General features: G+C 44.8%; 207 protein-coding genes, 2 tRNA genes, 3 pseudogenes and 4 riboswitches (1 of these 216 cut by a window edge). Of the genes and pseudogenes, 147 read left to right on the top strand and 65 right to left on the bottom strand.

Going from position 1 to position 230,686, the window contains the following annotated elements; all coding sequences use genetic code 11:
• Positions 1-682 precede the first annotated feature (682 nt).
• From F6X55_RS09110 to htpX, 13 genes are all read left to right on the top strand, one after another.
• Positions 683-961, top strand: coding sequence for an ArsR/SmtB family transcription factor (locus F6X55_RS09110; protein ID WP_026772103.1), 279 nt, complete (start codon positions 683-685; stop codon positions 959-961).
• A 52-nt stretch (positions 962-1,013) separates the two neighbouring features.
• Positions 1,014-1,397: a VOC family protein gene (locus tag F6X55_RS09115; protein WP_153462842.1), complete on the top strand. Its 384-nt coding sequence runs from the start codon at positions 1,014-1,016 to the stop codon at positions 1,395-1,397.
• A 99-nt stretch (positions 1,398-1,496) separates the two neighbouring features.
• Entirely contained in the window at positions 1,497-2,066 is a 570-nt protein-coding gene (locus F6X55_RS20200) for an MBL fold metallo-hydrolase (protein WP_237648629.1), read from the top strand.
• Between the two features lie 21 nt (positions 2,067-2,087).
• Positions 2,088-2,468 (top strand): MBL fold metallo-hydrolase, encoded by a 381-nt coding sequence (locus F6X55_RS20205; RefSeq protein WP_337189833.1) that lies wholly within the window; start codon positions 2,088-2,090, stop codon positions 2,466-2,468.
• Between the two features lie 715 nt (positions 2,469-3,183).
• A complete protein-coding gene (locus tag F6X55_RS09125) occupies positions 3,184-5,106 on the top strand; it encodes a BglG family transcription antiterminator (protein ID WP_153462843.1) in 1,923 nt (640 codons plus the stop codon).
• A 142-nt stretch (positions 5,107-5,248) separates the two neighbouring features.
• Positions 5,249-6,571, top strand: coding sequence for a 6-phospho-beta-glucosidase (locus tag F6X55_RS09130; protein WP_153463311.1), 1,323 nt, complete (start codon positions 5,249-5,251; stop codon positions 6,569-6,571).
• A complete protein-coding gene (locus tag F6X55_RS09135; RefSeq protein ID WP_026571985.1) occupies positions 6,568-6,879 on the top strand; it encodes a PTS sugar transporter subunit IIB in 312 nt (103 codons plus the stop codon). Before F6X55_RS09130 ends, F6X55_RS09135 begins: the two co-directional genes overlap by 4 nt.
• A gap of 141 nt (positions 6,880-7,020) precedes the next feature.
• Entirely contained in the window at positions 7,021-8,319 is a 1,299-nt protein-coding gene (celB, locus tag F6X55_RS09140) for a PTS cellobiose transporter subunit IIC (RefSeq protein ID WP_051382180.1), read from the top strand.
• A gap of 13 nt (positions 8,320-8,332) precedes the next feature.
• A complete protein-coding gene (gene chbG / locus F6X55_RS09145) occupies positions 8,333-9,076 on the top strand; it encodes a chitin disaccharide deacetylase (RefSeq protein WP_153462845.1) in 744 nt (247 codons plus the stop codon).
• The gene (locus F6X55_RS09150; protein ID WP_026571987.1) at positions 9,077-9,439 is read left to right on the top strand and encodes a PTS lactose/cellobiose transporter subunit IIA; all 363 of its coding nucleotides are present in this window, start codon (positions 9,077-9,079) and stop codon (positions 9,437-9,439) included.
• A 16-nt stretch (positions 9,440-9,455) separates the two neighbouring features.
• Positions 9,456-11,294, top strand: coding sequence for an exo-beta-N-acetylmuramidase NamZ family protein (locus F6X55_RS09155; RefSeq protein WP_237648631.1), 1,839 nt, complete (start codon positions 9,456-9,458; stop codon positions 11,292-11,294).
• A gap of 365 nt (positions 11,295-11,659) precedes the next feature.
• Positions 11,660-12,964: a methyl-accepting chemotaxis protein gene (locus tag F6X55_RS09160; protein WP_237648632.1), complete on the top strand. Its 1,305-nt coding sequence runs from the start codon at positions 11,660-11,662 to the stop codon at positions 12,962-12,964.
• Between the two features lie 340 nt (positions 12,965-13,304).
• On the top strand, positions 13,305-14,222 hold the full coding sequence (gene htpX, locus F6X55_RS09165) for a protease HtpX (RefSeq protein ID WP_026772107.1): 918 nt from the start codon (positions 13,305-13,307) through the stop codon (positions 14,220-14,222).
• Between the two features lie 80 nt (positions 14,223-14,302).
• Here htpX and F6X55_RS09170 read toward each other — a convergent pair whose 3' ends face one another.
• Positions 14,303-14,503, bottom strand: coding sequence for a hypothetical protein (locus F6X55_RS09170; RefSeq protein ID WP_026571989.1), 201 nt, complete (start codon positions 14,501-14,503; stop codon positions 14,303-14,305).
• Positions 14,504-14,635: 132 nt separating this feature from the next.
• Between F6X55_RS09170 and F6X55_RS09175 the strand changes: the two genes are divergently transcribed.
• From F6X55_RS09175 to F6X55_RS09210, 8 genes are all read left to right on the top strand, one after another.
• On the top strand, positions 14,636-15,160 hold the full coding sequence (locus F6X55_RS09175) for a GNAT family N-acetyltransferase (RefSeq protein ID WP_237648646.1): 525 nt from the start codon (positions 14,636-14,638) through the stop codon (positions 15,158-15,160).
• A 17-nt stretch (positions 15,161-15,177) separates the two neighbouring features.
• Positions 15,178-15,546 carry a VOC family protein gene (locus F6X55_RS09180; protein ID WP_153462851.1) on the top strand — a complete coding sequence of 123 codons (369 nt, stop codon included), beginning with the start codon at positions 15,178-15,180 and terminating at the stop codon, positions 15,544-15,546.
• 166 nt (positions 15,547-15,712) lie between these two features.
• Positions 15,713-16,255 (top strand): GNAT family N-acetyltransferase, encoded by a 543-nt coding sequence (locus F6X55_RS09185; protein ID WP_153462853.1) that lies wholly within the window; start codon positions 15,713-15,715, stop codon positions 16,253-16,255.
• A 129-nt stretch (positions 16,256-16,384) separates the two neighbouring features.
• Entirely contained in the window at positions 16,385-16,858 is a 474-nt protein-coding gene (locus F6X55_RS09190) for a DUF2975 domain-containing protein (RefSeq protein ID WP_026571992.1), read from the top strand.
• A gap of 9 nt (positions 16,859-16,867) precedes the next feature.
• Positions 16,868-17,101, top strand: coding sequence for a helix-turn-helix domain-containing protein (locus tag F6X55_RS09195; RefSeq protein ID WP_026772110.1), 234 nt, complete (start codon positions 16,868-16,870; stop codon positions 17,099-17,101).
• A gap of 98 nt (positions 17,102-17,199) precedes the next feature.
• Positions 17,200-17,298, top strand: a riboswitch (guanidine-I (ykkC/yxkD leader).
• Positions 17,299-17,364: 66 nt separating this feature from the next.
• The gene (locus F6X55_RS09200; RefSeq protein WP_153462855.1) at positions 17,365-17,700 is read left to right on the top strand and encodes a DMT family transporter; all 336 of its coding nucleotides are present in this window, start codon (positions 17,365-17,367) and stop codon (positions 17,698-17,700) included.
• Positions 17,700-18,014, top strand: coding sequence for a DMT family transporter (locus F6X55_RS09205; RefSeq protein WP_026571995.1), 315 nt, complete (start codon positions 17,700-17,702; stop codon positions 18,012-18,014). Before F6X55_RS09200 ends, F6X55_RS09205 begins: the two co-directional genes overlap by 1 nt.
• A 308-nt stretch (positions 18,015-18,322) precedes the next feature.
• A complete protein-coding gene (locus tag F6X55_RS09210; RefSeq protein WP_153462857.1) occupies positions 18,323-18,805 on the top strand; it encodes a DinB family protein in 483 nt (160 codons plus the stop codon).
• A 78-nt stretch (positions 18,806-18,883) separates the two neighbouring features.
• Here F6X55_RS09210 and F6X55_RS09215 read toward each other — a convergent pair whose 3' ends face one another.
• A complete protein-coding gene (locus tag F6X55_RS09215) occupies positions 18,884-19,867 on the bottom strand; it encodes a glycoside hydrolase family 43 protein (RefSeq protein WP_026571999.1) in 984 nt (327 codons plus the stop codon).
• A 161-nt stretch (positions 19,868-20,028) separates the two neighbouring features.
• Here F6X55_RS09215 and F6X55_RS09220 point away from each other — a divergent pair, with 161 nt between their 5' ends.
• Together F6X55_RS09220 and F6X55_RS09225 are read left to right on the top strand one after the other, a co-directional pair.
• Positions 20,029-20,376 carry a hypothetical protein gene (locus tag F6X55_RS09220; protein WP_153462859.1) on the top strand — a complete coding sequence of 116 codons (348 nt, stop codon included), beginning with the start codon at positions 20,029-20,031 and terminating at the stop codon, positions 20,374-20,376.
• Between the two features lie 55 nt (positions 20,377-20,431).
• Positions 20,432-20,757 (top strand): annotated as a pseudogene (locus F6X55_RS09225) (YnfA family protein).
• 49 nt (positions 20,758-20,806) lie between these two features.
• Here the strand turns inward: F6X55_RS09225 and F6X55_RS09230 are convergent.
• Positions 20,807-21,241, bottom strand: coding sequence for an Rrf2 family transcriptional regulator (locus F6X55_RS09230; protein ID WP_026772115.1), 435 nt, complete (start codon positions 21,239-21,241; stop codon positions 20,807-20,809).
• A 194-nt stretch (positions 21,242-21,435) separates the two neighbouring features.
• Between F6X55_RS09230 and F6X55_RS09235 the strand changes: the two genes are divergently transcribed.
• The 4 genes from F6X55_RS09235 (at position 21,436) to F6X55_RS09250 (ending at position 24,625) form a co-directional block, all read left to right on the top strand.
• Positions 21,436-22,077: an NAD(P)-dependent oxidoreductase gene (locus F6X55_RS09235; RefSeq protein WP_026572002.1), complete on the top strand. Its 642-nt coding sequence runs from the start codon at positions 21,436-21,438 to the stop codon at positions 22,075-22,077.
• Positions 22,078-22,225: 148 nt separating this feature from the next.
• Positions 22,226-22,900 carry an HAD family hydrolase gene (locus F6X55_RS09240; protein WP_026772116.1) on the top strand — a complete coding sequence of 225 codons (675 nt, stop codon included), beginning with the start codon at positions 22,226-22,228 and terminating at the stop codon, positions 22,898-22,900.
• A gap of 28 nt (positions 22,901-22,928) precedes the next feature.
• A complete protein-coding gene (locus tag F6X55_RS09245) occupies positions 22,929-23,414 on the top strand; it encodes an HIT family protein (protein WP_153462861.1) in 486 nt (161 codons plus the stop codon).
• Between the two features lie 140 nt (positions 23,415-23,554).
• A complete protein-coding gene (locus tag F6X55_RS09250) occupies positions 23,555-24,625 on the top strand; it encodes a GGDEF domain-containing protein (RefSeq protein WP_237648647.1) in 1,071 nt (356 codons plus the stop codon).
• Between the two features lie 76 nt (positions 24,626-24,701).
• Here the strand turns inward: F6X55_RS09250 and F6X55_RS20410 are convergent.
• Positions 24,702-24,791: pseudogene (locus tag F6X55_RS20410) on the bottom strand (nucleotidyltransferase domain-containing protein); the annotation flags it as partial.
• A 218-nt stretch (positions 24,792-25,009) separates the two neighbouring features.
• Between F6X55_RS20410 and F6X55_RS09255 the strand changes: the two are divergent.
• A complete protein-coding gene (locus F6X55_RS09255) occupies positions 25,010-25,261 on the top strand; it encodes a hypothetical protein (RefSeq protein ID WP_153462863.1) in 252 nt (83 codons plus the stop codon).
• Positions 25,262-25,341: 80 nt separating this feature from the next.
• Here F6X55_RS09255 and F6X55_RS09260 read toward each other — a convergent pair whose 3' ends face one another.
• The 12 genes and pseudogenes from F6X55_RS09260 to F6X55_RS09315 all read right to left on the bottom strand — a co-directional run bounded on the left by F6X55_RS09260 (position 25,342) and on the right by F6X55_RS09315 (position 34,317).
• Complete coding sequence (locus F6X55_RS09260) at positions 25,342-25,899, bottom strand: GNAT family N-acetyltransferase (RefSeq protein WP_153462865.1); 558 nt, start codon at positions 25,897-25,899, stop codon at positions 25,342-25,344.
• A 27-nt stretch (positions 25,900-25,926) separates the two neighbouring features.
• Positions 25,927-26,373, bottom strand: coding sequence for an SgcJ/EcaC family oxidoreductase (locus F6X55_RS09265; protein WP_153462867.1), 447 nt, complete (start codon positions 26,371-26,373; stop codon positions 25,927-25,929).
• Between the two features lie 277 nt (positions 26,374-26,650).
• Positions 26,651-28,153 carry an MDR family MFS transporter gene (locus F6X55_RS09270; RefSeq protein WP_026572008.1) on the bottom strand — a complete coding sequence of 501 codons (1,503 nt, stop codon included), beginning with the start codon at positions 28,151-28,153 and terminating at the stop codon, positions 26,651-26,653.
• A gap of 173 nt (positions 28,154-28,326) precedes the next feature.
• Positions 28,327-29,328, bottom strand: a complete 1,002-nt coding sequence (locus F6X55_RS09275) for a S66 family peptidase (RefSeq protein WP_037329364.1) — start codon at positions 29,326-29,328, stop codon at positions 28,327-28,329.
• Between the two features lie 224 nt (positions 29,329-29,552).
• A complete protein-coding gene (locus tag F6X55_RS09280) occupies positions 29,553-30,053 on the bottom strand; it encodes an NUDIX hydrolase (RefSeq protein WP_153462869.1) in 501 nt (166 codons plus the stop codon).
• Between the two features lie 13 nt (positions 30,054-30,066).
• A pseudogene (locus F6X55_RS09285) lies at positions 30,067-30,609 on the bottom strand (DUF1572 family protein).
• Between the two features lie 499 nt (positions 30,610-31,108).
• Positions 31,109-31,399, bottom strand: a complete 291-nt coding sequence (locus tag F6X55_RS09290; RefSeq protein WP_153462871.1) for a hypothetical protein — start codon at positions 31,397-31,399, stop codon at positions 31,109-31,111.
• On the bottom strand, positions 31,392-31,694 hold the full coding sequence (locus tag F6X55_RS09295) for a hypothetical protein (RefSeq protein WP_026572012.1): 303 nt from the start codon (positions 31,692-31,694) through the stop codon (positions 31,392-31,394). The genes F6X55_RS09290 and F6X55_RS09295 overlap by 8 nt, the downstream gene beginning before the upstream one ends.
• Before the next feature lie 20 nt (positions 31,695-31,714).
• Positions 31,715-32,332 (bottom strand): DedA family protein, encoded by a 618-nt coding sequence (locus tag F6X55_RS09300; protein WP_153462873.1) that lies wholly within the window; start codon positions 32,330-32,332, stop codon positions 31,715-31,717.
• A 401-nt stretch (positions 32,333-32,733) separates the two neighbouring features.
• Positions 32,734-33,243, bottom strand: coding sequence for a DoxX family protein (locus F6X55_RS09305; RefSeq protein ID WP_026572015.1), 510 nt, complete (start codon positions 33,241-33,243; stop codon positions 32,734-32,736).
• 355 nt (positions 33,244-33,598) lie between these two features.
• A complete protein-coding gene (locus F6X55_RS09310; RefSeq protein WP_161993068.1) occupies positions 33,599-33,886 on the bottom strand; it encodes a general stress protein in 288 nt (95 codons plus the stop codon).
• 17 nt (positions 33,887-33,903) lie between these two features.
• On the bottom strand, positions 33,904-34,317 hold the full coding sequence (locus F6X55_RS09315; protein WP_153462877.1) for a VOC family protein: 414 nt from the start codon (positions 34,315-34,317) through the stop codon (positions 33,904-33,906).
• 153 nt (positions 34,318-34,470) lie between these two features.
• On the opposite strand from F6X55_RS09315, the gene F6X55_RS09320 reads away from it, so the two are divergent.
• Positions 34,471-35,388, top strand: a complete 918-nt coding sequence (locus F6X55_RS09320; protein WP_153462879.1) for an aldo/keto reductase — start codon at positions 34,471-34,473, stop codon at positions 35,386-35,388.
• 529 nt (positions 35,389-35,917) lie between these two features.
• Here the strand turns inward: F6X55_RS09320 and F6X55_RS09325 are convergent.
• Complete coding sequence (locus F6X55_RS09325) at positions 35,918-37,219, bottom strand: NCS2 family permease (RefSeq protein ID WP_153462881.1); 1,302 nt, start codon at positions 37,217-37,219, stop codon at positions 35,918-35,920.
• Between the two features lie 522 nt (positions 37,220-37,741).
• Between F6X55_RS09325 and F6X55_RS09330 the strand changes: the two genes are divergently transcribed.
• Positions 37,742-40,057, top strand: a complete 2,316-nt coding sequence (locus F6X55_RS09330; protein WP_153462883.1) for a glycoside hydrolase family 65 protein — start codon at positions 37,742-37,744, stop codon at positions 40,055-40,057.
• Positions 40,058-40,497: 440 nt separating this feature from the next.
• Here the strand turns inward: F6X55_RS09330 and F6X55_RS09335 are convergent, their stop codons facing one another.
• Positions 40,498-40,989, bottom strand: a complete 492-nt coding sequence (locus F6X55_RS09335) for a hypothetical protein (RefSeq protein WP_153462885.1) — start codon at positions 40,987-40,989, stop codon at positions 40,498-40,500.
• A gap of 158 nt (positions 40,990-41,147) precedes the next feature.
• Here F6X55_RS09335 and F6X55_RS09340 point away from each other — a divergent pair, with 158 nt between their 5' ends.
• Complete coding sequence (locus F6X55_RS09340) at positions 41,148-41,447, top strand: hypothetical protein (protein WP_026572023.1); 300 nt, start codon at positions 41,148-41,150, stop codon at positions 41,445-41,447.
• Positions 41,448-41,741: 294 nt separating this feature from the next.
• On the opposite strand, the gene F6X55_RS09345 is transcribed toward F6X55_RS09340, so the two are convergent.
• Entirely contained in the window at positions 41,742-42,341 is a 600-nt protein-coding gene (locus F6X55_RS09345) for a short chain dehydrogenase (RefSeq protein ID WP_153462887.1), read from the bottom strand.
• A gap of 200 nt (positions 42,342-42,541) precedes the next feature.
• On the opposite strand from F6X55_RS09345, the gene F6X55_RS09350 reads away from it, so the two are divergent.
• The 24 genes from F6X55_RS09350 to F6X55_RS09465 all read left to right on the top strand — a co-directional run bounded on the left by F6X55_RS09350 (position 42,542) and on the right by F6X55_RS09465 (position 69,069).
• Positions 42,542-43,441: a 3-hydroxyacyl-CoA dehydrogenase gene (locus tag F6X55_RS09350; RefSeq protein WP_153462888.1), complete on the top strand. Its 900-nt coding sequence runs from the start codon at positions 42,542-42,544 to the stop codon at positions 43,439-43,441.
• A 1,013-nt stretch (positions 43,442-44,454) separates the two neighbouring features.
• Positions 44,455-49,578, top strand: a complete 5,124-nt coding sequence (locus F6X55_RS09355; protein ID WP_161993069.1) for a GH92 family glycosyl hydrolase — start codon at positions 44,455-44,457, stop codon at positions 49,576-49,578.
• Positions 49,579-49,789: 211 nt separating this feature from the next.
• Positions 49,790-50,347 (top strand): hypothetical protein, encoded by a 558-nt coding sequence (locus tag F6X55_RS09360; protein ID WP_153462889.1) that lies wholly within the window; start codon positions 49,790-49,792, stop codon positions 50,345-50,347.
• A 337-nt stretch (positions 50,348-50,684) separates the two neighbouring features.
• Entirely contained in the window at positions 50,685-50,930 is a 246-nt protein-coding gene (locus F6X55_RS09365; protein WP_026572026.1) for a YcxB family protein, read from the top strand.
• A gap of 293 nt (positions 50,931-51,223) precedes the next feature.
• Entirely contained in the window at positions 51,224-51,508 is a 285-nt protein-coding gene (locus F6X55_RS09370) for a hypothetical protein (protein WP_026572027.1), read from the top strand.
• 98 nt (positions 51,509-51,606) lie between these two features.
• Positions 51,607-51,951 carry a hypothetical protein gene (locus F6X55_RS09375; RefSeq protein WP_153462890.1) on the top strand — a complete coding sequence of 115 codons (345 nt, stop codon included), beginning with the start codon at positions 51,607-51,609 and terminating at the stop codon, positions 51,949-51,951.
• Positions 51,952-51,972: 21 nt separating this feature from the next.
• The gene (locus tag F6X55_RS09380) at positions 51,973-52,665 is read left to right on the top strand and encodes a hypothetical protein (RefSeq protein ID WP_153462891.1); all 693 of its coding nucleotides are present in this window, start codon (positions 51,973-51,975) and stop codon (positions 52,663-52,665) included.
• Between the two features lie 76 nt (positions 52,666-52,741).
• Positions 52,742-53,575, top strand: a complete 834-nt coding sequence (locus tag F6X55_RS09385; protein WP_237648633.1) for an AraC family transcriptional regulator — start codon at positions 52,742-52,744, stop codon at positions 53,573-53,575.
• Positions 53,576-53,687: 112 nt separating this feature from the next.
• A complete protein-coding gene (locus tag F6X55_RS09390) occupies positions 53,688-54,836 on the top strand; it encodes a Gfo/Idh/MocA family protein (RefSeq protein WP_153462892.1) in 1,149 nt (382 codons plus the stop codon).
• A gap of 11 nt (positions 54,837-54,847) precedes the next feature.
• Positions 54,848-56,029 carry a dihydrodipicolinate synthase family protein gene (locus tag F6X55_RS09395; protein ID WP_153462893.1) on the top strand — a complete coding sequence of 394 codons (1,182 nt, stop codon included), beginning with the start codon at positions 54,848-54,850 and terminating at the stop codon, positions 56,027-56,029.
• Positions 56,026-56,847 carry a sugar phosphate isomerase/epimerase family protein gene (locus F6X55_RS09400; protein WP_026572032.1) on the top strand — a complete coding sequence of 274 codons (822 nt, stop codon included), beginning with the start codon at positions 56,026-56,028 and terminating at the stop codon, positions 56,845-56,847. The genes F6X55_RS09395 and F6X55_RS09400 overlap by 4 nt, the downstream gene beginning before the upstream one ends.
• A 698-nt stretch (positions 56,848-57,545) precedes the next feature.
• Complete coding sequence (locus F6X55_RS09405) at positions 57,546-58,295, top strand: ABC transporter ATP-binding protein (RefSeq protein WP_051382228.1); 750 nt, start codon at positions 57,546-57,548, stop codon at positions 58,293-58,295.
• A complete protein-coding gene (locus F6X55_RS09410) occupies positions 58,295-59,938 on the top strand; it encodes a hypothetical protein (protein ID WP_153462894.1) in 1,644 nt (547 codons plus the stop codon). Before F6X55_RS09405 ends, F6X55_RS09410 begins: the two co-directional genes overlap by 1 nt.
• Positions 59,939-60,130: 192 nt before the next feature.
• Entirely contained in the window at positions 60,131-60,571 is a 441-nt protein-coding gene (locus tag F6X55_RS09415; protein WP_153462896.1) for an N-acetyltransferase, read from the top strand.
• A 597-nt stretch (positions 60,572-61,168) separates the two neighbouring features.
• Complete coding sequence (locus F6X55_RS09420) at positions 61,169-61,645, top strand: CarD family transcriptional regulator (protein WP_153462898.1); 477 nt, start codon at positions 61,169-61,171, stop codon at positions 61,643-61,645.
• Between the two features lie 421 nt (positions 61,646-62,066).
• Complete coding sequence (locus tag F6X55_RS09425; protein ID WP_153462900.1) at positions 62,067-62,567, top strand: HTH domain-containing protein; 501 nt, start codon at positions 62,067-62,069, stop codon at positions 62,565-62,567.
• Positions 62,568-62,569: 2 nt separating this feature from the next.
• Positions 62,570-64,168, top strand: a complete 1,599-nt coding sequence (locus F6X55_RS09430) for a BglG family transcription antiterminator (protein ID WP_153462902.1) — start codon at positions 62,570-62,572, stop codon at positions 64,166-64,168.
• An 11-nt stretch (positions 64,169-64,179) separates the two neighbouring features.
• Positions 64,180-64,626, top strand: a complete 447-nt coding sequence (locus tag F6X55_RS09435; RefSeq protein WP_026572038.1) for a PTS sugar transporter subunit IIA — start codon at positions 64,180-64,182, stop codon at positions 64,624-64,626.
• Positions 64,626-64,898 (top strand): PTS sugar transporter subunit IIB, encoded by a 273-nt coding sequence (locus F6X55_RS09440; protein WP_026572039.1) that lies wholly within the window; start codon positions 64,626-64,628, stop codon positions 64,896-64,898. Before F6X55_RS09435 ends, F6X55_RS09440 begins: the two co-directional genes overlap by 1 nt.
• Before the next feature lie 44 nt (positions 64,899-64,942).
• A complete protein-coding gene (locus F6X55_RS09445) occupies positions 64,943-66,238 on the top strand; it encodes a PTS ascorbate transporter subunit IIC (RefSeq protein ID WP_153462904.1) in 1,296 nt (431 codons plus the stop codon).
• 66 nt (positions 66,239-66,304) lie between these two features.
• Positions 66,305-67,297 (top strand): phosphotriesterase family protein, encoded by a 993-nt coding sequence (locus F6X55_RS09450; protein WP_153462906.1) that lies wholly within the window; start codon positions 66,305-66,307, stop codon positions 67,295-67,297.
• 15 nt (positions 67,298-67,312) lie between these two features.
• Positions 67,313-68,050 carry a creatininase family protein gene (locus F6X55_RS09455; protein WP_026572042.1) on the top strand — a complete coding sequence of 246 codons (738 nt, stop codon included), beginning with the start codon at positions 67,313-67,315 and terminating at the stop codon, positions 68,048-68,050.
• A 10-nt stretch (positions 68,051-68,060) separates the two neighbouring features.
• Positions 68,061-68,789: an SIS domain-containing protein gene (locus tag F6X55_RS09460; RefSeq protein ID WP_153462908.1), complete on the top strand. Its 729-nt coding sequence runs from the start codon at positions 68,061-68,063 to the stop codon at positions 68,787-68,789.
• A 97-nt stretch (positions 68,790-68,886) separates the two neighbouring features.
• On the top strand, positions 68,887-69,069 hold the full coding sequence (locus F6X55_RS09465) for a hypothetical protein (RefSeq protein ID WP_202616126.1): 183 nt from the start codon (positions 68,887-68,889) through the stop codon (positions 69,067-69,069).
• Between the two features lie 196 nt (positions 69,070-69,265).
• Here the strand turns inward: F6X55_RS09465 and F6X55_RS09470 are convergent, their stop codons facing one another.
• The 3 genes from F6X55_RS09470 to F6X55_RS09480 all read right to left on the bottom strand — a co-directional run bounded on the left by F6X55_RS09470 (position 69,266) and on the right by F6X55_RS09480 (position 72,521).
• Positions 69,266-70,120, bottom strand: a complete 855-nt coding sequence (locus tag F6X55_RS09470; protein WP_202616127.1) for a carbohydrate ABC transporter permease — start codon at positions 70,118-70,120, stop codon at positions 69,266-69,268.
• Positions 70,117-71,019, bottom strand: coding sequence for a carbohydrate ABC transporter permease (locus F6X55_RS09475; RefSeq protein ID WP_026572047.1), 903 nt, complete (start codon positions 71,017-71,019; stop codon positions 70,117-70,119). The genes F6X55_RS09470 and F6X55_RS09475 overlap by 4 nt, the downstream gene beginning before the upstream one ends.
• Before the next feature lie 218 nt (positions 71,020-71,237).
• Positions 71,238-72,521: an ABC transporter substrate-binding protein gene (locus F6X55_RS09480; protein WP_153462912.1), complete on the bottom strand. Its 1,284-nt coding sequence runs from the start codon at positions 72,519-72,521 to the stop codon at positions 71,238-71,240.
• A gap of 238 nt (positions 72,522-72,759) precedes the next feature.
• Here F6X55_RS09480 and F6X55_RS09485 point away from each other — a divergent pair, with 238 nt between their 5' ends.
• The 7 genes from F6X55_RS09485 (at position 72,760) to F6X55_RS09515 (ending at position 81,457) form a co-directional block, all read left to right on the top strand.
• Complete coding sequence (locus F6X55_RS09485; protein WP_153462914.1) at positions 72,760-74,394, top strand: sensor histidine kinase; 1,635 nt, start codon at positions 72,760-72,762, stop codon at positions 74,392-74,394.
• Between the two features lie 4 nt (positions 74,395-74,398).
• Positions 74,399-75,076, top strand: a complete 678-nt coding sequence (locus tag F6X55_RS09490; RefSeq protein ID WP_153462916.1) for a response regulator — start codon at positions 74,399-74,401, stop codon at positions 75,074-75,076.
• 155 nt (positions 75,077-75,231) lie between these two features.
• A complete protein-coding gene (locus F6X55_RS09495) occupies positions 75,232-76,215 on the top strand; it encodes a tripartite tricarboxylate transporter substrate binding protein (RefSeq protein WP_026572049.1) in 984 nt (327 codons plus the stop codon).
• A gap of 179 nt (positions 76,216-76,394) precedes the next feature.
• Positions 76,395-76,847 carry a tripartite tricarboxylate transporter TctB family protein gene (locus F6X55_RS09500; RefSeq protein WP_337189827.1) on the top strand — a complete coding sequence of 151 codons (453 nt, stop codon included), beginning with the start codon at positions 76,395-76,397 and terminating at the stop codon, positions 76,845-76,847.
• Positions 76,848-76,862: 15 nt separating this feature from the next.
• Positions 76,863-78,380: a tripartite tricarboxylate transporter permease gene (locus tag F6X55_RS09505; protein WP_153462918.1), complete on the top strand. Its 1,518-nt coding sequence runs from the start codon at positions 76,863-76,865 to the stop codon at positions 78,378-78,380.
• Between the two features lie 39 nt (positions 78,381-78,419).
• Complete coding sequence (tcuA, locus tag F6X55_RS09510; protein ID WP_153462920.1) at positions 78,420-79,913, top strand: FAD-dependent tricarballylate dehydrogenase TcuA; 1,494 nt, start codon at positions 78,420-78,422, stop codon at positions 79,911-79,913.
• Positions 79,914-80,077: 164 nt separating this feature from the next.
• Entirely contained in the window at positions 80,078-81,457 is a 1,380-nt protein-coding gene (locus F6X55_RS09515; protein WP_153462922.1) for an SLC13 family permease, read from the top strand.
• Between the two features lie 163 nt (positions 81,458-81,620).
• Here the strand turns inward: F6X55_RS09515 and F6X55_RS09520 are convergent, their stop codons facing one another.
• A complete protein-coding gene (locus tag F6X55_RS09520) occupies positions 81,621-83,414 on the bottom strand; it encodes a glycoside hydrolase family 3 protein (RefSeq protein WP_371069005.1) in 1,794 nt (597 codons plus the stop codon).
• A 14-nt stretch (positions 83,415-83,428) separates the two neighbouring features.
• Positions 83,429-84,280, bottom strand: coding sequence for an endonuclease/exonuclease/phosphatase family protein (locus tag F6X55_RS09525; RefSeq protein ID WP_081704634.1), 852 nt, complete (start codon positions 84,278-84,280; stop codon positions 83,429-83,431).
• 617 nt (positions 84,281-84,897) lie between these two features.
• On the opposite strand from F6X55_RS09525, the gene F6X55_RS09530 reads away from it, so the two are divergent.
• From F6X55_RS09530 to F6X55_RS09540, 3 genes are all read left to right on the top strand, one after another.
• Positions 84,898-85,455: a cupin domain-containing protein gene (locus F6X55_RS09530; protein WP_153462924.1), complete on the top strand. Its 558-nt coding sequence runs from the start codon at positions 84,898-84,900 to the stop codon at positions 85,453-85,455.
• Positions 85,456-85,777: 322 nt separating this feature from the next.
• A complete protein-coding gene (locus F6X55_RS09535) occupies positions 85,778-86,080 on the top strand; it encodes a putative quinol monooxygenase (protein WP_026572058.1) in 303 nt (100 codons plus the stop codon).
• A gap of 3 nt (positions 86,081-86,083) precedes the next feature.
• Entirely contained in the window at positions 86,084-86,458 is a 375-nt protein-coding gene (locus F6X55_RS09540; RefSeq protein WP_026572059.1) for a VOC family protein, read from the top strand.
• Between the two features lie 77 nt (positions 86,459-86,535).
• On the opposite strand, the gene lipA is transcribed toward F6X55_RS09540, so the two are convergent.
• The 5 genes from lipA to F6X55_RS09565 all read right to left on the bottom strand — a co-directional run bounded on the left by lipA (position 86,536) and on the right by F6X55_RS09565 (position 90,527).
• Positions 86,536-87,480 carry a lipoyl synthase gene (lipA, locus tag F6X55_RS09545; protein WP_026572060.1) on the bottom strand — a complete coding sequence of 315 codons (945 nt, stop codon included), beginning with the start codon at positions 87,478-87,480 and terminating at the stop codon, positions 86,536-86,538.
• Between the two features lie 15 nt (positions 87,481-87,495).
• Positions 87,496-88,314, bottom strand: a complete 819-nt coding sequence (locus F6X55_RS09550; protein ID WP_153463323.1) for a lipoate--protein ligase family protein — start codon at positions 88,312-88,314, stop codon at positions 87,496-87,498.
• A 339-nt stretch (positions 88,315-88,653) separates the two neighbouring features.
• A complete protein-coding gene (locus tag F6X55_RS09555; RefSeq protein ID WP_026572062.1) occupies positions 88,654-89,355 on the bottom strand; it encodes an ABC transporter ATP-binding protein in 702 nt (233 codons plus the stop codon).
• Positions 89,352-89,735, bottom strand: a complete 384-nt coding sequence (locus F6X55_RS09560; RefSeq protein ID WP_026572063.1) for a GntR family transcriptional regulator — start codon at positions 89,733-89,735, stop codon at positions 89,352-89,354. Before F6X55_RS09560 ends, F6X55_RS09555 begins: the two co-directional genes overlap by 4 nt.
• 3 nt (positions 89,736-89,738) lie before the next feature.
• Positions 89,739-90,527, bottom strand: a complete 789-nt coding sequence (locus F6X55_RS09565) for a hypothetical protein (RefSeq protein ID WP_026572064.1) — start codon at positions 90,525-90,527, stop codon at positions 89,739-89,741.
• Positions 90,528-90,925: 398 nt separating this feature from the next.
• Here F6X55_RS09565 and F6X55_RS09570 point away from each other — a divergent pair, with 398 nt between their 5' ends.
• The 4 genes from F6X55_RS09570 to F6X55_RS09585 all read left to right on the top strand — a co-directional run bounded on the left by F6X55_RS09570 (position 90,926) and on the right by F6X55_RS09585 (position 100,488).
• The gene (locus F6X55_RS09570; protein ID WP_153462926.1) at positions 90,926-96,919 is read left to right on the top strand and encodes a lamin tail domain-containing metallophosphoesterase family protein; all 5,994 of its coding nucleotides are present in this window, start codon (positions 90,926-90,928) and stop codon (positions 96,917-96,919) included.
• 171 nt (positions 96,920-97,090) lie between these two features.
• Complete coding sequence (locus F6X55_RS09575; RefSeq protein WP_202616129.1) at positions 97,091-98,140, top strand: zinc-dependent alcohol dehydrogenase family protein; 1,050 nt, start codon at positions 97,091-97,093, stop codon at positions 98,138-98,140.
• Between the two features lie 192 nt (positions 98,141-98,332).
• Positions 98,333-98,434, top strand: a riboswitch (purine riboswitch).
• A 124-nt stretch (positions 98,435-98,558) separates the two neighbouring features.
• Entirely contained in the window at positions 98,559-99,128 is a 570-nt protein-coding gene (locus F6X55_RS09580; RefSeq protein WP_153462928.1) for a xanthine phosphoribosyltransferase, read from the top strand.
• A gap of 46 nt (positions 99,129-99,174) precedes the next feature.
• Entirely contained in the window at positions 99,175-100,488 is a 1,314-nt protein-coding gene (locus tag F6X55_RS09585) for a nucleobase:cation symporter-2 family protein (protein ID WP_026572068.1), read from the top strand.
• A gap of 167 nt (positions 100,489-100,655) precedes the next feature.
• Here F6X55_RS09585 and F6X55_RS09590 read toward each other — a convergent pair whose 3' ends face one another.
• Positions 100,656-101,207, bottom strand: a complete 552-nt coding sequence (locus F6X55_RS09590) for a DJ-1/PfpI family protein (RefSeq protein WP_026572069.1) — start codon at positions 101,205-101,207, stop codon at positions 100,656-100,658.
• A 161-nt stretch (positions 101,208-101,368) separates the two neighbouring features.
• On the opposite strand from F6X55_RS09590, the gene F6X55_RS09595 reads away from it, so the two are divergent.
• Positions 101,369-102,091: a 3-ketoacyl-ACP reductase gene (locus F6X55_RS09595; protein ID WP_026572070.1), complete on the top strand. Its 723-nt coding sequence runs from the start codon at positions 101,369-101,371 to the stop codon at positions 102,089-102,091.
• Between the two features lie 188 nt (positions 102,092-102,279).
• Positions 102,280-102,681, top strand: coding sequence for a hypothetical protein (locus F6X55_RS09600; RefSeq protein ID WP_026572071.1), 402 nt, complete (start codon positions 102,280-102,282; stop codon positions 102,679-102,681).
• A 48-nt stretch (positions 102,682-102,729) separates the two neighbouring features.
• Here the strand turns inward: F6X55_RS09600 and F6X55_RS09605 are convergent, their stop codons facing one another.
• The 7 genes from F6X55_RS09605 to F6X55_RS09635 all read right to left on the bottom strand — a co-directional run bounded on the left by F6X55_RS09605 (position 102,730) and on the right by F6X55_RS09635 (position 114,621).
• Positions 102,730-104,856, bottom strand: a complete 2,127-nt coding sequence (locus tag F6X55_RS09605) for an NTTRR-F1 domain (RefSeq protein WP_153463327.1) — start codon at positions 104,854-104,856, stop codon at positions 102,730-102,732.
• Between the two features lie 417 nt (positions 104,857-105,273).
• Positions 105,274-106,677: an LLM class flavin-dependent oxidoreductase gene (locus F6X55_RS09610; protein WP_153462930.1), complete on the bottom strand. Its 1,404-nt coding sequence runs from the start codon at positions 106,675-106,677 to the stop codon at positions 105,274-105,276.
• A gap of 39 nt (positions 106,678-106,716) precedes the next feature.
• A complete protein-coding gene (locus F6X55_RS09615) occupies positions 106,717-108,216 on the bottom strand; it encodes a sodium:solute symporter family protein (RefSeq protein ID WP_153462932.1) in 1,500 nt (499 codons plus the stop codon).
• Positions 108,217-108,398: 182 nt separating this feature from the next.
• Positions 108,399-108,550: riboswitch (SAM riboswitch) on the bottom strand.
• Between the two features lie 205 nt (positions 108,551-108,755).
• Positions 108,756-110,570 carry an oligoendopeptidase F gene (gene pepF / locus F6X55_RS09620; protein ID WP_153462934.1) on the bottom strand — a complete coding sequence of 605 codons (1,815 nt, stop codon included), beginning with the start codon at positions 110,568-110,570 and terminating at the stop codon, positions 108,756-108,758.
• Between the two features lie 119 nt (positions 110,571-110,689).
• On the bottom strand, positions 110,690-111,313 hold the full coding sequence (locus F6X55_RS09625) for a pyroglutamyl-peptidase I (protein WP_153462936.1): 624 nt from the start codon (positions 111,311-111,313) through the stop codon (positions 110,690-110,692).
• Positions 111,314-111,334: 21 nt separating this feature from the next.
• Complete coding sequence (locus F6X55_RS09630) at positions 111,335-113,311, bottom strand: S9 family peptidase (protein ID WP_153462938.1); 1,977 nt, start codon at positions 113,309-113,311, stop codon at positions 111,335-111,337.
• Positions 113,312-113,490: 179 nt separating this feature from the next.
• Positions 113,491-114,621 (bottom strand): amidohydrolase, encoded by a 1,131-nt coding sequence (locus F6X55_RS09635; protein WP_153462940.1) that lies wholly within the window; start codon positions 114,619-114,621, stop codon positions 113,491-113,493.
• Between the two features lie 188 nt (positions 114,622-114,809).
• Between F6X55_RS09635 and F6X55_RS09640 the strand changes: the two genes are divergently transcribed.
• The 10 genes from F6X55_RS09640 to F6X55_RS09685 all read left to right on the top strand — a co-directional run bounded on the left by F6X55_RS09640 (position 114,810) and on the right by F6X55_RS09685 (position 123,768).
• Positions 114,810-115,256 (top strand): Lrp/AsnC family transcriptional regulator, encoded by a 447-nt coding sequence (locus F6X55_RS09640; RefSeq protein ID WP_153462941.1) that lies wholly within the window; start codon positions 114,810-114,812, stop codon positions 115,254-115,256.
• A gap of 11 nt (positions 115,257-115,267) precedes the next feature.
• The gene (locus tag F6X55_RS09645) at positions 115,268-116,332 is read left to right on the top strand and encodes a M42 family metallopeptidase (RefSeq protein ID WP_371069013.1); all 1,065 of its coding nucleotides are present in this window, start codon (positions 115,268-115,270) and stop codon (positions 116,330-116,332) included.
• Positions 116,333-116,516: 184 nt separating this feature from the next.
• The gene (locus F6X55_RS09650; RefSeq protein WP_153462945.1) at positions 116,517-117,365 is read left to right on the top strand and encodes a M55 family metallopeptidase; all 849 of its coding nucleotides are present in this window, start codon (positions 116,517-116,519) and stop codon (positions 117,363-117,365) included.
• Positions 117,366-117,409: 44 nt separating this feature from the next.
• Positions 117,410-118,336, top strand: coding sequence for an ABC transporter permease (locus F6X55_RS09655; RefSeq protein WP_153462947.1), 927 nt, complete (start codon positions 117,410-117,412; stop codon positions 118,334-118,336).
• Between the two features lies 1 nt (position 118,337).
• Positions 118,338-119,282 carry an ABC transporter permease gene (locus tag F6X55_RS09660; protein WP_153462949.1) on the top strand — a complete coding sequence of 315 codons (945 nt, stop codon included), beginning with the start codon at positions 118,338-118,340 and terminating at the stop codon, positions 119,280-119,282.
• Between the two features lie 11 nt (positions 119,283-119,293).
• Positions 119,294-120,313 carry an ABC transporter ATP-binding protein gene (locus tag F6X55_RS09665; protein ID WP_153462951.1) on the top strand — a complete coding sequence of 340 codons (1,020 nt, stop codon included), beginning with the start codon at positions 119,294-119,296 and terminating at the stop codon, positions 120,311-120,313.
• On the top strand, positions 120,310-121,266 hold the full coding sequence (locus F6X55_RS09670) for an ABC transporter ATP-binding protein (protein ID WP_153462953.1): 957 nt from the start codon (positions 120,310-120,312) through the stop codon (positions 121,264-121,266). Before F6X55_RS09665 ends, F6X55_RS09670 begins: the two co-directional genes overlap by 4 nt.
• A 13-nt stretch (positions 121,267-121,279) precedes the next feature.
• On the top strand, positions 121,280-122,896 hold the full coding sequence (locus tag F6X55_RS09675; RefSeq protein WP_153462955.1) for a peptide ABC transporter substrate-binding protein: 1,617 nt from the start codon (positions 121,280-121,282) through the stop codon (positions 122,894-122,896).
• 67 nt (positions 122,897-122,963) lie between these two features.
• Positions 122,964-123,332, top strand: a complete 369-nt coding sequence (locus F6X55_RS09680) for a DUF3899 domain-containing protein (RefSeq protein ID WP_153462957.1) — start codon at positions 122,964-122,966, stop codon at positions 123,330-123,332.
• A 196-nt stretch (positions 123,333-123,528) separates the two neighbouring features.
• The gene (locus F6X55_RS09685; RefSeq protein WP_153462959.1) at positions 123,529-123,768 is read left to right on the top strand and encodes a hypothetical protein; all 240 of its coding nucleotides are present in this window, start codon (positions 123,529-123,531) and stop codon (positions 123,766-123,768) included.
• A gap of 215 nt (positions 123,769-123,983) precedes the next feature.
• Here the strand turns inward: F6X55_RS09685 and F6X55_RS09690 are convergent, their stop codons facing one another.
• Positions 123,984-125,264 carry an NTTRR-F1 domain gene (locus F6X55_RS09690; RefSeq protein ID WP_237648634.1) on the bottom strand — a complete coding sequence of 427 codons (1,281 nt, stop codon included), beginning with the start codon at positions 125,262-125,264 and terminating at the stop codon, positions 123,984-123,986.
• A 260-nt stretch (positions 125,265-125,524) separates the two neighbouring features.
• Here F6X55_RS09690 and F6X55_RS09695 point away from each other — a divergent pair, with 260 nt between their 5' ends.
• Positions 125,525-125,779: a hypothetical protein gene (locus F6X55_RS09695; protein ID WP_153462961.1), complete on the top strand. Its 255-nt coding sequence runs from the start codon at positions 125,525-125,527 to the stop codon at positions 125,777-125,779.
• 298 nt (positions 125,780-126,077) lie between these two features.
• Here the strand turns inward: F6X55_RS09695 and F6X55_RS09700 are convergent, their stop codons facing one another.
• Genes F6X55_RS09700 through F6X55_RS09715 form a run of 4 tightly spaced genes read right to left on the bottom strand, consistent with a single transcriptional unit; the run spans position 126,078 to position 128,154 of the window.
• On the bottom strand, positions 126,078-126,827 hold the full coding sequence (locus F6X55_RS09700) for an STAS domain-containing protein (protein WP_153462963.1): 750 nt from the start codon (positions 126,825-126,827) through the stop codon (positions 126,078-126,080).
• Positions 126,814-127,473, bottom strand: a complete 660-nt coding sequence (locus F6X55_RS09705) for a cobalamin B12-binding domain-containing protein (RefSeq protein ID WP_081704636.1) — start codon at positions 127,471-127,473, stop codon at positions 126,814-126,816. The genes F6X55_RS09700 and F6X55_RS09705 overlap by 14 nt, the downstream gene beginning before the upstream one ends.
• A complete protein-coding gene (locus F6X55_RS09710; RefSeq protein WP_026571150.1) occupies positions 127,454-127,852 on the bottom strand; it encodes a globin family protein in 399 nt (132 codons plus the stop codon). Before F6X55_RS09710 ends, F6X55_RS09705 begins: the two co-directional genes overlap by 20 nt.
• Positions 127,849-128,154, bottom strand: a complete 306-nt coding sequence (locus tag F6X55_RS09715; protein WP_153462965.1) for an antibiotic biosynthesis monooxygenase family protein — start codon at positions 128,152-128,154, stop codon at positions 127,849-127,851. Before F6X55_RS09715 ends, F6X55_RS09710 begins: the two co-directional genes overlap by 4 nt.
• A gap of 217 nt (positions 128,155-128,371) precedes the next feature.
• Here F6X55_RS09715 and add point away from each other — a divergent pair, with 217 nt between their 5' ends.
• A complete protein-coding gene (gene add, locus F6X55_RS09720) occupies positions 128,372-129,406 on the top strand; it encodes an adenosine deaminase (RefSeq protein WP_153462967.1) in 1,035 nt (344 codons plus the stop codon).
• Positions 129,407-129,605: 199 nt separating this feature from the next.
• Here the strand turns inward: add and F6X55_RS09725 are convergent, their stop codons facing one another.
• Both F6X55_RS09725 and F6X55_RS09730 read right to left on the bottom strand, forming a co-directional pair.
• Positions 129,606-130,202 carry a nitroreductase family protein gene (locus tag F6X55_RS09725; protein ID WP_051382187.1) on the bottom strand — a complete coding sequence of 199 codons (597 nt, stop codon included), beginning with the start codon at positions 130,200-130,202 and terminating at the stop codon, positions 129,606-129,608.
• Between the two features lie 309 nt (positions 130,203-130,511).
• On the bottom strand, positions 130,512-131,642 hold the full coding sequence (locus F6X55_RS09730; protein ID WP_153462969.1) for a zinc-dependent alcohol dehydrogenase: 1,131 nt from the start codon (positions 131,640-131,642) through the stop codon (positions 130,512-130,514).
• A gap of 399 nt (positions 131,643-132,041) precedes the next feature.
• On the opposite strand from F6X55_RS09730, the gene F6X55_RS09735 reads away from it, so the two are divergent.
• The 7 genes from F6X55_RS09735 to F6X55_RS09765 all read left to right on the top strand — a co-directional run bounded on the left by F6X55_RS09735 (position 132,042) and on the right by F6X55_RS09765 (position 136,557).
• A tRNA-Thr gene (locus F6X55_RS09735) sits at positions 132,042-132,114 on the top strand.
• A 9-nt stretch (positions 132,115-132,123) separates the two neighbouring features.
• Positions 132,124-132,216 (top strand) — tRNA-Ser (locus tag F6X55_RS09740).
• A gap of 160 nt (positions 132,217-132,376) precedes the next feature.
• Positions 132,377-133,252, top strand: coding sequence for a 6-phosphofructokinase (locus tag F6X55_RS09745; RefSeq protein WP_153462971.1), 876 nt, complete (start codon positions 132,377-132,379; stop codon positions 133,250-133,252).
• A 135-nt stretch (positions 133,253-133,387) separates the two neighbouring features.
• Positions 133,388-134,485 (top strand): acyltransferase, encoded by a 1,098-nt coding sequence (locus F6X55_RS09750; protein WP_153462973.1) that lies wholly within the window; start codon positions 133,388-133,390, stop codon positions 134,483-134,485.
• Positions 134,486-134,683: 198 nt separating this feature from the next.
• Complete coding sequence (locus F6X55_RS09755; RefSeq protein ID WP_153462975.1) at positions 134,684-135,145, top strand: chemotaxis protein CheW; 462 nt, start codon at positions 134,684-134,686, stop codon at positions 135,143-135,145.
• A gap of 25 nt (positions 135,146-135,170) precedes the next feature.
• Positions 135,171-135,527 carry a response regulator gene (locus F6X55_RS09760; protein ID WP_026571157.1) on the top strand — a complete coding sequence of 119 codons (357 nt, stop codon included), beginning with the start codon at positions 135,171-135,173 and terminating at the stop codon, positions 135,525-135,527.
• Positions 135,528-135,795: 268 nt separating this feature from the next.
• Positions 135,796-136,557 carry a DUF2087 domain-containing protein gene (locus F6X55_RS09765; RefSeq protein WP_202616136.1) on the top strand — a complete coding sequence of 254 codons (762 nt, stop codon included), beginning with the start codon at positions 135,796-135,798 and terminating at the stop codon, positions 136,555-136,557.
• Between the two features lie 238 nt (positions 136,558-136,795).
• Here the strand turns inward: F6X55_RS09765 and F6X55_RS09770 are convergent, their stop codons facing one another.
• The 8 genes from F6X55_RS09770 to F6X55_RS20310 all read right to left on the bottom strand — a co-directional run bounded on the left by F6X55_RS09770 (position 136,796) and on the right by F6X55_RS20310 (position 145,766).
• Positions 136,796-137,341 carry a hypothetical protein gene (locus tag F6X55_RS09770; RefSeq protein ID WP_153462977.1) on the bottom strand — a complete coding sequence of 182 codons (546 nt, stop codon included), beginning with the start codon at positions 137,339-137,341 and terminating at the stop codon, positions 136,796-136,798.
• 219 nt (positions 137,342-137,560) lie between these two features.
• The gene (locus F6X55_RS09775; RefSeq protein ID WP_026571160.1) at positions 137,561-138,103 is read right to left on the bottom strand and encodes a GNAT family N-acetyltransferase; all 543 of its coding nucleotides are present in this window, start codon (positions 138,101-138,103) and stop codon (positions 137,561-137,563) included.
• A gap of 473 nt (positions 138,104-138,576) precedes the next feature.
• The gene (locus F6X55_RS09780) at positions 138,577-139,530 is read right to left on the bottom strand and encodes a ribose-phosphate diphosphokinase (RefSeq protein ID WP_026571161.1); all 954 of its coding nucleotides are present in this window, start codon (positions 139,528-139,530) and stop codon (positions 138,577-138,579) included.
• Between the two features lie 355 nt (positions 139,531-139,885).
• Complete coding sequence (locus F6X55_RS09785; RefSeq protein ID WP_153462979.1) at positions 139,886-140,374, bottom strand: NUDIX hydrolase; 489 nt, start codon at positions 140,372-140,374, stop codon at positions 139,886-139,888.
• Positions 140,375-140,636: 262 nt separating this feature from the next.
• Positions 140,637-141,359: a metallophosphoesterase family protein gene (locus tag F6X55_RS09790; RefSeq protein WP_153462981.1), complete on the bottom strand. Its 723-nt coding sequence runs from the start codon at positions 141,357-141,359 to the stop codon at positions 140,637-140,639.
• A gap of 438 nt (positions 141,360-141,797) precedes the next feature.
• Entirely contained in the window at positions 141,798-143,132 is a 1,335-nt protein-coding gene (locus F6X55_RS09795; protein WP_153462983.1) for a (Fe-S)-binding protein, read from the bottom strand.
• Positions 143,129-144,541: a glycolate oxidase subunit GlcD gene (gene glcD / locus F6X55_RS09800; protein ID WP_153462985.1), complete on the bottom strand. Its 1,413-nt coding sequence runs from the start codon at positions 144,539-144,541 to the stop codon at positions 143,129-143,131. The genes F6X55_RS09795 and glcD overlap by 4 nt, the downstream gene beginning before the upstream one ends.
• 94 nt (positions 144,542-144,635) lie before the next feature.
• A complete protein-coding gene (locus F6X55_RS20310) occupies positions 144,636-145,766 on the bottom strand; it encodes a CdaR family transcriptional regulator (protein ID WP_272914941.1) in 1,131 nt (376 codons plus the stop codon).
• A gap of 211 nt (positions 145,767-145,977) precedes the next feature.
• On the opposite strand from F6X55_RS20310, the gene F6X55_RS09810 reads away from it, so the two are divergent.
• Positions 145,978-146,244, top strand: coding sequence for a hypothetical protein (locus F6X55_RS09810; RefSeq protein WP_026571168.1), 267 nt, complete (start codon positions 145,978-145,980; stop codon positions 146,242-146,244).
• 178 nt (positions 146,245-146,422) lie between these two features.
• Here the strand turns inward: F6X55_RS09810 and F6X55_RS09815 are convergent, their stop codons facing one another.
• Complete coding sequence (locus tag F6X55_RS09815) at positions 146,423-146,965, bottom strand: hypothetical protein (protein ID WP_153462987.1); 543 nt, start codon at positions 146,963-146,965, stop codon at positions 146,423-146,425.
• A 145-nt stretch (positions 146,966-147,110) separates the two neighbouring features.
• Between F6X55_RS09815 and F6X55_RS09820 the strand changes: the two genes are divergently transcribed.
• The 5 genes from F6X55_RS09820 to F6X55_RS09840 all read left to right on the top strand — a co-directional run bounded on the left by F6X55_RS09820 (position 147,111) and on the right by F6X55_RS09840 (position 152,723).
• On the top strand, positions 147,111-147,695 hold the full coding sequence (locus F6X55_RS09820; protein WP_026571170.1) for a TetR/AcrR family transcriptional regulator: 585 nt from the start codon (positions 147,111-147,113) through the stop codon (positions 147,693-147,695).
• A 21-nt stretch (positions 147,696-147,716) separates the two neighbouring features.
• A complete protein-coding gene (locus tag F6X55_RS09825; protein ID WP_153462989.1) occupies positions 147,717-148,877 on the top strand; it encodes a GNAT family N-acetyltransferase in 1,161 nt (386 codons plus the stop codon).
• A 76-nt stretch (positions 148,878-148,953) separates the two neighbouring features.
• Positions 148,954-149,790, top strand: a complete 837-nt coding sequence (locus F6X55_RS09830) for a DUF1206 domain-containing protein (protein WP_153462991.1) — start codon at positions 148,954-148,956, stop codon at positions 149,788-149,790.
• A 199-nt stretch (positions 149,791-149,989) separates the two neighbouring features.
• A riboswitch (cyclic di-GMP riboswitch) is annotated at positions 149,990-150,097 on the top strand.
• 175 nt (positions 150,098-150,272) lie between these two features.
• Entirely contained in the window at positions 150,273-150,914 is a 642-nt protein-coding gene (locus F6X55_RS20315) for a response regulator transcription factor (RefSeq protein ID WP_272914942.1), read from the top strand.
• Between the two features lie 84 nt (positions 150,915-150,998).
• On the top strand, positions 150,999-152,723 hold the full coding sequence (locus tag F6X55_RS09840; protein WP_153462993.1) for a methyl-accepting chemotaxis protein: 1,725 nt from the start codon (positions 150,999-151,001) through the stop codon (positions 152,721-152,723).
• A 506-nt stretch (positions 152,724-153,229) separates the two neighbouring features.
• Here the strand turns inward: F6X55_RS09840 and F6X55_RS09845 are convergent.
• The 3 genes from F6X55_RS09845 to bglX all read right to left on the bottom strand — a co-directional run bounded on the left by F6X55_RS09845 (position 153,230) and on the right by bglX (position 159,046).
• Positions 153,230-153,412 carry a hypothetical protein gene (locus F6X55_RS09845; RefSeq protein WP_026571174.1) on the bottom strand — a complete coding sequence of 61 codons (183 nt, stop codon included), beginning with the start codon at positions 153,410-153,412 and terminating at the stop codon, positions 153,230-153,232.
• 114 nt (positions 153,413-153,526) lie between these two features.
• Positions 153,527-156,862 carry a GH36-type glycosyl hydrolase domain-containing protein gene (locus F6X55_RS09850; RefSeq protein WP_237648635.1) on the bottom strand — a complete coding sequence of 1,112 codons (3,336 nt, stop codon included), beginning with the start codon at positions 156,860-156,862 and terminating at the stop codon, positions 153,527-153,529.
• A gap of 18 nt (positions 156,863-156,880) precedes the next feature.
• Complete coding sequence (bglX, locus tag F6X55_RS09855; protein ID WP_153462995.1) at positions 156,881-159,046, bottom strand: beta-glucosidase BglX; 2,166 nt, start codon at positions 159,044-159,046, stop codon at positions 156,881-156,883.
• A gap of 295 nt (positions 159,047-159,341) precedes the next feature.
• Here bglX and F6X55_RS09860 point away from each other — a divergent pair, with 295 nt between their 5' ends.
• From F6X55_RS09860 to F6X55_RS09880, 5 genes are all read left to right on the top strand, one after another.
• Positions 159,342-160,574 carry a sugar ABC transporter substrate-binding protein gene (locus tag F6X55_RS09860; RefSeq protein WP_153462997.1) on the top strand — a complete coding sequence of 411 codons (1,233 nt, stop codon included), beginning with the start codon at positions 159,342-159,344 and terminating at the stop codon, positions 160,572-160,574.
• Positions 160,575-160,660: 86 nt separating this feature from the next.
• Positions 160,661-161,539: a carbohydrate ABC transporter permease gene (locus F6X55_RS09865; protein WP_026571178.1), complete on the top strand. Its 879-nt coding sequence runs from the start codon at positions 160,661-160,663 to the stop codon at positions 161,537-161,539.
• Between the two features lie 18 nt (positions 161,540-161,557).
• Positions 161,558-162,379, top strand: coding sequence for a carbohydrate ABC transporter permease (locus tag F6X55_RS09870; RefSeq protein WP_026571179.1), 822 nt, complete (start codon positions 161,558-161,560; stop codon positions 162,377-162,379).
• A 23-nt stretch (positions 162,380-162,402) separates the two neighbouring features.
• A complete protein-coding gene (locus F6X55_RS09875; RefSeq protein ID WP_026571180.1) occupies positions 162,403-163,164 on the top strand; it encodes an alpha/beta hydrolase in 762 nt (253 codons plus the stop codon).
• 85 nt (positions 163,165-163,249) lie between these two features.
• Positions 163,250-164,251: a LacI family DNA-binding transcriptional regulator gene (locus F6X55_RS09880; protein WP_026772150.1), complete on the top strand. Its 1,002-nt coding sequence runs from the start codon at positions 163,250-163,252 to the stop codon at positions 164,249-164,251.
• 534 nt (positions 164,252-164,785) lie between these two features.
• Here the strand turns inward: F6X55_RS09880 and F6X55_RS09885 are convergent.
• Both F6X55_RS09885 and F6X55_RS09890 read right to left on the bottom strand, forming a co-directional pair.
• Positions 164,786-165,430 carry a class D sortase gene (locus F6X55_RS09885; protein WP_026772151.1) on the bottom strand — a complete coding sequence of 215 codons (645 nt, stop codon included), beginning with the start codon at positions 165,428-165,430 and terminating at the stop codon, positions 164,786-164,788.
• 16 nt (positions 165,431-165,446) lie between these two features.
• On the bottom strand, positions 165,447-166,994 hold the full coding sequence (locus F6X55_RS09890) for an alkaline phosphatase (protein ID WP_153462999.1): 1,548 nt from the start codon (positions 166,992-166,994) through the stop codon (positions 165,447-165,449).
• Positions 166,995-167,400: 406 nt separating this feature from the next.
• Between F6X55_RS09890 and gndA the strand changes: the two genes are divergently transcribed.
• On the top strand, positions 167,401-168,819 hold the full coding sequence (gene gndA, locus F6X55_RS09895; RefSeq protein ID WP_026571184.1) for an NADP-dependent phosphogluconate dehydrogenase: 1,419 nt from the start codon (positions 167,401-167,403) through the stop codon (positions 168,817-168,819).
• A 370-nt stretch (positions 168,820-169,189) separates the two neighbouring features.
• Here gndA and zwf read toward each other — a convergent pair whose 3' ends face one another.
• Positions 169,190-170,665: a glucose-6-phosphate dehydrogenase gene (gene zwf / locus F6X55_RS09900; RefSeq protein ID WP_153463001.1), complete on the bottom strand. Its 1,476-nt coding sequence runs from the start codon at positions 170,663-170,665 to the stop codon at positions 169,190-169,192.
• 307 nt (positions 170,666-170,972) lie between these two features.
• Here zwf and F6X55_RS09905 point away from each other — a divergent pair, with 307 nt between their 5' ends.
• Positions 170,973-171,983 carry a LacI family DNA-binding transcriptional regulator gene (locus tag F6X55_RS09905; protein ID WP_153463003.1) on the top strand — a complete coding sequence of 337 codons (1,011 nt, stop codon included), beginning with the start codon at positions 170,973-170,975 and terminating at the stop codon, positions 171,981-171,983.
• Positions 171,984-172,066: 83 nt separating this feature from the next.
• Positions 172,067-173,752, top strand: coding sequence for a glycoside hydrolase family 13 protein (locus F6X55_RS09910; protein WP_026571187.1), 1,686 nt, complete (start codon positions 172,067-172,069; stop codon positions 173,750-173,752).
• A gap of 79 nt (positions 173,753-173,831) precedes the next feature.
• Here F6X55_RS09910 and F6X55_RS09915 read toward each other — a convergent pair whose 3' ends face one another.
• The 5 genes from F6X55_RS09915 to F6X55_RS09935 form a co-directional block, all read right to left on the bottom strand.
• Positions 173,832-176,330, bottom strand: a complete 2,499-nt coding sequence (locus F6X55_RS09915; protein WP_153463005.1) for a DNRLRE domain-containing protein — start codon at positions 176,328-176,330, stop codon at positions 173,832-173,834.
• Between the two features lie 93 nt (positions 176,331-176,423).
• Entirely contained in the window at positions 176,424-178,730 is a 2,307-nt protein-coding gene (locus F6X55_RS09920; protein ID WP_237648636.1) for a DUF4962 domain-containing protein, read from the bottom strand.
• A 115-nt stretch (positions 178,731-178,845) separates the two neighbouring features.
• The gene (locus F6X55_RS09925; RefSeq protein WP_153463007.1) at positions 178,846-180,399 is read right to left on the bottom strand and encodes an extracellular solute-binding protein; all 1,554 of its coding nucleotides are present in this window, start codon (positions 180,397-180,399) and stop codon (positions 178,846-178,848) included.
• 146 nt (positions 180,400-180,545) lie between these two features.
• Positions 180,546-181,427, bottom strand: coding sequence for a carbohydrate ABC transporter permease (locus F6X55_RS09930; RefSeq protein ID WP_035427135.1), 882 nt, complete (start codon positions 181,425-181,427; stop codon positions 180,546-180,548).
• A 14-nt stretch (positions 181,428-181,441) separates the two neighbouring features.
• Positions 181,442-182,350 (bottom strand): ABC transporter permease, encoded by a 909-nt coding sequence (locus F6X55_RS09935; protein WP_051382193.1) that lies wholly within the window; start codon positions 182,348-182,350, stop codon positions 181,442-181,444.
• Between the two features lie 225 nt (positions 182,351-182,575).
• On the opposite strand from F6X55_RS09935, the gene F6X55_RS09940 reads away from it, so the two are divergent.
• The 14 genes from F6X55_RS09940 to F6X55_RS10005 all read left to right on the top strand — a co-directional run bounded on the left by F6X55_RS09940 (position 182,576) and on the right by F6X55_RS10005 (position 197,271).
• Positions 182,576-183,616 carry a response regulator transcription factor gene (locus tag F6X55_RS09940; RefSeq protein ID WP_153463009.1) on the top strand — a complete coding sequence of 347 codons (1,041 nt, stop codon included), beginning with the start codon at positions 182,576-182,578 and terminating at the stop codon, positions 183,614-183,616.
• Complete coding sequence (locus F6X55_RS09945; protein WP_153463010.1) at positions 183,616-185,421, top strand: cache domain-containing sensor histidine kinase; 1,806 nt, start codon at positions 183,616-183,618, stop codon at positions 185,419-185,421. Before F6X55_RS09940 ends, F6X55_RS09945 begins: the two co-directional genes overlap by 1 nt.
• A gap of 105 nt (positions 185,422-185,526) precedes the next feature.
• Positions 185,527-185,835, top strand: a complete 309-nt coding sequence (locus F6X55_RS09950) for a cupin domain-containing protein (RefSeq protein WP_153463012.1) — start codon at positions 185,527-185,529, stop codon at positions 185,833-185,835.
• A 39-nt stretch (positions 185,836-185,874) separates the two neighbouring features.
• Positions 185,875-186,513 (top strand): YesL family protein, encoded by a 639-nt coding sequence (locus F6X55_RS09955; RefSeq protein ID WP_153463015.1) that lies wholly within the window; start codon positions 185,875-185,877, stop codon positions 186,511-186,513.
• A 45-nt stretch (positions 186,514-186,558) separates the two neighbouring features.
• Entirely contained in the window at positions 186,559-187,338 is a 780-nt protein-coding gene (locus F6X55_RS09960; RefSeq protein WP_153463017.1) for an SDR family NAD(P)-dependent oxidoreductase, read from the top strand.
• A gap of 319 nt (positions 187,339-187,657) precedes the next feature.
• On the top strand, positions 187,658-188,839 hold the full coding sequence (locus F6X55_RS09965; RefSeq protein WP_153463019.1) for a hypothetical protein: 1,182 nt from the start codon (positions 187,658-187,660) through the stop codon (positions 188,837-188,839).
• Positions 188,836-189,405 (top strand): isochorismatase family protein, encoded by a 570-nt coding sequence (locus F6X55_RS09970; protein WP_026571196.1) that lies wholly within the window; start codon positions 188,836-188,838, stop codon positions 189,403-189,405. The genes F6X55_RS09965 and F6X55_RS09970 overlap by 4 nt, the downstream gene beginning before the upstream one ends.
• 190 nt (positions 189,406-189,595) lie before the next feature.
• The gene (locus tag F6X55_RS09975) at positions 189,596-189,970 is read left to right on the top strand and encodes a hypothetical protein (RefSeq protein WP_026571197.1); all 375 of its coding nucleotides are present in this window, start codon (positions 189,596-189,598) and stop codon (positions 189,968-189,970) included.
• A 156-nt stretch (positions 189,971-190,126) separates the two neighbouring features.
• A complete protein-coding gene (locus tag F6X55_RS09980; protein ID WP_153463021.1) occupies positions 190,127-191,050 on the top strand; it encodes an ArsR/SmtB family transcription factor in 924 nt (307 codons plus the stop codon).
• A 224-nt stretch (positions 191,051-191,274) separates the two neighbouring features.
• Positions 191,275-192,276 (top strand): family 43 glycosylhydrolase, encoded by a 1,002-nt coding sequence (locus F6X55_RS09985; protein WP_153463022.1) that lies wholly within the window; start codon positions 191,275-191,277, stop codon positions 192,274-192,276.
• Between the two features lie 60 nt (positions 192,277-192,336).
• The gene (locus tag F6X55_RS09990; protein WP_153463024.1) at positions 192,337-193,623 is read left to right on the top strand and encodes an ABC transporter substrate-binding protein; all 1,287 of its coding nucleotides are present in this window, start codon (positions 192,337-192,339) and stop codon (positions 193,621-193,623) included.
• A gap of 95 nt (positions 193,624-193,718) precedes the next feature.
• The gene (locus tag F6X55_RS09995) at positions 193,719-194,654 is read left to right on the top strand and encodes a carbohydrate ABC transporter permease (protein WP_153463026.1); all 936 of its coding nucleotides are present in this window, start codon (positions 193,719-193,721) and stop codon (positions 194,652-194,654) included.
• The gene (locus F6X55_RS10000; RefSeq protein WP_153463028.1) at positions 194,651-195,484 is read left to right on the top strand and encodes a carbohydrate ABC transporter permease; all 834 of its coding nucleotides are present in this window, start codon (positions 194,651-194,653) and stop codon (positions 195,482-195,484) included. The genes F6X55_RS09995 and F6X55_RS10000 overlap by 4 nt, the downstream gene beginning before the upstream one ends.
• Positions 195,485-195,501: 17 nt before the next feature.
• Positions 195,502-197,271, top strand: a complete 1,770-nt coding sequence (locus F6X55_RS10005) for a glycoside hydrolase family 2 protein (protein WP_153463030.1) — start codon at positions 195,502-195,504, stop codon at positions 197,269-197,271.
• 293 nt (positions 197,272-197,564) lie between these two features.
• On the opposite strand, the gene F6X55_RS10010 is transcribed toward F6X55_RS10005, so the two are convergent.
• Positions 197,565-198,752: an MFS transporter gene (locus tag F6X55_RS10010; protein ID WP_153463032.1), complete on the bottom strand. Its 1,188-nt coding sequence runs from the start codon at positions 198,750-198,752 to the stop codon at positions 197,565-197,567.
• A gap of 479 nt (positions 198,753-199,231) precedes the next feature.
• Between F6X55_RS10010 and F6X55_RS10015 the strand changes: the two genes are divergently transcribed.
• The 29 genes from F6X55_RS10015 to F6X55_RS10155 all read left to right on the top strand — a co-directional run.
• On the top strand, positions 199,232-199,528 hold the full coding sequence (locus F6X55_RS10015) for a WXG100 family type VII secretion target (RefSeq protein WP_026571199.1): 297 nt from the start codon (positions 199,232-199,234) through the stop codon (positions 199,526-199,528).
• A 245-nt stretch (positions 199,529-199,773) separates the two neighbouring features.
• Entirely contained in the window at positions 199,774-203,379 is a 3,606-nt protein-coding gene (esaA, locus tag F6X55_RS10020; protein ID WP_161993070.1) for a type VII secretion protein EsaA, read from the top strand.
• A complete protein-coding gene (gene essA / locus F6X55_RS10025) occupies positions 203,354-203,860 on the top strand; it encodes a type VII secretion protein EssA (protein WP_153463036.1) in 507 nt (168 codons plus the stop codon). The genes esaA and essA overlap by 26 nt, the downstream gene beginning before the upstream one ends.
• A gap of 11 nt (positions 203,861-203,871) precedes the next feature.
• Complete coding sequence (locus F6X55_RS10030) at positions 203,872-204,126, top strand: EsaB/YukD family protein (protein ID WP_026571202.1); 255 nt, start codon at positions 203,872-203,874, stop codon at positions 204,124-204,126.
• A gap of 29 nt (positions 204,127-204,155) precedes the next feature.
• Positions 204,156-205,451: a type VII secretion protein EssB gene (gene essB, locus F6X55_RS10035; protein WP_153463038.1), complete on the top strand. Its 1,296-nt coding sequence runs from the start codon at positions 204,156-204,158 to the stop codon at positions 205,449-205,451.
• A 44-nt stretch (positions 205,452-205,495) separates the two neighbouring features.
• The gene (essC, locus tag F6X55_RS10040) at positions 205,496-209,947 is read left to right on the top strand and encodes a type VII secretion protein EssC (RefSeq protein ID WP_153463040.1); all 4,452 of its coding nucleotides are present in this window, start codon (positions 205,496-205,498) and stop codon (positions 209,945-209,947) included.
• Between the two features lie 13 nt (positions 209,948-209,960).
• The gene (locus F6X55_RS10045; RefSeq protein ID WP_153463042.1) at positions 209,961-210,380 is read left to right on the top strand and encodes a YwqH-like family protein; all 420 of its coding nucleotides are present in this window, start codon (positions 209,961-209,963) and stop codon (positions 210,378-210,380) included.
• Between the two features lie 3 nt (positions 210,381-210,383).
• Positions 210,384-210,683, top strand: a complete 300-nt coding sequence (locus F6X55_RS10050) for a TIGR04197 family type VII secretion effector (protein ID WP_153463044.1) — start codon at positions 210,384-210,386, stop codon at positions 210,681-210,683.
• 15 nt (positions 210,684-210,698) lie between these two features.
• Entirely contained in the window at positions 210,699-212,126 is a 1,428-nt protein-coding gene (locus F6X55_RS10055) for a T7SS effector LXG polymorphic toxin (protein ID WP_153463046.1), read from the top strand.
• A 25-nt stretch (positions 212,127-212,151) separates the two neighbouring features.
• Positions 212,152-212,994 (top strand): hypothetical protein, encoded by an 843-nt coding sequence (locus F6X55_RS10060; protein ID WP_202616130.1) that lies wholly within the window; start codon positions 212,152-212,154, stop codon positions 212,992-212,994.
• A gap of 24 nt (positions 212,995-213,018) precedes the next feature.
• Positions 213,019-213,477, top strand: a complete 459-nt coding sequence (locus tag F6X55_RS10065) for a hypothetical protein (RefSeq protein ID WP_153463048.1) — start codon at positions 213,019-213,021, stop codon at positions 213,475-213,477.
• Positions 213,474-213,917, top strand: coding sequence for a DUF5085 family protein (locus tag F6X55_RS10070; protein ID WP_153463050.1), 444 nt, complete (start codon positions 213,474-213,476; stop codon positions 213,915-213,917). Before F6X55_RS10065 ends, F6X55_RS10070 begins: the two co-directional genes overlap by 4 nt.
• Positions 213,918-213,962: 45 nt before the next feature.
• A complete protein-coding gene (locus tag F6X55_RS10075; RefSeq protein ID WP_153463052.1) occupies positions 213,963-214,592 on the top strand; it encodes a hypothetical protein in 630 nt (209 codons plus the stop codon).
• A 1-nt stretch (position 214,593) separates the two neighbouring features.
• On the top strand, positions 214,594-215,088 hold the full coding sequence (locus F6X55_RS10080; RefSeq protein ID WP_153463054.1) for a hypothetical protein: 495 nt from the start codon (positions 214,594-214,596) through the stop codon (positions 215,086-215,088).
• A 184-nt stretch (positions 215,089-215,272) separates the two neighbouring features.
• Entirely contained in the window at positions 215,273-216,046 is a 774-nt protein-coding gene (locus F6X55_RS10085) for a hypothetical protein (protein ID WP_153463056.1), read from the top strand.
• 51 nt (positions 216,047-216,097) lie between these two features.
• The gene (locus F6X55_RS10090; protein ID WP_153463058.1) at positions 216,098-216,904 is read left to right on the top strand and encodes a hypothetical protein; all 807 of its coding nucleotides are present in this window, start codon (positions 216,098-216,100) and stop codon (positions 216,902-216,904) included.
• A gap of 56 nt (positions 216,905-216,960) precedes the next feature.
• Positions 216,961-217,791 (top strand): hypothetical protein, encoded by an 831-nt coding sequence (locus F6X55_RS10095; RefSeq protein WP_153463060.1) that lies wholly within the window; start codon positions 216,961-216,963, stop codon positions 217,789-217,791.
• Positions 217,792-217,982: 191 nt separating this feature from the next.
• Entirely contained in the window at positions 217,983-219,161 is a 1,179-nt protein-coding gene (locus tag F6X55_RS10100) for a thiolase family protein (protein ID WP_153463062.1), read from the top strand.
• Positions 219,162-219,347: 186 nt separating this feature from the next.
• Complete coding sequence (locus tag F6X55_RS10105; protein ID WP_026571215.1) at positions 219,348-220,307, top strand: N-acetylglucosamine kinase; 960 nt, start codon at positions 219,348-219,350, stop codon at positions 220,305-220,307.
• A gap of 12 nt (positions 220,308-220,319) precedes the next feature.
• Complete coding sequence (murQ, locus tag F6X55_RS10110) at positions 220,320-221,237, top strand: N-acetylmuramic acid 6-phosphate etherase (protein WP_153463064.1); 918 nt, start codon at positions 220,320-220,322, stop codon at positions 221,235-221,237.
• An 80-nt stretch (positions 221,238-221,317) separates the two neighbouring features.
• Positions 221,318-222,700, top strand: coding sequence for an ABC transporter substrate-binding protein (locus tag F6X55_RS10115; RefSeq protein WP_371069060.1), 1,383 nt, complete (start codon positions 221,318-221,320; stop codon positions 222,698-222,700).
• 192 nt (positions 222,701-222,892) lie between these two features.
• Complete coding sequence (locus tag F6X55_RS10120; RefSeq protein WP_153463066.1) at positions 222,893-223,786, top strand: carbohydrate ABC transporter permease; 894 nt, start codon at positions 222,893-222,895, stop codon at positions 223,784-223,786.
• 59 nt (positions 223,787-223,845) lie between these two features.
• A complete protein-coding gene (locus F6X55_RS10125; RefSeq protein WP_026571219.1) occupies positions 223,846-224,676 on the top strand; it encodes a carbohydrate ABC transporter permease in 831 nt (276 codons plus the stop codon).
• 45 nt (positions 224,677-224,721) lie between these two features.
• Complete coding sequence (locus F6X55_RS10130; RefSeq protein ID WP_026571220.1) at positions 224,722-225,588, top strand: MurR/RpiR family transcriptional regulator; 867 nt, start codon at positions 224,722-224,724, stop codon at positions 225,586-225,588.
• Positions 225,589-226,030: 442 nt separating this feature from the next.
• On the top strand, positions 226,031-226,834 hold the full coding sequence (locus tag F6X55_RS10135) for a DeoR/GlpR family DNA-binding transcription regulator (protein WP_235162503.1): 804 nt from the start codon (positions 226,031-226,033) through the stop codon (positions 226,832-226,834).
• Positions 226,835-227,077: 243 nt separating this feature from the next.
• On the top strand, positions 227,078-227,767 hold the full coding sequence (gene rpe / locus F6X55_RS10140) for a ribulose-phosphate 3-epimerase (protein ID WP_026772200.1): 690 nt from the start codon (positions 227,078-227,080) through the stop codon (positions 227,765-227,767).
• A gap of 26 nt (positions 227,768-227,793) precedes the next feature.
• Complete coding sequence (rbsK, locus tag F6X55_RS10145; RefSeq protein ID WP_153463068.1) at positions 227,794-228,744, top strand: ribokinase; 951 nt, start codon at positions 227,794-227,796, stop codon at positions 228,742-228,744.
• Positions 228,745-228,759: 15 nt separating this feature from the next.
• On the top strand, positions 228,760-230,316 hold the full coding sequence (locus F6X55_RS10150) for a sugar ABC transporter ATP-binding protein (protein ID WP_202616131.1): 1,557 nt from the start codon (positions 228,760-228,762) through the stop codon (positions 230,314-230,316).
• 4 nt (positions 230,317-230,320) lie between these two features.
• Positions 230,321-230,686 carry the 5' portion of an ABC transporter permease gene (locus tag F6X55_RS10155; RefSeq protein ID WP_026571223.1) on the top strand. 618 nt of this gene lie beyond the right edge of the window, so only the first 366 of its 984 coding nucleotides appear in the window; the start codon lies at positions 230,321-230,323; its stop codon lies beyond the right edge, outside the window.

Below are 230,686 nucleotides of genomic sequence, written 5' to 3' on the forward strand. Positions count from 1 at the left end.
TTATTATACAGGAGGCTTTTCCTTTTTCTATTTATAGTGGCCCTGCATTCCGCAAAGGGCGGCTCTTTCCTCCGCAATGACTGGCTCAAAACTCCGCATAAGTGGCTCATTTTCACTGCAATAATCATTGAGTTCGAAAAGTAGCTTCGGCAGAACATTTCTTATCCCGTGGGACGAGTGAGGCATTGTTCTGTAAAGAAGGCTGTGCCGGGTTTAAATGAACACGTTCTAAGGCAAACCAAATCCTGCCATACCCACTTTGACTTGGCTTTGAAAACGAAGCGACTTTTTCCTTATGCAGCAGGAAGATACTTCCATCCGAGGAGTGAAATTTTGATGTGGCAATAGTAGGATTTATTTGAGATAGGTCTAGGGATATGGAAACAGCAAGTTTATGAATAAAGAAGCAGTTTTAGACGAACAGGGAATTGTACGCTTGGTGCCCTTGAGAGGGGCATTAATATTAAAGAAGAATCATACAAAAAACTGCCATTAAATCGTCTTTCAGGCGATTTTTTTTATATCTATGAAATAAAATGGGCTTATTCTATTAAAAAAAGATGGTTTTTATAGCTAAGATAGCAATACAAGGGTGATTTTCCGGTTATCGGTGTATCAATTCCCGGAATCTTTATGTCACTTATCATTGACATGCAACTAAATGGTTGCTTATACTGGATATATGAATGGAGATAAAGATGCTATATTCAAAGCACTGGCTGATTCGACTCGCCGGCTGATTTTAGACGAACTTACAGAAAAAAACGGTCTGACGTTGTATGAACTTACCACACGGCTGATCATGAGGCATGAGCTTTCCATTTCGCGACAAGCGATAGCAAAGCACCTTTCTCTACTGGAAGATGCAGGGCTCGTCCACTCCAAAAGAAAGGGGAAATATCGGGTACTTTTATTCGACAACGAACCACTTAAAAACTTGCTGAATGGATGGATAGAATAGTGTGTGTTGTTAAAGCGGTATTGTCGGTACTGCGTTCAAAGGAGGAAAAAAGATGAAAATCATTGTAACTAGTATTTTCGTAGAGGACCAGGACAAGGCGTTGGAGTTTTATGCAGATACGTTGGGATTCGTTAAGAAACATGATGTCCCCGCCGGAGAACATAGATGGATAACGCTTGTTTCTCCCGAAGAGCAGGGGGGCACCGAGTTGTTGCTCGAGCCTAATGAACACCCTGCCGCCAAAGAGTACCAGCAGAAGCTATTTGCTGACGGAATCCCAGTGACCATGTTCGGTGTTCAAGACATTGATGCAGAGTACAAACGGTTAACTGAAAAAGGCGTGAAGTTCACGATGGAGCCGACAAAAATAGGTGATGTCACGTTAGCTGTTTTCGACGATACTTGCGGCAACCTTATTCAGATAATGCAAATGTAACGTTATGTTTTTTGTATAGAAAGATTGGTATCTATGGTGAAGGTAAGATTATCAATTTGAAAATAGGGCGTTTCTCCAAGAAGGAGATCGCCTTTTTTTATGGAAATTATGACACAAAGGGTCATACCATGTGTGTATATGCACAAAAAGGAGATGAAGGTAGTGGGGGAATTCTTCAGTAAACATTTTACGCTTGAGAAAGTAAGTCGGAATGTATTTGCAGCCGTAGCCAAGGAAGGTGGCGGTTCAGTAGCCAATGCAGGGTTTGTGGATCTGGGTGGTAACGTACTGGTATTTGATACGTTTAACACACAACAAGCCGCGGAGGATTTAAAGAGGATGGCTGAAAACATAACCAACCAACCCGTAACCTGGGTGATCAATAGTCACTGGCACGGTGATCATGTACGAGGGAACCAGGTATATAAGGGAAGTAATATTATTTCGAGTGACATTACCTATTCAATAATGAAAGAGAAACATCCTTCCAGAATAGTGGAGCAGAAAAATGATAGAAAAGGGTTATCAACCTATATTGAATCGTTGGTCAACAAACAAGATAATGGTCTAGATAAGCAGATAAACTTTTTACGTGAGCTGGAAAAATCATTGCCCGGTTTGGAATTGGTCTTGCCCAATCAAACGTTTCATGGACAACTAACCTTTTAGGGCGAGAAATGCAGTGCAAAGCTGTTTTCGCCAGGTGGGGGTCACTCCTTTTGCGATGCCATACTGCATATTCCGGAAGAAAAGGTGATTTTCATGGGCGATTTATTATTCGTTCAATGTCACCCGACTTTTTTTGAAGAGTCCGATCTGGATAACTGGGTAGAAATTCTGGAACAGGTAAAGAAAATGGACAATGTGTCTATTGCCATACCGGGGCATGGTCAAGTAGGAACAAAAAGGGACTTGTCAAAGCTTGTTGACTACATAAATGGGATCAGTAAGAAAGTGAGGGAAATTGATAGCATAGCAGAAACGGAAATGCCGGCTAGCTACAGAGATTGGCAGTCACCAGAGATTTATCGACAAAATGTAAAAATGGCGCATGCATTATTAAATGATTGATCATAACGTCACACGCGCATAAAGGAGATAGTAATGAACGTTTTACTGTTTTTCATTGGCCCGGCAGTTGTAGCTATTGTTTGGAGTGCCATCTTGTCGACAAAATATAAGAATAGGGAAAAATCGATAAAGGATTCGTGCTGAACTATCACAAATTAACTTATCGAAGAAAGTGGATCCGCTCTGTTTGGGGAGTACCGATCGTCGTTTTTGTGTATCTTGTTCTATATTGGCTTGGAAGTTTGGATTCGAAGGAATACACCATTCTCGGAATATTATTTGGTGTGCTCGTCGCAGCAGACATCATTTATAACTATAGGAAATGGAGAAAATATGAAAGAGGGGCATAGCGTTTTTACGGCCGCCGCCGAATGTGACAGCTGGGATGCAGGAATGAGTTTTTCTTTCCCTTCCGGGTGTGCTTTTTGTTTTCTTTAGCCTGTTCACCCCCCGTCAGGACGATTTTCATCGATCGGGAAAATCAGCGTGTGTCCTTATGTTTGTGGATGGGGGATTCGGCATCGTTACTGGTTATATAAGTGCGTTTGGACGGTTTTTAAAGATAACGTGGGAAGGAAAAAACGGAGTCTTTTCACATGGAATAAAAATTAACCAGGACGACAAAAGAGGGTCTGACCCCTTTTTTCTATTTTGCCCACTGGAAACCAAACATGCTATAGTAGAAGTGATAATTTTCTGAAAAAAGGGGGTTGCCATGAAAGGACGCTGGCAGGAATTGATTGAGGTTTTTAGGACTGCGAATGAACCGATAACAAGTGCCGAGCTGTCGGCCAGTCTGCAGATCAGTCCGAAAACCGTCCGCAATGAAATCAAAGCGTTGAACCGACTTCTATCCCGGCAAAACATGTCTATCGTGTCCCAGCGGGGGAAAGGCTATCACTTGGAGGTAAAGGACGAAGCTTCTTTTCAGCAATTTTTTCAGGAATACACCAAAACGGATAACAAAATGCCTCCTGACGATCCGCAAGCCAGGACGTTATATGTTATGGAGAAATTATTATTCCATTCTGATTATGTGAAAATGGAAGAATTGGCGGATGAACTGTATATCAGCCGGTCTACTTTGCAAAATGACTTGAAGCAACTCCGGTCGATTTTGGAAGCCTATCAGTTGGAGATCGATCAACGTCCAGGCTATGGTATCAAGGTAATCGGCAAGGAAACAAACATACGTTTTTGCATTTCAGAGTATTTATTCAACCAAAAGCTCTCATTTATCGAAGCCGCTGGAAATTGGCGGGATATTTTGCCGCCGGAAGACTTGGATTGCATCCGGACGGCCATTTTATCCAGCTTGCGCAAGCACAGTATGATGATTTCCGACATCGGTCTGCAGAATTTAATAACACACCTTGCTATATCTTGTAAGCGTATTCAAAAAGAGAATCAGGTGGAAGTGACTGAAACGCAGCGGGAGGAAATGCGCTCCCTGACAGAGTTTGATGTCGCAAGGGAAATTATCGAATCGGTGGAAAACGGCTTGAATGTTGACTTTCCGGAAGATGAAACGATATATCTAACCCTTCATTTACAGGGAACCAAGCGGAGTAAACCGGATTTGATGATAACAGGAGAAGCCACTGCCGCCGACCCCGAATTATATCGGCTGGTAAAGCAGATGGTGAAAAAGATTGACATGCTTTATTCATTCGCGCTTGCAGGTGATGAAGAGCTTTTGCGGCATTTATGCCTCCACTTAAGGCCCGCAATCAATCGTCACAGGCACCAAATGAATATTAGGAATCCAATGCTTGAAGAAATTAAAAAGAATTATCCGCTCTCATTCGAGGCTGCACTGGCTGCTGCCGATGAGCTGCAAACCTATATTGGTGTCAGGGTCGACGAGCATGAGGTCGGTTATTTGGCGCTCCATTTGGAAGCTGCCCAAGAGCGGGCGAAAAGAAGGATTTCCCGGACGCCCAGGTGTTTGATTGTCTGTGCAACCGGACTTGGCAGCGCCCAGTTGCTGTTGTATAAATTGGAGGATCATTTCGGCAGCGACTTGGAAATTGTCGGTACGACGGAATATTACAGCTTGGATGATCAAATGCTGGGGGATATCGATTTTGTGATAACGACCATTCCGATTGAACAGCGATTGTCTGTTCCTGTGGTCCTCATCCGGACCATCCTCGGCGATAACGATGTGAACAAAATCCGCAATATGTTGGTGAATGAGAAAAGACTTGCCGAACGTTATATGGTCGAAGAATACACATTCCTGCACTACAACTTCTCTTCCCCTGAAGAAGTGATCCGCTTTTTGTGTGGGCGGCTTGCAGCTAAAGGCAAGATTGGCGAAGGGTATGTCGAATCGGTATTGGAGCGGGAAAGCTATGCACCGACCAGCTTTGGGAACTTGGTAGCCATTCCCCATCCGCTTGAGCCGATGACCGATCAGACTTTCTGGTCGATTGTAACGTTGAACAAGCCGATTGAATGGGCCGGCAAACTGGTGCAAATCGTTTTCTTGCTAAATATCGACAAAGAAAAAAAGCAGGAAGTGAAGCCAATGTTTCAGGCTTTGGTCAAACTCGTCGATAATGAAAAGCTGCTGCTTCAGCTTTTAGAGTGTCCCAGCTACAAAGAGTTTCTGCAAACAATAAAAAAGTTGTGAAACGCAAAGGAACTGATTTCCTTTGCTTTTTTTATTCTTCTAGTCACAAGTAACTTTTTGCCGTTGCCAATGGCAAAAGTCTCTCTCCAAGTGGATGGGCCATGGTTGTAGAATGACAGTAAGCAACGTTGCTACTGAAAGGATGAGCACAATGAAAATCACTGTGATTGGAGGAGGATCCTCGTACACCCCAGAGCTTTTGGAAGGAATAATCGGGGAGCAGGGCCTGCTTGGAGTCTCAGAAATATGGCTGGTCGATGTCCCCCAAGGGCAAGAGAAGCTATCGATAATGGAAAAGCTGGCAGGGCGGATGATCAGAAAAGCCGGCTTGCCAATAAAACTGACCGCTACACTCGATAGGCGGGCAGCGATCAAGGATGCTTCTTATGTGATCACCCAAATACGTGTCGGTCAGTTGGAAATGCGGCGGAGCGATGAATACATTTCACTCAAACACAGAGTGATCGGTCAGGAGACCACCGGGGCAGGCGGCTTCATGAAAGCTTTGCGCACGATACCAGTCCTTTTGGATATTTGCCGGGATATCGAGGAGCTTGCACCGGATGCTTGGCTGCTCAACTTCACCAATCCGGCCGGACTAGTCACCGAAGCCATTTTAAAACACAGCAATGTCAAAGTGGTCGGCTTATGCAACAATCCTATCAATTATTACAAAAAGTTCTCTCAAACCTACAATGTGGACATGGAGGATATCAGTCTTACCTTCGTCGGCATCAATCATCTTATCTGGATCACTGAATTACATGTGAAGGGGGAATCGCGGATAGAAGATATTCTGACAGGTGTGTCAGACAGCTATGAGGCACGGAATATCCCGTCTTTTGGCTGGGATCTTGATTTTCTCCAGTCCCTGCGAGCCATCCCCTGCGGTTACCACAAGTATTATTATCAAACGGATCGGCTCCTGGAGCAGCAGTTGGAACAATACCGCCAAAACGAGACAAGAGCAGACCAAGTACGGAAAGTGGAAAAGCAGTTGTTCGATCTGTACCAGGACCCTTCGCTTGATGAAAAACCGCAGGCGTTGGAGCAGCGGGGAGGCGCCTATTACTCGGAAGCGGCAGTCAGGCTGATGACTTCGCTTCACGCGGATTCGAGAGATATCCATACGCTGAATGTCCGGAATGATGGGGCGATTTCCTGCCTGCCGGAGGATGCCTGTATCGAAGTGAATTGTGTGGTGGAAAGTCATCGTGTGACACCACTCCAAGTCGGCTATGTGCCACCGCAGATCAGAGGGTTGCTGCAAGTGGTCAAGGCTTATGAGGAATTGACGGTGGAAGCTGCAGTAACAGGAGATAAAGGGGTTGCACTCCAGGCGCTCACGCTGCACCCACTGATTCCGTCGGCAGGGAAAGCGAAGGCTGTTCTGGAAGAAATGCTGGAAGCAAACCGACACTACTTACCTTCATTTTACCAAGACAGACAGGGGGTTAATCAATGAAAATAGCATTGTTATGCGCACTAGGGATGAGCACGAGCCTGCTGGTGGACCGGATGAAAAAGGCGGCGGCCGACCGGTCGATCGAAGTAGAGGTCGACGCTTATTCTGTCGATGATATGGATGAACAACTAAAAACAGCCGACGTCATTCTGCTTGGTCCGCAAATCCGCTATAAACAAAACGAGTTGTTCCAGAAAGCAGAGCAAGCAGACACCCCTATTGCCATCATCGATATGAAGGCTTACGGCATAAGGGATGGAAAGAAGGTGCTCGACCAGGCACTCGAACTTGCGAATAGTGAGCGGTGACGAAGATTCTCCACTTTACTTTTGCGGATTTTTAAGGTGTTCACCATGATTGGCCGCGCTGTCCGATCTGTTTTACAGGGTGGGAAGCGGGGCGTCCCCCAAGACTGAAAGGATATCAATCCATTTTAGGGAGGAAATGAGATGGACCGTTTTAATGCATTTATGGAACGTTACTTTATGCCGGTTGCCGGCAAAATGGCGGAACAACGTCATTTGAAAGCGATTCGGGATGGAATCATCGCGGTAATGCCTTTGTTGATCATCGGCAGTATTTTTCTCATCATCAGTTCTCCACCGGTTCCTTCGTGGTCGGATTTCATGTCGCCATATGCACCGGTTTTGAATATTCCGGTCAACGCTACATTCGGCTTGTTGGGGCTGATTGCGGTATTTTCGATTGCGTATAATCTGGCAGTCAGCTACGAGATGGATGGTTTATCTGCAGGTGTGCTTGCCATCGCCGCATTTTTTGTGGCGACCCCGTTATCTGAAGACGGAAACATTCCGCTCAATCTGATGGGAAGCGAAGGGCTGTTCATCGCCATCGTACTGGCGATTTTAACCGTCGAAATTTATCGTTTTTTTGAAAAAAGGAACATCGTCATCCGTATGCCGGACAGTGTTCCGCCTTCTGTTTGGCGTGCGTTCACCGCACTCATTCCTGGAGCTGCAATCATTGCAATTGTCTGGGGTATCGATTTGCTATTGAAGGCCGCATTTGATTTATCGCTTCATGGAGTTGTCGGCGCCGTCTTGCGCGAACCACTGCAAATGGCTGGAGGCAGTCTATGGGGAGCCATCATCGCCATCATCCTGATTCACTTATTGTGGTCTTTCGGTATTCACGGCATCTCGGTTGTTGCCAGTGTCATGGCTCCGATTTGGTATAGTTTGACAGAAGAAAATGTGGCGGCACACCAAGCCGGGGAAGAACTGCCGAACATCATCGGCCAGCCATTTATGGCGATTTGGTGGGCGGTCGGTGGATCTGGTATGGCGTTTGCCTTGACGCTTTTGTTTGTCTGGCGGGCACGTTCCAAGCATTTAAAAGGATTGGGGAGAGGTTCAATCGGTGCCAGCCTTTTCAATATCAGTGAACCCGTTATTTTTGGAGCACCGGTGGTAATGAATCCGCTCTTGTTCATTCCGTTTATCCTGGCGCCGCTGGCAGTCGGAATTGTTACGTATTTTTCCATGTCACTAGGTTTGGTAGGAAAGCCTTATGTGATTGTCCCTTGGACGACGCCACCGCCGATTTCAGGAATTCTCACGACCGGGGACTGGCGCGGGGGCGTCCTGATGCTTTTCAATATCCTGATGGCAATGGTTATCTATTATCCTTTCTTCCGCCTGTATGACAAGCAGCTGCTGGCTGAAGAGCAAAACGAGGAAGCGAGCAATGACGGGAACAATACAACCCCGGCTGCGAAACAAGGGTGAGGAGTTTTTTACCATGGAAGCTAAGCGAAAACTGATCGTCAATGCCGATGACTTCGGACTTACTCCTGGTGTTTCGGCCGGTATCCTATACGCACATGCGCATGGAGTCGTCACCAGTACGACGGTAATGGTCAATACAGAGTTTGCCAATGAGGCTTTGCAAGCAGCAAAGCAATTTCCTGCATTAGGAATCGGCCTGCATTTTGTATTGGACGAAGGCCGTCCGCTCTCCCCGTCTCCTGAAAGCCTTGTAGACGAAAATGGTGTTTTCTTGAGAGGCAAGGAGTTGATTGCCTCTGCCGAAAAGCAGGATGTGAAAGAAGAGTTGCAGGCGCAATTGCAGTTTTTGTTCGACCAAGGAATCGAGGTAACCCATATCGACAGTCATCACCATATGCATTTGCATATTCCCTGCGCTCTGGAGGCAGTGATGGAAGTGGCGAAGGAACACCGGCTGCCGATCCGGACATTCAGCGAAATGAGGGACAATGGAGTCCTGCGCACCACCGATTGTCTCCGATACGATTTTTATGGGGAAGACCATATAACTGCTGGATATCTGCTGCGGCTATTTTCGGAACTGGAGCCGGGGGTCACGGAAGTGATGTGCCATCCAGCTTTCATCGACACCTGGCTGGAGAATAAAAGCAGTTATCGATTCACCAGGGCAAAAGAACTGGCGGTGCTGACAGATAGCCGGGTCATCGATTGGCTTGATCAACACAAGGTAGGTCTGTTTCATTATGGAGGGTTGTAGATGAAGATAGAGGATCTTTCCATGCAAATCATTTTATACGCTGGAAATGCCAAAGCTTTTTTGCATGAGGCCTTACATGCTGCAAAAAATGGACAATTCGACGAAATTGAAACGAAGCGGGACCAGGCCGCCGAAGAATTGCTGAAGGCACACAAAATCCAAACTTCTTTTTTACGGGAGGATGCGGTCGAAAAGCTGGATAATTTGCCAGTTTTATTGGTGCATGCCCAGGATCATTTGATGACGGTTATGTCGGAGAAAGATTTGATGGAAGAATTGATTTTGTTGCATCGACAGCAGCATGAAACAAACAGAAAACTGAACCGATTGTTGGAAACCGTTAATGCTCAGGAGCAAAACTAATCCAAGGAGGGGTTTGATGAGGCGAAGCAAAGTTGTCGCAGCTGCTGTCCTTATCCTGTTGCTGCTTACTCTGTCGGCTGCGGCTGTCCAGGCTAAAGGCAAGGATGGGAAAAAGGGAAAGGTCACACCTGGAGTAGAAGTGTTTTTAAAGGACCATCTGGACTGGGTCGAGGGGAAGCGTGTAGGATTGATCACCAACCCTACCGGTGTGGACCGCAATCTAGTCAGCACGAGCGACCTGCTGTATGAACACCCGGATGTCGATTTGACCGCGCTTTTCGGTCCGGAGCATGGCATCCGCGGTGACCAGGAAGCCGGGGAGTATGTGGAGTCCTACATCGACGAAAAAACAGGTCTCCCTGTTTACAGTCTTTATGGACCGACATGGAAGCCTACGGAAGAAATGGTGGAAGACGTGGACGTCCTTTTGTTCGATATCCAGGATATCGGTTCCAATGTGTACACGTATATTTACACCTTGGGCTTTGCCATGGAAGCAGCAGCTGAATATGATAAAGAGGTCATTGTGTTGGACAGGCCCAATCCGATCGGCGGAACCCGTGTGGAAGGACCGCTCCGTTCCGAGGATACGGTCAGTTTCATGGGGAGGTTTTTGCTGCCGGTCCGGCATGGGATGACCGTCGGAGAGCTGGCGACCATGTGGAATCATGAATACAGCATGGGTGTCGACTTGAAGGTGGCCAAGATGAAGGGCTGGAAACGGACCATGCATTATGAAGACACCGGCCTTCCGTGGGTCATGACATCTCCGAACATTCCGACTCAGGAATCGGCCTATTTATATGCCGGCACCGAACTGGTCGAGGATACCAACCTGTCTACCGGGCTTGGAACGACAAAGCCGTTTGAATTGGTCGGTGGTCCGGGAATCGATGGGGAAGCGTTGGCTGCCGAGATGAACGACCGTGACTTGGCAGGCGTAAGCTTCCGTTCCGCTTATTATACTCCCATGTTCGGCAGACATGAAGGACAGTTGATCGGCGGTGTCCAGGTCCACATCGAAGAACCATCCGAAATCGATTTAGTGGCGCTTGGCCTGAACCTGGTCGATGCCATGCGCGATCAAAATCCGGAAACATTCGAAATGACGTCCAGTTATGCCAACCTGATCGGTGACCCGGATGTTCCCGGTATGATTTTGGATGATCAGCCAGTAGAGCAGATCATGGCATCCTGGCAGGAGGAATTGAGCACCTGGATAAAAGAAGTGCGAAACAACTATTTGCTGTACAAACCATTCCCGAAAGGAGCCAAACCGTATAAGAATCAAGGTGTTTTGGGCATCCTGCCGCTTGATGTGTCCGCCTCCGTCGGGGAAAGTGTAGATTTAAGAGCAAAGGGCTATGATGAGGATGGCGACATGCTAGACATCGATGCTGCCGGACTTGACTGGGCTGTCACCGGTGATATTGGCGAGGTGGTTGATGGCGTTTTCCATGCGACTGGAGAAGGAAAAGGAGTATTGAAGGCTCAATTTGGCGAATATACAGCTGAGCGGCAGGTGGATGTCTCGACAACCTGGTTGGAAAATATTCGTTATGGAGTACATGAAGATTATACAAGGATTGTATTTGACCTCAATAAAACCGTAACAAATTATCAGTTGGAAGAAGAAGATGGAAAGGTCCGCTTGGAGGTCCCCTATGGAGAAATCGGCGGTGATCTGGATGAAGGTGGAGGAACAATCCAGATCAGCAACAGTCCGGTAATCGAACAGATTGAGTATGAGCGTGATGGGCGTTCCTTTGTTGCCGTCTTTGATTTGAAGGCTGACAGCGTCAGTTATGAAACCCCGTCGTTTTCGTCGAGAATCGTGGTCGATTTGCTGCATTGATCGGCTGGGAAAAGGTCGATCATTAAAGAAGAATACAAACGCGCTTGGATGAACAGTCCGAGCGCGTTTGGTGTTTTTTGGTGCTGGCAATTGATTAAGTGAAAGGGTCCGACGGAAATATTTTCGTCGTCGAATCCAAAACTTCTTCCGTCCGGAACCGCTGTAGAGGTTCCTCGATATTCGCCGAATATCCTTCGTGGTTCTCCAAGATTTTCTTCCTCCTCTTAGATAGGTTTTCAGCTTTTGTAATCCCTCGGAACCATTTTTTTCTGGAAAATTATTTTAATAGGTATTATGCTTTTCAGAAAATTACCGATATATAGTATGAAAGGTTTATTCATTATGGGGATTAAGGGGTTTTAAAAATGAAAATAAAGCATCGCATTTTTGGTAAAACGCTACAAAGACAGATTCTGATGCCGTTTTTAACTGTACTTATTCTATCCGGCTTGGCCATCGGTTTACAGGGTATAATTATCATGGAAACGGCAGAAATCGGCAATCAAGCAAAACAAATCATCCTTCCGATGGGGATAGGCCTGGTCCTGACGCTCATTATTGCGTCCTTACTGAGCATCTTGTTGGCAAGTAGAGTGACCCAACCTGTTAAGCACCTTCAATCCAAAATAAAACAGATGGAAGAAGGAGATTTATCGATCGACCTGAAAAATGGCCGGACCGATGAAATCGGAGAGCTCGCCGCATCAGTAGACAACATGAAAAACAGAATGAATGAGGTTGTTGAGAATGTTGCATCTGTTTCTGATCACGTATCGATGCACAGCCAGGAATTGACTCGCTCATCTTTGGAAGTCAAGCAGGGATCTGAACAAGTTGCTACAACCATGCAGGAACTTGCATCAGGAGCCGGCATGCAGGCTGAGCACTCTAAAAACCTTTCTCAGGGCATGAAACAGTATAATGAAAAAGTGCGAGAAGCGAACGATAATGGACAGGTAATCTATAATGCGGCCGAACAAATCATCATGATGGTGAGCGAGGGCACACAATTGATGGACACGTCTGTTCATCAAATGGAAAAAATAGAATCCATTGTAAAAAACGCTGTGGAAAAGGTACAGGTATTGGACCAACAATCACAAGAAATCACCAAGCTTGTGTCCGTTATCAAGGATATTGCCGAGCAAACCAACCTGCTGGCATTGAACGCTGCGATTGAAGCAGCAAGGGCAGGAGAGCAGGGTAAAGGTTTTGCTGTCGTTGCTGATGAAGTCAGAAAGCTTGCTGAACAAGTAAGTAACTCTATCACAGACATTACCGGCATTGTCGGCAGTATCCAAACGGAGTCAAACGCTGTGTCAGGTTCTTTGATGAGTGGATATGAAGAAGTGGATCAAGGAACGACCCAAATCCGAAAAACAGGCGACAACTTCAAAAAAATCAGCAGTGCTTTATCTGAAATGGTCGGAAGTGTAATGAGCGTCAATGAAAGCTTGAGCACGATTACCAAAGATAGCGATGCATTGAGCTCGTCGATCAATGAAATTGCATCCATTGCAGAAGAATCCGCTGCCGGTATTGAACAGACCTCGGCGAGCACACAACAGACAAGTAGTTCCATGGAAGACATAACCAATAAGTTTGAACAACTGGAGACTCTCTCAACGGAATTGCAACAGTTTGTAAAACGTTATCTTTCTACCATCTAAATACCTAAAAGGAACAGAAAAAGTCACGTTCGATTTGATCTCTTTCTGTTCCTTTTTTATCACGATTTTACCAGTCTCGTGTTTAGGGGTCGGATGCATTGGACCATCAGCCTTTCCATCTCTTAAAGAAAACAAATCCACTTGTCAGACGGTTTCTACGGCTTTTTTCAAGACGACAAAACGGGCTGAGTTCACATACAATCACCGTTTGCTGTCTGTAAAATGACGATTTTGTGAAAAATAAAGCATATCTTTTTCAGCGACAGCAGGTTTCTATAGCGTATGACAAGGGGAAACATGTTAAACTAATGGACAAACAGATGGAAAATGAGGTGTAAAGATGGGAAAAAGAATCCTGTTCTTTTTATTGACCAACATTTTGGTCATGACGACCATAGTCATCGTCTGGTCGATTATTACTGCATTTACCGATATAGGCGGTTCGTTTGAAACCGGTGGTTCCGGGCTGGGAATCGACTATGCTTCCTTGATGGTATTCAGTCTGCTCGTCGGTTTCATCGGTTCCTTTATGTCTCTGGCCATGTCCCGCTGGGTAGCGAAAAAGATGATGAAAGTGAAGGTCCTCGATCCAGACGGTTCCTTGGCACCGCAAGAACGTGCCGTCGTGGAAAAGGTGCACAGACTGGCCCGGGCTGCTGGATTGGCACATATGCCGGAAGTGGGCATTTATCAGTCGGCCGAGGTGAACGCTTTTGCAACCGGCCCGACTAAAAAACGCTCGCTTGTAGCTGTATCATCCGGATTGCTGCAAACAATGGATGACGATGCCGTCGAGGGTGTCATTGCCCACGAAATCGCACACGTTTCCAACGGAGACATGGTTACGATGACCTTGCTGCAAGGGGTAGTCAACACCTTTGTCGTATTTTTGTCGCGAATTGTGGCCATCGTTGTATCCCGTTTGGTTCGTTCGGAAATGCAAACGGTCGTACGGTTTGCAGCGATTATCATCTTTCAAATCCTGTTCTCCATTCTCGGAAGCATCGTGGTCAGTGCGTTTTCTCGCTGGCGGGAGTACCGGGCCGACCGGGGAGGAGCAGATTTGGCAGGCCGTGACAAAATGGCCCATGCACTGCGTTCGTTGAAATCGTATGTAAACAGAGCACATCTTGATAATGACCGCACTGATGATGCGGCAATCCAGACAATGAAAATCAACGGAAAAAGCGGTATGGCAAAATTGTTTTCCTCGCATCCGGATTTGGATGAGCGGATTGCACGTTTGGAAGAACGTTAATGCAAAAGATTTACTAAAAAGCAGCTTTCCCAGGTTTATTCCTGTTGGTCAGCTGCTTTTTTATTGGATATATAGCGTTTCTATTTGTCAGTTGGCAGACTCCCCGTTTTAGTTAGCCTGAACAATCGCCACCCGCTGCCAAGCAGTATAGCTGAACCTATAATCAAATAAGAAATGTGGAAATCCTGCCAAGCATAGTTGATGGTGACGCCGCCTGCTATAAGCAGGATAAGAATGTTATAGCCAACTTGGAATTTCCAATAACCATCCGTACTGTCCATTTTTCAAGCCCCTTCTGTGTCTATCTTTCTATCTTTCCATTGTAACAAAGCCGTCAAAAGCAGGAATAGGGATACATTTATCGAAATGATAATACGAAAATAGCAATGAAAGGAGCGAGGATGTTGAAATGGATGATGAAGGATCCGGACTTTTTGGTAAGAAAAGCAGAACCAAGCGATTTGGCAAGTGTGTTGTTTTTACTTCAACAGGCTGGCCGCTGGCTGCAGACAAAAAATACAACACAGTGGGATTACTATGTAACAGATTTACAAGAAAACACGGAAGAAGTGAGCGATTCGATAGACAGGGAAAATACATACATAGTGGAGTCGGATAACGGTGAATGCGTCGCCTCTATTACATTGGAGATGGCCCCCACAGGATGGGACCGCTCTATCTGGGGAAATGATGCAAAAAAGGATGATGCTGTTTATTTGCACCGTATAGTGGTGAACAGAAAATTTGCCGGAAAAGAAGTCGGCAGTGAGTTGATCAAGTGGGCCGTGGAAAGAGCGAAAGAAAAAGGGAAAAAGCGAATCCGTTTTGACTGCCTTGCCAGCAATGTCGGATTGAACCGTTATTACCAAAAATGGTATCGACGGGTAGGTATCGCTGACATATACGGGCAGCATAGTAAATATGAAATGGAACTATAGAGTGGAGGAGAAACAACATGGCAAAGGTGATCGGATTTGAAATAAGCAGTCAGGAACCGGAAAAAGCGGTGGCGTTTTATAGAAAGGTATTTGGCTGGGAATTTGCCGATCCTGACTGGGAGTATTGGCCGGTAGTTACGGAGAGCGGAACAATGAAAACCAGCTTAACTGGAGGAATAAGTAAAGGGCCGAGTGATTTTCCACATGGGACGAGGATTCAAATCGAGGTGGAGTCCATAGACGAAACGTTAGCGTTGGCACAACAAAATGGGGCGATGATTGTCCGGGATAAAATGGAATTTGATTCTTTTTTTCTTGCCTATTTAGTCGATCCTACTGGTATCGGCCTGGGACTTATCGAGAAGAGAAATGTTGCAGGACGTTGATCTTGTATTGTTGTTCTAATAGCGTAGGCGGTATCGATGACTTGTGAAGATTTTTCGTTCGTGATGATATAATGGCTGGAGCAAAGAAGGAAAATGGTCAAAGCGATGGTAGTCGACATCGCTTCTTCTTTTTGTCGTGAGAGTGATAATTTTCAGGGGGGATGGAATGCGAAATGAAAGATATTCTTTTAAACGTGACTTGCATTACCGGATAAGGCAAGCAGAGGAAGCGGATGCGGAAAAACTGGCGAAAGTGAGGCGGCAGATAGATGGAGAAACAGAAAACCTGGATCGAGAGCAAGGGGAAGAATATATCGATTCGCTCGGATTCAAGGAGCTAATCAAAAAGGATGCGGAAACAAACTGCAATCTTTTTTTGGTCGCCGAGGCTGGCTCGGACATAGTCGGTTTCTCCAGATGCGCTGGCAGTCGTTTGAAGCGCAAGTCACATCAGGTTGAATTTGGGGTGGGAGTACGAAGGGACTTTTGGGGGCATGGTATCGGGAAAAGTCTTTTGAAAGAATCGATTTCCTGGGCAGAAGCGAATGAAATTGTCAAAATGACGTTAAGCGTACTGGAAACCAATTCAACGGCCATTCAGCTTTACCAAAAGTTCGGCTTCGAGGTGGAAGGCGTTTTGAAAAAGGACAAGCTCTTATCGGATGGTAGGTTTTATGACACCATTTTGATGGCGAGATTTAATGCCTGAGCAGATTCCTGCTATTAGGTTTGAACAGGGAAGATAAATAATGCATGTGAATGAAAAGAGATATTTTTTTATTGATAATCAATAAATCATATATTAATATAAGGTTATCAAACATAATTGAGGTGCTGTATGAAAAAAGGGACGACCATATTTTTAAAATTGGCAGTCATCATCATTGGATTGGTTATCATTGCGTTATGTATTTGGGTCCCCAGCCTGGCCAAAGAAGCGGCAGAAATGAATCCAGAATATGCTTATCTCCGATATCCTGTCTTGATCGGCGTTTATATCCCGGTCATCCCGTTTTTTACCGCTTTATATCAGGCTTGGATGCTTTTGCGCTATATCGAACAGAAACAGGCTTTTTCTCCATGGGCGGTTGCGGCCCTGAAGCGAATCAAAGTTTGTGGCATCGCAATCGGCAGCATCTACATAGCTGGCATGCTTTTTCTTATCAGTCAAAATGCATTGCATCCGGGAATCGCCTTGATAGGATTATTGATTGTTTTTGCTTCATTCGTTATAGCTGTTTTCTCTGCCGTATTACAGGAATTATTGGCAAGTGCGCTCCAAATTAAAAAAGAAAACGAATTGACGATTTGAGGTGAAAAGATGGCGATTGTCATTCGCATAGATGTTATGCTGGCCAAAAGGAAAATGAGTGTCACGGAGCTTTCTGAAAAAGTGGGCATTACCATGGCGAACCTTTCCATCCTGAAGAATGGAAAGGCAAAAGCAGTCCGCTTTTCCACGTTGGAAGGGATCTGCAAAGCCCTGGACTGCCAGCCTGGAGATATTTTAGAGTATATAGAAGATGAAGAAGATGATTCCGGGAAGAAACTGTAGGTTCGTTCATTTACTTCGAACGGGAGTTGTGTCTCCTTCATCATGGCCGTTATTTTGTTTTCATAAATCAAGTCTGGTAAAATAAGTGCAATGCATAAGGTTATGTTTTCTAGGGTTCCGCGGCTGGATTGCCGGTCTGGTCCGAGAGAAGACACACAGCGTCTGCTGTGACACGGAGGGATAAAAGCCCGGGAGGTACTGTCAATCAGTTAACTCCCGGGCTTTTTGTATTGTATAGGAATTACGCAGCTAGGAGGGATTACATGAATAGAGAATGGATCAAAGTAATCATCGCAGCCTTTTTTGAAGTTTGCTGGGTGGTAGGCTTGAAGCATGCTGATAATAGTCTGACTTGGGCAGGGACAGTTTTATCGATCGTGGTCAGCTTTTATTTATTGGTAAAGTCAGGAGAAAAACTTCCGGTCGGCACTGCCTATGCCGTTTTTGTCGGTCTTGGCACGGCAGGAACCGTATTATCCGATATCGCCTTTTTCGGTGAACCGTTTAAACCGGTGAAAATATTGTTGATTGTGATTCTGCTGGCAGGTGTTATCGGTTTGAAATTGGTCGAAGATGAAAAGAAAGGAGAGGAAGCCTGATGGCATGGGCAGCATTGGTAGTAGCAGGTATGTTTGAAATGTTTGGCGTCACCATGATCAACAAATTGCATAAAGATAAAAGCTGGCAGCCATTCATACTGCTGGTGGCCGGGTTTGCCGGGAGCTTCCTGTTCCTTGCTTATGCTTTGCAAACTTTGCCGATGGGGACAGCATACGCCATCTGGACAGGGATAGGCGCGGCAGGTGGTGCGATTACCGGCATGGTTTTATATGGAGAATCGAAACACTGGAAGCGGGTCCTGTTCATCATCGTGATTTTGGGGGCTGCGGTCGGGTTGAAGCTGGTGTCTTGATGGATGGAGTTGGTTCAACAGGAGATAAAACAGTTGAAGGAGGATCATTTTTACCGGATAGAAGTAGGATTTTCCGGGAAAAAATCACCTTGGAAAAGCAGGATTGATGTCACTAGATGAAGAAGGTAACAGGAGTAGTCCCATGGATTGCTTAAGAGTGATGGATGGTGCCTGAATCGTAAATATTGCATAAAGAATGAAGGATTTCGTGCAAAACTGTTTTGCTTTTGGAGAGTTGTATTTTTTGCAGATATAAAAAACATGAAAGCAGACAAGCCTTTTTATTCTGAAATGACGGAGGAACAGCAATGAAAAAACTATTTCAATACAACTGGCAAGTCCGTGATGACTGGTTTACTTGGTGTGAACATGTTCCGGAGGAAGAGCTGTTGAAGAATCGGGCAGGAGGGGTCGGCAGCATCCTGTACACTTTGTTTCATATAATAGAAGTCGAACACAGTTGGCTTATTCTAGATTTGAAAGGCGATCCGGAGCGGGAGAAACTATCATTCGAAAAGTATGACAGCCTGAAGAAAGTCAGAGAGCTGTCAGAAAGACTTCACAGGGAAGTCGAGCCTTTTGTGGATCAATGGACAAGCGAAATGGAGGCACGGCTGTTCATCGAAAAGGATGCGGACGGGAACACAGTAAGCTTTAAGCATGGAGAAATCATTCGGCATGTGATTGCCCATGAAATACATCATATCGGTCAGCTATCCATTTGGGCGAGAGAACTGGGGAGACAACCTGTTACCGCAAATCTTATCAGAAGAGGGCTGTTTGCCGACTGAAGTTGCAAGCTTCAATAAATTTCGGTTAATCGAATGCAAGAAAACGACCGGCTCCAAGGAAGAAGCCGGTTGTCGTTTCTAGTCTTCGTAGGGATCAATCGTTTGAATTGTTCCATCTGTGTTGTATTTCAATTCAGTAAACTTAACGGAGCGTTTGTGATTAACGCCATCGGACAGCGAACAATCATGATAGAACAAGTACCACTTATCCTTGAACTGCACTATCGAATGGTGGGTAGTCCAGCCGATGACCGGTTTCAAAATCGTACCTTTGAACTCGAATGGCCCTTCTGGATTTTCGCTCACTGCATAGACAATTTTGTGTGTCGTTCCTGTGGAGTAGGAGAGATAGTAAAGGCCGTTGTATTTATGAACCCACGGTCCTTCGAAATACCTGCGGTCTTCATCCCCAGCGAGAATCGGATTGCCGTTTTCGTCTACAATGGAAATTTCTTTTGGCTCCCGCTTGAATGTGAGCATATCGTCGCTTAATTCTGCCACGATGGGACCCAATGCGGGTTCAGAGGGATCCGGCCCCACTGCATCCGGCTTGAATGTACCAGTCTGCCATTTTTCCAGCTGCCCACCCCAAAGTCCGCCGAAATAGACATATGCTTTGTCGTCATCATCGACTAAAACGGCGGGATCGATGCTGAAGCTTCCCGGTATGTAGTTTTCCTCGGCTTTGAATGGACCTGCTGGATTAGGGCTGGTCGCAACACCGATGCGAAAGTTGCCTTGATGATCCCGAGCGGGGAAAAATAAATAATAGGTGTTGTTTTTATAAGCAGCGTCAGGCGCCCAAAGCTGTCGGCTTGCCCAAGGGATATCATCCACATGTAGTACTTGGCCGTGGTCTACGCACGGTCCGTTCATATCCTCCAATGATAATACATGATAATCCTTCATTTTATATTGGTCGCCATTATCATTGGAAGGTTCGTCATGATCCAAGTCGTGTGAAGGATAAATATAAACCTTTCCCTCAAAAACGTGGGCAGAAGGGTCTGCCGTAAAGATATGTGTTACCAAAGGCTGGTTGGGCTTAACGTTTTCCGCCATGTAATATCCCTCCATCTAATGTAAATGCTTTCACTAGTAGTATAACGGAATCTTTTTACTTTGTACATTGAATAAACTAACTTTGTTGATTGATAAAAGTATAGATGATAAACGGAAGTCGTGTTAAGTTAGATGGCAGTAAGCAGGAGGTGTGTGGCTGGATGGAAAAACCATTGTTCATTTGGTTGAAAGCAGCTAAGGACAATTTATTTTTGGTAATAGCGATGATCACGTTGATAGTCTTTCTTTATCCTTTTTGGTTGGGTTTTCCACTTTATTACATAAGCGGCGTTTTTCCACTTGCTGTTCCCATTCTATTTCCTTTAGCTTCTGCTTTGTTACTTTCTGTAGGTTTTATCTATATAAATCTATTGGCAGCAAAAGCTATGAAAGATAATAAAGGAAAGCGAAGCGTATGTCAGTGGACATTACATTTTCAGGTTTGGACGATCAGTATCTCCTTTTTCTTTCTGTTGATTGGTTATTGCATGGTATTGTTATTCAGTTGATTTTTCGATTTGACCTGTTTACAAACTTTTATGGGTATTTCAGGGAGTGATCAAAATAATTTATGCCATTTTTTTATTTCTGTTAGCCGGCATAGCAGAAATTGGCGGAGGGTATTTAATCTGGTTATGGTTAAGAGAAGGAAAGTCTTACTACTGGGGTATAGGGGGCGGAATTGCTTTGGCTCTGTACGGGGTCATTGCTACATTTCATAACTTCCCGACATTCGGCAGAGTGTACGCTGCATATGGGGGCGTTTTTATCGTTCTTTCTGTTTTATGGGGATGGGGAATCGATAAAAAACACCGGATTTCTATGATTGGCTGGGAGCTGCCATATGCCTGGCAGGAGTTTCGGTGATGTTGTTTGCACCGCGTCAGTAAAAACGAAGCGTATCTTGCCGAATGTGTAGATACGCTTCATTGGACACGTTTATTGTGCAGCTTCTTTCTTTAGAATATCGTCCACGACATCAGCAATGGTCACATTCCCAAGGGCTTTCTCCATGGCCTGTTCGGCTGCTGAGAACATTGGACCGATGGTGTCCTGGATATTCTTCCCCACCGTACAATCAGGGTTCGGGTTTTCATGGATACTGAAAAGTTCTTTTTCCTGGACTACCTGGACAGCCTTATAAACATCGTGCAGGGTGATCTCCGAAAGATCTTTCGCTGGTTGTGCACCCGCTATTCCCGGCCGGACTTTCACCAGCTCGGCTTTTTTTAACATCCCGATTATTTTTCTGATGAGGGCTGGATTGGTATTGACGCTGGCCGCAATAAATTCCGAAGAGTTTTGTTCTCCTTTATTGACTTCCAGCAATGCTAATATATGGACGCCTACAGCAAAACGACTGCTGATGGACATAACTCTTCACCTTCCTTGAACGGGATAAATCGATCATGTAATGAGGATGAGTACCTCAATATTATAGCGTAAAGCGGACAAACATGGGAAGAATCCCTTTTTGTTGACTTGAATAACACTTGTAACTAAAATTATTACATGTAATCGATTATATTACATGTTTGGGTGTTCAGAGAAACAGGAGGGATTCGAAAATGAAAATTGGAATTATTGGTGCAAGCGGTAAAGCAGGAGGTCTGATTTTAAAAGAGGCACAGGACAGAGGACATGATGTAACGGCAATTGTGAGAAATGCAGAAAAAATCACCGATCCGGAGGTTTCTGTCCTCGAGAAAAACATCTTTGATTTAACAGCAGACGAATTCAAGCCATTTGATGTGGTGGTCAATGCATTCAATGCAGCTCCAGGCGAGGAACACCATCATGTAGAGGCTGGAAGGGTGCTGATCGAGGCAGCAAAAGGCGCTCCTGATACAAAACTCTTCGTGGTGGGTGGAGCAGGAAGTTTGTTTGTGGACGAAGAGAAAACGACTCGTTTATTTGATACACCTGATTTTCCGGATGCATATTTGCCAACTGCCAAAAACGCAGGTCGGAATCTTGAAGATTTGGAAAGTACCACCAGTATTCAATGGACTTATCTTAGCCCGGCTGCTTTCTTCGATCCCGACGGAAAGCGCACTGGAACTTACCAAACAGGGAAAGACCAGGTCATTCAAAACGCAAACGGTGATAGCTATGTCAGCTATCCGGACTTTGCCATTGCGGTACTGGACGAAATTGAAAACCCAGTACATCCAAATGAACGCTTCACCGTCGTCTCCAACCCAGAATAACCATACCCGCCAGAAAAGGGACAGTCCCCGCTTGTGTTTCGGGGACTGTCCCTTTTTCAGTTGGGGACTGACCCCAATCCCGATTGGGGTCAGTCCCTCTGTGAGGAGATGAACATGTTATAATGGTGGGAGTGAGGAGGGGGAATTGTTGGTGAAACATGTTATTTTCGATATGGATGGGACGCTTTTTCAAACGGACAGGATTCTAGAATTATCGTTGGCGGAAACATTTCAGGATTTACGGAGCAAGGGATTATGGAGCGGGAAAACGCCGCTTGAGGAGTATCGCAGCATTATGGGGGTACCACTCCCTGAAGTATGGAGGACTTTATTGCCGAACCACCCTGAACCTATCAGGGAACAAACAGATGCCTTTTTTCTCAGTCAGCTGATAAGCAATATCAGAGATGGCAAGGGTGCTTTATATCCAGGTGTAGTAGAAGTTTTTCAACATTTGGCAGGAAACGGGTTCAGTATATACATAGCGAGCAACGGCTTGATAGATTATTTAAGCGCCATCGTCGAATATTATCAGCTCGACCGATGGGTAAAGGAAACGTTCAGTATTCAACAAATCGACTCGTTGAATAAGGGGGACCTAGTCAAACAGATCGTCGATAAATATGGGATAGAAGAGGGGATAGTGATTGGTGACAGGCTGTCCGATATTAAAGCTGCCAAGCAAAACGGATTGGTGTCGGTCGGTTGTCACTTCGATTTTGCTCGTGAAGAGGAACTGGCACAAGCCGATGTTGTCATTGATGTGCTGTCAGAACTGACCACACTCATTCCTGCATTGGGTAAGCAGCCGGAATCGATCTAATACAGTTCTTTAAAGAGGGGAACGGGAAATGCGAACCATTACGTTATCGAACGGAAAGACAGTCGAGGTCGAATGTCTCAGCTGCGCCTTGACCAGTGGAGCCATAAGACCTGATGGAGGCGTAATAGTAGAGACAGCATTTTTTCATGCGCATCAGGATGTTGCCTATCCAATCAAGGGACTGGTCATTCTGGCTTCCAAGCGTCATATCAAGGGCCTGGATGAGTTGACGGAAGAAGAGCGATTGGATTATATCCATCTGCTGGCAAGGATACGCAAAGCACAGAGAGACATACTCGGAATCGACTATGTATATTACTTTTACAACGAGGACACCACCCATCATTTCCATACTTGGATGGTGCCGCGTTATCCGTGGATGGAAGCTTTCGGACGATCTGTGGAGTCGGTCAGACCGGTGTTGCTTCATGCCCGTAATAAGCGGAATAGCGAAAAGGAACGTGCAGAAGCCATGGAGGCGATTGAAGCTTTGAAAAATGAATTGAATGGCTAAACCGGGAAATCAATTGGTATCTTTAAGGGGACTGACCCCAAACCCGATTGGGGTCAGTCCCCTCTGTGAAATTATTAACATTCTTGTTTCTATTTGGATTATTGTATGCTATTTTTACATAGGTGATGAAAGTGATAATTATGAAGGAACTACTCTCAAACTTGGCGATTTTGTCTTCTTTGTTGATTCTTTATACACAGATGACTAGTGCATCGCCGCTAAGCCGGGGCTCCAGTTGGAGAAGGAAAATCACTATTGGTCTATTTGGTGGATTACTGAGTAACATTTTGATGCAGTACAGCATGAATATCGGCAACACGATTATCGATTTGCGTCATATCCCCATTATTATAATGGCTTACTATGGAGGCTATTTGCCCACGTTGTCGGCAGGTGTACTGATTATCTTTGGGCGTTTTCTCTTCGGATTCAATACATCCTCATTCGCGGCCATTCTTCTGGTGACGCTCATTTCTGCTGCTGCTTTGCTGATTTCCCGCAGGCAATTTTCAAAAAAGAAAAAGATATTTTGGATGGTCACTATTTCAAACCTTGTATTTACTGTCCTTGTCTTAAATCTGTTAAATGATAAGAAACTGCTGCTCTTTTTGGTGCCAATCTATTGGGGGATTTCTTATTTAGCGGGTTTCATTTCATTTTCCGTCGTTGAATATGCAAGAAGGAGCCAGGAATTGTTCAGTCGATACAAGGCAGAATCGGCAACCGACGGATTGACAGGGCTGAATAATTTCCGGAAGTTCGATGAGACCTTCAATCAGTTATTGTTCAACCAGGAAAGAATGAGTGAGAAGCTTTCACTCTTATATATCGACATTGACTACTTCAAAAAAATAAATGACAGGTATGGTCATGGGGAAGGGGATGTCGTGTTAAAAGAGCTGGGAAATATTCTGAAAAGCTCCACAAGATCGTTTGATATCGTCAGTCGGAATGGAGGAGAAGAGTTCACCGTGATTTTACGGGACTGCGGACTCAATCAGGCAATTGAATTAAGTGAACTGATCCGGAAAAATGTAGAGGAATTCACTTTCATATTAAACTCCGGCCATCAAATGAATATCACCGTATCTATCGGGATTGCCAGTTTTGACGACACGACAAGAAATGCCGCCGATTTGATCGATGATGCGGACAAAGCGCTTTATCAAGCAAAAAGAACCGGCCGCAATCGAGTCTGCGTATCTCAATAAGAGGGACAGTCCCCAATTGCTCCAGGGGACTGTCCCCATTCCGTCCAAAGGATAGTGTGATATTAGGATGCTCGGCGTCAATAGCGATATCAATATCAGAACTTTGCTTTTGCTGCATTCTTGCCCATGATCCAAATAAATATACTGTCACACCATGATGTGGCATCGTCTTTTCCAAAATACGCTAGTGTTCATTCAACGTTCGTTCGTGTGAGTTCATTTACATCACACCCTTACCCTTTTTCCTTTAGTATCCCCAGCTCTTAAGCAAAGATTGCTGGCTGCTCTTGAAAATAGTAAGATTCCTTATCATACAGATGTTGTTGAGTTAGCGGAAGCCAATGACTCTTTAAGGCAAAAGATCCTTCAAGAGGGGGTTATCTTATGGAAAGAATCCAACAGCGATTTCAAGCAGCAGCGAATGCTTTGAAGGCATTTAAAAAGCTGGTGATAATAGAAAATCCGGATGATATTGAGCGTGATGAGGCAATCGCTGCTCTCTCCATGGTAGATGATCGAAATCTTATAGTTCACACTTATAATGAAGAAGTTGCCATAAAAATCTATAAAAATTTAAACCACCACTATTTCCTACTCGATAGCTGGTTATCCAGAATGGCGGAGAAAACCGAATAGCCGGATTATTGCAAAACACGCTTGACCTAATCAAGCGTGTTTTCTGCATGTTTCCAAATCTATTCGCATTTATATGGCTGTCAGGTTTGCTTTTTTTGCCATTCACTTCGCAACATCCCCATTTTAATGGCATCATAATACTTACCGTCTACTATTCTTGCGTCTCTAATACGTGCTTCTTCTTTCATTCCGATTTTTTCTGCCACTTTGATCATACGAACATTTCCTGACCAGGTGGACATGCCGAGTCTGTGCAAATCGGTTTGTTGGAAGAGGAAGTCAATCCATCGCTTATAGGCTTCGCTTCCGTAGCCGCCGTTCCAGAAATTTTTATCGTATATGACAATCCCGGTTTCCAACCAATTCGTGTTTTTGTCAACCCAATAGGCACCTACGTATCCAATCAACTTATTTTCGACGTAAAGGATCAATGAGGCAGGAACGCCAGGGGCAATAGGTTCTTCCCGTCGCCAGCTTACTTCGTATTCTTGTTTACTGACTCTTTCTTCGGGAATGTACGGGCCATTCCATTTTTTCGCAGCCTGTTCCGGTTCTTCATACTTCCAGTAATAAAGTTCATCGATTGCTTGTTGATCGGGTTCTTTAAGGATGATTTTGTCCCCGACTATTTTTACCATAAGAAACACACCCTTCTGTATAAGAGCTTAGAGTAATTCGTTCAATTCACTCGTCATCCGTTCAACAAGCTCTGGCCGACCATGAAACTGGGCAGGGGTATTTTGAAAGAGTGCAATTTTCCAAGTATCCCCCTTTTTAATTGTGACCAGTGTGTGATGTGTGTTGAGATCCGGATTGATGGTTTGCTGACCAGGTGAAATCATACCGGCGATTGCTCTTAGTATCGCCGCGTTATCAGCAAGAAATTGGACAGATTTCACTTTGCAAACAAAAGGAGGTGTTGGATGGTCTCTGAAAATAGGGTTTAAGTGATCAAAGATTTCTTGCGAGCCTTTGGCAAGGCTTCCATCAAATCCGATTAATTCACCAAACTCATTAAATAACCCGGCCATCTCTGAAGCATTCCTCTCATTCCAGGAAGTGATCAGTTGATTATATATTGCTTCTATTACCGTTTGTTTTTCGTTGCCCATACTAATATCTCCAATCAATTCAGGTTCATTCTCCCATAAATAATCCCTCAAGTCATGTATTGTCGCATAGAGAGAGTGTAGAAGGGGGGACTGACCCCAAACAGGGCCGGGGTCAGTCCCTAAATCGGGTTCAAAGCTGGTTGGAACCAATGGAAATCCCGATAGGATGGGCTTTTCCGATTGTAGGGACAGTCCCCGATGCCTGCCAAGGTATGTCCCCATACGTGAATGGGGACTGACCCCTTATTCGACCCCTTATTCGACCCCTTATTCGACTTTATTTCCGCTCTATCTTGGGGAAGAAGAGGGTCAGGGCGAAGGTGATGAGTCCGATGGCAAATAGGCCGATATAGACGGCATGCAATGCTGTAGACAGGAAGTCCTGCAGCTGTTCCAGGGCGTTTTCGGGCAGGCGGCTGCGCATGGTTTCGTCCAGCAGCGCATTGGTAGAACTGCTATCGATGACGTCGGAGCCACCTCCGCCACTGTCCTGCATCAATTGATTCATCCGCAAGTTGAGCACGCCGCCGAGGACAGCGGCGCCGAGCGCGCTGCCGATGATACGCATGAACATATTCAAGGACGTGGCCACGCCGCGGGTTTTCCAGTCGACACTGCTTTGAATCGCTACAATAAAGGTTGTGCTGGACAATCCCATTCCGACGCCTACCACAAACGAACTTATCCCTGCATAGACAGGTCCTTTCCCAGGATCCAGGAATACAAACAGCAACCCGCCGATTCCCAGAGCGGTTCCTCCCAAAATCGCAGTCGGCCTGAAGCCGATTTTCAACACCAAATGGCCGGCAATGGTTGCCGAAATCGGCCAGCCAATCGACATGGTGCACAAAGTAAAGCCGGCGACAATGGCGGAATATCCCATCACTGCTTGTACATAGGTCGGCAGAAAACTGGACAACCCGATCATCATCATTCCGGATGTCAAAGTTGCCAGGTTGGCGATAGTGATCAATTTGTCATTCCAGATTCCCAGCGGCATCATAGGGGCTGTGGCTTTTTTCTCCTGCCATATAAACAAAACGGCCCCAATAATAAATACAGTTATCAATACCAGTACCTGAGGCGAAGTCCAAGCCCAGGCAGCCCCGCCTTGAACGAGCACGACGATCAAAGCAGAAATGGCAAGGAAAAACAAACTCGAGCCAATATAGTCGATCGATTTCTTTTCTTTGGTAACATCTTCATGGAAAAACAAAATGACACCGATCATCCCGATAATTCCCAGCGGGATATTCATCCAAAAAATCCAAGCCCAGTCTGAATAACGGACAATAAAACCGCCGAGCAGTGGTCCGACTACAGAAGAAATTCCCCAAACACTGGCCAAGTAGCCCTGGATTTTGGAGCGTTCTTCGACTGTGTACATATCGCCGACGATGGTGGTGACGATTGGCTGGACCGCTCCAGCTCCAAGTCCTTGTACAACCCGGAATACAACCAGCATCGTCATTGTCGTAGCCAGTCCGCATAATAGGGAACCGGCCAAAAAGATGATAACGCCTATTAGGAATATGGGTTTCCTGCCGAACAAGTCTGATAGTTTTCCATAGATAAGCGTAGTGACTGCCTGCATTAACAGAAAAGAAGAGAAAACCCAACTGTAAACTGAAAAACCGCCAAGATCTCCGACGATGTCGGGCATTGCCGTAGCAACAATGGTGCCTTCAATGGCTGCCATAAACATCGAAATCACCAATGCAGCCAGTACAAGCGGCCGTTTGGTTTTATTTGCGGTGGCGGTCTGTGTGAATTCCGACATAATCAAAGCCTTCCTTCGCATTTATTTCTACTATTTTAATGTAATCGGATACCAGCATAATTGCAAAAAAGTACACTGCAACAGCTTGTAGTATAACTGTTGATTGCAAAACGAAACCCACTCCATCAACGCGAGTGGGTTTCAGTTGTTAAAGGTGGCAAACTATCCGCTTGTCAGCTCACACCATTTTCCAAAAAGGTGATGTTCCCATGATCAGCATCCAACTCTGCCTGAATTCCGATGGGGAAGACGTGGGACGGAAAGGTATGCCCTACGTCCACATTTGTCAGGATAGGGATGTCCCTGTCACCGATCACTTCGAGCAACAATTCATCTAAGGTAAAAGGTGCGTTCAAGTCATCGAACTGTTCGTGTTTTCCAACAATCAAACCACTGATCTTATCAAATATCCCGGATACTTTCAGCATGCTGAACAGTCTTTCTTCGACTGCCATGTCTTTAAAAGAATCTTCGATAAAAAGGATGGAGCCGGTTAAGTCAGGGAAATATTCGGTATTCAGGAAGCCTGACATGGTATTTAAATTGCCGCCGATCAATTTTCCGGTGGTCTTGCCTTCCCGCAAACAATTCCATCCCTCATTTAAGTACATTTTTTTAGCCCGATTTTGTGTATGCCAATCGAGCATTTCGTCAGTCCATTTTTCCGGGATCTCAAGCGTATAAGGAGCATTTTTTTGTTTGGTGACCACATGTTGAAAAAATTCCAATCCTTTTGGCAGCATTTCAGGGAATTCTCCGAACGAAGGGATAATCGCAGGCCCGTAAAACGTCGCAAGTCCTGTTTTGGCATAAAGACTTAACAGCAATGCAGTTACATCGCTATATCCCATCACGATTTTCGGATTATTTTTCACCACTTCGTAATCGATATAAGGCAATAAAGAGTTCGAGTTGGTACCGCCTATCGTACTAATGATTGCTTTAATCTCTTCATCATAAAAGAATGCATTGATTTCTTCGGCTCTATCTTTTATACTTCCAGATCGATAAGCCTGCTGTCGGGTGGAACACTTTCCTTCTACTACCTGGTAACCAAGGTTTCGTAACTGTTCCAGTCCTCTTTGGTAACGTTGTTTGAATTTAACAGGTGCAGGGGCAGAGGGGGTAATGATGCCGATTTTGTCTCCCCCGCTTATCTTCCTTGGTTTGATCACGATGATGTCTCCTTTTGGTTGAAAATTTCATTTTGTAAATGATGATAGGTAACACGGAGAATGTTAGAACGATTTTAGTCAAGTTCAAAGAAAGAGAATCGCACTGACAAGTCAATGGCTATATGAGAGAAGGGTGGGTCAAATGGACGGACCATCCAACACCACTATAAAGAGCGTGGCAGAGATCGTCATAACAGCTGTGAAATTGAATGAGAAGCGCTACATTATTCTCTTTCTTTTTCCTGATTATTTCCCCGGAAATTGTCAAAGATTAGTTTATGCTCGGGGGCAGCCGGTAATTCTAGCAGAGAGCTTTTAAGAAACTTCGGAACCAGCGTCTTATTTTCCAGGTCATCCAGGGAAACCCATTGATAGATTAATCGTCCGCCTTCTTCTCCGTAAAATACATCTGTAGTCGCCTCGATTGCTTTGGCAGTGGAAGCAAGGTAATACATCCCGATTTCATGGTAATTCCGATCATTATATTCGAAAAAATTCTCTGTTATCCAGAGCAGACGATGTACGTCAATACTCCAGCCCAGCTCTTCCATTATTTCTCTTTTGACGGTCGTTTGCGAATCCTCTAGAATTGCCACTCTGCCGCCTGGAAGTGCCCAATGACTTTCGTGAACTTGCTTGTGCAGTAATACATGGTCGTTTTTCGTCAATACCGCGGCAGCTCTATAGTTGAATACTGCACCATCGACAGGAAAGGTAGCATCCATTTTATCCCCCGTTTCAGTCTTTCTTTTTTTGTTGATCAAGCATTTGCTCCAAGAATTCCTGTGATTTTCCTTTTGGGATACTGAGCGTTTCCCATTCTGAATCTTTCACTTGCTTGCCTATATAGACGAGTTGACCGACGTGCGAAGCATAGTGCACCAGTTGTCGCTCAATGGCATCGATAACCAAGTGGCCTTATCCACGGATATAGACCGTTTTCAATAAATCGGACTCCGTTAAGTCATTCAAAGCAGCAAATAATTTTTGCCATCCGTGCTCCCACACCTCCAACAGCTCAGCTTTCGATGAAATGGTATCTTCAAATTCTCCGTCACGATTTCGATCGAGTTTTTCTCCGTCGGAATTCATAAAATCCGTCCACCGTGAGACCATGTTGCCACTCAGATGTTTGACGATAATGGCGGCACTGTTGGATTCTGCGTTGTAGACCCAGTGAATGTCCCGCTCCGATAATTGCTTGATCGTTTTTTCTCCGAGACTTTTAACGCTCTTAAATCGTTGAATAACAATGTTCAAGTACTCATTTCCCAGATTCACAGGATTTCCTCCTTTTTCTTTTCCCTTTTAAATACCATTATCACCAATAGACGAGATAAAGATAGCCAATCACCCATAAATAATCCACTATCGCACCTTCCTGGAAAAGCCATAGGAGATATTCCCATGCACCTGGACCGCGACCACTTTGAACGTGATTCTCCAATACTTTTACTAAAATGCAGACGCCGATCACAATGAGGGATCTTTTGGTATTTTTGTTTAGTAAAAGACTGATCACTGCTGCAGGAAGCGTCAGCCAGGGTAAATATATCATTAAAACGATGCGAATAAGCAGTGCGAGAAATAAGAGTAACTTAATAGAGTGTCAAGGTCTATAAAAACAAAGGCTAGAAAAAGGGTGGCGGCTGCAAAAATGCCAAGCCAGAACAAGCATCCCCATTTGAATTTTTGTTTCACCCGATTGGTCTCAGTTATTAATAGATCCTCGTTAGCCATCAACCGTCATACTTCCTTTCGTTCTAAAAAATAGCAATCCTTAGAAAAAGCTGACGACCATGATCACAAACGATATAAGAAACGTCAAAATAACCAAACAAACGATAATAGGGGCGATAAATTTCAAATAGCCGGGTTCTTTTTTTCTAAACCCGCCAAAACTGAAAATCAGACTGAGAATCCCGGTGATAATTGCGGTGGAAAATAATACTTGGATCAGGACGACCAACATACCTTCGGGCTGTTCAGGGGCTATGGCATACGACGCAAAAATAGCTGTTGCACCAATGGCGGCCAGAATCGCAGACCATTTACTATAGGGTTTATTCATGTATAGAATCCTTTCGTGAATTTGCTTCTTTCTTCTTAAGAATCCCCGCTATTAAAACAAAAAGGCCAATCAGAAAAAACAATGGGAATAGATAGAACATGATCATTGCGGCCCAGCCACTTTTTACGAGTACTGCATACGTCAATCCCAATCCGAAAGCTAACGATGGGGAAATCACCAGCATGATCGTAAATCCCCAAATCTTGTATTTCATCTTTTTCGGTTTGCCTTCACTAAATTGATAAGCGATGGCAGCTGCCAGTAGGGCGATAAGATAACCTGTAAAAATTGCCATTCGAATGTTACCTCCTTTATTCACTTTCCATGGCTCCGTCGTCTCTTACGGAAGAAGAGAATAGCCAGCAGGATAACCAGGACAATCAGTACTAGATAAACAACACGGGCGTAGGCCTCCATCGAGTGTGCGATTTCTTGCCAAGAAGCTCCGATGGACGCCCCGACATATACCAGTAGGACATTCCAAATCAAAGTGCCTGCGGTTGTAAGCAGTAAAAATACTGTTACATTCATATTGGACATGCCAGCCGGTATGGAAATCAGACTCCTTACCAGCGGAACAAAGCGGCAGAAGAAAACGGTCCAAGGTCCGTATTTATCAAACCATGAATCTGCTTTATGCAAATCGGATGTTTTCAGACGGAGAAGGTGCCCCCACCGATTTACTATCTTTTCTAAACGGGAAACGTCTAGCTGGAGGCCGATTATGTAAAGAACGATCGCTCCAAGGACAGAGCCTGCTGTGGCGGAGAGGACGACACCTGTTTTGGTTAAGTCGGAAGTGGTCGTTAAAAATCCGCCAAAAGAAAGAATTACTTCTGAAGGAATAGGGGGAAAAATGTTTTCACATGCAATTAAAAACATAATTCCCATGTACCCAAATTTATCTACAATATCTATAAGCCAGCTCTCCATACGTATCTCCTTATCTATCAGAAAACGACAAGTATGATCACTCCTGTTTTCCCATCTTTATATTTTTTGCTTTATAGGAGGAGACAAATGTAATGGTTGCCCCTAGTATAATTTCTATGCAAGCAAAGTAAGAAAAACCCCATACAGGTCCTTGTCCGAATCCACAGATTGAACGATCTGCTAGCAAACAGTAAAATGATAAAACCGAACCATTGCATTGCTTTATAAGTATTTTCCTTCCGCACGATGGACTGTTCCCCTTTTGTAAATTGGAATTTCGAGCTATTGATCCGATTTTAACATAAAATTACAATTAATTTTCATGGAGAAAAGAAAATCCCCATAAAAAGAGACCAAATCACCTGGTGATTTGGTCTGATAGGATTGTTCGGTTCATTTATTTAGACTGTTGCGGTTTCTTTTTTCTGGTTTTTCTTGATTGGTGTATGGCTGCGCAGGTAAGGCATTGCCCATCTGTCCAAGCCATACTTGCCAGCATTGGCGCCTGCTACGATGACGAAGATAGCTAGCAAAATCATTTGGCCGTTGGTGCTTACGGTTCCGCTGAACAGGAATGCGAAGTTCATGACCATGCCCATCAAGGTCGCAAAGTTGGTCAACAATCCAAGAATCAAGGCGATACCGACTAATACTTCACCCCACATGACAAGGAAAGAGAAGAGATTAGCATTTGGCAGTGCGACATGTTCAAGGAATGTCGCCCACCATCCTTGGACAGCTGGATGTTCACCTGTTGCAGAAGCGATGGCCCCTTGCAGGAATCCACTGGCATCGAACCCGCCGCCTGTCAGTTTTTCGATCCCTGCGTGAATGAATTGGTATCCAAGGTAAATCCGGATGACAGCTAACAGACCAGCGACAATATTGTTTTTCCTCAATAGTTCTAACATAGTAGAACACTCCTTTTGTTTAATAAGATAAGGGCTGTAAACTTTGTTCAACATTTCACATTACTTTGTACAAGATCTTGTGTATTTCTTATTACACTTACATCTTATCATGATTTAGGAAGAAGAAAAGGTAATTGTGAATAATTTCACATTTTAGTCATAAAGTTATGGCGTAATTGTGAATATATTCACAATTGGTCATGAGAAGGAGGGAGAAGTCGTCTTTACTCCCTCTCTGAACCTTCATTCCTATTACTCTTATGATTAATATCAAACAAAGTAGGCTGGGCGGACGGATAAGAAGTACTATCTTTTAAATCGGGATCTTCGATATACACGAGCAGCTGTCCATCATTCAATCGATCAACATATAATTCTTTTTCTTCCGGCTGATGTTCAATTTGTCCAGTACCTTTTCTTCGCCAGCTTTGTCCGAAAAAAGGGAAGCGAATTTTTCGCTAGTGGCTGTTTCAACGGTTTTGTATTGAACATTTGTAAGCTCGTTCAACATGCCGGCGTCTTCTTTATGTTGGGAAACAATCCAAATATGTCGTTCTGGTATTCCTTTAGCTTTGATCTCTTTTATCCTTTCAAAAGCAGCATCTTCTGAAGGGAATGCCTCCAGTTTGTTATAATCCTTCATGTGATACACTCCCTTTTTTAATCGTACCAAACCCAGTGCGGGGACGTTTTGCTGATTTCCATAAACTCTATCGGATTGCCGTCCGGATCCGAAACCCAGCATTGAAGGTTGTCGTCCTTTCCTCGTTTTGGCTCGCTGTCCAATTTGATTCCTTTACCTTTTAATTGGTTGGCTATTTTTTCGATATCCGTCACTTCCAGACATAAATGATGGAAGCCGATGTGGCTACTGTCCGCTTCTGCTTTGTTTTTGCCGCCATAAAACAGTTCGATAAATTGGCCTGTCCCGACTTTGACATATTCAATCCATGGATTTCCGTTATCATCCTGGATGCTGAATGCATGTTTGAATCCGAGCAAATCGCAATAAAATTCGAGTGATCGTTTCATATTTTCTACCGTAAAAGCCAAATGCCCGATTCCTTTGATCACGCCGCCCGCCTCCTGTCGTAGGTTTGTTGGTAAGCGTTTTCCCTTTTTATGAAGAAAATAACAACACGCTTGGAAAAAAGTCGGAAGTATTCTTTGGGACTTCCAACTTGCATAATGATAGAATAAAAGAAATAGTGAAAAAGGGGTGGCGATGTGAAGAAAGTAAAACTGGGAACAAGTGATTTACATACAGGGGAAATTTCACTTGGCTGCATGCGGATGGACAAGCTGTCTAGTAATGAGGCTGCCAAGGTCATGGAAAATGCGGTGGAGCATGGAGTCGATTTGTTTGATCATGCCGATATCTACGGCGGCGGTAAATCGGAAGAGGTTTTTGCCAGTGCGTTAAAGGAGACATCCATCAATCGGGAGGACATCGTACTTCAGACGAAGTGCGGGATCAGGGACGGGTTTTTTGATTTTTCCAAGCAACATATCCTTGACTCGGTAGAGGGCAGTCTAAAACGATTGGATACAGATTATATCGATATTCTGCTGCTCCACCGGCCGGATACACTGATGGAGCCGGAAGAAGTGGCAGAGGCCTTTGCCAAACTGAAAGAAAGCGGTAAAGTACGCCATTTTGGAGTCAGCAACCAAAACCCGATGCAAATCGAGCTGTTGAAAAAATACCTGAAGGATGATTTGATCATCAACCAGCTGCAACTTAGTCTGATGTTTACGCCAATGATTGATGCCGGACTCAACGTCAACATGCAGCACGACCCGGCGGTTGTCAGGGATAGCAGTATTTTGGATTACAGCCGGTTACATGACATGACCATCCAGGCATGGTCGCCGTTCCAGTATGGCATGTTCGAGGGAGTGTTTGTCGGCAATGAAAAGTTCCCGGAACTGAACATGAAGATGCAGGAGCTGGCCGAGAAAAAAGGGGTAACGGACTCTGCTATCGCAATTGCCTGGATATTGCGTCATCCGTCCAAAATACAGCCGGTCGTCGGGACGATGAATGTAGAGCGTCTTGCCGGAATTGCCAGAGCTTCGGATGTCGAGCTGACCAGGGAAGAATGGTATGAGCTTTACCGGGCGGCAGGGAATAAACTGCCATAAAAACGAGCGTTAAATTCCGGTTATAATATCAACAGGTTTTTTTGGGAAAATTGATGAATTACATGGAAAATGTCGGGCCAAATCACATTAGATTTGGTCTTTTTTCTCCGTAGATCCCCATTATGAGGAGGTATTTCAGAGACTTGTTCAACTTCGTGGTGCTTTTATGGCAAGCGTCTTTAGTGGTTACCATTGTTACGTTCCTTTTTGGCATTTTAAAGAAATCGCTGGTTTCATTGTTGATTAGCTTCTTCTTCTCCATACCAATTGCCTGGTACTTTTTTGGAGCGGAAAACGGCTGGAGGCTAATAAGTTTCATACCTTTCTTTTTATTATTGTTCATAATTATATTTCGAAGAAGAAAGTGAGTAAACAAAAACGGGGACTTCTATAGAATTAGCTTGCTCTTGTAACAAGGGGACGATTGAAATAGGCATGTCCGCAAAACCCAATAAAAAACCCCCTTCTGGTAGACGGAGGCAAACACCATTCCACCTGAAGAGGGATTTCATCTTTATAAAGCCTCGCATCAACTCATTACATGAAAGACGAAGTTAAACAAAAACAAGCCGGCGATGACATATAGAGCCAGGGAGACCTCCTTCGCTTTTCCGATGGCGATTTTCAAAATCGGATAAAGGATGAAGCCTACAGCGATTCCATCCGCAATACTGTAGGTGAATGGAATCATGGCGATGATGAAAAAGGCCGGGAAGCTTTCGCTTAAGTCTTCCACGTTCAAGTGACGGATATTTTCCAGCATCAATCCTCCGATAATCATCAAAATCGGGGCGATTGCGCTGTCGGGAATGAGCTTGATGACCGGAATGAAAAACGCCGACAGTAAAAACAGCGTCCCGGTTGTTACGGTGGTCAAGCCGGTTCTTCCGCCTGCTGCCATGCCTGCAGCTGTTTCCACGGTTGCGACCGTGGGACTGGTGCCGAACAATCCGGACAATGCTGCGGAAACGGAATTCGCCTGAAAAGCACGGGCAAACTTTTCCGGACGGTTGATGAAGTTCACATGCCCATGGGTGAGTCCGATATTTTCGAACACAAGCACCATGGTAATCAAAAACACGGCAATCCAAAAGGTCAACGATAAGATGTTCTCAAAGGACATTGCTCCGAAAACTTCCATGTATCCCCCGAATGAGAAAGCTGTTTCTCCAGCTGCTTCCACGTGGATCAGGCCGAACATCCATGCAATCAATGTGCCGGCAACTACCGTAATAAGGAAGTTCCCCGGAACGTTTCGGATGAACAGGATGATAGCGATCAAAAAGGTCAGGATCGTGGCAAGCACCTGGGGGTCACCCAGTTCGCCGAGCATGATAATTGAATTCGTTCCTTTTTCGACCAATCCGCCTTTTTCCAGTCCGATCAGCATCAAAAACAGTCCGAGTCCGACTGTGATTGCCTCCTTCAACGACTGGGGAATCGCTTCACTCAACGTTTTCGCAAACCTGGTGAATGCAATGAACATGAACAACAAGCCGGAAATAAACACGACGGCCAAGGCTTCTTGCCAGGTGACGCCCATTGATTGAACGATGGTATAGGAAAACAAAGCGTTGATCCCCATACCAGGCACAAGCAAAATCGGCACGTTTGCATAAAAACCCATGATGAAACAGCCGGCGACAGAAGCGGCGATCGTTGCCAGAATGGCTGCTTCAAGTGGTATTCCCGCTTCCGATAAGATGAGGGAATTGACGGCAATGATATAGACAATCGCAAAAAAGCCGATCAATCCTGCCATTACTTCCCGTTTTACCGTTGTCTCATTCTGCTCAAGCTCAAAGAGTCGCTTAAACCAATTATGTTTCATGGCGGTCTATCCTATTAAATTAGCCCTCTCCCTACCCGCTCGTCCTGTTTGAAAACAGGGAGCCACAAGACAGCATTGTAACAGAATATCACCGTATTGCCAATGGCTCAGCCTGCCAGGAATAGGAAAACCTTGGAGTTGGCCGTTTATTTTCAACCGCTGGTAGGTAGATGAATGGCTTCCCATCTTCTCCTCACATGTTATCTTTGATCGCGTTATCATACGCTGGCACCAAAGGGTTTGGGCAAAAACTTTCAGGTCGGAAAAATATGTCCATTAAATTTCGGAAATGGTATTGTCAGCCACCGGAACAGTGGAGTATAATAAGCCTTCCGTGTAAATTGTAACTCTTAATTAAGGCTTTTTCGTATTTTTAATCGTTTTAGAAAAAGCCGTGATAATTGTTATATACGAGGGGACAATCTCGTTACCCCTCCATAAATTAATAATAGAGAGCATTTATTGCATAAACCTAACTGTCAATCCGGCTATGGCAATCTGTATGCAGGGGAGTTTGATACGATGACTTGGAAAATTTCCGGAAATTCGTTGGAGGAAAATAATTTGTTGTTGAATGAAAGTCTGTTTGCCCTTGGAAATGGTTATCTCGGAGTGAGAGGAAACTTCGAGGAAGGCTATACAGAAAACATTCGTTCCATTCGCGGCACTTATATAAATGCATTCCATGATGAAACGGAAATCAGCTATGGAGAAAAATTGCATGCTTTTCCAGATTCTCAGCAAAAGCTGGTCAATATCATCGATGCTCAGGATGTGAAAATAGAAATAGACGGCGAGCGGTTTTCTTTGTTTACCGGGAAGATACTCGGATACGCGCAGCATCTCCATTTTGATGAAGGTTTTTCCGAGCGGATCATTCATTGGGTTTCTCCAGAGGGAAAAGAAGTGAAACTCCATTTCCGGCGATTGATTTCTTTTGCCCTGAAAGAATTATTTTTGATGGATATCAAAGTAGAACCAGTCAGCGAAATCAAAGAGATCAAGATTATTTCTTCGGTAAATGGCGATGTCTCCAATTATACCGATAAAGATGATCCGCGGGTTGCTTCTGACCATGCAAAACGCACACTTGTCAAAGAAGCTGGCCAAAAAGGCGACTACAGCATTGTCCGCAGTCAAACAATGGTGACGAAGCTGGAGGTCGCATGTGTATCGAGGACGGTGGTAGAAGCAGCGGCAGGTTACCAGTATGATAAAGAAATAGGCGAAAATGCCGTTGAAGAAACGTATAGTTGTGACGGCAGCAGCCCTATCTGGTTCACCAAGTTCAACCTATATACCGATACACTACGGCACAAGGAGAATTTGGTAGAGACAGGAATCGACCTCCTTGCGAAAATAAAAGGGGCCGTTTTTGAAGATTTCGTCGTCGAGCAAAAGGCCTATCTGGATAACTTTTGGAGCAATTCTGACGTAATGATTGCAGGGGATGAACAACTGCAGGAAGGAATCCGTTTCAATTTGTTCCAGCTGCTGCAATCGGTCGGGAAGGATCCGGTCAGCAACATTGCGGCAAAAGGACTTTCCGGTGAAGGATATGAAGGGCACTACTTCTGGGATACGGAAATCTATATGTTCCCAGTCTTTTTGATGACTAATCCCGATTTGGCCAAAAACCTGCTCATCCAGCGCCACTCTACTTTGGACAGTGCCAGGAAGCGCGCTAAAGAAATGGGGCACGACAAGGGAGCTTTATTCCCTTGGAGGACAATCACCGGGAGCGAGTCATCCGCGTTTTTCCCGGCAGGCACGGCCCAGTATCATATCAGCGCAGACATTGCTTACAGTTACATTCAATACTTTTTGGCGACGACGGATGTCGATTTTTTGAAGGATTATATGGCGGAAGTCTTGTTTGAAACAGCGCGGCTGTGGATGGAGACCGGCCATATGTATGAAGGACAGTTCCGCATCGACAATGTTACCGGTCCGGACGAATATACGTGTATCGTCAATAACAATTACTATACCAATGTCATGGCCAAGCACAATTTAACTTGGGCAGTCAAGGTGTATAAGTTGTTGGAAGAAGTCGACGGTGCCTTGCTTGGTGAGTTGAAAACTGCTTTGTCACTCGGTGAACAAGAGGTTGGTGAATGGGCAATGGCAGGAGAAAACATGTATTTGCCGTACGACGAAAAGCTGGGCATCAATGCACAGGACGATACCTTTTTGCAAAAACGACGCTGGGATCTGCCGAGTACGCCGAAGGAGAAGTTTCCTTTATTGCTGAACTATCATCCATTGACCCTGTATCGTTATCAAGTATGCAAGCAGGCGGATACGGTTCTCGGTCATTTTCTCCTGGAGGATGAACAAAGCCTGGAGACCATTCGAAAGTCATACGATTACTATGAACAGGTGACCACCCATGATTCATCGTTGTCCTATTGCATTTTCAGCATCATGGCATCCAAGCTTGGATATCAGCAAAAGGCGTATGATTATTTCATGAAAACGGCGCGTCTAGATCTGGATAATATGCATGGCAATACGAAGGATGGACTGCATATGGCCAACATGGGCGGTACATGGATGGCGATCATATATGGTTTTGCCGGATTGCGGTTGAAAGAAACCGGATTGTCCTTTTCACCGGTCATTCCGGAAAAGTGGGACTCCGTGTCCTTCCATTTGCAATTCCAAAACAGGCAGCTCGCGGTCACCATGGAAAAGGACGGCATCTCTTATTGGCTGAAATCCGGAGAAGCGCTGACTTTCCGCCATTTTGATCAGGACGTTACACTGCAAAGCGGACAGTCGGTCAAAATCAGTACAGACAGCGGAGAACCGGATAGGAACTTGGCAGTCGTATAATCATCATATAGGTTGAGGATAAACAGGAATGCGATCTTCGTGTTCCTGTTTTTTAATTTTTTGGAAAATTATGTTATACTAAAAGAGTAAATACACTAGGAAAGCAATGGGGAGAGTTGTAAAAAGTGACTCAGAAAGTTGATCGGTGAATATGTTAGGTGAATTAAGGATTCCTTTATTCATCGGCAGTTTAGGAATAATGTCTAGTCTCTTTCAAATGCTCCCCGAATTCTTTTTCATGAATACTCCTATGGTACTCGTAGCATCCTTTTTCCGGGATGATGGCGCTTATTTTTGCTGGCTTTGAACACACAAAAATAAATGAGAAAAGGGTTCCTTTTGCAGTTGGATTGAGTATTGTGTTTATCGGGGTTATTCTCGATTGCCCTTTTTTACTAAAAAACGCGTTCCATTAATGAGTTTTCGAATGAAAGGTATGGTTAAAACTCTATAGATTCATGATAAAAGCAACTGGTCAGGAAAGTTGATTTGAAAGGTTTGTCTAAGTGCTCTATTTTTTTACAATAATCTTCCACAACTTTTTGGGCAGAATGGACGGATCTGGTGCTATCATACCGGTAATATATGATCTCTCCGTTAAATTGAAATTCTTTAATGATCGGTGCAATTCCTCCTTTACCAAAAGAAGAAAAGCGGATAAAATCGGGATTTTTACTCTTCACATTTTCTTTAAATTCAAATATTCTTTTTTTCTGCTGCTCGGTCATATTGCCAGGTGTGATGTCTCCATTTCTTTTGGCCTCGCTTAATGTATAATTAACGGGCAATTTATTCGTCTTTTTTTTGCCGAAGTTTTCTATCTGTTCCTTGAAGGCCTCCTCGTCTTGTGCAGAAATAACATCAACAGACAAGGAAGATAAGAGGATAGACACCCCCATTAAAAAAGAAAAAACAACGATGCTTCTTTTCATAAAAATATACCTCCTTTGGAAGTGAATCAGAGGTACTTTCTGCAATAATGAGATTTTTATTCCGTTCGGCCATTCCTTGGAAGTGAGCCCTGTTTACTACCATTTCATGTTGTACACAAAGATTGTTTGTTACGAAAAATTACCAGGGTGGTGGTTATATGAAAAACGTGTATCTTTTTGCCGTGCATGTTATCAACCTATTAATATTAGGCGCTATCGGTTTTCTCGGGATCGCCATGTTCGTGGATATTAGTGCACCGGATGGAACGCCAACCTTTAACCCGATTGATATAGGTCTTCTGATTTTCTACTTAATTATTTGGGTGGCTAGTTACAGTTACCAACTCAGACACAGAAAATGGGTGGTATTATTGGTTTCCAACTTGCTTTACATTGTCATGGTCATTGTTTTGTTGGTCACATTAATGCCGTTGCTTTATAGGGTTTTTTATTTTTAAACACGTCCCCGGTCCATTTGAATGGCATGCTGTCATCACCCGAGCAGCATCTCCTGCAGAAGGGGGGGATGATTGAATAACAACTTATGAAGCTTTAGTAAACAGAAAAAAGTAACCGCCCCGGCCAATGGTGAGCTAGTTACTTTTTTCTACCTATTTGGTCAACCGCTTTGCGGCTTGGAGTTACATCCTGGGTGGCTGCAGCCACTCAGGATCTTCTTTATTATTCTTTATCTGTGCAGTCAATTGTTCGCATAACGAGCGATGTATCGTCCTGGTTTTCCATGGTTTCTGTCAATACACTTCATACGTTTGTCCAGTTTGTTTTCCTTCGACGCTTTTTTTATAGGCAAGGCTCACCCGCGAAGAAGGAACCGCTTCGAATCCGGGGAAAAAGTCGCTGTATTTGTCCAGGGATTCTTGTAAAACATTTGGACTGACATTATTGATACGAATCCCTCTTGGCATTTCTATCGCTGCTGCTTTGACGAATGCTTTTACGCCTCCGTTTGCCATGGCTGCAGATACACCTTTGGGAATAGGGTCATCCATCATGACACCTGTTGTCAGGGTAAAGCTGCCACCGTCGTTCACATAATCGATTCCCAAAAGCACCAAATTCACTTGTCCTTTCAGTTTACTGCTGATTGTAACCTCATTTAGCTCTGGTGTTAGTTCCGTAACGGGAGCAAAGCTTGCCCCTCCTGAGGCGTTGATGACTGCATCGACTTTTCCGACTTTTTCATACATGTCCTTGATACTATCTGGTTCCTGAAGATCTACCTGAGCATCAGCGCCATTTCGACCAGCACGGATTATTTCATGGTTTTCTTCCAGTTCTTTAACGATTGCTGTTCCAATCGTCCCACTTGCCCCTACGATGAGTATTTTCACTTCTATCACTTCTTTCCGATTACAGAATCATTCCACTGCATTATAACATAGCAACGGTATGTTGATATTGACAGTTGTCACAGCATTATTCTGGTTGAAAGCAGTCTCCTGATAAGCATTTCCATTCATCCTTTTTCTGTAAAGGTTTATAATAAAAGGACAGGCATCTAGCCCTAATGACACAGAAAGAAGGAATTATCATGAATTATCAACACATAACAGTAGCCGGAAGCGGCGTATTGGGAAGTCAAATAGCATACCAGACTGCTTACAAAGGATTCCACGTATTTGTATATGACATCAATGAGGAAGCACTGGGGAAAGCGAAAGAAAGAATAAGCAAACTGAAAAGCGGTTATCAGGAGGATTTGGGAGCGGCTGAAGCAGACTTGGATGCTGCCTACGATCGTATTTCGTTCAGTTCTGATTTAGCAGAAGCGGCAGCGAATGCGGATCTCGTGATTGAAGCGATACCGGAAGTGGTCGATATTAAAACGAAATTTTATAATCAGTTGGGAGAAGTGGCGCCGGAGTACACGGTTTTTGCTACCAACTCTTCTACCTTGCTGCCAAGCCAGTTTGCGGAAGCGACGGGCCGTCCGGAAAAGTTTCTGGCTCTGCACTTTGCCAATGAAATCTGGAAAAACAATACGGCAGAAATCATGAAGCATGCCGGAACAGATAATAAGTATTTTGAAGAAGTGATAGAGTTTGCGAAAGCCATCGGAATGGTTGCGTTGCCTTTACAGAAAGAGCAGCCGGGATATATTTTGAATTCGTTATTGGTACCGTTATTGGATGCGGCGGAATTGCTACTGTCCAATGAAGTGGCCGATGTCGAAACCATCGATAAAACGTGGATGATCGCAACTGGAGCTCCCAAAGGGCCGTTTGCCATTTTGGATGTTGTCGGAATCACGACTTCCTATAACATTGTCAAAGCGAAAGCGGACAAAACAGGCGATCCGCAGTTCAAAAAATTGGCGGAGTTGCTGAAAACGGAGTATATCGATAAAGGAAAATTGGGAACTGCCACCGGGGAAGGGTTCTATACCTATCCTAATCCGAGCTATGAGCAACCAGGATTTTTAGATAATTGATTCTGGCCCAGAAGCGGCTGGGACAAATATATCGTGGTCACCCCAACAATCGAGCGATTCCAATTCGCTCGATTTTTGAGTTGGAAAAAGTACACGTTCTAACCTCCCCTTTTAAAAGAGCGACGCTCCACTCCGGCAAGGTACTTCGCTTTCCGCGGGCACGGCTTCAGCTAACTTGCTAAAGAAAACCGCTTTATCAAGTGGATCTTCAGCTCGCGCTCATCCCGCCGGAGTCTACATACCTTGCCTCCGTTGGATGGAGATACCTTCTTCTGGTGTGTTTTCCGTTTTGCCTCATGCCATTGCGGATAGAAAGCGAAGCCGCATGGAGACCAGGAGTACTTCTTTATCCTTATTATGCTATTGTCCCATTTCCAAAGAATAAAGGAATCTCCGTGCTTGTTTTTTGTCTTCTTCTCTGTTTAGATACCTATCAGCCAATATAAGAATACCGTTCTGTTCATCTTGTCTTGGTAAAGTAGAAATCGGCCACGAAAACGTAGCGGAGGCAAGATACCGAGACTCCTACGGGAACAGCACGAGCTGAAAATTCCGCAGGAAAGCGGTTGGTGCTTTCGGAGGAAGTGGAAGCCGTGTCCGTGGAACGTGTAGTATCTTGCCGTAGCGATGCGAAGCAAACATCGAACAACAGGATAAAGAAGTCAATCCAAGGCACAGAAAATTTGGAAACCAAACGAATTTGATTTATATTTCAAATCCGTTCGATTCTTGCTTTGGTGGTTGTGTTTTTGTCCCGGCCGCTTTTGGTTATTTTTCTTCCATTTAAATCCCTCTAAGCAGTAGGCGATAAGTCCTGCCCCCCATACATTTATCTCCTTGACGTGCTACCTTTTTACTGTTTTCTGAAAATTCGTATAACAAAAGTTGAGGAAGTTTTGTCGAGTCTTTTATAATGGACACGTTATATGTAAGCGCTTTAAAAGAGGAGGTGGGTAACCCGGAATGACAGTCTGTGCCAACAAGACACTTTTAAACCATGGGGAGGGAAGTTTGTGAAAAGAAATGTTATATCGAGAAATACTTCCGTTTTACTTATTTTACTATTGATCCTGCAAACTTTGTCGGTATTGGGAGTCCATCGGACCTATGCAGAAGAAGGGGATGAAATCGATTTTTCAACATCTTTCGAAGCGGAAGATCGATTGCCGGATTGGGAGAATACCGTTGAAACGGCAGATGGAAAGGAAAAAACCTCTGGTGTTCAGGGAGAGATTCTCTATGAAGGGATTCAGGGAGATATCACCCAACGCGTTGAAACGATAACGGCCAGCGCTGAGAATCCTCCTAACGAAGTCGCAGATAAGCTCATAGATCAGACAAGTCAGTCGAAATGGCTGGCATTTGAGCCGAACGCTTGGATAGAACTCGATTTTTCCGAACCAGAGCAAGTGATAAAATATGCGTTCACGTCGGCCAACGATGCACCTGGAAGAGACCCGAAAAATTGGACGCTTTATGGTTCCAATGATAAACAGGATTGGACGGAGCTCGATCAACAGTCCGATCAGGAATTCGATGAACGTTATCAGCGGAAAATTTATGAGTTCAGCAATGATCAAGCCTATCAATATTATCGGTTTGAAATCACCTCAAATGCCGGTGAAGGACTGACACAGTTAGCGGAGATCGCCCTTTCCAACGGTGAAGATGCCCCGCCTGTAGAAACGACAGGCGGCATGAAGACCTTGGTAGGGGATGGACCGAATAGCAGTTACACTGGAAAAACAAATGTCGGATGGTCAGGGCAAAGTGCGTTGACTTATCAAGGGACCCACACAGCAGAAGACAGGGGATATTCTTATAACAAAGTGTTTGATGTAGATATAGCAGTAACAGCTGAAACCAAGCTCTCCTATTATTTGCATCCGCAGTTCGCGGACGAAGAACACTTGGATTATTCCAGTACCTATGTCTCCGTGGATCTAGCTTTTACTGATGGGACGTATTTAAGCGAACTCGGAGCGAAAGACCAGCATGGCGTAGAGTTGACTCCGCAAGCTCAGGGAGAATCCAAAACACTTTATGCCAATCAGTGGAACTTCAAGTCATCTGATATTGGTGAAGTGGCGGAAGGAAAAACAATCGACCGTATCCTTGTAGCTTACGACAATCCGGCGGGACCTGGCGTGTTTAAAGGAAGCATTGATGATATCCATATTGAGCGTAACCCGGAAGAGCCTGTCTATGACAGTCCGGTTGATTATGTAAATATTTTGCGAGGAACGAATTCCAATTCCACCTTTTCACGGGGCAACAATTTCCCTGCAGTCGCTGTACCACACGGTTTTAACTTTTGGGCACCGGTCACTGATGCCGGATCGACCAGCTGGCTGTACACGTATCAACAGGCAAACAACGAAGATAATCTGCCCGAGTTGGAGGCTTTTTCACTCAGTCATGAGACAAGTCCATGGATGGGTGACCGCCAGACGTTCCAAGTAATGCCGTCCGCTGCCGAAGAGCCAAGTGCAGAGCGTGAAGAGCGGGCGCTTGCTTTCAGGCATGAAAATGAAATTGCCAAGCCGCATTATTACAGCGTACAATTTGAAAATGGTATTCACACCGAAATGACGCCGACAAACCGGGCAGCCATGCTTCGTTTTACCTTTACCGGAGACAGCAGCAAGCTGATTTTTGACAACGTCAATAATAATGGAGGGCTGACACTGAATCCGGAGGAACAAACACTCAGCGGTTATACCGATGTGAAGAGTGGTCTTTCGACAGGTGCAACCCGTATGTTCGTCTATGCGGAATTTGATCAGGATGTCATCGACAGCGGGAAGTTGACAGGCGAAGGTCGAGATAATGTAGCAGGGTACTACACGTTCGATACATCCGCTGGCAAAACGGTGACCATGAAAGTTGCGACCTCTTTATTGAGCGTAGACCAGGCCAAAAAGAACCTGGAACAGGACATTCAGCCGGATGATACCTTTGACAGCTTACAACGGTCTGCCAAGCAGGCATGGGAAGACAAGCTCGATATCATCGAAGTGGAAGGTGCCAGCAAAGATGAGTTGACCACGTTGTACTCCAACATGTATCGTCTGTTCCTGTATCCAAATGTCGGATATGAAAATACAGGCACTACAGAAGAACCGAGATATCAATATGCCAGTTCTTTTTCCGACCCGGCAGGAGACAATACGGCAACAGAAACAGGGGCGAACATCGTCAATGGCAAGGTATATGTCAACAATGGCTTTTGGGACACATACCGGACTTCTTGGCCGGCATACTCCTTATTGACGCCGACCCAGGCTGGAGAAATGATCGACGGCTTCGTTCAGCAGTATAAAGATGGCGGCTGGATTTCCAGGTGGTCGTCTCCAGGTTATGCGAACTTGATGGTCGGAACCAGCTCTGACGTAGCTTTTGCTGATGCCTATCTAAAAGGGGTAACCAATTTTGATGTCGATGCCTTCTATGAATCGGCGATTAAAAATGCAGCCGTCCGAAGCGATGACGACAGTGTCGGTCGTAAAGGGCTGGCTTCGTCAATTTTTGACCGCTATACCAATACGACTACCGGCGAGGGCATGTCCTGGGCGATGGATGGGTATATCAACGACTATGCCATTGCCAACATTGCCGATAAACTGGCAGAAGAAACTGGGAAGGAAAGCTATGAAACAGATGCCGCCTACTATAAAGAGCGGGCCGGCAATTATGAAGAAATGTTCAATCAAGAGGCCGGTTTCTTTATGGGCCGCAACCCATCAGGTGACTGGCGGACCGATACGGAATCGTTCAATCCGGCTGAGTGGGGCGGTGACTACACAGAAACGAATGCCTGGAATATGGCCTTCCATGTGCCTCAAGACGGACAGGGATTGGCGAACCTTTATGGAGGAAGAGACGGACTTGCTGAGAAATTGGACGAATTTTTCGCCACCCCGGAAACTGCCGAGCATCCGGGACACTACGGCGGATTGATTCATGAAATGCGGGAGGCCAGGGATGTACGTATGGGGATGTACGGTCACAGCAATCAACCGGCACATCACATTCCATATATGTACAACTATGCCGGCCAGCCGGATAAAACACAGGAAAAAGTCCGTGAAGTATTATCACGTCTGTATTTAGGAAGTGAAATCGGTCAGGGCTACCCAGGCGATGAGGATAATGGGGAAATGTCTGCCTGGTACTTATTCAGTGCTGCCGGTTTCTATCCATTGCAATTGGGGTCGCCGGAATATGCGGTTGGTGCTCCCTATTTCGAAAAGATGACCATTCATCTGGAGAACGGAAAGGACATTGTCATCAACGCCCCTGATGTGAGTGACAACAACAAGTATGTGCAAAGCCTGAAAGTAAATGGAAAACCGTATGAAAAACTCACCATCGATCATGAGACAATAGCCGATGGGGCTGTTCTCGACTTTGAAATGGGAGATTCTCCATCGGATTGGGGAACAGGGGAAGAGGCACTTCCGGATTCGATTACGGATCCAAAAACCGATGGTTCCGAGTTATCGGTTGATTCCCTTCACGATTTAACGGATGACGATGAAGGAACCACGTATCATTCGGACCAGGGAACGGCTGATAAGCTGTTCGACAATACTTCGACCACAGAGCTGACACTTGAGAACGAAGAACCTTGGGTACAATACAATTTTGCCGACGGTGCAAAACATGCGCTCATGTACACGGTTACCTCCGGTTCCAATCAGCCACAGGATCCGGAGAAGTGGACGCTGATCGGTTCGAATGACGGAAAAAATTGGACCGTGCTGGATCGAAGGGAAGATGAACGTTTTCAATGGCGCAACTATACTCGTCCGTTCTCGATCGAAAATCCAGGGAACTATCAATTTTACCGCCTTATCATCAAAGATAATGCAGGAGCCGATGAGACGGCGATTGGAGAACTGGAGCTGCTCGGTTATGGGGATACAGGAGCAAAATTCGCTAATGCCGCCAAGGAAGTAAGCGACTTTGCCGCATCAGGAGATATTGCGAAAAAGCTGGAAAAACAACTACAGAAAAAGCTCAATCAGTCCCGCAGCCAGTTTGATAAATACCACATGAAGCAGTCGCTCAAGAAGCTGGATGATTTTATTAAAAAGTTGAATAAAAAATCGTCCGATATTACAAAGGAAGCAAAACAACAACTGAAAGCGGACGCTACCGTCCTTAAAGAAACGGTCTCAAACTTTGTAGATCATGAACCCGCGCCTGGCAAGGGGAAATGGAAATATCGCGGGGAGGTCGAACAGACACCGATTTTCGAGTTTGACAACTTGAAAGCGAATGCTGTCGAACCGGGAGAAGATGCAGAGGTATCCGTCAAGGTGAAAAATATCGGGTTGATGGAAGGAGAAAAACAAATCGGCTTTTCCTTTGATGGCGAACTGCTCGAATCAAAAACGGTAAATCTGGCGCCAGAGGAAACCGAAACGGTCACCTTTACGATTTCGGGTGTACCAGCGGGTATCCACAAAGTTGAAATCAACGGCTTGTCTGCAGACCTTCATGTTCTTTATGCTGGAAAGCCTGTTCTGGAATTGGGATTCGAGGAGGACAATATCGACAGTATCGCGGATGGATCAGCTTATGGCCATGAAGTGTCTGTCGGGGGAAATGCCTCTGTTACAGAAGGGAAATCCGGCCAAGCTTTACGCTTGGATGGCGGTTGGGCAGAAATTCCTCATTCTGCATTGCTGAATGGAGGTGACCGGTTGTCGATCAGTTTGTGGGTAAAGCTTGATGATGCTGGCATGGACCAGAAAATTATCGGGAAAACCTCGATCGGCGACGGTTACGTGGTCGGCGTCGAAGAAGGAATTTATCCGGAGTTGTGGACGGAGACAGGAAGACTATCTCTGAAAGAAGGCTCGATTCCATCGCAGGAATGGACCCATCTTGTACTGACCTGGGAAAAAAACGAGCAGTTAACCGCCTATATAAATGGAGAAAAAACGGCGGAATCGACAGCTGGAAACAGTCCAGTTGCTAACAATGAAAATGACCTGATCATTGGAGGCGCTCCATGGAATCCTAGCTCTTTACAAATGAAAGGCAGCATCGACGAAGTGAAAATATATAAGGAGGTATTGAGCGGGGGGGAAGTGGAACAACTGTACCAGAACAATACTATAAATTAACCTTCCTACCATTTGATGGAGATTAAGTGTATGGTGTGAAAGAGGCTGTCCCATAAGTATTTGAAACTTTTGGGGCAGCCTTTTAATAGATTTATTTCAGTCCAGGAGAAGAGATGTTGTGGAAAGTGGAAGAATGTAGAAGCAAGAAAAAAATTCACCAACATAATAACATATTATGGTAATATTGTAATAGAACGGGAAGAGGGGTTGTATGAAAAAAGGAGATTCTATCTTCATAATAGTAGTCATTCTTCTTGTGCTTTCTCTATCGGCTTGTCGGAAAGGACAGAACCAGGCGGAAGCGAAGAAAAAGGAAAATCAAACAGAGGAAAGTCCGGAAGAGCGTGCAAAAAGGATAGAGAGCGGAATCCTTCTTTACGGAGAAGGGCAAAAAAGTGGGGAGTATGGTATCACATTGAATACCGCTTATTCGGAAATGAATGCGTTTAGAGATTCACAGACCGCTAAGCCTTATGTTGTGCAAGCAGTTGTACGGGTGAGAAATGTGACGGAGGATAAGACGTTGAACGCTGGAACGATCGGTTTTGAATTGCGGAGTGAAAAAACAGGCGTATCTTATGAAGGGGAATTGCTTCCCAACATTAACACTTCGAATTTGGAATTGGAACCGGAAGAAAATGCTTATCTCCAGGTAACATTCGAAGTGGTTTCCATTGAAGATGATTTCATGTTTTACGCTCACTTGTGGAATGAACCGGACTTTGAAAAAACGAGATGGAAAATAGAAAACTTGGAAACGTTTGAATAAGACATCTGATAAAAGTATAAGAGGAGAAAACCACCAGAAAGGAAAAGGTTATGGTAGAGGTGAGATATCGGTTAACGCTTGAAGATGTAATGGCTTTGCAAAAGAACTCTCTAATCCAAACAAAGCTGCATAACAGGAGAAAAACATATGCAAGAGTTATAACGTCTATCTGTATCTTTGTTCTCATGCTGTTATCGTTAGGGAGAGCTCCCCTTGTCAATGAACTCCTGCTGGCGATTGTCCTGACGCTCAGTTTTTTTTGGTTTTCAACCATGTTTACGACAAACTGACATTGTTAAGTATCAGACGAGTATACAGAGGAGCCAAGCAGCATCCAATGTTAGGCTCTAACAGCGTAAACATCACGGACTTAGGAGTGGAACGAAATACTGATAACTTCCATCATTATTATGATTGGAATACTTTTGAAAAAATTTCAGAAGATGACGAGTACTTCTTTTTATATGTGTCAGATGTCTTCGTGATTATTCTTAAGAAGAAATCTACCAATTTAAAGGTAGAAGAAGAAGAAAATTACCATCAGTACATAAAAGAGCAAATGAGAAAGGTAAATGGCGGTTGAAACATTTAATCCCGTGTAAATTTGTACAATCCTGAATCCGTATCTATTCCTTGAATCTCGAGAGGAAGCCACGGCGTTGAGGGGGGATTTTCACGTTTCAAAATGATAAAAGTTAACTTAATAGAAGTATTTGCGGGAAAAGGAGCTTGGGTTAAAACCAGGCTTTTTTTAGTGTTTTTATTGTCTTTTTCTAGTTTCCTGGCACATTTAGTCATAGATTAATGAAAGTGTACATTCTCTCCAAGGAGCTTTTCAATATCTTGTTAGTGATCACAAAAAAAGGAGGAATGAAAATGAGCAATGGAAATAACACCGATGCATTGCTGGATATTTTGAGTCCAGAGGCTGCATCTAAAGCAAAGGCACTTGCGGCAGTATTGCAAGATCAACGATTGGAAAATGAAAACAAGCAGAGATTAGACCAGGAAAACGATCAGGACAACGATCAGGAACAGGAAGCAAAGTTCAAAGTTTTTAACGGAAATTCCTATGTAAAAAATAGCGGGAATAGCAGAAGCGAATCGGAGGCCGAATTAGTTTTTCTTATATTCGTACTTCTGTTCGGAGACTTTGCTTAAAGACCAGCAGCCTTGGGATGTAACAACTAGAGGGAGGAGAGGAGCCCCAAAGGGTCCTCTTTTCCCTTACTTACTACTACTAGAATGGAGGAAGAAAAATGGGGAACGATGTAAAACTGCGCTTGATCATCCAGGAAGAAGTGGAATCCTACATGAAAAATCACTTGGCTGATATCGCGAAACATTACTCGACGGAAATGACGAATGAAAATGGAAACTCCAGTGTGAAACAAAGCGGAAATGGCATCGTGTATGTAGACAACACTGGCATCGCATATGCACTGGCATTGTTTTTCTATCATTTTATGGCAGAGCAATATAAAACAGATATTGATTTAGAAGATATCTTGAGCAAACTGAATGAGCATACCAGTGAGAATCGGAGAATGTTTGAAGAAGTGATACAATCGGTTTCTTCTAAAGATCCGGAGAATAGAAGGTAAGGTTATAAGGAGGGACGGCCGATGAAAAAACTGCTCTCCAAATTAAACGGGGAAAATCCGCATCCTTCACAGGTGTTCCAGATCATTTTCACACATGGCAATTCCATGTTTTTGAAAAATATAAAACATTCTTCTGCCCATTGTTTGTTCGGAGAGGATAGGTATAAACGGAGGACCTATATAAATGCCCAGCAAATCATGGGTTATTCCCTGTTGCCTGATTTTCCTGAGGAAAAAGAAAGGAAGGAACCTGTTAATCTGAACGAGCAAAATCAAACAAACGTCATGGAACAACCAGTTTATCAAAATCCGCCTCAAATACCAGAGGGAAAAGATGAAAAATCAGAAAGAGCGGCAGGTCAACCAAAATCCGATATTAAAACGGAAAACAATGGAATATGCGCATTTGAAGATGATGGTATAATCTCTTTTCCACATGAAATGCCAAAAAAAGTGCAGGTTGAAAAGTTACAAGCAGAAAAAAGCTCTGTTAATCTCCCTGAAGACCTTCTAACGATGGGTGATCTCCTAGGAAAGGAGGACACCGTAGTTCAGGCTGACTCAGGGAAAGTCCGGGGAGAAATCAATACAGAAAAGCTTGAGCAACACCACAAAATCCCGCTCAACCCGAAACAACCTGTCCGCTACAAGGTCAACAATACGAATGGAAATGGACTTATCAAAGACAGCGGAAATTTCATGCGTAAAACATGACCGGCTGTCGGAGTCATGAAACCTTTCCTATGCTAATATATAACTAATAGAATCGAAATAATAGAACGGGGAGCTGGTGAAAATAAACCATGTGGATCTGCATTTATCCGAGGAAGGGATTCGGCTTTATGAAAGCAATCATCTGACAGGGGACTCAGTCAGCGAGCATTATCACCAGGTTTACGAAATTTTATATGCTCTGGAAGGAGACGGCCGGATTGTGCTGAACGGAAGGAGTTATTCCTTTATACAGGATAATGTGGCTGTCATTTCCCCTTATTCCAATCATTCCATCATTTCCGATTCCAAGCTGACGGTACTTGTTCTTGCGTTTGAGCAAACGATATTGGAGAACTCCGTAAAAAAGGAATTGCTTGAGCAATCGTTTGCTGAAACGCAGTTTGTCGAACTGAATTCATTTGAAGGAAGCAACGTCAGGCAACTGCTTCGTAAAATGCTGTATGAGCAGTCCCAAGGCGGAAAGCTCCATTACGTGGCAATGCGGATTTTTCTCTCTGAACTGCTGTTGAAATTTGCCAGGTCACAGAAGGATACAGACGTTTTCGATGCCAACGTGTTACGCGCAGAGCGCTTACAGCAGTATATCGATACCCATTATTTCGAAATTCTGAGTTCGGCGGACCTGTCGAATAAATTGGGAATAAGTACCCGCCATCTGAACAATATTTTCAAAGAACGCTATCAGGTCACTCCGATGCAATATTTGACCGAGGTACGGATCGATCTGGCAAAAAAACTGTTGGCAAGCACAAACAAAGATATTGCATCGATTTGCTTTGAAGCTGGTTTTGAGTCGCTATCCACCTTCTATCGAACCTTTAAAAATGCTGTGGAAATATCCCCGAAGAAATACCGTACCGCCTATAACCAGGAGTTACTTCAAAAATAAAGCAGCCGTTCGAATTCTGTTTCCGATTTTTAGAAATCCGTTCTTAGATTAGTAAGACGGATTTTTTTCATGCCCTTATGATAGATTCATAACGAGGAAAGGGGTTACATACATGCAGCGAAAAATCGGGATCATTATGAACGGAGTAACGGGTCGGATGGGAACAAACCAGCACCTGATTCGCTCTATTGCCGCCATCAGAGATCAAGGCGGCGTAGTTTTAAGCAATGGCGACACCTTGATGCCTGATCCCATTTTAGTAGGAAGAAACCAGGAAAAGCTGAAAAAATTGGCTGAACAGCATAACATCAAGCGTTGGAGCACAAATCTCGAAGAGACGTTTGACGATGAACAGAATGAAATATATTTTGATTCCCAGACAACGGTGAAGAGGGCAGATAGTATCCGCATGGCAATAAATGCCGGCAAACATATTTATTGTGAAAAACCGACTGCGACGAATTTGGAGGAATCGCTCGAATTGGCCAGACTCGCCAAACAGGCGGGGGTGAAAAATGGTGTCGTACAGGATAAATTGTTTCTGCCCGGTTTGTTGAAGCTCCAAAGGTTGATCAGTGCTGATTTTTTCGGGAAGATGTTGTCTGCCCGTATCGAATTTGGTTACTGGGTGTTTGAAGGAGACTGGCAGGAGGGGCAGCGGCCGTCCTGGAATTACCGAGAAGAAGCTGGTGGCGGGATCATTGTCGATATGTTTGCCCACTGGCGCTATGTGATCGATAACCTGTTCGGCGGTATCCGTTCGGTTACTTGTGTTGGCGCAACCCATATCCCGGAACGGCTGGACGAACGTGGAGAGAAATACAGATGTACGGCTGACGATGCAGCTTATGGCACGTTCGAGCTGGAAAATGGCATGATTGTACAGGCTAATTCTTCTTGGGCAGTCCGAGTGAATCGGGACGATTTACTGACCATCCAGGTCGACGGGACGGAAGGCAGTGCAGTGGCAGGACTTCGGGATTGCAAAACGCAGCATCGCGTCAACACTCCAAAGCCGGTTTGGAATCCGGATATCCCCAATCAACATGATTTTCTCTCCCAATGGGAAAAGGTGCCCGATAACCAAGCATTCGACAATGGCTTCAAAGTGCAATGGGAATTATTCCTGAAACATGTTGCTGTCGATGAACCTTTCCCATGGGACCTGCTTGAGGGGGCAAAAGGAACCCAGTTATCCGATTTAGCATTGAAGTCCTGGAAAGAAAGATGCTGGATGGATGTCCCGGAACTGACTGTATAGGAGGGGAAGAAATGAGCATTGAATTGATTTTACCTGCTAAAGACCGAAAGCTCTACACCTACCAAATGAAGGGTTATTCCCCGTTTTCCGTTCCGTCGGGAAACAGCTTTTCCAGTCGGACGGCTTTTTCCGCTGCCCATGTTGTTGCCGATCCGTTGGCAGATGCTGATCCAGTTTTCGATGCCAGTGTCGATTGGAATGCGACGCTTGCATACCGACATCACTTATGGTCACTCGGATTGGCCGTAGCAGAAGCAATGGATACCGCCCAACGCGGCATGGGATTGAATTGGGATAATGCCAAACAATTGATCCGTCGATCGGCGAAAGAAGCGAAAGCGGTCGGCGGCAGAATCGCCAGTGGAGCAGGGACCGATCAACTCGCACCACGCCTGTCTGTAACATTGGACGAGGTGGAAAACGCCTATCTGGAACAATGTGCATTTATCGAAGGGGAAGGAAGCCAGATCATTCTGATGGCCAGCAGGGCTCTAGCTGCTTGTGCCGCAGGACCGGATGATTATAGGCACGTTTACAACCGTCTCCTTGAAAATGTTTCCGAGCCGGTGATTTTGCACTGGCTTGGCCATATGTTCGATCCGGCACTAAAAGGATACTGGGGACATGAATCCATTGACGAAGCGATGGATGTCTGCTTGGCGATTATCCAGGATAATGAAAGCAAAGTGGATGGGATAAAAGTTTCCTTGCTGGATGCTGAGCGGGAAATCCAAATGCGCCGGCTCCTTCCGGACAGTGTGCGGATGTACACCGGCGATGATTTCCATTACCCGGATTTGATAAAGGGGGACGGGCAAGGATACAGCCATGCATTGCTCGGCATCTTTGATGCGATCGCTCCTGCAGCAGCAGCAGCTTTACACGCCCTGGATGAAGGGGATGAAGTTACTTATGATGCGATATTCGAAAAAACGGTACCGCTTGCCCGGCATATTTTTCAAAAACCGACGTTTTCTTATAAAACCGGTGTGGTTTTCATGGCGTATTTGAATGGGCATCAAACGCATTTCCGACTGCTTGGCGGAAAAGAAAGTGCCCGGTCGATTACGCATCTGGCCGATTTATTTATCTTGGCCGATCAGGCGGGATTATTGGAAAGCCCGGAGCTTGCCGCATTTAGGATGAAGCTTATGCTGGAACAGGCAGGAATCGCCCAGGGGGGAAGAGGATGACACAAGCTGCATGGTTAAACAGGCTGAGTTTGAACCAAATTACAACGGAAAAATGGAGCTTGGAAGAAGTCGCCCGTGGCTGTGCAGAAGCGGAAATCGGACATATTGCTTTGTGGCGGCACAAAGTGGAAGAAACAGGCTTGCAGGCAAGCAGGAACTTGATTCGCAATGCTGGCTTGCATGTGTCGAGTCTCTGCCGTGGCGGCATGTTTCCTGCATCGACTGCAACGGAAAGAGAGCGGCGTCTCGATGATAACCGTCGGGCTGTGGAGCAAGCTGCCGAGCTCGGGACGGATACACTTGTGCTCGTGTGCGGACCGGGACCTGACCGCGATATTGCTACGGCCAGAAGGCATGTGGAAGAAGGGATTGTTAAGCTGGTTCCGTTTGCCCGATCCTATGGGATAAAGCTGGGTATTGAACCATTGCATCCCATGTACGCGGCAGATCGATCGGTCATTTCGACGCTGAATCAGGCGAATACAATCGCCGAGCAGTTCCGGCCTGACGAGGTAGGTGTGATTGTCGATGTCTTTCACGTCTGGTGGGATCCCGAACTTTATCAACAGATAGATCGCGCGTCTGGTCGTATTTTCGGTTTTCACGTTTCTGACTGGGCCGTGCCCATGCCTGACATGTTCAAAGGTAGGAGGATGATGGGCGAAGGAGTGATTGAAATCAACCGGATCCGCCATGCAGTCGAAGCGGCCGGCTACCATGGACCGATCGAAGTGGAAATCATCAACCAGGCCATTTGGGATCGCCCAGGTGAAGAAGTGCTGGAAGAAACAAAAGCGAGCTTTGTGAAACATGTTTGATAGGAGAAGCTGTTAGCTGGGATATAATTTATAAAGATTTTTACCTCCTTTCCAGAGCAAGAGACGGCAATATTACAAACAGGCGGGACTGGAGCAGAAGCAAAGCGACCACAACAAAAACCGAACGATTCGTTCGGTTTTTATATTTTCAATAACCTCCGAATTAACTCAGGAAAAAGTAAATTATTCTAACTTTCTCTTAGTAGTAGTGCAAGCCATATGGAAACCGGGAGTGCTACTTTATTTGTACTGTCGGCTTTTGCTTACTTCAATTGCTGAATAAGAAAGGAACTCCCCCTTCTGTTTTTTCTTATTCGTCAAAAAAAGTCTGTCACCGCTGTTTATATTACTTTGTAAATAGCCTCCCAGCCAATAGAAGAGAATATTATATTCATGCTGTCTTGATCACTGGAATTCAGAACATGAAAATCTTGCCGCAGCGATACGAAGCCCGCATCTAACACCAAGGCCAAAAGCATTTACTATTCTTTTAATGTTGGCTCTTTCCTGCTTTCTGTCCTTCTATGGTTTGGTTTTTATTAAGTGCAGTCATGGCAAGATACTTACACTTTTTCTCTTGAAAATCACTACCTCACAGAAAGGAAAATTATGTTAAGGTAAGAGTACATACTAATGAAGAAGGTGATGAAAAGGTGGTAAATCAGGATGAAAAAATCCTTTCCCTGAATAATTTATCGATGAGTTATGGTGGGGATCCGGTACTCAAATGGATCGATTTGGATGTGTATCCCGGCCAAATCATCGGATACATAGGACCGAATGGTGCGGGGAAAAGCACCACAGTGAAAATCATGCTCGGACTTTTGGACGGCTATAACGGAACGGTGGAAGTTTTCGGACAGGACATCGCAAATGGAGATCCTTCCTATAAGCGGAAGATCGGTTATGTCCCGGAGAACGCCGAGATTTATGACAACTTGACTGCCTGCGAATACCTTACATTCACGGGCGAAATGTATGGGATGGATGCCGACGAAGCGGAACGAAAAGCCTTGCTTCTGCTAGACAAATTTGAGATGCGCGGTGTATTCCACACGAAAATCTCGTCTTTTTCCAAGGGGATGAGACAAAAAGTACTGATCATCTCCAGTTTACTGCATGACCCTGATTTGCTGTTCCTCGACGAACCGCTTAGCGGGTTGGATGCAAACAGCGTCATGATTATCAAAGAAATCCTTGCCCAGCTTGCTGCAGAAGGGAAAACGATCTTTTATTCGTCTCATATCATGGAAGTCGTGGAAAAAATCAGCAGCCGGATCGTTCTGTTGGCAGACGGCAAAATCGTTGCCGATGGGACCTTTGCTGAATTGCAGGCAAAAAATGAGGAAGGGACATTGGAAGAAATCTTCAACCAACTGACAGGCTTTAACGAACACCGTGAAATTGCTGAATCGTTTGTGTCGATCGTCCGGGAAGGTGGAAGCTGATGAAAAATTTCTTTTCCTTGCGGATGCTGGATTATTTCCGGCGTTTGTTTGCCATGCTGGGTGTTGATTATCCGGTAATGCGGCGGATTTTGCAGGTGAAACTGACGATGGACCAGCGGCGTGTTCCGACAATCTTTGAACAGTCGAAAACCAAGGAAGGCAATCAATTCATCAAATCGCTCGGCCTTTACGCTTTTTATGGATTGATCCTCATACCGTTCATTGTATTTGGTGATTACTATCTGTTTCAGATGAGTCTCGTTTTCTCCATGATGATGTTTATTCTCATGACAACGATGATCGCCGATTTCTCTGCAGTCCTGCTTGATGTAAGAGACAAAAACATTCTCAATACAAAACCTGTCAACCAGCGGACAGTAAGTATGGCCAAGGTGGTTCACGTCTGCATCTATATGACCCAGGTGACCGGTGCCTTTGCCGTAGTCCCGCTGCTTGTCGGTTTGTTTGTCAACGGAGTTCTGTTTACTGTTATATTTTTAATTGAAATTTTGTTGACTGGCATGCTGATTGTTGTGTTGACGGCACTCATTTACATATTTATTTTGCGATTTTTCGATGGGGAACGCCTGAAAGATGTCATCAATTATGTCCAGATCCTGCTTTCGGTCGGTATCGTAGCGGGTTACCAGGTGTTGGTGCGGGTATTCGATTTTTCCGGTTTGAACATCGAGTTTACCTTTCAATGGTGGCATCTACTGCTTCCGCCGATTTGGTATAGTGCGCCATTCGAATGGATATTGAACGGCAATCCTGCGGGCTACATTGTTGCCTATTCCATCCTGTCCGTCGTGGTGCCGATTGTGGCCATTATTATCTACAGCAGATTCGTCCCGTCATTTGAACAAAATTTGCAAAAGCTGCTGCAATATAGTGGGGACAACAAGCGAAGGGCGCATCGAGTCGATCGCTTCTTTGCTAAAATCGTTTGTAAGAGCAAGGAAGAGCGGACATTCTACCGTTTTTCAGCGCTGATGATGAAGCAGGAGCGAGAGTTTAAGTTGAAAGTTTATCCTTCGCTTGGATTTGCTTTTGTGTTTCCGTTTATTTTTTTGTTCAACGAAATAAGCAGGAATGGGTTCGGCGGGTTGCCGGGAAGCAAGTATTTCCTGACCATTTATTTTGGAAACATCATGATTCCCGCTGTCGTTCACATGCTCAAGTTTTCCAGCAATTATAAGGGGGCATGGATCTTCAGGGCAACACCGATGCGTGATGAATCCATTTTCTACCGGGCGGCTTTAAAAGCTTTTTTGACCAAACTTTATTTACCGCTCATGCTCGTCCTTAGTGTTTTCTTTTTGTCCATGTTTTCGTTCCGGATTGTACCGGATTTGCTTGTGATTTTAGTGACAGGCGTACTGCATGCCTTGTTATCTTATAAACTATTAAACAATCAGACATATCCTTTTTCCCGGTCCTTTGAATTTGCTTCCGATATGGACACCGCCAAAAATATCATTTTAATGATCATCGTCGGCCTGTTTGGAGGGATTCATTACCTGGCCACCCTGTTGCCTTACGGAGTGCTTGGTTATCTGGTACTAGTAATTATTGCCGCTATGATCAGTTGGAAACTTGTTTTCTCTATAAAAGAAAAGAAGGCGCAGGCTGGCCAGAGTTGAGGAATATTGGATAAGGGGTTTAAAGACGGATGATTTAACTATCTCTTTTGCCCATAAACGCAGTCCCTGTCACTTGGATGATCTACAAAACAGAGAGGGCGTATCGGGGGATCAGTATTGATTGTTAGATAACATCAAAATTGGGCTGTTCAATTGGATAAAAAGCAGTGAAACATTTCTGGGGGTGGCAAGGTGAATATTAGACCAAACGAGAATACAGAAGTCGATAGATTAGTAGAGATATGGTATAAAGGTTCTTTAATAGCACACGATTTTATTGATAAGAATTATTGGACCTCACAGCAAAGGGAGATGGCAGAAAAGTATATCCCGATGTCTGAAACCTATGTTGTAAGTAACGAGAAAGCTGTTGTCGGTTTCGTATCCATGATGGATAATTATTTAGCTGCGTTATTTATCGATGTCAAGCATCAGGGTGAGGGATATGGAAAGGGATTATTGGATTTTATAAAAACGAAAAGGGAAAATATACAATTGAAGGTGTACAAGAAAAATAAAAAAGCCGTTGATTTCTATTTAAAAAATGGCTTTGAAATAAAAGAAGAAACAGTAGATGAAGAGACTTCTGAGGAAGAATTTTTGATGGAATGGGAAAAGAGTAAGGGTCGTTGAGAGTGCGGTTATTTATACAAACAAACGATTTTCATAATCGGGCGTTATCCTTTAATAAGGGATGGCGCTTTATTTTTGTATAGAAAATGACAAATTTAACTGTCTGTGGAAAAATATTGGCAGAAACAGCCACGGCCAGCTCCAGCGCCTATCCTCTCGGGTCTTAATTCCACCCTCTGTGTAGTAAAAGCAAACGTTCAATCCTATGAAAAATGCAACTTTCCACTCCGGCAAGGTACTTCGCTTTCCGCGGGCACTGCTTCAGCTAACTTGGCAAAGGATACCGCTTTGTCATGTGGATCTTCAGTCTGCGCTCTTCCCGCTGGAGTCTGCATACCTTGCCTCCGTTAGATGGAGATACCTTCTCTTTGGGTGTGTTTTTCGTTATTGTCATTACGGATAGAAAGCGAAGCCGCATGGAAGCCAGGAGTACTTCTTTATCCTTTTTATGCGATAGTCCAATTTCCAAATAATAAAGGACCCCCATGGTCAAAGAAGAGGAAAGAAAAAAGTAGTTGACTATAAAAAATAAATTATGATATCATGGAAATTTTGATAAAAAACATATATGTGTTAAACTGAAGAAGGTTACCATATATGGAGGTGGACGATTTGTTTGAAATTGGCGATAGCATTGTTTATCCAATGCATGGAGCAGGTATAATTAAAGCCATAGAAGAAAAGGAAATCTTAGGGAAAAAACAACAATATTACGTCATAAAAATGTTAATCAGTAATATGCAAGTCATGATTCCTACGGGTAAAATATTGAGTTCGAGTATACGGCCGGTTACTGACATAATTGCATTAAAACACATCATACACATTTTTCAGTATGGAGAATCGGAAAAATTACTACCCTGGAAACAAAGGTATAAAGTCAACACAGACAAAATAAAAACAGGCAACATACAAGAAGGTGCGGAAGTTGTACGTGATTTATTGCGTATAAAGAAAGAGAAGGCACTTAATACAAGTGAGAAAAAAATGCTGGATAACGCACATGGATTTTTAATTAGTGAACTGAGATTAATTAAAGGGATCACGGAAAATCAAATAAAGAGTTTTTGTTAAGGTTACAGATAAGTAATCTTTTAACACTACCGAAAACGTCCTGGATTTTTTGGGAGCATGATTATTTGAAATGAATCATTTCAAAGACATACTTCGTCAACCCACTTTTAGAGCATGAACTCCTTGTTATTTCATCAATCCAATCCATTTTTATTAGTTGAATTTCTTTTTGCGAACGTTTGAAGTTTCATCAAATAACCCGATAAGATAGTCATGTATTTTGTTTTTGGTAAAAAGAAGATCTCTGTGACAATAGTGCAACAATGTATGGCTCGCCACTCGGCGAGTTTTTTTGGGTTGGGAATTTGAACCATTTGTTTTTGCACAAAAGTCTGTGAATGATTTGGTCTTTTGATTCCGGCGGGCTTGGCATATAGTTAAATTAAGGCCGATAAAAAGTTTTGCCCAAGGGGGGAAAACAATGAGTTTGGATAAGCGCAGTACTGCCATGTTAACTCAAATTGTTCATAGTGAGCTATATATTCCTGTCGAAAAACTAGCCGAGCAATTTAATGTTTCAAGAAGGACGGTCTATAACGACCTGGATAAGATCAACTTTTGGCTGAAGGAAAACAGGATAAGTGAAATACAGCAAGTCAGAGCAGCAGGGTTATACTTGGAAAAGCAGGCGAAACAGGAAATCAGGAGCAGGCTGCTCGTGTTCCCGGTTTATTATTACGAACTGTCCCCTGAAGAAAGAAAAGCATGGCTGGTCACTTACTTTCTGGCCAGTGCAAAGCATCTGTTCCTGAAAGATTTGATAGCGATTACCAGGGTTAGCAGGAACACAGTCCTGGAGGATTTGAAAGGTTTGCGGGAAGAACTCGCCAGCTATCGATTGGAGCTTACTTCCCGAGAAAACTTGGATATCAGGTTGTCGGCAAGGAGACAGACATCAGGAGAGCGCTGGTCAACTATATAGACATGATCAAACCGCAACACGGCTGGTACTCTTTGATTCATGAGCAGGCTTTTGAAGCGGATAAAGAAGAGGACAGCAACTATGTGATTTTCAACCAATCTGAATTAAAAAGGATTTATCGCGAATTGAGCCGCTGTGAGCAGCGTTTGGGCATTCAGTTTACGGATGATGTCCTCAACATTCTTGTCATTCGTTTTTACTTGTTTTTGCAGCGAGTCAAGCAAAAGCAGTATGCAGATATTGATCCGGTTGAACAGAATGTCATTGAACAAACTGGAGAATTTAACGCAGCAAAAGATTTTATCACCGAAGTGGAAAGTAGATGGCAGGAAGAAATACCGGCAACAGAAGGGTATTACCTTGCCAAGCATTTATTGGGTTCCAAAGTGAATTATCATCCAAGCTTCGAGGATGAAAACGGGGAAATTATCGGATTGCGGGAAGTAGTCAAACAGATGATCGAAGATTTTCAGTTGGTTGCAGTGGTTTCTTTTACAGATCGGGCAGGAATGGAAACCAACTTGCTTTTACACTTAAAACCAGCATACTACCGAATCAAGTATGGCATTGATATGGGAGAGTTGCCCTATGACTCTGTGGAAGACAATTTCCCGGAAATCTATCAATTGACCAAAAAAGTGGTCCATCATTTTGAGCGTTTTGTCGGGAAAAAAATCAATCAAAGCGAGATAGCCTATATTGCAATCCATTTTAGTGGATGGCTGCATAAAGAAGGACTGTCCATCCAGACACGCCGAAAAATGTTGATTGTTTGTACTAATGGACTCGGTACTTCCCGTTTACTGAAGAGCCAGCTCGAAGGATTGTTTTCTGAAGTCGTTATCACCGGGATTGCTTCTTTGCGTGAGTATCGCGAGATGGAACTAGCGGTCGATTTCATCGTCTCGACGGTTCCTTTGCCGGATCGGGGAATTCCCGTCTGTTTAGTCAATCCGTTGCTTGATAACCATGACAAGGAAAAACTGTTGAAGCAGGTAAATGCGTTGTTCACAGAAAATAATGGTTATCAACCATACTCGGTCGATACTATTATGGACATTGTGAGACGTTATGCAGATGTGAAGGAAGAAGGAGAGCTACAGCAGGAATTGAGAAAGTATCTTTACCATCCCGCAGTGACATCAGAAGCCAGATTGAAGCCTGCATTGAAAGAGTTAGCGAACGAGGACAACATTCTGTTTGCAGCTAACGCGGGTAGCTGGCAGCAAGCGGTAGAGCTGGCAGCCAGACCTCTTTTGGAAAAAGGATGCATCACGGAAGATTATATCGAATCGATGGTCGACAATATCGAGGAGCAAGGTCCGTATGTCGTGATTTCTCCCTTGGTTGCGATGCCGCATGGTCGTGCGGAAGATGGTGTGAATCAATTGGGAATCAGCTTGTTGCATTTGCAGGAACCAGTAGAAATGCTGGGCAAAAAAGTCAGAATCTTCATGGTTTTGGCTCCGGAAAATAACGAAAAGCACTTAAAAGCTTTGGCTCAGCTAACCAAAATGTTTTCCCATGACAAACGTGCAATACTGGATGCAAAAAACAAGGAGCAAATCTGCAAAATCATTACAACCTATTCATCAAGATAAGGAGTTTGATCATGAAGTTTTTAGAAGAGGGATTAGTCAAAGTCGGAGCAAAAGCTGCTGATGCGGAGGATGCCATCAAACAGGCGGGCGTTTTACTGGCAGACGCGGAGGCGGTGGAGGATGTGTATATCGAGGCGATGGTACAGTCTTTTCAAGACAATGGACCATATTTCGTCCTCGCGCCACACATAGCCATTCCCCATGCAAGACCGGAAGACGGGGTGAAGGAAGCATCTGTTTCCCTGTTGCAATTGAAGGATCCTGTCACGTTCGGGCATTCATCCAATGACCCTGTCCAATTGATTTTCGGACTTGGGGCTTCATCAAGTGAAGAACATGTTGATTTATTAAAGAAGCTGACGATGCTTCTCAACAAGGAAGAAAACGTTAATCAGTTGAGAACGGCAGCAAGTTACCGCGATATTAAAACAATCATTGAAACGGGGGAAAGCAAATGATTAAAGTACTATCGGTTTGTGGACTAGGACAGGGAACCAGTTTGATTTTGAAGATGAATGTGGAGCAGGCACTCAGCGAGAAAGGAATCCGGGCTGATGTCGAGCATACCGATGTATCTTCGGCATCAAGCATGAGTGCCGATTATATTATCACAAGCAACGAACTGGCAGAAGGATTGGAGGGACATAGCGCCAAGGTGATCATCGTCAACAACTATTTTGATATGGATGAGATCAACCAGGCGATTGACGAACATATAGCCAAGGCATAAAGATTGTCGAAACAATATAGAAAGCAGACGAAGGGGGAAACAAAGTGGAAGTCATTTATTGGATAGCCGACAATGTCTTTGGAACACCTGCGATTTTATTAGGTTTTATCGTACTGGTCGGTTTACTGTTGCAGGATAAGACCGCAAGTCAGCGAGTCAGTGGTACATTTAAAGCAATCATCGGTTTTTTGATCATCAGTGCTGGTTCGGACATCATTGTCAGCGCCCTGACGGTATTTGAACCATTATGGAAAGAGGTTTTCAATCTATCGGAGCAGCCACTTGGCGAATTTATGGGCCAGAATGCCTTTAACGCCGAATATGGAAGCGCAGTCACGCTGGCCATGACGATTGGTTTTTTGATCAACGTTTTGCTGGCCAGGTTTACAAAATTAAAATACATTTATTTAACCGGTCATATGATGTTTTGGACGACGACCATTTTTGCCGGGATTGTCGTGCATGCAGTCGGGGATGTTTCCTTTGGTAAACTGGTTATTTTCCTTGCTGTCATCATGGGGATTTATTGGACGGTACAGCCTGCTTTGACACAGCCATTCATGAGAAAAATCACGGGGAACGACAACATCGCTCTGGGTCATACGTCAGCGTCTGTTGCTTTGCTTGGAGCACTGGCAGGAAAGGTGCTCGGTAACAAAGACAATGATTCGGAAAAAATCAAACTTCCAAAAGGGTTGGAATTCCTTCGCGATTCTAACGTCATCACAGCCTTGACCATGGGTCTGCTGTTCCTGGTCGGTGCGGTCATTATTTCCTTTAAAGACACGCCGGGCGCAGAAGAGCTTGTGGCAAGTGCGGGCAGTCAAAATTTCGTCATCTATGCGATCATCCAGTCGTTTACATTCACTGCCGGTATCGCAGTTGTTTTAATGGGGGTCCGTATGTTTATCGGGGAAATGGTTCCAGCCTTCAAAGGGATTGCGACAAGAATTGTGCCGGGGGCCAAACCTGCACTGGACAGTCCGGTCGTCTTCCCCTATGTGCCGAACGCCGTAATTCTCGGATTCTTAGGTTCATTCGTCGGCGCTTTGCTATGGTTGTTCATACTTGGAAACACAGTGGGGTATATTTTTGTCCCTACCATGATTGTCTTGTTTTTCCATTCAGCGACAGCAGGTGTGTTTGGTAATGTCACTGGTGGTGTACGCGGTGCGTTGATTGCCGGATTCATCACCTCCACGGTCGTTGCCTGGGGACAATATATCACGGTGAAAATGCTTTTGGCAGATACGATACCGGATACAGCCATGTGGGCTGCCGATTCTGACATGTTCATCCTCGGCCCGATCATCCGGTTTCTTGCGCAATTATTGTTCTAATGAAAATACAAAGGAGGAAAAGGGCAGCAGTTTTGCCCTTTTTCCACTTACTCTGGAGGGGATAAAATGAGTTTTGTACGCACCTTCGCGGGGGATGTTTCCCCTGACAAATTGGGTTTCACCTATTCACATGAGCACATTGTCTGCCGTCCGCCTTATTGGGTGGAACAGGGGGCTTATGATCTTTTGTTGGACGACAAGGAAAAATCGCAATTAGATGTGCTGGATTTTAAAAGGCACGGCGGCCGAACGATTGTCGATGCCACCGCTGTGGATTATGGCAGGGACGTGGCCGCCGTTCAGCAAATATCCGAAGAGACCGGGATCACCATCATCGGAACAGCCGGTTTTAACAAAAGCTTTTTGTGGGATGCGCCGATGCGGGACAACGTAAAAAAAATTGTCGGTGACTACGAAACATATCGCCAATGGATTGAAGATAAAACGGCCAACCAGCTTGCAGATTTCGTCATTCAGGAAGTAGAACAAGGGTTGGAAGGAACAAAGTGGAGAGGCGGGCAGGTGAAGTTTGGAACGGGTTATAACCGGATCACTCCATTAGAGGAAAAAACGCTGCGGGCGGTTGCGAGGGCACATCATGAAACGAAAGCCCCGATTCATACGCATACAGAAGCCGGCACGATGGTACTGGAACAAATCGAGCTGCTAAAGGAAGAAGGGATCAACCTGGAGCATGTCAGTTTCGGGCATATGGATCGAAATCCGGATCCTTTCTATCACGAACAAGTGGCGAAAACTGGCGCTTTTCTTTCGTTTGATGGTATTTCCAAAATTAAGTATGCACCAGAAAGCACCCGGATTCACTGTATTTTGGAGCTGGTGCGCAAAGGCTATGAGGACCAAATTTTAGTCAGTGGAGACACTGCCAGAAAGTCTTATTATAAACACTATGATTACGGACTCGGGCTGGAAAACATCATTGCCAAGTGGGTTCCCCGCTTCAAAGCAGAGGCAGACAGTCTCGGGTTTGACGGGGAGAAACTGATAACTAAATTTTTCGTGGAAAATCCGGCCCGGTGTTTTACTTTCAAAAAATAGAGAAGGGGTGCTGTTGTGAAGTTTCAATATCAAAACTCCTATAATATTAAAGAAGAAATCCAGCGTTCCAAAGTCGCAATTCTTCCTGTGGGAGCAGTGGAAGCACACGGTCCGCATTTGCCCCTCGGTACAGATAACTTCCTGGCTGAACGGTTGTCGGACAAGCTTGCTGAAATGGTCGATGGTTTGGTATTGCCGACGTTGCCCTACGGACAGGTATGGAGCTTGCGGCATTTTCCTGGAAGCATCACCGTCAGCAATCGTTCCCTGATCAGTTATATTGTCGATATCGGCGAGAGTCTTTATCGCCAGGGTATCGAAGTATTCGCCATGGTGAACGGGCATTTGGGCAATGGAACAGCTTTGAAGGAAGCTGCGCGTGAATTGTATGAAACATGTCCGAAAATGAAAGTGCTGTATTTATTTTATCCTGGCATGAATAAGGCGGCAGAAGAAGTGAGGGAAACGCCATCTACCCATGCCACCTATTTTCATGCCTGTGAAATAGAGACTTCCTATATGCTGTATCTTGCGCCGGAGTTGGTGGAAATGGAGAAGGCGATCAATGATATTCCTGATATTCCATTGAGTGCGGATGTCACACCTACCCCTTGGGAGGAATTCACGGAAACCGCTGTTTTAGGGGACGCCACCCTGGCGACAGAGGATAAGGGCATTTATATAATTGATATTGCATTAAAAAACATGGTTCAATTAATAGAAGCCGCTAAACAAGAGACAGAACAAAACTAGGAGGGTTTGGATGTTAACGAACTACTTTGAGAAGGTGCATGCGTTGCTCCGCGTTATCGAAGAAAAAGAGTTTCCTGCTTTGCGCGAGGCTGCTGGAAAAATTTCTGCCTCGCTGCAAAATGACGGAGTGATCCACTTGTTTGGCTGCGGCCATTCACATATTTTGACGGAAGAGGTTTATTATCGTGCAGGCGGATTAGTCCCTGTGCACCCGATTCTTCATGAACCATTGATGTTGCATGAAGGAGCGGTCCGTTCTTCGACTTTGGAAAGAAAGAATGACTATGCTGGACAATTTATGGAAGATCAGGATATTCGCCAAGGGGATATCATGGTGGTGTTGTCTACATCTGGACGTAACCCGGTACCTGTCGATGTGGCGCGGATTGCCAAAGAAAAAGGCGCCTTTGTCATCGGGATAACCTCGATTCAATATTCACAAAGCCAGTCATCACGACATTCAAGCGGGATGCATTTGTTTGATGCAGTTGATCTCGTGGTCGATAATCATGCACCGGTCGGAGATGCGCTGCTTAGCCATCCGGAAGTACAGGTGAGCTTTGCGCCGAGTTCGACCGTAATCGGAGCCGCAATCATTAATGGAATCTTTGCGCAAGCCATTAAACTGATGGCGGAAGCTGGTTTTCAGCCGCCCGTCTTTTTAAGCGGTAACATAGAAGGAGCAGATGCGCATAATCAGCACTTGATTGAAAAGTACTCTGATCGGGTAAGGTTATAGATAAAGAAAAAGCAGCCGGAGAGATTCGGTTGCCTTTTCTTTATTCTGATTTTGTTTTATAGTAGGACTGAATCAGAACGATCAGGAGGGAACATGTGTGGGACTCATTGCTATTATCACCTATGTAATATCTTTGTTTATTCTTTACATTGTTATCGAAACAGCGGTGAAAAACGGAATCAATAAATCAAATGTGGGCCGCCATTTCAATATGGATCGGCCAGAAGAACCAGAGGACACCAAAAAATCTTTTTTCGATACGGATCTGGATAAGGATTGAAAAAGACGCCCTGAAGTTTTAACAGGGTGCCTTTTTGTTCTAGTATGCAGGAAAGCTCACTACTTTTTTGTAAAATGGATTTACTTTCTGGGTATAGTTGCTCTACTTCCAATAGAATTGCTCCACTTTTGCATAAAATCGCTTATCTTCCAGTAGAAATCGCGCCACTTAAAGCAATTGTAGACTACTGAACCGTCTAAAACTTCTGCCCACCGGTAAGATTCGAGCCTTCTATAAAATACCGTTGAAAATAAAAGAACAATAGAATGATCGGCAATAACACGGTGGTCGACATCGCCATCAAGTAGTTCCACTGGGTAGAGACTGTACCTTTGAATGTTTGCAGACCAATTTGCAGGGTGTACAAATTTTCATCATTAAGGTAGAGCAGCGGACCAAGTAAATCATTCCAGGAACCATTGAAGGAAAAAATGGCTACGGTAATTAACGCCGGTTTGATTTGCGGCAGGATAATCCGCCACCAAATTTGAAAATGGTTGGCGCCATCCATTTTTGCTGCTTCCACCATATCCTTCGGGATGGTGCGCATAAATTGCCTGATCAGGAAAATGAAGAATGCGCTACCCAGGAAAGACGGCACGATCAGCGGCAGGTAGGTGTTTACCCAGCCGATTTTAGCGAAAATGATATATTGCGGAACCAATGTGACAAAGCCGGGGATCAGCATCGTTGCCATGACGATGCCAAACAACAAATTTTTCCCTTTGAATTTTATCACGGCAAATCCATAAGCGATAAACGCATTGGCAAGTACACTCCCTATTGTCGACAGACCCGAAATCAGCAGGGTATTCAATGTCCAACGGGTGAAAGGAGCTGTCTGCCATGCTTCCAGGTAGTTACTGAACTTGAAGCTATCCGGCCAGAAGCTGGGGGGATATTGGGCGATTTCCTGAGGTGTTTTCAAAGAAGTCGCAATCATCCACCATACTGGCGACAGGATGACAAGGCTGCCGCCGATTAAAATCAAATAAATCAACGTTTTCTTGGTTATCCATTTTTTCTTGCTGCCAATAACAGAATTACTCACTTTTCATCCCCGCTTTCATAGTAAACCCACTTCTTGCTCAATTTGAAATGAAGGAAGGTCAGAATCATGACAATTACAAACAATACCCAAGCCATAGCCGATGCATAGCCCATATCAAAGATTTCAAACGCGTTGTTCCACATATGAAGGTTATAGAATAACAAGGAATTGGAAGGTCCGCCTTCGCCACTGTCAGTCATGACATAAGCTTCCTGGAAAATTTGGAAAGCGCCGATCGTCGATGTCACCATATCGAAGAAAATAATCGGGGTAATCATCGGAAGGGTGATATGGAAAAACTTGCGGATCGAGCCGGCCCCATCCAACTCTGCCGCCTCGTACATAGCTTTTGGCACGCCTTGCATGACTGCCAAATAAAGCAGCATGCCGCCGCCGACACTCCACATTTTCATCATGACGAGCGCCGGTTTGGTCCATTCCGGTTCGAACAGCCAGGCAGGCCCGTCGATCCCGAACCAGGCAAGAACGGTATTTACCAGACCTGTAGAAGGACTGAGCAGCTGCATCCATAAAAAATAAACGGCAACTCCCGACAAAACTGCGGGCAAGTAGTATATGGTGCGGAATATTTTGATGCCCTTCATTTTTTGATTAAGCAGCATGGCCACAATTACAGCCCCTGCCGTGGTCAATGGAACAGAGAAAACGACAAAGTAGACTGTATTGTACAGGGAAGTCCAAAATAACGGGTCAATCGTGAACATCCGTTTGTAATTGTCAAAACCTGTAAAATGCATTTGGGAAGTGACGTTATAATCAGTGAAACTGGTTATTAACGAAAACACCAAAGGTCCTAGTGTAAGTCCGAGAAAACCGATAATCCATGGAGCGATAAAGATATAGCCCCAAATATTCTCTTTTAGTGACAATTTGCTCATTTTCGGTTTTCTTATTGCCCTGTCGCGACTCTTGCCATTATGTACCTTATTCTTCTGTGTTGTCCCCAACTGGATTGGATGTTCTTTCATTCCGCTCAACTTCCTCGCCTCCTAACCTGTGTTGTAGTAAGTCTGTGGATTTTCCCCCATCAGAGAGCTGTTATGGAAAAGAGAATGGAAAAGCGGTTCATAACCGCTTTTCCTCAAGATATTTCCAGCTATTGCTTGGAATTTTCTACATCTTTTTGAGCCTGATCAAGTGCTTCTTCAACGGAAATTTTTCCATTGAGCGCATCGTCGATCAGAGGATTGACCAGGTTTTCATATTCCGGATATTCAGGCGGTGTGATGGACAAATAAGTATGTTCCAGGCTTTCCATTGATTTGTGGAAAATCTCCTCTCCTTTTCCATCAAGATTCTCTGTGATTTGTTCGGTAGCTTTTTTGTTGGCGATGTTGTCGAAGTTATTTTCACCCCAGTAGGTTTGTGCTTCGACATCTGTCAGATATTTGATGAATTTCATGGAAGCCTCTGGATTTTTAGCGCCTTTCGGTATTTCCATGACAAATCCACCGCCAGTGCTCCATGGTTCCGTATTTTCGTTATAAGCAGGCATTGTCGCTACACCGTAGTCCAGGTCGCCGCCGAACTCTTGTAATTGCTTATAGAAGGTGCCGATTTCTGCCCACATCGCAACTTTACCTGAAATGAAAGGATCCTGCTGTTCATTGCCGAATTCGGCTTTCATGTTTTGCACAGCTTCCGCCCCTAGTTCTTGCTTCCAATCATACATCCATTGGATTGCTTCCTTTTTGGCGGGAGTGTTGATAGTCGGTTTTCCACCTTCCATTAGCCCTTTTCCATTATCGGCGTTTATCATCCAATCGTGGGTAGTGAAATTTCCCCAGTTCGGGTAGTAACCGACTTGTTCATATCCGCCATCATCGTTTTTGACGGTCAGTTTGTCGGAGTATTCTTTGAGCTCTTCCCATGTGCGTGGTGGTTTATCTGGATCTAATCCGGCTTCACGGAAAGCGTCCTTGTTATAAAAAAGCATTCTGGTATCGGTAGTGAAAGGCAGGGCATATGCTTTGTCGTTATATGTCACGGCATCCCATAGATGCGGATAGAAACTGTCTTTTAAATCGTCATCGACCCACTCGCTTAAATCTTCTACCTGATTGTTGGAGGCTCTGATTTTTACCGTTCTGATATCGTTGACGATGACATCAGGCGGATCACCTGCAGCGATGGCAGCCAGGTTTTTCGTCCAAATATCTCCCCACGGTACATATGTATGTTTGACTACAATTTCATCCTGAGAGTTGTTGAAATCCTCAATCAGTTTTTCGATCATCGGTCGCCTTGTCTCCGATCCCCAAAATGTCCAAAAATCAAGCTCTACTTTTCCTTCTGCGTTCGTGTTATCCGCGCTTCCGGAGCTGCAGGCAGACAGAACAGCCAGCAAGCCGGCGCATACAATCATCAACCACTTTTTCATTTGTTGTCCTCTCCCTTTTAATGATGCGATGTAGGAGAAGTGTTTTATATATCGAACACTTCTCAAAGTTACTTAGAAGTTCCCCTTCTTCTTCTCCTTCAAACTTTTTCTTCTAAGAAAAAACGCGGTTTATGTAAATTAGTGCCGAAGTCTGGGTGGAAAGTGAGAAGAAATATGATTTAATAGGGGAAACCAATAATCTAAAAAAGCCGGTTTACATAGAAGGGGGGCGGAATAAATGAAGATTCGATGGCCCGTGCCACTTCATACTAAAATCCTGGGTTTGGTCGGTACGCTTCTGTTGCTCGTCATTAGCCTGATTACTTTTATGGTGGGGTATATGGAATCAAGGGAGGACGTATCCAACGCTGAGAGCTTGGCCTTGCAGACGGCCAAAACAATTTCTTACATGCCCGGAGTTCAGGATGCCTTCCGTTCGAGGGCTACTTTGGAGGAAATGAAGCAGTTGACAGAACAAATAAGAGAAGAAGCAGGTGCATCAACCATCACGATATTTGACCGTTCAGGAAGAATTATCGGAATGGCCCAGGATGAAACGGCTTCTAAAAAAGAATATGTAACCGCTTCCGGAGATGAGGTATATAAAGCAGTTGTTTTTGGAAGCAGTTACGTGATGGAGACGGGGAGCAGGAAGGAGGGTATCCTGAAGGGGGTTGCACCTGTAACGCTCGATTATCACGATTATAAAAAGGTAGAGGGCGTCGTTACGGTAGATTTTCCGAAGAACGTGATTTACAGCGAGATTTTGGTCGATATTTATAAAATCATCCTTGCTGCAGGATTGGTTTTCCTGCTGGGCATTGTCGGAAGCTTTCTGTTGGCCAAAAGCATTCGCAAAGATACATTGGGCTTGGAACCATTTGAGATTTCCTCTCTGTACAGAGAACGAGATGCCGTCTTGCAGTCTGTAAAAGAAGGAATTATCGCTACAGATCACTATGGGATGATTACCACCATGAATATATCAGCCAAAGATTTGCTGGATATTCGAAGAGAGGAGGTAATTGAACAGCATATTCTTGATGTTCTCCCATCCGAGGAATTGGTCACAATGATTCAGTCACCAACTAAAATTGTCAATAAGGAACTGGAGTACAAAGAAAAAATCATTATCGTCAATACAAGACCGATAAAAGAGAATGGCCGAAAGACAGGGACTGTCGCAAGTTTTCGGGATAAAACCGAGATAAAAAAAATGGTGGACGCCCTCTCGGAGGTCAGGCAGTATTCAGAAGATCTTCGTGCCCAGGCACATGAGTTTACCGGCAAATTATATGTTATTTTAGGATTCATCCAACTAGGCAAAACAAAAGAAGCAATCGAATTGATTCAAAGGGAAGCGAATATACAGGAACAGGTTTCTGAAATGTTCTTTTCGCAAATTCGTGATGAAAAGGTACAGGCAATATTACTGGGAAAATACGCAAAAGCATCAGAAAAAAAGATTCGGTTTACTGTGGATGAAGAGAGCTCGCTTGCGCCTCTACCGGAACATATTCCTTTGTCCCCCTTGATTGTGATACTAGGCAATTTGCTCAACAATGCGTTTGATGCGGTGAAAGGTTGTGTTGCTCCGGAGGTTTCTTTTTTTGTTACTGATTTAGGTAACGATATCATCTGTGAGATAGCCGACAACGGAAATGGTTTGGACAAAGATATGGAAGCCCGTATATTTCATCGAGGTTACTCAAAAAAAGGAACAAATAGAGGATATGGTCTAGCGAACGTGAAAGAGGAAGTTTATTCATTGAATGGAGCGATTGAAGTAAGCAGCAGTCCTGGTAACGGAACGGTATTTACGGTGATCCTTCCAAAGGAAATACAGGAACATAACAAAAGAATAGGGGGATGAAAACATGTTAAAGGTTCTTATTGCAGAGGATGATTTTCGGGTAGCTCAAATTCATGAAGCGTTTCTGGAGAAAATACCGGGAATGACACTCGTCGGTAAGGCCAACAACGCTAAGGAAACCTGGCAATTGCTTGAAGCATTTACTGTCGACTTGATATTACTGGACGTATACATGCCGGATCAATTAGGAACCGATTTGCTTCAGCGTATTCGGGAGAACTATCCGAAGATAGATATCATCATGATTACTGCCGCTACCGACAAAGTGTTTTTAGAAAAGTCGTTAAACTATGGTGTTCAGGACTACTTGATTAAACCTGTTACGATGGAACAGTTTCAACAATCGATGCAGAAATATAAAAAGAAAAAAGAAAAGATCCAATCGAGAGCAGAAGTTGACGAAGAACTGTTGCAGGAAGTGTTTGGTTCTCCACAAATTGAGCAAAAAAGCACAGCTACCCTTCCGACAGGTATCGATCACCGTACGCTTGAAAAGGTCAAAGAAATTCTTATCATCGAACAAAATGGCATAACTTCCGAACAGGCTGCCGGAAAGATTGGTGCTTCACGGACGACTGCGCGAAGGTACTTGGAATACCTAGTGGGCAGAAATGAAGCGGTTGTAGAGCAAATGTATGGTATTGTCGGACGACCAGAGCGGCGGTATTCTATCAAAAAGTAATAGAAACGAGTTTGCAGAAAGTCACTTTTCGCATTTTGTGCATTTAATGCACAAAATGTTTTTTAATTCGTTAAAAAACAATATTTTGAAAACGTTTACATTGAGGGGCTGTATTAGTAGGATACAGATAAATCAAGTATCAGGAGGGAGTTTTTATGAAAAAAATTATCAAAGTGCTTCTTACTATGTCCGTGATTTTAATAACAGCCGCTTGTGCGGGAAACGCTTCCGGAAATGATGGCTATCCGAATAAAAATATAGAAATGGTCGCACCTGCTTCGCCAGGTGGTGGCTGGGATTTGACAGCCCGTTCGCTGGAGAAGGTGCTGTCAGAACAAGAGTTGGTCGATAAAAATATTAATGTCGTCAACAAACCTGGGGGTGGGGGAGAAGTTGGCTGGAAGTATTTAAAGTCAAAGGACTCCCACTCACTCGCTGTCAATTCTAGCCTTGTGCTTACCAATAATTTACTGGAGCAAAGTGAATTAACCTATGAAGAATTCACACCGATTGCTACGCTTGCGACCGAATGGCAAGCACTTGCTGTTCCGGCTGATTCACCTTATCAATCTGCGTCTGAATTTTTAAAGGCTACTAAAGAGGATCCAACTGCAGTAAAAATTGGCGTCGGGCCTGGTCTTGGCAATGATGATCATTTATCGCTGGTCCAAGCAGCAAGTGAGTTCGGCATCAATCCCGCAGAGCTTAATTTCCTCGTTTACGAAGGTGGGGGAGATGTGGTAACCGCATTGTTGGGTGGACATGTTGATGCGGTCACTACCTCACTGTCAGAAGTAAAAGATCAACATTTAGCAGGAAAACTTAAGATATTGGCTGTTTCCTCTGACGAACCGCTTGAAGACCTGGAGGATGTGCCCACTTGGCAGGATGAAGGCGTGGATATGGTTTTCCCGCATTGGAGGGGATTGATGGGCCCGCCTGATATGACAGAGGACGAAATTGCTTATTGGGATAAAAAGCTGGAAAAAATGGTCGAAACAAATCAATGGCAGAAAGTCCTTGAAAACAATGACTGGGAAGATTTTTATAAAAATAGTGAAGAAACAAAAGCGTTTTTGCAAGAACAGCATGACCTTTATCAACGATTAATAAATGATTCCGGTTTACTGGATAACTAAGATTGCTTCTTACCGGTGACTACACTGCGGGATCAGGATTTCATTACTCCCATTTTCTCCAGGTGAGTAAGGGATGATGCCGCAGTTAACCACTACGTCAATAAAAAGATGATAAAGATAAGGAAAGAGACCTGTTACATCGATGGCAGGTTTCATACAGAATAAGGGAGGCGATGGTGATGATGAAAGGAATCAAACTGGGGGTGCCGATATTTTTGCTGCTGTTCAGCTGTCTGTTTTTGATCGGCTCGCTTCAGTTGCCAAAAGCGAATCTGGGAAATCCGAATGCCCCCTTGTACTTTCCTGCTGGTCTTAGCATTTTAATGTTGTTGTTAAGCATCGTGTACTTATTTCAGGAAATAAAGCATGTAGCAGAAGAAAATATGGAAGTCCGACAATTGTTTTCTGGAAGGACACCAAAATTAATTGTGTTTACGATAATTTTAGGCGGTATCTATGCACTCGTTTTTGACCGGATTGGATTTTTACTTTCTACTATTGGGTTCTTAGGCGGTTTATTATTCCTCATCAATGGTTGGAAAAAATGGCTGATAAACTGCGTCGTCGCCGTCAGTTTTTCCTTTTTGGCATGGTATGCATTTAGTCAGCTGCTGGGAGTGAGCTTACCTTAAGGAGGTGATTACAGCATGGATGTTAACAGCTTCATGGAAGGTTTATCGATTGCAATAGAACCGATCAATATTGTTTGGATAATCATAGGTGGTTTCCTTGGTACTATTGTCGGAATGCTCCCTGGACTCGGGCCTGCTACGGCTGTCGCAGTATTGATCCCGATGACTTTTGGCATGAATCCCGTAAGTGCCATCATTTTAATGGCGGCCATTTACTACGGAGCGATGTATGGCGGATCGCGCAGTTCGATTCTGTTAAATACACCGGGGGATGGTTCTGCTATCGCAGCAACCTTTGACGGTTATCCAATGGCCAGGGAAGGAATGGCTGGACAGGCACTGGCAATATCCGCGGTTGCTTCCTTTATTGGCGGTTTGATTGCGGTCATTGGGTTCATTTTTCTTGCAGAGCCGTTGGCCGCTTTTGCTTTGGAATTTGGACCGGCCGAATATTTTTTATTGATGTTGCTTACTTTGTCGGCAATTGTCTCGTTATCAATAGGAAAAATGGTGAAAGGCTTTTTGGCAATGTCAATTGGACTGGCTTTGAGTACGGTGGGAATCGATACCCAGACGGGCATATACCGATTTACATTCGGTTCTTCGCATTTAAGTGAAGGAATCGACTTTCTCATCGTGATTATCGGTGTCTATGCTATCGGCGAAGTGCTCTACAATCTATTATCGATTGACGAGCAGCGGAAGGAAAAGAAAAAGGTAGGCAAGGTTTGGTTTTCAAAAGAACAATGGCGGCGTTCGAAATGGCCGATTTTACGGAGTGGTCCGCTGGGCTTCATCATCGGTGTCCTGCCTGGTGCTGGCGGTTCGATTGCCTCTATGATCAGCTATACGACGGAAAGACAGCTTTCGAAAAGGTCCTCTGAATTTGGAAAGGGAGCTGTGGAAGGGCTTGCGGCTCCTGAATCAGCAAATAACTCTGCTTCGGTAGGTGCCATGATCCCCCTGCTGACAATGGGAATACCAGGGTCCGGCACGACCGCAGTCATGCTCGGCGCCCTGATCATGCTAGGTTTGCGGCCTGGTCCTCTCTTATTTGAACAGCAGCCTGAAACGGCTTGGGCATTAATCAATAGTATGTTTATCGGAAACATTGCCCTTGTCATCATAAATATTTTACTGGTTGGTGCGCTTGTTAAAGTTTTAGACACACCGCCAAAAGTACTTTATCCGATGATTGTGGTGCTTGCCTTTATTGGAACGTACACATTGAGCTATGCCACGTTTGATTTTTACTTTTTGCTTTTATTCGGCGTAATCGGGTTGTTTATGAAAGTACTTGATTTTCCGATTGCTCCGTTGGTGCTGGCGTTGATTGTAGGATCCGACATGGAGCAAAATTTCCGGATGGCTCTTACGTCTTCTAATGGAAGCTTCGGCATCTTTTTTTCTTCCGGCGTCAGCATAGCGTTGATTGTCTTGACTTTGCTTTCGTTGCTGTATCCGCTGGTAGTCCATTGGATGAAAAGAAAATCCCAAAACAAGCACGAGGATCAGATGTATAAATCTTCCTAAACATCTGTACAGATTTTATTTTATAAAAGGAGGAGCGAGATGAAAAGTTATGATGTAGTGGTCGTAGGAGCTGGAAATGCGGCTCTTTGTGCGGCAATCTCTGCAAGAGAGTCAGGAGCCGAGGTACTGGTGCTTGAACGAGCACCAAAACACAAACGTGGCGGTAATTCGTATTTTACAGACGGGGCGATCCGTTTTGCCTACAATGATTTAGATGACATACGAAAACTTATACCAGAATTAACGGGTGAACAAGCTGGGAAAATTGTCATGCCGACGTATGGAACAAAGGATTATTATCAGGACTTAATGAGGGTGACCGGAGGTAAAAGCAAGCCTGAATTGGCAGAACAGCTGGTGAACCTCTCCTACCAGACGATCCGGTGGGTAAAGGAACAGGGAGTCGAATTTGAACTGAATTATAGTAACCAATCATTCGAAAAAGATGGGAAATATCAATTTTGGGGTGGCCTGCCTGTTAAAACGAAAAATATTGGGATGGGCCTTATGGCTGCTTTATTCTCCAGGGCAGAAGAGATAGGAATCGATATTGTCTATGAAGCCCGTGCCATCGAATTGAAGAAAGAGGATCAGCGCATTTCTTCTGTCATTGTCGAGATGCTGGAACAGACGATAGAGGTAAATACGTCAGCCGTTGTACTGGCTTGCGGAAGCTTTGAAGCGAATGAAGGAATGCGTAAAAAATATATCGGGGAAGAATGGGGAGCAGCCATTGTCCGGGGGACTGAGTATAACACCGGTGATGGACTGACGATGGCGTTGGCTGCTGGAGCGCAGCCTTTTGGTGAATGGTCCGGCTGCCATGCCATCGGTACCGATTATCAGGCTCCTAGAGTAGGAGACTTTTCTAAACCCGGAGACATTTTTAAAAAGCATTCCTATCCTTTAAGTATTATGGTGAATCAAGAAGGCCATCGGTTTGTTGATGAGGGGGCGGATTTCCGTAATTATACGTATGCTAAGTATGGAAAAGAAATACTCAAACAGCCGGGACATGTCGCCTATCAGATTTACGACCAGCAAGTAAGACCGATGCTGCGTAAGGAATACAATTTGGAGGAGGCAACTTATCATAAGGCTGATACACTGGAAAAACTGGCCGATCAGCTTCCAGTGAATAAACAGCAGTTTTTGGAAACAATCGAGGAATATAATGGAGCCGTGATGGAAGGGAACTATAATCCGACCATTAAGGATAATAAAGGAACCCAAGGCATCACTCCGCCGAAGTCAAACTGGGCTTTGCCGATTGAAAAAGGGCCATTCTTTGCATTTCCTGTAACCTGTGGCATCACTTTTTCTTTTGGTGGACTAAAGGTAAGTCCAAATGCTGAAGTATTAGATGAAAACGAACAGCCGATTCCAGGTTTGTTCGCTGCTGGTGAAATGGTTGGCGGCATCTTTTATGGAAATTATCCCGGCGGTTCTGGACTGATGTCGGGAGCGGTATTCGGCAAGCTATCCGGAAACACAGCTGTGAGCTATATTCAAGCCGCGAGAACGGTCCATTAATCCACCTATGCAGCAAAGCCACTATCCCGGTGGCTTTTGCTTTTTTGATCCTCTTCCGACTTGGGAAGGCGGATGAAGAGGGAACAACCTCAAATAGAAATGTCCTTCATGATGTGGCAGCCAGGTTTTTCGTATTTTCATATGAGTAGGAGCAGATCAGAGCGATGAACAAAAAGATTCTTTTATTGCTGGCACTGTTGCTGTATTTATCTTTTTTCCTTCCAGTTTTCGATTGGAGTATCAAGATCAAGGCAATTGCAGCCCTGGTTATTATCCAGATGCTTTGGATCGGCAGAATATTTCCACTGGCACATAGCTCCCTGCTATTTATGCTATTGCTGTCGTTTCATTTTTTCACTTATGAAGAAACGCTTGCTTACTTCAGCACCGAAGTAGTCTGGCTGTTATTTTCTACTTTTATCATTTCCCATGCCTTTATCGAAACCGGACTTGCCAGCAGGATTTCTTTTACTGTTTTGAAAATAGGGGGCGGCTCAGGCAAGGCTTTGATTCTGATTTCTTTCCTATTAATGTTTGTATTAGCCGTTCTTATCCCTTCGAATATCGGGAAGGGAAACCTCGTCGCCTCTGTGCTGGACAGGCTGCTAAAAAATCTAAGGAAAATCAACGATATAGAGAATCTCGGTAAGGCTTTGTTCATCGGTGTCAGCTATCTAACATCAATATCAGGAGCATTGGTAGCCACCGGAGCAAGCTCCACCATTTATACATTTGAATTGCTCAGGTCGGTTCATTCTGAATTGAATTACATAAGCTGGCTATTATATTTTGCCCCGCCTGTTCTTTTCTTTATGATGCTATTATGGGCTCTTCTTACTGTAATGTTCCCGCCTGAAAAAAACGATCGAAAAAGAATGATACAGTTGATTGAAGAAGGGCTAGATGAATTAGGCGGAGTAACTACAGCCGAAAAGAAAGTGATTTTGATTATGGGGCTAACCTTGCTTTTATGGATAACCCAATCCTATCATGGATTTTCCATTCCATTAATCGGATTACTGGGTGCTGTACTTACGGTGACACCTTGGATTGGTATCTGGGATTGGCAATCTGCTAGGAATTCGATCAATTGGGATATGATGTTGTTTTTTTCAAGTACTTTGATGGTTTCCGGCATGTTAATCAAAACCGGAACAATTGAATCGATTGCAGGTGCTTTTATTTCGATGATTTCCTTTCAATCCCCATTATTAATTATTGTACTGCTCATTTTGATTACCGCACTACTAAGGATTATTTTTGTAAATGTTTTAGGTTTTTTAACTATCATGATTCCCTTGGCAATAGAAATCGGAGAAGTCCTAGAGGGATTTTCCCCGTTTCTCACAGCCATGACAGTGTTTTTAATGGGGGTTCCCGGCTTTCTTTTGATTACCCAATCTCCCGTCCATTTGATCAGTTTTTCTTACGGTTATTTTACAGATAGAGACCTGATGAGGATTGGATTACCTTCATTTTGTCTTTGGATTTTAACCATTTTAGGTGCTGCATTGTTTTATTGGCCGATATTTTTAGCGAACTGAAAAGAAGTTTGAAAAACTGTCACAAAGAATTATCAAGAAAGGGGAAAGTAACCTGGTTGCCTCCTGGAAGCGCTCAGTAAAAGATATTAATAGTAGGTTCATTAAACAAAGGGACAGTCCCCTTCGTTTTGTGGGGACTGTCCCTGCTTTTGTGCTTTTGTTACTAATAACTTAAAAAGTGTCCATACTCGTATAACTCAGGTATTGTGACCGGAAGTTTTCCCTGCGGATTGACGTCCCCGCTAATTACACGGGCAAGAGCTTCAACCGAAACGTCTCTGTTTCCGTAGGTGGCAAGATAGCCATCCACCTCTGGGAAAGCCATCAAGTCATATGGATTTCGTATAGCCGAAGCAATAACTGGTTTCTCTGTATCGAGCAATTCTTCCACCAGCCGTTGTTGTGCTGCGTTGGTATTTGCGGTATAAGTAGTCGCAATCACGCTGTCTGCAGCGGCTGCCTGTTCAGTTGCTTCTGTGATTTGTGCTTGAGTAGGACTGGTGTTTGTTGGGTATGCCGTTACGTCATAACCTTGTGCCCGGAGCTGTTCAGCCAGGTACTCCGGTTCTGCAGCCGATGGTCCTGTAACGAATACGCTTTGATCATGGGCAAGCGGCAGTACATTCTCTTCATTTTTGACAAGGGTGATGCTCTTATCGGCGATTTCGTCAGCTTTTGCCAAGTTACTTTCGGTGCCGATATTGTCAATCGCACCTTCGTCTGTGAACGGATCTCCGAAAAGTCCTTTTTCCATTTTCGCTTTTAAAATGCGGTAAACCGATTCATCGACGCGTCTTTCGCTGATTTCGCCACTTTGTACTGCTTCCAGCATGGCATTATAAGCGAGTTCTACGTCAGGTGGATTCAACAGGATATCATTTCCAGCTTTAAATGCTTCTACCGGGACTTCCTCTGGTTCTAACACATTAGCACCGGACATACCGAGACTGTCGGTGACAATCAGACCTTCGAATCCCATTTGTTCCCGCAAAAGGTCCGTCAAAATGGGCTTGGAAAGAGTCGCAGGCAACCCAGAGTCATCAAGGGCAGGAACAACGATATGGGCGGTCATGATTGCGTCGATTCCAGCATCAATACCTGCCTGGAATGGTTTTAAATCCACTTCCTGCAAGGTCTCCAGGTCATGATTGATGATTGGAAGACCATAATGGGAATCGACATCTGTGTCGCCGTGACCCGGGAAGTGCTTGGCTGTCGGAATGACATTTTCCGCTTCATAAGCTTGCGATTGAGCCACGCCCAGTTCGGAAACAAGGTCAGGGTTTTCTGCAAAAGACCTGACACCGATTACCGGGTTAGCCGGGTTGACGTTGACATCGAACACAGGAGCAAAGTTCATGTTGATTCCAAGACTTTTCAGCTCTGTACCGATGATGGAGGCAGAGTCTGCTGCCAAATCAGCAGAACGAGTAGCTCCCAAAGCCATGTTGCCAGGAAAGACGGTACCTGGACTGGTCAACCGTTGAACGATGCCGCCTTCCTGGTCGGTCGAAATAAACAATGGTATAGGCATGCGCTGGTCCATCGCTATTTCCTGCAGACCGTTGGATAAAGCGTTCACTTGTTCCAGGTCAGCCGGAGTGCCGATATTATCGGTCCAGTTAAAATAAATCACTCCACCGATATGGTACTTTTCAATAGCTTCTTCAAAGTTCTTTGCCCCCCGATTATTGTTGAGGTTTGTCTGTTCATAGTCGGAGTCTGTCGGGGTTTGTCCATACATATGGATGATGAAAAGCTGACCGATTTTTTCTTCCAGCGTCATATGCTTCATCTTGCTGACGATCCAGCCGTGTTTGGCTTTGCCGCCATTTCCCCATCCCGGTTTGGAAGGATCGTCCCATCCTTTCGCGAAGCCCGCTAAAGGGAATGCCAACAGTAACGTAAGCAGCAGCGACAATGCAGCAATCAATCGTTGTTTTTGCAATAGGCCCACTCCTTATTTCTAATTTAGTTTCCTCTTTTCAACAGTAAGTCACTGACTACAGGTAAATGGTCGGAAGCGTCTGTGTGAATCACTTCCGTGTGGAGCAAGTCAACATTTTGCGAAGCCAGGATAAAATCAATCCGCTTTTGTGGAGAAACGGCAGGATATGTGTTCCCATCACCGTCTCCGCCCCAGGCGTCCTGAAATCTGTCCAAGAGCGGCTGCAATTCGGAAGCATCCGGTCCGGCATTCATATCCCCGGCTAAGATAGAGGTGCCTGTTTCCGGAATGATGCGCAGCATATCTTCCACCTGCATTTCCCTGACAAAGGGATCGGTGCGATAATCCAGATGGGTGACAAAAAACGAAAAGCGCGCACCTTTTGCGTTGATCCGGACATCTGCAAAGCCAGGAGCCAATGCAGGTTCAGGATTGGCATCCTGTGTCGAGAGCCTGGTGATTTCCCGATTTGTTGCGGATGTAATGGGATATTTACTTAGGACGGCGACGCCGAATTGCCGTCTGGGTTCGTCTTCGGTGAGGGGATCTTGGTCGTAAATAGGGGCAAAAAAAGAATACATGTTCAATGCATCTGCAAGCTCTGCCAACTGGTCGTCAAAATTGCTGCGGGCAGCCCAGTGTACATCGACTTCTTGCAGGCCGATAACATCGGCATCTGCAGCTTGGATTGTATCGACGATGCGGTCAAGGTCATAGTTGCCATTACTGCCAATGCCAGTATGCATGTTGTAGGTCATGACGCGGACAGGAACTTGTCTTGCTTCATCGCTTGAGGTTGCTTCGGCAACGGTTCTAACGGTGGGTGACAGGAAGAATAAAGTTGCCGCCAGCCAGAAAAATACTAGTTTTCTCATCAAACCGCCTCCAAAAATTTTAATAGCTTGATAGCACGTATAGCTAAGCACACCTTATGGAAAGCAGTTCTTGGATGGGGACGAACTAAGATATTACGATAAATTCCCACCTCCTTTTTCATCAAAAATCAATACAGCTTAAGCGTAAACGCTTCCTTTATAGTTGTCTATACCAAAATAGAACCAATATTCCGACAATAAATGCGATCGAAATGTGACTATATACCTGTTTTTATGATGAAAGGGGCAAACAATTAACCTGAGAGGCATCAGCGGAAGGATTGGTCATCATTATTTTCTTTTGCTTTGATTGTGCTATTTATTTTCCAGATAGACACATTCAATGGATCGCCAATTAAATATTTCGTTAGTTCTATTAATATTAATGGTTTTCCGATAGAAGTTAAATAGTGCGATGAAGAAAGTGAAGGGAAAGGGAAATAAGGCATGAAAAAGTTTGGCCATCTAGATGGAACTCCTCAATCAATTCTTCCCCACTCAAAGGTAAACCATTTTTCGTATATCGGAGGCCTTGTTTAAGAGTTCCCTTTTAGTCAAGGTACATTTTATTCCTGAATGAATAAAATGATCCTATGACTGGGAGGGAGTGGAGAAATATGTACAATGATCCTTACAGATACCCATATTATTATTATCCTTATTATTCGCAAGCACCGTTCTATTACGATGAAGGAGGAGCATTCCAGGAAAGAGAACAAAATCAACAATATCATTCTTTCCGTTCTCCTCATCAAGGGGTTCATTCATTAAAAGATCAGGGACGCAAACCGTATGTGGTGAACATTAACGAGGCATCCAAGCAAAACAACACATTCCGCACTGCTTTGTGGACGGGAGAACATTTACAAGTTACGTTGATGAGTCTCCGCCCTGGCGAGGATATCGGATTGGAAAGACATCCTCATGTGGATCAATTTCTACGGATAGAACAGGGTCAAGGGGTTGTCCAAATGGGACGACGAAAGGATGACTTGCGTTTTGTAAGAAACGTTTTCGATGATTCAGCAATCATGATACCTGCCGGCACATGGCATAATTTAACGAACACGGGCAATACTCCTTTAAAGCTTTATTCCATTTATGCACCTCCGAACCATCCATTCGGCACTGTTCATAGGACAAAAGCAGAGGCCATGGCAGCAGAAGAACAATAGGTAAGGCATCGAATTACTGTTGACGGATAACCCCTTGGTGTCATAAGCAAATATTTAGAAAAACGATACCAACAGAATGAAATATATTCATTTGCACCTTCTCTGTTGTCCATTGTGTAAACTACCGAATGCTCCTGTTTAGCATTCGGTTTTTTCGGGCAGTTTCCTGCTTATCCAAATTCCCTCTTTTTTATTACATAGCAAAATGGATATCGAAAGAGTAGAAGGAAAATCGCCCATAGAGTGGAATTTATCATATTATCAAGGATTGGTTATCCGCAACTTGGAGAAGGATGTTGATAAAAAATGGAGGAGGAAGAAAATGAGCAAATTTGGCTTATACGGTAAATTCACTGTAAAAGATGGGGAGCGTGACACTTTAGCGGGAATTTTGTTGGATGCTGCAAAAGAAATGGAAAAGCTTGATGCGTGTGAAATCTATATGGTAAATACATCCGATGACGAACCCAACGCTGTGTTTGTATATGAAGTTTGGAGCAATGAAAGTGCACATCGGGCATCTCTTTCCTTGGAAACCACGCAAACATTGATCAAAAGGGCCAAGCCGATCATGACCGGCATGGAAAGAATCAGTAACTTAATCCCGAGGGGAGGGAAACACTGAAAAATGAACAGTTGCATTAAAAACCGAATCAACACCATTTTTGTGCACGTAAGTGATTTAGAGGAATCCGTCAAATGGTATAGCAAACTGCTCAATCAAGAAGTAGAATTATCAAACGTTTCAAAACCTGTCCACAATCTCCCTATGGCTCAGTACACTGGCCTGACGTTGGATGCAGGTCCTGCAGGAGAAACGAAACAAATTACTCCATCGCCGTATCCGTTATTCAATTTTCATACAGACGAACTAGAGCAATCCTATCAATTCCTGCAAACTTCCGGTTATAAAATAGAGTCGGATATCGTGGAATATGAGGACTTTGCTTTCTTTACCATAAGCGATCCGGATGGGAATATCATCATGATTTGCAATGGCTAGTTACTACGCCAGCTTCGTTTCAACATGACGTCATGAAACGCTCAGAAGAATCTTTCTGAGCGTTTCGTAAACTTGTTTCAAAACTTCACATTATCAAGCGTCTCTCCTTGTGATTCATAGCCCTTCATGTATTTGATCCGGCGCTGGGCGGATGTTTCGTTGACTTGTTCGTCAGCGTGGTAGGATGAGCGTACCATCGGACCGGCTTCGCAATGTTTGAACCCTTTTTCCAGTGCGATTTGCTTCAACTCCTCAAATTCATCCGGATGGTAATACCGCTCGACGTTCAAATGCTTTTTCGTCGGCTGGAGGTACTGGCCGATTGTCATGATATCGACCTTATGGGCTAGCAAGTCGTCCATCGCTTCCATGATTTCTTCTTTTGTTTCTCCCAAGCCGACCATGATGCTCGACTTTGTCGGTGTTTCAGGAGCTATTTCTTTGACGCGCTCCAACAGCTGCAAGGAGCGGTCATACATCGCGATGGCCCGGACGCGTTTTGTGAGCCGGCGGACTGTTTCGATATTATGGTTGAAGATGTCCGGTCCGCTGTCCATCAAGGTGTGCAGGCTTTCGTAATCCCCTTTCATATCAGAGGGAAGGACTTCGACTGTGCAGCCAGGGACTCTCCTTCTGATAGCACGGACTGTTTCGGCAAATACAGCGGCACCACCGTCGTTTAAATCATCCCTGGCCACCGCGGTCACTACTGCATGCTTGAGCCCCATGATTTCCACTGATTCGGCGACACGTTCCGGTTCTCCCCAATCCAGTTCGTTCGGCAGTCCGGTTTTCACTGCACAAAAACGGCAGCCGCGTGTACAGGTGTCGCCTAAAATCATAAAAGTGGCAGTTGCACGTTCGCTCCAACATTCGTGAATATTTGGACACTTCGCTTCTTCGCATACTGTATGCAGATTCTTCTCGCGCATCAAGCGTTTCAATCTGTTATAGGACTTGTTCGTGTTGATTTTCACTTTGAGCCATTCCGGTTTTCGTATGTGTTCATATTGCTTCGGCATTTAAACACCACTCCTTCATCTGGAATAATTCCATTCTTCGCTCTTATACTTGGACTCCAGTGCATGTACTTCGGCGACTTGTTCCTCCGAAAGCTTAAACGGCTTCAATTCGATATCGAGACCGCGCTCAAATCCTGTCTTAAACGCTTGTTTGGCTTCTTCAAAATTGATGGGATGCTTGGATACTTCGTTGATGGCGACTGCTTTGTCGCCAAATGCCCGCCTTGCCCGTTCTTTTACGTGATCGTTTGGAAAAACGAATAAATCGAACAGTTTAACTTTATCCACATGCAAGGGAATCGAACCATGCTGCAAGATCACGCCTTTCTTCCTTGTTTGAGCGCTTCCTGCCGCTTTTTTACCGGCTACAATCAATTCATACCATGACGGTTCTTCAAAGCAGACTGCCGAGTCGGTCGTTTCCAGCTTTCCTTCCGGTACAGCGAATTCTGCTTCGATCCCCAGATTTTTGAAACCTTCCAGCAATCCGTGGGAAATTGCCAAATAGGCTCCTTTCACGGAAGCCGGCATCGCTTCATGGTCCTCTGAAACAAGGACGCTGTATGTAAGTTCCTGGTCGTGGAGTACCGCTCTCCCGCCAGTCTGTCTGCGAACAAGTTCGATACCATGCTGCCGGGCTCCTTTCACATCGATTTTGCCATTCACTTTCTGAAAGTAGCCTACAGAAATCCCGGCTGGTTTCCATCCATAAAAACGGAGGACCGGTGGAATCTCCCCCTGGCTGTGCCAATTCAGAAGAGCTTCATCCAATGCCATGTTAAAGGATGGGGTACCGTGGCCTGAATCGACGAAATACCATGTTTCTTTCAATATACTCCCCTTCTTTTCCATGTATTTTTATTCAATGCAATTTTAACAAGTTAGCACTAGATGTCAAAAAATTGGTTTAATTGATAAAATTGGGTATATTTGCTCATTTCAAAGGGCAGAGGGGGATGTGCCTGGGACAAAAGCAGCGTGACCAAAATAAAGAAAAAGTAAACCGTGCTCCTTTCTTTTGAGTCTTTCCCCTCCGGCAAGATACGAACTACGCATCAAACCAAAGGATAACTAAGGAATAAAAAGTAAAAACGGAACGAATTCATGGTCATTTTAGAATTCGTTCCGTTTTTGTTTTGGTGGCCATGCTTTTGTCCCGGCCAACTGGTATTTTTAATTGATACTCCTGTCGTAGATGGAAGTCATCCATTCAACGATGCCCTTATTTTCTTCGATGCGAAGCTGTTCGACATTGTGATGGCCGATAATGCGGCCGTCCCGGATAGCGATTACTTCATCAAGTATCGTTTCGATTTCCTTGATTTCATGGGTGGTGATAAGCACGATTTGCCTTTCTAAATCAATAAACGAAATCAGACCTTTGACAATGGAGTCACGTACCATCGGATCAAGTCCGGAAAGCGGTTCGTCCATCAAAATGACCGGAACCTCTCTGGCAAGCGTCAGGACAATTTTCAGTCGGCCGCGATTTCCTTTGGAAAGCTGTTTCAATTTAGCATCGGGGTCGAGCTTCATAAAAGCACGGATTTCCTCCGCTTTCTCCTTATTGAAATCGGCAAACTGTTCGGCAAAAAAATCGATCGTCTGGCCTACATTATAAAAACTGTAATAGTCATCAAGCTCTGATAGATAAGAAACCTGACTGGCGATTCTGCGATCGACAGGATTTCCGTTCACTTTCACGGAACCACCGGAAGGACGGACAAGTCCGGCAATCAACTTCAATGTCGTCGATTTCCCGCTTCCGTTTTCCCCGACGAGACCGATTATTTTTCCTTTGGTCAGTTCCAGGGAGATGTCCTGTAAAGCACTCTTTTTCATAAAACGTTTGTTTACTTTTTCCAATTGGATCATTCGGTGTCCTCCTCCTTATTCTTGGTCAAATAGCTTTGCAATCCTGATTCAATTTCTTCATTTTTATAGCCCATTTCATGCATGCTGGCAACGAATTGAGAAATTTCTTCTTGTTTGAGCCGTTCCCTCATGTCCTGCAGGATGCTTTGATTTTCGGTCACAAACGTCCCTTGTCCTCGTCTTGATTCCACGATCATCATTCCTTCCAGTTCACGATAGGTTCTTTGTACCGTATTCGGGTTGACGTTTACCTGCAATCCCATTTCCCGGACGGAAGGCAGTTTATCACCAGGTTGTAACTCGCCCCGTAAAATTTGCTTGTTGATGCGTTCAGCCAGTTGGCTATATATAGGGGTTGATGAGTGAAAGGTATCGGACATTTTTTACACCTCGACTTTTCTATCAAGCATCCAGCTTGCAGCAAAAAACAATAGGAGGACGACAATCGTTTCTAACAAGTAAGATCCAAGAAATACATGGACCGTATCGAATTCAGTGAAAAACTCGACGCCATCGGCCTCAAACTTACGATTGAAAACAAAGCCGTTCAGTTCTATTTCCCCCCAAGAAGTCAAGCTTCGGTGAACCGCTGTTTCGGAGAATTTCCCCCACAGGTAGGTGGAAGTCCCGAAAAGGACAAAGGTGAAGCAAAAACTGATAAATCCACCAAAGTAGCGGTTGAACAACAGGTAGACCATATAGAAAAATACAAAGTAAATCGAAAAGTCTATTGCAAACAGAACAACATGCAGCCCGCCGAAAAAGCCGATATTAGTCAGGTTGAAATCGGCTTGCAGCTGGCTTATGGTGCCGGATGCTTGCGCTGAAGCAATCAAGGTGCCACCTGTGATGAGCAAGGTGACCAGCATGGAAATGAATCCTGCACTCATTTTTGCCAGAAGCAATGAGGATCCTGGAAGAGGATTATGCAGCCAGAGATGTAACTTTTTCTTTTCTGCTTTCAGGCTGAAATTCATGTAGTAAATTAGATAAAAGATTTGCATTGTGACTGCTGCTAACGATACAGCAGAGATTGCTTCCGCCGCCAATCCGGATCTCCCTCCGAAATAAGCCGCGACTGCCACTGCAATAATAAAAATGATAATTGGAACGAGAAAGACAGGCATCCCCATCCGCAATTCTTTCTTCGCGAGACTCGTAAATGCATTCATACAGATTCCTCCTGTTTTTGTTGTATTATTGTATTAGTTAAATAGTACACTAATACTAACGTACAGGTCAATAGGTTTTTCAAATTAATTACTAATCGATGTGGTTAACGAAAATAGAGTGCATCATTAATAGGCGTTTTTTTAGGAGGAAAGTATTGTATTAATGGTTACTTCTGTAGCCAAGGTTGCAAATGTGCAAAGGTAAGAAAATCTTTCCCTTATCGTTATTGGTGATTTTTTCCTTTGAACAACAGATAGAATACTTGAAGGTAACTAGCTATGCAGGTTTGACTAGCAACCACATTGCTAGTAATTTACATAGATTTACATAATGTTCATGCCTGCTTCATACTGCCACCTTACACTAATAGTGATACTAAAATCATAAGGAGGTAGCCATGAAGAGGAGGACGTTACAAAAAAGAGTGCGTCAATTTTTGTCGCTGAGCATCATTTTCACCGTTTTACTGATGGACGCAGCTGTATCCCTGCCTGGAGGTTTAAGCGTTTCTGCTGCTACGGACGTTGCGCCCCAATTAAAGGAAGAGAAATCCATGGAAGAATCATCTGTACAACATGGAGAAGAAACAACCGAAGAACTAGCAAAGTCGGAAGGAGAAAAACATACTAGTGAAACAGATGACTCTTCTCAAGATCCCAAAGAAGAAGTAGAGGATAGCCAGAAAAAAAAGACTGAGAATGAAACCGGAACAGCCCGAACGAATGAAGAAAACCCACCTAATGTAGAACAGAAGAATACATCTGATCAGCCAAAGGATACTGACCGACAGCAAGATACACAGGAACAGCTAAAAGAAGAAAAATCTCCTGCGCCACACGCGGAAGATATAAATATCGATGCTTTACCACCTTTAATGATTACCGAGATCAAACCGAAGGATGACGGCTACAGCTATTTTGAACTACATAACCATTCCAACTTGCCGTTTGTCCTTGATTTCCTGAACTTTTCAATTTCAACTGGTGGAGAACAGACAAACATAGAAGTTGCCCCTGGAATCATCCAACCCGATCAAACCCTTGTTTTCTGGAATAACGAGAAACAACGAAATACACAAGACTTTATCGACCACTATCAAGCAGATATACCTCAAAAATCGATCGTTGAATTTAACGGCCCCGTATTTACTAACGGACAAAAGCTTTCCGTGGCAATGCCGGACGGAGAGGAAATCGTTTCGGCAAGCTTTACGACGGAAGATAGGCAGTTAGGAAAAGCAGTACATTTTCAATATCCGGAAAGCGGAAAAGAAATGAGGCTTTTTCAATCAGATTCCGATACAACTCCGACGCTGACGGAAGATGGCCAGCTTCCAGAGCAGCAAATCATGCTGGCTGATACGGCGCAACCTGTCATTCATCACGATGTGATAAAAGAAGTGGAAAGCGGAAAGGCAGTAAAAGTCGAAGCAGAAATCGACACAGATGGACAAGCTGTGGTGGCAACGCTTTTCTACCAAACTGGTGATCAGCCATACTTCGATACCATCGAAATGACACCGACGGAAACGAATCGCTATTCCGCAGAATTAACTGCGGATCAATTGCAAGGGAAGACCTTTACTTATTATATGACCGTGACAACTGCCCATGATCAAGTTACTTATCCTGCGGACGCGCCGGTCGAAGTGAAGATAATCCAGCCGGAGAAGAAAGAGGAAGTACAGGCTACAGAGAAAGTAAGTCAACAAGCCGAATTGGAGGATTTTTCTTCATATCCCCATTTGTTGATTACGGAATTGTCTCCCAATTCAGAAGGAGGCGGAACGGACTATTACGAGTACTTTGAACTCTATAACAATACCGATCAGCCACTATCGTTGACCAACTATCGATTTTTTTATTACTATACGGATTCTGATAGTGAGATAGCTTTCAAGATTCCGGAAACCATCCTTGAGCCTCAGGAAACACGCGTTTTCTGGTATAACAATGGCGGGAAAACAATCGATGAATTTAATGCGAACTTTGACACGGAGTTGACGGAAGAACAGATTGTCGAGGTTACGGACTCCAGCTTTCCCGGCTTTGCCAATGGAGGAAACCGTGCGCTTATTTTGCAGGACAACCTTGGAGAACAAGTAATCTATGCTGATTATCTAGGAGAAGAGAATGATAATACAGGGGCAGACATTCATTACCAATATCCAAGGGAAGGGAAGGTCATGAAAAAGTACCGGACCATGGCAGAACCTACACCAGGTGCGATTGACCTGGAACAAGTACCGGCACAGCCCGTCCCTGTACCGGAAACAGATGAAGATGTCACAGAGCCCGTCATCAACCATAAGCCCGTTTTGGAAGCGACCGCCTTTTCCTCATTAACCGTCGAAGCGACTATCACAGATGATCGGGCCGTGCCTACTGCTACGTTATATGTAAAAGTAGAAGGTGAGGAGGAATATACAGCGCTTGCGATGTCAGCAGCCGGAGCCAATCCAGCCACTTACACAGCCGAGATACCAGGTATCTATGTCAGGGAGGATTTTTGTTATTATATCGAAGCTAGTGACGGCACTCATACTGTACGGACGAAGGAAGCTAGCGTCAAAGTGGAAAAACAGGAGGCGGATCCGGAAAAGCTGCCCTCCCTGCTCGTGACAGAGGTGGTTCCTGATTCAACCAACACTGGATCCGCTGATGGTTATGAATTCATCGAAGTCTACAACAATACCAATCAAGCCATTAATTTCCAAGATTACAAGCTTCAATACCGCTATGGCACAGATCCGGAAAGTGATATTCTCTGGCCGTCGGTTCCTGATGATGTCGTCATACCATCCGGTGAAACGCTAGTGTTTTGGGTTATTAACGGGGAAAACGGCGGCCGGTCCGTGGCCGATTTCAATGCCAACTATGGTACCGGCCTGGTGGAAAACCAGGACATCGTCCGTATCCACACGGCAGGAATGGCTAACGGAAGTATGAGAGGGCTGATTGTTGCGACCAATGCAGGAGAAGAATTATCGATTGCTTATTATAATGACGAGGAAGGAGTAGACGATACCAAGCCAGATAAAGGGATTGTCTACACTTACCCGAGGGACGGTTCGAACTTGATGAAGAAGGTGAGCGCAGGTCTGATGCAAGCAACCCCTGGTTCGGTAGAAGATTATCAGGTTCCTGGAAGCCCGGTTACGGTGCCGGTGGATGACGCCCCTCCGTCCATAGAAAACGTGACAGAGGTAACCGAAGTGAACCAGACGGACGACATCGATTTGACCGCCGATGTAACAGACGATATCGCAGTGAAGACCGTTCGGGTACACTATCGCACGAATGAACAGGAAGCGTATCAATCCGCACTTCTTCAAGAAGATTACGATGATATGCTGTTCCATTTCCGTATTTACTCGCCGGATATAATTGCGAAAGAATATGTCGAATATTATTTCACAGCATCCGACGGAACGAATCAAACGATTAGCGACACCTATCGCATTCAAGTGACCAGCACATTGGATGATTCCAGTCTGAGATTGAATGTGCAGGACGGTTCTGTTTTAACCGGCGAAAAAGTCATCAAAGCGACATCGCGAGAGGATGGGCCGGAATCGCTGAAGCTGTTGATTGACGGCACTGAAGCAGGGGAGAAAACTTCACGCGCGGTCGAGCATCCCGCCTATTTCGCTTTTGAAGTGAGCGGTGTCAATACGTATTTCCAGAACGGAGTAACCATCGGGGATGAAATTGTGCATATTTTCGATGACTGGATCGCGCAATGGCAGACGATCACAATCCCGATAGAGCCGGAAAAGCTGAAGGTTGGCGCCAATACGATTACCATACGGGCGGGTAATAAAGCAACACCTTGGGAAGGTGATCCGGGAGAAAACCGGGATGATTACAACCTGCGGAATGTCCGGCTGGTACTGTCGGATGGCACGGTGCTGACCGACCCGTTACATGCCGATGCCGAAACGGTGCTGGATATGGGCGATGATGGGGCGATGCGCATTTCGGAAGACTTCACCTTTACGATCGAAGAAGAACTTGCTCCATCCAAAGCATATCTATGGGACACAGAGCAGGTACAGGACGGAAGGCATATCATTAGTGCAGAAGATCAGGATGAACGATTGGACACCGAAGTGTATGTCGACAATACAGCTCCCCAGATCGAAACAAATATAAAGGAAGAACACGAATATAAGGGTGAATTTTCTATTGACGTATCCGTTTCCGATGAAATTGCCGGTGTCGACGAACAGAAAATCTGGCTTGACGGAGAAGAAATCGATGTTCCTTTTGCAGCTTCTTCTGGAATGTTGGCGGCAGGAAACCATGAGTTACGGATCGAAGCTATCGATACTGTCGGCAATCAATCCGAAAAAATGCTGGAGTTTTCCGTGGTCGACGAGCATCCATCCAGTCCGGTCAATCAAACTCCGCAGGCTGATTTGAACCAACCAATTAACGGTGATCCCACCTTGCGTGTCAAAGTGGAAGATCCGATGGGCGACGCCATGGATGTGGGTTTTTATCAGGCCTATCAATATACACCAGCTGATCTTGACCATGTCGTCTCTTATAGCAACAAAGCCGATATGGAACCGCCGGCAACTCCGATTCCCGATGGAGAAACAGCATTCAGCAAGGGAGATATCGGTCTTGCTTCTGAAAAGGATGGAAAGTATATGGTGACGGACTCTACTGGACAGTTTCCTTATCATCGATTCGATGTCACCGTTGATGAACAGGTGGAAGAGGATGACTTGATCGAGCTTGTCTGGAACGGCAATTCACTGGCAGGCAGGAAAGTGACAATGTATGCCTGGAACCATCCTGAAGCGAAGTGGGAAATAGTCGACTTCCGTATAGCGGGTGACGAAGATTTTGAATTGACTGGAACTGTTTCTGTAAAAGATTTTGTCAAGGACAGCAAGATCAATGTCATTGTACAGGATGAAATTCCCAGCGGGCCGGAGGCATATGATTATACGTTTGTCTGGATGTCCGATACGCAATATTATTCGGAAAGTTACCCATACATCTACGATGAACAAACAAAATGGATTGTGGAAAACAGAGATGCGATGAATATCCAGTACGTCATGCATACTGGCGACCTGGTTGATGAATCGGACAAGGAATACCAATGGCTTCATGCCGATGATTATATGAAGACCCTTGATGATGCGGATATACCTTATGGCGTCCTGGCCGGAAACCATGATGTCGCCCAGAAAACCAATGACTATACCGAGTACTATAAGTATTTCGGAGCAGACAGGTTCCAGGACAAACCGCATTACGGCGGCTCTTATTTGAACAACCGCGGTCATTATGACTTGATTTCCGCCAACGGAAACGATTATATCATGGTGTATCTTGGCTGGGGAGTCGAAGAGGAAGGCATTGCCTGGATGAATGAAGTGCTGGCTGCTTATCCAGACCGACAGGCAATTCTCAATTTCCACGAATATTTACAGGCGACAGGAACTAGGCATCCCTTGGGAGAGAAGCTGTATAACGAAGTAGTCGTTCCGAATGAAAATGTCATTGCCGTTCTGTCAGGGCACTATCACGAAGCACAACTGCTTGTGGATGAACTCGATGACGACGGAGACGGGGCAACAGACCGTACGGTATATCAAATGCTGGCTGATTACCAGGCAGGACCTGAAGGCGGCCAAGGTTATATGCGCCTGCTCCATTTTGATACCGCCAATAACCGTATCTTCGTCAATACGTATTCTCCGTATCTGGATGATTATAATTATTATGATACGGACGCTTATCCAGATAAAGACGAATTTACGCTGGAATTGGATTTGGAAGCGAAGCAAAAGCGTGTGGCAACCGATTCGTTTGCCGTCAATGTCTACACCAATAAGGAAATCGGAACAGTCGAAGATGTTCCAAGTGGAGAAACAGCAGAGGTAACGTGGACCGGACTGGAAGAAGGGGAGACCTACTCTTGGTATACACTGGTTACCGACCAGTACACTGGTGAAACAAGGTCGGACATTTGGTCCTTTGTCAAAGGAAAAGAGGAACCGGAGCCGGAACCTCCTCAAGACGAAGAGGATCCAGTAGATGACCTGGAACCCCCTGGTACAGGTGAAAAACCAGTGCCTCCTTCAGACAGCGGGGGAGACAAGGACGATAAGCCGGCAGATCCTGTGGACCCAGGGAAAGACGAGGAAACTCCACCAGAGAACCAGCCGGAAGATAAGAATAAAGGCAGTAAGGAAGATCCGAAAGAGGGCAAAAGTGAACCACCTGCCAATGAATCTCCAACACTATTGGGCGGGAAGCTTGCTGATACAGCAACCAATTTGTACAACCTGTTGGTGTTTGGCTTCTTGCTGTTCGTCACAGGTGCGAGCTTGTTCATTTATTTTCACAGAAAAAAACGATTTACTTGATAGCCGGGAAAAGAAGATTAGATTTTAGCCAAGGCAAAAACCGAACGATGTATCAGAATCGTTCGGTTTTTTGCTAGTGAAATTTGACTCACGTTTCAAATCCCCATCGAGCACGCCAAACACATTGCTTTTCAGAGTGCTCCATTCTTGATAAAAAGGAGGAAGGAAGATATGGAAAATGAAGGAGGCTTTTCAATGACCAATCAGCAAATAAGCGGTAACATGCAGTCCTATCGGCTGAAGCAGGCAGGTTCTCTTGATGAACTTGAAAGGATACAGGAGGAAATACCCCAGGTTCAAAGGGGAGAAGTGCTGGTGAAAGTAAAAGCGACTTCTTTGAATTATCGCGATTTAGCGATGGTCCAAAATGATTATCCGGGTGGGGTCGCAGACAACCTGATTCCGCTATCGGATGGTGCTGGGGAAATCGTGGCAGTCGGTGAAGGTGTCCGCCGCTTCCAGGTAGGAGACAGGGTCGCGGGAAACTTCACAAAAGAATGGTTCGGTGGAAAACGGCCTGGGTACACGGAACCTTATGGCTCGCATAGTGATGGGTGGTTAACGGAATATAAGGTATTGAACCCCGAGCTGCTGGTCTCGGTTCCCGATCATCTTACGTACGAACAGGCGGCTACTCTTCCATGCGCTGCAGTCACGGCATGGTCGGCGCTTCACGGTCCAAGCCCATTAGCTGCCGGTGACACGGTTCTTACACTGGGAAGCGGAGGGGTGTCCGTTTTTGCCATTCAATTGGCTAAGCTGCTAGGCTTACGTGTTATCGCCACGACTTCCAGCGATAAAAAGGCAGAAAAATTGAAAGAACTCGGAGCAGAAGACGTGATTAACTATCAATCTACTCCTAATTGGGGAGAAGTGGTCAAGGAACGGACGGGAGGTGTCCAACGGGTCGTCGAAGTAGGCGGTCCGGCTACGATTAAACAATCCCTGCAGGCTGTGGCAAATGGAGAAGAAGTGGCCATGATCGGCGTTCTGACGAAAGAAGGTGACAAGCTTGATTACTTCGATATATTTGGCGGGGCATCTACCAGGACCATTGGGGTAGGCAGCCGGGAAGATTTCGAAAACATGAACAAGCTGATTGCAGATAAGAAGATGACTCCAGTCATCGACAGCATGTTTTCATTTGATCAAGCAAGAGAAGCATTTGACTATTTAGCCAGTCAGAAGTTTTTCGGGAAAATCGTGATTCGTCACGACTAGAAAATAACCATTAGAGGGTTCTTTTCGGCTCGCCAGTAATCCATGAAAGCGCAGGGTATCCTGATAGACCAGGTTTGGACGACGTTATGTCAGTACCAGCCATATGTCCAAAAAGCGTCCTTTTAGAAAATTGCCATTAAAAAAACATTTGCATATCTGACAAAATTCGTTATAATTCAATGTATCGAAAAATATATACGTACTGATGAAACTCGTATAATAGCAGGGATATGGCCTGCAAGTTTCTACCGGGTAACCGTAAATTGCCTGACTACGAGTAAGCCGAACAGTTCATTTAACGTATAGCGTCCTTTCAGTCTAGGACGTTTATGTGTTTTTTTATTGTGAAAGCAGCTTACTCTGGTAAGCTGCTTTTTTTAGTGGCATTTTTATAAAGATGAAGGGAGCGGAAACAGCTATGAGACTATTAAAAGAGAAAATCAAGACAGACGGCATTGTGTTGAATGAGAACGTTCTGAAAGTGGACTCTTTTATCAACCATCAAATGGATCCTAAGCTGATGAAGGAAATTGGGGAGGAATTTGCCCGTCTTTTTAAAGGGGAGGAAATCACCAAAGTATTGACCATCGAATCATCAGGAATTGCGCCGGCCATCATGACAGGTCTGGAGCTTGAAGTTCCGGTGATTTTCGCCAGGAAAAGAAAGTCACTGACATTGACCAGTGATGTGTACACAGCGAAAGTGTACTCTTTCACGAAGCAGGAAACCAATGAAATTACCGTATCCCATAAGTATATTGAAGAAGGAGACAATGTCCTGATCGTTGATGACTTTCTCGCCAACGGACAAGCTGCAATTGGGTTGGCGAAGTTGGTCGAGCAAGCGGGAGCGAATGTTTCCGGGATTGGCATTTTGATTGAAAAGTCCTTTCAGCCAGGTGCGGAAGAAATACGGAAGCAAGGCTATCGTTTAGAGTCTCTTGCCCGGGTCAGGTCTCTTGCCGGCAGAGAAGTCAGGTTTTGTTGATACAAAAGAAACGGTTTATCAATAATACGAGCGGAGGAGAATACAGATGAACAAAAAGAAACTGCAAACACTATCGATCGGCTTCCAGCATGTATTGGCGATGTACGCAGGAGCTGTTGTCGTTCCGTTGATTGTGGGAGGGGCATTAGCATTAACTTTCGAACAGCTCACCTATTTGATTTCGATTGATTTGCTTGCCTGTGGGATTGCCACACTTCTGCAAGTTTGGAGAAATAAATTTTTTGGCATCGGCCTGCCCGTTATGCTTGGTTGTACTTTTACCGCCGTCGGGCCGATGATCGCAATAGGCAGTCAGCATGGGATTTCTGCTATTTACGGAGCGATTCTTGTTTCCGGGCTGTTCGTCGTGTTGATTTCGAAGTACTTCAGTAAGTTGGTCCGGTTTTTCCCGCCGGTTGTCACCGGTTCTGTTGTGATGATCATCGGTTTGACACTCATCCCGGTCGCATTCAATGACATGGCAGGTGGTGAAGGTAGCGCGGATTTCGGCAATCCTGCCAATCTGTTGTTAGCATTCGGTGTTCTTGTATTCATTTTATTGTTGAATAAATTTGCGAAAGGATTTCTGCGCACGATTTCGATTCTTATCGGTTTGGTAGCCGGTACGTTTGCAGCCGCTTTGATGGGAATGGTCGATTTTTCAGAGGTTGGGGATGCTTCCTGGTTTCATTCTATCCACCCATTTTACTTTGGTGCCCCGACTTTCAATATTTCAGCCATCCTGACGATGACCTTGGTGGCGATTGTCAGTTTGATCGAATCGACTGGTGTTTATTTGGCGCTTGGCGATATAACCCAGCGCGAAGTCAGCGGAGAGGACCTGGAAAAAGGATACAGGGCGGAAGGACTTGCAATTGTGTTAGGCGGTATCTTCAATGCTTTTCCATATACTGCTTATTCACAGAACGTCGGTCTGGTACAGCTCACAGGTGTCAAAACGAAACAAGCGGTTTTTGCAGCAGGCTCCATATTGGTAGTGCTGGGTTTTCTGCCGAAAATTGCTGCTATTACGACTTTGATTCCGACCTCTGTCCTCGGGGGCGCGTCGCTCGCAATGTTCGGTATGGTGATTGCTTATGGAATAAAGATGTTAAGTCAAGTGGACTTTGAAAGTCAAGGCAACTTATTGACGGTTGCATGTTCCGTCGGAATGGGGCTTGGAGTAACGGCCGTCCCGGAAATCTTCGCCAACCTTCCCGAAAGCATCCGGATTCTGACGGACAGTGGAATCGTAGCCGGAAGTCTGACTGCCATTGTGTTGAATGTCTTGTTTAACGTGATTCCTGTGCGTTCCGAGAAATCGATTCAAAGACAGATAAGAGAAGAACAAGCGTCCTGACCAGGGCGCTTGTTCTTATAAACTTAAACAAATCCGGTTTTTCTTTTTCACATTCCCACTAAGCCGCGACTCGGCAGATGATGTTCCTTGCTACCTTTCCCTTTCGTATAAGAATGGTGGCAAATAATCTGGCAAGATACTATGCTTCATGGAGGAACGGTTTCAGGTCAGCCATTGATTTGCTTGATGAATTCCTTCATTAAACCAGGCAGGTCTGGCCAGGCATGACCGGAAATAAGATTACCGTCTGTATGAAGATGCTCTTCGATGTAAGTAGACCCTGCTGCTTCTACTTCTGGCTTGCAGGCAACATACGCTGTCATTTCGCGATTTTTTATGTGCTCCCGGACAGTTGTCAGGACGAGGCTGGCATGGCAGACCGCTGCAATCGGTTTGTTTGCTTCAAAGAAATGGCTGACGATTTTCGGCACATGTTCATTCAAACGAATGTGTTCGGGTGCCCGACCGCCAGGAATGATGAGACCGTCATATTGCTGAGGATCGATGTCTGCAAAGGCCTCGTTTGCTTCGATTAAATAGCCGGCTTTCTCGGTGTAGGTTTCCCACCCGACGAAATCGTGGACCACTGTATGCAACGGTTTCGGACTCGTCGCTGCAATGGTTGTTTCAAAGCCTTCCTCCAAACAGCGGAAATATGGATAGTAAATTTCCAACGACTCCACTGCATCACCGGCAAGAATCAAAATTTTCTTTGGCATGTAAACCCCTCCTATTCTTATTACTTAACTACTTTATTCCAGTCTCAGCTTGATAATCCTCCCTGTTTAGAAAAAAACAAGATCCTAGACGAGATGGCGAACAATGGAACTGTTAAACTATTGAGAGAGAGTAATATCTTTAATAGGAAGGGGAAATGAAAATGGCACAATCATTGCAAGGGAAGGTTGCCTACATAACTGGAGGAGGAAAAGGAATCGGTCGTGCTACTGCTCTTGCTTTGGCAAAAGAAGGGGTAAAGGTTGGCTTGATCGCACGGACCTTGCCTGATTTGAAAGCTGTCGCAGAAGAAATTAACGGAAATGGAGGAGAAGCTGCCTGCGCCTCGGCAGACGTATCGGATTTGGCGCAAGTCGAAGCCGCTGTTGGAGCTCTGAAGGAAAAAGTAGGATCGGCCGATATATTAATCAACAATGCAGGAATCGGAAAATATGCTGGTTTTCTTGACTTTGAACCGGAAGACTGGAAAAGGGTCATCGACGTCAATCTGATGGGAGCTTACTTTGTAACAAGAACGGTGCTGCCGCAGCTGATCGAGAAAAAACGGGGTGACATTATCAATATTTCTTCCACTTCTGGTTTACGGGGCACCCCTGGATCGAGTGCATACAGTGCTTCAAAGTTTGGTCTTCTGGGTATGACAGAGTCACTTGCACAGGAAGTGCGCAGGCACAACATCCGTGTGGCCGCCTTGACGCCCAGTACCGTAGCGACAGAATTGGTTTTCAAAGATAATCTGGATGAAGCGGATCAGGAAAAATATATGCAACCGGAAGATTTGGCAGAATATATGGTTGCGCAGCTGAAGTTGCATCCGAGAATATTCATCAAATCTGCATCGCTGTGGGCGACAAATCCATTTTGATCAGAATGTTAGTTTAGAGGAAGAGAGTCAACTAACCATATTGAAAGATAGTATCAGAAATGTGGTTATGGGACCTGAAGGACGTTGCGTATATTTTATGGTGGATAGGTATTTTGGTCAGCAACAGCTTGATTGTCTTTAATACAGTGTAGTCATTCCCGGAAGAAATCCTCAAAGGAGGGATGAGTTTGGATTATATCATCGCCATATTATTTGGGTTGATTGCATATGGACTGCTATTCAGAGCTTCTAAGCGGGAAAAGAGATTGTTGGGCGGTCTGGGGACAATATTAGGGATCGTTTTCCTCATCGGCAGTCAAATCGTGAAGTGGCAGTCCGGTTTTTTTGAAGGATATAACCAGGAAAGCAGTGAAGCAGTCGGAAGCTGGGTTATCCCTGGATTTATTGTTTTAGGCACCTACTTGTTATTGTTGATTAATTATCGCTGGATCGGATTTGCCTGGGGACAGACCTCTGCAGTGAAGTGGACGCTCATCGTGGCAGACATTGTGTTTAGCCTGTTTTATATTATCGGCGGGTATTGCCTACTGTTTGTATTGGGAGTGCTTTATTTTCCTTTTGCACCATAAAAAATTATATGCAAGCCGCACACATGGGTTCGGCTTGCATATACCTTCTTATCGTTGGTCGCTAATTGTAGCATTACTGTTGCTATCAGACAGCTCGGTTAAAGGATCATATGGCGGTCCGGTTTGAGTACCTGTTAACAGGGCAATATCCACGGCATTTTCAGGGTTTCCCCAAGAGTTTCCGGAGAAAGTAAATACACATCTGTCGACAACAAATCCCCTTGTATTATAGACAATATTGTTGATGATGTATCCCGTCGTTCCTGGATTTAGATAAGCAGGCTGGCGCATGGTATGAAAAATGTTATCTTTTACGAGAAGATTGGTCATATTGTTGGCGTTCGTGATAAAACCGCGATTGGTTATCCAACCTGTAGAAGGTCCTGCTTGAGGAGGACCATAAATGGTATTGTTACTGATTTGATGATTGGTTCCTCCAATTTGAATGAATGGCACTGCATAAGGGGCATTGCTTGTAAAGGTAAATCCGTCAATCGTTATTCCATTCCCGGTTACGATGAAAGGTATAACAGCAGCTTGCAACACGAGCGATGTGTTGGGATAAGCTTGGATGGTGACACCGTTTTTATTAACAGGAATACTTGCAGTAATCGGATACGTGCCCCCTAAAACATGGACCGTTCCTGTCGGTGAAACAGCAGCTATCCCTTGTTGTATCGTTCCATAAGGACTGGCATGTGAGCCGTTTCCACCTACCGCACCAGCTTGAACGTACACTTCAAAAGGACTTGGTGCTATTGTACCAGTAGGTCCTTGCGCTCCCGTAATGCCAGTAGGCCCTTGAGGCCCAGTAGGTCCAGTAGCGCCGGTCGGCCCTGTCGATCCAGTGGCCCCAGTAGCACCTCCAGGCGCGCCCGTAGGCCCAGCAGCCCCGGTAGGTCCAGCAGCGCCAGTGGGTCCAGCAGCCCCCGTTGGCCCGGCAGCCCCCGTTGGCCCGGCAACCCCGGTAGGTCCAGTAGCGCCCGTAGGTCCGGTAACACCCGTAGACCCAGCAGCGCCGGTAGGTCCGATAGCCCCCGTAGGTCCAGCAGCGCCCGTGGGACCAGTAATCCCCGTAGGCCCAGCAGCGCCGGTAGATCCGGTCACCCCCGTAGGCCCGGTAGCCCCCGTCGGTCCAGCAGCACCATTGGGTCCAGTAGCCCCCGTCGGTCCAGCAGCACCATTGGGTCCAGTAGCCCCGGTGGGTCCAGCAACTCCAGTAGGTCCGGCAGCGCCCGTGGGACCAGTAATCCCCGTAGGCCCAACAGCGCCGGTAGATCCGGTCACCCCCGTAGGCCCGGTAGCCCCCGTCGGTCCGGCAGCACCATTGGGTCCAGTAGCCCCGATGGGTCCAGCAACTCCGGTAGGTCCGGTCACCCCCTTGGGCCCGGTAGCCCCCGTCGGTCCAGCAGTACCATTGGGTCCAGTAGCCCCGATGGGCCCAGCAACTCCGGTAGGTCCGGTCACCCCCGTAGGCCCGGTAGCCCCCATCGGTCCGGCAGCGCCCGTGGGACCAGTAATCCCCGTAGGCCCAACAGCGCCGGTAGATCCGGTCACCCCCGTTGGCCCGGTAGCCCCCGTCGGTCCAGCAGCGCCCGTGGGACCAGTAATCCCCGTAGGCCCAGTAGCTCCGGTGGGTCCAGCAACTCCGGTCGGCCCGGCAGCACCAGTGGGTCCTGTAATGCCCTGCGATCCGGTGGCGTCAGCTGCGAGCAATGCCACATCATCAATGTAAACGTAAGGGGTTATAAGCGAACTGGCCGGTTTACTGATAATGACTTGTACTTGCGAAGTAGTTGGCGGAGATTTATCAGTGGTTTGATAAATCTCTATCCAAGTATCATCAGTAGCAGAAGGGATGCTGTCATAAGTGATGTCCACTTTCAACCCTTCCATCAACACGTTTTCCTGGTCATCCAAAAATAACACTTGGAATCGGATAACCGGGCTTGCTTGTAAGTCACCTTTTGATAGGGAAGCTATTAGTTCATAGCTTTGATTGGGTTCTACTGACAGTGTTTGAGAAAGTGTGGAAAAAGTTGAACTATATGCCATCCTGGCTGCATAGTATCCAGAATGTTTATGGGTAGAAGTGATGCTTACATTTTGAGCCTGCCAATATGATAAATCACCTGATTCAAAGCTTCCATTTACTATTAAGTTATCGATAGAAATAATAACCACCTCCTTTCTTTTGCTTAATTCAATCGTATGCCAAAAAAGGACAGCCTGTTGAGGACGGATGCCTTATAAAAATAACCAAGATGAATTTGATGGAAAAATGGAGAAAAAGTAGCGGAAAAAAAGCGTTTTGGGCAAAACAAAACCGAGCGAATTCGAAACGCTAATCGTGAATTCGTTCGGTTTTTAAATCTTTATTAAAATCCTTTAATATAGTAAAATCTTCAAATCAACTCCCTTTTAAGAGAAGTTCTTCCTATTGCTACGGTAATTACAGGCGCTTTCCTTTAACCAGTTAGTTGAACCCTCCAGTGGATATCGAAACAACTTGTCGGATTGGAAGGAATATTTGCCATTTATCAATAGGACAAAAAGTTTTTTTAGTTATCGGTTCGGTTTTTACATAGGGAATTAGGTTATGTCCTGGCCCTTCTTAACCAGAGAAAGATTCCTGTACTTGCTGCCAGGATGGTCTATAGGAAGGATTGGTCCTTCGGTGAAAAGCTTTTCTCTGAGTGTTCCATCCCTGTACGACTTTTTATAAATCCCGCGTTTTTGCAGGACAGGTACCACTAATTCCACAAAAGCTTCCAAATCTCCAGGTGTTACGAGGTGATTCAAGTTAAAACCATCCACACCGGATTCTTCAAATTGGAATTGGATGGCGTCTGCTACTTCTTCCGGATTTCCGACAATGATAGTAGAACGGTCCAATGTTTCAAAGCGGTCAAGTACTTCCCCTACAGTAAGCTTTTTCGGAGCATCTTTTGTCAGGGTTGCTGCTTTGTAATGCCCACCCTCTGTCTTTTTGGTGTATTCAAACGGCAATGAGCGGTCGATTTCCTCGTATTCTGAGATGTCATAACCGCTGGCACCATATTGTGCTTTGGCAGCATCCGGACTCCAATGACTGGCATATTCTTCGTATTTCCGTTCCGCTTCCTCGGTTGTTTCTCCGACGATGACATTAAGAAAGGATAAAAATTTTATTTTTGAAGTATCCCTTCCGTGTTTTTCTGCCTGTTCTTTAATGTCTTCGATGTAGTATCGGATCCTTTCCGGGGTCGGACCGCCGACAAAAATACACTCGGCATGCTTTGCGGCGAAGGCACGTCCGCGTACCGATGTGCCTGCCTGGTAAAGGACAGGAGTTCTTTGCGGAGATGGTTCACTAAGGTGCGGGCCTTCAACATTGAAGTAATTACCTTGATGTTTGATTTCGTGGACTTTTTCCGGGTTGATCAAAGTACCTTCTTGCCTGTCTTCAATGAAAGCATCATTTTCCCAGCTTCCTTCCCAAAGTTGATAGGATACATCCAGGTATTCATCGGCGATATCATATCGTTCATCGTGTTTAATCATTTCTTCGAGACCAAAGTTTCTTGCTGCGTTTGGCAGATAGGAAGTCACAATATTCCAGGCAACTCTGCCATTGGTCAAATGGTCCAGAGTGGAAAACCGTCTGGCATTTCCAAAGGGTGGTTCATAGGTGGTGCTGACAGTAATGGCGAATGCCAGGTGCTCGGTCGCTTGGGCCATTGCCGAAACAAGCAGGGCTGGATCATTCACCGGTACTTGTAAACCATCTCGTATCGATGGCGCTTTACTATTACGGTAAACATCGTAGATACCGAGTACATCAGCAAAAAACACCGCATCGAATTTACCTTTCTCCAACAAGCGGGCAAGGTCTACCCAATATTGCAGATCCTTATAGCCGCGATGCCGCTTGCTGTGCGGATGCTTCCAGAGACCATGCGAATTATGCATGGCACTGTTCATTTCGAAGGCATGTAAAATGATTTGTTTGGTCAATGGGAATTCCTCCTGTAACGAATTATTCTGCAGTTCTATTTAAGCACTATGTTTGCCGGCGATGCCCACCTTAGGTCCGAATGCTGCCGCCAGATAGCTCGTCGCCAGCATGCTTACAAATCCGAGTGCTGAACTCACGAACAAGGCGATGTATAAATTCGGCAGCAGGTGGAACTGCGTAAAGGACAAATAAGAAAGGGAACCGGTCAAAACGGAGACTATTGCGCCTGTTCGATTTCCTTTATTCCAAAAGTAGCCTAGCAGTACTGGTCCGAATACGCCGCTGATGATGGCCGAGAAACTAAATTGAATGAGCATGGCCAAGGACTCTGGCCGATTTATTGACAAGTAAAGCGAAGCCGCTCCGACAATTATCAACGAGGACTTGGCAATGACAACTGCACGCTGGTCATAGTTGGCAGGAGAAAGGCTGGATTGTTTTTTTTGCACAAGCGGCAGGTAAATGTCATTGCCGATACTGGAGGTTATCGATAGATAAAGGCTGTCTGTGCTCGAAAGTACGGCTGAAATAACGCCGACGATCATAAACGCAACGAGGACTGGTGGAAAAGCCTCGATTAAATAAGCGGGCAATGCTTGATCTGCTTCTGTCAGGCCGGGAACGAGAATCTTTGCTGCAAAACCGCCGAACACGGGCAGGTAAGAGATGAAAAACAAATGAACGCCGCTTGAAATCACAAAAGGCCGCAATTCCTCTTCTGTTTCGATTGCTAAAATTTTATTTAGCAGCTGCGGCATCAATACAAAACTGATCATCAGAAATTGGATGGCCAAAACGGTAGTGACACTGTCGTACGGCCCGTCCGGTGAAAAAGTAGATACAAGCGAAGGGTCGATGGCCGCCAATTGATCAAACATCCGGTTGAACACCTGAAAGCCTCCGCCGATTGTCCAGAACAATGAAACAATGATCAAGACAGAGGTGACAGACATCAATACCCCTTGAAAAGCATCGGTGATAATTTGCGCAAAGGCACCGCCCATCCCTATATAAACGATCGTGATTGCCACACCGGAAACCACTCCCCATTCATAAGGGATGCCGATAATGGTTTCAAAAATCGTTGCCAGGCCAACATTCTGACCGACAATGTAATAGATATTGAACAACAGCAAGATGGACACCAGGATTTGCAATGTTTTGCTGTTATACCTTTTTCCGAGCCATTCCGGCAGCGTGGAAACCCCGCCTTTTTGTTTTTGGTATTTCCAAAAAGTCTTAGCGAAAAGAAGCAAACCGAGCCATGCGGTTCCGAAGCTTCCCAAGGTGTACCACAATACCGAGATGCCATATTGATAGGCAAGACCAGGCAGGCCTAAGTACAAATTGGCACTGGCAAAGGTGGCGGCAAAGCTAGCCCCCACAAGCCATGGGCTTACTTTTCCACGGGCTGTGGCAAAGCCCGTCATCGTCTTGCTGTGTCGAGATCCCCGTTTGCCGATATAAGAAACGACAAAAAAGTATCCGACTAAAAGTGCCACAATCAAACCAATTGTCCATGTTGGCAATGTGCTCATTTAGCTGCCTCCTTGTTTTTAGGATAAATAATCGAGCAGACAAGACTGCCAATCACGGCAAACCCTATTGCAGACAATCCATACATTAGAAACATGCTGCTTCCTCCTTTTTGTTTTCATCCATCAAAAAAACCCCTTTCTAAGAGAAAGAGGTTTATCATCTAAACATGCATCAGCCCTTTCTCTTATCTCGCAGTATCGCTACTGCAGGAATTAGCACCGTGCTTTAAGCGGTGAGAACCGCGGCGCAGTTATACGCCCCATTTCACAATGGTATTACAGTCGGTTGCCGGGCTTCATCGGGCCATTTCCCTCCACCTGCTCTTGATAAGAGACAACTTCATTTATTTTGTTTTCACTTTAATTAGGAATTATAGTAACAATGGATTTGCAAACTGTCAACAGATATTTCAGAATATTTTTTCTTCATACTCTGGACTTGTTCCACTCCCTGGGGTCAGTCCCCCACACCAGTCCCCCACACAATTAACACTGCGTCACGCTAACACGACAGTGTAGTGGGGGACTGACCCCCTTCTTCATTCGTAGCTTTTTTCGAGTTCGTCGATCAGGCTGGCAACATAGGAGACGGCCTGGCGGATGGCATCGGGCTTTTCCATGTCGACACCTGCTTGTTTAATTAGATCGAGTGGTTTCTTGGTACCTCCTGCTTTTAAAACGTCAAGCCAACGGTCGATGGCAGGCTGTCCTTCCTCGAAAATGGTTTGTGAAACAGCCGTAGAAACCGTCAATCCTGCCGAATACGTGTAAGAATAAAGACCCATATAGTAATGTGGCTGGCGCATCCAGGTCAAGGTCGCTCCTTCATCAATCTCAACGCTGTCATCCCAAAACTCTGATAATACAGCGGCTTTTTGACCGGATAAAACGTCGGCTGTCAATGGCTCGCCGGATTCTGCAAGCTGATAGACCCTGCGCTGAAAAGCTCCTTCCAGCAGATGGGTGACGAAGTTATGATAATAGGTGCCAAGCAGCTGTAAAATGACCCATCTTCTCATCCGGGTATCATCAGTATTCGATAACAAATGGTTGCCAAGCAGCATTTCGTTCATCGTCGAAGGTGCTTCGATGAAATAGGTAGATGGTCTGGAATTGGTCAGGCGTTGATTTTTGCCAGCCAGATAAAAGTGACCTGCGTGTCCGAGTTCGTGGGCGAGCGTAAAGGCTCCACGCATTTGATTGGTCCAGGTTGTCAATATATAGGGATGAACGCCATATGGACTGGAGCAAAATGCACCGGTCGATTTTCCGATGTTGTCGGCATAGTCGATCCAACGTTCAGATAATGCTGTTTCCATAATGCGGCTATATTCGGGTCCCATCACCTTTAGAGCTTCCAATACGGTTTCGGCCGCCTCTTCATAACTGGTTTCCGGATTGAAATCAGGGTCGAGCGGGGCTTTTAAGTCATGGAAGGCCATTTTCTCCAAACCGAGTACTTGCTGCTTCAACTTGGCAAATCGGCGCATATGCGGAGCCAATTCCTCTAGAAGAATATCCAACTGGTTATGGTACATTTCCTGTGTCACTTGCTGTGGGGCCAGCAGCATATCGGTGACGGAATCATAGTTGCGCAGCCTCGACATCACTACTTCCTGATTGACTTTTGTGGCATAGGTAGCAGCAAACGTGTTTTTAAACTGTTTTAACGTTTTGACAAAAGAATCATATGCATTTTTCCTAACCACAGCAGATGGGGAGGCTTCGTAATTGGCTTCATATAGGGCAAAGGAATTCGGTTGATATTCTCCATTATCATTGGGAAAAGGCACAAACTGCATGTCTGACAGCTTGCTCCGATTATAAGTAGTATAAGGAGAACGGAATAAAGAACCCAAAGAAGCTAGAGCCGACTCTGTTTCCGCTGACAGGGTATGCGATTGTTTTTCTTTTAAATCATTTACGTATTTGGAGAAAGGAATAAGCTTCGGTTCATCATCGAAATATTGATTGAGTTTCGCTTCCGGAACGGAAATGATTTCGATTTCGACGAAGGAAAGAACCGCGTCGATTTTTGCCAAAACATCGCTTACCTTTGCTGCATTCGCCTGGTTGGTACTGTCGGTACTGTCAGCTGATTGCCTTAAGTTTGCATAAGTGGCAACTCGTATTACCCGTTGCAACAACTTTTCGCGGGCTTCTAAACAGTCTCGGAGTGTTGCAGCATTTTCTCCGATTTTCCCCTGATACTGAGTGACTTCAGGTAAACTTTGCTGGACTGCACGTAATTCCTCTTCCCATTCATCCCTTGAAGCGAATAAATCGGTTAAATCCCAGGTTGCTGCATCAGGGACCTGGTCACGGCTAATACGTTGGTGGTTGGTCATTAACATGTCCTCCTAAAATTGTTGATTAGATCGGTTCAATCGGTTTATTTCTTTTTATCTAGTTTGAGAGCCGGGAACCGCTTTGGCAACTTACTTTCCTTAATATGGGCGACCGACACAATCGTTTAGCTGATTTCCTTTTTCGATGTTTTTGCCAGCTCCTGCAAAATGACCTCCACAGCTGTGTTTAAATCGTTCAACGACCAGGAAGGAAGCTTCGGATTCGCCAGTGCCAGCTCGTGGTGGGCGGGCATATGGATAAATCCTGTTCGGCAATCGATGTCGCTGGTTTCGATATAGTGGCTGGCTGTGTACATGATTTGATTGCAAAGATAAGTACCTGCTGAATTAGAGATGCCGGCGGGAATGCCTGTTTGCTGAAGTGCTTTCACCAGGTTTCTGATTGGCAGAGTGGAGAAATAACCATCAGGGCCGTTGTCGGCTATTTTTTTGTCCTGATAGCTGTTCCCGACATTATCCGGTTCTCCGTCCATGCAGTTGATGGCGACCCGTTCCGGTGTAATCTGGTTGCGGCCGGCAGCCAAACCGAGGGAAACAATCATATCTGGCTGCAATTGGTCTACTTGGGTGATCAATTGTTTTGAAGCATTTTGAAAATCAACGGGCAATATATGACCGATTATCTCCATGCCTAAAAGTGTTTTCCCTGCGAACTTTCTGGTTACAAGCTCGGTTGGATTTTCACTCATCCCCAAAAACGGTTCAAAACCTGTTAGTAATATCTTCATGAATAAAACCTCTTCTCCTAATTATAGATAGTGATCAAACCAATCCGTGATTTCGTTAAGGCGGCGAATACGCAGGGAAGGATCCCCGCTGCGGGATAATTCATGGTTAGAACCCGGGAATCGCACAAATTTTGTCGTTTTGTTTTGGTGTTTAAGAGCGACGTATAGCTGTTCGCCTTGTTCGATGGGACAGCGATAATCTTTTTCACTATGCAAAATCAACAGCGGTGTCTCAATATCCTTTACATAGCGAAGAGGAGAATGTTTCCACATGCGGTCCGGATCTTCGAGTAAATTGGTTTTTAGCTCCCAATCAGTAAAAAAGTACCCAATATCACTGACTCCATAGAAGCTGATCCAATTACTGATGGAACGCTGTGTAACAGCAGCTTTGAAACGATTTGTATGTCCGACGGCCCAGTTCGTCATAAATCCGCCATAGCTCCCCCCAGTGATTCCTATACGGTTTTCATCGATCCATTTATAATGGGATGTTGCATAATCTACAGCATCGAGAATGTCCTGGTAGTCTTTTCCTCCATAATCCCCGCGCACCGCATCGACAAAGTTCTGACCATAGCCATGACTGCCGCGGGGATTGATGAACAAAATGCCGTATCCGGCTGCGGCAAGTACTTGGAATTCATGCATGAAGGCATTGCTGTACATGGCATGCGGACCACCGTGTACTTCCACGATAAGTGGGTGCTTTTTTTCCTTTGTAAAACCAACAGGCTTCATCATCCAACCATGCAACATTTGACCGTCTGAAGCTTGAAGGTGAATCTCTTCAGCTGGAGAAAGCGTTCGATCATCAAGCCACTTGTTGACGGTTGTCAGCCGCTTTTCATCGCCACCTGATTTTGGAACAAAATAAAGGTCGCCCGGTGTCATTTGATCGCTGACAGCGATGACGGCATTTCCTTTATTGTCCAATTGAAAAGCATAAATTTGCCTGCGTCCACTGGTAACTGTGGATACTTGTTTTTCCATGCTTACTTGATAGACAGAAGTGTTCCCATTCTGGCTGCCCAAAAAGTATAGTCGATCCTGCTGCTTGTCCCATAGGGCGCCCTTCCCTGCGGTACCTGTTCCCATATCATTGATGGCAACATCGGATGCCTGTACATCCCAATCGTCTGTCAGGCAAGTAAGCTGCTTGCTTATTCGGTCCAATACCCAAACCCTGGTAAGTGTTGCTCCTGCATAGGTCAAATCGTGTCCCAATAGAGATAGCTTGTTTCCGTCAGGGGCGTAATTCGGCTGGATGAACATCCCGATGCCATTAGTAAGTCTGGTCAAAATCCCATCCTTCAGGTCGTATTCAAAAATGTCTGAGACGAAGGAACGATCGGGATCATCTGTACGATTGGCACTGAAAGCAATCCGGCTACCGTCAGGAGAAAAGCTGCCAAACTGGTGGTCGAATTTTCCGCTGGTAAGCTGCACGGCTTTCTCGTCTCTGAGATCCCATAGGACCAGTTGTTGAGAGGTATCACGTAAAAGTCCGGCATCATCCGATTTATATTTGAGGCGTGTAGTAGCGTAAGCTCCTTTGCTGTCCTCCTCGTTATCTTTTACATCGGCTTCCTCTTCCACGCTGTCCTGGTCGGAAAGGGGAACCTTGAGCAGCAGTTTATGTCCATCTGGTGAAAAGACGGGCTGTGAGGCACCGTGTTTGAAATTAGTGAGCTGTTCAGCTTCCCCACCCCTGAATGAAATTTTCCAAACCTGTTGTTTGCCGGATCGGTTCGAAGTGAAAACAATTGTTTGTCCGTCGGGGGACCAGCGTGGTTGGTAGTCCATGCTATCCCCATGAGTAAATGGAATGGTTTCGTTTGTCGTTAAGTTGACGACATATAAATTTGACTGGTATTTTTTCTCTTCGCTAATCGTTCGGATTGCATAAACGACCCAGTTTCCGTTAGGAGAAAGCTGGGGATCAGAAAGAAAGGAAAATTTTAATAAATCATCCGCAGTGATTGCTTTTGTCCTCATTTGTTTACCATCCTCTTTTTAAAAGTTTCTGCTTGTCGCTGTCTGTCGTACCAACATCCACGTGGCCCTAAGACCAACCCACTCGTTGACAAAGATCGTCAGCCATTATTACTTTATCCGGGAACCGTGCATACGCTTTTCTATGATATATTTTGCCGGTTTATTCATGACCCTCCATACTATACTTGCTGTCCCTCTATAAATGTTTTCTCTACCTTGCTTTGTAAATCGAAAGGACTCCCACTCCATAAAACGAAGTCGGCATCTTTGCCTGCTTCCACCGATCCGACGCGGCTTTCCACACCTAAATGCCTGGCAGCATCCATAGTAATGGCACGCATGGCTTGAGTCTCGCTCAGTCCTTTTTTGACAGACATGATGGCACTAGTCATCAAATGTTCGATGGTGATTACCGGATGGTCGGTAGTGATGGAAAATGGTACACCGGCTTCTGCTAAAGCAGGAAGCGTATGCCAGCCTTTGTCGGACAACTCTACTTTCGAGCGAGGGGTCATGGTCGGACCAGAAGAGACACGGACACCATGCTCCGCTAGATAGGGTGCAAGCAAATGTCCTTCTGTACAATGTTCGATTGTCACGTCGATGGAAAACTCCCGTTTAATCCGTAAAACGGTCACGATATCATCCGCACGATGGGCATGGACACGCAAAGGGATTTCCTTGTTCAATACTTTTGCAAGCTGTTCGTAGGCCAAGTCCCGGTCGGCAGTGCCAGCTTTCCGTTTGGCTATGTAGTTCTCCGTTTCGATGAGTTTTTTGCGCAGGATGGCGGCGACTCCCATTCTCGTTACAGGCATTCTTCCTTTTTCCCCATGGAACCGTTTCGGATTTTCCCCTGTAGCAGCTTTCAATCCGGAGGGGGTGCGGATGACCATTTGATCGACAATTGTTCCAGCCGTTTTTAGGACACACATTTCGCCGCCGATCACATTGGCACTTCCGGGCATGACTTGCACCGTCGTCACCCCGGCATTCCGGGCATCGGAAAATCCCTTGTCGAACGGGTTAATTCCATCGATGGATCGCACTTCGGGCGTGGCCGCATGGCTAGTTTCATTGAAATCCTGCCCTTCTTTTCCGATTCCTTCCTCATGGACACCTAAGTGGGTATGTACATCAATCAGTCCGGGTGTGAAAAACTTGCCATGGGCATCAATTGTCTGGGTTCCTTCTGGTATAACCAACTGTCTGCCAATCTCTAAGAACTTCCCATTTTCGATTAAGATTGTAACGTTTTCCAATTTTTGACCTGTCCCGTCGACACCTGTCACATTTGTAATGGCTTGCATGCAATTTTCCTCCTAAAAATTCAAAATAATCATTGATTTCTGAAATCTTTCTTTATATAATGGCCTTTATACAATTCCTTGTTACGATAGTAAATCAAAAGAATATTATTGTAAATAATCTTAATATTTAAAAATGGTATCATAAAAGAGTAGTAACACAGAAAAATAGTACGAAAGTCGGTGGTTTAGTGAAGTATCAAATCGATGAATTAGACCGTGGGATTATCCGAATATTATCCAAGGATGGCAGAATCCCTTTTTCGGAAATTGCCAATCAATTAAACGTGACAGAAAAGACCATCCGCCTGCGGTATAAGAACCTTGTGCAAAACGACATTATTGAAGTAGTAGGTGTCGTAAACCCGATAGCGCTAGGTCTGAAGGCGGGAGCCATTATTCAAATCAAAACGGCTCAAGGCCGGTGTGAACAGGTGATGGAAGAATTGAAGACCATGAAGGAAGTTAGATTTATTACCATGACTTCCGGCCCTTATCCACTATTGATTCAAATCAATGTGCAAAGTCAGGAGGATATCAGGGAGAGTATTTTGCAGTTGGATAAGATTGAAGGAATCGTTGAAATCAACACGATTATCCAACTGGAGAACTACAAAAATACGTTCGAGTATATTTAGGGGGAATGGATGTGCTGCAACATTTAAAGATACTGACAAGTTTGCTTGGACCGAGTGGTTATGAACATGAAGTAAGTAACTACTTAACCGACTACTTAAAAGAAAGAACAGATACCGTTTCGGTGGACGCACTCGGAAATGTGACAGCCAGAAAGAAAGGAAATCGACCGGGTCCTGTTTTGTTATTGACAGCTCACATGGATGAAGTAGGATTTTTAATCAAAAAAGTGGAACCAAATGGACTGCTCCGTTTTGAAAAGCTGGGAGGAAACGATGACCGTAATCTACCGGCCCAGCCGGTCAAGCTGTTGGGCAGGGACTCCGTCGTTGACGGCGTGATTGGTACGTTGTCTGCCCACTTTGCAAAATTTGATGATGCCGTTTCGGTTAGAAATCATCGGGAGTTGTACATTGATATCGGGGCAGCTTCTGAACAAGAGGTCTTGGAAATGGGGATAGAGGTCGGAACACCCGTTACCTGGGGAACGGAATGGAAGTTGCTTGGACCACCAGATAAACAGCAAATCCGTGCTAAATCGCTTGATGACCGATCAGGTTGTGCTGTATTGCTACAAGTTTTGGAGGACCTGGAGGGGACAGCTTTTTCGGGTGAGTTGATCTTTCTTTTTACCGTCCAGGAAGAAGTCGGATTGCGTGGTGCCAAAACGGCGGCACAACGTATAACCGCTGATGCTGCTTTAGCAATCGATACGACAGCGGTCAGCGATACACCTGAGAATCCGATGGATAACAGTCTTGGTTTAGGCAGGGGAGCGGGTATCAAGGTGATGGATGCAAGCCTGATTGTCCACAGTACCATAAAACAGTTGCTGATCGATCTTGCCCAAAAAGAGCATATCCCTTATCAATTGGAAATTTTCACCGGCATCGGAACTGACGGGGGAGCTGTCACTTATGCAAACAAAGGGATTCCGACGGGTGTCTTGTCGATTCCGTCACGGTACACCCACACTGCAGTGGAACTGATCGATCTGGGGGATGTGATGGCGGTAAAAGATATAGTGAGGACTGTCATTTTGCAAATGGACGAACAACAGTTCTTTTCTTTTAGATAACTTTCATGCTTTTCACACATCGTGCTTGTGGTTTTCAGGTAGCGTTTTTCCATATCGCAGTGTTAGCAATCAACTTTCCAAAAGAATTAAAAAGGCACATTTAATATTAATTCGCAGCACATCTTTTTTTTTATAAATAAAAGTTAGAAAATTTAAAATTGAAGAACTATTCAGGGGGGATTCGATGAAAATTTTTATTTCTGCCGACATGGAGGGAATATCCGGAGTGGCGACCAATCAGCAATTAAAAACAAACGCAGAATATCAGCGCTTCCGAAGACTAATGACGGCGGATGTAAACGCAGCAATCGAAGGGGCTTTCCAGGGAGGGGCAAAAGAAATTGTCGTAGCTGATGGTCACGGAAATATGTCCAACATCTTAGTAGAGGATCTTGATCGGCGAGCGAGACTTGTCTCGGGGAACAATCGCGTGATGTGTCAACTGGAAGGCCTGGACGATAGTTTTGATGGCATTATGTTCGTTGGCCATCATGGAAGAGAAGGCGGCTCTGAACGAACGGTGATCAGCCATACGCTTGCCGGAGTTTGTGTAAATGAGATGAAAATCAACGGCCGAATCGTCGGGGAAACAGAAATGAACAGTCTTGTAGCCGGGAAGTTCGGTGTGCCTGCTATCTTCATCAGCGGAGATGACGCTTATGTTCAGGAAGTAAAGACCTCCTTTCCTCAAGTAGAGGCCGCGGTCACGAAACGGGCTGTCGACCGTTTTGCTGCAGAGTTGATTCATCCCGAGGCAGCCCGAAAGGAAATTCGAGAAAGAGCGGAGGCGGCAGTAAAAAAAGCGGGAAGTTTCGAGCCGGAAACCATTACTGGTCCTACTACATTTGAAATTGAGATGAAAGGACCGCAGCAGGCACAGATGACCACCACTCTGCCGACCGTAAATTTGATTTCTCCAAAGCGGATCCGATTCACTTGTAACGATATCGTCACCGCGTACAAGCATATGTGGGGTTGTGTCATTATCGCGATGACAGCGACAAATGGTGTGTTGGGACAGGTGAATGCCTGATTGAATATTAAATTGATCATCGACTGATCTCCGGAGGTGAAAAGATGTATATTTTTAAACGGTTGATAACGATGCTGGTAACTATTTGGGTAATCGCGAGTTTGACATTTTTCATCATGAAAATCATACCGGGAGATCCATTTGCATCAGATGCCGACGTGCTACCCGAGGAGGTTTTGCAAAATATTCGTGCAAAATACAACCTCGATGAACCCATTCCGGTGCAATACGCCCTCTATATGAAGGATTTGGCAACATTCGATTTAGGGATCTCGATTGAGTCGGAGTCCAGAACAGTCAACGGAATCATTTGGGATGGCGCCCCGGCTTCTGCCTTGCTAGGAACACAGGCAATGGTGATTGCGCTTGTCTTCGGTTTATTGTTGGGAATTGTGGCTGCATTAAACCATAACAAAATGCTCGATTATTTTTCCATGTTCATCGCTATTGTAGGTATATCGGTTCCGAGTTTTATTTTGGCTCCTCTGTTGATCAACTATTTTGCAGTCGATTGGCAGTTACTTCCGGTCGCTTCCTGGGGTACATGGCAGCATTCCATCTTGCCTTCTGTCGCCCTGGCAGCTACTCCGCTAGCGGTAATCGCCCGCTTTATGCGTTCGAGCATGCTGGAAGTGATGAACCAAAATTATATCAAGACAGCCGATGCCAAAGGACTTCCGACGACCAAACTGGTCATCAGACATGGCATCCGAAATGCCATTCTGCCTGTTGTTTCCTTTATCGGGCCGTTATTTGTGGCATTGATCACGGGAACGTTCGTCATTGAAAAGATTTTTGCTATACCGGGAATCGGGCGTTACTTCGTCGATAGCATCTTCAACCGGGATTATCCGGTGATCATGGGTACGACGATTTTCTTTAGCTCCATCCTGGTGTTGACACTATTCTTAATCGATATATCCTATCGGTTTATTGATCCGAGAATAAAACTAACAAGTGGAGGGGATTAACTTGGAACCTAACCAAGTAGATGATTCATTGTTCCGCCCCTTGTCAGCTGAGCGGAAGCAGTCAGACCCGATCCAGCGACCAAGTATGAGTGTCTGGAAGGAAACCACTATCAATGTTTTAAAAAATAAAATGGCAGTACTCGGTTTTTCCTTACTACTCCTCATTATCATTTTTGCGATTTTCGGACCGAAAATGGTGGCTTTTTCACCTTCGGCCCAGAGTCTTACCGATACAAATCTTGCTCCATCAAGTGAGCATTGGTTTGGTACAGACGACCTTGGCCGTGACGTTTGGTCGCGAACCTGGTATGGAGCGAGGGTATCCTTGACAATCGGTCTGGTGGCGGCCGCGATAGACATATTGCTTGGCGTAACGATTGGCGGGATTTCCGGTTATATGGCGGGGAGGGGCAAGACAGGAGATCGTGTTGACGGAGTGCTGATGCGAATTGTAGAAATTTTATATGGCATTCCTTATCTTTTGGTTGTTATTTTATTGATGGTCATCATGGAGCCCGGTATTACGTCGATTATCATCGCCCTGTCTGTGACAGGGTGGGTGGGAATGGCCCGGATTATCCGTGGACAGGTTTTACAGCTGAAGTCACAAGAATATGTACTGGCTGCAGAAAAACTGGGAACCTCTCATCCCAAAATCATTTGGCGCCATCTCATCCCGAATACAGCAGGAATTATCATCGTCAATTTAACCTTTACCATTCCACAGGCGATTTTTGCCGAATCGTTTTTAAGCTTTCTCGGACTGGGGGTGCAAGCCCCGTTTGCCAGTTGGGGCACGATGGCCAATGATTCGTTGGGCGTTATTCTTAGTGGTCAATGGTGGCGGTTGTTCTTCCCGGGTTTTATGATTTCCCTGACAATGTTTGCTTTTAATGCATTCGGCGATGGGCTGCAAGACGCTTTGGATCCAAGAGCACGAAAATAGGAGGTGGGCATATGGACCATTTATTAGAAGTGAACCATCTGGAAGTGAACTTTAAGACATATGGCGGTGAAGTCAAGGCAGTCCGTGATGTTTCTTTTCACGTCGATAAGGGTGAAATTATGGCAATCGTCGGCGAAAGTGGCAGCGGCAAAAGTGTCACCGTTCAAACAATCATGGGCCTGATTCCGATGCCGCCTGGTAAAATCAACAATGGAGAAGCATTGCTGCATGGCCAAGATTTGCTCAAGCTTACGAAAAAACGGATGCAAAAAGTGAAAGGATCGAAGTTGAGCATGGTCTTCCAAGATCCAATGACCTCACTCAATCCAACCATGAAAGTCGGTAAGCAGATCGAAGAAAGCATTACGACCCATCAAAGGATTGGAAAAACAGAAGTCAAAAAACGGGCAATGGAAATGATCCGTCTCGTCGGTATTTCCAACCCGGAAGAAAGGTACAATCAGTATCCGCATGAGTTCAGTGGTGGAATGCGACAGCGAATCATGATTGCAATCGCACTTGCCTGCAGGCCAGAACTATTGATTGCCGATGAGCCGACAACAGCACTTGATGTAACGATTCAAGCGCAAGTATTGGACTTGATGAAGGATTTAAAAGAAAAAATGAATACTTCGATTATTTTGATTACCCACGATTTGGGCGTGGTAGCTGAAACAGCGGAACGAGTTGCTGTCATGTATGCCGGTGTCATTGTCGAATCCGGTACGGTTGAAGAGATATTCAGCAATCCACGCCATCCTTATACATGGGGATTACTTGAATCGATACCTGATGTCAACAGTGAAAAAAAAGAGCGACTGATCCCCATCGAAGGGTCACCTCCCGATTTATTTTCACCACCCAAAGGTTGCCCGTTTGCACCCAGATGTAAATATGCAATGGATGTCTGTGTCGAAGCGATGCCGCCAGGTTTTGAAGCAGAGGAAGGGCATCAGGCGAAATGTTGGCTGAATGACCCGCGTACTCCGGATGTCGAAGACTTGATAGCGGCCGGGAGGGAAGAATATTGACCGAAACCATCATACAAGTAGAAGGAATTAAGAAGCATTTCCGGCTTAATAAAGAACAAACAGTGAAGTCAGTCGATGACATCTCCATTTCCATCCGCAAGGGTGAAACATTCGGATTGGTTGGCGAAAGCGGAAGCGGAAAATCGACATTGGGGAAAACCATCGTCGGCCTGCAGGACCCCACTGCCGGAAAAATACTTTACAACGGTAAAGATGTCAGCAGCTTAACAAAACAAGAAAAGAAGGATGCCAATCGGGAAATTCAAATTATTTTCCAGGATCCACAGGCATCCCTTAATCCAAGGATGAGAGTCGGCGATATTGTTGCCGAAGGAATCGATGCACATGGGCTGGCCAAAGGAAAGCGGCGTGAAGAACGTGTTTACCAATTGCTGGAGCGGGTCGGTTTAAGACCAGAGCACGCAAAACGGTATCCTCACGAGTTTAGCGGCGGGCAGCGTCAACGGATAGGGATTGCACGTGCTTTGGCTGTTGAACCTAGTTTTATCGTTGCCGATGAACCTATTTCTGCTTTGGATGTATCCATCCAGGCCCAAGTGGTCAATCTGCTTGAGGATTTAAAAAAACAGGAAGATCTGACCTATCTGTTTATTGCTCATGACCTGGGGATGGTCAAGCATATCAGCGATCGGATCGGCGTCATGTACTTGGGTAGGATGATGGAACTGGCTGATAGTGATGCATTGTTCGCTGATCCACTCCATCCCTATACACAGGCATTGCTTACAGCCATTCCAGTAGCCGACCCGCAGGCGAAGAGAAGGGAAAGAATCGTCATTAATGGTGATCCACCGAGCCCTGTTGATCCGCCAAGTGGATGCCGGTTCCGGACACGTTGTCCATTTGCGATGGATATTTGTGCGGAAGTGACTCCGAAATGGACAGAAGTTAAGCAGAATCATTGGGCATCATGCCATCTTTACCAACAATAAGGGAGGAATTTTCATGAAAAAATGGTTGTCAGGAATTTTATTGGTATTGACTGCAGGCTTTATACTTGCTGGATGTAGCAGCGAGGGGGCAGCAGATCAAGGTTCCGCGGAGGATGTCGATCAGGAGATCGTGGTCAATGCGATGAGCGAGCCTCCGGATTTAGATCCGGCTCTAGCCACAGATACGACATCTGGCTGGGTGCTGGATCATGTGTTTGAAGGACTATACACCAAAGACAAAGAGGGGAACCCGGTACTCGGGACAGCAAGTGATGTTCAGGTATCAGATGATGGGAAGACCTACACGTTCACCATCCGGGAAGATGCTACATGGTCTGACGGGTCTCCAGTGACCGCTCAGGATTTCGAGTATGGATGGAAACGTGTGTTGAATCCGGACACGGGTAGTTCATTTGCCTTCTACATGTACTATATTAAAGGTGCGGAAGCTTATAACAAAGGCGAAGGCTCTGTTGATGATGTCGGAGTCAGAGCAGAAGATGAAAAGACATTGGTCGTAGACTTGGAAGCACCACTCGGTTACTTTGACGAATTGCTTACCATGTGGACCTTCTATCCTGTCAAAAAGGATGTTGTCGAGTCAGATGCCAATTGGTCTGCCTCTGAAGATTCGTATGTAAGTAACGGGCCGTTCAAGCTGACGTCTTGGGAGCACGACAGCCAAGTGGTAATCGAGAAAAATGAAGAATACTGGGATAAAGATGTCGTCAAACTCGATAAAGTCACTTATGAAATGGTCAATGACGCCACGACTTATTATCAAATGTTCAAGACAAATGAATTGGATTTGATTCAAACGTTGCCAACCGATGTCATTGATCAGGAAAAGGATTCAGAAGAGTATAAAGAGACGCCTTATTTCGGAACGTACATGTACATGTTCAATGTGGACAAAGAGCCATTCACCAATGCGAAAATCAGACGAGCTTTTTCTTTGGCAGTAGATCGTACGTCGCTTACTGAAAATGTATCCAAAGCTGGAGAAACACCTGCTTATGCTTTTGTGCCGGAAGGAGTAGAGACACCAGAAGGAGACTTCCGGGAAACAGGCGGTGCCTATTTTGAAGAGGATGCCGGGAAAGCGAAGCAATTGCTTCAAGAAGGAATGGAAGAAGAAGGCTGGGACGAGCTACCGGAAGTAACGCTGCTGTATAACACATCCGAGAATCATAAGAAGATAGCGGAAGCAGTCCAGGAAATGTACAGTCAAAACCTTGGAGTAGATATTAAATTGTCTAACCAAGAGTGGAAAACATATTTGGATACAACGGAACAAGGCAACTTCCAAATGGCAAGAATGGGATGGATTGGAGTTCTCGTAGATCCTGTTGTCATTCTCGATTACTATTTGGGAGACAGCCCGAATAATCGGACAAATTGGATCAACGAGGAATATGACGAGTTAATTGCACAGGCTAAAGTAGAACAAGATGAACAAAAACGGTATGATCTACTGCATCAGGCAGAAGAAGTATTAATGGAAGACTTACCGTTCAATCCGATTTATCATTACACCAATACGTATCTAACCTCGCAAAACTTCGAAGATATCGTTTATCCGGTCAATCGGTATCCTTATTTGAAGTGGGCACAAAAGGTTTCTGAATAATAAACCGGATGCAGAAGGGGATCGATCGCCGATCCCTTTCTTGCTTCCTTTGAGAGGAAGTTAGGACATGAAAAGGAAGTTATTGATTTTTCTTGTTTCTATTGTGGCATGGATCGGTGTGAAGTACTTATTGTCTTACAGTTTGCTGAAATGGGTGAATCTTTCGTTTTCTGTCGGCATCCTGCTGATGATTCTGGCTGCAGTTACTTTCATTTTGCAAACAGGCTTTTTTTCTCCATTATTTAAAGGGTTTCGTCTGATTGGGGAGTCTATTTCCAACAAGTCCAATGCGATGGAGCGAACAGATTCTTACCTAGCTCAAGACAGCGAATTACAAAACTTTAAGCAGAAAACCATCCAACTAACAGGTTATTTATCCTTCCTAACAGGGGGTGGTTCCTTGCTTGCTTCACTCATGGGGCTGTTTCTATTGTAATGTTTATCGTTAAGGGTAGTGAAACTGACACCCTTAACAACCGTTTGCGTTTTCTTTGTTATTGGCCATCCACACTCCTACTTTACCGTTCCTCCTCACTTTTTGAAGTAGATTAATATGACTCTCTGTGTTTTGCTTCTATCTTTTACCGTTCCTGCATAATAGTAGAATAAACGAAAGTGAAGGAGGAAGTGGTATGAAGGGTAAAGCATTAATGGACGAGCTTGAAGATTTGCTTAAAAAAACGTGTTCTGATTACGGGATTGCACCCACTCCCTCAAAAGACTTTATGCAGTTATGGGAAGAATTAATAGAAAAAATGGATCCAGGGACAAAGCGGCTGCTCCAACTTCGTTTAGAAGAGGATATTGCGGAAAAAAGAGGGATTGTGTTTCAACAAATGCTTGATATATTGCAGCGAGAGGAGATTGCATGATGCATTGGATGATAGCGATATAACACCGGTGGAAAACGAATTTAGTTGGACATGAAGAGAATATTGAAAAAGCAATGTATCGTTGAATCTAGTGCTCGCTTCTCTGCCAGCAGGTCGATCCGCTAGAGAAGTAGCTGTATTTTTGGTTTTGCCGAATTTATATCGGTTTGTTAAATAGAAAAGCATGAATGCTAATGCATTCATGCTTTTCTGTGTTATGCCAAATCATCATCTACTCTTATGATTGTAAGAGTGGCACCAGCACCATCTTGCAGAACTGCTGCTCCCAGCAGTCCGAACAATTCGAGGCTAATGGTACTTCCTGCTGTTAGTGGAACAATTGCATCACTGTTAAAGTTTGAAAGTGTCAAAACAGGGTTGATGGTGGTGGCTTCTACAGGTGCGCCGTTGATGACTAATCGGGAACCTAATAACAAACCAGCCGTCAAGTTGACATTATAGGATAAATAGTAACGTCCTGCTTCAGGAACCGTAAAGACTGTATCGGCAGCATTAGCAGTTACTCCGTCCAACGTTTGAGCATCAGGTAATGGGACTGGTGTTCCTGTCAAAACCACGGCAATGGTGGCTCCTTCAGTACTCGCTGCAAAAGCAGAAGTTTCCGTGACGGAAGCGGCTGTCGGTCCAGTAGGTCCGATTGGCCCCGTAGCACCAGTAGGTCCGGTGGCACCGGTTGGCCCCGTAGCACCAGTAGGCCCGGTAGCGCCGGCAGGTCCGGTAGCGCCAGTAGGCCCGGTAGCCCCCGTAGATCCGGTAGCGCCCGCAGGTCCGGTAGCGCCAGTAGGCCCGGTAGCCCCCGCAGGCCCGGTAGCGCCAGTAGGTCCGGTAGCCCCCGCAGGCCCGGTAGCGCCAGTAGGTCCGGTAGCACCGGCGGGTCCCGTAGCGCCAGTAGGCCCGGTAGCGCCGGCAGGTCCAGTCGGTCCCGCTGGCCCAGTAGGCCCGGCAGGCCCAGTCGGTCCTGGAGGTCCAGTAGGTCCTGTTGGTCCATCAGGAGCGGTTCCATCCGCTTCTAATAAACTAATGTCATCGACGAACACAAATGGAGCATTTAAAGCACTGAGCGGCTTTCTGATAATCACTTGTGCTTGTGTAGTCCCAGTTGGCGCCTCGTCAGTTGTTTGATAAACTTCTAGCCATGTATCATTGCCGCCATAAGGTATATTTTCGTAGGACACTTCTGTATCCAATCCTGTACCGATTACGGTATTTGCTGCATTCAAAAACAATACTTGAAGATTGATGATGGGGCTGGGTTGGAGTGTGCTTTTGGACAAAGAGACAAGAAGTTCATAGCTTGCTCCTTCTTCAGCGGGAACGGTTTGAGCCAGGGAGGCAGTCACAGTGCTATTTGCAAACCTTGCGGCATAATCACCGGTATGGACAGGCTCTACCACAATATCGGTGTTGACAACCTGCCAACCTGTAAAATCGCCGGTTTCAAAGCCGCCGTTCACGATAAGATTATTGATCGACAAAATGTTGTCCTCCTTTACAACCTAATATATTGACGCGCGTAGCATTCTCTTTACGTCAACTCACAATATAGTATGTAAGGTAGATATGCTTGTTCAGGCTAATCCCCTTGCTGAATTTAAAAGGAGGAAAATGTGCGCATTGCCTTTTACCTGGATTTTGGGAACAAAAGAGGAAAAATAGATAATTCTTTCCTCTTTTGTTGTACAATTGGGAAGTCGGTGAAGAATCAATTAAGATAAGGATTAGAGGGTGATATTTTATGATAAATGGAATCGATCCGTTCATTTTACAATTAGTAATAATACCTTTCATTGTTATAGGGATCGGTCTTTTGGGTGCTTTCATCACGAAAAAAATCACATTAGGAGTCATCATTACTTTAGTAGCAAATATTGCGTTGGAATTAACCTTATTTGAAGGTGGTTTATCCATTTGGAGTGTTTTCTTCCCTTTGATCACATTTATTATTCTCCTGTTTTTTGCAAAATGGTTTAAGTCTCAAGGCATGAAATGATATACAATTTGGGGTCAAACCAAGAGTGCGCCCTGTGTGGTAAAGTAAAGCAAGTTTGGCACCTGTCCTCACTCGCTTGGTGGGAGTAGAAATGCTAGACGGGAAGTTGGAAGGAACGTTTCATCGGGTCGATACGAGAAGGGAAGTGGGAAATAGCACTTCATCAACCCGACAAAAGAGTTTCATCACAAATAAAATGATCGGAAGGAAGCATTTAAACTCGCCTAAGCGCAGCTGTCTTCCAAGCCTAATGAGGAACAAGATGCTTCCCGCAAACAGTTATTCTCGTACCATTGCTTCATCCAATATATCGATAAATCGCTTCACTCAAGCTGGTAACCTTTTTGGCATCCAACAAACGGTCAAGATTGTTGATAGCTTGGGCATGTTGTGGTTTGATTCCGCATAATACAATGTCCTGGCCCATCAAGCGTATGGTATGGAACAGCTCCTCAAGCTTTGTGATCCCTTCTCTGCTTATATTCCCAACTGCGGTGAAGTCGACGAGCAGGTAGTCAATAGTAGAATCATGGAGATGACGGAGGATACCTGTTTTAATTGTTTCGAGTTTTTCTGGAAGTAAATCTCCAAAGAAAGGAACAATTGCTACGCTTTCATGAAGGGGAATGACAGGACCGGAGAGCCTGTTTACTCGTTCAACCGCATTTTCAAGTTCTTCTTTCTTTTCGAGAAGTTCAAAATCCGTATCTTCGAGCCTATCTCTAAGCTTCTGGAGCTGGCCGGAAATCATCCCCATCTGTTCTGGTGCCTCATGGCAAATGACATGCCCCTCTCCATTGTACCAATGAACATTTACCTGGTAGGCTACCAGAGGTTTTTCTTTTGTTTTTAAATTCAGCTCGACGCTATTTTCTGTAATACTTGGTAAGACATTGCTTTTTGCTTTTTCTTGACTCTCCTCATCTATAAGACTTAAAAACCCGTCGCCAATTAAAAATATTTGTTTGGATTTGTCGGACATGGATAGGATGTCGTAGTTTTTATCGATTTTAAAGTAAGGAAGGGGCAGGTATTCAGCTTGCTCCATCGATCTCTACCTCCCCTCTGGAGCGATCCAGCCATTGATCCAGTGCATGTAGACTGTCAAAAATGGCTGTTTCTTCGCTCCCATATTTATATACATTATAATTCCCGGCAATACGGCCACCGACAATGACTTGCGGCCGAAATGCCAAATTTTCCAAGCTGTCGATGTAACCTTGTAACAATGGGAGTCGATAAGACAGGGCAGCGGACAAACCGATAACATCCGGTTCCCATTCGGCGGCCTGCTGTAACGCATACTCCAATGGCAGGTTGGCTCCGAGAAGTCTGGTTTTCCAGCCTTTTTCCGAGCAAAGCGCTGCCGCCATTTTCGAACCGAGCATATGCTGTTCTTCTTCGAGACAAAGAAACATGATTTTCCCCTTTGAAAAGGTATTGCGTCGTTTGAATGGAAAGCTGTATTGGGATAATACAAAATCACATACACTTGTGGCCAGATGCTCATCAGCAACCGTGATGCGGTTTTTTTGCCACAGTTCTCCGATGTATTGCATGGCTTTTGTCATGATCTCGACATAAATCGTCAGGCTGTCACTGTCCGCTTCCTCGACAAGTTGATATGCCGCCTGTTCATCTCCATTCAGCAACATATCGGCAAATACTTTCCACTTAGCTGTCATGACTGCCATCCACTCCTTCTCGGAGGCTTTCGCCTTTGGATAGAGCCAGGACCGCCTGCTCTAGTGCTTCTTGGTAAAAAGTGCCCCGGTGGTGGGGTGTGAGTTTGTCCCCTATGGCTTCCTGTATTAGTCGGAAGTTGGAAATTAAATGTTCTGTTTTCATTCCCCGAACGGTTAAAATATCATTTAACCAGACGGCATAATCGATAAAAATCTGGACATCATCTACCGAGAAAGCAGTCTCTAAATGGTCCATATGGTGTTGATTATCTTCCCGGCATTTTACTATTCCGCGTTCTCCGAATTTTTCGAGCAGTCCGGGATTTTGTCGATAAATTCCAGCTACGGCTTGATCGATGACGGCAGATATGGTTCCCTCAATAGTCATTGAGCCACCACCTTGAATTTATGTACTTTAGGAACAATATTGGCCAGTTGCTTGTCAGGATATTTTTTCTCAAGGTCGTGAATTCGTTGATAATCCTCTCCGGTGACCCAATCCAAATAGCTTTGCTTGTCTTCCCATATTATTTGGACAGTCAATTCACCTGGCTTCCGTTCGTTTTGCAACAGGGAAAAGTCTATAAAACCGGCAGCTTGATCTACCAAGCCTGTCTGGTTTTGATAGATGGAAATGACTTCTTCCGATTTTTCCGGAGGTACTTCAAATATAGAATGGACGATATACATATGGACACCCTCAATTTATGGTAAATTAACATTTTCGGCAAAAAACGATTATCTTCATCCTATCACGAATCCTCTTTTTCTATAAACCTATCAGCTCTTCTTCCAGGAGTTCCCATAAAGAAAAGACCTATGTTAGCAAAAATGACAGAATGATGGATGGGAAAAAGAACATATAGTAAACTCAAACACAATAAATGTGGTAAAGGAGATGGAATGAATGCTTGAAAAGGAGCTCGTGAAGTTGATCAAAAGACTGCCGAAAGTCGACCTTCATGTCCATTTAGATGGAAGTGTCCGCCCCGGTACAGCCATCGAGCTGGCGAAGCAGCGAGGGATCGAACTTCCGGGAAAAGAGATCGACAAGCTGCTTCCACACATGCAGGTGGAGGAAGAATGTAACAGTTTGGAAGAATACTTGAGGAAATTCAAGCTGATTGAACCGCTTTTACAAACAACAGAATCATTGGAACGATCTGCATGTGAAATGGTGAAGCAGGCTTATGATCAAAACTGCATGTATATGGAGGTGCGATTCGGTCCTCAACAACACCGACAGCTTGGTTTATCACTTGCGCAGGTGATTGAAGCGGTTATTGCAGGATTGAAAAAAGGAGAGGAAAAGTTTGGTGTAAAGACAAACTTACTCGTTTGCTGTCTCCGCCATCATTCAGCCACATTAAATAAAGAAGTGGTCGAAGCAGCAGACGCTTTTCTCGGGAAAGGATTGGCAGGAATAGATTTGGCAGGGGATGAAGCAGAATATCCGGCAAATATGTTTACGGAGATTTTTTCCTTTGCAGCAAGCAAAGGAATTCCGGTTACCATACATGCGGGAGAAGCAGCCGGACCGGTAAACATCAAGGATGCCATTGATAAGCTCGGGGCAGTTAGAATAGGCCATGGAGTACGATTGCGGGAGGATCCAGCCTTGTTGGCTGAAATGGCTGCGAGAAAAATCCCGCTCGAAATGTGTCCTGTCAGCAACATCCAAACAAAAGCAGCAGCAGGCTGGTATGATTATCCACTTCGTGATTATTTTGAACGGGGTATATCTGTCACGGTGAATACGGATAACCTAACAGTATCAAATACGACGATCACAAGGGAGTACATGCTGCTTGCCAATCGGTTTGGTTTCTCTGTCGAAGAGATTGTTCAATTGATTCACAATGGTATAGAAGCTGCCTTCCTAGGGGAAGAGGAAAAGCAAGTGTTGAAGCGAAAGTTGGAAGCGGTCGTTTTGACAGCTTGATTGAAAAAAGCGTGCGAGCTTCAACGTCTTAATAAAGAGCAGATTCCATAAAGTTGCCAATTCGTATCGAACGCTCACCTGTACTACGCCATGGACAGACTGTTTTCAGAGCACCATAATGGCAAAAAAGTACAAAGGATATAGGGGCATATCATAAAAAAAGCACCGCCGGCGAGCGATGCTTTTCCATTAATCTATGTTATTGAAAGGATCCTTCATGAATCGTTTCATGGAGAGGACGGCGGGGAGAAGGCTGTTCCCGTTCTTTAAGGTTTTCAGGTAAACCAGACTTTTCTCCTTGATAGCCAATGGCAACAACTGCTTGGATGGCATAGTCCTCCGGAATGTTTAAAACTTCACGAGCTTTCTCTTTGTCAAACCCACCCATTGGATGGGTCGCCAATCCTTTTAAAGAAGCTTGTAAAGCCAAAAATGCCCATGCCGCTCCTGTATCAAAAGCATGCGGGGCATTTTGCCCGACCTTTTCATCCGTTTTTTTCGAGATGATCAATGTCAATACAGGTGCCTTATCGGCCCATGTCCGATTGCCTGGAAGAATGAACGAGCGGAATTTCTCCAAATCTTCATTCGTTCGTGCCAGGATGAACCGCCAAGGTTGGATATTCATCGATGATGGGGCCCATCGTGCCGCTTCAAAAATACTGAACAAGACATCCTCGGGTACCTCTTTATCTAAAAAAGACCTTGGAGACCATCGGTTGAGGAAGAGCGGGTCGATATCGTAGCCGGCTTTCCGGTATTTTTCAATTTCGGGAAGAACTTTAGTGGAGCTCATTTACATCCTCCTTTACTAATTTCCTGATGTAAGAATCAGTATAGAAAAGATATCATTTGACATCAAGATAAATGCTTACCATTTGACTCGGATTAAAGGAATGCCAAATCAGTTTTTTTCAATGTACGGACCGAGAAACGGCCGGCTAATCTTGGTACCGGTTATATGCAGTTTTTTTGTCTCCCTGTAGCATATATCTTTGAGATGGATCTGAAAGGTTTCTGTTGTCTTTACTACTGAAAGAAAAATCACCAGCATCTTGGTAGGATGCTGGTGATTTTACAGGGAGAGTCCCTTTGGGAGCCTTTCTTAAGGTTTGAGCACTACCTTGATACAATCATCTTCCTTCTCGTCGAATAATCGATAGGATTCAGCGGCATCTTCCAGGCCGACTTTATGGGTAATAATGTCTGTCGGGTCAAATACTCCTTTTTCAACCATATCATAAAGTTCCGCCATAAAATGAATGACAGGGGCCTGTCCAGCTTTCACAGTAACATTACGAGAGAAAATGGAATTCATTGGATAGGCTGTCGCAGGGGCCCCATATACGCCAGTTAACTGAATAGTACCGAACTTCTTCACAGAGTGAGCGGCGGTGATGATGGGATCGATCGTGCCAACCTGTCCTGCGAGTGTCTTGATATGATCTTTCATGGTAACTTTTCCGTCCATTCCGACACAGTCAATGACGACTTCAGCACCGCCTCGGGTGATTTCGTGGAGGTGACCGCCCATATCGGTGAACGCATCAAAGTTGTAAATTTCCACGTTGTTTGTGCGCTTGGCATGTTCTAAGCGGTAAGGCACATGATCGACAGCAATCACTCGTTTTGCACCTTTCAGCCAGGCGAATTTTTGGGTTAGCAGTCCGACTGGACCAGAGCCGAGGACGATAACCGTATCACCTTCTTTTACACCGCTGCCGACGACACTCCAGTAAGCGGTCGGAACGATATCGGAAAGAAACAGCAAGCTTTCATCTTCTAGTTCACTGCTTTCCGGGACCACAAAAGAAGAAAAATCCGCGTAAGGTACACGTAAGTATTCAGCCTGTCCGCCTGGATAATTGCCATACATTTCCGAATAACCGAAGTAGGCCCCAGTGTCACGGTGCGGATTGGAATTATCACATTGACTTTCCATTTGATTTTTACAGAAGTGACATTCCCCACAGCTTACGTTGAAGGGAATGACAACGCGATCGCCTTTCTTTACATTTTTTACGTCAGGTCCGACTTCCTCGACAATCCCCATTGGTTCATGACCGATCACATAATCGTCCCCGAGGGGGATATGTCCGTGGTATAAATGCAAATCCGAACCGCAAATGGCGGTTGATGTGATTCGGACAATCATATCATCACCCGTAGTGATCGACGGATCAGCGACATTTTTGACTTCTACTTTTTGTTTGCCCTGGTTGGTTACTGCTCTCACTGGCTTACACACCTTTCCAAACGTGTTGCTTGTCTATTGCCGCAGAAGAACGGATTGAAACATTTTTCCGTTCCTGGGATAAAAATGACCATACTGTGAAAGAAGAGAAATTGATAAAGTTGAATGCATCTTTTATAAAAGAAAACATAATTTGTGTGACAGCCACCATCAACAATTCATCAATGGCAGAAAAGCTGGGGAAGTTTCCTGCTCTCTTTCGTGGGGACTGTTTTTCGGAGGTCTGTTTCCAAAAATCTGTGGTTTACTTAAAAAGGGTTGGAGCATCCAAATGGTAACGAGAATTTCCACTTCATCGAAAAAATTTGCCGGAAACACAGCAAGTTGGTTGAAGAAAAACAGAAAATGTATTATTATTTTCTATGTGCTTTTAAAAGACTTGCTGGTGTAGCACAGCTGGTAGTGCACTTCACTCGTAATGAAGGGGTCGGAGGTTCGAGTCCTCTCACCAGCACTTGTATATGGAGAAGTACCCAAGTCCGGCTGAAGGGGATGCACTCGAAATGCATTAGGGCGGGTTACCGCCGCGTGGGTTCGAATCCCACCTTCTCCGCCACTTTACTTTATATTTTCCTCGCACTAATTTGCCAGCCTTCCCTTCTAAACGAACCCATCTTCTTCATTCAATCCATACCTTTTGTTAATTCCAATCTGATTTTCAGGTTGATTTTTTGTATAATAAGCGGTAGACAACATCAGGAAGCGAGGCGGTACTAATGAACATAGGGATCATCAATTTTGAAATGGCGCCAGCCGGTGTCAATCAATTACTACATAAAGTTGTTTCCGATCTTTTGCAAGCCCATACAGTCACTGGAATTCGTCTTGATGCTCAATCGGGGGCGCTTACATATAAAAATTTTGCTGACGAAAATGTCGCCGGTACGTTTGTGGATTTCAAGAACTTATTGCAGCTTTCCACTCTCCCGAAAGTCCCCGATGGTTTGAAAGAACTGGCAGAATTTGATGCTGTTGTGATGATTGGTCCGCAGCAGGCGGAAGCTTCCGTTAAAGCGTTGAGCAGGATGTTCGATAGCACGAGCTGTTTATTCCTTCCAGTATCTATTAATCAAACGATAGAGGGAACAGATCAGCCTTTGGGCTATGACACGGCAGTCAACTATATGATTGACAGTATATTAAGGATAAGGGATACCATCGATTCACTGAAATACCCAAATCCTCGATTGTTGGGAGTACAGCTTGAAGGTAGTGTGTCCCGGCAGGTCCTGGAGGAAGTGGCGATTGCGATCGGTGGACACGTCTTGAATCATGACTTCGAAGAAAACCACCTTGAACAGCTGAAAAAATCCCTCAAAGAAGATTTTGACTCAGGCCAGACATATGCTTTTTTGTTGTTTGACGAGCGAATCGACGCTGAGCGAATTCCAAGTGAATGGATGGCAGACATCGCAATCGATTGGAAAACACATAAAATTGATGAAGCCCTTTGCATGGGACCAGAACCGACCGCACGGGATCGCATCACAGCAATGAAGCTGGCCGCGGGAATCGTGGAGTGGGTGCGCAATGACCAAGCCAGCGGAAAGTTACTTATTAAATCGAACAAAGTGGACGTACAATTGTATTAGTCTCATGAAACGGCAGTGTTTTGAGAAACACTGCCGCTTTTTATAATAAAATGGTTTTGTCATAGCTAGCCTAAATTGTTGTGGAATCGGGTATCCTCCTATTAAAGGTATTCTGGCGGGGAAGGAGGTACACTTTTGAAAAGCTATCATTCCATTGATTTCGGCAAGTTTTTTGCCATGCTGGGCATAGTGTTTATTCATGCCCGGGCATTTGAAGAAGTCCAGGCCGGCATGATGGACGGCAGCCAATTGGATACGGTGTTGAAGGTGTTTGCCAGGTTCAGTGTGCCATTATTTTTTATGGCTTCCGGATTTTTGTTTACAATGAAAACAAACGGCAGAGGACGAACGTTTCATTATTTTCTTTCCTATATAAAAAAATTGATCCTCTTGTATGCTTCATGGTTCCTGATTTATGCTTTGTACGATTACGGTAAAACTGCCTGGCAGAGCGGAGGATTGATAAATCAGCAAACCCATGAATATATCGCCGGTCTTCTTACTAGAGAGGTTTTCGTATACGGAGTCAGTAATACTCAGTATCACCTCTGGTTTTTGCCTGCGCTTATTTGGGCAACGGTCATCGTCTACTTTTTTCAACGGATGCGAACGGCCGGTTTGCTGCTGGCGGCCAGTTTTTTTCTGCATTTGCTCGGCTTGACCGGCCAGGGGTATTCCCACTTCTATGAAATGTCCTTCAATACAAGAGACCCTTTCTTTTTTGGATTGTTTTATGTGTCGCTCGGCAGTTTTATTGGCTTGAACCATCAGAAATTCGAGATACTGGCATCGCGAATCAACGGTTCTGTATATACGGTGGTCATTCCGGCGTTGTTTTTTCTGCAATTATTGGAGCGTACTTGGACGATGGAGCAACTGGACGGAAGCAAGGAGGAATACTTTTTCATTACGATTCCACTAAGCCTGGCCATATTTGCTGCTTTGCTCAAGTATCGGAATATAGGAGAAGGCACCTTAATCAACAAAATCGGCAGGAACACGATCGGGATATTTGTCATCCATCCGCTTGTCATCAGTTTGTCTCATCTTGTCCTGGCTGCCCTCGGGCTTGAATGGTGGAAACAGCATATCCTTTACGGTGTAATGTTTGTTCCTTTTGTCTACGTCAGCTCTTACTTTTTGTATCAATTGTTGCAATCAGGAAAATATCAATTTTTTCATCCGGAAAAATGGATTCAGTGGGAAGGAAAACCGCCCTTGAAGAAAAGTTGATCAGTGGCTGAATATCGTTGGAGATAAAGCCTTGGCAGATAAAAAAAGTATGGGGAAATGGTAAAATTTTGTTGAAAAATCATGGTTAATAGTCTAATATTACTAGATAATAAGGTCTATTCATTTTGCTTACATTCTGAGCAGGAATTTGTCTTTTGAATGGAGGATAGAAGATGGATAGAAACAGGGGGAATCACGATGCAGACGGCAGTCAAGACAATCATTTTTCAACTGAAACAGCAACAGTATGGCGTGGACATTCAGCAAGTGCGTTCTATTGAGCGATTAGTCGATGTGACAGAGGTGCCGAACACTTCCGATTTTATTAAAGGCATTATCAATTTGCGCGGCCAGGTGATTCCGGTTATCGATTTGAAAGAACGGTTGAATTTGGGAAATCAAGATTATAGTGAAGAAACGAGAGTCCTGATCATCGAGATTGATGGAGTGACGGCAGGAATGATTGTCGATGAAGCAAAAGACGTGATCGACATTGATCCGGAAATCATCGATCCAACGCCAAGTATGGCCGGAGGAGTCCACTCCGAGTTTTTAAGAGGAGTGGCTAAATTGGACGATCGATTGTTGATCATGCTTGACTTTGCAAGCATCTTTGATACAAAAGAAATGGAAGAAGTCAAAGAAATAAACGAAGATTAATGATAACAGAGTGGGGGATTTTCACATGAAGAGCGTACTCGTAACCGATGACGCAGCCTTTATGCGATTGCAGCTCAAAGATATTTTAGGCAAAATTGGGCTGGAAGTAGTCGGGGAAGCAACTAACGGCCAGGAAGCAGTCGACAAATACAAAGAACTGCAGCCGGATTTGGTGACGATGGATATAACCATGCCGGAAATGAATGGTGTAGAAGCATTGCAGGCGATCAAACAGTTCGATGATAGCGCCAATATCATCATGTGTTCGGCCATGGGCCAGCAGGCAATGGTTGTCGAAGCTATTAAAGCAGGTGCAAAAGATTTTATCGTCAAACCGTTTACGGCGGAAAGAGTGGAGCAAGCTTTGCAAAAATTTTTATGAGGCAAAGATACATACAGCGCGTGATGTTTCCAGAAAGGGACAGAGGAAACATCTATACCGGGCGAAAGCAGACCAGATCACAGATGATTTGGTCTGTTTTTTCTTGCTCAGATTAGAAGAAGCATTACGGAAAAAGTGTGGTTCCTTATAGAATTTATTGCTGCTTTCTTTTGCGACGTCCTAATATTCAGAAAATTACTATTGCATTTAAATAAACAAAGCATTAAATTGTTTTTATATTAATAAACAAAATAAGGAGTTGTTTATTATTACGGAAGAAGAGCGTTTTTGGAAAGCGAACGTTGAGGAAATTTCATATGGGTATGTCCACTCGGATGGACAATATGTGTGCCTTCTCTGTGGATCAAGGTATGTGGAGGGAATTATTTATCCGATGGATGGAACTTTGTATGAAGCCAAAAAAGCAGTTGCAAGACACATAAAGGACATGCATCACTCTGTATTTGATTACCTGCTTAAAATGGACAAAAAGTACACCGGGTTATCTGATCATCAAAAAGAATTGCTTCACTTTTTCAGCAAGGGATTCAGTGACAAAGAAATCGTGAGGGAGCTAAATGTGGGGAGTCCATCTACGGTGAGAAATCATCGCTTTAAACTGAAAGAGAAAGAAAAACAGGCAAAGGTCTTTCTAGCGATTATGAACCTTTTGAATAAACAGTCGGATAACCAAAGGGAAGATAATTTTGTGCAATTTCATAAGGGGGCAAAGATGGTGGATGATCGATATGCAACCACAGAAAAAGAGAAAGAAAAGGTTTTATCAACCTATTTTAAACAAGGAACTGATGGAAAGTTAGATAAGTTTCCAAGCAAGGAAAAAAGAAAGTTGATTGTATTACAAAACATTGTAAATCGTTTTGAGCGTGATAAAAAGTACACGGAAAAAGAAGTCAACGGCATATTGAAAACAATATACAATGATTTTGCGACCATCAGAAGGTACCTTATTGAATATGGCTTTATGGAACGTAGTAGGGATTGTAGGGAGTATTGGATAAAAGACTAAGGTTGGAAGAGACAGTTGAAAGTTGAAAAGGGAAGCCATCGAGTAAGCGAATCCATACCAAATCACTCGATAGAAAAGATGGCATGAAATTTGATTCTTGAATGGCTCCCCAAAATACAGGAGTTTATGTCAAAGCATAGCAAAAGGACGCTTGACAGGAGAGAATCTGACTCTGCTCGTTACTGGAGTGGGGAACCATTCCGTATGTTAGTTATAAAAAAAGGTGACGCTATCTTCCTTATTTCCAAGCGGACATATACTTCTTTCGATATTTACTATCTTCTTCATATTCAATCAGATCCATCGCTATTTCCTTAATTTGTTCGTCCGTTACTTCATTATATAATTTTTTCAAACCCACCATCATATCGTATCGGATTAGAGTATGATTCTTTTCATTCATTCCATTTTTAAACCTATCAATAATGTGGTTAAGGAGCATTTCTCTTTGTTCTTGTCCTGCTAATCCTACCTTCCAAATCGATTGTAAAGTATGGCGAGCAGTTACAAATTTCGAATCTTTTGTCACTTCCCAGAGCTTTGGAAAATCATGGAGCATCCTTTTTTCAGGGTCACTAATTGCTAATGCCGAAAGAAACTGTCCTGCTCTGGATCTACGATGATTATCCTTGTCAGTAAGCCAGTCAATCAATTCGTCCCAAACTTCATAAGCCCAGTCCACTTTTCCATTGGTTGCATGAATTATATTCTGAAATGCTTCGTATTGTGAATTTTTGTCTGGGGATTCAAGGTTTTCAAAATAGGACTTAATTGTGTCATTCATTGCAGCACCTCCAACATGATTTATTATAAAAATTTTATCCTACTTATTGTCTCTTTCAAACTTTACCAATCTGCCCTTTTCGGAATAGGGCTGCCATACTCGATAAATTTTTGTTCAGCTATTGCACAAATAGTTTAAGTATTTTGTTTCACAATCTCGTTTTTGAAGTTAAATGAGATACTCTATCATAATATAAGGACATTCTTCACCAAATAAAGTTTAGTTATTGTCTGATATTATGGCAAATATCTGATGGTCTTCCCATTGACCATTAATTTTTACACCCTTTTGTTCTATACCTTCTTTATGAAAACCAGCCTTTTCTAATACTCGCATTGAACCTAAATTGCTTAACATTACTCCTGCATCTATACGATGTAGTTTTAGTTCATTAAAAGCAAAATCTACTGCCAAGGTGACTGCTTCAGTGGTAAGCCCTCTGCCATTATATTGCTTGTCTAAGGAATAACCGATTAAACCTCTTTGGAGTGCACCTCGGGATATACGAGACAGGGATACTTCTCCAATCAATTTATCGCCATCTTTTAAGAAAATACCAAAGGAATATTGTTTATCTTCTTCCCTCTGCTTTATAGAATTGCTAATATATTTACGCTTTGCTTCAAGGGTATAATAGTCATTGCTAAAGGTTGGGGAATATTTCTGAAATAACTCACCATTTCTCAAGTGTAAATCCAGCAAGGCATTTGCATCTGAATCATCGTAAAAGGCGATATAAATTTTTTTATCTGTAGGGCTCATATTAATTTTCTCCTATGTATAAATTTAAATTGATTTTTTTGTGGCGTAATAGTTTACTAATATGCATTACCCGATTTTTTGCCTACCTTTTTAATCTGTCTAATCTTTTTTAAGTAAAATAATATGGCATAAAAAGGTGATTTCGCAATAACTCTAAAGTTGTATTAAACTGCCCCGTCAGTTGAAATACCTCCTTTGATCTTAACAGTTTATCCATTAAAAACTCTAAAAATTGTAAAATTGAGAGTATTAAAACGTTTTTGGAAATACTGGACCGATAGCTGAGAATAGATGCTGTCCTATTGCTGAAAGGAGTGTCAATTCCTATGCTGATTTGCGTTTTTTTATAACCTTTGTCTCAATGAAAATAAGCAGTCCAATTCAATTGTAACTTGGACTGCTCTTTAATGAACCATTTACGATTTGTACTCCAAAACAGCCCCGGTTAAATAACAATAGGTCTGCTTTCTTATTCAGTCAAACAACGGGCTGACTGAACGGTCTTCGAACACTCTGGTGATGGCATCGCTCATCAACGGTGCGACCGACAGCTGGGTAATCCGGTCGAGGTGCTTTTCTTCCGGAATCGGGATACTGTTGGTGACAATTAATTCTTTTAACTCGGATTGATTGATTTTTTCAATGGCAATACCTGAAAGCACGGGGTGCGTGCAGCAGGCATAGACTTCCTTGGCGCCTTTCGCCATTAACGCTTTCGTTCCACTGGTCATACGTGTCCCGGTATCGACGATATCGTCGACCAGGACAGCTGTTTTCCCTTCGATATTTCCGACGATGTTCGATTCGCCGACCTCTGTTTCACGGGGACCGCGCTTGTCGATAATCGCGATCGGTGCTTTCAAGTGATCAGCCAGTTGGCGTGCGCGTGATACACTGCCGTGATCTGGAGATACGACGACTACATCCTCAAATTGTTTTTCCTGCAAATAACTTGCCAAAATCGGAATGCCGGCCAGTTGGTCGACCGGTATGTTGAAAAATCCCTGAATTTGCGGCGCATGTAAGTCCAGAGAGATGACCCTTGAAGCACCTGCTTCCTGAATCAAGTCTGCGACAAGCTTTGCAGTGATCGGTTCCCTCGGTCTTGCTTTGCGGTCTTGTCTTGCATACCCATAGTAGGGAATGACAATATTGATGGTTTTAGCAGAAGCTCTTTTTAATGTATCGATCATAATCAGTAATTCTAAAATATGTTGGTTTACCGGTTCGCTCGTGGACTGAATGACAAAGACATCATATCCGCGTACACTTTCTTCGATACTGATGCGCACTTCACCGTCACTAAAGGTTGTCACCGTACTTTTTCCAAGCTCTACACCCATATTGTCGGCTATCTCTTCAGCCAGTGGCAGGTTGGAGCTCAACGAAAAAACTTTCATTTTTGATTCCTGGAAGTCTCTCGTCACACTTGATTCCTCCTTGTTTACAGGGCTATGCTGCTTTTATGTACCATTGATTTGTCAGGTAACATCTTGTCCATGTATTGCTTTTATTATCTCAAAAACGATTAGGGGAAACAAGCTGTAAGCAGTGTGTCGTTCACTAGACGTTTCCTTATGAGGGAGGGCTTGTTTGCAAATAGAATGTTAGAGAAGATGCTACTTTGTTGGAACTCACCCATTGTTCCGGTATTGTCCATGCAGTATCCAATGGGAATCGAAGTTCTGAAGTTTCTGAACGAACCATCTGCATGATTTACTTCCAGGACATATGGTGGAGGGTCCCTCCAATATAGAGATACGTCTTAAGCATTTGATCTGTTTACAATTCCTTGCTTATACGAAGGAAAGAAGAAGGCCTTCTCTGAATAAAGTGTTTATCGATAAAGGCGAGGACTTCATCGTTTCCTGGAAGGGTTACAGTCTCAATGGCCTCTTCAACCGGCAGCCATTTGTACGCACTATGTTCATGATTAAGTTTTACATGGTGCCGACTGTCAACGTAACCGACAAATACGGGTGCCATATAGATGTATTCCTCCTGTGGGGAGTAAAATTGATAGAATCTATTGGCAGAATACAAAATCACTTCATTTATACCGGTTTCTTCTTTAATCTCCCGCAAGGCGGCTTCCGAGGCTTTTTTTCCGTTTTCGATGCTTCCTCCGATGTAGCACCAGGCACCATCTAGGATTTTGCTTTTCCGTTTAACCAATAAAACATGATAGAGGTCGTCGATTTTCTTTAACAGAACGACCGCAATTCCTCGGCAACTGATTGGAACTTCAAAAATAGTTTCGGTTTGCGACATTAGATAACCTCCTTTTTGTTTTTTCAGGATAAGCTGTTTTATAGGATGTTGCTTTGTCCATTTCAACCATTTCTCTGGAAAAAGAAGGCCTTCTTTGCAGCTTTTCTAAGAACGTCCTCATGATGATGTGGCAGTCTGCACATTTGTTATGGGCAAAAAGGCATTCTCTCCACCTACCATACTAACATAATTTACCAAGAAGAAAGGGCGAAGCATAAAAACAGTCTATCGAAAGTTCTGATAGACTGTTTAAGAGCTGTTTTTATGATGGAACGGCGGCTTGGCGGACAACCTTCTCCATCATGTCAGTATTGGGATAATGGTTCTGGCGATACTTTTCTATCGTCTTCTCCACATCATAAGCAACTTTTTTCATTGTTGCGCTTACCGTTCCGTCCTTGATTTCGATAATGGCGTATGAGGCTTTCGCAATCCCATCAAAAGGAAGGCCGACACTTCCGAGATTGACAACCGTTTTTCCTTTGATTGTCCGGATGTAAGATTTATGAATATGTCCATACAAATAGACGTCTGCCTGTTCTTTAAACAGCTTGGATTCAACGGTGTTGTCATCTGCATCTGGTGGCACTATCTCAAATAGACTGTCGGGCGTGGCGTGGAAGGCGTGGACGGATATGCCGTCTATCTCCAGCTGCTTATGGTTTGGAAGTCCGGCTAAGTAGTCGACCTCACGTTGTTCTAGCTGGGATACCGTCCAGTCCCGCTCTTTGTTCATCAGCTCTAATGCTTTATCCGGCACTTCTCCTTCTTTGATTCCCCGAACGACCCATTCATCTGCATTGCCTTTTATCACGTCCGTATCGAGATTGCGGACTCGTTCGATCGACCGCTTTGGTTCGGGTCCACGAAAAGCGATGTCTCCCAATACGAGGATTTTTTCGATTTGCTGGTTTTCGATATCCTGCAGCACAGCATCGAGGGCGTCGGCGTTGCCATGGATATCGGATATACATGCAATTTTCATGATTATCTCTCCTTCCTTTGGTGTCTTTAGTTTATCGTAGCAGATTTCCTTTGCTCATAAAAAAGTTGTGCAGCCATCTGCGTTATTCCCGACTTTAATCAAAAGAGGACGGGACAAAAGCATGGCCACTAAAGAAAATACCAAAAGATTCTAAATACTTATGAATTAGCTCGGTTTTTAGTTGTATCTCTTGTTTTATCCTGTTGTTTGATGTGTGCTTGGAATCGCTACGGCAAGATACTACGCGTTCCACGGGCAAGGCTTCAACTTCCTCAGAAAGCGAAGTACCTTGCCGGAGTGGAACGTTGCATTTTTCATGAGAGAAGGGTAGAGCGGTTTGTTTTTTGCTAATCAAAAAAACCGAACGAATCGTTCGGTTTTTATTTTGGTGGCGATGCTTTTGTCCAAAGCTCTTTTAAGATGCCTCGTTTGTGTGAATCAAGCAGGAGGATTTGCGTTCTCGTAAGCCTCCAGAAGCAAATCGACAATATGGACAGCCCTCATCTGGTCGGAAAGGCCTTCTTTTTCAATCCCTAATTTCATCTGCAGCAGGCAGCCTGGATTGGCTGTCACAATCGTCTTTGCCTTTGTCGCTTTTGTTTGTTCCATTTTATAATCAAGAATCTGCATGGACATCTCTGTTTCGACAAGATTGTAGATGCCTGCCGATCCACAGCAACGTCCGGCATCCTTCATCTCCACATATTGCGCTCCTTCGATGGAAGACAACAATTTCCTTGGCTCCATGAACGTTTTTTGGACATTTTTCAAGTGACAGGAATCCTGATAAGTGATGATTTCGTCTTGAAGTGACAAAGAAAATTTATCAAAACCCAACTCCACTAAAACACTGGATATATCTTTTATCTTGCTGGAAAAAACTTCGGCACGATCTTTCCACTCCGGCTCATCCTTCAATAAATGACTGTAATCGACTAAAAAGGCGCCACAGCCTCCAGCGTTGGTGATAATATAATCTATTTCAGCTGCTTCGAATGCGGCAATATTGCGTTTTGCCATCGATTTTGCCTGCTGTTTTTCCCCGCTATGGCCATGCAGGGCACCACAGCATGCCTGGGCTTCCGGAACGACGATTTCACAGCCGACGTACTGCAAAAGCTTCGTCGTTGCCTCATTGGTCGGAAGGAAGACAGTGTCCATTAGACAGCCTGCGAAAAATGCGACCCGCTTTTTTACTGGTACAGCCGGCCGCAAATGCCTTGGCCGTTGTTTCATGGATTTGCTTGTCGGAACATCCGGCAGCACTCTTTCCATCAACTGCATCGATTCGGGGAGCAGCTTCATCATGCCGGATTTTCGGGCAACAGTCCGCAAGCCCGAACGCTGGTAAAAACCGATCAGGCCGGTGAGTCCGATCATGCGTTGTTGGTGGGGGAATAAACCTTGGAATGCCGCTTTTCGAACGGCCTGGACGGGTAAGGATTGCTTTTGATTTTGATAGATGATATCCCGTGCCTGTTCCAGTAAATGGCCATAGTTCACCCCGGATGGACAGACCGGTTCGCAAGCCCGGCAGCCGAGGCACATATCCAACGAACGTTTGACATCTTCATCTGGTTCGATCTCTCCGTCGACGACCGCTTTCATGAGTGCTATTCTCCCGCGGGGGGAGTGCGCTTCATCTTTACCCGATTCAATATAGGTAGGACAGCTGGGCAGGCAAAAGCCGCAACGCATGCAGTTGAGTAATTCATCGTAATCCATTTTTTCCTGAAATTGTTGTTGGATCCGTTGCTTCTCTACTGTTTTCATTGTTTGACCACCACCCTTTTGCGATTTTCGTTGGCAAACATCTTACCCGGATTCATGATATTTTTCGGGTCGAATGCTTGCTTGATGGAACGCATGGCTTCCACTCCGGCTTCACCGAGCTTTAGATGCAGGTAAGGGGCTTTCATGGCACCGACACCGTGCTCGCCAGTTATCGTTCCGCCAAGTGCCACGGCAGTAGTGAAAATTTCCTCGAAGGCTTGCTCGACTCGTTCCATTTCCTCTTTATCCCGGGCATCCGTCAAGCAGGTGGGATGTAAATTGCCGTCCCCGGCATGGCCGAAGGTACAAATTTCGACCTGATGTTTTTCTGCTATTTGGTTGATGGCATACACCATGTTGGCAATCTCCGAACGAGGAACCGTAGCGTCCTCGAGGATGGTTGTCGGTTTTAACCGGGCAAGTGCTGATAAAGCGGACCTCCTTGCCGTACGCAGTGCTTCTGCTTCCGCCTCGGAAGCGGCCATGCTCACCTCGATTGCCTGATTTTCCTCGCAAATCGAAAGGATACGGGCAATATCTTTTTCGACAACAGCAGCATCTCCATCCTGCTCGATCAGCAGGACAGCCTTGGCATGAGTCGGCAGACCGATTTTGGAGAAGTCTTCGACCACTTTGACGGTAGGTTGATCCAAAAACTCGAGGGTGGACGGAATGATTTTGCTGGCGATGATTTTAGAGACGGTACGTGCAGCTGCTTCCATGTCCTCATAAAGCGCCAGGACCGTCTTTTTCGTTTCCGGCATCGGAATCAGTTTCAATGTTGCCTCCGTAATGATTCCCAAGGTCCCTTCAGAACCGACAAACAGCCTTGTTAAATCATAACCTGCCACGTCTTTTGCCAGTTTGCCGCCCGTGCGGATCTTTTCTCCATTCGGGAGGACCACTTCAAGACCTAGCACATAGTCACGGGTCACCCCGTATTTCAACCCGCGAAGACCGCCGGAGTTTTCGTTGATATTTCCGCCGATTTGCGAAATCTTCATGGAGCTTGGGTCAGGTGGATAAAACAACCCTTTTGCTTCGACAGCTTCCATCAGTTCCAGGGTATTAACGCCGGGCTGAGCGGTCACGGTCAAATTTTCTTCATCAATTTCCAGGATTTTATCCAAATGCTTCATAAGCAGGACGATCCCTCCCTGAAGCGGCGTCGTTCCGGCACTTAGGTTAGTGCCTGACCCTCTTGGTACAACCGGAATTTCCTGTTCATTGCACCATTTAACTACCTGGGCAACCTCGGAAGCGGACCGGGGAGACACTATGGCATCGGGCATAGCCTGAAATTGCGGAGTGGCGTCAAAGGAGTAAACAAGTTTGCTTGCCTGAGAAGTTTCCACGTTTTCTTTCCCGACAATGGCGGTCAGTAATTCCCTTGCATTGTTAGTCAGCATCGACATTCTCCTTATCTATTGGCTGATTTTCTTTTATTGTAATAACAATATGCAGGGATTTATATGTGGAAACCTATAAAAATGTCGTGAAAATTCAAGTGGGATTTGTATAGTCCTCCAAAAACAATAATGCTAGATAAAAAGATACCTGGGAATAGAGCTGCTTCGGGTCATGGCCGGTAAGTTCTTCGATCTTGCCCAAACGGTAGTGGACCGTATTGATATGGACTTGTAACTGGCGTGCTGTTTCCGAAATCTGCGAGTTGTTGGCCAAAAACACATTCAAAGTGGTCAAGAGAGTCGAATCCTGGGGAAGTTTTCCCAGGCAGCGTTCGATGAAGGCGGTTTTGGTTGCCGGTGTCATATCTTCCAGGCAAAGCTCCAGCAGTAAATCTTCATATAAAACGAGCGCAGCTCTTTTTAAAGCAATGGCCAATGTTTTTTCCGTCTTCTGAAACAGATGTCTCATTTTTCCTGGGGGACCGGCCGGCCCCACTCCGATCTCCGGCAAAAATCCGAACCGCCTTTTGAATTCCTGTTGGAACCGGGTCAATAAACGAGCGTATTCGGGAGCTAGCTTCGTCGCAAGTGATGCCGGTTCATCGTGTATAACCAGACAGCAATCATTTCCCCAGCTAAGCACCATGTCATTCGTTCTTTTTTCCAGCCAATCCCGGGTATTTCTGTAGAATTCAGAGGCGTTTTGGTTGTCAGAAGCAGAAAAGTGAATAAGGGAGCAGCGTTTCCAGGTGGACATATCGATGCCTAAAAGACGTCCGTTGTCCAGGAATGCTTCCGCAGGAACTTCCTGCTGTACCCACTCGAACAAATAGGCTTCCAGTCGACGGGTTTTCCACTCAGTCTGCTGGAAATACATATTTTCCTGAATGAGCAATTCTGTCATTTTTTTTACCAGCGAACCAAAAGGCGTGACCTTTTCCGGACTGCCGGTGATACCAATGACGCCAATCGGCAATCCATCGAAATAGATCGGAAGGTTGATTCCTGCCTTCACGCCGGTCAGGGCAGCTTCGTCTGCTTCGGAAAGAATCAGTTCTGTTTTTCTTTGACAGGCTATGACAGCGCCCTCGTGGTAGCTATTTATCCGGTCTGGGTCAGTACTGGCAATGATGATACCGTCAGGGTCGACAATGATAATGTTTTCATCGAGCAGTGGCTTCACTTCTGATACGATTCTTCTGCCTAAAGCTGGGGTCAGATACATGGTGGCATCCCCTTTGTGTTCGTTTTGATGGAAAGCTGGAAAACGCTAATTTCTCGGGCAATCCAAGTCCTTGGTAAGATTTTAGCAAACAAACATGCAATCGTATACAACGTTGTATTGCCGACATTTTTCAGTGGTTTCGTTTATTCCGGCTATCTACTGTCCATACTACAGTTAGAAACTACCAAACCGGAATGGAGGCCTGTTATGGATGAAGGATGAAGTTGCATTGAAAGAATTGTATTACCAAGTATTGAAAACGTGTTTCGCTTATGAAATCCATATGGAGCCGGGAACGACCTTTATTGACATGTGGAAAGCGCTCATCGTGAAGTTGGATGATCAAACAAAAGCTGTGCTGAAAGCGAGACTCCAGGAGGATGTCCAGGAAAAAAGGGGGACCACTTTTGAAAAGATGCTTCTGTTGCTGGAACGACAGGAAACAAGCTTGAAAGAGTCCCGGAAGCAGATTGGCTGATTTGATAATACAGAAACCGGACAATTTGCGAACATATAAGGAATGCAGGACACCCGGAAAAAAACTCTTCATCCGTGAGGAGAAGAGTAAATCGAATTACCCTTATGATTCTGTTTTTGTTACCCCCAGATGTCCGGTTTTCATTGTAGGCGGGCGAGGTGTTTGCGTCTAGCTTGCTTTATGCTTTTCGTTGCCGGGGCCAAATGAAGTAACTGATCGTGGCAAGCGTATCGACTCCCAAAACCAACCCCCACACTCTGATTATTCCTGTTAAAGCTTCCGTCCGTTCTGCATCTCCGATGATAAAAATCGTGGCAGCAAGCAGCCCTGCTCCGATGGCAAAAGCCAGTATATGGCGCAGCCATCCTTTGGCATAATGCCTGGCATATTGATATCCATAGCGTTTTTGCGGTTTTGATTCCTGCTGCTTTAGAATATAATATTGAAAGCGTTGGTCGGCCCAGGCTATCATACTTTTTCCGAATGCAATCGAGCTTCCGATGTAAATGGCAGCTACACCATGGGCTGCTGTGGCCTCGGCTCCCCGGTTTAAATCAAAACCTGCCAGCAGCAGCAAAATCAAGTCGATCACCGGTGTCATCGCCAGTAAAGTGAGTCCTGCTTTCTCTTTTTTCCATAAATAACGGGTGACCAAACCAGCAATGATTGCAATCCAGAAGGCAATTTCACAGGCAATGATCATCCACACAATATAATTCAATTATTTCTCCCCCTTGAACTTCTCATCGACTTCTCCTCTTATTTAATACAGTTGTATCAGATAAAGCCAGCATAGCACATTCAATTATTTAATACAATTGTACTAAATAATTGAATGTTCGTTTCCGAATTGCTATCGTAAGAATATGCCAAAAAAAGTGAATCATGAACAGCGTAGAAATAGAATAGCCGAAGCAGCCTGGCAGGTCATTTTGGAATTTGGAATGGAAGGGGCTACCGTTCGCAAGATAGCAGAAAAGGCAGGGCTGTCCCTAGGAGCCCTGCGCTATTATTTTTCCAATCAGGAGGATTTGATTCTTTATGCAATGCGTTTAGTGAAGGAAAGAGCAGCGGAACGAATCAAGCAGATCCTCCACCGCGATGGGTCGCCCAAACAAAAGATGCTCGATGTTTTACTCGAAATCGTTCCCACGAACCCGCAGACCAGAGCAGAGATGGAGGTGTGGTTTTCGTTTGTCGGCTACGCCCGGCATCATCCTCACTTATTGAAGGAGGAAGGGGATGGCATTTTAGCCGCCATTCAGCTGATGTTCGGGTATATGGAAACAAATGGTTTGCTGCGGCCAGGTATCGATAAGCAGCTTGAAATCGAGAGACTGTATGCAATGGTCGATGGATTGGCGCTTCACGCCATGCTGGAACCGGAACGGTTGACCGAAAAGCAGGTGGAAAAAGTCATCGCCAGTCAGTTGGATGTTATTTTTGAGTAATGAATTGAGGGGGAGATCATGATGGCAGAAATACAGCGCTTGACCGAAAACGATTTTCCGGAAGTTTTTGCTTTGTCCCAATTTGCTTTTCAATTTAAATTGTCTGATGAGGAGAGACAGAAAAAAATAGAAGAAACAAAACATCACAAAATTTGGGGCTGGATGGAACAGGGGAGACTAGCGGGCAAGCTGCATCTCCATTCTTTATCCTGTTATCTGGACGGTAAAGAGTTTGCGATGGGAGGAATCGGCAATGTAGCAACCTGGCCGGAGTATCGACGGCAGGGCGTTGTAAAGCGGCTGCTGCACCATGCTCTCCTTGACATGAAGGAAAATGGGCAGATGTTGTCTTTCCTGCATCCGTTCTCTTTTCCATTTTACCGAAAATATGGGTGGGAGCTGGCTTTTACAAACAAACACTATTCCCTGCCAATCGACCGGTTGAAGAAAAAGTGGAATGGAGACGGCTATGTCCGCAGAGTGCAAAAAGATATCGCGTTGCTGGATTCGCTTTATAGCCGTTTTGCACAGGAATACAATGGCATGCTGGTAAGGGATGAACGATGGTGGAAGCAAAGGGTGCTCACTGGAAACGAGCACATCGCTGTGTCCTATAACGAGCAGGATGAGGCTGAAGGGTATCTCATTTACCATGTCAACGATGACATCTTCACTGTAGAAGAGTTTGTTTACTTGACGTTAAATGGGTGGCGTGTACTCATGCAATTCATCGCCAACCATGATTCGATGGTGGAAAAGGTGGAAATGGTAGTGCCGGAGAATGATTTATTGCCTTTGAGGATAGATGAACCGAGGTTCCCACAGGAGGTCAAGCCCTATTTCATGGCCCGGATAGTCGATGTGCCGGCATTCCTGAAGGCTTATCCTTTTCGCCGTAACCCTAGTTCGCAGCCTGTTCATCTACAGGTGGAAGACGAATTTTTGCCTGACAATACAGGCAGTTATCGAATTGAGGATGGGCAAGTTATCCACATCGAGGCTGAAAATCCTGGGGGGCACGGCATTTCCTGCTCCATCCAGCAGCTTACGGTGATGCTGCTTGGCACAAAACGGCCTTCGGAATTATATACCGCAGGAATGATTGGTGGCGAACCCACGGAAGTAGAATTGCTAGAGGAAATATTGCCTGTCAGGCAGACGTATCTTACCGATTTTTTCTAGTCACTGGCAAGTTTCGCTTTTTTTCGTGAGGGAATAAGGTTCTATACTTCCATCCTTGCGAAAGAAGGGAAATAATATGGATATACCTTCCACGAAAGCGGAAATAGAGCAACAACATAAACAGGCAAAGCCATGGATCCGGCGTTTCGGCAGGATAGGCTATATGGCCCAAGGAATTGTATTTGCCTTGATCGGATTCCTTGCTTTGCTGGCAGCAGCGGGTTCTGGCGGGAAAACCGCCGGTACGAGCGGAATGTTCCAGTCGCTTGCCGCCCTTCCCCTCGGCGAAATCCTGATTTGGATCATTGGACTCGGACTGTTCGGTTATATTGTCTGGCAGTTGATCAGAGCATTTAAAGATCCGGATGGTTATGGAAAGGGGATACGGGGATTGACCATCCGTACGGGCTTCTTCATCAGTGCAATGATTTATGGCGGCATCTCGTTCAAGGCACTGAAAATCGCTGTACATGCAGGAAGTGGCGGGAATTCTGAGCAGACAATGTCGGCAAAACTTCTATCCCAGCCGTTTGGGCCATGGATGCTTGGGATTTTTGGCCTTGTCGTTTTTTGTTTTGCCATCTATGAAGCAGGTATCGGGATAAAAGGCAGTTACATGAAAAAGTTCAAGCAGGCCGAAATGGAGGAAAAGGAAGAAAGAATCGCTAGAATCACTGGGAAAATCGGGATGATTTCCCGGGGAATAGTATTCGGCCTAATCGGTTTTTTCTTTGTGCAGACAGCTCTCACCACAAATCCCGATAAAGCAAAAGGACTGGATGAAACGTTGTCCGAACTTGCGCAGCAGCCGTATGGCAGTTGGATGCTCGGCGTCGTTTCACTTGGTTTCATATTGTTCGGCCTTTATCAAGTTTTTCGGGGACGTTATCAAAAAATGGATTTTGGAAGCTAAAGAACAGCAAGGGTGTCGATTGTTTGGATATCCTTGCTGTTCTTTTGCGTTTACCATCCCTTAAGACATAATTTTCTGAAAAATGCAAGCGATAAACTTTTGGAAATAAAAAAATATCGGCATTATTTGTAAAATTATGTTGAAAAGTGAAAATTGACACAGTATACTAACTAAAGAACTACATACGAGAGTGATAAACTTCTGAAAAAGGCAAACTAGCCGAAAGGTTAGGACGCAAAGCCCAGGGTCTAAGGTTAAGCGATGAGTCATTTTACTCATAAGCGACTAGGATCGCCTGGCTGCCACACACTTGATTTAGTTGAGAATCAAGCTATGTCTGGCTGTTCCTGATTAGGAAGAGCCATTTTTTTGGGATTTTTCGTAAAAAGAGGTGGTTTAATACTTTTTGTAGTAACCGAGTGTTTGATTTTTACAGGGGATGAAAGAAATTATGGGGAATACGATGGAAAGATTGGTGTGAGTTGGAATTGAATATTATTGTGGTGAAAAATCGTTGTCTATTAAGAGATGGTATCATCAATGTCTTGATGAATAAGTATCCATCTCATTCAGTCAAAGCGGTTTCTTATAGTGAATGTCGTTCTCTTATGCAGGGTGGGGAACCTGTAGACTTATTGATCGTCGATATCGACACAGACAGTCATTCCGTCATGGAAATGATAGAATGGCAGCAACAAAAGGGAGAAAAGGTAATTGTCTGGACTGCGAACCCTGACATTTCCAGGCTTAACGACTGGTTTCAAAAAGGTTTGGACGGCTATTTTTTCAACGGCATGCAGCCGGAGGAATTGTCGAATGGTGTTGACTGTGTATTGGATGGCAATGTGTATGTACATCCCAAGCTCTCGACGGTTTTATTGCAGGATTACTTGAAAATTTCGAACAAGGTTGCAGAACAGCCAGTCGGAATTCTGACAGAGCGAGAATGGAATGTACTGGAGTTGCTGACAAAAGGCTTTAGCAATGACAAAATTGCCAAATTCTTATTTATCACAGAGAAAACAGTTAAAAATCATGTGAGTTCTATCTTTAGAAAATTGGGAGTGCCAGACCGGACGAATGCTGTTTTGTATGCATTGCGGCAACGGTGGTTCTACTTATAGAGAAGGTCGATCGAAAGGGAAGTCTTACAAAATACAGCTGCCAGAGATTTTACTGCTGCATGCTACAACGAGGGGTAGAAAAATATGCGGAAAAAGATTAAGTTACCCAGCCTGAAGTTTTCGAATCTTAGCATTGGCTGGAAGTATGGGGCCAGTTTAGTTGTTGTTTTTGTTTTGTTCGGTATATCTGCCGGTATTGTCACCACGCTGATCAATGGCATCGGTAACAACATCGATGAAGTGGACAGACGAGGGGACCGGGCGATCAAGGTGACGGAAATGGGATCCTTGACCAGAGCCAAGTCGGTACGGATCGCCAGCTACTTGAATAACGACGATGCTCGCTACATAGATGAGTATAATGAACGACTGGACCAATTCAATGCATTGGAAAGTGAACTGAAAGCGAAAATGGATACGTCCGAACAAAAGGAGTTATTCGCACAGATCCAGGAGAATGACAAGCGGATGAACGATTTATTTTTAGAAGTGATTGTTCCGGCAGTGGAACAGGACGAAGCCTCATTGCTGGCCAATTTGAAAGTTGAATCAGATCAGCTGCGGTCAGAAACAGTGCAATTATTGGACAGCTTGCGCGAAACGGTTATAGCTGACCGTCAGGCGGCCATTAAGGAAGCATCAAATAGTTCTGCCTTGGCTAGAAACGTATTGCTTATCGCGATAGCTGCTTCTGTGATTCTGGGCGGTTTGCTCGTCTTCTTCATAAGCCGTTCTGTCATCCGTAATTTGAACAAAGTTATTTACGTCAGTGATCAAGTTGCCGATGGAAACCTGGCAGTCGATCCAGTAGACTATGCTGGCAAAGATGAAATCGGCCGTCTCGCTGCTTCGATCAACGCAATGGGTTACAGCCTCAAGGAGATGGTGGAGAAAATCGCCGGAATTTCCGAGACTGTCAGCGGTCAAAGTGAAGAATTGACGCAGTCGGCCAACGAAGTCAAGTCCGGTTCACAGCAGGTGGCCACCACCATGCAGGAATTGGCATCAGGATCAGAGTCCCAGGCGAACAGTGCTTCTGAATTGGCTTCTGTAATGGGTGATTTCTCTCAAAAAGTACAGGAGGCGAATGAAAGAGGTGCCCACATCGATGAAACATCCAGTCATGTCCTCGGTATGACTGAAGACGGAAGTAGTTTGATGGATTCATCAATAGAACAAATGCAAAAGATTGATGGGATTGTACAGGACGCTGTGAAAAAAGTCCAGGGGCTTGATTCTCAGTCACAGGAAATCTCCAAGCTTGTATCGGTCATTAAAGACATCGCTGAACAAACCAACTTGCTTGCACTGAATGCAGCGATCGAAGCTGCGCGTGCGGGGGAACATGGAAAAGGCTTCGCTGTCGTTGCCGATGAAGTAAGAAAGCTTGCAGAACAAGTAGGAGTCTCTGTTACCGACATCACGAACATTGTGAGCAATATCCAAACCGAGTCCAGCAATGTGACAGAATCGCTTCAAGGCGGCTATAAAGAGGTTGAACAAGGGACCAGTCAAATTGAGAAAACTGGTAAAACATTTGCCAGTATCCATTCTTCTGTTTCTGAAATGGTGGAAAGTGTCCAAATGGTTTCTGGAAACCTGGCAGCCATTGCTGCGAAGAGCCAGGAGATGAATGCCTCGATAGAAGAAATAGCTTCGATTTCTGAAGAAGCCGCTGCAGGGGTAGAGCAAACGTCGGCATCTTCCCAGCAGACCAGCAGTTCGATGGAGGAAGTCGCCAACAGCTCTGAACAGCTTTCCGGCCTGGCCGAAGAATTGAATGGATTAGTAAGACAGTTTCGATTATAGCTTTTTTAAATGAGGGAATTCCTTTCCTCAGGTACGTTCCAAAAACATAGTGGCTGAAGGAAAACCGGACGATATTCGACAATGCCGAGCATTCGAATTCGTTCGGTTTTTTGCTTTTATATATAAGATAAGCTTTTTTGACAGACTTCCTTTTATACGGTTGTTTGATGAGTACTACCCATCGCTGCTTTTAGATACACTGCTTTCACTTTCTCCAAAAATACAAAAGGCTTAACTTGTCGGTTTTCGAGCCATGCTGTTCCTGTAGAAATCCGTATACGCAACAACGTGCATGCCCTTTTACAAAACAGCATGTCAACACGTATTTAGAATGGATGTTTGTATCTGAGTGCAGGCACTCTGTGATTATGAAGGGAGATTAAAAGCAGCGGAATGTTTCCGGTAATCCCTCCCATGAATGGGAAGTGTGCGAATGACAACTATTGCTAGCGCATATAGCGTTTGGGGGCAAATGGAGGATCATTTCACCGATCATGTTGCTTTGCTTATCCTTTGTCCTCCGCGCTTTGTCCGCTGTTCAGCTGATCTATTTTTCTCTCGATTCGGTCTAACTGTTTTTGTCGTTTCGCCTGGGAACGGAACACCGAGACGAACAACAGCACAATCAAAACCAAAATCATCAAGTAAACAAACTGTACGAGCACATCTCCCCATAGTAAATCATTCATAAAACCGTCCTCCTCTAGTAGATGCTGTTTCCAGTTTACCAGAAATTAACTGACAAAGTAAAAAAAATACCGGCAACAGGACTGAAAGGAGTCAGTCTGTTGCCGGTAAAATTTTTATATATAGATTTCGATGCTGTTTTTATCTGTCTGCAATGTTCTCTCCAGTGCTGCCTTTTTCACAATAAGTCCACCTTGCCGGTACGGATTGTAAGCTTCTTCCACGGCCATTTTTTCACCATTGACCAGAACCTGTCTTTCTTTTTGGCCAATGTGAAAAACAAATGTGACCGGCTTGTTTAAAAAACGGAACGCAAATTCGAGATTGTCCATTGAATCAGGTAGAACCGGATCGATGACAAGGTCGCCCCACTGCTGACGGATTCCTAGCACATTGGTGATCAACTGGTTCATATAGATTCCGGGACCGCTTGAATATATCCGCCAGCCGCCTTTCACCGCAACCTCGCCGTTCCGGAGTTTTCCGAAGTTATCCTGTGCATCATACCGAGTTTTGAATTTGCCGTCGGAGCTGCTGAAGTAAGCATTGCTTTGCCGCAGTTCTGCATTCGGCACGGCTTTCTGGATTTGTATCGGATTGATGATATCCAAGCCATTCCATGCTTCTTCCGCTTTTCCTAGCTTGGCCATTGCTTCGACAAAACGAATATGGGCATGGACATACTGCAACCCGATCTCTCTGCCAAAGTTGGCTGCCTGCTCGGCCCGTTTAAAATGAGTGCTGACCCCGCCGGAATAATTAGCCGGCCGGTTCATCAATCGAACGCCGTCCGGGAATGACAACTGCTGTTTTATTAACTGATAATGCCGCTCGGCTTGTTCAGGAGTCAGCAGTTCACTAATGATCCCACGCTGCATTGGCAACAGGCGGTAATCGATTCCTGTTTCGGTATCAGATGGATGCAGCATCATTTGCGGTTTGTCCGGATCCTCCAAGTATAAAAAGCCGGGTATCACATCTGACTGCAGGACATAGGTTTGGAAATCTTGTTTGACACCAGCCAACAGTGTTTCCATCTCCTCGACTTGTGGATCTCCAGCCTTTTTCAAGACACTTGTCATACGCTGTAAAGCCTGGTAGGTCAAGGCCACTGTCCAGCTGCTGACCATATATTGCTTCAACTGCTGATTGGCAGGCTGCAGGGTGTCGTCCCAGTCGCCGTCATCATAAGCGGACAAATGGGTATCATGTAAAAAGTGTTCCTGTATATAAGCAATCTGTTTTTTGACGTGTTCCAAAATGGTCGCTGTTTCTTCAGTGAAAGCAAAGTTGTGTCTGTCTGTATAGGGAACCTTCGTTTGAAGGATGGCATAGTCGTTTGTAGCTTCTACATAGTCGCTGATCACTTTAAGCGGCCAGACGATAATATCGCCATGGCTATCAGCTTGTTGAACGGTGTTGTATTGATCAAACATGAACCACTGCGGCCAATTTCCACTTTCCTGATATTGGTGAGAATATACCATCTTGATTATTTCTTTTACTGTTTGTTCGTTTTGGGTGGCCATGAAATACTCTGTCGGCCCCTGACAGACATCGCGCGTACCCCAGGCTGCGCCGCCGTATTGCTCCAGACCGTGTGGGGTTGAGAAATGGACAAGCATATTATGGGTGTACCACCAGGCGAGTGCGTTGACTTTCTCCAGTGCTTCATTAGAGCCAGAATCAGTACGTAAATGAAAGTCGTTAAGCAACCCGTGAAAATATTCACGATAACGTTTTATCTCATGTGCAGAAGAACGTTTTTCCGCAGAGTATTTTTCTTTTCTGAGCCCGCCAGTTATCACGATCGTCCATTCCGAAGCTGGAGCAAGTGTCAGGACGACCAGAGAAGCATCCCCGGTTTTGATGGAATCGGCCAGTTTTTGCTCGTCACCGAATTCTGCTTCCGCACCAGCAACATGCAGCTGATAATTTAGGGCGGGATAGACAGAAGAACTATCAGCTGATTTGTCCGCCGTGAACGTAACGGTTTGATTGTCCACCTCATAATGGAACGGAACTTCGTATTCGTTGTTTTGCATGGTCATTTGGTTGGTTACCAGGTAACGATAAGCTCTCCCGCTTTGCGATGCTGCTTCCAGTTGAACCTGCTTACTGTCTACAGTAGTAAAATTCGTGATAATAATCGTATCGTTTTCCAATTTGTAATACCAGCGGGCGTAGTTGAACCCGATTTCGAACAAGGAAGGCATCGTCAGCAGACGATAGCTGCCTTCAAGCTCGATATAAACCCGCTGTCCCGGAGTTTTGGCTATGTTCAGCGGATTCCGGGCATTGGTCATCATTTTATTCATGTTGACATTTCCGATTGCCAATTGCGAATTGAAAATGCCATACATATAAGAAGTGGTAGACAAGTTATCGTCCCGTACGACATGGTTCCCGCCACTCATTAAAATGTGGCCATGCGGCCTTTCGACCATGGTATCCTTGCGTTTGAGGACAATATGCTCATACGTATCGGTGAAAAAGGAAAGCAAGCCGTTTTGGTCTTTCTCTTCCAATTGCCGATCCGGAAAATAGCGGTCGATTTCCTGTTCTGTCATTTCCAGTGTTTGCAGTGGTTCACCCAATGAAGTCGATCGAACAACCCGGTCGACAGCCTTCCGTTCAAATCCTTTTTGTTTTTCTGTCGCTTTCCATGCTTGTTCGATTTCTTCCTGGTAATCTAATGCAGTCACCGCCTCCGGATGATCCGGTTTGAAAAGGCCGTAAAAAACGAAGCGGTGGCTGCCGTGCAGCGTTACTTGCTTGGATTGCAACGCAGTATAGGCGAATTCGTATTGATAAATGTCGTTTTGCAGCTCCGGCTTCGTCAATGCCTCCGGTTGATTGGTTGTCTTATAAGAAAGACCGAAGAACTGGAAACCGTCCGTGGAAAAGCCGGAGGCCCCTTGCAGACAGCCTTGCTGCAGATAAGGAAATCCGTCGCTTTGCGGTTGGTTTTGTCTGGTACATACGACATAACCTTTCTGCTCATCATTAAACACTTTATGATCCATGTATTGGGACATATAGGCTTCGTTTGCCCGGACTGCGCCTTTGTCGGCAAGTCCGAGGTCCTGACCATAAATGATGTCTGCCTTTTTACCCTTTCCGTCAAGAGTGATGTCCCAAAACCAACAGTTGTTTTCACCGGGAAGAAAGCGGACTTGATAGTCGATATCCTGAAAAGTCCCGCTCCAGACGATTTCTTTTTCGCCAACCTCGATTTTGCTGTTGGATTGCACACCGATCATGGGAACGGAAACGACGGTGCCATCTGGTTGATGAACCCGCAAATATACATTGTTCAACGCTCCGTCTATCGGATTGGCCAGCCACTGATTGATCAGGGTCTGGTTATGTGTTACTTGAAAAATATCTCCGCTTTCCATAAAGGAGAAGCTGACTTCTCCTGCTTGGAAGTGGTGAGGTGTGTTAGGCATGAAATTTCTCCTCCTGCATTAACGTGATAAATGGAATGATTCCGCAAGGCATTCCTTGCTGTTCGTTCCTACATAAACCGTGAATTTACCAGAATCACTCTTGAATTCCAGATCGGCATGATGGTAGCGAAGCTGTTCTTCTGTCAGCAAGAATTGTACCTCCCGGCTTTCTCCGGGTTCCAGTTTGATTCGCTGGAATCCTTTCAACTCTTTTAAAGGCCTTACTACTTCGCCGACGTGATCCTGTGTGTATAATTGCACGATTTCTTCTCCTGGTGTCTGGCCGGAGTTTGTGACAGTCACAGCGACGGTCAACTCCTGTCCTGCTGTCAGTGATTCTGCGTTAAGAGCCAAATCGTCATAGGTGAAGGTCGTATAGCTCAAGCCGAAGCCGAATGGATACATTGGGTCATTCGGACTATCTAGATATTGGGATACATAGCGTTCTTGGGCATCAGGGGCATCTTTCGGGCGCCCGGTATTGAAATGATTATAATACACTGGTACTTGCCCCACGGAATGTGGGAATGACATCGTCAACTTTCCTGATGGATTGATGTCGCCATACAGCAGGTCTGCGATGGCATTCCCGCCCTCTGTACCTGGCTGCCATGCTTCGAGCACTGCGTCGGCCTGGTCTGCAACTCCGTGTAAGTCCAGCGGACGTCCATTGAACAGGACAGCGACCGTCGGCTTGTTCAGCTGTTTAACAGCCTTGATCAGATCGAGTTGGGCCTGAGGCAGTTGAATATTGGAACGTGATCCAGCTTCTCCACTCATCTCCGAGCTCTCTCCCAATGCCAGTACAACGATATCAGCCGTCTTGGCGGTTTCAATGGCTTCTGCCAGCTGTGCCTCTGATGCCGATTCGATGTCACATCCCTGGGCCGTTCGCAAGTTGTCTGTGCCGATTTTCGTCTTTATCCCTTCGCTTAAGGAAACGGCTTCTTCCCGTGAACCCCTCCAAGACCATTGGCCAAGAATATCCCCGCTTTCGGCCATCGGGCCGATCAAAGCGATTTGCTGCTGTTTTTGTAGTGGAAGGACATGGTCGTTTTTCAGCAGTACAGCTGATTTGGCGGCAAGTTCCCGGGCAGCTTGCCGGTGTTCATCCGACATGATGAGGCTTTTTTCTTTCGCTTCATCTGCCCCGCGGTAAGGATTTTCAAACAAACCGAGCTTCTTCTTCAACTGCAGGATACGCAGGACTGCTTCGTCAAGCAACGCTTCATCGACCGTACCAGCTTCTATTAAGTCGCGAAGATGATCCACATAGCAGGTGGTCATCATTTCGATATCCAAACCGGCTTTAATAGCTTTTAAGGCTGCTTCCTTGCCATCTTCGGCAACTCCGTGCGGTATCATCTCCTTGACTGCTCCCCAGTCGGAAATCAGAACCCCATCGAAATTCCATTCATCGCGCAAAAGGTCCCGCATTAATTTTTGATTGCCGGTAGCAGGAATGCCGTCGACGGTGTTGAAAGCCGTCATCACCATCTCGCTGCCTGCGTCCAGTGCTGCTTTGTAAGCTGGCAAATAGGTTTCCCGCAGTTCCCGTTCCGACATGTTCACCGTATTGTAGTCACGCCCGCCTTCCGGTGCCCCGTAAGCAGCGAAGTGTTTTACGCAGGCGGCGACCCGGTTTATATCGTGGGTGAGATCTTTTCCTTGAAAACCCCGGACTTGGGCTTTTGCGAATTCGCTATTCAGATAAGGATCTTCTCCGGTTGATTCCATTACCCGTCCCCACCTGGGATCGCGAACCAAATCGACCATTGGAGCAAAGGTAACGTGGACACCTGAGACAGCTGCTTCTTTGGCTGCGATTTCTGCGCTTTTTTCCGCTAGCTGTAAATCCCATGAGCATCCGATTGCCAATGACACTGGGAAAATGGTTTTATAGCCGTGAATGATATCAGACATAAACAACAACGGTATACCGAGGCGGTTTTCCTGCAAGTGCTGCTTCTGGATTGCTTTGATTTCTTTAGCGCCCGAAGCGCCTAGAACAGAACCGGCATTCTTGACGACGGATTCGTCGATTCCCATTTCTTCCATTGGACCGGTGATTTCCCCTTTAGCGGAACTCCCTTTGAAAAAAGGTGCGGCCAACTGCATGAGTTGAGCGATCTTCTCATCAATCGTCATTTCTTTTAATAGCCGATCGAGTGATTGTTCTGACATATGGTTACCTCCTGTGTCAATACGTGATATTGTGCTAGTACGTTCTATTCCAATGTATAAATTGGAATCGATTTCACTGACTACTATATGCTATTTATAGAAACGTTTCAATAGAAAAGCACAAAATAATTTATTATAAAAACAAACCATACTATTATTAAATATGTTGTTTTAGGAGGATTTTTCAAGAAATTTATCAAAAATGAAAAATAATAGTTGAAACCGATTTCAGTTAGATTTATAATACGGTTATCGAAACGTTTCAATTAACAAAGAAAAAAGGAGTGGAGAGGCAATGAAACAAAAGAAACTTGGATCTTTGCTCGTCGTGATGCTTGCAGCCGTATTGGTGTTGGGAGCCTGTTCTTCCAATGGGTCATCAGGTGGATCGTCTGATAAAGATACAATAACGGTGTGGACCATGACGCCAGAGTTAGAGGACTTTGTAAAAGAATATGAAGATGAAAGTGGAGTCAAAGTGGAAGTACAAGCAATACCTTGGGACAATGCACATGATAAACTGCTGACCGCTGTGGCATCTGGAAAAGGCCCGGATGTTCTGCAAATCGGTACTACTTGGGTGGCTGAGTTTGCCGAGGCGGGTACATTTTTGGATTTGACGGACTACATCGATGAATATCCAAACTTCAATCCGGATAATTTTTATGAAAGTGCTGTAGAAACGACAAAATACGATGGCCAAACTATCGGAATTCCATGGTATGTAGATACGCGTGTTTTGTATTACCGAACAGATCTGTTAGAGGAAGTCGGATATCCGGAAGGACCCGAAACATGGGAAGACGTAAAAGACGCGGCAACGCAATTGGCTGCACGCGGAGACGATCAATATGGGATCGAGATTCCTCAGGTGGACCAAAACTTCCCGTTCATGCTGGCATGGGAGAATGGCTGGCAATATGAAGAAGGGGAAGGGGCGGCCAACTTTGAAAAAACGGGATTTAAAGAAGGGGTCGAATTGCATCATACGTTCTTTGAAGAAGGAATGGCTCAGCTGACTGAAGGGAAACAGCTTTACCAGGCGTTCAGTGATGGCTCGAAACCGATGTTTTTCAGTGGGCCTTGGGAAATCAACTCCATCAATGAACAAATTCCAGAGCTGGAAGGACAGTGGGACGTTCATGTCATGCCGGAAGCAGAGAATAACAAATCAATGATCGGCGGGGCGCACTGGACTGTATTTAACAATACAGAAAAAGTGGACGAGGCACTTGATTTCATCAACTGGATGGCGGATCCGGAAACACAGGTTTCCTGGTATGACACGGTTACAGAATTGCCCGCAAATATGGAAGCGTGGGAGGATCCTGAACTTGCTGATGATGATAAAATCAGCACGTTCGGCAAGCAGCTAGAATCGACTCAAGCGGTCCCGGTAATTCCTGAGTTCGAAACAATGGCACAGGAACTGATCGATACACTGGAACAAATCAACCGGAATGACGCCGATATCGATAAAGCGTTGGAAGAGTACCGCAATCAAGTGTCAAGCATTCTATCAAAATAAACTGTCGGAACATATTGTATGCAAGGTGTGCGCATCATCAATGCTTGCACCTTGCTTCCTTGTGAATGGTTGAAGGGAGGACCAGGATGAACAAAAGTAAGTTCAATATTACGCCGTTTCTTTTTATTGGACCCGCTGTCTTATTACTGTTTGTATTTTCTTTTGCACCGATTCTAGTCTCGCTTGGTATCAGTTTCACGGATATGAACTTGAGCGGCCTGGCGAACTGGTCGCAAATAAATTTTGTCGGTTTTGATAACTTTGTCCAATTGTTTCAAGATGAGAAATTTCTCCAAGCCATGGGGAATACCTTTTTTTATGTGATTATCGGTGTGCCGTTGGCGGTCGGCAGTTCCCTGTTGATTGCCGTTTTGCTGAATTTCTTTAATAACTGGGTATCCTCCACATTCCGGGTTGTCTATTATGTTCCATCCATCACCAATATCGTAGCAATCGCGGTGGTTTGGAGTTTTCTGTACAATCAAGAATATGGTTTGTTCAATTATCTGTTGTCCTTGATCAATGTCGATTCCGTACCTTGGCTGGAGGAGCCGGTTGTTGCCAGACTGTCCTTGATTCTGCTGGCGGTTTGGAAAAGTAACGGGGTAAGCATGCTGATATTCCTGGCAGCATTGCAATCAATACCGAAAATGTACTATGAAGCAGCAGACATCGATGGGGCGAACAGAATTCAGAAGTTTTTCAAAATCACCTTGCCATCCATGGGATTTGCCACCTTTTTTGTCACCGTGACCACCTTGATTGGCTGGCTGCAATTTTTCGAAGAACCTTTCGTCATGACAAACGGGGGGCCGTTGAACGGAACGAATTCGATGGCTTTATTCATTTATCAGGAAGGCTTCCAGTATAGTCAGTTCGGTTATGGAGCTGCAGCGTCCTTCGTGCTGTTCGCTATTGTCATTGTAGCTACACTCGTTCAATTTAAACTGAGGAAAACAGACTAAACCTAGTGAGGTGCCGCTATGGAATTGAAAAATAAATTTGAGAGAGCAGTTGTGCTTTTTATCCTGTTCGCAGGTGGTCTGCTCGTCTCCCTGCCGTTTATCTGGATGATTCTCAGTTCTTTTAAAAACGACAGAGAGGTACTGAGCATACCGCCGACATTGTTTCCGGAAAACCCGACCTTCGAACATTATATTGAGTTATTCCAAAATCTGAACTTTGGCGTTTACTTGATCAATACCTTGATCATCGTGCTTTTCGCAATGCTTGGTTTGTTATTGAATACAATGGCCGGCTATGGATTCGGGAAATTCGATTTCCGGTTCAAAGAAGGATGGTTCATGATTGTCCTCGTCACGATGATGATTCCCGGCCAGGTCACCATGATTCCGACCTATCTTATTTTAAATGAAATGGGGCTGACCAATACGATGGCGGGAATCATTCTGCCAGGTTTGATTGCTGCCTTTAATATATTTTTGATCCGGCAGTTTATGGTGACGATCCCGGATGATTTGATAGAAGCGGCCCGGCTGGACGGTGCCGGTGAGTTTTATATTTTCTTCAAGTTGATTATCCCGCTTGCCAAGCCGATATTGGCAGTGCAGGTCATTCTTACCTTTATCGCTTCCTGGAACAGCTTCTTATGGCCGTTGATCGTGGCAAATGATGAGTCGCTGTATACTTTGTCTGTCGGGTTGGCGTTGTTGCAGGACGAAAATGTGACGAATTACGGATTACAAATGGCTGGTTCAGCGTTTATGGTTGTCCCGATCGTCGTGATATTCATGATTTTCCAGAAATATATCGTGGAAGGCTTCAATGTATCCGGAATTAAGTAAAAAGATGCGAGGGGAGCGATTGTATGGCTCTGATTGAATGTAACTTTGGTTCGGAAGTGTTATCCAAAAATATGGAAATGAAGGTCATCCTGCCGCAAGAACGCCGTCCTGATGGCACAGGGCACCCCACCCTGTATTTATTGCATGGTTTTAGCGATAACCATACAGCTTGGACAAGGTGCACGTCGCTGGAACGCTATGCAGAAGAAAAGAAACTGGCTGTGGTGATGCCGGCGGTGGATAATAGCTATTATGCCGATATGAAGTACGGAGGCAGCTACTGGACGTTCTTGACAGAAGAACTGCCGAAAACTGCCCGATCCCTGTTTCCGCTGTCCGCGAAAAGGGAGGATAATTTTGTAGCCGGCCAGTCGATGGGTGGATTCGGCGCATTGAAGTGGGCGCTCAACCATCCTGAACGGTTTGCAGCTGCAGCAAGCTTGTCCGGCGTGACCGATATGGTGTATCATTTGCAAAATGTGCGTCAGGAGAATTCCGACAAATCGAGGTATCTATCCCTGGTTTTTGGCGATGAAGATATATCCGGAACGGTCGATGATTTGTTGTATCAGCTTAGACGGCTGGACAAAAGCGTGAAAGAGAAGCCGGCGCTTTATCAGGCCTGCGGCACGGAAGATTTTTTATATGAGCATAATCGGCGTTTTTTGCATGCCTGCAAAGAGACGTCGTTTGCATTGACGACAGATTTCGGACCGGGCGACCATGAGTGGCAGTATTGGGATCAAGTGATTCAGCGGGTGTTGCGCTGGCTTCCGGTAAAATAATTCCAATTCTTTCGCAGTGGGGGATAAATAAAGGGCTTCCATTTGTTAAACTAGAATATAGATACTGGTATGGAGGCTATAGTTTATGGCGACGATAAAAGATGTGGCAAAACTTGCAGGTGTGGCGATTTCGACGGCTTCCTATGCATTGAACAACAGTGCGAAGATAAGTGCCGCCACCAGAAAAAAAGTCGAGGAAGCTGCCCGTTCATTGAACTATCAGAAAAATGGGTTTGCTTCGGATTTGAAAAGAACCAAAACGAAAACGATTGTGCTGATCTTGAGTGATTTGTCCGGACCCTATTATTCGGAATTGATTAAAGGGGTTCAGGAAGTGACCGCGGCAAATGGTTACGATTTGATCGCTTGCAGTTCTATCGGTGGTCAGCAGTCGACAGCGGTGAAATTTTTGAAAGAAAAACGAGCGGACGGTGTGGTTGTACTGGCACACAATATTACCGATGAAGTGATTCTGGATTCCGCACGGCCTGATTTTCCGATTGTGGTGCTGGACCGCAATCTTCAGCATGACCATGTGATTCAAGTGGAGGTTGATAATACGGAGGGGGCACGTATGGCGACCAATTATCTGCTTGATCGTGGGATGAAAGAAATTGCCTATATCAGCGGGCCGAATAATTCGCATGATAACGAGCGAAGACTTTCCGGCTATCGCGAGGCATTGGAAAAGCGGAATGTGCCTTTTTCCTCCCGTTTAAAAATTTCCGGGGACTTCACAAGAGATAGCGGCTATTTTTCCACCAAAATGCTGATTGCCCAGCAGAACCTGCCGGATGCTGTCTTTTTTGCCAACGATGAAATGGCTATCGGCGGACTGCAGGCTTTTGCTGAAAAAGGAATCAGTGTTCCGGATGATATTTCGGTGATCGGTTTTGACGATATCCAGCTTTCCGAGCATGTTTCGCCGCCGCTCACTACCATCCGGCAGCCGAAATATGAGGCGGGCGCGTTGGCGGTTCACTTGATTTTTCAAGTGCTTGCCGGTGAGAAGGTGGAAGATCATTACAATTTGTCCACGGAATTGATTGAGCGAAGTTCTGTGAAAGATCATTCCCATTCAAGGTAAGTATTCGTATGGTGCGGCAGTTAATGCGATTTCGCTCGGCGGTCTGCTTGTGAGCTCACTCTGTAGTGTCTCACCTAATCAGTTTGTCTGCTGCAGACCTTAATATATTTGGCATCTTTCCAGTGGAAAGGAAATGATCTGTTGAAACCTGTTCGGGCATTTAAAAAGGAAGCATGGACTGAATCGCAAGTAGCCAGCGATGATAAAAAGCGACTCTTATGAACTTACTTTAATAAAAAGGAACGGGCCGGGACAAAAGCGTGGCCGCCAATGCAAAAACCGAACGGTTCCGTTCGGTTTTATTTGTGTGTTCCGTAGAAGAACTTCTTTTTATCCTATTGTTTGAGCGTGCTTTGCATCACTATGGCAAGATACTGCACGTTCCCCGGGCACGGCTTCAGCCCCCTCAGCTTATTTGTATCTAGAACAGTGACGAAGATGAAAAATCAGCCCGGAGTCCTTTATTCTTCTGAAATGGCCTATGGAACCAACTATAAAAAAGGCTATTGTCGGACTGGAATCAGAAAATACTTTCTATGTCGTTGACTCTTCTTTAACATGTTTTCCTATCAATTCCGCCTGGATGATATATCGGTTTGGTGCGGATCCGATAAAGTCAAATGGATAGCAGGTCGTCAAGGTCAGTGTCGGTGTTTGTTTCTCGATGAGGACAGAGCGGTCATCAGCGTCGGTGATCCAGGTTTTGCGTATTTGGTATTCATAGAATATATCCTGAAAATCAAGATATATTCTATCACCCGGCTGCATGTCGTCCAACCCCGTAAAAACAGTATCCCGGTGACCGGCTAAGCCGGTATGGCCAAGTTGGCCGGGTTGTTTCATAGTCTCAGAGGCGTACATACCGACACCGTTTTTAAGGGTTTGTTTGTCCGTTCCCCAAAAAACCGGATAAATCTTTTCCAGCTTGGGGATGGTCAGTTCCCCGACTTTTTCTCCTTTCCTGAAGATTTGTGTGGAGCTTACCCTGGTCCGGTCTTCAGATGTCGTGTAACGCTGCAGCGATTCCTGGATGTTTGAATCATTCCAATGTTGGGAGACGGATCTGGCTGCCGTTCGATCAACCGTCACCACTGTTGATTCTTCCCACCATTTATACCCATGCCATCCGGTTATCGCCAAACCGATGGCAAACAGCGCTATTCCGAAAAAATATTTCATGAGGGGTCCACCCACCTTAGCTCTCCTGTGACTCAGCTGATCCGTGCGGTTTCTTCCTTCTGATAAACAGCAGTGCTCCTAACATACTGACAACAGAACCAAACAGGATACCGATTGGATGACTGGATGCCGTATCTGCTAGCTGGTCACCTGTCTCCTTATCTCCTATCCCCATTAAACGGAAAATGTTTTCTGCGTTATCTGTATTATCAATGTGACCGGAAAAGTGTTCAGCTCCTGGTCCGAACGCATATACCGGGACGTCCACCCCAGTATGTCCTTCGGTCGTCCATCCTGTACCGGAACGCATGTCAAAAATGTTTTCGATTGCAGCATCGACAGCCAGGATGAGATCTTCCTCTTCCTGGTCCTTCGCTTCCTCGTAAGCTGCCCGGACAGCTTCGATTTCATCATCTGTCAAATCAAGCTGGATGTTTTCTGCCAATGTGGCTTCGATTTCTGCACCACCCGCAATCTGTTCGGCCATATAGTCAGGGGTTTTCTCCGCCGCTTGTAACACTTCGGGATGCCACTGATATTCCCCGTCACGTCCGACGGATAGCCCGCCAGTTGAATGGTCGGCAGTTGCCACCACCAGCGTTTCTCCGTCCTGCTCGGCAAAATCTATCGCTTTGGAGAAAGCTTGTTCAAAGTCTTCCATCTCACTCATGGCAGCAACAATATCATTGTCATGTCCGGCCCAGTCAATCTGGCTTCCTTCTACCATCAGGAAAAATCCGTCTTCATCATTTTTAAGACGATCCAATGCAGACATCGTCATTTCCGCCAGGGACGGCTGATCCTCTGTGCGATCAATCGCTTTGTCGAGCCCCACGGGAGCAAATAATCCGAGTACCTGTTCATCCTTATTTTGAAGCAGCTTTTTTCTGGTATCGATGTAGCTGTAGCCATCCTTTTTGAATTCTTTGGTCAAATCGCGATCATCACGAATGAAGAAGTCTGTGCCGCCACCAAGGAGAACATCCACTGCGTGTTCTCCGTTTACGAGATTGTCGAAATAATCATCCGCAATTTGATCATAATTATTACGCGATTCATCATGGGTGCCGAATGCCGCAGGAGTGGCATGGTTTATTTGGGAAGTAGCAACCAGACCGGTGGCTTTTCCGTGTTGCTTGGCGGCTTCCAGGACGGTTTTGGTTTCATGTTTTTCCAAATCGACTGCAATCGCTCCATTGTACGTTTTCACGCCGGAAGACATTGCTGTTGCTGTGGCAGCTGAATCCGGAATGTTTTCTTTTTCGTCTTCTTCACCGCCGTCAAAATATGCATCGGCAGAATAGGTGGTCTGCATCCCGGTCAAATAAGAATCAAAAAATGTATTCTCCATTTGCTGTGTCTCCGGGTCATCCTTGAAGTAGCGGTATGCAGTCTGGTAAGCAGGCCCCATTCCGTCACCAATCATAAAAATGACATTTTTCACTTCCGGCTGTTCGTTTACTTCAGCGCTTGCATGGTATGTAGAAGTCGTGGTCGTTCCAAAAGCAAGGGCCGCCAAAGCTGAAGCAACCACCCATTTTTTTGTCCAATTACGCTTTTTCACATTCAGTCCCTCCTAAAAAGAAAAATGGCAATGCTTACTGAGTGAATTCCCGGTTTAACCTGCGGCAAACTGGGGAAAAAGAAACAAATTTGCCAAACGTCAGAAAGGGACTATTTCAGGTTGTGTGGGAAAGAGGGACTGTCCCCGGAAAGGGAAGTTCGACTTCCGGAGGTTTTTCGACACGATTCTTTGCAATTCACTCCGACGATGGAACCATGGTATACTTAGAAAGTAGTGTTTCATCTGGCAAGGTGGCTAAAAGCGGAAAAGGGATTGTTTGCAAGCGATTTTTGAATTCCGTATAGTAGAGGTATTAAGAAACAATGCCAAGCTACATAGGCAGCGTTCAAGGCAGCCAAACTAGGGAAACAAAGTAAAAAATGCAGGAAGAAAGGGTCGAATTCGTATGGCAAAGCAACAAATAGGTGTCATTGGTTTAGCGGTGATGGGTAAAAACCTTGCATTGAATATAGAGAGCAGAGGTTACTCCGTTTCTGTTTTCAATCGTTCTTATGAGAAAACAGCAGACTTTTTAAACAATGAAGCGAAAGGAAAGAACTTTGTTGGTTCTGAAACAATCGAGGAGTTTGTCGCTTCATTGGAAAAGCCAAGAAAAATATTACTGATGGTGAAAGCTGGTGCAGCCACCGACGCAACCATCGAGTCGCTGAAACCTCATTTAGATGATGGGGATATTTTGATTGACGGCGGAAATACATTCTTTAAAGATACCATTCGCAGAAATAAAGAGTTGGCTGAATCGGGTCTTCATTTCATCGGTACCGGTGTATCCGGTGGGGAAGAAGGTGCTTTGAAGGGGCCATCCATCATGCCTGGCGGGCAGAAAGAGGCATTTGACAAGGTGCAGCCAATTTTAGAAGCAATTGCAGCGAAAGTGGATGGAGAGCCTTGTACTACGTATATTGGCCCGGACGGAGCCGGACACTATGTGAAAATGGTCCATAATGGAATTGAATATGGGGACATGCAATTGATTTCTGAAGCATACTTCATTTTGAAGCATGTATTAGGATTGAGTGCCGAGGAATTGCATGAAGTGTTTGCGGATTGGAACAAAGGGGAGCTGGACAGCTATTTGATCGAAATCACCGCAGATATCTTCACGAAAATGGACGAAGAAACCGGAAAACCACTTGTAGATATGATTCTTGACACTGCAGGTCAAAAGGGAACCGGAAAATGGACGAGCCAAAGTGCGCTTGACCTGGGCGTGCCGCTTCCGATCATTACGGAAAGTGTTTTCTCCCGCTTTATTTCGGCGATGAAGGAAGAACGCGTCAAAGCGAGCAAAGTGCTGAGTGGACCGGAAATGGCCAAAGCATCCTTCGACGGTGACAAGAAAGAATTGGTGGAAGCAGTACGTAAAGCGCTGTATATGAGTAAAATTTGCTCGTATGCCCAAGGGTTCGCCCAAATGCGTTCCGCTTCTGAGGAATATGACTGGAATCTTCGCTACGGCGATATCGCCATGATTTTCCGTGGAGGCTGCATCATCCGCGCGCAATTCTTGCAAAAAATCAAAGAGGCTTATGACCGCGAGCCAGGTTTGACCAACCTGCTGCTTGATCCATATTTCAAAGATATTGTAGAAAACTACCAAGAATCTCTGCGTGAAGTACTGGCTATCGCCATCAAGCGGGGAATCCCAGTACCGGCTTTCTCCAGCGCATTGGCTTATTACGACAGTTATCGCACGGAAAAACTGCCAGCCAACCTGCTGCAGGCCCAACGCGATTACTTCGGCGCCCATACTTATCAGCGTCTGGACAAAGAAGGCATTTTCCATACCGAATGGATGAAGTAGGAAGAAAAGCGGAGGCGACCCGATCAGCGACGTAAAAGCTGGACTGAACCGTAGGAGATAAAGGAAAGCCGAAAAGGTGTATTTCCTTTTCAAGCATGACTTATCGTACGGAGGTGAGGGAAGGTTACTAGTCGCTAGGGAGCCGTAGCCGGACAAAGAAAAGTGGAGGCGACCCGATCAGCGACGTGCAGAGCAGCTCCCTCGAGCTCCCTCAACGGGAAGTTCGGCGTTGGTGTTCGTTGAAAAGGTCGATTGAATATAAGCAAAAAGAATCCCTGACCGATTTAATCGGTCAGGGATTTTACATGCAAAAAAGAACCGAAAACCAGTTCAACTGAAACAGGTTTTCGGTTCTTTCATTAGCAAATTCTTATATGGACCACCAATGGAATCCATCGTTTTCCAGTAGCTCATTTGCAGCTTTCGGCCCCATGGACCCAGACTCATAGTTAGGGAAATCTGCTTTCTTGGCAGTCCAGGCTTGGGAAATGACATCGACGAACTTCCAGGACAGAGCAACTTCGTCCCAATGCGTGAAGTTGGTGGAATCCCCGAGCATGCAATCGTATAACAGGACTTCATATGCCTCCGGTGTGTTGATTTTATCGCCGTTATGGCTATAGTAGTTCAATTTGACTGGAGTGGAGGTCGTACCGACTCCGCGTTTTTCTGCGTTCAAATGGAGGGTGACCCCTTCATCCGGATGGATATGGATGACCAGAAGGTTCGGCTGTATGTCTTTTCCTTTATTAAAGTACAAGTTCATCGGCAGTTCTTTGAATTGGACGACAATCTCTGTTGCCTTGGCAGCCATTCTTTTTCCGGTACGTATGTAGAATGGTACCCCGGCCCAGCGGAAGTTATCGATTAACAGTTTTCCGGCGACAAAGGTTTCTGTGTTGGATTCGGAGTCAATTGCCGTTTCATCCCGGTAACCTTCTACTTGTTCTCCATTGGTAAGGCCCGCACCATACTGTCCGCGTACAAAGTAATCATCGACAGTCTCGGGCGTCATCGTCCTTAATGCCCGCAGTACTTTGATTTTTTCACTACGTATTTCATCCGGAGTGAGTTTGATCGGGGGCTCCATTGCCAGAAGGGCAAGCATTTGCAGCATGTGGTTTTGGACCATGTCCCGCAATGCCCCGGATTTATCGTAGTAGCGTCCTCGTTCGCCGACTCCAAGCGTTTCACTTGAAGTGATTTGAATATTGTCGATGTATTGATTGTTCCATAAAGGCTCAAAAATGGCGTTGGCAAAGCGGATCACTTCGATATTTTGCACCATTTCTTTGCCGAGATAATGATCGATCCGGTATATTTGCTCTTCATCAAAAGCTTGGCGGATTTGTTCATTCAGTTGTTTAGCCGAAGGATAATCATGGCCAAAAGGCTTCTCGATAACGAGGCGTGACCACCCTTTGGTATCCGTCAGTCCTTCATTCTTTAAATTTTCTGCAATGGTTCCAAAGAAGTTAGGAGCCATGGCCAAGTAGAATATCCTGTTTTCTTCGGTATGATGTTTTTCATCAAGACGTTCCAGGAGATTTTTTAATTCCTGATAGGAAGCCAGGTCGGTCACATCGAATGGCTGGTAGTAAAAATGAGAAAAGAACCTATCGTTGATCTCTTCGTTATCCGGTCTTGAAGCTTTAACAGACTGTTCGACATTTTCCCGGAACGATTCGTTGGTATGCGGCCGGCGTGCGACACCGACGACAGCAAAGTCTTCTGACAGCTTGCCGTTTTTATATAGTCGGTAAATGGAAGGGAACAACTTACGGTTCGCCAAATCTCCAGTTGCTCCAAATATAACAAGTATGGATTTTGGATTGTCCTCGCTCATAACGTTCTTGACCTCACTTTATCATTTATAGTTACTATTTAGTATGTGATAGATGAATGATTAAAAACGCCTTTTCACTATGAAAAGTAATAAGGAGACGTTTCTTTCTACCATACCATGTTAACTACGAATGACAAAATTATTGAACCCCGATTTGGCGCATAATTTCAGGTAAACGTTTACGAATTCGCTTTCTTTTTTCAGATAATTCCCGACAGTTTCGTTGACACCCTGACAGCGATTAAGTAAACTTACAAACATAAGAAAAAGAAAGCGTTTACTCTTTGTTTGATAAAGGGAGAATACTATGAAACCAACCATCAAAGATGTAGCCAAACATGCCAATGTATCGATTGCCACGGTGTCGCGGATTTTAAATCATACTTCTGTCGGTTATTCTGCTAAAACAGAAAAATTGGTGATGGAGGCTGTAAAAGAGCTGGACTATCGGCCAAATGCTGTTGCAAGGGGATTGATCAATAACAAAACGCAAACAATCGGAGTGTTGTTTCCTGACGTGTCCGGCATGTTGACATCCGAACTGCTCTATGGGGTAGAAGAGGTGGCGCATCGGCTTGGGCATAGTGTAATCTTCTGCAATACTTCGTCCAGCGGGAAAAAAACGCTGGATTATCTTCAGCTGTTATCCGAAAAACGGGTCGAAGGAATCATCTTCGGCAGTTCTGTATTGACAGAGGCGTACTATGAAGCGATTGTCGCAATGAATGTTCCAGCTGTACTGGTATCGACAAAATCAAAGAAGTATCAGCTTCCATATGTAAAGGTGGACGATAAGGATGCTGCCTACACTGCTACTGCATATCTCATCCAACAAGGCCATCGACGCATTGCCATGTTAAGTGGCAATCCCGAAGATAGCGTAGCGGGAAAACCCCGGATAGATGGTTTCAAGGAAGCTTTGCGTGACTATGGATTGAAAGGGGAGGATTCGCCTGTTTATGCGGCGGAAGGATTTTCCTACGAGGACGGCAGATCGTTGTTCGCAAGACTTATCGAAGCGGCGACGGGTGTCACTGCCGTATTTGCTGCAAGTGATGAAATCGCGGTAGGGGCACTTTCAACAGCTTACCAAATGAATATCCGAGTTCCGACTGAACTGTCGATAATCGGTTATGACAACTTAAAAATTTCGGAAATGGCCATCCCGCCACTGACAACGGTGGAACAACCATTATGGGAAATGGGGAAAAAGGCAGCAGAATTACTGTTCGAAGGAATGGAAACTGGGACACCCGGAAAAAGCATCATCATGCCGCATCGTATCATTGAGCGACAATCAGTGAAGCAGTTGGTCTAAGGAGAATGGCTTGCGTAAACCAGCAAGCCATCTTGTACACGAAATAGAGTAAACGTTTACTTCAATCGAGGAGGAGAGAAAAGATGAGTGAACAATGGTGGAAAGAGAGTGTTATTTATCAGATTTACCCAAGAAGCTTCCATGACAGTAATGGCGATGGCATTGGTGATATCAAAGGGATCACCGAGAAGCTTGATTACTTGAAAAAACTAGGTGTGGACGTAATCTGGCTATCGCCGGTTTATGATTCGCCGAACGATGACAATGGCTATGACATCCGGAATTATCGTGAAATTATGAAAGAATTTGGTTCGATGGGTGACTTTGATGAATTGTTGGAGGAAATGCACCAGCGCGGTTTGAAGCTGGTCATGGACTTGGTTGTCAATCATACTTCCGATGAACATGCCTGGTTTGTCGAGTCCCGTTCATCCAAAGATAACCCGAAACGGGATTATTATATTTGGAAGCCAGGAAAAGATGGCAGAGAACCAAACAACTGGGTGTCGGCTTTCAGCGGCTCGGCTTGGCAGTACGATGAAAAAACGGATGAATACTACTTACATCTTTTTAGTAAAAAACAGCCGGACTTGAATTGGGAAAATCCTGACGTCAGGGAAGAAGTGTACCAGATGATGCGCTGGTGGCTCGACAAAGGGGTCGATGGGTTCCGGATGGATGTCATCAACTTTCTATCCAAAGATCAACGCTTCCCGGATGGAGAAGCGGAACCGGGTCAGCGTTTTGCTGATGGTGGCAGATTCTTCGTACAGGGACCGAGAATCCACGAGTTTTTACAGGAAATGAATCAGAAAGTTTTATCCAAGTATGACATCTTGACAGTAGGCGAAATGCCTGGTGTTACAGTAGAAGAAGCGAAGAAGTTCACTGCTGAAGATCGGAATGAGCTGCAGATGGTTTTCCATTTTGAACATGTCGGACTAGGGGATGGACCGAACGGAAAATGGGACAACCTCCCATGGAAGTTGACAGAACTGAAGGAAATCATGTCCAAGTGGCAAAAAGGACTGGAGAAAAAGGGATGGAACAGCCTGTATTGGAATAACCATGACCAACCACGGGCGGTATCCCGGTTCGGGGATGATGGGCAATATCGCGAGCAATCGGCAAAAATGCTGGCTGTTTGCCTGCATATGATGAAGGGGACACCGTACATTTATCAGGGCGAAGAAATCGGGATGACAAACGTACCGTTTCCTTCGATAGAAGAATGCCGGGATATCGAAACGCTGAACTGGTATGAAGAACGGATGAAAGATGAAGGGGTTGATTCGGCAAAACTGCTGGAAGCAATCTATGCTAGAGGGAGGGACAATGCCAGGACACCGGTCCAGTGGAACGGAAGTGAACATGCCGGATTTACGACAGGGGAGCCATGGCTAAGTGTTAATCCGAATTATAAAGAAATCAATGTCGAGAAGGCGTTAGCAGACCCGGAGTCCATCTTCTACTTTTATCAAAAGCTGATTGAACTCCGGAAGCAAGAAGAAACGATTGTCCATGGGGATTACCAGCTATTATTGGAGGAAGATGAAGAAATCTTTGCCTATACCAGATCGATGAAGGAAGAAACATTGCTGATTGTCTGCAATTTCAGCAGCAATGCACAAAAGCGCAGCTTCGGGAATATAACAGACGGAAAACATCAGCAATTGTTGATTACGAACAACCGGAAACGGACCGGTCAGGAGAACCTGTCCGAAGTAGCCTTACAACCGTATGAAACATTTGTTTATAAATTAACCTGACTTAATGATGGGGTCAGTCCCCCGACATGGTAGCGCTGCGTCGTGGTAGAGCGGTGGGGGACTGATCCCTCCCATGTGTTTATGGTTTGGTGGTGATGGTCAAGGCTGGTCTGCGGGCTGCATTGGTTTCTTCTTTTGAGTAGATGTTGACGTTTCCATTCTGCCCTTGCGTATCTGCGACAAGAAAACTGATTGCTTCCGAACCATACTCCTCAACAAATTCCGTAACATCTATTTCATGAAGGGTGGTTTCAGCTTGGTCGACAGTAATGGTTCCCAGGAAAAATGCTGAATCACCAATTCCGGTTACCTCGACTCTGTCTTCAGCAACATTGGGGGCGTTGCTCCAGGTGACAGAATCCTCCTGCCAATCATTGTTCAGAATTCCATAGATACTTAGTGTGACGGAAGTGGTATTGCTTCCGGTCTTCCCTGTCAGTTGGAACTCAGCCGACTCCATTTCTTCTAAGTCATCCAAGTCAAATCGGTAGAGCGCCATTCTTCCTTTACTTTTATCCGGGTTTTGTTTGATGTTGAAGTACTTATAAAAGTTGCGGTCCGGAGCTTCTGTGTCAATCAACTCCTGGTCGATGATTCCGTAATTTGCATCAGGCTTTTCAATGTCTATCAACGCATCATGGGAGGGGGTCAGGGACTGGATGACTGGTTCACTTTCTATCAAATTGACATAATCCTCACCAACAGTCCGCCGGATGACATTATCTTTTATGGTAATCTCTTTCCCTGCTTCCACCCGAATTCCGTTGCTATTGCCGATTAGTATGTTTTTTTCTACTAATATATTTTCCGGTATTCCGGCACCCTTGCCGCCGTTGCGTATATCCCCGTCATCTTCTGCGATAAAGATACCCCAGAACCCCTCGGCGTAATTGTTCATTATTTTATTGTTTTTGACGATTGTACCTGGAGCGTTCAGTAAATAGATTCCTTTCGCATCGGCCGGGGTCGATGTATGCATGATTTTGTTGTTCTCGATCACTGTTTCCGGCGATCCCATCATGACGATTATGCCGTCCCGCGTATTTGATAGAGTATTGTGATGGATATAGTTTCCTGCTCCCGAAGCAGAATGGGAATTTGGCGGCGTTCCGCCAGTATTGCCGACTCCGATACCGCCGCGCGGAATATCGACTAAACGGTTATGGCGTACTTCATTTAAATATTCCCGCTGGCCATGCAAGTCGACTGCATCATGGATGACATCCCGATAGGTGTTGTGCTCGACCAAGTTGTTGTGGGCATAGTTTTGGATCAGCGTTCCATGGCGGAGATAGGGGCCCTCGAAATGGCTGTTTCTAACTATATTAAAATACGTGTCATTGGCGTGTCCCAGTCTGTCGATACCCTGTATCCCCTGGATTCCGACTCCATAGCCGGCACCACCGCCGCCGACGTCCGTCGCATTTTTAAAGGTCGCCTGTTCGACGGTGTTCCGGTTGCTTTTTTCTATCCTCACACCCATCCGTTGAAATTTTTCGATGGTGATGTTGCTTACGGTAATGTGATGGGAAGGCTGTCCGGCAGAATCGGCTATAAAAATACCATAAGCAGGACCTCCGTGCTCGGGATTGTTTTCACTTGGATTATCTGAATAATCACCATCAAAAGTGGAAGTGATGGTTAGATTGGAAATCGCCAAATCGTGTTTTCCATAGGCTGTCATTACTTTACTGTTAGGCACTTCTTTCATATCAAAATTTGATACCAACACTACACCTGTTTCTGATTCGCCCCGAAGATTTACTTCATCCTTTAAGTAGATGTGGGAGGTGAAGTCATTTTCCATGGTGCCCATCAAGTTGTACGTTCCATCAGGGAAGTACACTTCATCGCCGGAGTCAGCAGCTTGTATGGCTGCATTGATGGCAAGGGCATCATCATGGCTGTTATCCCGTAAATCAGCCCCAAAGTCTGTGACATTGAGCGTCTTTCCGGTCACCGGATGTGGGGAGGATGGGACATATGGTGTTTGGTCAGGCAAATAAAGACCGGCTTTGGTGAATGGATCGGCGTCAGGTACCGGGCCGGGATCAATGGCTTCTAATTCTTCCACGATAGGGCCGTCAGGGTTGGGAGGATAGATATGGGCAGCTGTTATGCTATTCCAATCGTTCCGCGAATTGCCATGACCGATAATTCTTACATACCTCGCTTCTTGATCTGGAAAGTCAAAGGCTTCCAGGTTTATGGATGTACCGCTGCTTTCCTGCTGTTCAACGACCTTGGTCCACGTCATACCGTCATCGGACAATTCAATATCCACGGTGGTGGAACGGATATCGCCGTTATAGAAAGCCAGTCCAAGATAGCCCAACTCCTGGATGCTTCCTAAATCATACTGAATCCATTGGCCGTTTCCTTGAGCCGACCATCTTGTCGACAGATTGTCATCCAGTGTGTTTTCCGGAATATTTCCATCATGGACACTTGCAGAGACATCGATGACAGGATAGTGGGTAACTGTTGCTGCAGCATGGAGACTATTGCCGGGCAATACAGACAAACAAGACCAAAGTGACAAACAGATAAGGCTGAACCACACGATTCTACTTTTCATACTTCTCCGCCTTTCGTTTTGTTTTCTCCTTTGAAAAACAACGAGAGCCCTTCTGGATGAAAAGACTCTCGCTGATTCCTGATAAATTGGGGATTAAAATTCCTTCGGTAGCTCCAACCGGAATGTCTTCCCGTCTTTTGTGAAATAAAATTGTTGACTAAACCCTTGGTCATCGATGAAGTAAGAGACATAGGCCGGTTCCATTTTTTTCATCGGATGAAGCAGCGTGACAATCCTGTGCTCGGATGCCGGGCGGGTTTTGGCGTGCAGCCGCCAATGGACCGGGTTTCCTTCCAATTCATCCAAGTCGACCCCAGGGAAGTCATTGTATTGGTTCAATGTCAATTCACCGCTTGAGCAATGGATAAATCTTCCCTCCAACGCTGCACTTTTTCCTTTCACCACGAACGATTGATGGGAAAGCTCCATCTCTTGAAGGGTATGGAGCAGCCAGTCGAGTTCCGCATCCTGTTCGAGGTTGACTGTATCCACAAGGATGAAGTAACTGTCATCGACAAAATATGTTTCCCGCGTATAACGTGTCAGGTAAGGAACGTCATGCTGATAGGCAGCGGTCGCATCGCCCCGTATATAAGCATAATTTTTCTTCTGTTCGACGGTTTCGATTTGTCCGCAGGCATCCTTGGCCAGGAACTTATCCTTCCCTGCATACTGACCCTTCCCGTCGATCAGAATGGCATTTTTGGAAATCGTCTGCCTGCGCCAGTTGGTATGCATCGTGCTGTTAAAAGCGACATAATAACCGCTGTGGATTGCCAAGGGGTCCCCAAAGGCGTGCAAGACAAAAGCGTTTTGATCGCCGTGACTGTGACTGATCGAACCGTAAGGACTGCTTTTTGTCAGGTACATAATATGTTCTTCCGGATCATCCATCCGGTTGTGCATAGCAGCCCATCCGACATCTTTAAACCATTTTACAGGAGAGATATCGGATGGAGCTTTTGCTTCGATTTCCGGATAATCGTGCAGGTACATCATTTCATCAAAATGAAAATCCCACCACCCTTTGTTGTAAAACTTGTCATAAGGGTCGGTATCATACTTTTTAGTCTGCTCGTAATACCATTGGTAATAAGGATTCCCGGTAACACCCGCAAATTGCCGGATGTTGAAGCCCACCTTCAATCCCGGGAGGTCGCCAAGATTGGCATGGTCCCCGAAGCTGGCTCGGTTTGTATCGGGTGGGTAGACATACAAAGGGAAATCACCGGTATTTTGAAAAAATGGCCGTCGATACAGGTCATAGCCGTTGAAGTTTTTCAACAGGTTCATTGCTTCGATGACATAGGCCATACCGGTCAGCCAGTAATGGGGGCCTTCAGCCCATCCGCCATCCGCCCCGCCCCAGGGGGTGTAAAGGCCGCTGTAATACTCGATGGTGTAATCAAGCCACTCTCTTGCCTCGGGAACATCATCAAACAAGGCAATTCCGGCGGGAACAAGAACAGATGACAAGGCACGGACAGCATGACTGTCATATGGGACCTGATGGATTTTGGATCGTTCGATGACGTGAAAGGCGACTTGCTCGGTTCTGATGAACAGCTGTTTTTTTACAAAGTCGGCCTCATTCTCGGAAAGGTATGGAAGCAGCCAGTCGTAACCCCAGCTAAGTGCACCGACGATACGAAAGGCGGCTTCATCGTTGTAGTCCCTGGACGTCGGCCCGTCCGGATTCCAGCTAGCTGTATGGAGCAGCCATTCTTTCGCTTTTGACAGGATACTGTCATCCTTCAGAATCACGCCCGCAACGCTTAAATGGCGGATCGCATGCAATACCTGCTGGCAGTCCATATACATTTTCCGCCAAAGCTTCGCGGTACGCTGGTGATTTGGATATGGCGCCGGTTCCTGGATAAGTGGCATGCTCAGGTAAGGTTCTACAGAATGGCGGTAAAAATTTTTCCAATGGCAATAATCCGGCTCGGCAGACAGATTTGACCGGAAATCGGACAAAGCCTGTTCTGTCAACCAGAGCCGGGGCCTGGCGGTGTTCACCTCTGCATATCGGCTGCTTCGGTCAGGGAGAGGGGTTTCCGGAAGATTTTCCGATATAATAAAACGGCGGACTTTGCTCCAGTCGCTGACCCGGTTTTCCTCCTGATCCAAGAGTGCATAACGCCAAAAATAGGTGCCGGACTGCAAGGGACAGTCCGGGGTGAACAAATTGTGCGGTATCGGCTGATAGGTTAAGGTGTCCTCCTGTGGAAAAGCAGCATCGGTGGATAGCTGCAACACATAGAAGTCATCTTCAAGCTTTGCCGGCATCCAGGTGAACCGCGGGGGATTTTCGATGATCCCGGTCTGTTCGTCTGGCTGATAAGGGATGTTCAATGTGCCGCTTTCCGGCTGGTATAATTTGAACAACGTTTCTTTCACAAAAAGACCTCCTCGAATCAAATTGGTTCCCGCTTTTCCAAATCCGCCGGCGACCTATAGGTCATGGAGGACCGAACGGATATGGAAAACGGGAAGGGATAGCATGAATGACAGCTTATCGGGACAACACGCCGTCGTCCTCGTTATAACGTTTGGTCGCTTCTTCGATTGCCTGACTGCCGCCCTTGTTCAACCATTCTTCGACGATGGTGTCATGATAGTCGAGCGGTTCCTGGCCGAGGATGATTTTTGCTGCTCCGGTCATCCAAACATCAGAAGGGGTGTCGCTGCCTGGACGGATATCCGGGTTGCTTTCCATCGCTTCCAATGGCGGATCGTACAAGATACTGTCCCGTCCTTCATTGCTCAGGATGTCATCGAACACCGACATCAACTCCTGTCCTTCATCGGTCAGTTCGAGGATTCCCTTTGTGTAAGTGGCGTCACGGATCATCCACAGCCAACGGTTGCGATAATGCTGTTCATTGAGGAAATTCGTATCATCTTTCATTTCATAATCGACTGTCCCGTCTTCGCTAAGCTCATACGTGTCGCCTTCAATTCCATAAGTGAAAAACCTTTCCGCTTCTTCCGTGACCTGCCAGTCGAAGAATTTGATGATGTCTTCCACATTCGCATCCGTTTCACTGCTGATCAGGAAGGAGCGGGTTACCTGGCCGTATAAGTAGTGTCCGCCTTTTCCGTCTGGACCGACTGGTGATGGAATGATCGCGACTTCGGCCTCTGGCACATTGTTTTGGATTTCCTGTTCCCATGCATTGACTTCTTCAGCGTTCATTGACCACATCCCAGTATTTCCGGCAATAATGTTACTGCGGTATTCCGGTTGTTGGATAGTCAAAAATTCGGGATGGATCAGTCCTTCTTCATACATGGTGCGGTAGTATTCCAGTGCATCCTTGATTTTGTCCCCGGCCATGAACTTTGGCACAACTTGATCGTTGTATAGCTCCCATTGATATGGAAAGGCATCGAATGCTCCAAAAAATGTGTCCGAATATTTGAAGTCTTCCCGGCCCTGATAGGGATTTTTTACTCCGAGCTCTTTAAAAGCACGCATGACTTCGAGAAACTCATCGGTCGTCTTCGGTACATCCAACCCCGTTTTTTCCAGGAGATCCATGCGGATGGCGGTTCCGCGTCGTGAAGGATTGGAAAGGTATTCCGGTATTGCATAAATTTTTCCGTCATAGGTCACCCGATCCCATGCCTCCTGAGGGATGGCTTCGAGAAGGTGCTGGCCGTGTTCTTTCAACAAATCATCCAACGGCATGAAGGCACCTGCTTCGACCCCGCCGGCTAATTCCGGACCCAGCACACCGCCCCCGGCCTGCATGACATCTGGGATATCATTGGAGGCGAGCATCAAGGTCATCCGTTCCACATATTCATTGTGCGGTACGAGGCGGATATTGATATCGGTGCCCGTCAGCTTTTCCAGTTCTTTGACGTATTTATCATCATTGATGTCCGGATGGCTTTCCACATACGGCGTAGCCAGGGTACGCATGGCAATCGAAAAGCCGGAACCTTCGTCTTCGTTTCCTCCCTGCTCATTTGAAGCCTTAGATTCTGAATCCTTGCAACCTGCCATCACTGCAATAAGAATGACGAGCGTGACTCCCAGCAAAACCGTTCGCTTTTTCATTTGTTCCTCCCCTTTGATAAATAAAATGTAAGTGCTTACAAAAGACTTTAACACATTGCCTGCAATGGCGCTTTCGTCTGTTTTTAGATGCAGTTGTCAATTTTTTATACGGCAGTAAAAATCCAGCGAGTGAAGCAGTCTCCATTTCAATCCTTCAAACTGCCCAGCATGAACCCTTTGATGAAATGGCGCTGCAAAAACGGATAAATCAGCAAAATCGGAACCGTGGCTACAATAATGGTGGCCATTTTGATTCCTTCGGGAGAACTTGAAAGCATCGTTGTGTAAAAGTCTGAGGTAGGGTCTGAGGTGAAATTCTCATCGACGATCATTTCCCTTAATTTGATCTGGAGCGGATACAAGCTTCGATCTTCGATGAACATCAATGCATTGAAATAGGTGTTCCAATGAAAAACAGCGTAAAAAATCCCGAGTGTGGCCATTGCCGGCTTGGAGAGCGGCAGTACGATTTGAAACAGGATACGCAGTTCGCCCAGTCCATCCATCCGGCTCGACTCGATTAGCTCCTGCGGAATCTGCATAAAAAAGGAGCGCATCACGAATAGGTTGAAGGCACTGATGGCTGTCGGAAAAATCAACGCCCATACCGTGTTCAGCAAACCGAGGTTTTGGACCACTAAAAAGGTCGGAATCAGCGGCGCCGAAAAAATCATCGTAAACAATACCATGAACAGAAGGAATTTGCGGCCGAGCAATTCTTTTCTCGATAGGGGATAGGCAAGCGATGCTGTCGCAATCAAATTGAACAAGGTGCCGAACACCGTGATGAATATCGTGACGCCGAATGACCGCCAAATACTTCCGTCTTGGAAAACAAAGCTGTAATTATCGAAGGTGAATTCGACCGGGAGGAAACTGACCTTTCCCTGATCGATCGCTCCGGAACTGCTGAATGATTGAGCCAAAACGTGAATAAACGGAAGAATCATGATAAGGGACACAAGAATCAATACAACCATGTTGGTTCTCAGGAAAGCTTTGCGAGCACGACTCTCTTTGATAGCCATATGATCATTCCTTTCTAATATAGACTGTTGCCGGTGGTTTTACGGCTGACAAAGTTGGCCCCGACCAGCAGAATCAATCCTACTACTGATTTAAAAATGCCGATGGCGGTTGTATAGCTGTATTGGTTTTGCAGTAAGCCGGCTTCATAGATATACGTATCGAATATCTCCCCGTTGACACGGTTGAAAGGATTCAGGAAAACATCGACCCGCTCAAAGCCGAAATCCAAGAAATTGCCGATTTGCAGCAGGAACAGCATCATGATCGTCGGCATCAAGGTCGGGATGGTAATCTTCCAGGTTTGCTGCCATCGATTGGCGCCATCGATATCTGCGGCTTCATACAATTGTGGGTTGATGCCTGCCAGGGCAGCTAAATAGATAATCGTGCTCCAACCGGTTTCCCGCCACATTCCGGAGCCGACAATAATTGTGCGGATAAAACTGTCCTCACCCAGGAAGTAAATCGAATCAATGCCAAAGAGATTCAAAAAATGGTTGACCATCCCGGTAGATGGTGACAAGATTCCGATAAAAATACCGCTGATGATCACCCAGGACAGGAAATGGGGCATGTAGACAATCGTTTGGATGATTCTTTTTGCCAGCAATTTTCTGACCTCGTTCAACATCAAGGCAAGAATAATCGGAGCAGAAAAACCGAAAACAATATCATATAAATTGATCAGCAAGGTATTTTTGAGAATCCGTAAAAATTCCGGATACTGAAACATTCTTTCGAATTGTTCCAATCCCACCCAAGCACTTCCTGTAATGCCTTGAAAAATGTTGTAATCCTGAAAGGCGATCACCGATCCCATAATCGGGATATACTTAAAGATGATGAAGTATGCGATGCCTGGCAATGCAATGAAATAAAGTGCTTTATGTTTCCAGACGAGTGCCAGTTTCCGTGAAGTCATTTGGCTGCCTCCTTTTTAGATATTTCCATAAGCATAATTATTGAAAGGGCTTTCATCCATGGAGTCGATTTTGTACAATTTGTGTTTTTTTTGGATATCGGCCGATTACGTCTCATAGATTTACTAACAAATTCGTTTGAAATCCGGATTTTTCATACCTATTCATCGTCCATTAGTTTATAATAAGCATAAATGTAAGCGCTTTAAAAATGGGAGGGGAATGAATTGCGTGTCCTGATAATCGAAGATGAACCGTTGACAAGGCGTGGACTGATAAAGTTGCTGCAAACGATTCGAGTGAAAGGATTTAATCTGGACAGCATCTCCGAGGCTGCCTATGCAGAAGATGCAATTCCTTATTTGCAAGAGGGAAGGTATGACATTATTTTCACCGATATTGAAGGCGGGGAAATGAACGGTTTGGAACTGATATCCGGGTACAAAGAGTTGCAGGGGGAGGCGCAGTGGGTCATCGTATCCGGATACGACAGCTTCACCTTCGCTCAGAAAGCGATACTCTGCGGGGTTAAAGAATACTTGTTGAAGCCGATTACCAAGGAAAAACTTTCCCAAACCGTCGAGCGGTGTCTGCAAGGATTGAAAACCAAACAGCATGACTTTATCGGGGCGGATGAAATCGATGAATTGCTGGCTGGGCTGGGAGAATCCATCTGGTCTCTTGATCGCCTGGAAGCGGAAAAAGTGTTTCAGGATTGGTCCGGACAGATGGAAGTGAAGCAGCTTTCCTCAGAATATTACTGCAACATTTTGAGCCATGTGATGGAAGTGCTTTTTCATCGGATTGCGTCCAAGGGCAGTCAATTGATGAACGCTTTCCACTGGGAAATTGCCGCAACGGGCAAGAGGGAAGCAGACAAGCTCTTTAGGAATAAATGCATAGAAATAATTCAACTGCTTGAGCAAAAGCGTAAAGGAAACGAGGTCGATCCGATTGAGATGGCCAAAAACTATATCCTCGACCATCTAGATGAAGAAATCAGCCTGGAAGAAGTCGCGGGAAAGCTTGGCTTAAATGCTTCCTACTTCAGCCAGCTGTTTAAAAGGGAAACCGGACAGACATTTGTGAAATACAGAAGCAGCCTGCGCATGGAAAAAGCCAAAGAGCTCTTGTTGAAAAAAGACATAAAAGTGATCGACATTCCTTTTCTGATTGGATTGAACGATCACCCGCATTTTACGAAGACGTTCAAAAAGTACACAGGACAGACGCCTTCAGGCTTTCGGAGGAAGATGGGGGTAGATTGATGAAGGGCTGGATATACCGTTTGAACATTCAACAGCGGCTGCTTGTTTATTTCGTCGTCGTCATCCTGGTCTCCGTCAGTCTGGTCACTTGGTTGTTTTACCGACAGACCACCCTGGAAATCAAAAAACAGTCAGAAGGCTACCTGGAGTATATTGTGGAAAATGCCAGTTATCAAACCGATTTGTTCATCCGGGATTTGGAATTGGCAACCTTGCCGTTGCTGACGGATCGCACCGTGAAAGGCTTTCTGGAAATCGATGAGAGCCAGAGGCTGGAGCAATATTACTATTCGAAAGAGATTAAAAGCCAGATGCATAATCTCAATTTGAAATATCAACACTTGAATCTGATCTATCTGCTGGGTGAAAACGGACAATATGTCCTTTCCAAAAATAAATCCTCCATGGAAGAAGAACCGTTTCCCTCCAAAGCGATCTATCGTAGCTTGCTAAAAACGACGCCGGAAAACGGACGGATTCGGCTGCTTGCCGATCGAAGTCTGTACAATCAGGAATATGTCGTCAGTATTGTCCGCAGGGTGCGCGGCTTGTCTTCGTTTGTACCGAAAGGGATATTGGGGGTGGAATTGAACGGAACGGCATTGGAAGAACTGTGGAACATCGCCCAGTTTGAAAATGGGACATCCCTTTGGATTTTCGATGATAATCATCGCGTTGTCTACCATCCAGATCAAAAATGGCTCGGCAATCCTATTGGCAAACAATTGGAAGATCAGTTAACCACCACCGACAAGAAAACATTTACGGGGGAATGGGATGGCACGGAAATGATTTTCTATGCAGACCACTCCGACCAGACTAATTGGACGCTGGTTGCGATGACACCGAAAGAGGTGATTTATGAACCGGTTGCCGGGATGAAAAAGCAGGTGGTATTCGTCCTGGTATTGTCTCTGATGGTAGCGCTGGTCGTCTCGATTGGATTCGCGAACAGTATTGTAAAGCCATTAAGGAAGATTCAAAAAGGTATGAAAAAAATGGAGATCGGTGAATGGGAACCGATAAAGCCGCTTCGAGGAACCGATGAAATAAGCAGTGTGGTCACCAGTTACAACAAAATGATCGACCGCTTGTCGACGCTCGTCGATGATTTATATGCCGCGGAATTGCAGAATCACAAAGTGTTATACGAAAAGCAAAAAATCGAACTTCAGGCCCTCCAGTCACAAATCAATCCTCATTTTCTCCATAACACACTGGAAACGATGAACTCTTATGCGATATTGAATGATGCGGAAGAAATTTCGGAAATGGCCATCGCCTTATCGCAAATGTTCCGCTACTCAGTTCGGAATTTGGAAATCGTCACCTTGGAGGACGAAATGAACCATGTGAAAAATTTCATGATTGTGGAAGAGCACCGATTTCAAAAGCATCTACCGATAACGTTCGAGATAGAGGAAGATCTTTTCGATGAAGAGGTGGTCAAGCTGTCTTTGCAGCCGCTGGTCGAAAACGCAATCCACCATGGTTTGCGCAAAAACCGCTACCAGGGGGAAATTACAATCCGGGCAGCCGCTGAAGAGAAGCGGCTTCGTGTGGAAGTCATCGATAACGGTGCCGGAATCACTCCTGCCCGACTGCGTGATATCCGGAAAGTTCTCCGGCGGGAAAAGTACGAGGATGTCAGCAACAAGATGGGAATCGGGGTCAGCAACGTCCATCGCCGGATTCAATTGTTATTCGGCGAACAATGCGGTCTGACTATTCAATCGCAGCAAGGTGAGGGCACCAAAGTTTCCATGGAAATACCTCGTAAGGACAGACGGATCAAGGCTGGTTGAAGACTGGCTAAAAAAAACCTTATTCCATCTAAAAAAATCAAAAGTGAAAACGTTTTCTTTCTTGTTATCATAAAGAATATCAATTCCAGAAAGGGGCACGATCATATGCCAGGAGAGTGGGAGCAGGCAGAACCAGGCGTGAAACGCAAAGTTTTCACACCCGGTAAATCATTGATGATGATGGAGGTCCACTTTGAAAAAGGGGCGGAGGGTTCGGAACATAGTCACCCGCATGAACAATTGACCTACTGCATGGAGGGTAGTTTCGAATTCACGATCGAGGGTGAAAAACATCTTGTGCACGCTGGAGAAACATTGGTGATCCCGGGCAATCAGGTCCATGGGGCACTGGCGCTTGAAAAAGGGATTTTGCTGGATACATTCACACCGCTCCGCGAGGATTTATTGAAGTAAAGAGCTTAAAGACGAAAGTCGAGGAAGGGGGCAGTCCGTATGGAAGAGGGGATGATGGGCAGGTTCAATCAATTCTGCGAACAAGTTTATTTCCTCGTGGCAGTTCAGCTGCGAGCCATGGCCGGCCTGTTGGCGGGCGGGATTGTTTTCGGTTTATTTCCGGCATTGTATGCTACATTCGCTGTCATGGAGGCACGCCTTCGCCATCCGGAAACGGAAATAAACTCAGGCGGTGTTTTTTGGTCTGTCTATAAAGCTAGTTTTTTGAAATGCCAACTGTATGGTTATGTCTGGCTGGCTCTCGGTTTGTTTCTTTATTACGACATCCGGCTGTTGTTCAGCTATCCGAATGTACCTGTGTTTGTCGCAGCCTGTTTTCTGGTCAGTCTGTTGTTCATCTACCTGTTGTCATCCTTGCTTATCCTGCCGATAGCTGTTCGTTACCGGTTGCCGGTTTTAAACAGCGTCCGTTTTTCGGCAACGATTGCCATCTTGATTCCGATTGTTTCCTTGGCTTTAACCGTTTTGATAATAGTTTGCGGGCTGGTGTTGGCTTATGTTCCGCTGTTGTTTTTGATTTGCGGAATCAGCTTCCTTGCTGCGGCCTGTACCAAAATCGCCTCTTTTGCTTTCAGAAGGATGGAGCGAAGCGGCTATCTGCGGTTGGAGGATGCTTGAAGCTGGCTATATCTATAACAAACGTTTTGGAAAAGGAGTGGGAGAATGATTGATTTACAAGGGAAAAAGGCGCTCGTGACAGGGGGCGGGACCGGAATCGGGAGAAGTATCGCCCTCGGAATGGCCGAAGCAGGTGCCGATGTGGTTGTCCATTATGGGAAAAACAGAGAGGGTGCTGAGGAAGTAGTCCGGCTGATTGAAGGATTCGACTGTAAAAGCCGGCCAGTCCAGGCGGATGTATTGAAAAGTGGTGACATAGACAAGTTGGCTGCTGAAACAGCAGCTTTTTTTAACGAAGAGCTTGATATTTTGGTGAACAATGCAGGCCACATGGTACAACGGGCGACAATCGAGGAGATGAGCGAGGAACTGTGGCACAAGGTGATCGACGTTAATGTGACCAGCACTTTTCTCGTCACAAAAGCTGTCCTGCCGTTGCTGAAGGCGGCAAAAAAGGAGGGGGGAATAGGCGGAAAGGTCGTCAACATGACGTCGGTTGCCGCCCATAATGGAGGCGGCCCGGGGGCATCTGCTTATGCTGCATCAAAGGCCGCTGTCCTGACGTATTCAAAAGCGTTGGCCAAAGAGCTGGCTCCTTCCCATATAACGGTCAATGCCGTGTCACCAGGTTTTATTGGCAATACACCGTTTCACAATACATTTTCCACAGCAGAAGGACGGACCAACACGGTTAAATCGATTCCTTTGCAGCGCGGGGGCGAACCAGAAGATGTAGCAGGAGCTGTGCTCTATCTCGTCTCCGACCTTGCAGGTTTCCTCACAGGCGAAACCATCGAAATAAACGGCGGCATGTACATGCGCTGAGAAGTTAACGGGGACAGTCCCCCAACATGGTAGCACTGCGTCTTGGTAGAGTGGCGGGGGACTGTCCCCGCAAGTTCTAAAACCGGCAAGTCGGTGATCTGTAATGCGGGGGATTGGAATTTCGGAAACTTAATTTCAATGATCCTGGCAGTAATAGGAAAAGGAAGCAAAAGCATCGTGCCCTTTGGCATGGTGCTTTTTTAACATATAAAGGACGAATCGAAAGAGGTTCCAGGAAAACAATTTTTTGAAGTTCCCCCAACTGTCAGGAAAATAATGTTAACATGAAGTTACCTACTGATTAGAAAGAGTGACAAGCATGAGGAATCCATTATCCAAAAAGATTTATAGAAGAATGCTTTTGCGGGATTTGTTTTTCGGAAGACTGCATAGCTGGATCCTGTTACTTCTATACGCATTGCTGTGGAAGGTTTTGTTCACGATTACAAAAATAGGTCAGCTGAAGACAAATGTCCCCTTGTTTATGGTTATCGGTGCAGGACTGTTACTTCTCTTAATCTATCAGGTCAGTCTATACCGAAAGCAAATGAAAAAAGTGTATTTATATAATCCGGACAATCACTTGGAAATCCGCGATTCCAAACTGGAGATTTACTCCCCTGCTGAAGGAGGGCGGCACACTCTTTCACTGGATGATTTGATCAGGTTGAAAGAAAACAAACAGTGGTATTTTTTATACTTCAACGATAAAACATTTTTCCCAATACTAAAAAGCAGTACTCTTTCGCTGGATAAATTGAAAAAATCCAAGTCTCTCCCTTTCGCTGTTTGGATGGCGGCACCTGTTCTTCTGCTACTTTTTACGGGACTCGGGGCATACAATGTCGGAAAAAATGCAGTCAACTTCAACGGAGCATTGGCCTGGAAAATAAATGAGCTGAAGACCGATACGAAAATCAGATTGGGCAACGATGATTTTTTCACTGCCAAGTTGGAAGGCATTATGGAAGATGTAAAAGAAAAGATGGACATGGAACCGAATCTGATGACGAATGATGTAGAAATTGAGTTTGACAGAGATGGAACGATTACCAGTATCTATATGTATCTTTATGGATACGATGATGACCACTTATTGCGATCCGGGTATTTGATCTATTCAGACGAACCTGCTGGCAATAGGGTGACCGTCCATAAACAGGATTGGGAGGGAGAAGGGACTGAAACCTACAATCCTGCCAATGATTTTTCCATCGTCATCAATATGTTGGATAATATCGATTTGGAAGCAGACATGAAAAATTGGGAAGAAAATCATTTTGGCGTGCTTTATAAAGGCATCCGAAACTGGGGAGGCAATCATGAAGGGATTGTGTACCTGGATGAAAATGGGGAGCGCAGCTTGCCTTCTGGTTTTGAAGGGGATATCGCCGGCCCGTCCGTTTCCTTATATGTTCCGGGAAAAGAGGAACAGATTACGCCGATACGCTATGTATTTAAGCCGTCGTTAACAATAAATAAACAGGGGGAGATCAAGTGAAACAGGCTCTTTTGGTAATTGATGCGCAACAGGATTTAATGGACGGAAGCAAGGTGGAAGAAGGGGTTGTGGAAAAGGATAAAATCATTGCCAACATCAATTTGGTAATTGAAAAGGCTAAGAGCAATCGGGCATTACTTGTATTTGTGAGAGATTTAGAAGTCGCATTAGGGAAGGGCGCAGGGTTTCAAATACATGAAGATATCAATGTTCCGCCTGAAGCTGTCATTTTCGATAAGGAGGCAACCAACTCCTTTTACAGAACGCCATTAAAACAATATTTACTCGAAAATGAGGTAGAACATTTAGTTGTGATGGGGTGCAAAACAGAACATTGCATTGATACAGCTGTCAGAACCGCTACCATCAATCAGTTTGATGTAACGCTGGTCGGGGATGGTCATACGACAAGCGATTCCCAGGTATTGCCGGCACACAAGATCATCCATCATCATAACAGGACACTGCATGGACATTACAATGTCGATCATTTTTCCATGGTTCGAAATGCGGAGGAAGATTTATTTCGACCAGAGCATGATAAATATAGAGAAGTAGAAAATTGAACTTTTGCGTGTTGGGTGGAATAAGGAACACGCCTGTATAATCAAATCTACTTTCGTTTTCTAGTGGAAAACAAATGGAAGGGAAAGATACTAGCAGAGAGTCTTCGGATAAACCAAAAAAGCCAGGGGCTCTTTTTTGTTGCCCAAGTTTCCGTAAGGTATAATCGGTAAAGAAAGGCAGGGGAGGAATATGTTTGATAGCATTAAGAATACGATTGAAAATGCAGGCTTTGGCCGGAAAGGGATCATGAAGAGGTACATTAAAACTTTTTCGGCGAATAATCTGGAAGAAGATGAGCAGCTGCTTGGAGTGGCAGCTCCAAGCGACAAACCGACCCAATTGTTATTTGTGACGAGTAAAAAAACATGTTTTTATCATATGGCGGCTTCTGATCAATCGAATGATGTAAAGGTGGCAAATGAAGAGATAACTTCCTGTGATGTGAAAAGGGACAATGGACTTGCAGGGATCACTATCGGAACAGCAAAAGGACCGATCAACATAAATAAAGTGCCGGAACAAACAGCCAATCAAATCAAAGAAATCCTGACCAACCTTTCATAGAAGAAGGCGTGTTGGGGACAGTCCCCCGGTTTGATTTTGCAACGGGAGGGTCTGACCCGTGTCGAAGGTTGTCGGATTGTTGTGCTTTTAATTGGGAGCGCTTTAGTTTATACTTTTATTATTACAACAAAAGTTAGAATAAAAGTGGGGAACGCGATGAGAACGTTACACTTAAACTTCGAAGAAGCAATCGAAATATGCAAAGCAATATCGAATAAACATAGAATGGCCATACTGCGTCTCTTGAGTGAGCGGCCGCACAATGTCAACGAATTGGCCGAGCGGTTGGATTTGCCGTTTTCGACCACTGCAGTGAATGTCAAAAAACTGGAGGATGTCGATTTGATTATTACAGAATTGCTTCCAGGACGGGGCACGCAAAAAATCAATACGAAAAATTATGATCAAATTGTTATCGATATCGGTCCGCAGGAAACCAAAAAACCGGAGCATGCCGTCGTGTACGATATGCCGATCGGCGAGTACAGCGATTGCGAAGTGGAGCCGAGCTGCGGTCTGGTCGGGGAAACGGACTATATCGGGATACAGGATGATCCGCGTTCTTTTTACGAAACCGGTCGTTCTGAAGCACAGCTGCTATTCTTCAAAGCAGGGCATGTCGAATATCGATTTCCGAACCGGCTTCCATATGGAGACAAGGCAACGCAAATCGAATTCAGTGCCGAGCTATGCTCGGAAGCGCCTTTGTACAAGTTGGATTGGCCATCGGACATAACCGTTTGGGTGAATGGTCATGAAATTGCCACTTGGACTTCACCTGGAGACTTTGGCGGCGAGCGTGGTTTTCTAACCCCTGACTGGTGGATGACCAACCATACCCAGTACGGTTTGTTGAAAAATTGGCGGATTACAGAAGAGGGCTGTTTTCTTGATGGAATGAAAGTAAACAGCGATTGTACGATTGATACATTGAAAATAGCAGAAAAGCCTTTCATATCCTTCAAAGTTGGAATAAAAAGCGATGCTGTGAATATGGGCGGCTTGAATTTATTTGGAAATAAGTTCGGAAATTATGAACAAGGTATTGTGATGAAACTGAAAGTGGAAGAAAAAGATTAACACATCACCCCTATAAACACCTGTAGAGCGCTATTGGCGGCCTGCAGGTGTTTGTTTATGGAAACATGTTATACAGGTTTGTTTATAATATTTTTTAATATTTTATTACAATAATAGTTGAAATAAAACGTGTTTATATATTATAATAGCCGCATGAAAGGGTTTACATCGATACAGGAGGGAGGAGGGACCAAATAACGGTAAAGAAAGTGTTGCTATTAGGAATGATTTGTACAGTGTTGTTCGGGTGTTCATCAGGAGGGGGACAAACTGAAACACAAGAGACGTATCAGAATCCTGTTTATGTACCAGTTATGGCAGACCCTTCGATCATTAAAGCAGATGATGGCTACTATTATGCTTATGGCACCGAGGATGCATGGGGCGATGATTCGGAAACGAAACTGGTGCCTATCGTCCGGTCGGAAAATATGACGGACTGGGAATTCATCGGTGAAGCTTTCAATGAAAAACCTGAGTGGAAGGAATCCGGCGGCAGTATCTGGGCACCTGATATCCACCATTACCGGGGCAGCTATTATTTGTATTATTCTTTATCTGTCTGGGGTGATAGCAATCCTGGCATCGGGGTGGCCGTTTCAGACACACCCGAAGGGCCGTTCGAAGACAAGGGAAAATTGTTCACAAGTGAAGAAATAGGCGTGGACAATTCCATTGATCCATTTTTCTATCTGGAAGACGATCAAGCCTATCTGGTCTGGGGAAGCTTCCATGGCATTTATGGAGTGGAACTGGCAGAAGACGGATTGTCTGTGCAAGGCGAACCGTTCGAAATCGCTGGCACAGACTTCGAGGCACCCTACATTGTAAAACACGACTCACAGTATTACTTTTTTGGTTCAAAAGGATCCTGTTGTGAAGGAGAAAACAGCACCTATCAGGTGGATGTCGGACGTTCGGACAACTTTACCGGTCCATATGTGGACCAGGAAGGCAAACCGTTGACGGAAAATGGCGGAACGACCATATTGTCCGCCGACACAGAGAGCAAGTTCGCCGGGCCTGGTCACAACGCCATTTTAACCGATGAAGCAGGAAAGGACTGGATAGTGTACCATGCGATCGAAAAAGAAGATCCATTGTTATGGTCAGGCGCTTCCAGACGGCCGATGATGATTGACCCGATTAACTGGGAAGAAGGCTGGCCGGTTGTTAGGGACGGCCAGCCAAGCGAGGAACCGCAGGAAGCCCCTGTCACCGAGTAGACGGATTATATTTTTTAAAGGATATGTAAGCGCTTATTTTATAAAAAAAGGAGTGGCGTGATGAAACAGACGAAAAGATGGTTGGGCACCTTATTTGTTGGATTTTTGGCTATGGTCCTGGCAGCCTGCAGCGGAAACAGCGGAGTGGCAGACAATGGGGGAGGAAGCGGAGACGAAGGCGGATCTGGTGACAGCTCCGAAATAACGCTTTGGGCACCATTCTCCGGTCCGGATGGTCCGTATATGAAAGAAATTGTCGATGGCTACAATGATTCACAAGATGAATATACAGTCGACTTTCAAATTGTTCCGCAAACGGAATATTATAAAAACGTCGATTTGGCTATCAATGGCGAGAAGAACATGCCAGACGTGATGATCATGCACGGCGATCAGATTTTCACTTATGCGGAAAAAGATGTGCTCCGTAATATGGACGATATCATGGGCGATGAAATCAGTGAAGAAGAATATCATCCTAGTGCGATAGAAGGTGCTTCGGTAGACGGTGAGCTATATGGTGTACCTCTGGATATCCATCCACTACTGTTCTATTGGAATAAAGATATGTTTGAAGCGGCCGGCCTTGATCCGGAACAGCCGCCGACCAACCGGGAAGATTTCATTGAATATGCACAGAAGCTCACGGATAAAGAAAACAATCAATGGGGATATGCCGTTCCTACCCTATGGCCACAGGAATTTATTTTTCCGACAATCGTCAATCAAAATGGCGGTGAGTTGTATAAAGATGGGCAGGTGCAATTCACCTCCGATGCGGTGGTAGAAGCGTTGGAATTTGAAAAATCACTAATCGAAGAATATGAAGTTTCACCGAAAGACGTTCAGCAGGACGGTGAAGTCACCTTGTTCCTTCAAGGAAAGAGCGCCATGCAGTTGAACGGTCCATGGATGCTTGAGCAGTGGGAGGATTCTGGTATCAACTATGGCGTTGCACCGGTTCCCCAGCTAGGAACAGAGCAAGAAGGCGTCTATGCCAACTCGCACAACTTTGTAATCCCGCAAAACACCGACGATGCGAAGCTGGCCGCGATTACAGATTTCTTAAGCTATGTTGGAGACAATGCCATTTCCTGGGCAGAGTCCGGCCAGGCACCGGCATCGAAAGCCGTATATGAGAGCGATGAATTCCAGGAAGTGAACGACCAGTCACCTCAAGTTGCCAAGCAATTCGATTATGTCAGCTTTGCCCCTGATGTAGATAACTGGGGCCTTGCAACCAGCCCGTTGATGGAGGCGGTCAATGTAGCGCTGCTGGGACAAAAAGGTGTTAAAGAAGCATTGGAAGAAGCACAACAAAAAGCTTCTCAAGCATTGGAAGAGTAACCAGGATGGAATAAGCAGGCGGCGTAGGCTCCTGCTTATTCCATGAAATGCTACTCCCGGTAGGACACTAGCTACATGAAATCGAGGTGAAAACAATGGACAAAGTAATACAGCCAATCAGTAAAGCGAAAAGGGACCGGCGTTCCAAGCTGACTTCCTTTTTGTTCGTACTGCCATACTTAATCATGTTTCTGGCCTTTTTATTTTTTCCGCTCATTTACGGGATTTACATCAGTCTGAATGACTATAACTTATTGGCACAAGACCACCCATTTATCGGACTCGACAACTATGCCCGGATTTTCAATCCCGATTCCGCCATGTTCACTCTATTTTTCGACGGCTTGTGGAATACGATCAAATTCGTGGTTTTCTCGGTGCCGCTGCTCGTGATTATCGGTCTAGCCCTGGCGCTGCTGTTGAACAGCCTCCCGGGAAAAATCAGGGGATTGTTCCGTACCATTTATTTTATACCGTACGCGATTTCGGTTTCGGTCATTTCCATCTTGTTTTTATGGATTCTCGATACCAATTCCGGATTGCTGAATAATTTTCTAATGAATCTTGGTTTTGATCCGGTCCCATGGCTGACCAGGCAGCCATTTGCCTGGATTTCCCTGGTTGGAGCGACAGTCTGGTGGACGCTTGGCTTCAACATGATCATTTTCATCAATGCACTTAATGAGGTGCCGGAAGATATGTATGAGGCAAGTGCCATCGACGGGGCTACCGCCTGGCAAAAGTTCATTCACATAACACTTCCGTCGATACGGCCAATCATGTTGTTTGTCGTGATCACTTCGACGATCGCTTCCTTCAATGTGTACGGTCAGCCGTATTTGATGACAAGAGGCGGTCCTGGCGATTCGACCGAGGTATTGCTGATGGGTATTGTCGACCTGGCATTCGAGCAGCGCGAGCTGGGGATTGCTTCTGCGATGGCACTGCTGATGTCCTTGATCATGATTGCTGTGTCGATTGTCCAGTTCAAAATATCCAATCGGAATCAAGAAGGAGGGAAAACCAGATGAAACAAACGGGAAAAAAGACGGTGTTGGTCATTCTTGCAGCCATCCTCGCATTGTTGTTTCTGATCCCGCTTGCCTGGATGATTTCGACTTCCTTTAAAAATGACTTCGAAGCGATTGCCGGAGGGTTGAACTGGATACCGGAAGATTTCACTTTTGAAAATTATACGTACACCTTGCTTGGTGAAGGGGTGGATGTCCCGATCTTCAAGTGGATGTTCAACTCCTTGTTTGCCGGAATTGCCGGCACTACCATCATCGTTGCCATCGATGCGATGGCCGCCTATGGGCTGGCAAGGCTGGACGTTCCGTTGAAAAAATATTTATTTCCTTTGTTCATCAGTACGTTGATGATCCCTTTTGTCATCACGTTTCTTCCTATGTATATGCAGTTCAGTAACTTGGGGCTGTTGAACACCTATGCTGTGTTGATTTTTCCATACACAGCCAACGCATTCGGCGTTTTTTTACTCTATCAATTTTTCCGGTCGTTTCCGAAAGAATTGGAAGAAGCGGCACACCTGGACGGTGCGAACAAATGGCAAATATTCATACGGGTCGTAGTTCCTTCCGCCAGGCCGATTTTGTGGACATTGGCCATCTTCTCCTTCATGCAGATTTATAATGACTTTCTCTGGCCGCTGGTGGCGACGAATACGCCGGAGATGCGGACGATCACTACAGGAATCGCGATTATGCAGCAGGGAAGCTTCGTTTCCTCGTACGGAAAATTAATGGCATTGACGACAATTGCCACAGTGCCGATTTTGATAGTGTTTTTAATCGGCCAGAAGCAATTGATCAAAGGTATTACGCAGACAGGTATCAAATAATTCATCGGAGGTAGCATATGGCAAACTTACAAGCAGAATATCCAAGGCCTCAATTTCAAAGAAAACAATGGTTGAATTTAAATGGAGAATGGAACTTCGCTTTCGATGACGAGCAAGTCGGTTTAGTAGAAAAGTGGTACCGTTCTTTCCCGGAAAACAGGAAAATACAGGTTCCCTTTGCATACCAGGCGTCCAACAGTGGGATTGGAGATGCTTCCTTTCATGATGTTGTCTGGTATCACCGTACATTTTCGGTCCCTGAAGAATGGGATGGTCAGGAAATCACCCTTCATTTCGGTGCGGTTGATTATCGGGCATGGGTTTACGTTAACGGCCAGCAAGTTGTCTATCATCAGGGAGGAAACGTCCCTTTTTCCGCAGCAATCACTCCGTACTTGAATGAAGAAGGGAACGATTTGGTTGTACGCGTGGAAGATCCTTCCGAGGACACTACAATCCCTCGCGGCAAGCAATACTGGCATGAACAGTCCGCTTCAATTTTTTACACTAGGACGACGGGCATCTGGCAGACAGTTTGGCTGGAGCCCACTGCAGATACATCGATCGGACAGGTGCGTTGGACACCTGATATTGATAACGGCTCGATTGAATTGGAAACAGAAATTGATGGAAATATCGGAGAACAGACAGAATTGCTCGTCGATATCTTTTTCAAGGGAGAGCCAATTATCTCCGAGCGCATGCATGTGTTTCATCCTCATCTGAAAAGAAGCTTTGATATTCGCAGTCGTTTCACCGACCGCAGCAATATTCATGGTCCAGGCTGGTATTGGAGTCCCGAACATCCGAATTTGTTCGATGTCACATTTCGGTTGATACATGGGGGAGAAACCTTGGACCATGCAGAGAGCTATTTCGGCATGCGTAAGGTGTCTGTGGAAAACGGTATTTTTATGCTGAACAATAAACCGTATTATCAAAAGCTGGTATTGGACCAAGGGTACTTTCCGGGAGGATTGCTGACCGCCGAGTCGGATGAGGCACTGAAACAGGATATCGTGCTGGCAAAAAAAATGGGGTTCAACGGAGCACGAAAACACCAGAAGGTCGAAGATCCCCGTTACCTGTATTGGGCAGACAGGTTGGGCTTCCTCGTGTGGGGAGAAATGGCCAATTGCTCGGAATACAGTGAAGCGGCTGTCGAGCGGATCTCGGCAGAGTGGACGGAAGCGATTAAGCGCGATTATAACCATCCTTGCATCGTCGCATGGGTTCCGCTAAATGAAAGCTGGGGAATTTCACGCGTCGCAAGGGAATCCCAGCAGCAGCACCATTCCTTGGCCATGTATTATTTGACGAAGTCATTGGATACTACCCGCCCGGTTGTTTCGAATGAAGGTTGGGAGCATACAATTTCCGATATTTGCGGGATTCATAACTACCGCTCAGCAGAAGAAATGGCTGCAGCATATCAGACAACAGAATCAGCCGTGACGACAGAACCTGCACAGCGGCCGATATATGCACGCGGCTTCAGTCACCGGGGAGCGCCGATTTTGGTGACCGAATATGGCGGAATAGCATACGACGTCAAAGAAACCGATCAGCCGGATGGATGGGGGTATTCCGCCGTTCAATCGGGAGAAGATCTGATCGAACAATACCGGCAGATGACCGAGGCACTGCTCCATGCGCCAGCCCTGCAAGGATTCTGCTATACACAATTGACAGACGTCGAACAGGAAATCAACGGCTTGCTCACTTATCACCGCAAACCAAAATGCGACCTCGAAGCAATCCGCCAAATCAACCAAAGCAAACATTAGCGGGGACAGTCCCCATACACAGAAAACATCCCTCTTTTGGGATGAAAAGCGTTGCTGGGGCCTGACCCCACCAAGGGGTGAATGGCTGAATTACTGTAGAGGAATGCCTTATATGAAGGGATTTCATTTTGGGGAGGCAGCATTTTAGGGGGTCAGTCCCCAAAAGATGGCAAACTAAATTGCCATACCGGGGACTGACCCCCCTCCTCTCTGACCCCCCTCCTCTACGCCTACTCGACCGCCTGGCACCAAAAAAACCTCCGCAGCCCGAACAGGCGCGGAGGTTTTTGGGGTCAGGCGGTTTTTCTACTACTGTTGACCAGCAAGATAATGTACAGGAGCATGGACACGAAGACGGATGCGCCCGCTGTCAGGTAAATGAAACTATACCCGAAAGCACTGGCGATTTGCCCGAATGCCATCGCTCCTACACCGACTCCTAAATCGAAGAATGAGAAAAAAGTGGCATTGGCCATGCCTTTACGGTTGGCTGGAGCTTTATCGACCGACCATGCCTGCAATGCTGGCTGCACGCTGCCGAAGCCAAGTCCGTACAAGGCAGCAGCGATATACAAGACCAGTGAATTCGGCAGCCAGACCAGCAGTATCATGGCACTGAGAATCATCAACGTTCCCGGAAGAAAGACCAGCAGGTGTCCTTTCTTGTCATATAGTCTGCCGGCAAAAGTCCGTGAAACCATTAAAAACAGCGCGTAGACAAGAAAGTACATCTCGATACCTGCGATACCTTCTTCAGCTGTATATAGAGGAAGAAAAGAAGCAATTCCTCCAAAAGTCACTGTAATAAAGAACAACAGCACGGAAGGCTGGATAGCGCTTTTTTCGAAAATGTCAAACTTCACGGTGACCGTCTTATGGCTGGATTGCTCCACTTTTTTATATCGGATCTGGGATGACAGGACGAGAGCAACTACCCCGAGGGCGGAACAAATCAAAAACAGCTGCGTGAAGGAAATCTTGCCTGCCAAGGTCAAACCGAGAGCCGGACCGAAAGCAAGTGCCAGGTTGCCGGACAATCCAAAATAGCCCATTCCTTCGCCTCTTCGTTTCGGCGGAATCAGGTCGGTGGCAATGGTCCCCGTAGCCGTCGTGGAAAACCCCCAACCAATTCCCTGTATGACACGCATGACAAATAAAAAAGCGATACTTGCGATAATTGCATAAGAACCGACAGAGATGACAAAAATGGCAAGGCCGATCATATAGACGAATTGCCTTCCTCTTGATTCTAAGGCATGCCCGGCATATGGACGCAGTAATAGAGCGGAAAAAGTGAAAATACCCGTAATGATTCCGATTAATTGATCACTGCCACCTAATTGCTGGACAAACAGTGGTATGGTGGGCAACGTCATTTGAAATCCAAGGAAAATAAAAAAGTTTGCCAAGCAAATCAGGGCAAAATCCTTTGTCCAAATTTTATCTTTTGAAGCGTTATCGGTAATTGTTTGTTCTGTCATGCAGCTCTCCCTTTCTTTCGAAACTCGAAATATAATTATACACGAGTTTGGCGATATGGGAATATATATGCTTGCTTAACGACTAAAGTATATATTCCCCTTCATTTAAGGCGATATCCATCTTTTTATCATTTTTTACCAGTCATCGCCGGTGAGAATTACTGGGAATGCAGAATCTGGGCTAATGAACTATTCGATATCTAAATTCTTCAATTCGAGAGGTTAGACTATTTAACTAAATCCTTAAAACGTGGGCAATATTACCTGGTTTTTACAAGGGTATAAATACTTAAAAATTTTTATTTGGAAACTAATTCCATGGAAAATTTAGTACCAAAATATCAATTTTCAAAAAATGACAGATAGTCAGTTGACAGTAAAATATTGGTTCATTAGCCTTAAGTAAGAAGGAGCAGACACTAACAATATTTTACTTAAAAGCCTTCAATTCAAACTATTTGTAAAGGGAGATGAGATGTATGGCAGGACAAATTCGTATGACGCCAGATCAACTACAGGCAAGAGCAAAAAGATATGGTCAAAGCTCGCAGCAAATCGAGCAAATCTTGAGAGATTTGACGAATCTTCAGGAAGAACTTCGTGGAGAATGGGAAGGTCGCGCGTTTGAACGCTTCGATGACCAGTTCAGAGAACTGAAGCCTAAAGTCCAGGACTTTTCCCAATTAATGCAGGATATTGAAATGCAGTTGACGAAAACGGCTGAGGCTGTGGCGCAACAAGATGAGGCTTTGTCACAAAACTTCGGGCTTAGATAAAATCCTGACCTCTCTGAGATGGGCTGCACGGCTGATGTTGTGCAGCTCAAATCTTGTCGGTTTCTATCATTCTAAGAAAATTGTAAATTGTTCAAAGAGCCACGTACGTTTGGCCGGTCACCGGCTGTACCGCGAATTACACTTCTATGTTGAAACCTCCAGAAAATCGGAGTGATCCTTAAACTCCACTGACTCGATGACTTTTTGAACGCACATCACAAATGGTTTAGTAGGAGATGTCCCATATGAAAAAACTCGATAAACGCTGGTTGTTATTTTTATTTTTGATTCTTATCCTTGGTTCTAGCTTATCTTACCTGGCGTTGAACCGGCAGACCGCTGAATCGGAAAAGAATGAAACAGATAAAGCTCAAAAAATGGCCATCGCTTTGGTCAATGAAGACAATGGTGCTTCATTGAATGGCGAAGAATTGGCTTTTGGTGATGCGTTTGTAGAAAGTATGAACAACCGGGAAGACCATGACTGGTTCGTTGTCAGCCGAGGTGTTGCCGAAAGCGGACTGGAACGGAATACATACGACATGATGATTGTCATCCCGGATGACTTTTCCGAAAAAGCTCTATCAATCGAGTCGGAAAACCCCGAACAAGTTGTACTCAACTATAAAATCAATGCCTCGGAAAACGAACAGATAAAAACAGAAGCAGAAAAGACAGCAAGCAACATATTGAACAATTTCAACCGCCAGATAATCGACGTTTACTTTGCCAGCATCGTCGGTAATTTACAGGACGCCCAGGACAACATCGGCGATATCATTTCCAAGCAGGCAGTATATACCCGGACGTTCAATAATCAGATTCAGGATCCTTTGGCAAATTATACGGATCAATTCGGCGCTATCCAGGATAATACCCGAATTTCCAAGGAAAGCTTCACAGGGTTCCAGGAAATCGTGAAAGACTTTGAAACCCAGCTGGCAGAAAACGCCGAACTGGATGAAAACTATCAATCAGGAATGCAGGAAGTCTTCCAGCTTGCTGAAAACAACGGCTCGCAAACGCTCGATTTCTCTCAATCTATCAATCAATTTGACGAATCGTTGAATCAATATGACGTCGAGCAGCAGTTAGATAATTTGAAGCAAGCCAATATCAACATCAATAACCAGTTTGCACAGCAGGATAACAGCCAGACAGAAGAACCGCCGGTCACCACGTTTATGCTCAGCCGGCAGAGCGTTCCCCAAGCGCCGACAAACAATATCAAACTGGGCGCTGCTGCCCTGCAAAAGCATTTGCAGGAATCACTGGCGAAAGTGGAAGAGACACAGCAAGAGATAGAAGAACGGCTGAATCCGGAAAATGAGAATGGTTTTACCGGTAAGGTCAAAACACAACTGGACGGTATTCTTGCTTCTGCATTCAGAAAAGATGAGGAGTTGAATATCAATAAACTTTTCGAAAATCCGGATGAGAAGGCAAGAGATTACATAAGCGAACAAATAGCACAGCTGCCTTCACTCGATGAAGAGGACTTTGGCGGAGAAGGACTGCCAGCGACTACCGTTAGAGATATTGAAAATGTCATTGCGGTAACCAACAAGTACAACCAAGAAATCGATTATACAGCTCCGAAAAACAACACGGAGGATATTTTGTCCCACAAAGTGAAAGCATTGAAAGAAAATCTTCACTATTCCGGCTTGACGATGACGGATACAGTCGAAATCGAGAATGTTGAAAGCTTAGACGGAGAGGAGCTTGCTACATTCGAATTGAATATTCCTGACAAAGTCAAGGACAAATACTCCGTAGATCGATTAGTAGTAGCGAACAAAGACTTCACCTATGAGTATCAACATGGCGAGCAAATTGCTTTTGAGCCCACTGAAGGAAATCTCTCGGTAAATGTTACTCTCAGTTTGGAAGATCTAAATAGTCAGATTGATATTTTCCAACCTATTCCTTGGAGTTGGAAGCTACACTTTCAAAATAAGAAAAAGGAACAAAGCGACACATCGGAAACAGCAATGATAGAGATTCCAGAGCCCAGCCTGGTTGCAAATACAAGTACAGAGAATACTGAAACGTCAACAAAATCGACCGGGGAGCAAACGGAACAAGCGGATGAGACAATATCTACTAACGATGCAACATCAGGGGAAAACGGAACCGGAGGATCAGGCGATGGAACAGACGGTTCTGGAGGAACGGATGACGGAAATACTGATGGATCTGGAAGCGGCGGCACAGGCGAAACGAATCCAGACGGTGACGATACCGCTACACCTCCTGATGACGGTGGAACCGATGGAGGTACAACTCCAGGGGAAGATCCTACGGAAGAAGAACCACCTGTTGAAAAAGTGACCATCACGGACAATCGTATTTCTCATAAAGTAATGACACCGCTCGAAGAAGCTGACAGTGCTACACAAAACCTAATCAATGCCGTCAACAGTTCGGTCGTGCCTTATCAGCGATTATATGCCACCTATGAGACATACTTTGGGTTGGACATGGATGCTGACGACTTAAGGAATGACTTGGCCGACAATTCACTGACTGATTTGGCTGGAAAAGCAAAAGACAAGTCGCTCTATTATTTATTCAATGAAAAAGATATCAAAACGCTGCTAAAAGACTATATCGTCGGAAAAATCGTGGACGATGTCACAGCAGAAATCCGGCAGCCTTGGGATAACCTGCATAGCAGAATAACCGCCTATCAGACCCAAGTTCAACAAGCCAAACAGAACGCTGACAAACTGGTCGAACGTATCAATCAGACTGCTGAAGAAGCTAAGAGGCTCAACAAGAACCTTGAAGCAACACTGTCCGACGTCGAAGCATGGCGGGAAAACAGCTTGCAGCTATTGGAATCCAACAACCAGCTGCAAACCAATCAAGAAGAAGAGCAAACTGCGATAATGGCGCTGGATCAGGACTTTCAGCCGCTCTTGAGTGCTAGTCAAAGCCTTTCCGAGCAGGCGCAGGGCAACCTGAATTCTGCCGAGACGGTGTATGACACATTCGATCAAATCGATGAGCAGGCGGATACGATTCAGGAAAGCGGTACGGATTTGGTGAGCCAGGCAGAAACGTTGTCAGTAGATATGACGAACAAGCTGCTGGCTGATCAGGAATTCGCCGAGAATTTCCAGGGAGTGCTGGCGAACAGCAGAGTAGGAGACAGACAGAATGAGGAGTTATACGAGTTTCTGTCCAATCCGGTACAAACAAGCAAACAAGGTACAACAAGATCGATAGGATCTGCAACGACGGAAAATACCTTTACACCGTATTACCTAGTGTTGATTTGCTTTATCGTCGTGTTGTTCACAGCTTATGTCATCTCGACAATCAACCAGAAACGCCGGTCGGAAGACGCATTTGAAACAGAAAAAACGTTGGCAGGCTTGAATGCGCCAATCACACTTGTTACCGGCGGAATCGGAGTGTTGGAGGGAATAGTTATCGGAGTGGTTTCTGGTTATTCAATGGGAATCACGGATAAAGCGCTGCTGCTTTTGACAGGTATGATCATTCTAATGATCACTGGCATGCTGCTGATAGCTACTTACCTATTGAGACAGCTGAAAATGGTGGGGATGTTCCTGCTTCTTATGGTACTCAGTATGTACCTCTTTGGTAAAAATGCCTTTGGTTCCGGGGTGGCAGGCATCGATTATTTGAAAACCTATTCCCCGCTCCACTACATTGAAGCACTGCTTATGAAAATCTGGGACGGCACAGCAAACTATCAATCCGCTCTGCTTATTACAATCGCAGCGGTTGTAGTGGGAGCTTTGGCAAATTTATTTGTCCTGCATCGTGCAGACAATGAAGGAGACATAGACGATGAAAGTGACGAAAAAGCTGGCTAAACATTCGCTTTTACTTGCCGTTTCATTGCTGGTGCTGTTTAGTATCGCAGCACCGGCTGTGGTGGCGGAGAAGAATGGCTCGCTCGAAATGAAAATTGACCGGATCAAAGAGGAACAAAATAACAGTCCTTCCAATCATGAAACGGAATTGGATAAAGTTTTTCCTGACTTATTCGCGGACGAAACCGCAACTGTCATCGAAAAAAAGGAGACAGAAAACAATCAATCAATGGAAGAATTGCAGGAAGAGCTTTTTGCAATGAAAAAGGAGCCAGGCACGCAACTGCACGCGACAAGGGATTCCTTGTTTAAAGAAAACTATAGCCTGACAGCCTCTGCCACGACAACTGCCGAGGAACCGGAAGCAACATCAGAGGAAAGTGACAGCGGTCTTGGAAACACCGTGTTAATGGCTTTGACCGGAGCAGGCCTGTTGTTATCCGGCGGACTTTACATCATGATGCAGAAAACACTTGGTTAGGAGATTGACGCATGGCAAAGGACACCCATATCAATGTGACGATGGATTTCAGCAAACGAATAAACGGGGGCGGGATCTACGATCTTCGTATCCCCTCTCAGTTGTCAGTAAAACAATTGCTTCAATATGTGATGGAAACGTTGAATTTAGCCTATGAGGACAGCCGCAGCAGCATCAAGGTGGTGACCAAGGATCTTCTGATCGCAGATGATGATATGGTAAGTGATTATCCTGTCACGGACGGAGATATTCTCCTTGTTTTATAACGGTTACTAGATAAAAGGAGTCATTCGATATGAAGGAAAAGACATTACAATTTGAACAACTTTCGCTTCCCGTTGGGATAGAAAAGAACAGCTGGCATTTAAAACTGCCGAAATCCCAAACAAATGTAAAAGATATCCGGCAGCTTGATTTGATGCTGCAGCCTTCCGAATACTTTTGTTCGTTGACAATCGAGGAAGAAGCGGATGCGTTCCAATTTGATTTCCAGGTGAACAGCAGAAGAAAGCAGTGGAAGCAAATTCTGAAGCTCCAGCGGAACGAAAAGTTAAGGCTTCTATGCAATGTGGGGAAACTGGAACGTTATTTAACTACTAGAATCACTTTTTTCCTGCATCCGGACAATGTGGTATTCGATGACAATCTCATGCCTGTCGTCGTCTACCGTGGAATCCGCGGACTGGTACCGCCGTACGAAATGGAAGAAAGTTCGTTTTTAAAGCAGTATAAGTGTTTTATCATCGCCTTGTTTTCCAAAAAATATGATTTTGACCAGCTGTATAACGGTTCTTTGAAGGATGTCAAAGAGACCGAGTTTCAGCGGAAAGTGAGCGAGATAGACACTTTGGAGCAGCTTCATGCTTTTTTGTTGGAAAGTTATGAGGAGGAGCAGCGTAAAACGGATAAGACGATGTCTGTGGTTCCGACAAAGCGCTTCAAGCTCTTTAAGCAGCTTTCCATCGGGATGATTGTCGCTGCTGTACTGCTGGCTGTCCCGGTGGTCTATTATGGGTTGATGAAAGTGCCTTTTCAGGATGACCTGCTCACTGCCCATGGTGAATACCTTGCCTCTTCCAACAGCGGAGTGATTTCGACGCTGGAAGATGCTGATCCGGAAAAGCTGCCGCAGCAGACAAAGTATATTCTGGCCAATGCTTACATCAATGTCGAGAATTTGTCTGAGTCGGAAAAAGAAGTAATCCTCAAGAATGTCAGTTTGAAAAGTGACGAAAATTACCTGCTTTACTGGATTTATAACGGACGGGGGGATTTCGATCAGGCGCTTGAAACGGCAAAATATATCGATGACCCGCAGCTGATCATGTACGGCTTGATCAAAAAGATTGAGCAGGCGAAAAACAACCCCGATTTATCCGGAACCGAACGGGATGAACTGGTCAACGAATTGCAGGATGAGCTGAATCGCTATCGTGAAGAGTACAATTTGGATGCGGATGAAGCCGGCGATGCTATACAGGACAATGCGGATGCCGGATCAGAAGAACAACCAGCGAACGATACGCAAAGCGAGCAAGAGGAACAACAGGAAAACGATTCTCAAGAACAAACAGAAAACAACGATGAATGACTTCATGTGTTCCAATTGCAAAAGGGTTAGAGAGGGAGAAACAGATGGCGGAAAAACTACTTATGGTTACTTATCGGCAACAATTACATAAATGCCATTTATACGAATCGGCAGCAAAGCAGGTGACAATCGGGCCGGATCGGTCTGATGCGCTTGCGTTTCCAGAGATGGAACGATCTCTGTCAGGTCAATGGGATGGAAAGCGATGCACCATCGAAGGAAACAAGGTAGAAGAGCATGTGTCCATACAAGTTGCTGACGAGCAGCTCGATGCTTTTCTTCTCGATACAGATGATATGCAAGCATTCGACATAGCGGGCAAGGATACCGTGACAGTCGGCACCCATGCTTATGATGACATCACGCTGCGTCAATCGGAAGCCGATTTTGTGCTAAAAAGATTACCCGAAAATGGCGCATTTGCTTTGGAAGTTTCCGCTGGGAATGTTTATCACAATTTTGCCGGCGGAAGCGAACATGCGGTTGTCCTGCCGGGGGATCAGCTATTTATTGACGGCTTTTTGTTTTCCGTCGGTGAAAATGAAATTTATATCACGGCCTCCAGGCAGCGTTTCAAAAGTAAATTGGTAGAGCTGGTCCATGTGGCCACTCCTTACACAGAAGAGTATCCGGACTACCATCGGTCTCCCCGGATCATTTATCGGGAGCCAGAGGAAAAACGTACCATCGCCAAGCCATCCAACAAACCTTCCAAGCCGAGCGAACAGCTGGCGCGTACGATCGTGCCTCCGCTTGTCATGGTGGTTGCACTGGTGCTGATTTCCCTGGTTCAACCACGGGGAATTTACATTATGGTCATGCTTTCGGTAACGGTCGTCACCATTATTTTCTCCATCTCGTCCTACATCAAGAATGTGAAAAAGTACAATGCCGACATGAAGGAAAGGGAAGCAAGCTACAAAGCCTACTTGCAGCGGAAAACGAAGGAGCTTTACTCGGCAACAGAGGAGCAGCGCCATGCTTTGACCTACCATTATCCAAGCGTGGAAGAAATCCGCGACATGGCAGTCGGCGTCCAGGCCCGCATTTACGAAAAGACGGTTTACCATCATGACTTCCTGAATTACCGGACCGGGCTCGGCGAAGTCGACACTAGCTTTTCGATTGAGTTCAATGAAGAAGAATTCACCCAGGAAAAGGATGAACTGGTCGATGAAGCCCGGCATTTGCTGTCCCAATATCAAACGTTGAAAGATGTCCCTGTGCCGGCATCGCTGATGAAGGGGCCGGTCGGTTATATCGGACAGCGGCCGCTTGTCCTGGAACAGCTTCAGCTGATGGTCATGCAGCTATCCTTGTTCCACAGCTACCATGATTTGCAGTTTGTCACCATTTTTCCGGAAGAAGAAAAAGGAAAGTGGGACTGGATGCGCTGGCTTCCCCATGCAAGTGTCCGCGATGTCAACGTACGAGGCTTTGTCTACCATGAGCGCTCGCGTGACCAGGTGCTTCACTCCCTTTATCAGGTGCTGAAGGAGCGCAAGCAGACACTGGATGAAAAAGGGAACAACAACAGGGAGAAAATCTATTTTTCTCCGCATTATGCCATCCTGATCACGGACGAAAAAATGATCCTTGATCATACCATCATGGAATTCTTCAATGAAGACCCGAGTGAGTTAGGTGTTTCGCTCGTATTCGTGCAAGATGTGATGCACGCCTTGCCGGAGCATGTCAAAACGGTCATCGATATACGGGATGCCAACAACGGAACGATTGTGCTGGAAGAAGGCGAGCTCGTCAACAAACACTTTTCTCCAGACCATTTTCCACAAGGATTTGATAAAGAGGAAGTATCACGCGCCCTGGCACCGATCAACCATTTGCAAAACCTGAAGAACTCCATCCCGGAAAGCGTGACCTTTCTGGAAATGTATGGAGTGGATAAAGTGAACGAATTGGCGATTGCCGAGCGCTGGGTAAAAAACGAGACATATAAGAGTTTGGCCGTACCGTTAGGACTGCGCGGAAAAGAGGACATCGTCCAGTTGAATCTGCATGAAAAAGCGCACGGTCCCCATGGACTTGTCGCTGGTACAACCGGTTCCGGTAAGTCGGAAATCATTCAATCGTACATTCTATCGCTGGGTGTCAACTTCCACCCCCATGAAGTCGCCTTCCTGTTGATCGACTATAAAGGCGGCGGCATGGCGAATTTATTCCGGAATCTGCCGCATCTGGTCGGAACGATCACCAACCTGGACCGGGCCCAGTCGATGCGGGCGCTGGCTTCCATCAAAGCGGAATTGCAGAAACGGCAGCGTTTGTTCGGAGAGCACAATGTCAACCATATCAATCAATATCAAAAGCTATTCAAACAGGGAGAGGCAAGCGAGCCCATGCCGCATTTGTTCCTGATATCCGATGAATTTGCCGAATTGAAATCCGAGCAGCCCGACTTTATGAAGGAACTGGTATCGACGGCGCGGATCGGACGTTCACTCGGGATTCATTTGATACTCGCCACGCAAAAACCGAGCGGCGTGGTCGACGATCAAATCTGGTCCAACTCCAAATTCAAGCTCGCCCTCAAGGTGCAGAACGAAGGAGATTCGAACGAAATCCTGAAAACACCGGACGCCGCGGAAATCACGCTGCCTGGGCGCGCTTACTTGCAAGTGGGAAACAATGAAATTTATGAATTGTTCCAAAGCGCCTGGAGCGGTGCCGATTATGTGCCGGATAAACAGGACCAGGAGTACGTGGACACGACGATTTATGCAATCAACGAGCTCGGCCAGTACGATATCCTGACCGAGGATTTAAGTGGACTGGATAACAAACAAGAAATCGAGAAGACACCGACCGAGTTGGATGCCGTCATCGATTATATCGCTGACTATACGGAAGCCCAGCAGATAGAACAGCTGCCAAGACCGTGGCTGCCGCCGCTTCCGGAAAGGATCAAAGCAGCGGACCTGCACCCGGTGAATTACGAAGAAGAATGGCAGAAGCCGAAGCCGGCTTTGCAGGCTACCATCGGCTTGCTGGACCAGCCGGAGCTGCAGTCCCAGTCTCCATTGACCTTGAACTTAGGCAAGAATGGCCATGCCGCCGTTTTTTCCAGTCCTGGTTATGGGAAATCAACCTTTTTGCAAACCGTCGTCATGGATCTGGTGCGGCAGCATAACCCGGAGCAGTTGCACGTATACCTGCTGGACTTCGGCACAAACGGCCTGCTTCCGCTGAAACAGCTTCCGCATGTCGCCGACACCATCCTTGTCGATGAGGAAGAGAAAGTAGGAAAACTGATCCGCCTGCTTACAGCGTCCATGAAGGAACGAAAACAAAAACTGAGCCAATACGGCGTCGCCAACATGGAAATGTACGAAAAGGCCAGCGGCGACAACGTCCCAAACATCGTCATCGTAATCGATAACTTCGATTCGGTAAGAGAAGCAGATTTTTCCGATGAATTTGAAAAACTGGTCACACAAATCGCCCGCGAAGGCGCAAGTATCGGCATCCATCTCGTCATCAGTGCAGGAAGGCAAAGCGCCATGAAAATGCCGCTCCTTTCCAATATCAAAACGCAGATACCACTGTACTTGATTGAACCGACAGAGGCTAGATCGATCGTCGGCAAAACCGACATCGAGATAGAAGAAATTCCCGGAAGAGGTCTCATCAAACTGGAAGACCCTGCCCTGTTCCAGACCATGCTGCCTGCAGAAGGAGAAGAAACCCTCGAGGTAATCGACGCCATCCAGCAGACGGCGAAGGAAATGGATGAACACTGGCAAGGCGAACGGCCGGAGGAGATACCGATGATGCCTGAAGGAGTTATCGATTTCGAGAAATTTAAAAACAATAAAAAGACAAAAGAGCTTATCGAAAGGAATCAATTGCCTTTAGGGTTGGAATTTGAGGAAGTACAGCCTGTTTCTTTTAATCTGGAAAAATATCATCATTTACTTGCAGTAAGCGATAGAAAAGAAGGCATGGATAGAATCAACTGGGCCATTGCTAAAAATATCGCTTCATTAAGGGAAGCCTATCAAACCATGATTATCGATAACAACGAAAAACTGCTTGCGGAAATCGGCAAAGAAGTGAATGCCTATATTTCGGAAGAACAAGGAATCCTCTCCGTTAAAGTCGATTTAATTAGTGAAATTAACATGCGGTCCCAGCAACAGGGCGACTACGTAAATTGGATTGTCCAAATTGTCGACTTGCAGGATTTTTGTGAACGAAGCGGGATAACGGTAGAAGAGATGACTGTCTTGCTGGAACAGGGAGAAAAAGTCGGCATCAACTTTATTATCGGTTCGGATTACAGCTATATCGGCATTAGTTTCGAACAATTGCCTAAGTATGTTAGGAATAACGCAACAATAGGGTTAGTCAGCATGCGGCTGGGCGATCAAGATATTTTCAAGCAGCCGTTTATCAGACAGGAAAAATATCCAAACCCTTATGAGTGTTATATCGCAATGGATCATCAGCATATGAAAATAAAAATTCCCGAATAAGGAGGAATGAAGTTTGAGCAGTGCAGAGCTTTACAGATTACGCAGGCAGAGAGCCACTGTTGTTCAAGGAATAAGCAATTCACGAGAGCAAATAAGCATTCTTGCTGACAAAATCACCAGGCTTCGGTCGGCGTCTTCCAATTTACAAGGAAGCATCTCTTCCCTGGAGACGAGTAAGCAGCAGATCAACAGCTTATCAATCGACAAGAACAGCTGGAAAGGAAAAAACCAAACTAAATTCGAAAGTCGTTATGATGCTTATAAAGACAGTGTGAAGGATTATGTGGATAAAACCATCGACGCTAGAGAAGGGATTGAAGATGAAATCCGACGTCTAGAGAATACAAGAATGGCTTATACCAATGGTTTAAGCAATCTTCAGTCCACCCTGAATTCTCTTGATTACCAAATCAGCCGGGCGAAGGAGGATTAAGCAATGGCAGAAGAAGTCGGCATTAATATAGACGTATTCCGGTCCAATATCAAAAAGCTGCAGAGCTCTGTTTCGGGACTGGAAAGTGGGATGAAAACGAATAGATCGTTTGAGAAAACGAACATAAAGCCGTTTATTGACGATTTGGAAAACACTATTAAAGCGATCGAACTTCTTGAAGAGTATAAGACGTTACTGATTTCGGATATAAATACCCTTGAAGAAACAGGAGAGAAAATGAGAGAGAAAGACGAAGAACTAGCAAGACCAATGAATAACATGGGCCCACAGCAAATTCGGTAAGGAGAGGAGGATTTTATGGTTCAAAAAGTAGATATATCTGAAGTCATTTCATTTTCTGATGACTTATACGCAGAGACTGAACAATTGGTGGACAAATTAAATATTATTAAAGCGAATATAAATCTTATAATTCAAATGGATTCATTTAAAGGAAAGACAGCAAATTCGGCAAAGGATTTTTTTACAGAGCTTCACACAAAAACATTGAGTGCATTTCAGGAATTGTTTTCAAGCCTGCAACATAATATAGACAGCCATATTCAAGCTTTTCATTCAGAAGTGGATACAAGCTCTTCTACAATTCTTCACAGTCAGTATCTACAGGAAAAAGAAGAAGATATAATTGACGGTTATGCAGAAATTAAACAAACAGCGAGAGAAGTAAACAGTACAATTAACAGAGTTCTGGATATAACCAGTGTAACTACTCCAACTCTTTCGAAGGTTTCCAGTGAAAAGACCGAAGTAAATCAATTGCTAAATAAACTTAGCAAAAATTTCGCTGGTTTTGTAAATACAGGAAGTGGAGACTCCGATGTTAAAACCATCATTTCAGAAATTAAAACTATGTTGAATGAAGCTAGTAAAAAGACAGGCACAGATAGATTTAATGATGAGAATATTATTACTAGTAATATGTCGGCAATAACTCTAGCAGTTAGTACTGCAAAAGAAAGCAGAACTTTTAACTCAAGTCACAAAATGTATAGAGCTGGAAAGCAAGGGGTACTAAGTACTTCTGAGCATCCCGATATGCGAAGAGGGAAAAATTCATACAGAATTAATGCTAATAAAAGAGCCTTATATGAATTAGGGGTAAAGCCTGATGGGAAGGCAACAAGTGATTTTAATTATCGACTTCCTAAAGACCGAAGTAATTGGGGTGACGCCGACTATAAAAGGGCGTTTCATAATCAAACTACTTTGAAATATGCAAGCAAGCAGGTAGGTCAAACTGGATGGTCGAATACAGGAAAGAATGTCTTAAAGATGCACCCGGAAATGAAATATTGGAATGATAAAGTAAAACCAGTGGGTGTGCTTAAAACTACAGGAAAAGCAGCTTTAGAAGGAGCTGCTAATAGTTTCACTGACCCTTTTAAAAAGGGATATGGAGGAATAAAAGGTGTATCAAAATCTCTAGGTGTATTTGGTACAGGTTTAAATTATTATAGTAATTATAATGACGCGAAAAAAGATGGTTTAACTGGTAATGAAGCTGTGAAACGAGCTACTGTAGATACTACAGTAGATACAGCAGTAGGTGGGGCAATACAAACTGCATTTACTGCGGCAGGTACTGCTGCAATACCTATTCCTGGAGTAGGAACTGCAGTGGGAGCTATAGCTGGAATTGGTGCTAACTGGCTATTAAACAAAAAATGGGGGAAAGGAAAGGATTCGAAATCAGCTATGGATGTTATAAAAGGATGGTTTCATTAATCATTTATAAAGAGGGTGAGATAAAATGATGAATAAATTTTCGGAAAGTGATTTTTTAGTGTTAAGAGGTCCTTTAGAATCAGGAAGACAAAGTCCAGGAGGATTAGGTGGTGTATTAGTATTAGCCGTAATCCTTCAAGCACTGATGTTATTTTTAGAACATTTTGTAGGGGGATATTCGGTATATCCAAATAAAGATATTATATTCCAGTTTCATTTTGGGATATCTTGTATTATAGCTTTTTTATCAGTTATTTACATGATTCCGGCTGTTTATATGAATTCTCAAAAAATCCAATACTTTTTAAGCATTATAGCTTCTCAAAATCTTTTTGGTATTTCATTTTTGATAATGGCTTTTCTGGCATTAGGAGCAGATATTACAACAAATACCAACTCACTTGTAAGATTAACTTTTCTAACGTTAGGAGTAGGAGTTTTAATTTTCTTTTCAACTTATATCCGTTTTTATATTTTGCTGCAAAAAGGTGAATTTCGTAAAGGAAGTACAAGGGATATCCAACGAAGTAAGCTGGAAACAAAGTCTTATTTACCCATTGTTATTATTGGCAGTACGGGGTTAGTTTTTATTTTGCAATATATAATGAGAAATTTTGATATGGTTGGTTTTGATACCATCATTATGGCAACTATCATGATTGGATTATTTTACACGATGTTATTTGTCCTGCCGGAACAACTAGTTATTCTCTACTGCAAATATCGTTTTGACAGCTTTAATTATGAACAAAACGGTCAATTAAAACCAATCCGTGACCAAGATGGAAATATAGTCGACGAAAACGTGGATGAAGATATCAGTTACAAGGAGCTCTATGAAGAGATGGAAGATTGGGAGAAAAACTAACTTGTGGAAAGGATGAGATAATGAATGATTGAAACACGAACACTTTATTATAATAATCTATTAACTTATGAAATGAGAGATTTAAAATCGAACTGGCAAGAGGGTATTTTTCTGATGGAAGAGCTTATACTAGCCGAAGGAATATATAAAAACGGCCCGATATTTTTCTCGTTTTGTCCAGAAAAAAACGAAGAGAAATTCGGCAAATTTACATATTACTTGCCAATAAATGAAGCTGTTAAGTTAGAGGACGACAGCACAGATTTTTCTTTTCAGGAAACCTTTCAAATAGAAGAAGCCCTGACTCTTCGTCATGCTGATCAGGAGGTTGACTTTTATGCGGCTCATCAAAAAGTTAAAGACTATGCGGCAGAGAAAAACATTGGTATTACAGATACTTTTTATTGTGTGCTTCTGGAAGTATACGGGGATATCATCATAGATCTGTATGTCCCCGTGGAAGATTGGAGCGGAAATGTATGATTACGGAAAATCATCAAATCGCTTACCGAAATGTCGTATCAAAATATTACAATTTTGTACCTGAAGAGATTGATATAGCGATGAAAGACTTTGATTCAATTTTGGAGAGACAAGGATTGCATACCAATGGAAATATGTTTTTTTCCATTCTAAGTAATCCCACGGAAGAGGTTATGACTGCGGAAATCTTTTTAACAATTGAGGAAGATAAGTTTAAAAATGATACGGATGAACAAATGTTTTTCCGAAGTTATTTTTCAGTTAAACCTATGATAATGTCAAGGATTCTGGAAGACTTTGATGCTGCTTCGCAAGAAAAGTATTGGGAGTTGGTGCAATATCTGCAACAGCGTGGGTTTACTCAAAAAACTCCAGTTTTCGTAGAATTTAAGAATAGCTTTAAAGGACGTAATTATGTAGAGATGAGTATCGGGATATAAAAACAATCAGAGTAAAATTACAAAAATGTAGTGGAGTGTGAGTTTATGAAGAAATTGATTATGTTGTTTACGGTAACCCTGTTTGTATTGGTAATGGCAGGATGTAATAATGCTGAAAATGCGGCAGATGGGGAAACGAACAAGGGTAGCGAAACTTCAGAGGAAAATACCGCTCAAAAAGAATCAGAAGAACCTGTTACAGAGGAGGAAAGTCAATCTAATGACGAGGTGGAGGAATTGAAATTACAGTTACAAAAACAAGATGAAGAGGCCGGTATTACAATAGAAGATAATGAAGTTTATAGCGCGTTAAACGAAGCAATTAATGCTGAACCAAACATGGGCATTCCAGATGACTTTAGTTTGTATCCATTCGATATCCTAATGAATCCGGACGGAAACAATTCTATCGTATTTCTGGCAATCAATCGGTTGAAGGACCCAATTAAAAATATTTCATTTGATTTTAAATTCGGAAACGGGGATAGCCAAGAGTACATATGGGAAAGTACAGATGTCAGTCTGCCTGAAGGGCAATTTGGAACCCTGGAGTCAAACCACGCTATGCCGTTTATGCTTGATATCACACCCGAACAAGAAGCAATTTTTGAGACGTTAAATATGGATAACGTTGACATGCAGGTGGATAACTACAATATGGAAATTGGTGGATAAAATGAAGAACGAGACTTATCGATTTTATGCCGATCGTTGGAAAAACGGATTCCTGGCGATATTATTCTCATTTCTGATTTTTATCTTATTCTCTAAGGTCTTAAATGATACTTCATATATGACGGGAACTGGTGTAACAGTAAGTTGGATAATAGTAGGATTAAGCTTTCTTTTTGCTGTGATATGTCTTATTAGAACCATTGATCCTAGACCTATAGTAGAAGTAAATGATGATGGGCTTAGGATTCAAACTTTCCTATTCTGGAAAGAATTTGTTTCTTGGGAGGAAATCTTAGAAGTAAAAAAAGAGAAATATACACAGCGTGCTTCCAATATCACACTAAATGCACATTTAAAAGTGACATCTTACTTCTTAAGGGTCTATCGGCCAAATAAACGTTCTATAGCAATTAACTTGTCGTTATTGAATAAGCGCGGTAATGAGTTCAATGAGGTGATTGGCCGATATATGAAAGTTAATAAAACGGTTGGGTGAAAGTATTAAACAATAGAGAGTCCAAGATGCACCTGCGAAATATATAATAGCAGGTGCGTTTCGTTTTTCTTTTTGTATTTATTATGGATGAATCTGTTAATATTAGCATTTTTGCATATGGGTTTCTAATCTACTTTAAGTTCCCAACGGAAGGTTCGAATCATACAAAGTTAGGGATGATTGTATGCTGAAAGAGTTAAAAGAAGAAGATTTTGCAGTGTTGAGGGGACCCTTGGAATCTGGGAGACAGAGTCCTACCTCTTTTGCGGCTATATTGTTGTTATCTGTTTTTTTACAAAGTTTATCGTTCGTTTTAACGTATGTAGCTGCTGCAGACGAGACAATATTTCCTTATAAAGATCAAATGTTTGTTACCCATTTGGTGATAACAGTATTATTGATTATTTTATCGGTAGTATATGCCATACCTGCTGTTTTTAAAAAAGGGGAAAAGTTCCAATATCTTTTATCAATTTTAGTGTCCCAAAACATATTGGGGGTATCTTTTTATATTTGTGCCTTATTTTTTATAGGATCAGAAAGAGGAATTACTGAACAGTCTCTCCTACAATTTACGGCCGTAACTCTATTGTTTGGTTTGATTGTTTTTATATTGACTTGTGTACGCTTTTTAATCCTTTTAAAAAAGGGGGCGTATAGAAGAGGTTCCAGTAAAGATAAGCTGCGTTCGAAGTATGAAAGGGGCATTAAGACATATCTGCCTATCATAATAACAGGTAGTTTGGGTGTGGTTTTCATTCTGCAATTTTTAATTAGATCGATCGGTATATATGATCTAGAAACTGCCTTTATGATGGTGCTGTTTATCCTGTTATTTTATGCCATGCTTTTCGTCCTGCCGGAGCAGTTGGTCATCCTCTACTGTAAATACCGTTTTGACAGCTTTAATTTTAATCAAAAAGGTAATCTCAAACCTTTGGGGAGGAAAGGTGCATGAGTAAGAGTATCGACTCTGGAAACATTCACAAAAGTAAGGATGAGGAAGATTATGCTTGGAAAACTATCTGAGGAAGATTTTGCGGTTTTAAGGGGACCTTTTGAATCCGGAAGGCAAAGTCCTCAATCATTAGCTGCTATGCTTTTAGTTTCTACTTTTGCTCAAGTATTAATGTTTGTCTTAACGTATATAGTGGCAGCTGACACTACTAGATTTCCCAACAAAGAAATTATATATCAAATTCATTTGATAATTACAATCATACTAATCATTTTATCCATTATTTATGCTCTCCCGCCATGTTTTAAAAGTATCAGTGGTCAAAGGACACAATATCTTGTAGTTATGTTGGTATCACAAAACCTATTTGGGATTTTCTTATTTATTAGTGCACTCTTTATTATTGGAGAAGGAAACCTAATTACAAATGAATCTATTGTAATGTTTATATATGCCACATTACTTTTAGGAGGGCTGATATTTTTGTTCACCTGTATAAGGTTTTATCTATTACTTAAGAGAGGTGAGTACCGAAAAGGATCAAAAAAAGATATAAACAGATTTGTAATAGAGGATAATATAAAATCATTTATTCCTCTTATAATTTTTGGAAGTGTGGGAGCTTTTTTTATTATTCGATTCGTCATAGAAAACTATTATTATATGGATTCAGAATCCATAGGAATTGTACTAATAGGTATAGCTTTATTTTACTCCATGCTTTTCGTCCTGCCAGAGCAGCTGGTCATCCTCTACTGCAAATACCGTTTTGAAAGTTTCAATTTTAATGAGAAAGGTGAGCTAAAACCGATGTACCTTCAACACACTATCAATCATAAAGAGTCGGTTAGAACTTAGATCAAGAATATAAGTTATTAGTTATTATAGCCTATCCCATTTAAGGTGGTGAGTGAATGTTTAACACTTTGAGAGAGGTTGATTTTGCAGGTTTACGTGGACCATTTAAGTCAGGAAGACAAAGCCCAACGACTCTAGGAGCTGTGCTTTTATTTGCGGTGTGTCTTCAAGCACTCCTATTATACTTAGAATATTTTGTAGGACAGTATTCTATTTATCCAAACAAGGAGTTAATCTTAAAAGTCCATCTTTGGGCATGTTGTATAATAGCTTTTTTCTCAGTTATTTATTCAATCCCCTTAGTATTTTATCGATCTCAAAAAATACAGTACTTATTAAGTATCATTGTTTCGCAAAATTTGTTTGGTGTTTCTGCCTATATTTTAGGAATAATGGTTCTGGGTACTGAGACTGAGAACAGCCAAGCTTCTCTTATCACATTCACATTTATCACTTTTGTTATAGGTGTGCTAGTTTTTAGTATCACTAATATCCGCCTGTTATTGTTGCTTATAGGCGGTAAGTATAAAATAGGATTTACTAAATATAATCAACGGAATAAATTGGAAAATAATTCATTTACATCTTTGATTCTAATTAGTGGTGTTGGGATATTGTTTATTTTGCAATATTTAGTGAGAAATATTGATTGGGCAGACATAGAAACTATTTTTATGGTAACTCTTGCCGTGGTGCTTTTTTATGCTATGCTATTTGTCCTGCCGGAACAACTAGTTATTCTCTACTGCAAATATCGTTTTGACAGTTTTAATTATGAACAAAATGGTCGTTTAAAACCAATCCGTGACCAGGGTGGAAATATAGTTGACGAAAACGTAGATGAAGATATCAGTTACAAGGAGCTTTATGAAGAGATGGAGGATTAGGAGAAAAACTAATTTGTGGAAATGGTGGCAAGGATGATAGAAACATAAACTTTTACAGTTTAGAGCAAATCGAACACACCACCTAACGAAATCTCTTCCCCCCCATCCTATTGCCAATAATGTAAGCGATTACTTATAATGGAATCACAGCAAGCTGAAGCGGTATTTCACTAATAAAAGGATGTGGTGGTATGGAGGAAGCGGTAATCGTCAGTGCGAAACGGACGCCGATCGGTGACTTTTGCGGTATGTTGAAGGATTATTCGGCAGTGGAACTGGGAACGGCTGCACTGAAGGGGGCAATCTCTGCTGGGGGGATGGAAGCCGGACTGATCGAAGAAGTAATTGGAGGACAAGTCTATCAAGCAGGCTGTAAGGGAAATACGGCCAGGCAAATTGCCCTTGCGGCAGGTTGTAGCGATGAAACCGTGGCGTTGACAATCAATCAGCAATGTCCGTCTTCATTACGGGCGGTCGAGATGATGGCGCAAAACATTATGCTAGGGAAAATGGAAGTCGGAGCGGTTGTCGGATACGAAAGCATGACCAATGTTCCGCATTTGATCCAAGGAGCGCGAAGTGGATACAAATTAGGTGGCGGCAAGATTGTCGATGGGTTGCTGCATGATGCACTGATTGACGCGTTTAATGGGTATCATATGGGAATTACAGCGGAAAATTTAGCGCAGGAGTACGATATCAGTCGGGAAGAGCAAGACGTATTTGCGCTGCAAAGCCACGAGCGAGCCTGCCAGGCTGCATCTGCAGGACGTTTCACCGATGAAATCATCCCCTTGGAAATAAAAACAAAACAGGGTACTGTGCAAGTGGCAGAAGATGAACATCCGAATCCGGAAACCAGTTTGGAGCAGCTTGCAAAGCTGACGCCTGCCTTCAAGTCTGACGGAACCGTGACAGCCGGCAATGCTTCCAGCTTGAACGACGGTGCGGCGGCCGTCATTGTGATGAGTAAATCAAAAGCAGAGCAGCTTGGTTTGCAGCCTTTGGCAAAGATCACAGCTTCCGCCTCAGCGGCTGTAAGTCCTGAAGTAATGGGAATCGGTGTCGTTCCTGCCGTGGAAAAAGCATTGAAGTTTGCCGGTCTCTATCATGAAGCCATCGATTATTGGGAAATCAACGAAGCCTTTGCCGCTCAATTTTTGGCAGTCAATCGTGAGCTTAAACTGGATCTCGACAAGGTGAACGTGCACGGTTCCGGCATTTCACTTGGGCACCCAGTAGGCTGTACCGGCGTGCGATTGCTCGTGTCACTATTGACCGTCATGGAACACCGTCAGCTAGAGAGAGGCTGTGCAACTTTATGTGCCGGCGGAGGTCCTGCAGCCGCCATGATCGTCGAGAGGTTCTAACAGACTATGTTCATTGGACACAAGCTTAGGAAAAAGGGCTTGTGTCCTTTTATTTGGCATGCTTCAAAAGCATTTATTTCCGGTCGGAAGTCCCGTTTTGAAATATCATAACACTATTTAAATAAAATATTGACAAAAAAATTCAACGCTTATATAATGAAAGCAACTTAATCATGGAGGATTCCTATGCCTTTTGTTATTGGAATAGATGGTGGAGGAACAAAAACTACCTGCTTGGTAAAAAAAGCAGGGAGCAAGCAACAAGAGATTGCGAGATTTCAAGGACCGGGTACGAACCCGCATGTGGTGGGATTTGAAACGGCTGCTGCCAGGATCGGTGAGCTTATCAGAGGTGGACTCGAAGCGGTAAATGTGAACAGAGAAGAAGTTGCGGCTGTTTGCTGCGGTCTTGCAGGTGTCGGGAGAAATTCCGAGGAACAAAGGATGCAGAAATTAATATCCGATACGTTGGATTCACTTGAGATTTCCGAATATTGTGAATTAAATGTCTGTTCGGATTCCTATATAGCCCTGCGGGGAGCACTTCAGCCGGGGACGGATGAGGGAATTCTCGTCATATCGGGCACAGGGTCAAATGCCCTTGCTTTGACGAGCTCCGGAAGGCTGACGAAGAGTGGAGGCTGGGGCCATATACTCGGAGATGAAGGCAGCGGTTATTTTATCGGGATGAAGGCTCTAAATTATATGACACGGGCATATGATGGCAGAGACAAGGCTACGATGCTGACCAGCTTGATTCTAAAACAACTTCAGCTGGAAAAAGCAGAAGATCTTATCGCATATATATATGGCGAGCGACCAGAAAAACGGGAAATTGCAAGTTTGGCAAGACAAGTCATGGAAGCTGCTGAACACCATGACGAGGCGGCTGAAAACATACTACGCCAGGCGTCGGAAGAGCTGCTTGCACACGTTGAAAGCCTGTTCCGGAAAAACCCGGAGTTTACTGAACAAACGGTAGTGACCGCTGCTGGATCCATTTTTTCGTATTCTAAACTAGTAAAGGAAACCTTTATCAACGGACTGAGGCAGTGGAATCTGGGAATCTATCAGGAAGCATATCAAAGTCCGGCTTTCGGTGCGGCGCTTGTCGCCGAAGAGCTGGCACACCCATCTAAACAGTAGGGGGACGAATAAATGGAGTTGGCAAGCCTAGTAACTGAACAGCGAAATAAAAACAGCATGAAGCTGGATCAAATGTCGACAATCGAAATCCTGCAAACCATCAATCAGGAAGATAAAAAGGTTGCTGAAGCAGTCGAACATGTCCTGCCGGATATCGAGGTGGCTATCGAGCATATTTATCAAGCATTTTCAAAAGGCGGACGCCTTTTTTATTGCGGAGCAGGGACGAGCGGGAGGCTTGGTTTTCTCGATGCCTCTGAATGTCCGCCGACCTTTATGACCCCGCCGGAAATGGTTCAAACCGTGATGGCAGGAGGGAGCCAGGCTGTCAGCAAAGCGCTGGAAGGCTCTGAGGATAATGAACAGCAGGGTGCGAAAGACTTGCAGGCACGGCACCTTACCGCTGACGATGTGGTAATAGGCATCACTGCAAGCGGTCGAACGCCATACCCGATTGGGGCTTTGAAGTATGCAAGGGAAGTGGGCGCGTACACGGTCGCTCTTTCCTGCAATGAGCAGTCTGCCATCAGCAGCCATGCAGACTGCAGTATCGAAGTAATCGTCGGGCCGGAAGTGCTTACAGGTTCTACGAGGCTGAAAGCAGGAACCGCCCATAAAATGATCCTCAATATGATTAGTACCACAGCCATGATCAAGCTTGGCAAGGTGCAGGAAAATTTGATGGTCGATGTCCATGCCAGCAACTACAAACTGATGGAACGGGCAAAACGGATCATAATGGAACTGACCGATATATCGTATCAAGCGGCGGAAGAGGCGCTGGAAGCAGCAAACAGACAAGTGAAGCCGGCCATTGTGATGGTGGAGTCCGAGGTTACATACGAGGAAGCCAAACAGGCTATCAAAGAAAGCAAGGGGTATGTCAGAGAAGCGATTGATTACGCCAACGAGCATTACACGCAAGCGTAAAAGGGGTTGAAACGACGTCTGTGGCCACAGGCTGTGGATGTGTTTCTCATAAATCAATTTTTCACAAAGGGGGATTTTGTTTGAAAAAGTGGAGGAAAGGTCCTGTTGGATTGTTGTGGGCTGCCATTCTGATTCTTGGATTGATGCTGGCAGGCTGTGCACCTGGAGCCAGCGGCGGGGATGAAGCAGAAGGCGGCCAGTCGGAGGATACGGGTGACACTTCCGATGGCGGAGATGACAGTGGCGATAGCAGTGGAGAAATCTCCGGCGAACTGGAGATTCAGTACTTTGTCGGAGGATACGGCGATTCCTGGTGGAAAGAAGTTATCGGGGACTTCCAGGAAGAGTATCCGGATGTGACGATTACCGAGCACGCCGGACCGAACATCAACGAAGAGATGCGTTCACGCTGGGTATCGGATGATCCACCGGATGTTGTCTATATCGACGGTGCCGGTTCCAGTGAAACACAGATGGTGGAAGATGGCCAGCTGATGAATCTTACAGACTGGGTGAATGAAATGGAAGTAGACGGTTCGCCGTTGCTGGACAACCTGATTGTCGAGCCGGCCGATTATGATGGCGACATATACAGCTTGCCGCTTGTATTCGATACGTGGGGAACTTGGTATGATCGCGCATGGTTCGAAGAAGAAGGATTTGAAGTACCGGAAAACTTCGACAGCTTCATGGATTCCATGGCAACGATCAATGACAAGGAAGGCATCGCGCCATTTGTGACGACTGGTCAATATCCATACTACTTCCTGCGCGGCATGCTTTATCCGGCATTCGCAGCTGCGGGCGGTGAAGAATTGCTTGCCAGCGTCATTGATGGGGAGGAAGGTGCCTGGACTAGTGAGCCGGTGCTGGAAGTCATGAAAAAAGTAGAAAAGATGCAAGAAGCGGGTTACATCGATCCAGGTTTCGGTGCGTTGAACCATACGCAATCGCAAATGAACTTTTTACTTCATGATAACGCATTCATTCCGGTAGGTTTCTGGTTACCGAATGAAATGGCCAATGATGTTCCGGACGGTTTCGAATTCGGCTTTATTCCGTCTCCAATGCAAGATGCAGGGGATCCTTTTGCCATCGTTCCGGATTTGCGTCCGCTGGCAATCGCTGAAAAGGCAGAGAACCCAGAAGCAGCAAAAGCGTTTGTCGAGTTTGTCTACAATCGTGAATATGCAACCTTGTTCTCCGAGCATACCGGTGCGATCATGAACATGACAAATGTTGATTTGACAGGCAATGAGAATGTTCCGCCATACTTGACGGAAGCAAACGAAATGATCAACGATCCTGAGCAGGTGCAAATTTATAACAAGCCGCATCCAATGAGCTCAGACTTGGAAACACCGATCGGGGATGCGCTCACTTCATTGATGCTAGGAAACATCACAGCAGAGGAATTCGTCGAGAAAGCGGAAGCGGCAGCAGCCGAGTATCGTGGTGAATAACCTAAGTAATTGAAATGATTGGAATGTAAAGGCAAAGTATGAGTCTTTGCATTCCAATTTTCTTTTATGATGGCCTGATTGCGGGGTCATATCATGGAGCTGGCAAGGCTCCGCCAAAAAAACAAGATAAGATTGGATGATAAATGGGAGTGCTCCGGAGAAAAAATCTACAAAGCTGAAAAGGGTGATACCATGGTTCAATCAAAAAAACAGAAGTACCTGTTCCTGGCTTTTTGTCTAGTACCGACTATGATCATGTTTTCCATTTTTACGTTATATCCATTGTTTAATGGCCTTTATTATTCACTGTTTTCCTGGTCTGGCTCCTCCTCGGCGGCAGAGTTCACCGGGCTGAGCAACTATGTCAAGCTGTTCAACGATTCTATCATTCCGCGCACGATTTTCCATGATTACTTTTTAGTCGTCACGAAGGTGTTCGGCATCATGATTTTGGCCACTTTTTTTGCAGTCGCACTGACACAGCTGCGGATTAAAGAGGCACCTTTTTACCGGATTGTCTTTTTCTTTCCGAATATCATGTCAGTCGTCGTCATCGGTATTCTATGGTCGTTTATCTACAACCCAAGCTTGGGCCTGATCAATTCCGGTCTGGAATTGGTCGGACTGGACAGTTGGACACGGCCATGGCTTGGAAGTGAAGACTGGGCCTTGCCTAGTCTCGTGCTGCCATCGGTCTGGGCAGGGATAGGCTTGTTTATGCTGATGCTCATGGGGGGTATCTCCAATGTCTCGAAAAGCTATTATGAAGCAGCTGAAATCGACGGTGCTACGGAATGGCAGCAATTTTGGAAAGTGACATTGCCGTTGATCTGGCCGCAAATTAAAATTTCGATTCTGTACATAGTCATTACGACTTTGAACGGTTCGTTTATCATCGTTCAGGTAATGACGGGTGGAGGTCCGAATAATTCGACGCATGTGATGGGATCTTACCTATATCAACAGGCCTTCCAGCAATATAATTTCGGTTATGGTGCAACCATCGGCGTCATGATTTTAATCCTCTCCTTGATCACCGTGTTGATCATGCAGTTTTTCATGAGAAGAGAAAAAGTAGAGTACTAACCCAACAGAGTTTCTGACAGGAAGCTTTCGGATTATTACGAGAAAAGGAGAGAGAACCTTTGAAGAAGTCATTATCGCGAATCGTGATCCGACTGCCGCTTATTTTATGGGCGATTGCAGTCATTTATCCGATACTTTGGATGTTCATCGGGGCATTTAAATCGAATGCAGAAATTTATGCCAACCCTTGGGGGCTGCCTCACGTATTCAACTTTCAAAACTTTTCCCAGGCATGGAATGAATACAATATCGATACGAGTGTGTTCAATAGTTTGATTGTCACCGTAGTTGGCGCTTTGTTGACGCTTATCATGGCGATTCCCACTGCATACGCGCTGGAACGGATTGTTTTCAAAGGGAATCGTTTTTTATTCACGCTGTATATTTCGGCCATGATGATTCCGACTGTGTTAGGCTGGATTCCGTTGTTTTTCTTGTTGATGCAGTTGAATTTGCTGGATAATATTTTCGGGTTGTCGATTGTGTATGCTGTCAGTCAGCTTCCGTTCAGTATCTTTGTCCTTACCAGTTTTATGGGGACTATTCCCAAGGCACTGGAAGAATCTGCGGCAATGGACGGACTGTCCCCTTATGGTGTACTATGGAAAATCATTACCCCTCTTTCGATGACGGGAATTATCACCGTTACCATCATGAATGCCATTCAATTTTGGAATGAGTATTTCATGGCATTGATATTTCTGCAAAGCGAGGAGAACTATACCCTGGCGCTGGCAATCGATTATATCAGCAATGAAGCGGAGTACACCAATGCCTGGGGTACACTGTTCGCCAGTCTTGCCATCGCGATTATCCCGGTCATCGTGTTGTATGCGATTTTCCAACGCCGGATTTCGAAAGGCATGACAGAAGGCGCAATCAAGGGGTAACGAAACCGGTACACAAAAAGGATGAGAATGGTGAAAGAAAAAAATATGCTGACGTCCTTGTCTGGAGGGCTGGCGATGCTGAATGAAGTGAAGCACAAGCTGCCTCCATCGGAACGGAAAATAGCAGTTTTCATTTTAGAACAACCACATGAAGCGATTCACTGTACAGCGGCAGAACTGGGAGAAAGGAGCTCCACCAGCAGCGCTGCCGTCATCCGCCTCTGTAAATCCCTCGGTTTAAAGGGGTTTCAGGAACTGAAGCTTCGGATTACCGGCGACTTGCAGAAATCGCCGGATATTCAGTACAGGGATATTCATCCCGGAGAGTCTCCGGAATCGATTGTCGATAAAGTGACCAACAATAGTCTGCAGGCCATCAAAGAAACGACGGAATTCGTCAACTACGAAACGTTGGAAAAAGCGGTGTCAGCCTTGAAGAATGCCGGGAAAATACATTTTTTCGGTGTCGGCGCCTCGGGGATCATCGCGCAGGACGCCCAGCAAAAGTTTTTGCGGATGAACAAAGCGACCTCGGCCTTTACCGATATCCATAATGCGGCCATGTACATTGCCAATGTGAATCAAAACGACGTTGTTTTCGGTATTTCTTTTTCCGGAGAAACGATGGAAACAGCGAAAATGATGGAACTGGCCAAGCAAAAGGGAGCTGTCACCATCAGTTTGACCAGGTATGGAAGTTCGCCGGTTGCAGAGCACGCGGACATCAATTTGTACATTTCTGCATCAAGGGAGGTCCCGGCCCCGTTCCGCAGCGGTGCGACTTCTTCACGCCTGGCCCAGCTTCATATGATCGATATTTTATTTGTCAGTGTGGTGACAGATCAATATGACAAAGCAGCGGAATACTTTCAGGAAATCAGTACAGCGATGAATTTTTTGAAACAGCATTAGCTGCTCTTCCTCTTCTAAAAGAAAGTCCTTCATGTGAAGGGCTTTTTTAAATTGCGTGATTATAGGCATTATAGAACATTGTCTTCAATCTTAGCTGGGGGACTGTCCCCTTATAAACTAATTTATTCATGAGGGGGATAATATCTGTTATGATTATACTAGACAATGAAACGCTTACTTTTCGATGTGGGAGGAGGCTTCATGAAATGTAGAATAGAAACTGGCATCTGTGGAATCGGTTGCTATTTGCTTTGCCTAATTTTCGTTCTCTTTCTCTTTCCTTCCCATTACACACATCCTTTTATTTGAAGCAGCTGATCAAGTGATTTTAAAAACCACAAAATAATCCACAATAAACAACATCATATTGTTGAATTTTTGTTGGTTTTAGATATAATATAGTTGGGATTATTAATAAAATACAAACCAAAGGTTGGGTAAAATGTTCGATTATACAGAAGATATGAAAGAAAAGTTGTCCTTCTTTAATGAAAGACAACAAAAAATCACTGAAATGGTAGATAAAAGCGGCTCATTAAGAGTTGCCGATTTGAGTAAACAATTTAATGTCAGTGAGGAAACAATTAGACGTGACTTTGAAAAGTTAGAAGCACAGGGATTGTTAAACAGGATTCATGGGGGAGCAGTTAGAATAGAACAAAAGTCGGAAATACCGATTCCAAAGCGAAGAGCTAAAAATATTGAGGAAAAAGAAATGATTGCGGCTAAGGCGGCTTCTTATGTAGAAGATGGGGATATTATAGCGATGGACGCTAGTACAACGACTTTAATTATGACCAAGTATATAAAAGGAAAAAGTCTGACTGTAATAACTAATTCGATCGGCGTTTCTTTGGAATTTGCACAAGAAAGTGATATAAGAGTAATTCTTATTGGTGGTTATCTTGCTGAAAGTTCCATGTCGTTGGTAGGTAACTTTGCTGAAAGAGTAATTCAGGATTATCATGTTGATAAATTCTTTTTTTCGTGTTTAGGAGTGGATTTCAAAAGAGGCGTCAGTGAGATCCATGAAGACCAGGCCCTTGTGAAAAAGCAGCTGATTTCCATCTCAGAGGAGCTATTTTTATTGGCTGATTATAGTAAATTCGGAGAAAAATCCCTGTTTCGTTTATGTGATATAACAGAGGCTGATTATTTAATCACAGATAATAAAGTTCCGATAAATACTATAAGAGAATTAAATAATCTGGGAGTAACCGGAATAGTTGGAGAGAAAAGCGATTAGCTTTTCTCTTTTTTTTACCTAATTTTGGTTTAACAACATCTCGACCCCTGATAATGTTGATATTCAAAAATAATTATCAAATAATCCACAAAAAAATGTTGAAAACCAAAAACTTGCTTGTTATAATTGATGCAATCAACTAAATAAGAAAACAGGAAAAATTTTTCTGGACTAATGAATGCGATTACAATTATCTAAAAATTCAATCAACGACATGGTCATGGTCGTTCAGGAGGGAATACAATGGCAGCTATAGGTCCTTCATTAATGTGTGCGGATATGGGCACACTCCGAGATACAGTTAAGAGACTTGATCAAGCACCTGTAGATTTTTTTCACTTTGATATTATGGATGGCTTATTTGTTCCTAACTTCACGATGGGACCAGATATGATAAATAACTTAAGACCTCATACGAATAAGTTATTTGATGCCCATTTAATGATTGAGGAACCTGAAAGATACATAGATTTATTTGCCGATGCGGGTTGCGATATGATTTCTGTTCATACAGAGGCTACGATTCATTTACAGCGTACGCTTCAAAAAATCAAAAATCGAGGTTTAAAGGCAGGAGTAGCCTTAAACCCTGCTACTCCGCTCAATTGTTTGGAGTATGTCTGGGATACAGTCGATTATATTGTGGTTATGACAGTGAATCCGGGTTTCGCTGGTCAAAAGTTCATTCCAATGACATTAAAAAAAATTTCCATGCTAAACGAGTTGATAAGAGAAAGCGGCAGAAATATTGATATCCAAGTGGATGGAAATATCAGCTATGAAATTATTCCAGAAGTGTTGGAAAGAGGAGCAGAAATGCTAGTATGCGGTACATCCTGCTTATTTAGAAAAAATGAGACTCTTGAGCATGCAACAGCGAATTTACAAAGATTTTTACAAGACTTTGAGGAAAAGAATCTGGCCAATTCCTAACTTAAGATAGAAAGAGATGATATCAGATGAGCATAACCGTGGTTGGAAGCATCAATATTGATATAGTCGCTCAAACAGACCGCTATCCTTCTAGAGGGGAAACAATTTTCGGAAAAAAAATAGATTATCTTTCTGGGGGAAAAGGGGCAAACCAAGCCACCTCTGTTGCTAAATTGGGAAAACAAGTAAGCATGATTGGTGCTGTAGGCAATGATTTTCATGGGGATAAATTAGTGGATACCTTAAAAGAACGGAAAGTCAACACTGAGTTTATAAAACGATCCCAAATCCTTGCAACTGGCACAGCGATCATAACGATAGACCAGACGGCAGAAAATACCATGCTCGTATTAAAAAGTGCTAATGACGATTTACTTCCGGAAGATGTTGAAAGCGCATTCGCGAAGATGGCACATAGTGAAGTGTTACTAGTACAAATGGAGGTACCACAGGAAACTGTAATTAGGGCGATGGAGCTCGCTAAGAAGAGAGGGATGTATGTAATTTTAGATCCTGCTCCTGCTGAAGGGATTACGGTTAAAGCCTTGGATTATGCTGATGTCATTACGCCGAATAGACAAGAGACCAAGCATATGATTGGAATCGATGTTATTGATATCGAGACTGCCGTTGACGCTGGTAGAACTTTTGAAAAAATGGGTGTCAAAAATTCGATTTTAAAGATGGCGGATAAAGGATGCGTTGTCTACCAAAATGGAAAGTGGGAGCACCTGCCATCTATACCGGTGACCCCGCTAGATACTGTAGGCGCGGGCGACTCGTTTGCTGGTGCACTGGCATGTGCGATTTCTGACGGATATGACCTTATAGAAGCAGCTAAATTCGCCTCCATTGTAGGTGCTTTGAAAGTTACGAAGCTAGGTGCACAATCAGGAATTCCAACACTTGAAGAAGTAGATGCTTTTTGTAAGGAGCGAGGCCTGAGCTATTACGGGCTGGAAGAGAAAACGTTCTAAAAGGAGGTAGTCAAGTTGAGTGATTATATTTTACAGATGAAAAACATTAGCAAGACATTCCCCGGAGTAAAAGCACTTGATAATGTTGAACTGGAAGTAAAGAAAGGAGAGGTCCATGCTTTAATAGGGGAAAATGGCGCAGGGAAATCAACCTTAATCAAAATCTTGGCAGGTATTCATAAACCGGATCCAGGGGCGAAATTTTACTTCGAAGGAGAAGAAGCGAAGATTAACAAGCCGATTGATGCAACTTTAAAAGGCGTTTCGATAATTTATCAGGATTTAAGCCTTTTTCCTAACCTTTCAGTAGCAGAAAACATTTATATCGGTCAGGACAGCAATAAGAAACCATGGAAAAAAATAAACTGGAAAAACATCAAAAAAACAGCGGAAAGAGCACTTGAAGAGCTGGAGGTAGATATTGATCCGAATACTACTGTAGAGCGTTTAAGTATTGCACAACAACAGCTTGTGGAAATAGCGAGAGCACTGGCTTTTGAAGCAAAGCTAATTGTCATGGACGAGCCTACTTCTGCCTTATCGTCAAGTGAAGTAGAGAAGCTGTATAGGGTTGTGGATAAGCTAAGCAGCAGAGGGATTTCTATTATCTTTATCAGCCATAAACTGAAAGAATTATTTAGAGTTTCAGATCGATTTACTGTTTTACGGGATGGCAAGTATGTAGGTTCCTATCAAACAGAAGAGATAGATGAGTCTAAGTTGATCAATCTAATGGTAGGAAGAGATGTTTCTTATGAAAAGAATGAAAAGGAAGTCGAAACAGGGGAAACAATATTCCAAATTAGCAACTTTTCTAAACAAGGAAACTTTAAAGACATCTCCTTTTCCCTGAAAAAAGGAGAAGTTCTTGGGATTACCGGGTTGGTTGGTTCGGGGCGGACTGAGTTAGCTCAAGCCATTTTTGGAGTAAACAAACCGGATAGTGGTGAACTGAAGATATACGGAAATGATGTGCAAATCCGTTCATCAGCAGATGCTGTAAAGAAAGGTGTGGCCTACATACCTGAAGCCCGGCAAACTCAAGGATTAGTGTTGGAACAGTCTATAATCAACAATATTTCGCTGCCTATTCTTAATAGAATGAGAAATAAGCTGAAGTTGATAGATAGAAAATCAGAAGTTCAACTGGCTGAACAATACATTAAGTCACTGGATGTGCGTCCTGCGCTTCCTGATTTACCGGCCTCGAAGCTCTCTGGTGGAAACCAACAAAAAGTGGTAATTGGTAAGTGGCTTTCCGCACAACCTAAAATACTTATTATTGATGAGCCGACAAATGGTATAGATATTGGAGCAAAAACGGAAATCCATAAATTACTTAGAAGATTGGCAAACGACGGAATTGGCGTCATCATGATATCCTCCGAACTTCCGGAAATTTTAGCAGTCAGTGACAGAGTTTTAGTGATGAGACAGGGAAGGATATCCGGTGAATTAGGTATCAAAGAGGCAACCCAGGAAAAAATCATGAGTTATGCATTGAATTCGGGGAACAAGGATGAGTCATCTGAAGTGTTAAATGAACCAAATCAGGTAAGCCAGGGGGTATGAAACGATGAAAGAATTGCTGAAACAAAAGGAAATAAGTATCTTAGCAATAATCCTTTTAATAGGAGCCGTTCTATCCTTTGTCAGCCCGGTATTTTTAACGATAGGAAATTTCCTGGACATAATCGAAGGAAATGTAGTTCTAGGGATATTGGCAATAGGAATGACGTTGATCATCATTACCAGTGATATCGACGTATCTGTGGCAGCAGTGACTACTGCAGTTGCGGTCTCAATTGGCTATCTGTTTACTTATCTGCCGGATAGCTGGATTTCTGTTCTGCTATTGTTCCTGATAGCACCTGTAATAGGTTTGGTTATGGGATTAGTAAATGGTTTACTCGTATCTATCATCGAGATACCGGCAATCGTT

The organism is Sediminibacillus terrae (assembly GCF_009602435.1).
In the GTDB taxonomy this organism is placed as follows: domain Bacteria; phylum Bacillota; class Bacilli; order Bacillales; family Amphibacillaceae; genus Sediminibacillus; species Sediminibacillus terrae.

Excerpts from the sequence above, each read along its gene's own strand:
- F6X55_RS09180 (WP_153462851.1), top strand. The coding sequence starts at position 15,178 with ATGGCAAAGGTGATCGGATTTGAAATAAGCAGTCAGGAACCGGAAAAA.
- F6X55_RS09635 (WP_153462940.1), bottom strand. The coding sequence starts at position 114,621 with ATGCAAGCCATTACAAATGTGACAGGTGTCGACGGGACAGGTCAAAAA.
- F6X55_RS09215 (WP_026571999.1), bottom strand. The coding sequence starts at position 19,867 with ATGGCGGAAAACGTTAAGCCCAACCAGCCTTTGGTAACACATATCTTT.
- F6X55_RS09590 (WP_026572069.1), bottom strand. The coding sequence starts at position 101,207 with ATGCCAAAGAAAATTTTGATTCTTGCCGGTGATGCAGTGGAGTCGTTG.
- F6X55_RS09935 (WP_051382193.1), bottom strand. The coding sequence starts at position 182,350 with ATGACTTCACGGAAACTGGCACTCGTCTGGAAACATAAAGCACTTTAT.
- lipA (WP_026572060.1), bottom strand. The coding sequence starts at position 87,480 with ATGCCGAAGCAATATGAACACATACGAAAACCGGAATGGCTCAAAGTG.
- esaA (WP_161993070.1), top strand. The coding sequence starts at position 199,774 with ATGAAAAAACTCGATAAACGCTGGTTGTTATTTTTATTTTTGATTCTT.
- F6X55_RS10030 (WP_026571202.1), top strand. The coding sequence starts at position 203,872 with ATGGCAAAGGACACCCATATCAATGTGACGATGGATTTCAGCAAACGA.
- F6X55_RS09990 (WP_153463024.1), top strand. The coding sequence starts at position 192,337 with ATGAAACAGACGAAAAGATGGTTGGGCACCTTATTTGTTGGATTTTTG.
- pepF (WP_153462934.1), bottom strand. The coding sequence starts at position 110,570 with ATGTTAATGACCAACCACCAACGTATTAGCCGTGACCAGGTCCCTGAT.
- F6X55_RS09505 (WP_153462918.1), top strand. The coding sequence starts at position 76,863 with ATGGATGTTAACAGCTTCATGGAAGGTTTATCGATTGCAATAGAACCG.
- F6X55_RS09300 (WP_153462873.1), bottom strand. The coding sequence starts at position 32,332 with ATGGAGAGCTGGCTTATAGATATTGTAGATAAATTTGGGTACATGGGA.
- bglX (WP_153462995.1), bottom strand. The coding sequence starts at position 159,046 with ATGTCAGAACAATCACTCGATCGGCTATTAAAAGAAATGACGATTGAT.
- F6X55_RS10090 (WP_153463058.1), top strand. The coding sequence starts at position 216,098 with ATGCTTGGAAAACTATCTGAGGAAGATTTTGCGGTTTTAAGGGGACCT.
- essA (WP_153463036.1), top strand. The coding sequence starts at position 203,354 with ATGAAAGTGACGAAAAAGCTGGCTAAACATTCGCTTTTACTTGCCGTT.
- F6X55_RS09905 (WP_153463003.1), top strand. The coding sequence starts at position 170,973 with ATGAAACCAACCATCAAAGATGTAGCCAAACATGCCAATGTATCGATT.
- F6X55_RS09580 (WP_153462928.1), top strand. The coding sequence starts at position 98,559 with ATGAGACTATTAAAAGAGAAAATCAAGACAGACGGCATTGTGTTGAAT.
- F6X55_RS09400 (WP_026572032.1), top strand. The coding sequence starts at position 56,026 with ATGACACAAGCTGCATGGTTAAACAGGCTGAGTTTGAACCAAATTACA.
- F6X55_RS09925 (WP_153463007.1), bottom strand. The coding sequence starts at position 180,399 with ATGAAAAAGCGAACGGTTTTGCTGGGAGTCACGCTCGTCATTCTTATT.
- F6X55_RS09210 (WP_153462857.1), top strand. The coding sequence starts at position 18,323 with ATGAAAAAACTATTTCAATACAACTGGCAAGTCCGTGATGACTGGTTT.
- F6X55_RS09310 (WP_161993068.1), bottom strand. The coding sequence starts at position 33,886 with ATGAAGGATTATAACAAACTGGAGGCATTCCCTTCAGAAGATGCTGCT.
- F6X55_RS09655 (WP_153462947.1), top strand. The coding sequence starts at position 117,410 with ATGTATATTTTTAAACGGTTGATAACGATGCTGGTAACTATTTGGGTA.
- F6X55_RS09785 (WP_153462979.1), bottom strand. The coding sequence starts at position 140,374 with ATGTCGCAAACCGAAACTATTTTTGAAGTTCCAATCAGTTGCCGAGGA.
- F6X55_RS09500 (WP_337189827.1), top strand. The coding sequence starts at position 76,395 with ATGATGAAAGGAATCAAACTGGGGGTGCCGATATTTTTGCTGCTGTTC.
- F6X55_RS09975 (WP_026571197.1), top strand. The coding sequence starts at position 189,596 with ATGTTTGATAGCATTAAGAATACGATTGAAAATGCAGGCTTTGGCCGG.
- F6X55_RS09515 (WP_153462922.1), top strand. The coding sequence starts at position 80,078 with ATGAACAAAAAGATTCTTTTATTGCTGGCACTGTTGCTGTATTTATCT.
- F6X55_RS09110 (WP_026772103.1), top strand. The coding sequence starts at position 683 with ATGAATGGAGATAAAGATGCTATATTCAAAGCACTGGCTGATTCGACT.
- F6X55_RS09875 (WP_026571180.1), top strand. The coding sequence starts at position 162,403 with ATGGCTCTGATTGAATGTAACTTTGGTTCGGAAGTGTTATCCAAAAAT.
- F6X55_RS09565 (WP_026572064.1), bottom strand. The coding sequence starts at position 90,527 with ATGAATGCATTTACGAGTCTCGCGAAGAAAGAATTGCGGATGGGGATG.
- F6X55_RS09865 (WP_026571178.1), top strand. The coding sequence starts at position 160,661 with ATGAACAAAAGTAAGTTCAATATTACGCCGTTTCTTTTTATTGGACCC.
- F6X55_RS09190 (WP_026571992.1), top strand. The coding sequence starts at position 16,385 with ATGAAAAAAGGGACGACCATATTTTTAAAATTGGCAGTCATCATCATT.
- F6X55_RS10095 (WP_153463060.1), top strand. The coding sequence starts at position 216,961 with ATGTTTAACACTTTGAGAGAGGTTGATTTTGCAGGTTTACGTGGACCA.
- F6X55_RS09830 (WP_153462991.1), top strand. The coding sequence starts at position 148,954 with ATGGATATACCTTCCACGAAAGCGGAAATAGAGCAACAACATAAACAG.
- F6X55_RS09825 (WP_153462989.1), top strand. The coding sequence starts at position 147,717 with ATGGCAGAAATACAGCGCTTGACCGAAAACGATTTTCCGGAAGTTTTT.
- F6X55_RS09560 (WP_026572063.1), bottom strand. The coding sequence starts at position 89,735 with ATGTCCGATACCTTTCACTCATCAACCCCTATATATAGCCAACTGGCT.
- F6X55_RS09420 (WP_153462898.1), top strand. The coding sequence starts at position 61,169 with ATGGAGGTGGACGATTTGTTTGAAATTGGCGATAGCATTGTTTATCCA.
- F6X55_RS09955 (WP_153463015.1), top strand. The coding sequence starts at position 185,875 with ATGGAAGAGGGGATGATGGGCAGGTTCAATCAATTCTGCGAACAAGTT.
- F6X55_RS09170 (WP_026571989.1), bottom strand. The coding sequence starts at position 14,503 with ATGGACAGTACGGATGGTTATTGGAAATTCCAAGTTGGCTATAACATT.
- F6X55_RS09160 (WP_237648632.1), top strand. The coding sequence starts at position 11,660 with ATGAAAATAAAGCATCGCATTTTTGGTAAAACGCTACAAAGACAGATT.
- F6X55_RS09700 (WP_153462963.1), bottom strand. The coding sequence starts at position 126,827 with ATGGAGCAAGCTGAATACCTGCCCCTTCCTTACTTTAAAATCGATAAA.
- F6X55_RS09235 (WP_026572002.1), top strand. The coding sequence starts at position 21,436 with ATGAAAATTGGAATTATTGGTGCAAGCGGTAAAGCAGGAGGTCTGATT.
- F6X55_RS09325 (WP_153462881.1), bottom strand. The coding sequence starts at position 37,219 with ATGAAACATAATTGGTTTAAGCGACTCTTTGAGCTTGAGCAGAATGAG.
- F6X55_RS09980 (WP_153463021.1), top strand. The coding sequence starts at position 190,127 with ATGAGAACGTTACACTTAAACTTCGAAGAAGCAATCGAAATATGCAAA.
- F6X55_RS09525 (WP_081704634.1), bottom strand. The coding sequence starts at position 84,280 with ATGAGAAAACTAGTATTTTTCTGGCTGGCGGCAACTTTATTCTTCCTG.
- F6X55_RS09195 (WP_026772110.1), top strand. The coding sequence starts at position 16,868 with ATGGCGATTGTCATTCGCATAGATGTTATGCTGGCCAAAAGGAAAATG.
- F6X55_RS10085 (WP_153463056.1), top strand. The coding sequence starts at position 215,273 with ATGCTGAAAGAGTTAAAAGAAGAAGATTTTGCAGTGTTGAGGGGACCC.
- F6X55_RS09680 (WP_153462957.1), top strand. The coding sequence starts at position 122,964 with ATGAAAAGGAAGTTATTGATTTTTCTTGTTTCTATTGTGGCATGGATC.
- F6X55_RS09280 (WP_153462869.1), bottom strand. The coding sequence starts at position 30,053 with ATGGATGCTACCTTTCCTGTCGATGGTGCAGTATTCAACTATAGAGCT.
- celB (WP_051382180.1), top strand. The coding sequence starts at position 7,021 with ATGGACCGTTTTAATGCATTTATGGAACGTTACTTTATGCCGGTTGCC.
- F6X55_RS09115 (WP_153462842.1), top strand. The coding sequence starts at position 1,014 with ATGAAAATCATTGTAACTAGTATTTTCGTAGAGGACCAGGACAAGGCG.
- F6X55_RS10015 (WP_026571199.1), top strand. The coding sequence starts at position 199,232 with ATGGCAGGACAAATTCGTATGACGCCAGATCAACTACAGGCAAGAGCA.
- F6X55_RS09390 (WP_153462892.1), top strand. The coding sequence starts at position 53,688 with ATGCAGCGAAAAATCGGGATCATTATGAACGGAGTAACGGGTCGGATG.
- F6X55_RS10060 (WP_202616130.1), top strand. The coding sequence starts at position 212,152 with ATGATGAATAAATTTTCGGAAAGTGATTTTTTAGTGTTAAGAGGTCCT.
- zwf (WP_153463001.1), bottom strand. The coding sequence starts at position 170,665 with ATGAGCGAGGACAATCCAAAATCCATACTTGTTATATTTGGAGCAACT.
- F6X55_RS09725 (WP_051382187.1), bottom strand. The coding sequence starts at position 130,202 with ATGAGCTCCACTAAAGTTCTTCCCGAAATTGAAAAATACCGGAAAGCC.
- F6X55_RS09615 (WP_153462932.1), bottom strand. The coding sequence starts at position 108,216 with ATGAGCACATTGCCAACATGGACAATTGGTTTGATTGTGGCACTTTTA.
- F6X55_RS10120 (WP_153463066.1), top strand. The coding sequence starts at position 222,893 with ATGGTTCAATCAAAAAAACAGAAGTACCTGTTCCTGGCTTTTTGTCTA.
- F6X55_RS09360 (WP_153462889.1), top strand. The coding sequence starts at position 49,790 with ATGAAAAAAGGAGATTCTATCTTCATAATAGTAGTCATTCTTCTTGTG.
- F6X55_RS09745 (WP_153462971.1), top strand. The coding sequence starts at position 132,377 with ATGAACATAGGGATCATCAATTTTGAAATGGCGCCAGCCGGTGTCAAT.
- essB (WP_153463038.1), top strand. The coding sequence starts at position 204,156 with ATGAAGGAAAAGACATTACAATTTGAACAACTTTCGCTTCCCGTTGGG.
- tcuA (WP_153462920.1), top strand. The coding sequence starts at position 78,420 with ATGAAAAGTTATGATGTAGTGGTCGTAGGAGCTGGAAATGCGGCTCTT.
- F6X55_RS09435 (WP_026572038.1), top strand. The coding sequence starts at position 64,180 with ATGAAGTTTTTAGAAGAGGGATTAGTCAAAGTCGGAGCAAAAGCTGCT.
- F6X55_RS09495 (WP_026572049.1), top strand. The coding sequence starts at position 75,232 with ATGAAAAAAATTATCAAAGTGCTTCTTACTATGTCCGTGATTTTAATA.
- F6X55_RS09685 (WP_153462959.1), top strand. The coding sequence starts at position 123,529 with ATGAAGGGTAAAGCATTAATGGACGAGCTTGAAGATTTGCTTAAAAAA.
- F6X55_RS09810 (WP_026571168.1), top strand. The coding sequence starts at position 145,978 with ATGAAGGATGAAGTTGCATTGAAAGAATTGTATTACCAAGTATTGAAA.
- F6X55_RS09950 (WP_153463012.1), top strand. The coding sequence starts at position 185,527 with ATGCCAGGAGAGTGGGAGCAGGCAGAACCAGGCGTGAAACGCAAAGTT.
- F6X55_RS20200 (WP_237648629.1), top strand. The coding sequence starts at position 1,497 with ATGGAAATTATGACACAAAGGGTCATACCATGTGTGTATATGCACAAA.
- F6X55_RS09480 (WP_153462912.1), bottom strand. The coding sequence starts at position 72,521 with ATGAAAAAGTGGTTGATGATTGTATGCGCCGGCTTGCTGGCTGTTCTG.
- F6X55_RS09795 (WP_153462983.1), bottom strand. The coding sequence starts at position 143,132 with ATGAAAACAGTAGAGAAGCAACGGATCCAACAACAATTTCAGGAAAAA.
- F6X55_RS09885 (WP_026772151.1), bottom strand. The coding sequence starts at position 165,430 with ATGAAATATTTTTTCGGAATAGCGCTGTTTGCCATCGGTTTGGCGATA.
- F6X55_RS09425 (WP_153462900.1), top strand. The coding sequence starts at position 62,067 with ATGAGTTTGGATAAGCGCAGTACTGCCATGTTAACTCAAATTGTTCAT.
- F6X55_RS09270 (WP_026572008.1), bottom strand. The coding sequence starts at position 28,153 with ATGTCGGAATTCACACAGACCGCCACCGCAAATAAAACCAAACGGCCG.
- F6X55_RS09205 (WP_026571995.1), top strand. The coding sequence starts at position 17,700 with ATGGCATGGGCAGCATTGGTAGTAGCAGGTATGTTTGAAATGTTTGGC.
- F6X55_RS10135 (WP_235162503.1), top strand. The coding sequence starts at position 226,031 with ATGTTCGATTATACAGAAGATATGAAAGAAAAGTTGTCCTTCTTTAAT.
- F6X55_RS20310 (WP_272914941.1), bottom strand. The coding sequence starts at position 145,766 with ATGTATCTGACCCCAGCTTTAGGCAGAAGAATCGTATCAGAAGTGAAG.
- F6X55_RS09490 (WP_153462916.1), top strand. The coding sequence starts at position 74,399 with ATGTTAAAGGTTCTTATTGCAGAGGATGATTTTCGGGTAGCTCAAATT.
- F6X55_RS09430 (WP_153462902.1), top strand. The coding sequence starts at position 62,570 with ATGATCAAACCGCAACACGGCTGGTACTCTTTGATTCATGAGCAGGCT.
- F6X55_RS09790 (WP_153462981.1), bottom strand. The coding sequence starts at position 141,359 with ATGAAAATTGCATGTATATCCGATATCCATGGCAACGCCGACGCCCTC.
- F6X55_RS09255 (WP_153462863.1), top strand. The coding sequence starts at position 25,010 with ATGGAAAGAATCCAACAGCGATTTCAAGCAGCAGCGAATGCTTTGAAG.
- gndA (WP_026571184.1), top strand. The coding sequence starts at position 167,401 with ATGGCAAAGCAACAAATAGGTGTCATTGGTTTAGCGGTGATGGGTAAA.
- chbG (WP_153462845.1), top strand. The coding sequence starts at position 8,333 with ATGGAAGCTAAGCGAAAACTGATCGTCAATGCCGATGACTTCGGACTT.
- F6X55_RS09485 (WP_153462914.1), top strand. The coding sequence starts at position 72,760 with ATGAAGATTCGATGGCCCGTGCCACTTCATACTAAAATCCTGGGTTTG.
- F6X55_RS09130 (WP_153463311.1), top strand. The coding sequence starts at position 5,249 with ATGAGCACAATGAAAATCACTGTGATTGGAGGAGGATCCTCGTACACC.
- F6X55_RS09715 (WP_153462965.1), bottom strand. The coding sequence starts at position 128,154 with ATGTATATCGTCCATTCTATATTTGAAGTACCTCCGGAAAAATCGGAA.
- F6X55_RS10070 (WP_153463050.1), top strand. The coding sequence starts at position 213,474 with ATGATTACGGAAAATCATCAAATCGCTTACCGAAATGTCGTATCAAAA.
- F6X55_RS09250 (WP_237648647.1), top strand. The coding sequence starts at position 23,555 with ATGAAGGAACTACTCTCAAACTTGGCGATTTTGTCTTCTTTGTTGATT.
- F6X55_RS09135 (WP_026571985.1), top strand. The coding sequence starts at position 6,568 with ATGAAAATAGCATTGTTATGCGCACTAGGGATGAGCACGAGCCTGCTG.
- F6X55_RS09295 (WP_026572012.1), bottom strand. The coding sequence starts at position 31,694 with ATGGCAATTTTTACAGGTTATCTTATCGCCCTACTGGCAGCTGCCATC.
- murQ (WP_153463064.1), top strand. The coding sequence starts at position 220,320 with ATGGAGTTGGCAAGCCTAGTAACTGAACAGCGAAATAAAAACAGCATG.
- F6X55_RS09535 (WP_026572058.1), top strand. The coding sequence starts at position 85,778 with ATGAGCAAATTTGGCTTATACGGTAAATTCACTGTAAAAGATGGGGAG.
- F6X55_RS09125 (WP_153462843.1), top strand. The coding sequence starts at position 3,184 with ATGAAAGGACGCTGGCAGGAATTGATTGAGGTTTTTAGGACTGCGAAT.
- F6X55_RS09395 (WP_153462893.1), top strand. The coding sequence starts at position 54,848 with ATGAGCATTGAATTGATTTTACCTGCTAAAGACCGAAAGCTCTACACC.
- F6X55_RS09880 (WP_026772150.1), top strand. The coding sequence starts at position 163,250 with ATGGCGACGATAAAAGATGTGGCAAAACTTGCAGGTGTGGCGATTTCG.
- F6X55_RS09265 (WP_153462867.1), bottom strand. The coding sequence starts at position 26,373 with ATGGGCAACGAAAAACAAACGGTAATAGAAGCAATATATAATCAACTG.
- F6X55_RS09695 (WP_153462961.1), top strand. The coding sequence starts at position 125,525 with ATGATAAATGGAATCGATCCGTTCATTTTACAATTAGTAATAATACCT.
- F6X55_RS09625 (WP_153462936.1), bottom strand. The coding sequence starts at position 111,313 with ATGAAGATATTACTAACAGGTTTTGAACCGTTTTTGGGGATGAGTGAA.
- F6X55_RS10000 (WP_153463028.1), top strand. The coding sequence starts at position 194,651 with ATGAAACAAACGGGAAAAAAGACGGTGTTGGTCATTCTTGCAGCCATC.
- F6X55_RS09595 (WP_026572070.1), top strand. The coding sequence starts at position 101,369 with ATGGCACAATCATTGCAAGGGAAGGTTGCCTACATAACTGGAGGAGGA.
- F6X55_RS10010 (WP_153463032.1), bottom strand. The coding sequence starts at position 198,752 with ATGACAGAACAAACAATTACCGATAACGCTTCAAAAGATAAAATTTGG.
- F6X55_RS09460 (WP_153462908.1), top strand. The coding sequence starts at position 68,061 with ATGTTAACGAACTACTTTGAGAAGGTGCATGCGTTGCTCCGCGTTATC.
- F6X55_RS10105 (WP_026571215.1), top strand. The coding sequence starts at position 219,348 with ATGCCTTTTGTTATTGGAATAGATGGTGGAGGAACAAAAACTACCTGC.
- F6X55_RS09840 (WP_153462993.1), top strand. The coding sequence starts at position 150,999 with ATGCGGAAAAAGATTAAGTTACCCAGCCTGAAGTTTTCGAATCTTAGC.
- F6X55_RS09555 (WP_026572062.1), bottom strand. The coding sequence starts at position 89,355 with ATGATCCAATTGGAAAAAGTAAACAAACGTTTTATGAAAAAGAGTGCT.
- F6X55_RS09305 (WP_026572015.1), bottom strand. The coding sequence starts at position 33,243 with ATGTTAGAACTATTGAGGAAAAACAATATTGTCGCTGGTCTGTTAGCT.
- F6X55_RS09860 (WP_153462997.1), top strand. The coding sequence starts at position 159,342 with ATGAAACAAAAGAAACTTGGATCTTTGCTCGTCGTGATGCTTGCAGCC.
- F6X55_RS09585 (WP_026572068.1), top strand. The coding sequence starts at position 99,175 with ATGAACAAAAAGAAACTGCAAACACTATCGATCGGCTTCCAGCATGTA.
- F6X55_RS09245 (WP_153462861.1), top strand. The coding sequence starts at position 22,929 with ATGCGAACCATTACGTTATCGAACGGAAAGACAGTCGAGGTCGAATGT.
- F6X55_RS09675 (WP_153462955.1), top strand. The coding sequence starts at position 121,280 with ATGAAAAAATGGTTGTCAGGAATTTTATTGGTATTGACTGCAGGCTTT.
- F6X55_RS09370 (WP_026572027.1), top strand. The coding sequence starts at position 51,224 with ATGAGCAATGGAAATAACACCGATGCATTGCTGGATATTTTGAGTCCA.
- F6X55_RS10065 (WP_153463048.1), top strand. The coding sequence starts at position 213,019 with ATGATTGAAACACGAACACTTTATTATAATAATCTATTAACTTATGAA.
- F6X55_RS10005 (WP_153463030.1), top strand. The coding sequence starts at position 195,502 with ATGGCAAACTTACAAGCAGAATATCCAAGGCCTCAATTTCAAAGAAAA.
- F6X55_RS09570 (WP_153462926.1), top strand. The coding sequence starts at position 90,926 with ATGAAGAGGAGGACGTTACAAAAAAGAGTGCGTCAATTTTTGTCGCTG.
- F6X55_RS09530 (WP_153462924.1), top strand. The coding sequence starts at position 84,898 with ATGTACAATGATCCTTACAGATACCCATATTATTATTATCCTTATTAT.
- F6X55_RS10100 (WP_153463062.1), top strand. The coding sequence starts at position 217,983 with ATGGAGGAAGCGGTAATCGTCAGTGCGAAACGGACGCCGATCGGTGAC.
- F6X55_RS10050 (WP_153463044.1), top strand. The coding sequence starts at position 210,384 with ATGGCAGAAGAAGTCGGCATTAATATAGACGTATTCCGGTCCAATATC.
- F6X55_RS09175 (WP_237648646.1), top strand. The coding sequence starts at position 14,636 with ATGATGAAGGATCCGGACTTTTTGGTAAGAAAAGCAGAACCAAGCGAT.
- F6X55_RS09945 (WP_153463010.1), top strand. The coding sequence starts at position 183,616 with ATGAAGGGCTGGATATACCGTTTGAACATTCAACAGCGGCTGCTTGTT.
- F6X55_RS09350 (WP_153462888.1), top strand. The coding sequence starts at position 42,542 with ATGAATTATCAACACATAACAGTAGCCGGAAGCGGCGTATTGGGAAGT.
- F6X55_RS09575 (WP_202616129.1), top strand. The coding sequence starts at position 97,091 with ATGGAAAATGAAGGAGGCTTTTCAATGACCAATCAGCAAATAAGCGGT.
- F6X55_RS09450 (WP_153462906.1), top strand. The coding sequence starts at position 66,305 with ATGAGTTTTGTACGCACCTTCGCGGGGGATGTTTCCCCTGACAAATTG.
- F6X55_RS09630 (WP_153462938.1), bottom strand. The coding sequence starts at position 113,311 with ATGAGGACAAAAGCAATCACTGCGGATGATTTATTAAAATTTTCCTTT.
- F6X55_RS09410 (WP_153462894.1), top strand. The coding sequence starts at position 58,295 with ATGAAAAATTTCTTTTCCTTGCGGATGCTGGATTATTTCCGGCGTTTG.
- F6X55_RS10055 (WP_153463046.1), top strand. The coding sequence starts at position 210,699 with ATGGTTCAAAAAGTAGATATATCTGAAGTCATTTCATTTTCTGATGAC.
- F6X55_RS09960 (WP_153463017.1), top strand. The coding sequence starts at position 186,559 with ATGATTGATTTACAAGGGAAAAAGGCGCTCGTGACAGGGGGCGGGACC.
- F6X55_RS09200 (WP_153462855.1), top strand. The coding sequence starts at position 17,365 with ATGAATAGAGAATGGATCAAAGTAATCATCGCAGCCTTTTTTGAAGTT.
- F6X55_RS09150 (WP_026571987.1), top strand. The coding sequence starts at position 9,077 with ATGAAGATAGAGGATCTTTCCATGCAAATCATTTTATACGCTGGAAAT.
- F6X55_RS09910 (WP_026571187.1), top strand. The coding sequence starts at position 172,067 with ATGAGTGAACAATGGTGGAAAGAGAGTGTTATTTATCAGATTTACCCA.
- glcD (WP_153462985.1), bottom strand. The coding sequence starts at position 144,541 with ATGCTGACTAACAATGCAAGGGAATTACTGACCGCCATTGTCGGGAAA.
- F6X55_RS09380 (WP_153462891.1), top strand. The coding sequence starts at position 51,973 with ATGAAAAAACTGCTCTCCAAATTAAACGGGGAAAATCCGCATCCTTCA.
- essC (WP_153463040.1), top strand. The coding sequence starts at position 205,496 with ATGGCGGAAAAACTACTTATGGTTACTTATCGGCAACAATTACATAAA.
- F6X55_RS09870 (WP_026571179.1), top strand. The coding sequence starts at position 161,558 with ATGGAATTGAAAAATAAATTTGAGAGAGCAGTTGTGCTTTTTATCCTG.
- F6X55_RS09965 (WP_153463019.1), top strand. The coding sequence starts at position 187,658 with ATGAGGAATCCATTATCCAAAAAGATTTATAGAAGAATGCTTTTGCGG.
- F6X55_RS09260 (WP_153462865.1), bottom strand. The coding sequence starts at position 25,899 with ATGGTAAAAATAGTCGGGGACAAAATCATCCTTAAAGAACCCGATCAA.
- F6X55_RS09335 (WP_153462885.1), bottom strand. The coding sequence starts at position 40,989 with ATGAAAAGAAGCATCGTTGTTTTTTCTTTTTTAATGGGGGTGTCTATC.
- rpe (WP_026772200.1), top strand. The coding sequence starts at position 227,078 with ATGGCAGCTATAGGTCCTTCATTAATGTGTGCGGATATGGGCACACTC.
- F6X55_RS09540 (WP_026572059.1), top strand. The coding sequence starts at position 86,084 with ATGAACAGTTGCATTAAAAACCGAATCAACACCATTTTTGTGCACGTA.
- F6X55_RS09155 (WP_237648631.1), top strand. The coding sequence starts at position 9,456 with ATGAGGCGAAGCAAAGTTGTCGCAGCTGCTGTCCTTATCCTGTTGCTG.
- F6X55_RS09665 (WP_153462951.1), top strand. The coding sequence starts at position 119,294 with ATGGACCATTTATTAGAAGTGAACCATCTGGAAGTGAACTTTAAGACA.
- F6X55_RS09850 (WP_237648635.1), bottom strand. The coding sequence starts at position 156,862 with ATGCCTAACACACCTCACCACTTCCAAGCAGGAGAAGTCAGCTTCTCC.
- F6X55_RS09760 (WP_026571157.1), top strand. The coding sequence starts at position 135,171 with ATGAAGAGCGTACTCGTAACCGATGACGCAGCCTTTATGCGATTGCAG.
- F6X55_RS10080 (WP_153463054.1), top strand. The coding sequence starts at position 214,594 with ATGAAGAACGAGACTTATCGATTTTATGCCGATCGTTGGAAAAACGGA.
- F6X55_RS09985 (WP_153463022.1), top strand. The coding sequence starts at position 191,275 with ATGATTTGTACAGTGTTGTTCGGGTGTTCATCAGGAGGGGGACAAACT.
- F6X55_RS09845 (WP_026571174.1), bottom strand. The coding sequence starts at position 153,412 with ATGAATGATTTACTATGGGGAGATGTGCTCGTACAGTTTGTTTACTTG.
- F6X55_RS09755 (WP_153462975.1), top strand. The coding sequence starts at position 134,684 with ATGCAGACGGCAGTCAAGACAATCATTTTTCAACTGAAACAGCAACAG.
- F6X55_RS09820 (WP_026571170.1), top strand. The coding sequence starts at position 147,111 with ATGCCAAAAAAAGTGAATCATGAACAGCGTAGAAATAGAATAGCCGAA.
- F6X55_RS09365 (WP_026572026.1), top strand. The coding sequence starts at position 50,685 with ATGTTAGGCTCTAACAGCGTAAACATCACGGACTTAGGAGTGGAACGA.
- F6X55_RS09475 (WP_026572047.1), bottom strand. The coding sequence starts at position 71,019 with ATGAGCAAATTGTCACTAAAAGAGAATATTTGGGGCTATATCTTTATC.
- F6X55_RS09230 (WP_026772115.1), bottom strand. The coding sequence starts at position 21,241 with ATGTCCATCAGCAGTCGTTTTGCTGTAGGCGTCCATATATTAGCATTG.
- F6X55_RS09770 (WP_153462977.1), bottom strand. The coding sequence starts at position 137,341 with ATGAATGACACAATTAAGTCCTATTTTGAAAACCTTGAATCCCCAGAC.
- F6X55_RS09185 (WP_153462853.1), top strand. The coding sequence starts at position 15,713 with ATGCGAAATGAAAGATATTCTTTTAAACGTGACTTGCATTACCGGATA.
- F6X55_RS09705 (WP_081704636.1), bottom strand. The coding sequence starts at position 127,473 with ATGGCAGTCATGACAGCTAAGTGGAAAGTATTTGCCGATATGTTGCTG.
- F6X55_RS09330 (WP_153462883.1), top strand. The coding sequence starts at position 37,742 with ATGACTTGGAAAATTTCCGGAAATTCGTTGGAGGAAAATAATTTGTTG.
- F6X55_RS09930 (WP_035427135.1), bottom strand. The coding sequence starts at position 181,427 with ATGGCTATCAAAGAGAGTCGTGCTCGCAAAGCTTTCCTGAGAACCAAC.
- add (WP_153462967.1), top strand. The coding sequence starts at position 128,372 with ATGCTTGAAAAGGAGCTCGTGAAGTTGATCAAAAGACTGCCGAAAGTC.
- F6X55_RS09995 (WP_153463026.1), top strand. The coding sequence starts at position 193,719 with ATGGACAAAGTAATACAGCCAATCAGTAAAGCGAAAAGGGACCGGCGT.
- F6X55_RS10130 (WP_026571220.1), top strand. The coding sequence starts at position 224,722 with ATGCTGACGTCCTTGTCTGGAGGGCTGGCGATGCTGAATGAAGTGAAG.
- rbsK (WP_153463068.1), top strand. The coding sequence starts at position 227,794 with ATGAGCATAACCGTGGTTGGAAGCATCAATATTGATATAGTCGCTCAA.
- F6X55_RS09650 (WP_153462945.1), top strand. The coding sequence starts at position 116,517 with ATGAAAATTTTTATTTCTGCCGACATGGAGGGAATATCCGGAGTGGCG.
- F6X55_RS09375 (WP_153462890.1), top strand. The coding sequence starts at position 51,607 with ATGGGGAACGATGTAAAACTGCGCTTGATCATCCAGGAAGAAGTGGAA.
- F6X55_RS09340 (WP_026572023.1), top strand. The coding sequence starts at position 41,148 with ATGAAAAACGTGTATCTTTTTGCCGTGCATGTTATCAACCTATTAATA.
- htpX (WP_026772107.1), top strand. The coding sequence starts at position 13,305 with ATGGGAAAAAGAATCCTGTTCTTTTTATTGACCAACATTTTGGTCATG.
- F6X55_RS10075 (WP_153463052.1), top strand. The coding sequence starts at position 213,963 with ATGAAGAAATTGATTATGTTGTTTACGGTAACCCTGTTTGTATTGGTA.
- F6X55_RS09710 (WP_026571150.1), bottom strand. The coding sequence starts at position 127,852 with ATGACTATTGAGGGAACCATATCTGCCGTCATCGATCAAGCCGTAGCT.
- F6X55_RS09775 (WP_026571160.1), bottom strand. The coding sequence starts at position 138,103 with ATGAGCCCTACAGATAAAAAAATTTATATCGCCTTTTACGATGATTCA.
- F6X55_RS09290 (WP_153462871.1), bottom strand. The coding sequence starts at position 31,399 with ATGAATAAACCCTATAGTAAATGGTCTGCGATTCTGGCCGCCATTGGT.
- F6X55_RS09220 (WP_153462859.1), top strand. The coding sequence starts at position 20,029 with ATGGAAAAACCATTGTTCATTTGGTTGAAAGCAGCTAAGGACAATTTA.
- F6X55_RS09915 (WP_153463005.1), bottom strand. The coding sequence starts at position 176,330 with ATGAAAAGTAGAATCGTGTGGTTCAGCCTTATCTGTTTGTCACTTTGG.
- F6X55_RS09405 (WP_051382228.1), top strand. The coding sequence starts at position 57,546 with ATGAGTTATGGTGGGGATCCGGTACTCAAATGGATCGATTTGGATGTG.